This window comes from Variovorax sp. dw_954, from assembly GCF_018449755.1.
In the GTDB taxonomy this organism is placed as follows: Bacteria; Pseudomonadota; Gammaproteobacteria; order Burkholderiales; family Burkholderiaceae_C; genus Variovorax.
Genome location: NZ_JAAVVD010000003.1, coordinates 222,742 through 448,556 on the forward strand (window position 1 = coordinate 222,742; position 225,815 = coordinate 448,556).

Annotated in this window: 209 protein-coding genes, 7 tRNA genes and 2 riboswitches (2 of these 218 only partly in view); of the genes, 128 read left to right on the plus strand and 88 right to left on the minus strand. The window is 66.2% G+C overall.

All coding sequences use genetic code 11. The features are described 5' to 3' along the window. The 8 genes from HB681_RS07150 to HB681_RS07185 form a co-directional block, all read right to left on the minus strand. Positions 1–60, minus strand: partial view of a PilX N-terminal domain-containing pilus assembly protein gene (locus tag HB681_RS07150; protein ID WP_213954103.1) — the beginning only. It extends 600 nt beyond the left edge of the window; only the first 60 of its 660 coding nucleotides appear in the window; its start codon is at positions 58–60; its stop codon lies beyond the left edge, outside the window. A gap of 32 nt (positions 61–92) precedes the next feature. Further along, the gene (locus HB681_RS38695; RefSeq protein WP_345944636.1) at positions 93–755 is read right to left on the minus strand and encodes a PilW family protein; all 663 of its coding nucleotides are present in this window, start codon (positions 753–755) and stop codon (positions 93–95) included. 142 nt (positions 756–897) lie between these two features. Continuing rightward, on the minus strand, positions 898–1,458 hold the full coding sequence (gene pilV, locus HB681_RS07160) for a type IV pilus modification protein PilV (RefSeq protein ID WP_213954105.1): 561 nt from the start codon (positions 1,456–1,458) through the stop codon (positions 898–900). Then, positions 1,455–2,030 carry a GspH/FimT family protein gene (locus tag HB681_RS07165; RefSeq protein ID WP_213954106.1) on the minus strand — a complete coding sequence of 192 codons (576 nt, stop codon included), beginning with the start codon at positions 2,028–2,030 and terminating at the stop codon, positions 1,455–1,457. Before HB681_RS07165 ends, pilV begins: the two co-directional genes overlap by 4 nt. A 159-nt stretch (positions 2,031–2,189) precedes the next feature. Continuing rightward, on the minus strand, positions 2,190–2,633 hold the full coding sequence (nrdR, locus tag HB681_RS07170; RefSeq protein WP_213954107.1) for a transcriptional regulator NrdR: 444 nt from the start codon (positions 2,631–2,633) through the stop codon (positions 2,190–2,192). A gap of 23 nt (positions 2,634–2,656) precedes the next feature. After that, entirely contained in the window at positions 2,657–3,901 is a 1,245-nt protein-coding gene (gene glyA, locus HB681_RS07175) for a serine hydroxymethyltransferase (RefSeq protein WP_213954108.1), read from the minus strand. A gap of 37 nt (positions 3,902–3,938) precedes the next feature. Beyond that, a riboswitch (ZMP/ZTP riboswitch) is annotated at positions 3,939–4,071 on the minus strand. Beyond that, positions 4,048–4,947, minus strand: a complete 900-nt coding sequence (locus tag HB681_RS07180; protein WP_256354349.1) for a lytic transglycosylase domain-containing protein — start codon at positions 4,945–4,947, stop codon at positions 4,048–4,050. Its footprint overlaps the riboswitch before it by 24 nt. A gap of 302 nt (positions 4,948–5,249) precedes the next feature. Then, positions 5,250–5,612, minus strand: a complete 363-nt coding sequence (locus HB681_RS07185) for a hypothetical protein (protein WP_213954326.1) — start codon at positions 5,610–5,612, stop codon at positions 5,250–5,252. Here HB681_RS07185 and HB681_RS07190 point away from each other — a divergent pair. From HB681_RS07190 to HB681_RS07200, 3 genes are all read left to right on the plus strand, one after another. Continuing rightward, positions 5,611–9,375: a DUF748 domain-containing protein gene (locus HB681_RS07190; protein WP_256734846.1), complete on the plus strand. Its 3,765-nt coding sequence runs from the start codon at positions 5,611–5,613 to the stop codon at positions 9,373–9,375. The genes HB681_RS07185 and HB681_RS07190 overlap by 2 nt on opposite strands. Positions 9,376–9,506: 131 nt before the next feature. Continuing rightward, a complete protein-coding gene (locus HB681_RS07195) occupies positions 9,507–12,329 on the plus strand; it encodes a DUF349 domain-containing protein (RefSeq protein ID WP_213954110.1) in 2,823 nt (940 codons plus the stop codon). A 2-nt stretch (positions 12,330–12,331) separates the two neighbouring features. Beyond that, positions 12,332–12,850, plus strand: coding sequence for a hypothetical protein (locus tag HB681_RS07200; protein ID WP_213954111.1), 519 nt, complete (start codon positions 12,332–12,334; stop codon positions 12,848–12,850). Between the two features lie 13 nt (positions 12,851–12,863). Here HB681_RS07200 and HB681_RS07205 read toward each other — a convergent pair whose 3' ends face one another. The 5 genes from HB681_RS07205 to HB681_RS07225 form a co-directional block, all read right to left on the minus strand. Then, positions 12,864–13,655: a M90 family metallopeptidase gene (locus tag HB681_RS07205; protein ID WP_213954112.1), complete on the minus strand. Its 792-nt coding sequence runs from the start codon at positions 13,653–13,655 to the stop codon at positions 12,864–12,866. Next, entirely contained in the window at positions 13,656–14,429 is a 774-nt protein-coding gene (locus tag HB681_RS07210; RefSeq protein ID WP_213954113.1) for a UDP-2,3-diacylglucosamine diphosphatase, read from the minus strand. Between the two features lie 31 nt (positions 14,430–14,460). After that, complete coding sequence (locus HB681_RS07215; RefSeq protein ID WP_213954114.1) at positions 14,461–14,973, minus strand: peptidylprolyl isomerase; 513 nt, start codon at positions 14,971–14,973, stop codon at positions 14,461–14,463. A gap of 17 nt (positions 14,974–14,990) precedes the next feature. Further along, a complete protein-coding gene (locus tag HB681_RS07220) occupies positions 14,991–15,542 on the minus strand; it encodes a peptidylprolyl isomerase (protein ID WP_256734861.1) in 552 nt (183 codons plus the stop codon). 93 nt (positions 15,543–15,635) lie between these two features. After that, the gene (locus HB681_RS07225; protein WP_213954115.1) at positions 15,636–16,208 is read right to left on the minus strand and encodes a tetratricopeptide repeat protein; all 573 of its coding nucleotides are present in this window, start codon (positions 16,206–16,208) and stop codon (positions 15,636–15,638) included. 227 nt (positions 16,209–16,435) lie between these two features. On the opposite strand from HB681_RS07225, the gene cysS reads away from it, so the two are divergent. From cysS to HB681_RS07260, 7 genes are all read left to right on the plus strand, one after another. Continuing rightward, entirely contained in the window at positions 16,436–17,812 is a 1,377-nt protein-coding gene (gene cysS / locus HB681_RS07230; protein WP_213954116.1) for a cysteine--tRNA ligase, read from the plus strand. Positions 17,813–17,825: 13 nt separating this feature from the next. Beyond that, positions 17,826–18,476 carry a DNA-3-methyladenine glycosylase 2 family protein gene (locus tag HB681_RS07235; RefSeq protein ID WP_213954117.1) on the plus strand — a complete coding sequence of 217 codons (651 nt, stop codon included), beginning with the start codon at positions 17,826–17,828 and terminating at the stop codon, positions 18,474–18,476. Between the two features lie 17 nt (positions 18,477–18,493). Next, entirely contained in the window at positions 18,494–19,468 is a 975-nt protein-coding gene (locus HB681_RS07240; RefSeq protein WP_213954118.1) for an acetyl-CoA carboxylase carboxyltransferase subunit alpha, read from the plus strand. 75 nt (positions 19,469–19,543) lie between these two features. Continuing rightward, the gene (gene tilS, locus HB681_RS07245; RefSeq protein WP_213954119.1) at positions 19,544–20,512 is read left to right on the plus strand and encodes a tRNA lysidine(34) synthetase TilS; all 969 of its coding nucleotides are present in this window, start codon (positions 19,544–19,546) and stop codon (positions 20,510–20,512) included. A 64-nt stretch (positions 20,513–20,576) separates the two neighbouring features. Next, positions 20,577–21,845 (plus strand): aspartate kinase, encoded by a 1,269-nt coding sequence (locus HB681_RS07250; protein ID WP_213954120.1) that lies wholly within the window; start codon positions 20,577–20,579, stop codon positions 21,843–21,845. A 34-nt stretch (positions 21,846–21,879) separates the two neighbouring features. Further along, positions 21,880–21,972, plus strand: a tRNA-Ser gene (locus HB681_RS07255). Positions 21,973–22,254: 282 nt separating this feature from the next. After that, positions 22,255–23,352 (plus strand): porin, encoded by a 1,098-nt coding sequence (locus HB681_RS07260; RefSeq protein WP_213954121.1) that lies wholly within the window; start codon positions 22,255–22,257, stop codon positions 23,350–23,352. Positions 23,353–23,366: 14 nt separating this feature from the next. Here HB681_RS07260 and HB681_RS07265 read toward each other — a convergent pair whose 3' ends face one another. Both HB681_RS07265 and HB681_RS07270 read right to left on the minus strand, forming a co-directional pair. After that, on the minus strand, positions 23,367–23,747 hold the full coding sequence (locus HB681_RS07265) for an FHA domain-containing protein (protein ID WP_213954122.1): 381 nt from the start codon (positions 23,745–23,747) through the stop codon (positions 23,367–23,369). 188 nt (positions 23,748–23,935) lie between these two features. Then, on the minus strand, positions 23,936–24,742 hold the full coding sequence (locus tag HB681_RS07270; RefSeq protein WP_213954123.1) for a PPK2 family polyphosphate kinase: 807 nt from the start codon (positions 24,740–24,742) through the stop codon (positions 23,936–23,938). Positions 24,743–24,947: 205 nt separating this feature from the next. Here HB681_RS07270 and HB681_RS07275 point away from each other — a divergent pair, with 205 nt between their 5' ends. Genes HB681_RS07275 through HB681_RS07285 form a run of 3 tightly spaced genes read left to right on the plus strand, consistent with a single transcriptional unit; the run spans position 24,948 to position 27,845 of the window. Continuing rightward, positions 24,948–26,021, plus strand: a complete 1,074-nt coding sequence (locus HB681_RS07275; protein WP_213954124.1) for an NAD/NADP-dependent octopine/nopaline dehydrogenase family protein — start codon at positions 24,948–24,950, stop codon at positions 26,019–26,021. After that, positions 26,008–27,024: a 3-hydroxybutyryl-CoA dehydrogenase gene (locus HB681_RS07280; RefSeq protein ID WP_213954125.1), complete on the plus strand. Its 1,017-nt coding sequence runs from the start codon at positions 26,008–26,010 to the stop codon at positions 27,022–27,024. The genes HB681_RS07275 and HB681_RS07280 overlap by 14 nt, the downstream gene beginning before the upstream one ends. Continuing rightward, complete coding sequence (locus tag HB681_RS07285) at positions 26,991–27,845, plus strand: alpha/beta hydrolase (protein ID WP_345944637.1); 855 nt, start codon at positions 26,991–26,993, stop codon at positions 27,843–27,845. Before HB681_RS07280 ends, HB681_RS07285 begins: the two co-directional genes overlap by 34 nt. 16 nt (positions 27,846–27,861) lie before the next feature. On the opposite strand, the gene HB681_RS07290 is transcribed toward HB681_RS07285, so the two are convergent. Next, positions 27,862–28,371 (minus strand): MarR family transcriptional regulator, encoded by a 510-nt coding sequence (locus tag HB681_RS07290; protein ID WP_345944638.1) that lies wholly within the window; start codon positions 28,369–28,371, stop codon positions 27,862–27,864. A 101-nt stretch (positions 28,372–28,472) separates the two neighbouring features. Here HB681_RS07290 and HB681_RS07295 point away from each other — a divergent pair, with 101 nt between their 5' ends. From HB681_RS07295 to HB681_RS07390, 20 genes are all read left to right on the plus strand, one after another. Continuing rightward, positions 28,473–30,656, plus strand: a complete 2,184-nt coding sequence (locus HB681_RS07295) for an indolepyruvate ferredoxin oxidoreductase subunit alpha (protein WP_213954127.1) — start codon at positions 28,473–28,475, stop codon at positions 30,654–30,656. Positions 30,657–30,663: 7 nt separating this feature from the next. Next, the gene (locus HB681_RS07300) at positions 30,664–32,169 is read left to right on the plus strand and encodes an indolepyruvate oxidoreductase subunit beta family protein (protein ID WP_213954128.1); all 1,506 of its coding nucleotides are present in this window, start codon (positions 30,664–30,666) and stop codon (positions 32,167–32,169) included. Between the two features lie 21 nt (positions 32,170–32,190). Continuing rightward, positions 32,191–33,186: a PDR/VanB family oxidoreductase gene (locus HB681_RS07305; RefSeq protein WP_213954129.1), complete on the plus strand. Its 996-nt coding sequence runs from the start codon at positions 32,191–32,193 to the stop codon at positions 33,184–33,186. 21 nt (positions 33,187–33,207) lie between these two features. Beyond that, positions 33,208–34,548 carry an aromatic ring-hydroxylating dioxygenase subunit alpha gene (locus HB681_RS07310; RefSeq protein WP_213954130.1) on the plus strand — a complete coding sequence of 447 codons (1,341 nt, stop codon included), beginning with the start codon at positions 33,208–33,210 and terminating at the stop codon, positions 34,546–34,548. Beyond that, the gene (locus HB681_RS07315) at positions 34,545–35,027 is read left to right on the plus strand and encodes an aromatic-ring-hydroxylating dioxygenase subunit beta (protein WP_213954131.1); all 483 of its coding nucleotides are present in this window, start codon (positions 34,545–34,547) and stop codon (positions 35,025–35,027) included. The genes HB681_RS07310 and HB681_RS07315 overlap by 4 nt, the downstream gene beginning before the upstream one ends. 8 nt (positions 35,028–35,035) lie before the next feature. Then, positions 35,036–36,652 (plus strand): AMP-binding protein, encoded by a 1,617-nt coding sequence (locus HB681_RS07320; RefSeq protein WP_213954132.1) that lies wholly within the window; start codon positions 35,036–35,038, stop codon positions 36,650–36,652. Positions 36,653–36,731: 79 nt separating this feature from the next. Further along, entirely contained in the window at positions 36,732–37,901 is a 1,170-nt protein-coding gene (locus HB681_RS07325; RefSeq protein WP_213954133.1) for a thiolase family protein, read from the plus strand. Next, entirely contained in the window at positions 37,898–39,151 is a 1,254-nt protein-coding gene (locus HB681_RS07330) for an SDR family NAD(P)-dependent oxidoreductase (RefSeq protein ID WP_213954134.1), read from the plus strand. The genes HB681_RS07325 and HB681_RS07330 overlap by 4 nt, the downstream gene beginning before the upstream one ends. A gap of 18 nt (positions 39,152–39,169) precedes the next feature. After that, positions 39,170–39,973, plus strand: a complete 804-nt coding sequence (locus tag HB681_RS07335; RefSeq protein ID WP_213954135.1) for a cyclase family protein — start codon at positions 39,170–39,172, stop codon at positions 39,971–39,973. Between the two features lie 3 nt (positions 39,974–39,976). Next, a complete protein-coding gene (locus HB681_RS07340; protein WP_213954136.1) occupies positions 39,977–40,705 on the plus strand; it encodes an SDR family oxidoreductase in 729 nt (242 codons plus the stop codon). Between the two features lie 112 nt (positions 40,706–40,817). Beyond that, the gene (locus HB681_RS07345; RefSeq protein WP_213954137.1) at positions 40,818–41,975 is read left to right on the plus strand and encodes an ABC transporter substrate-binding protein; all 1,158 of its coding nucleotides are present in this window, start codon (positions 40,818–40,820) and stop codon (positions 41,973–41,975) included. A gap of 2 nt (positions 41,976–41,977) precedes the next feature. Continuing rightward, positions 41,978–43,120, plus strand: a complete 1,143-nt coding sequence (locus tag HB681_RS07350; protein WP_213954138.1) for an ABC transporter substrate-binding protein — start codon at positions 41,978–41,980, stop codon at positions 43,118–43,120. Between the two features lie 244 nt (positions 43,121–43,364). Then, positions 43,365–44,687 carry an aromatic ring-hydroxylating dioxygenase subunit alpha gene (locus HB681_RS07355; RefSeq protein ID WP_213954139.1) on the plus strand — a complete coding sequence of 441 codons (1,323 nt, stop codon included), beginning with the start codon at positions 43,365–43,367 and terminating at the stop codon, positions 44,685–44,687. After that, positions 44,684–45,187 carry an aromatic-ring-hydroxylating dioxygenase subunit beta gene (locus HB681_RS07360; RefSeq protein WP_256734847.1) on the plus strand — a complete coding sequence of 168 codons (504 nt, stop codon included), beginning with the start codon at positions 44,684–44,686 and terminating at the stop codon, positions 45,185–45,187. Before HB681_RS07355 ends, HB681_RS07360 begins: the two co-directional genes overlap by 4 nt. Before the next feature lie 41 nt (positions 45,188–45,228). Further along, positions 45,229–46,386 (plus strand): ABC transporter substrate-binding protein, encoded by a 1,158-nt coding sequence (locus HB681_RS07365; protein ID WP_213954140.1) that lies wholly within the window; start codon positions 45,229–45,231, stop codon positions 46,384–46,386. 37 nt (positions 46,387–46,423) lie between these two features. After that, entirely contained in the window at positions 46,424–47,479 is a 1,056-nt protein-coding gene (locus HB681_RS07370; RefSeq protein WP_213954141.1) for a branched-chain amino acid ABC transporter permease, read from the plus strand. Further along, the gene (locus tag HB681_RS07375; protein ID WP_213954142.1) at positions 47,476–49,263 is read left to right on the plus strand and encodes a branched-chain amino acid ABC transporter ATP-binding protein/permease; all 1,788 of its coding nucleotides are present in this window, start codon (positions 47,476–47,478) and stop codon (positions 49,261–49,263) included. The genes HB681_RS07370 and HB681_RS07375 overlap by 4 nt, the downstream gene beginning before the upstream one ends. Before the next feature lie 34 nt (positions 49,264–49,297). Next, a complete protein-coding gene (locus HB681_RS07380) occupies positions 49,298–50,029 on the plus strand; it encodes an ABC transporter ATP-binding protein (protein WP_213954143.1) in 732 nt (243 codons plus the stop codon). A 27-nt stretch (positions 50,030–50,056) separates the two neighbouring features. Then, on the plus strand, positions 50,057–51,646 hold the full coding sequence (locus tag HB681_RS07385; protein WP_213954144.1) for an ATP-dependent acyl-CoA ligase: 1,590 nt from the start codon (positions 50,057–50,059) through the stop codon (positions 51,644–51,646). Positions 51,647–51,651: 5 nt separating this feature from the next. Next, positions 51,652–52,422 (plus strand): SDR family NAD(P)-dependent oxidoreductase, encoded by a 771-nt coding sequence (locus HB681_RS07390; protein WP_213954145.1) that lies wholly within the window; start codon positions 51,652–51,654, stop codon positions 52,420–52,422. Positions 52,423–52,462: 40 nt separating this feature from the next. On the opposite strand, the gene HB681_RS07395 is transcribed toward HB681_RS07390, so the two are convergent. The 3 genes from HB681_RS07395 to HB681_RS07405 all read right to left on the minus strand — a co-directional run bounded on the left by HB681_RS07395 (position 52,463) and on the right by HB681_RS07405 (position 55,009). After that, the gene (locus HB681_RS07395) at positions 52,463–53,974 is read right to left on the minus strand and encodes an arylsulfatase (protein ID WP_213954146.1); all 1,512 of its coding nucleotides are present in this window, start codon (positions 53,972–53,974) and stop codon (positions 52,463–52,465) included. A gap of 171 nt (positions 53,975–54,145) precedes the next feature. Next, complete coding sequence (locus HB681_RS07400; protein ID WP_213954147.1) at positions 54,146–54,292, minus strand: hypothetical protein; 147 nt, start codon at positions 54,290–54,292, stop codon at positions 54,146–54,148. Between the two features lie 33 nt (positions 54,293–54,325). Further along, complete coding sequence (locus HB681_RS07405) at positions 54,326–55,009, minus strand: GntR family transcriptional regulator (protein ID WP_213954148.1); 684 nt, start codon at positions 55,007–55,009, stop codon at positions 54,326–54,328. Positions 55,010–55,244: 235 nt separating this feature from the next. Between HB681_RS07405 and HB681_RS07410 the strand changes: the two genes are divergently transcribed. The 5 genes from HB681_RS07410 to aroQ all read left to right on the plus strand — a co-directional run bounded on the left by HB681_RS07410 (position 55,245) and on the right by aroQ (position 59,612). Continuing rightward, positions 55,245–55,955, plus strand: a complete 711-nt coding sequence (locus HB681_RS07410; protein ID WP_213954149.1) for a hypothetical protein — start codon at positions 55,245–55,247, stop codon at positions 55,953–55,955. Positions 55,956–56,082: 127 nt separating this feature from the next. Then, the gene (locus HB681_RS07415) at positions 56,083–57,093 is read left to right on the plus strand and encodes a TRAP transporter substrate-binding protein (protein ID WP_213954150.1); all 1,011 of its coding nucleotides are present in this window, start codon (positions 56,083–56,085) and stop codon (positions 57,091–57,093) included. A gap of 115 nt (positions 57,094–57,208) precedes the next feature. Continuing rightward, a complete protein-coding gene (locus HB681_RS07420) occupies positions 57,209–57,766 on the plus strand; it encodes a TRAP transporter small permease (protein ID WP_213954151.1) in 558 nt (185 codons plus the stop codon). A gap of 15 nt (positions 57,767–57,781) precedes the next feature. Continuing rightward, positions 57,782–59,068, plus strand: coding sequence for a TRAP transporter large permease subunit (locus HB681_RS07425; RefSeq protein ID WP_213954152.1), 1,287 nt, complete (start codon positions 57,782–57,784; stop codon positions 59,066–59,068). Positions 59,069–59,159: 91 nt separating this feature from the next. After that, positions 59,160–59,612, plus strand: a complete 453-nt coding sequence (gene aroQ, locus HB681_RS07430) for a type II 3-dehydroquinate dehydratase (RefSeq protein WP_213954153.1) — start codon at positions 59,160–59,162, stop codon at positions 59,610–59,612. Between the two features lie 111 nt (positions 59,613–59,723). Here the strand turns inward: aroQ and ggt are convergent, their stop codons facing one another. Continuing rightward, positions 59,724–61,343: a gamma-glutamyltransferase gene (gene ggt / locus HB681_RS07435; RefSeq protein ID WP_213954318.1), complete on the minus strand. Its 1,620-nt coding sequence runs from the start codon at positions 61,341–61,343 to the stop codon at positions 59,724–59,726. 348 nt (positions 61,344–61,691) lie between these two features. Here ggt and nadC point away from each other — a divergent pair, with 348 nt between their 5' ends. Together nadC and nadA are read left to right on the plus strand one after the other, a co-directional pair. Further along, entirely contained in the window at positions 61,692–62,567 is an 876-nt protein-coding gene (gene nadC / locus HB681_RS07440; RefSeq protein WP_213954154.1) for a carboxylating nicotinate-nucleotide diphosphorylase, read from the plus strand. 3 nt (positions 62,568–62,570) lie between these two features. Next, positions 62,571–63,692, plus strand: coding sequence for a quinolinate synthase NadA (gene nadA / locus HB681_RS07445; protein ID WP_213954155.1), 1,122 nt, complete (start codon positions 62,571–62,573; stop codon positions 63,690–63,692). Between the two features lie 16 nt (positions 63,693–63,708). On the opposite strand, the gene panC is transcribed toward nadA, so the two are convergent. The 11 genes from panC to HB681_RS07500 all read right to left on the minus strand — a co-directional run bounded on the left by panC (position 63,709) and on the right by HB681_RS07500 (position 74,889). Further along, positions 63,709–64,539, minus strand: coding sequence for a pantoate--beta-alanine ligase (gene panC / locus HB681_RS07450; protein WP_213954156.1), 831 nt, complete (start codon positions 64,537–64,539; stop codon positions 63,709–63,711). A gap of 30 nt (positions 64,540–64,569) precedes the next feature. Further along, on the minus strand, positions 64,570–65,454 hold the full coding sequence (gene panB / locus HB681_RS07455; protein ID WP_213954157.1) for a 3-methyl-2-oxobutanoate hydroxymethyltransferase: 885 nt from the start codon (positions 65,452–65,454) through the stop codon (positions 64,570–64,572). Between the two features lie 24 nt (positions 65,455–65,478). Beyond that, entirely contained in the window at positions 65,479–65,880 is a 402-nt protein-coding gene (gene panD / locus HB681_RS07460) for an aspartate 1-decarboxylase (protein ID WP_213954158.1), read from the minus strand. Between the two features lie 55 nt (positions 65,881–65,935). Further along, positions 65,936–67,522 (minus strand): L-aspartate oxidase, encoded by a 1,587-nt coding sequence (gene nadB, locus HB681_RS07465; RefSeq protein ID WP_213954159.1) that lies wholly within the window; start codon positions 67,520–67,522, stop codon positions 65,936–65,938. A 136-nt stretch (positions 67,523–67,658) separates the two neighbouring features. Further along, positions 67,659–68,624: an MBL fold metallo-hydrolase gene (locus HB681_RS07470; RefSeq protein ID WP_213954160.1), complete on the minus strand. Its 966-nt coding sequence runs from the start codon at positions 68,622–68,624 to the stop codon at positions 67,659–67,661. Between the two features lie 54 nt (positions 68,625–68,678). Further along, positions 68,679–69,746 carry an Ldh family oxidoreductase gene (locus tag HB681_RS07475; RefSeq protein WP_213954162.1) on the minus strand — a complete coding sequence of 356 codons (1,068 nt, stop codon included), beginning with the start codon at positions 69,744–69,746 and terminating at the stop codon, positions 68,679–68,681. Positions 69,747–69,766: 20 nt separating this feature from the next. Further along, positions 69,767–70,744: a tripartite tricarboxylate transporter substrate binding protein gene (locus tag HB681_RS07480; protein WP_213954163.1), complete on the minus strand. Its 978-nt coding sequence runs from the start codon at positions 70,742–70,744 to the stop codon at positions 69,767–69,769. A gap of 33 nt (positions 70,745–70,777) precedes the next feature. After that, on the minus strand, positions 70,778–71,614 hold the full coding sequence (locus HB681_RS07485) for an ABC transporter substrate-binding protein (protein ID WP_256734849.1): 837 nt from the start codon (positions 71,612–71,614) through the stop codon (positions 70,778–70,780). A 158-nt stretch (positions 71,615–71,772) separates the two neighbouring features. Beyond that, positions 71,773–73,167, minus strand: a complete 1,395-nt coding sequence (locus HB681_RS07490) for an MmgE/PrpD family protein (protein WP_213954165.1) — start codon at positions 73,165–73,167, stop codon at positions 71,773–71,775. Positions 73,168–73,180: 13 nt separating this feature from the next. After that, the gene (locus tag HB681_RS07495; RefSeq protein ID WP_213954166.1) at positions 73,181–74,155 is read right to left on the minus strand and encodes a tripartite tricarboxylate transporter substrate binding protein; all 975 of its coding nucleotides are present in this window, start codon (positions 74,153–74,155) and stop codon (positions 73,181–73,183) included. Between the two features lie 41 nt (positions 74,156–74,196). Next, the gene (locus tag HB681_RS07500; protein ID WP_213954168.1) at positions 74,197–74,889 is read right to left on the minus strand and encodes a GntR family transcriptional regulator; all 693 of its coding nucleotides are present in this window, start codon (positions 74,887–74,889) and stop codon (positions 74,197–74,199) included. A gap of 387 nt (positions 74,890–75,276) precedes the next feature. Here HB681_RS07500 and HB681_RS07505 point away from each other — a divergent pair, with 387 nt between their 5' ends. Both HB681_RS07505 and HB681_RS07510 read left to right on the plus strand, forming a co-directional pair. Continuing rightward, on the plus strand, positions 75,277–76,482 hold the full coding sequence (locus tag HB681_RS07505; RefSeq protein ID WP_213954170.1) for a M20 aminoacylase family protein: 1,206 nt from the start codon (positions 75,277–75,279) through the stop codon (positions 76,480–76,482). Positions 76,483–76,538: 56 nt separating this feature from the next. Continuing rightward, entirely contained in the window at positions 76,539–77,879 is a 1,341-nt protein-coding gene (locus HB681_RS07510; RefSeq protein ID WP_213954171.1) for an MFS transporter, read from the plus strand. 13 nt (positions 77,880–77,892) lie between these two features. Here HB681_RS07510 and HB681_RS07515 read toward each other — a convergent pair whose 3' ends face one another. Next, positions 77,893–78,315, minus strand: a complete 423-nt coding sequence (locus tag HB681_RS07515; protein ID WP_213954172.1) for a hypothetical protein — start codon at positions 78,313–78,315, stop codon at positions 77,893–77,895. 45 nt (positions 78,316–78,360) lie between these two features. On the opposite strand from HB681_RS07515, the gene HB681_RS07520 reads away from it, so the two are divergent. After that, the gene (locus HB681_RS07520) at positions 78,361–78,717 is read left to right on the plus strand and encodes a DOPA 4,5-dioxygenase family protein (RefSeq protein ID WP_213954173.1); all 357 of its coding nucleotides are present in this window, start codon (positions 78,361–78,363) and stop codon (positions 78,715–78,717) included. Between the two features lie 67 nt (positions 78,718–78,784). On the opposite strand, the gene HB681_RS07525 is transcribed toward HB681_RS07520, so the two are convergent. Genes HB681_RS07525 through HB681_RS07535 form a run of 3 tightly spaced genes read right to left on the minus strand, consistent with a single transcriptional unit; the run spans position 78,785 to position 81,299 of the window. Next, positions 78,785–79,219 carry an RNA-binding S4 domain-containing protein gene (locus tag HB681_RS07525; RefSeq protein WP_213954174.1) on the minus strand — a complete coding sequence of 145 codons (435 nt, stop codon included), beginning with the start codon at positions 79,217–79,219 and terminating at the stop codon, positions 78,785–78,787. Continuing rightward, on the minus strand, positions 79,219–80,625 hold the full coding sequence (locus HB681_RS07530; RefSeq protein ID WP_213954175.1) for a sensor histidine kinase: 1,407 nt from the start codon (positions 80,623–80,625) through the stop codon (positions 79,219–79,221). The genes HB681_RS07525 and HB681_RS07530 overlap by 1 nt, the downstream gene beginning before the upstream one ends. After that, positions 80,622–81,299 carry a response regulator gene (locus tag HB681_RS07535; RefSeq protein ID WP_213954176.1) on the minus strand — a complete coding sequence of 226 codons (678 nt, stop codon included), beginning with the start codon at positions 81,297–81,299 and terminating at the stop codon, positions 80,622–80,624. The genes HB681_RS07530 and HB681_RS07535 overlap by 4 nt, the downstream gene beginning before the upstream one ends. Before the next feature lie 167 nt (positions 81,300–81,466). On the opposite strand from HB681_RS07535, the gene HB681_RS07540 reads away from it, so the two are divergent. From HB681_RS07540 to HB681_RS07550, 3 genes are all read left to right on the plus strand, one after another. After that, positions 81,467–82,426: a tripartite tricarboxylate transporter substrate-binding protein gene (locus HB681_RS07540; protein ID WP_213954177.1), complete on the plus strand. Its 960-nt coding sequence runs from the start codon at positions 81,467–81,469 to the stop codon at positions 82,424–82,426. 91 nt (positions 82,427–82,517) lie between these two features. After that, positions 82,518–83,054, plus strand: a complete 537-nt coding sequence (locus HB681_RS07545; protein WP_213954178.1) for a tripartite tricarboxylate transporter TctB family protein — start codon at positions 82,518–82,520, stop codon at positions 83,052–83,054. A 1-nt stretch (position 83,055) separates the two neighbouring features. Further along, on the plus strand, positions 83,056–84,570 hold the full coding sequence (locus HB681_RS07550) for a tripartite tricarboxylate transporter permease (RefSeq protein ID WP_213954179.1): 1,515 nt from the start codon (positions 83,056–83,058) through the stop codon (positions 84,568–84,570). Positions 84,571–84,601: 31 nt separating this feature from the next. Here HB681_RS07550 and HB681_RS07555 read toward each other — a convergent pair whose 3' ends face one another. The 15 genes from HB681_RS07555 to acpS form a co-directional block, all read right to left on the minus strand. Further along, a complete protein-coding gene (locus HB681_RS07555; RefSeq protein ID WP_213954180.1) occupies positions 84,602–85,276 on the minus strand; it encodes a hypothetical protein in 675 nt (224 codons plus the stop codon). Positions 85,277–85,489: 213 nt separating this feature from the next. Continuing rightward, the gene (locus HB681_RS07560; RefSeq protein WP_213954181.1) at positions 85,490–86,629 is read right to left on the minus strand and encodes a glycosyltransferase family 1 protein; all 1,140 of its coding nucleotides are present in this window, start codon (positions 86,627–86,629) and stop codon (positions 85,490–85,492) included. Beyond that, positions 86,626–88,233: a hypothetical protein gene (locus HB681_RS07565; protein WP_213954182.1), complete on the minus strand. Its 1,608-nt coding sequence runs from the start codon at positions 88,231–88,233 to the stop codon at positions 86,626–86,628. Before HB681_RS07565 ends, HB681_RS07560 begins: the two co-directional genes overlap by 4 nt. Beyond that, entirely contained in the window at positions 88,209–89,153 is a 945-nt protein-coding gene (locus HB681_RS07570) for a glycosyltransferase family 2 protein (RefSeq protein ID WP_213954183.1), read from the minus strand. The genes HB681_RS07565 and HB681_RS07570 overlap by 25 nt, the downstream gene beginning before the upstream one ends. Positions 89,154–89,169: 16 nt before the next feature. Continuing rightward, entirely contained in the window at positions 89,170–89,763 is a 594-nt protein-coding gene (locus tag HB681_RS07575) for a hypothetical protein (RefSeq protein ID WP_213954184.1), read from the minus strand. Further along, the gene (locus tag HB681_RS07580) at positions 89,760–90,380 is read right to left on the minus strand and encodes a hypothetical protein (protein WP_213954185.1); all 621 of its coding nucleotides are present in this window, start codon (positions 90,378–90,380) and stop codon (positions 89,760–89,762) included. Before HB681_RS07580 ends, HB681_RS07575 begins: the two co-directional genes overlap by 4 nt. Positions 90,381–90,412: 32 nt before the next feature. Next, positions 90,413–91,546, minus strand: a complete 1,134-nt coding sequence (locus tag HB681_RS07585) for a glycosyltransferase family 4 protein (protein WP_213954186.1) — start codon at positions 91,544–91,546, stop codon at positions 90,413–90,415. A 15-nt stretch (positions 91,547–91,561) separates the two neighbouring features. Next, complete coding sequence (locus HB681_RS07590) at positions 91,562–92,998, minus strand: polysaccharide biosynthesis C-terminal domain-containing protein (protein WP_213954187.1); 1,437 nt, start codon at positions 92,996–92,998, stop codon at positions 91,562–91,564. Then, positions 92,995–94,500, minus strand: a complete 1,506-nt coding sequence (locus tag HB681_RS07595) for an O-antigen ligase family protein (protein WP_213954188.1) — start codon at positions 94,498–94,500, stop codon at positions 92,995–92,997. The genes HB681_RS07590 and HB681_RS07595 overlap by 4 nt, the downstream gene beginning before the upstream one ends. Beyond that, a complete protein-coding gene (locus HB681_RS07600) occupies positions 94,497–95,069 on the minus strand; it encodes a hypothetical protein (protein ID WP_213954189.1) in 573 nt (190 codons plus the stop codon). The genes HB681_RS07595 and HB681_RS07600 overlap by 4 nt, the downstream gene beginning before the upstream one ends. Beyond that, positions 95,066–96,454, minus strand: coding sequence for a Wzz/FepE/Etk N-terminal domain-containing protein (locus HB681_RS07605; protein ID WP_345944639.1), 1,389 nt, complete (start codon positions 96,452–96,454; stop codon positions 95,066–95,068). The genes HB681_RS07600 and HB681_RS07605 overlap by 4 nt, the downstream gene beginning before the upstream one ends. A gap of 22 nt (positions 96,455–96,476) precedes the next feature. After that, positions 96,477–97,415, minus strand: a complete 939-nt coding sequence (locus tag HB681_RS07610) for a polysaccharide biosynthesis/export family protein (protein ID WP_213954191.1) — start codon at positions 97,413–97,415, stop codon at positions 96,477–96,479. A 90-nt stretch (positions 97,416–97,505) separates the two neighbouring features. After that, positions 97,506–98,696 (minus strand): DUF1972 domain-containing protein, encoded by a 1,191-nt coding sequence (locus tag HB681_RS07615; protein ID WP_256354316.1) that lies wholly within the window; start codon positions 98,694–98,696, stop codon positions 97,506–97,508. Between the two features lie 135 nt (positions 98,697–98,831). Continuing rightward, the gene (locus HB681_RS07620; protein ID WP_213954193.1) at positions 98,832–99,092 is read right to left on the minus strand and encodes an acyl carrier protein; all 261 of its coding nucleotides are present in this window, start codon (positions 99,090–99,092) and stop codon (positions 98,832–98,834) included. A 66-nt stretch (positions 99,093–99,158) separates the two neighbouring features. Next, the gene (gene acpS, locus HB681_RS07625; RefSeq protein ID WP_213954194.1) at positions 99,159–99,578 is read right to left on the minus strand and encodes a holo-ACP synthase; all 420 of its coding nucleotides are present in this window, start codon (positions 99,576–99,578) and stop codon (positions 99,159–99,161) included. A 579-nt stretch (positions 99,579–100,157) separates the two neighbouring features. Between acpS and HB681_RS07630 the strand changes: the two genes are divergently transcribed. Then, entirely contained in the window at positions 100,158–101,096 is a 939-nt protein-coding gene (locus tag HB681_RS07630) for an amino acid--[acyl-carrier-protein] ligase (protein WP_213954195.1), read from the plus strand. A gap of 24 nt (positions 101,097–101,120) precedes the next feature. Here the strand turns inward: HB681_RS07630 and HB681_RS07635 are convergent, their stop codons facing one another. From HB681_RS07635 to HB681_RS07655, 5 genes are all read right to left on the minus strand, one after another. Then, positions 101,121–101,465 (minus strand): hypothetical protein, encoded by a 345-nt coding sequence (locus tag HB681_RS07635; protein ID WP_213954196.1) that lies wholly within the window; start codon positions 101,463–101,465, stop codon positions 101,121–101,123. A gap of 48 nt (positions 101,466–101,513) precedes the next feature. Next, positions 101,514–104,621 (minus strand): efflux RND transporter permease subunit, encoded by a 3,108-nt coding sequence (locus tag HB681_RS07640; protein WP_213954197.1) that lies wholly within the window; start codon positions 104,619–104,621, stop codon positions 101,514–101,516. A 187-nt stretch (positions 104,622–104,808) separates the two neighbouring features. Continuing rightward, entirely contained in the window at positions 104,809–105,963 is a 1,155-nt protein-coding gene (locus HB681_RS07645) for an efflux RND transporter periplasmic adaptor subunit (protein ID WP_213954198.1), read from the minus strand. Next, a complete protein-coding gene (locus HB681_RS07650) occupies positions 105,960–107,492 on the minus strand; it encodes an efflux transporter outer membrane subunit (protein ID WP_213954199.1) in 1,533 nt (510 codons plus the stop codon). The genes HB681_RS07645 and HB681_RS07650 overlap by 4 nt, the downstream gene beginning before the upstream one ends. Further along, positions 107,489–108,223 (minus strand): CerR family C-terminal domain-containing protein, encoded by a 735-nt coding sequence (locus HB681_RS07655; RefSeq protein ID WP_213954200.1) that lies wholly within the window; start codon positions 108,221–108,223, stop codon positions 107,489–107,491. The genes HB681_RS07650 and HB681_RS07655 overlap by 4 nt, the downstream gene beginning before the upstream one ends. Positions 108,224–108,363: 140 nt before the next feature. Here HB681_RS07655 and HB681_RS07660 point away from each other — a divergent pair, with 140 nt between their 5' ends. Continuing rightward, the gene (locus HB681_RS07660) at positions 108,364–109,278 is read left to right on the plus strand and encodes a toll/interleukin-1 receptor domain-containing protein (RefSeq protein ID WP_213954201.1); all 915 of its coding nucleotides are present in this window, start codon (positions 108,364–108,366) and stop codon (positions 109,276–109,278) included. Between the two features lie 21 nt (positions 109,279–109,299). Here the strand turns inward: HB681_RS07660 and HB681_RS07665 are convergent, their stop codons facing one another. Both HB681_RS07665 and HB681_RS07670 read right to left on the minus strand, forming a co-directional pair. Then, the gene (locus HB681_RS07665; protein WP_213954202.1) at positions 109,300–109,506 is read right to left on the minus strand and encodes a YbdD/YjiX family protein; all 207 of its coding nucleotides are present in this window, start codon (positions 109,504–109,506) and stop codon (positions 109,300–109,302) included. 7 nt (positions 109,507–109,513) lie between these two features. Then, positions 109,514–111,574, minus strand: coding sequence for a carbon starvation CstA family protein (locus HB681_RS07670; protein WP_213954203.1), 2,061 nt, complete (start codon positions 111,572–111,574; stop codon positions 109,514–109,516). Positions 111,575–111,717: 143 nt separating this feature from the next. Here HB681_RS07670 and HB681_RS07675 point away from each other — a divergent pair, with 143 nt between their 5' ends. From HB681_RS07675 to HB681_RS07710, 8 genes are all read left to right on the plus strand, one after another. Then, positions 111,718–113,250: a sigma 54-interacting transcriptional regulator gene (locus tag HB681_RS07675; protein ID WP_213954204.1), complete on the plus strand. Its 1,533-nt coding sequence runs from the start codon at positions 111,718–111,720 to the stop codon at positions 113,248–113,250. Positions 113,251–113,448: 198 nt separating this feature from the next. After that, the gene (locus HB681_RS07680; protein ID WP_213954205.1) at positions 113,449–114,645 is read left to right on the plus strand and encodes a substrate-binding domain-containing protein; all 1,197 of its coding nucleotides are present in this window, start codon (positions 113,449–113,451) and stop codon (positions 114,643–114,645) included. Between the two features lie 163 nt (positions 114,646–114,808). Beyond that, complete coding sequence (locus HB681_RS07685; protein ID WP_213954206.1) at positions 114,809–115,576, plus strand: ABC transporter ATP-binding protein; 768 nt, start codon at positions 114,809–114,811, stop codon at positions 115,574–115,576. Beyond that, complete coding sequence (locus HB681_RS07690) at positions 115,573–116,295, plus strand: ABC transporter ATP-binding protein (RefSeq protein WP_213954207.1); 723 nt, start codon at positions 115,573–115,575, stop codon at positions 116,293–116,295. Before HB681_RS07685 ends, HB681_RS07690 begins: the two co-directional genes overlap by 4 nt. Further along, positions 116,292–117,275 (plus strand): branched-chain amino acid ABC transporter permease, encoded by a 984-nt coding sequence (locus HB681_RS07695; RefSeq protein WP_213954208.1) that lies wholly within the window; start codon positions 116,292–116,294, stop codon positions 117,273–117,275. The genes HB681_RS07690 and HB681_RS07695 overlap by 4 nt, the downstream gene beginning before the upstream one ends. 55 nt (positions 117,276–117,330) lie before the next feature. Further along, on the plus strand, positions 117,331–118,395 hold the full coding sequence (locus tag HB681_RS07700) for a branched-chain amino acid ABC transporter permease (RefSeq protein WP_213954209.1): 1,065 nt from the start codon (positions 117,331–117,333) through the stop codon (positions 118,393–118,395). After that, on the plus strand, positions 118,392–119,276 hold the full coding sequence (locus HB681_RS07705) for an alpha/beta hydrolase (RefSeq protein ID WP_213954210.1): 885 nt from the start codon (positions 118,392–118,394) through the stop codon (positions 119,274–119,276). The genes HB681_RS07700 and HB681_RS07705 overlap by 4 nt, the downstream gene beginning before the upstream one ends. A gap of 49 nt (positions 119,277–119,325) precedes the next feature. Then, positions 119,326–119,832 (plus strand): DUF1993 domain-containing protein, encoded by a 507-nt coding sequence (locus tag HB681_RS07710; RefSeq protein WP_213954211.1) that lies wholly within the window; start codon positions 119,326–119,328, stop codon positions 119,830–119,832. On the opposite strand, the gene HB681_RS07715 is transcribed toward HB681_RS07710, so the two are convergent. Then, on the minus strand, positions 119,814–120,083 hold the full coding sequence (locus HB681_RS07715) for a hypothetical protein (RefSeq protein WP_213954212.1): 270 nt from the start codon (positions 120,081–120,083) through the stop codon (positions 119,814–119,816). The two genes, HB681_RS07710 and HB681_RS07715, sit on opposite strands and share 19 nt — an antisense overlap. Positions 120,084–120,339: 256 nt before the next feature. On the opposite strand from HB681_RS07715, the gene HB681_RS07720 reads away from it, so the two are divergent. Then, positions 120,340–120,825 carry a thioredoxin family protein gene (locus HB681_RS07720; RefSeq protein WP_256354327.1) on the plus strand — a complete coding sequence of 162 codons (486 nt, stop codon included), beginning with the start codon at positions 120,340–120,342 and terminating at the stop codon, positions 120,823–120,825. A 3-nt stretch (positions 120,826–120,828) separates the two neighbouring features. On the opposite strand, the gene hemH is transcribed toward HB681_RS07720, so the two are convergent. Further along, positions 120,829–121,860, minus strand: a complete 1,032-nt coding sequence (gene hemH / locus HB681_RS07725) for a ferrochelatase (RefSeq protein WP_213954214.1) — start codon at positions 121,858–121,860, stop codon at positions 120,829–120,831. Between the two features lie 15 nt (positions 121,861–121,875). On the opposite strand from hemH, the gene HB681_RS07730 reads away from it, so the two are divergent. Beyond that, the gene (locus HB681_RS07730; protein WP_213954215.1) at positions 121,876–122,604 is read left to right on the plus strand and encodes an HAD-IA family hydrolase; all 729 of its coding nucleotides are present in this window, start codon (positions 121,876–121,878) and stop codon (positions 122,602–122,604) included. Between the two features lie 27 nt (positions 122,605–122,631). Here the strand turns inward: HB681_RS07730 and hpnE are convergent, their stop codons facing one another. The 3 genes from hpnE to hpnC are packed head-to-tail and all read right to left on the minus strand — an operon-like array spanning position 122,632 to position 125,693. After that, positions 122,632–123,900, minus strand: a complete 1,269-nt coding sequence (hpnE, locus tag HB681_RS07735) for a hydroxysqualene dehydroxylase HpnE (RefSeq protein ID WP_345944640.1) — start codon at positions 123,898–123,900, stop codon at positions 122,632–122,634. A gap of 58 nt (positions 123,901–123,958) precedes the next feature. Next, positions 123,959–124,801 carry a presqualene diphosphate synthase HpnD gene (gene hpnD, locus HB681_RS07740; RefSeq protein WP_213954216.1) on the minus strand — a complete coding sequence of 281 codons (843 nt, stop codon included), beginning with the start codon at positions 124,799–124,801 and terminating at the stop codon, positions 123,959–123,961. A gap of 46 nt (positions 124,802–124,847) precedes the next feature. Next, positions 124,848–125,693, minus strand: a complete 846-nt coding sequence (gene hpnC, locus HB681_RS07745) for a squalene synthase HpnC (protein ID WP_345944641.1) — start codon at positions 125,691–125,693, stop codon at positions 124,848–124,850. Between the two features lie 106 nt (positions 125,694–125,799). Between hpnC and HB681_RS07750 the strand changes: the two genes are divergently transcribed. The 13 genes from HB681_RS07750 (at position 125,800) to HB681_RS07810 (ending at position 140,876) form a co-directional block, all read left to right on the plus strand. Beyond that, positions 125,800–127,644, plus strand: a complete 1,845-nt coding sequence (locus HB681_RS07750) for a potassium transporter Kup (RefSeq protein WP_213954321.1) — start codon at positions 125,800–125,802, stop codon at positions 127,642–127,644. A gap of 145 nt (positions 127,645–127,789) precedes the next feature. Then, positions 127,790–128,968, plus strand: coding sequence for an efflux RND transporter periplasmic adaptor subunit (locus HB681_RS07755; RefSeq protein ID WP_213954218.1), 1,179 nt, complete (start codon positions 127,790–127,792; stop codon positions 128,966–128,968). Next, positions 128,965–132,213: an efflux RND transporter permease subunit gene (locus HB681_RS07760; protein WP_213954219.1), complete on the plus strand. Its 3,249-nt coding sequence runs from the start codon at positions 128,965–128,967 to the stop codon at positions 132,211–132,213. Before HB681_RS07755 ends, HB681_RS07760 begins: the two co-directional genes overlap by 4 nt. 74 nt (positions 132,214–132,287) lie before the next feature. Then, a tRNA-Leu gene (locus tag HB681_RS07765) sits at positions 132,288–132,374 on the plus strand. Between the two features lie 28 nt (positions 132,375–132,402). Next, positions 132,403–133,722: a trigger factor gene (gene tig, locus HB681_RS07770; RefSeq protein WP_213954220.1), complete on the plus strand. Its 1,320-nt coding sequence runs from the start codon at positions 132,403–132,405 to the stop codon at positions 133,720–133,722. Positions 133,723–133,823: 101 nt separating this feature from the next. Further along, entirely contained in the window at positions 133,824–134,432 is a 609-nt protein-coding gene (clpP, locus tag HB681_RS07775) for an ATP-dependent Clp endopeptidase proteolytic subunit ClpP (RefSeq protein WP_213954221.1), read from the plus strand. A gap of 131 nt (positions 134,433–134,563) precedes the next feature. Further along, on the plus strand, positions 134,564–135,829 hold the full coding sequence (gene clpX / locus HB681_RS07780; protein WP_213954222.1) for an ATP-dependent Clp protease ATP-binding subunit ClpX: 1,266 nt from the start codon (positions 134,564–134,566) through the stop codon (positions 135,827–135,829). A gap of 125 nt (positions 135,830–135,954) precedes the next feature. Further along, positions 135,955–138,402 carry an endopeptidase La gene (gene lon, locus HB681_RS07785; RefSeq protein WP_213954223.1) on the plus strand — a complete coding sequence of 816 codons (2,448 nt, stop codon included), beginning with the start codon at positions 135,955–135,957 and terminating at the stop codon, positions 138,400–138,402. Between the two features lie 53 nt (positions 138,403–138,455). After that, a tRNA-Gly gene (locus tag HB681_RS07790) sits at positions 138,456–138,531 on the plus strand. 86 nt (positions 138,532–138,617) lie between these two features. Further along, a tRNA-Cys gene (locus HB681_RS07795) sits at positions 138,618–138,691 on the plus strand. A gap of 102 nt (positions 138,692–138,793) precedes the next feature. After that, a tRNA-Leu gene (locus HB681_RS07800) sits at positions 138,794–138,885 on the plus strand. A gap of 19 nt (positions 138,886–138,904) precedes the next feature. Beyond that, positions 138,905–139,537 (plus strand): DUF6806 family protein, encoded by a 633-nt coding sequence (locus HB681_RS07805; RefSeq protein ID WP_213954224.1) that lies wholly within the window; start codon positions 138,905–138,907, stop codon positions 139,535–139,537. Between the two features lie 34 nt (positions 139,538–139,571). Beyond that, positions 139,572–140,876 (plus strand): MFS transporter, encoded by a 1,305-nt coding sequence (locus tag HB681_RS07810; RefSeq protein ID WP_213954225.1) that lies wholly within the window; start codon positions 139,572–139,574, stop codon positions 140,874–140,876. A gap of 6 nt (positions 140,877–140,882) precedes the next feature. On the opposite strand, the gene HB681_RS07815 is transcribed toward HB681_RS07810, so the two are convergent. Genes HB681_RS07815 through HB681_RS07825 form a run of 3 tightly spaced genes read right to left on the minus strand, consistent with a single transcriptional unit; the run spans position 140,883 to position 144,029 of the window. After that, positions 140,883–141,650: a hypothetical protein gene (locus HB681_RS07815; RefSeq protein ID WP_213954226.1), complete on the minus strand. Its 768-nt coding sequence runs from the start codon at positions 141,648–141,650 to the stop codon at positions 140,883–140,885. Between the two features lie 16 nt (positions 141,651–141,666). Next, positions 141,667–142,479 carry a glutamate racemase gene (gene murI, locus HB681_RS07820; RefSeq protein ID WP_256734850.1) on the minus strand — a complete coding sequence of 271 codons (813 nt, stop codon included), beginning with the start codon at positions 142,477–142,479 and terminating at the stop codon, positions 141,667–141,669. Next, a complete protein-coding gene (locus HB681_RS07825) occupies positions 142,476–144,029 on the minus strand; it encodes a fumarate hydratase (protein ID WP_213954228.1) in 1,554 nt (517 codons plus the stop codon). The genes murI and HB681_RS07825 overlap by 4 nt, the downstream gene beginning before the upstream one ends. A 69-nt stretch (positions 144,030–144,098) precedes the next feature. Between HB681_RS07825 and fumC the strand changes: the two genes are divergently transcribed. Continuing rightward, positions 144,099–145,487: a class II fumarate hydratase gene (gene fumC / locus HB681_RS07830; protein WP_213954229.1), complete on the plus strand. Its 1,389-nt coding sequence runs from the start codon at positions 144,099–144,101 to the stop codon at positions 145,485–145,487. Positions 145,488–145,491: 4 nt separating this feature from the next. Here the strand turns inward: fumC and HB681_RS07835 are convergent, their stop codons facing one another. After that, positions 145,492–146,109 (minus strand): TIGR00645 family protein, encoded by a 618-nt coding sequence (locus HB681_RS07835; RefSeq protein WP_213954230.1) that lies wholly within the window; start codon positions 146,107–146,109, stop codon positions 145,492–145,494. A 154-nt stretch (positions 146,110–146,263) separates the two neighbouring features. Between HB681_RS07835 and acs the strand changes: the two genes are divergently transcribed. Together acs and HB681_RS07845 are read left to right on the plus strand one after the other, a co-directional pair. Further along, on the plus strand, positions 146,264–148,267 hold the full coding sequence (gene acs, locus HB681_RS07840; RefSeq protein WP_213954231.1) for an acetate--CoA ligase: 2,004 nt from the start codon (positions 146,264–146,266) through the stop codon (positions 148,265–148,267). A gap of 79 nt (positions 148,268–148,346) precedes the next feature. Beyond that, entirely contained in the window at positions 148,347–148,844 is a 498-nt protein-coding gene (locus HB681_RS07845) for a Yip1 family protein (RefSeq protein WP_213954232.1), read from the plus strand. Here the strand turns inward: HB681_RS07845 and HB681_RS07850 are convergent, their stop codons facing one another. Then, entirely contained in the window at positions 148,845–149,150 is a 306-nt protein-coding gene (locus HB681_RS07850) for a c-type cytochrome (protein WP_213954233.1), read from the minus strand. A gap of 105 nt (positions 149,151–149,255) precedes the next feature. Between HB681_RS07850 and HB681_RS07855 the strand changes: the two genes are divergently transcribed. Beyond that, positions 149,256–149,519: a TIGR04438 family Trp-rich protein gene (locus HB681_RS07855; protein WP_213954234.1), complete on the plus strand. Its 264-nt coding sequence runs from the start codon at positions 149,256–149,258 to the stop codon at positions 149,517–149,519. 21 nt (positions 149,520–149,540) lie between these two features. Here the strand turns inward: HB681_RS07855 and ilvD are convergent, their stop codons facing one another. After that, entirely contained in the window at positions 149,541–151,229 is a 1,689-nt protein-coding gene (ilvD, locus tag HB681_RS07860) for a dihydroxy-acid dehydratase (protein WP_213954235.1), read from the minus strand. Between the two features lie 103 nt (positions 151,230–151,332). Here ilvD and HB681_RS07865 point away from each other — a divergent pair, with 103 nt between their 5' ends. The 6 genes from HB681_RS07865 to HB681_RS07890 all read left to right on the plus strand — a co-directional run bounded on the left by HB681_RS07865 (position 151,333) and on the right by HB681_RS07890 (position 158,056). Then, the gene (locus HB681_RS07865; protein WP_213954236.1) at positions 151,333–152,274 is read left to right on the plus strand and encodes a LysR family transcriptional regulator; all 942 of its coding nucleotides are present in this window, start codon (positions 151,333–151,335) and stop codon (positions 152,272–152,274) included. A 4-nt stretch (positions 152,275–152,278) separates the two neighbouring features. Beyond that, complete coding sequence (gene lgt / locus HB681_RS07870) at positions 152,279–153,106, plus strand: prolipoprotein diacylglyceryl transferase (RefSeq protein ID WP_213954237.1); 828 nt, start codon at positions 152,279–152,281, stop codon at positions 153,104–153,106. Between the two features lie 209 nt (positions 153,107–153,315). After that, positions 153,316–154,722 carry a malonyl-CoA decarboxylase gene (locus HB681_RS07875; RefSeq protein WP_256734863.1) on the plus strand — a complete coding sequence of 469 codons (1,407 nt, stop codon included), beginning with the start codon at positions 153,316–153,318 and terminating at the stop codon, positions 154,720–154,722. Between the two features lie 28 nt (positions 154,723–154,750). Next, positions 154,751–155,737 carry a tripartite tricarboxylate transporter substrate binding protein gene (locus HB681_RS07880; RefSeq protein WP_213954239.1) on the plus strand — a complete coding sequence of 329 codons (987 nt, stop codon included), beginning with the start codon at positions 154,751–154,753 and terminating at the stop codon, positions 155,735–155,737. Beyond that, positions 155,734–156,498, plus strand: a complete 765-nt coding sequence (locus HB681_RS07885) for an enoyl-CoA hydratase/isomerase family protein (protein WP_213954240.1) — start codon at positions 155,734–155,736, stop codon at positions 156,496–156,498. The genes HB681_RS07880 and HB681_RS07885 overlap by 4 nt, the downstream gene beginning before the upstream one ends. A gap of 7 nt (positions 156,499–156,505) precedes the next feature. After that, entirely contained in the window at positions 156,506–158,056 is a 1,551-nt protein-coding gene (locus HB681_RS07890) for a malonyl-CoA synthase (RefSeq protein ID WP_213954241.1), read from the plus strand. 10 nt (positions 158,057–158,066) lie between these two features. Here HB681_RS07890 and HB681_RS07895 read toward each other — a convergent pair whose 3' ends face one another. From HB681_RS07895 to HB681_RS07905, 3 genes are all read right to left on the minus strand, one after another. Next, complete coding sequence (locus tag HB681_RS07895; RefSeq protein WP_213954242.1) at positions 158,067–158,492, minus strand: universal stress protein; 426 nt, start codon at positions 158,490–158,492, stop codon at positions 158,067–158,069. Between the two features lie 358 nt (positions 158,493–158,850). Beyond that, the gene (locus HB681_RS07900; protein WP_213954243.1) at positions 158,851–159,195 is read right to left on the minus strand and encodes a cell division protein ZapA; all 345 of its coding nucleotides are present in this window, start codon (positions 159,193–159,195) and stop codon (positions 158,851–158,853) included. Positions 159,196–159,209: 14 nt separating this feature from the next. Continuing rightward, positions 159,210–159,425: a DUF904 domain-containing protein gene (locus HB681_RS07905; protein ID WP_213954244.1), complete on the minus strand. Its 216-nt coding sequence runs from the start codon at positions 159,423–159,425 to the stop codon at positions 159,210–159,212. A gap of 107 nt (positions 159,426–159,532) precedes the next feature. Beyond that, a riboswitch (cobalamin riboswitch) is annotated at positions 159,533–159,789 on the plus strand. A 76-nt stretch (positions 159,790–159,865) separates the two neighbouring features. Here HB681_RS07905 and HB681_RS07910 point away from each other — a divergent pair. From HB681_RS07910 to HB681_RS07935, 6 genes are all read left to right on the plus strand, one after another. After that, positions 159,866–161,725, plus strand: coding sequence for a TonB-dependent receptor (locus tag HB681_RS07910; protein WP_213954245.1), 1,860 nt, complete (start codon positions 159,866–159,868; stop codon positions 161,723–161,725). A 2-nt stretch (positions 161,726–161,727) separates the two neighbouring features. Beyond that, a complete protein-coding gene (locus tag HB681_RS07915) occupies positions 161,728–162,594 on the plus strand; it encodes a helical backbone metal receptor (RefSeq protein ID WP_213954322.1) in 867 nt (288 codons plus the stop codon). Then, positions 162,591–163,580 carry an iron ABC transporter permease gene (locus tag HB681_RS07920; protein ID WP_213954246.1) on the plus strand — a complete coding sequence of 330 codons (990 nt, stop codon included), beginning with the start codon at positions 162,591–162,593 and terminating at the stop codon, positions 163,578–163,580. The genes HB681_RS07915 and HB681_RS07920 overlap by 4 nt, the downstream gene beginning before the upstream one ends. After that, positions 163,577–164,344, plus strand: coding sequence for an ABC transporter ATP-binding protein (locus HB681_RS07925; RefSeq protein ID WP_213954247.1), 768 nt, complete (start codon positions 163,577–163,579; stop codon positions 164,342–164,344). Before HB681_RS07920 ends, HB681_RS07925 begins: the two co-directional genes overlap by 4 nt. A gap of 356 nt (positions 164,345–164,700) precedes the next feature. Then, positions 164,701–166,173, plus strand: a complete 1,473-nt coding sequence (locus HB681_RS07930; RefSeq protein WP_213954248.1) for a cobyric acid synthase — start codon at positions 164,701–164,703, stop codon at positions 166,171–166,173. After that, complete coding sequence (locus HB681_RS07935; RefSeq protein ID WP_213954249.1) at positions 166,170–166,718, plus strand: histidine phosphatase family protein; 549 nt, start codon at positions 166,170–166,172, stop codon at positions 166,716–166,718. Before HB681_RS07930 ends, HB681_RS07935 begins: the two co-directional genes overlap by 4 nt. Before the next feature lie 9 nt (positions 166,719–166,727). Here the strand turns inward: HB681_RS07935 and HB681_RS38700 are convergent, their stop codons facing one another. Genes HB681_RS38700 through HB681_RS07955 form a run of 4 tightly spaced genes read right to left on the minus strand, consistent with a single transcriptional unit; the run spans position 166,728 to position 169,876 of the window. Further along, positions 166,728–167,570: an Ivy family c-type lysozyme inhibitor gene (locus HB681_RS38700; protein WP_213954250.1), complete on the minus strand. Its 843-nt coding sequence runs from the start codon at positions 167,568–167,570 to the stop codon at positions 166,728–166,730. A gap of 51 nt (positions 167,571–167,621) precedes the next feature. Beyond that, positions 167,622–168,269: an endonuclease III gene (nth, locus tag HB681_RS07945; RefSeq protein WP_213954251.1), complete on the minus strand. Its 648-nt coding sequence runs from the start codon at positions 168,267–168,269 to the stop codon at positions 167,622–167,624. Beyond that, on the minus strand, positions 168,266–169,609 hold the full coding sequence (locus HB681_RS07950; RefSeq protein ID WP_213954252.1) for a HipA domain-containing protein: 1,344 nt from the start codon (positions 169,607–169,609) through the stop codon (positions 168,266–168,268). The genes nth and HB681_RS07950 overlap by 4 nt, the downstream gene beginning before the upstream one ends. A 3-nt stretch (positions 169,610–169,612) precedes the next feature. Then, entirely contained in the window at positions 169,613–169,876 is a 264-nt protein-coding gene (locus HB681_RS07955) for a helix-turn-helix domain-containing protein (RefSeq protein WP_213954253.1), read from the minus strand. A 129-nt stretch (positions 169,877–170,005) separates the two neighbouring features. Between HB681_RS07955 and HB681_RS07960 the strand changes: the two genes are divergently transcribed. Further along, positions 170,006–171,193, plus strand: a complete 1,188-nt coding sequence (locus HB681_RS07960) for a PLP-dependent aminotransferase family protein (protein ID WP_213954254.1) — start codon at positions 170,006–170,008, stop codon at positions 171,191–171,193. A 1-nt stretch (position 171,194) separates the two neighbouring features. On the opposite strand, the gene HB681_RS07965 is transcribed toward HB681_RS07960, so the two are convergent. After that, a complete protein-coding gene (locus tag HB681_RS07965) occupies positions 171,195–171,422 on the minus strand; it encodes a hypothetical protein (protein ID WP_213954255.1) in 228 nt (75 codons plus the stop codon). Between the two features lie 56 nt (positions 171,423–171,478). On the opposite strand from HB681_RS07965, the gene HB681_RS07970 reads away from it, so the two are divergent. Both HB681_RS07970 and HB681_RS07975 read left to right on the plus strand, forming a co-directional pair. Beyond that, entirely contained in the window at positions 171,479–171,784 is a 306-nt protein-coding gene (locus HB681_RS07970; RefSeq protein ID WP_213954256.1) for a DUF6172 family protein, read from the plus strand. Between the two features lie 77 nt (positions 171,785–171,861). Then, complete coding sequence (locus HB681_RS07975; protein ID WP_213954257.1) at positions 171,862–172,401, plus strand: DNA starvation/stationary phase protection protein; 540 nt, start codon at positions 171,862–171,864, stop codon at positions 172,399–172,401. Between the two features lie 7 nt (positions 172,402–172,408). On the opposite strand, the gene HB681_RS07980 is transcribed toward HB681_RS07975, so the two are convergent. The 3 genes from HB681_RS07980 to mfd are packed head-to-tail and all read right to left on the minus strand — an operon-like array spanning position 172,409 to position 177,752. Beyond that, positions 172,409–173,473, minus strand: coding sequence for an Ldh family oxidoreductase (locus HB681_RS07980; protein WP_213954258.1), 1,065 nt, complete (start codon positions 173,471–173,473; stop codon positions 172,409–172,411). A gap of 43 nt (positions 173,474–173,516) precedes the next feature. After that, a complete protein-coding gene (gene serB, locus HB681_RS07985) occupies positions 173,517–174,230 on the minus strand; it encodes a phosphoserine phosphatase SerB (RefSeq protein WP_213954259.1) in 714 nt (237 codons plus the stop codon). Positions 174,231–174,269: 39 nt separating this feature from the next. Then, the gene (gene mfd, locus HB681_RS07990) at positions 174,270–177,752 is read right to left on the minus strand and encodes a transcription-repair coupling factor (RefSeq protein ID WP_213954260.1); all 3,483 of its coding nucleotides are present in this window, start codon (positions 177,750–177,752) and stop codon (positions 174,270–174,272) included. A gap of 95 nt (positions 177,753–177,847) precedes the next feature. On the opposite strand from mfd, the gene ispD reads away from it, so the two are divergent. Together ispD and ispF are read left to right on the plus strand one after the other, a co-directional pair. Continuing rightward, positions 177,848–178,561, plus strand: coding sequence for a 2-C-methyl-D-erythritol 4-phosphate cytidylyltransferase (ispD, locus tag HB681_RS07995; RefSeq protein ID WP_256734851.1), 714 nt, complete (start codon positions 177,848–177,850; stop codon positions 178,559–178,561). Further along, positions 178,558–179,046 carry a 2-C-methyl-D-erythritol 2,4-cyclodiphosphate synthase gene (ispF, locus tag HB681_RS08000; RefSeq protein WP_213954262.1) on the plus strand — a complete coding sequence of 163 codons (489 nt, stop codon included), beginning with the start codon at positions 178,558–178,560 and terminating at the stop codon, positions 179,044–179,046. Before ispD ends, ispF begins: the two co-directional genes overlap by 4 nt. A gap of 19 nt (positions 179,047–179,065) precedes the next feature. Here the strand turns inward: ispF and HB681_RS08005 are convergent, their stop codons facing one another. Together HB681_RS08005 and ompR are read right to left on the minus strand one after the other, a co-directional pair. After that, a complete protein-coding gene (locus HB681_RS08005) occupies positions 179,066–180,472 on the minus strand; it encodes a sensor histidine kinase (protein ID WP_213954323.1) in 1,407 nt (468 codons plus the stop codon). Positions 180,473–180,546: 74 nt separating this feature from the next. Then, positions 180,547–181,278, minus strand: coding sequence for a two-component system response regulator OmpR (gene ompR, locus HB681_RS08010; protein WP_213954263.1), 732 nt, complete (start codon positions 181,276–181,278; stop codon positions 180,547–180,549). A gap of 194 nt (positions 181,279–181,472) precedes the next feature. Between ompR and HB681_RS08015 the strand changes: the two genes are divergently transcribed. Next, complete coding sequence (locus HB681_RS08015; RefSeq protein WP_213954264.1) at positions 181,473–181,841, plus strand: hypothetical protein; 369 nt, start codon at positions 181,473–181,475, stop codon at positions 181,839–181,841. A gap of 44 nt (positions 181,842–181,885) precedes the next feature. Next, positions 181,886–182,572 carry an SIMPL domain-containing protein gene (locus HB681_RS08020; protein WP_345944644.1) on the plus strand — a complete coding sequence of 229 codons (687 nt, stop codon included), beginning with the start codon at positions 181,886–181,888 and terminating at the stop codon, positions 182,570–182,572. Between the two features lie 99 nt (positions 182,573–182,671). Here the strand turns inward: HB681_RS08020 and HB681_RS08025 are convergent, their stop codons facing one another. Next, the gene (locus tag HB681_RS08025) at positions 182,672–183,442 is read right to left on the minus strand and encodes a 3-hydroxybutyrate dehydrogenase (RefSeq protein ID WP_213954266.1); all 771 of its coding nucleotides are present in this window, start codon (positions 183,440–183,442) and stop codon (positions 182,672–182,674) included. A 68-nt stretch (positions 183,443–183,510) separates the two neighbouring features. Here HB681_RS08025 and HB681_RS08030 point away from each other — a divergent pair, with 68 nt between their 5' ends. From HB681_RS08030 to rimO, 6 genes are all read left to right on the plus strand, one after another. Then, positions 183,511–184,467 carry an alpha/beta hydrolase gene (locus HB681_RS08030; RefSeq protein WP_213954267.1) on the plus strand — a complete coding sequence of 319 codons (957 nt, stop codon included), beginning with the start codon at positions 183,511–183,513 and terminating at the stop codon, positions 184,465–184,467. Between the two features lie 44 nt (positions 184,468–184,511). After that, positions 184,512–186,701 carry a bifunctional (p)ppGpp synthetase/guanosine-3',5'-bis(diphosphate) 3'-pyrophosphohydrolase gene (locus HB681_RS08035; RefSeq protein ID WP_213954324.1) on the plus strand — a complete coding sequence of 730 codons (2,190 nt, stop codon included), beginning with the start codon at positions 184,512–184,514 and terminating at the stop codon, positions 186,699–186,701. 56 nt (positions 186,702–186,757) lie between these two features. Continuing rightward, a tRNA-Val gene (locus tag HB681_RS08040) sits at positions 186,758–186,834 on the plus strand. 172 nt (positions 186,835–187,006) lie between these two features. Next, a complete protein-coding gene (locus HB681_RS08045) occupies positions 187,007–187,369 on the plus strand; it encodes a hypothetical protein (RefSeq protein WP_213954268.1) in 363 nt (120 codons plus the stop codon). A gap of 116 nt (positions 187,370–187,485) precedes the next feature. Continuing rightward, entirely contained in the window at positions 187,486–188,019 is a 534-nt protein-coding gene (gene phaR, locus HB681_RS08050) for a polyhydroxyalkanoate synthesis repressor PhaR (RefSeq protein WP_213954269.1), read from the plus strand. 39 nt (positions 188,020–188,058) lie between these two features. Then, the gene (rimO, locus tag HB681_RS08055) at positions 188,059–189,465 is read left to right on the plus strand and encodes a 30S ribosomal protein S12 methylthiotransferase RimO (RefSeq protein ID WP_213954270.1); all 1,407 of its coding nucleotides are present in this window, start codon (positions 188,059–188,061) and stop codon (positions 189,463–189,465) included. A 104-nt stretch (positions 189,466–189,569) separates the two neighbouring features. On the opposite strand, the gene HB681_RS08060 is transcribed toward rimO, so the two are convergent. Next, positions 189,570–189,654, minus strand: a tRNA-Leu gene (locus HB681_RS08060). 83 nt (positions 189,655–189,737) lie between these two features. On the opposite strand from HB681_RS08060, the gene rnr reads away from it, so the two are divergent. The 3 genes from rnr (at position 189,738) to HB681_RS08075 (ending at position 194,012) form a co-directional block, all read left to right on the plus strand. Next, complete coding sequence (rnr, locus tag HB681_RS08065) at positions 189,738–192,029, plus strand: ribonuclease R (protein ID WP_213954271.1); 2,292 nt, start codon at positions 189,738–189,740, stop codon at positions 192,027–192,029. A 37-nt stretch (positions 192,030–192,066) separates the two neighbouring features. Then, positions 192,067–192,834, plus strand: coding sequence for an SDR family oxidoreductase (locus HB681_RS08070; protein WP_213954272.1), 768 nt, complete (start codon positions 192,067–192,069; stop codon positions 192,832–192,834). A 92-nt stretch (positions 192,835–192,926) separates the two neighbouring features. Further along, positions 192,927–194,012: an IS630 family transposase gene (locus tag HB681_RS08075; protein WP_213954273.1), complete on the plus strand. Its 1,086-nt coding sequence runs from the start codon at positions 192,927–192,929 to the stop codon at positions 194,010–194,012. On the opposite strand, the gene HB681_RS08080 is transcribed toward HB681_RS08075, so the two are convergent. The 3 genes from HB681_RS08080 to HB681_RS08085 form a co-directional block, all read right to left on the minus strand. Next, positions 194,009–195,466, minus strand: coding sequence for an NAD(P)H-hydrate dehydratase (locus HB681_RS08080; RefSeq protein WP_345944642.1), 1,458 nt, complete (start codon positions 195,464–195,466; stop codon positions 194,009–194,011). The genes HB681_RS08075 and HB681_RS08080 overlap by 4 nt on opposite strands. 17 nt (positions 195,467–195,483) lie before the next feature. Beyond that, a complete protein-coding gene (locus HB681_RS37990; protein ID WP_256734852.1) occupies positions 195,484–196,740 on the minus strand; it encodes a D-amino acid dehydrogenase in 1,257 nt (418 codons plus the stop codon). 169 nt (positions 196,741–196,909) lie between these two features. Next, positions 196,910–198,235 (minus strand): amidase, encoded by a 1,326-nt coding sequence (locus HB681_RS08085; protein ID WP_213954275.1) that lies wholly within the window; start codon positions 198,233–198,235, stop codon positions 196,910–196,912. A gap of 180 nt (positions 198,236–198,415) precedes the next feature. Here HB681_RS08085 and rpsB point away from each other — a divergent pair, with 180 nt between their 5' ends. The 21 genes from rpsB (at position 198,416) to HB681_RS08190 (ending at position 220,385) form a co-directional block, all read left to right on the plus strand. Beyond that, positions 198,416–199,171, plus strand: coding sequence for a 30S ribosomal protein S2 (rpsB, locus tag HB681_RS08090; protein WP_213954276.1), 756 nt, complete (start codon positions 198,416–198,418; stop codon positions 199,169–199,171). An 82-nt stretch (positions 199,172–199,253) separates the two neighbouring features. Further along, positions 199,254–200,186 carry a translation elongation factor Ts gene (gene tsf, locus HB681_RS08095; RefSeq protein WP_213954277.1) on the plus strand — a complete coding sequence of 311 codons (933 nt, stop codon included), beginning with the start codon at positions 199,254–199,256 and terminating at the stop codon, positions 200,184–200,186. An 88-nt stretch (positions 200,187–200,274) separates the two neighbouring features. After that, positions 200,275–200,997: a UMP kinase gene (pyrH, locus tag HB681_RS08100; RefSeq protein WP_213954278.1), complete on the plus strand. Its 723-nt coding sequence runs from the start codon at positions 200,275–200,277 to the stop codon at positions 200,995–200,997. A 19-nt stretch (positions 200,998–201,016) separates the two neighbouring features. Then, the gene (gene frr, locus HB681_RS08105; protein WP_213954279.1) at positions 201,017–201,577 is read left to right on the plus strand and encodes a ribosome recycling factor; all 561 of its coding nucleotides are present in this window, start codon (positions 201,017–201,019) and stop codon (positions 201,575–201,577) included. A 170-nt stretch (positions 201,578–201,747) separates the two neighbouring features. Next, positions 201,748–202,485, plus strand: coding sequence for a polyprenyl diphosphate synthase (gene uppS / locus HB681_RS08110; RefSeq protein WP_213954280.1), 738 nt, complete (start codon positions 201,748–201,750; stop codon positions 202,483–202,485). Between the two features lie 5 nt (positions 202,486–202,490). Next, a complete protein-coding gene (locus tag HB681_RS08115; protein WP_213954281.1) occupies positions 202,491–203,336 on the plus strand; it encodes a phosphatidate cytidylyltransferase in 846 nt (281 codons plus the stop codon). A 26-nt stretch (positions 203,337–203,362) separates the two neighbouring features. Next, positions 203,363–204,523 carry a 1-deoxy-D-xylulose-5-phosphate reductoisomerase gene (locus tag HB681_RS08120; RefSeq protein WP_345944645.1) on the plus strand — a complete coding sequence of 387 codons (1,161 nt, stop codon included), beginning with the start codon at positions 203,363–203,365 and terminating at the stop codon, positions 204,521–204,523. A 30-nt stretch (positions 204,524–204,553) separates the two neighbouring features. After that, positions 204,554–205,984 (plus strand): RIP metalloprotease RseP, encoded by a 1,431-nt coding sequence (gene rseP / locus HB681_RS08125; protein WP_213954283.1) that lies wholly within the window; start codon positions 204,554–204,556, stop codon positions 205,982–205,984. 37 nt (positions 205,985–206,021) lie between these two features. Then, positions 206,022–208,448, plus strand: coding sequence for an outer membrane protein assembly factor BamA (gene bamA / locus HB681_RS08130; protein ID WP_213954284.1), 2,427 nt, complete (start codon positions 206,022–206,024; stop codon positions 208,446–208,448). Further along, a complete protein-coding gene (locus HB681_RS08135) occupies positions 208,448–209,008 on the plus strand; it encodes an OmpH family outer membrane protein (protein WP_213954285.1) in 561 nt (186 codons plus the stop codon). Before bamA ends, HB681_RS08135 begins: the two co-directional genes overlap by 1 nt. 13 nt (positions 209,009–209,021) lie before the next feature. Next, positions 209,022–209,990, plus strand: coding sequence for a UDP-3-O-(3-hydroxymyristoyl)glucosamine N-acyltransferase (gene lpxD / locus HB681_RS08140; RefSeq protein ID WP_213954286.1), 969 nt, complete (start codon positions 209,022–209,024; stop codon positions 209,988–209,990). A gap of 16 nt (positions 209,991–210,006) precedes the next feature. Further along, complete coding sequence (gene fabZ, locus HB681_RS08145; protein ID WP_213954287.1) at positions 210,007–210,453, plus strand: 3-hydroxyacyl-ACP dehydratase FabZ; 447 nt, start codon at positions 210,007–210,009, stop codon at positions 210,451–210,453. Between the two features lie 11 nt (positions 210,454–210,464). Continuing rightward, positions 210,465–211,253: an acyl-ACP--UDP-N-acetylglucosamine O-acyltransferase gene (gene lpxA / locus HB681_RS08150; RefSeq protein WP_213954288.1), complete on the plus strand. Its 789-nt coding sequence runs from the start codon at positions 210,465–210,467 to the stop codon at positions 211,251–211,253. A gap of 48 nt (positions 211,254–211,301) precedes the next feature. Further along, positions 211,302–212,453 carry a lipid-A-disaccharide synthase gene (lpxB, locus tag HB681_RS08155; RefSeq protein WP_213954289.1) on the plus strand — a complete coding sequence of 384 codons (1,152 nt, stop codon included), beginning with the start codon at positions 211,302–211,304 and terminating at the stop codon, positions 212,451–212,453. Next, the gene (rnhB, locus tag HB681_RS08160; protein ID WP_213954290.1) at positions 212,425–213,132 is read left to right on the plus strand and encodes a ribonuclease HII; all 708 of its coding nucleotides are present in this window, start codon (positions 212,425–212,427) and stop codon (positions 213,130–213,132) included. Before lpxB ends, rnhB begins: the two co-directional genes overlap by 29 nt. Next, positions 213,129–213,908, plus strand: a complete 780-nt coding sequence (locus tag HB681_RS08165; RefSeq protein WP_213954291.1) for an RNA methyltransferase — start codon at positions 213,129–213,131, stop codon at positions 213,906–213,908. Before rnhB ends, HB681_RS08165 begins: the two co-directional genes overlap by 4 nt. 138 nt (positions 213,909–214,046) lie before the next feature. Beyond that, positions 214,047–215,231 (plus strand): glutamine-hydrolyzing carbamoyl-phosphate synthase small subunit, encoded by a 1,185-nt coding sequence (gene carA, locus HB681_RS08170; RefSeq protein WP_213954292.1) that lies wholly within the window; start codon positions 214,047–214,049, stop codon positions 215,229–215,231. Further along, on the plus strand, positions 215,224–218,448 hold the full coding sequence (gene carB / locus HB681_RS08175; RefSeq protein WP_213954293.1) for a carbamoyl-phosphate synthase large subunit: 3,225 nt from the start codon (positions 215,224–215,226) through the stop codon (positions 218,446–218,448). The genes carA and carB overlap by 8 nt, the downstream gene beginning before the upstream one ends. Positions 218,449–218,534: 86 nt before the next feature. Then, positions 218,535–219,404, plus strand: coding sequence for a Kdo hydroxylase family protein (locus tag HB681_RS08180; RefSeq protein ID WP_213954294.1), 870 nt, complete (start codon positions 218,535–218,537; stop codon positions 219,402–219,404). Positions 219,405–219,468: 64 nt separating this feature from the next. Continuing rightward, a complete protein-coding gene (gene greA / locus HB681_RS08185) occupies positions 219,469–219,945 on the plus strand; it encodes a transcription elongation factor GreA (RefSeq protein WP_213954295.1) in 477 nt (158 codons plus the stop codon). Between the two features lie 5 nt (positions 219,946–219,950). After that, on the plus strand, positions 219,951–220,385 hold the full coding sequence (locus HB681_RS08190; protein WP_213954296.1) for a DUF4149 domain-containing protein: 435 nt from the start codon (positions 219,951–219,953) through the stop codon (positions 220,383–220,385). Between the two features lie 4 nt (positions 220,386–220,389). On the opposite strand, the gene HB681_RS08195 is transcribed toward HB681_RS08190, so the two are convergent. Both HB681_RS08195 and HB681_RS08200 read right to left on the minus strand, forming a co-directional pair. Further along, complete coding sequence (locus HB681_RS08195) at positions 220,390–221,157, minus strand: glycosyltransferase (protein WP_213954297.1); 768 nt, start codon at positions 221,155–221,157, stop codon at positions 220,390–220,392. Positions 221,158–221,160: 3 nt separating this feature from the next. After that, positions 221,161–221,640, minus strand: coding sequence for a YhbY family RNA-binding protein (locus HB681_RS08200; protein WP_213954298.1), 480 nt, complete (start codon positions 221,638–221,640; stop codon positions 221,161–221,163). An 82-nt stretch (positions 221,641–221,722) separates the two neighbouring features. On the opposite strand from HB681_RS08200, the gene HB681_RS08205 reads away from it, so the two are divergent. From HB681_RS08205 to glmM, 4 genes are all read left to right on the plus strand, one after another. Continuing rightward, positions 221,723–222,391, plus strand: a complete 669-nt coding sequence (locus HB681_RS08205) for an RlmE family RNA methyltransferase (RefSeq protein WP_213954299.1) — start codon at positions 221,723–221,725, stop codon at positions 222,389–222,391. Positions 222,392–222,562: 171 nt separating this feature from the next. Beyond that, complete coding sequence (gene ftsH / locus HB681_RS08210) at positions 222,563–224,482, plus strand: ATP-dependent zinc metalloprotease FtsH (protein WP_213954300.1); 1,920 nt, start codon at positions 222,563–222,565, stop codon at positions 224,480–224,482. A 64-nt stretch (positions 224,483–224,546) separates the two neighbouring features. Next, positions 224,547–225,401 (plus strand): dihydropteroate synthase, encoded by an 855-nt coding sequence (folP, locus tag HB681_RS08215; protein ID WP_213954325.1) that lies wholly within the window; start codon positions 224,547–224,549, stop codon positions 225,399–225,401. Beyond that, positions 225,398–225,815, plus strand: the 5' portion of a protein-coding gene (glmM, locus tag HB681_RS08220; protein WP_213954301.1) for a phosphoglucosamine mutase. The gene runs 917 nt beyond the window's last position; 418 of the gene's 1,335 nt are visible here — the first part of the coding sequence; its start codon is at positions 225,398–225,400; the stop codon falls past the right edge of the window. Before folP ends, glmM begins: the two co-directional genes overlap by 4 nt.

Genomic DNA, 225,815 nt, shown 5'->3' on the forward strand with positions numbered 1-225,815 from the left:
GCGCGAGGCCCAGATCACCAGCAGGCTCGAAAGCATCACCATGACCAGCACGATGAACATGGATACGCCGCGCTGGCGCAGGCCCGGCCTTGTCACGAGGCTCCCTGGGTGCGCAGGTCGAACACGTTGCGAAACAGCATGTGGACCACGCCTTTGTGCGGCACGGCTTCGCCTTGGCAATTGACGTAGTTCCTGGACGGTTGGTCGCCGGTGTTTTCCGAACCCTTCAGGTCGAGGCAGATTTCGACCGAACTCACCATGCCCCAGAGCTTGGCGGCCTCTACTTCGTTGGCGTCCATGCGCCGGATCGTGGTCGGCGAGGCCTTCACGCGGTACCAGACCTGGAAGTCCGCGACGTTGGCGACCATGGGCTGGGTGGCGTCCTGCACACCCTTGCACATCAACGCACCTTCCTTCACCGAGAAGGTGCTATCCAAGCGCAAACCCGCCATCTCCTTCGGCACCCTGTTGGCGAGGCAGTCGCGTGGCCGCTTGTCGTCTGCGGCCTCCGTATCGGCTTCAGCGCCTGCTAGGACAGGCTGGTTGCTGAAAGAGACGGTGTCCGGAGCACCCTTGGTGCCCTCCGTGCCCTGTACCGCGGCGCCATCGAAGCCGGTGAAGCTGGTATTGAAGGACACCATGCCCGGCGCGGAAGATTTCGCCAGGTCGAGGGAACCAGCCTGCCGCGCCTGCATGCCGAACACCCTCAATGCGTACGACCCCTGTTGCTGCAGGTGCGCGACGTCCGTGACCACGGCCGCGCTATTCCGTGAGAGCAACATCGAGGCAATGGCTGCACCAATCACGAGTAGACCGATGACAAGCGCGGCCAGCAATTCGACGAGCGTCGCGCCGCGTTGCGCCCGGCGTACAGCTGGCCTTGGGCTCGTGGATGGACTACGGTTGGACATACACGACGTGGCAGATCAAGCCGGCAGGGCAATCAGGGATGCCCGCGCTGGTTGGGGTGGGCTGGGCCAGCGGCGCGAGATAGCCCTTGTCATTCGAGCGTTCGTTGGAGCGCCAGCCGACCATCACGCCCAATTGCCGCTTGTTGTTGGCGTCCTCGTCCGACGACAGGAAGACCGTGGCCTTGCCCAACGGCAGTCGCTGTGAGACTTCTGTTTTCCATTCCCAGAGGTCGCGGGCGGCCAGTTGCGTGGTGGTGCAGGCCTTGGCCCTGCAATCCTCTTCAGGCGCATCGCCGATGTTCCAGTCGGCCACGTAAGCGCTCAATTGCGCGAAGGCGTCGGGATTGGACTTGATGCGTTCGCCGAGGTCTTCGATCGCCCGCACCGCTTGTGCGCGTCGCGCGGAAGTCTGTGTTTCCGCCAGCGTGCGCACCTGCACCCACAGAATCGCGAGCACGCCCACTGCCAGGATCATGATCGAGACCAGGGACTCCAGCAAGGTCACCCCGCGCTCGCAGTGGCGCCGAAGAACAGGGCGGGCGATCATCCAGGACACTCCTCGACGCCCGGCACGACTCGCAGCCTGCCGCCCGAGCTCAGGCACAGCGCTGTCTTGTTCGCAACGTTGTCATCGTCGGCAGGACTGAAGACGACGCCGACCATGCCGGCGCCGGCTTCGCCCCACTGATTCAATCGCATGAGCGATGCGTTCGTCGTTCGCCGGACATCGACTCCGCGGGGAGCGGGCGATTGCTGCAAGACCTCATCGCCCTTGTCGGCGGATCCGTTGCCGTTGAGGTCCGCAAACACCAGCCACCCACAACTCCAGTTCTGGGACCCCGGCGCCGAGCAACCCGCCTGTGTCGCCTTGCGGAGCACGACCCCGCCGCCGCGCCGGATCGCTTCCGATCGCGCGAAGTAGATGGTTGCAGTGAAGTCCTCGACGGCGGTTCGAACGCGGTAGCGGGACACGACGGCGTTGAAACTGGGCAACGCTAGCGTGGCCAGGATGGCCACGACCGCAACGACCACCAGCAATTCGATCGCAGTGAAGCCCGACACGCGGCGCGCTTCACGGGCAAACAATGCGATCTGCTGAGTAAGGGGTTGCGAATTCACGCCCGCATGCTAGGGGCGTAAATGTAATAAAAAAGTGAACAAAACCAGACGGCAGTCTGTCTCCGACGAACGGAGCCAATCCGGCGAATTGAGACAATTAACGATCTTTGTGCTGAAGAAGTCACAAAGATGACGCGTGATTGCGTCGAAATCGGTTGCCTAGATATCCCGCAGCAACTGCCGAAATTCGTCCACATCCTCGAAGCTCCGGTAGACCGACGCAAAGCGCACGTAGGCCACCTTGTCGAGCTTCTTGAGTTCGCGCATCACCAGTTCGCCGACCTTGTTGGACTCGATTTCGCGCAGGCCGAGCGCCAGCAACTCCTGCTCGATGCGCAGCAACGCGCCGTCGATCTGCTCGATGGTCACGGGTCGCTTGCGCAGCGCCAGCATCATCGATGCGCGGACCTTTGATGCTTCGAAGTCTGCCCGGCCGCCATCCTTCTTGACGACCACCGGAAAGTTGACGTCCGGCCGCTCGTAGGTGGTGAAACGCTTCTCGCAGGACCCGCACTGTCGGCGGCGGCGCACGAAGTCGCCGTCCTCCGAGACGCGGGTCTCCACGACCTGCGTCTCAAGGTGGCCGCAGAACGGGCATTTCATGCTGCGGCCACCTGCGGTCCTGCTCAGCGATAAACCGGGAAGCGCGTCGTCAGCGCCTCGACCTTGGTGCGCACGGTCGCCAGGTTCGCCTCGTCGCGCGGGTTGTCCAGCACGTCGGCAATCAGGTGCGCCGTCGCACGGGCTTCCTCGTCCTTGAAGCCGCGCGTCGTCATGGCCGGCGTGCCGATGCGCACGCCGCTGGTGACCATCGGCTTTTCCGGATCGTTTGGGATCGCGTTCTTGTTGATGGTCATGTGCGCGCTGCCGAGCACCGCCTCGGCTTCCTTGCCGGTGATGCCCTTGGGCCGCAGGTCGACCAACATCAGGTGGCTCTGGGTGAGCCCGCTCACGATGCGCAGTCCGCGTTGGGTGAGCGTCTCCGCGACGATCTGCGCATTCTTGATGACCTGCTGTTGATAGGTCTTGAACTCGGGCGTCAGCGCTTCCTTGAAGGCGACCGCCTTGGCGGCGATGACGTGCATCAGCGGGCCACCCTGCAGGCCGGGGAAGATCGCGCTGTTGATCGCCTTCTCGTGCTGCGACTTCATAAGGATGATGCCGCCGCGCGGGCCGCGCAGGCTCTTGTGGGTGGTGGAGGTGACCACGTCCGCGTGCGGCACCGGGTTGGGGTAGCAGCCCGCGACCACCAGGCCGGCATAGTGGGCGATGTCGACCATGAAGATCGCGCCCACGTCCTTCGCGACCTTGGCAAAGCGCTCGAAATCGATGTGCAGCGAATAGGCCGAGGCGCCGGCGATGATCAGCTTGGGCATGTGCTCATGCGCCTTGCGCTCCATCGCGTCGTAGTCGATGGCTTCGTTCTTGTCGAGGCCGTAGCTCACCACGTTGAACCACTTGCCGCTCATGTTGAGAGGCATTCCGTGGGTGAGGTGGCCGCCTTCGGCCAGGCTCATGCCCATGATGGTGTCGCCGGGCTTGAGGAACGCCAGCATCACGGCTTCGTTGGCCGAGGCGCCGCAGTGCGGTTGCACGTTGGCCGCGTCCGCGCCGAACAACTGCTTGACGCGGTTGATGGCCAGTTGCTCGGCCACGTCGACGTGCTCGCAGCCACCGTAGTAACGCTTCCCGGGGTAGCCCTCGGCGTACTTGTTGGTGAGCTGCGAACCCTGCGCCGCCATGACGGCGGGCGACGCGTAGTTTTCACTCGCGATGAGTTCGATGTGCTGTTCCTGGCGTGCGTTTTCGGCCTGGATGGCAGCCCACACTTCGGGGTCGGTCTGTTCGACCAGATTGTTGCGTTGGTACATGGCAGTCCTGAAGACAAATTTCCTTGTTCATGCAAACAAGGGCTGCCCAGGCGAACGGCGGAACACCCGGCAAACCGGGCGGTACGCTCCCAAGTGGTATTCCACGTCAGCGCATGCACCCGGAGCAAGTTGCCCCAGGGTTGCGCCTATCGCCAGTCGCGTACCGCGCCAGTGTAGCCGAGAGGCTCCTGACGCAGAGGATCAGCGTCTTTCCAGGAGTCGCTCTCCAGCAATGCGACCTTTTGTCCGCCCGTCGATTCGGCGGACTTGTTCCGCTCGGCCACAGGCAGGCCAGCGGTGCGGTTCGAAGTCGTGGAGGGCGCCTTGCCCTGGGCAACCAGGCGCAGCCGCTCGTGCTCGGCCATCACTTTGCCGGCATAGCCGCCGTCGTCTTCCATCTTGGCGGCGCCGACGTAGTAGCGCAAGCCGCCCTCGACGGATCCGGCGCGCGAAATGCATTCCTGCAGCACCTTGACGCCGACGCGCATGTTGGTGACCGGGTCGAAGGCCGTCAGCGTGCCGCCGGCGCTTTCGTATTTCTCGCCATGGACGCGCGTCATCACCTGCATCAGGCCCTGGGCACCCACGCTGCTCTGGGCGAACGGATTGAAGCTGGATTCGACGGCCATGATGGCCAGGATCAGGGTCGGGTCGAGCTTGGTGCGCTTGCCGATGTCATAGGCCTCCGCGACCAGCACGCTCAGGGGTTCCGCTGCAACACGGTACTTCTTGCTGAGCCAATAGGCCACCGCGGCCTGCTGCTTGGGCAGGTCGCCGGGGCTCGCTGCCGTGGTGCGTTCGATCGCGTTCGGTTGCAGATCGGTTGCGCTTGGCTCCGGCGCAGGCTTGCGCGACTGGAGCCAGCCCATCAACTGGGCTTCCCCGGACTCGCGCAAGTCGGGCCGGGCCACGAGTGCCAACGCGGCAAACACGATAGCCAGACCGATCAACGCAAAGCCGTTGTGGGTGAGTTCAAAGAAACCATCTGCCACATCGGACCCGAAGGTCCGTAGCCCGCGGGCTGTGGAGGCCAAGGCCTGTTTCATCGCTTTTCCTTTCGTCGTCGGCACCGGAAAACGCAGGCAACGCATAAAGCGAGCCGGGTCGACGGTGACGTCGCTGGGGTGGGTATCAGGTTCCGCGCGAAGTGGTCTGGGGAGCGCGGCCGCCTGATAGGGCCGGTGGCAATAGTGCACGCGGCGGCGGAGTACAAAAGACTACATGCTGCAAGCGGGCAGCAAGGTTGGACGAATTCTAGGGATCGCCTAATACCTGGTCAAGAATAACGTCTAGGGGTCTTATTCTAAAAATGACCTGAGAAAAGTCTGGATCAGTAGAGGGAAACGGCTCACTGCAAGTGATTGCAACACCGATTTGAAAAGACCATTCCACCGCTTAAAGTGAAGATGCCTGAACCGTCAGGCGTCACGCCAAAGGCCGAGAACAGAGGGATTTCTCCCGGTTCGACGTTGGAAGCACCCCCCGGTGGCAATCTCTTGCTGCCAGCGAGGCCGGAACCATTCAACTTCCGGTCAAGCGAAAAGATGGCATGGGTTTTGAACTCGCCATCGAGCCCGGTGACGAGACTCCGCGTCAAATCACCGGGCTTTCTTGTTTCTGCGAACCCGTGTTGCCTTGCGGCACACTTCCCGATGATGAAAGCTGCTGCCCTGATACAAAGCAAATGGGTGCGACGGGTGATCGTCGCCATGCTCACTGTTCTTGTGATCTGGCTGGTGGCCTGGCTGGTGGTGCCGCCGCTGCTCAAGAGTCAGATTCAATCCCTGGCAAGCGCCAAGCTGGGGCGCCAGGTCACCGTGGGCAAGATCGATTTCAAGCCGTGGACGCTGGAACTCACGCTGAACGATCTGCGCATCGCCACGGCCGACGGCAAGGGCGCCCAGCTTCAAATCGCCCGGATCTACGTCGATGCCGAGATGGAGTCGATCGTGCGCCTGGCGCCGGTGATCGACGCGGTGACCATCGATCAGCCGACCATCGCACTGACCCATCTGGGCGACGGGCACTACGACATCGACGACATCCTTGCCAAGCTCGCGACGCCGCCCGACAAGCCGCCCGGCGACCCGACGCGCTTTGCCATCTACAACATCGCGGTGAATGGGGGCTCGGTCGATTTCGACGACCAGGCCGTCCAACGCAAGCACACCTTGCGCGACCTCGTGTTGAACGTGCCGTTCATCAGCAACCTGGCCTCCCTGCGCGAGGCCAAGGTCGAGCCCAAGCTCGCCTTCACCTTCAACGGCAGCAAGTTCGACTCGACCGCGGCGACCACGCCCTTCGCCGAGAGCCGCAAGACCGATGCGCAGATCCAGTTCAAGGGGCTCGACTTGGTGCCTTACCTTGGTTATGTGCCAAGCGGGATGCCCGTGCAATTGAAGGCAGGCTCGCTCGACGCCGACATCAAGATCGATTTCGAGCGCGCCGCCACTGCCGGGCTGAAGATTTCCGGCACGGTCGCGACGCATGGCATTCGCATGGCAGATGGCGAAGGACGCGAGTTGCTCGCCTTCGACAGCCTGACGGTCGGCCTCGCCGACATTCGGCCACTGGAGCGGCTGATCCACCTCGGTGAAATCGGCCTCGTTGCGCCCAACTTGGCGGTGGCGCGCGATGCGGCCGGCAAGCTGAACCTGTTGCCGAAGAACCCGGCAACAGGCGCCGCGGAGAAGCCGGAGCCCAAATCGGATGCTGAGGAGGCCGCCACCGCGCCCAAGGCCCCGGCGCCTGCGCCCTGGAAAATCGAGGTCGACAAGTTCGCCCTCAGCGACGGCAACATCGGCTGGCATGACGAAACCGTCAAGCCGGCCGCCGTGGTCGAGATGACCGGGCTCGGCGTCCACGCCACCGGGATCCAGTGGCCCATGGAAAAGCCGGCCAACTTCAGCGGCGGCGTGGCCATTGGCGGGGCGGGGCTCAAATTCGAGGGGCAGGGCACCGACAAGGCGGCCGCGGTCAAGGCACAGGTCGAGGCCTTGCCGCTGTCGCTGGCGGCGCCGTACCTGGCGCAAAGCCTGGAACCCACGCTCGACGGCAAGCTCGGCGGCGAAGTCGAGATCGACTGGGCCCAGCCCGACCTCAAGTTCAAGGCAACCAAGGTCTCGATCGATGGCCTGGCGCTGTCGCAGGGCAAGACGGCACTGGCCAGCGTCGGTCGATTCGAATTGACCGACGCCGTGGCGGACATGACGCAGCACACGCTGGCCATCGGCACCTTCAGCGCCAACCAGCCCAAGGTCCGGGTCGAGCGCGACAAGGAGAAGCACTGGATGTTCGAGCGCTGGCTCAAGGCGCCGTCCGGCAACGGGCAGTCCGAAGGCGAGCCGGCCAAGGTTGCCGCACCCAAGCCGCCCGATGCCGGATCAGCGAAGGCGAACGCGAACACCAAGCCCTGGGGCCTGACCATCGGCAATCTGCTGGTCGATGGCGGCGCGGTGTCCTATGCCGACGATGCCGCCAGCACGCCCGTGGCCGTGGAGATCACCGCGCTCAAGGTCAACGCGCAGAAGCTGGCGCCCAATACCGCCACGGCGTCTCCGCTGGAAGTGTCCGGCCGTATCGGCGCCGGGCGCTCGGACCCGGGCAAGTTCCTCTACAAGGGCCAGGTGGTGTTGAAGCCGGTGTCGGCGGAAGGCCGTCTGGAATTCGGCAATTTCCCTGTGCATGCGTTCAAGGCCTATTACTCCGAGGCGCTCAATGTGGACGTGCGACGGGCGTTCGCCAGCTACCGGGGCACGGTGAGCTATGCCCAGATGCCCACCGGGATGAGCGCGAAACTGGCGGGCGACCTGGCGGTGGACGACTTGCGCATCAACAGCGTCCAGTTGACCCAGTCTCCCGGGTTCGACCGATCGAACAACCAGTTGCTCGGCTGGAAGACACTGGGCCTGCGCGGCCTGCAGGTGACGCTGGCCCCCAGCGCGCCGCCCAGGGTCGATGTCCGCGAAACCTCGCTGACCGACTTCTTCGCGCGTGTGATCGTCGACCCCAGCGGCCGGCTCAACTTGCAGGACCTGACGAAGAAGGGCGAGCAGGAGGGGATTGCCAAGGCCGCCGCCGCGCCGCAGCCGCCGACGACCACCACCCAGCGCAAGTTCGGCGGCGCGCGGATCACGTCCAAGCCGGCGCCGGGGCGCACGACGGGCGAGCCGCCGCCGGCCGAGTTGATGGTCGGCGGAGGTGCGCCAGCGCCGACGCCGGCGGCTCCCGCACCGGTGGCCGCGGCGCAGCCGGAAGACACCGGCATGAAGCCGATCGTCAATTTCGGCCCGATGAGCCTGGTCAACGGCAAGATCGACTTCACCGACCTGTTCGTCAAGCCCAACTATTCGGCGGACCTGAGCGAACTCACCGGCAAGCTCAGCGCGTTCTCATCCAATCCGCCGAAGGGCAGCACCGGGTCGCCCGAACTGGCCGACCTGGAATTGCGGGGCAAGGCCCAGCAGACCGCTTCGCTGGAGATCACCGGCAAGCTGAACCCGCTGGCCAAGCCGCTGGAGCTCGACATTACCGCCAAGATGCGCGAGCTGGACCTGGCGCCGCTGTCGCCGTACTCGGCCAAGTACGCAGGCCATGGCATCGAGCGCGGCAAGATGAGCATGGAGGTCAACTACAAGGTGGCGCCGGACGGCCAGCTGACCGCGACCAACAAGCTGGTGCTGAACCAGCTCCAGTTCGGCGAGGAAGTCCCCGGCGCAACGCGCACCCTGCCCGTGCGCCTCGCCGTGGCCTTGCTGGCCGATCGCAATGGCGTGATCGACGTGGACCTGCCGCTGCGCGGTTCCCTCAACGACCCGCAATTCAGCATCGGCCCGCTGATCTGGAAGGCCATCGTCAACCTGATCGTTAAGGCCGCGACGGCGCCGTTCGCTCTTCTCACCGGCGGCGGCGGAGGCGGCGGCGATGCCAGCGCCATCGCGTTCGATCCCGGCAGCGCGACCTTGAATGCAGCAGCGAAAGAGAACCTCGACAAGATCGGCAAGGCCATGGTCGACAAGCCGAGCCTGCGCCTCACGGTGAGCGGCTCGGCCAGCCTTGAACAGGAGCGCATCCCCTATCAGAAGCAGCGCCTGCGGCAGTTGACGCAGGCCGAGAAGCGCCGCGTCGCGGTGCGGGCGGGCAAGGACGCCGCCGAGGTGGAGCCGGTTACCGATGCGGAGTACCCCGAGTTGCTCGCGGCCATCTACAAGCGGGCCGACATCACCAAGCCGCGCAACATGGTCGGCCTGGCCAAGGACCTTCCTGTCTCCGAGATGGAAAACCTGATGATCACCAACATCCCGGTGGACGAGGAAGTGATTCGCCAACTCGCCGTGGAGCGCGGCGGGGAGGTGCGCGACTACCTGCTCGCGCAGAATGTGCCGACAGAGCGACTTTTCCTCGGCGCGGTGCACGTACAGGCCGGCGCCGGCGAGTCCAGGCCGGGCGCCGAACTCAAACTCGACATGCGATAGCAGGCGCGTAAACAGTTGCTCGCAGACACGCTCCCCCGGGTCTGTGAAAATGCGGGGTTCGCCGGAATTCGGGCGCCCCTTGCCGGGTGCGTTTCCGCGCACCTTCCTTCCAGACAAAGACATCCGTTCCCGTGACCTCAAGCTCCACCAAATCCCTCGACATCCAGGCCCTCGATACGCTCACCGGCGGCGCCTTCACCGCGCCGACTTCGGGCGAACGCGCCCAGCGAATCCGCGACTGGCTGGCCGGGCAGCCCACCGCCGAGCAATTGCAGGATGTGTTCAAGGAACTCAGCGGCCGCGACAAGGGCGCGGCGCGCCCCGTGCGCGAGAAGCTCGACGAGATCCGTCGCGCCAAGGGGCAGGAAGTCATTGCTGCCGAATGGGCGCAGAAGGCCGAGGCGTTGCTGGCCCAGCCCAAGCTCAACATTGCCGACGCGCTCGCCTGGCAACGCGATGCGGCCAAGGCCGGCGCGCCGCTGTCGCGCGAGCCGCTGACCGGCTTCAAGGCCCGCCTGGCCGATCGCGTGAAGGGCATCGAGGACCTGCAGCACCGGGCGCAGGTGCATCGCGAGGCCGCCGTGCTGCTGGCGCAGCGCTTCGAAGTGCTGTCGACCAAGGGCTGGAAGGACGCGCAGGCGGCCGAGGAAGCGCTGCGCGGGGACGTCACGCATTGGCAGCAGCAGGCCGACGAGATCGCCGCGGATGTCAACTGGACCAGCCTCGACGGCAAGTTCGCACCGCAGCTCGAAGCCTCGCGCGCACAGCTGCTGAGCGTGTCCGACGCCTTCCATGCCGCGCTGGCCCAGGCCGTTGCCGCTGCCAACGATGCCGCCGCGGCCTTGCCGCCGGTGCCCGTGTGGGCTGACGAACTGCGTGCCGCGCGTGGTGAAGTGGTGGCGCCCAAGGCGGCGCCTGCCAAGCCGGCCCGGCCGCCGGTCGATCCGGCCGTGCGTGCCGCTGCGCAGGAAGCGGTGCAAGCCGCGCTTGCCAAGCTGGAACAGGAAACCGCCGAGGGCCATGGCAAGGCCAGCGCCGGCGCTGCCGCGGCATTGCGCGCGGTGTTGAAGGAGCACGGCAAGCTGGTCGAATCGGAACTGGAGTCGCGCGTCCATGCGGCGCTCGTCGCCGCCGGCGAACTCGAAGGCTGGCAACGCTGGAGCGCCGACAAGGTGCGCGAAGACCTCGTCGCCAAGGCCGAAGGCCTGCTCAAGCGCCCTGAGGGCCAGGCCCTGGGCGGGCGCAAGATGCAGGAGACCCTGCGTGCCCTGCGCGACCAGTGGAAGCAGTCCGACCAGGGCGGCGTGCCGAATCATGCGCTGTGGAAGCGTTTCGACGAAGCCTGCAACGAGGCGCACAAGGTGGTCGAGGCATGGCTGGAGAAGGTGCGTGCCGATGCGGCCGAGCACCGGGCGCAACGCCTCGCGCTGATCGAGGAAGTCAAGACGTGGGCGGCGGCGCATGCCGATGCGGCCGACCTCAAGGCGCACAACCGCGCCCTGCACCAGTTCGCAGACCGTTGGCGCGATGCCGGGCATGTGGGCGAGAAGGTGTTCGCCGAGTTGCAGCCGCAATGGAACGAGGCATTCGGCGCGGCCCGCGCGCCCTTCGAGTCGGCCCAGAAGTCGAGTGTCGAGCGGCGGCAGGCCATGATTGCCGAGGCCGTGGAACTCGGGGCCGCGCCGATGCTGCGCATCGATGCGGTCAAGGCACTGCAACAGCGTTGGCAAGCGGAAGCCCAGGGCGTTCCGCTCGACCGCCGCCAGGAACAGAAGATGTGGGACGCCTTCCGCGCCCCGATCGACGAGGCTTTCAACCGCAAGACTGCCGAGCGCGAGAAAGTTTCGTCGGCGATGAGCGAGCACGATCGCAACGTCCTGCTGGCCTCGAAGGCGCTGGAAGCTGCCAATGCCACCGGCGATGCGCAGAAGATCCGCGTCGCGATGAACCAGCTCGAAGCCGCGATGCGTGGCGAGAAGGTACAGATCGCGGAAGCGCCGGCCAAGGCCGCGCCCGCAGCCACATCGCATCTCAACACGGTTGAGGCGGCCCCGCCCGCTCAAGCCGCGCAGGCAGCCGAAGCCGAATTCGCCGAGAGCGCGGGCCTGGCCCAGACCTCGGGCGAAGGCGATCAATCCGCCGCACCCACGACGGCTGCCGAGGCGCATGATCTCGTCGCGCCGGAGGGCAGTGCCGATGCTGCGGCCAGTGGAGACGCCGCTGGCGATGCGGCCCCCGCACCCGCTGCGCCTCCGGTGGCGGCGCCCAAGCCCGTGGTCGCGATGCGCCGCGCCGATGACCGTCCCGGCATGCGCAAGCCCGAACCGGCGATGGCAGGCCGTGGCGGCCGTCCTGGCGATCGCGGTGGCGACCGGCGTGACAGCCGCGGCGCCGGTGGACCTGGTGGCCGGCCGGACCGCGCTGGTGCGCCCGGAGGCGATCGCGGTGGCCGTTTCGGCGACCGTGGCGCGTCCCCTCGGTTCGAGGACCGGGGACCTCGGCTTGGCGATGCGGCTTTCCGCGCGCAACGGGATGCGGTCGAGCACGCCCAGGCGGCGCTGCGCAAGCTCGCCGCGCAGGCGCATGGCGAGGCCTTGACGCAACTGCTCGGCGCCTGGGAAAAGCGCGACGCCGCAGCGTTGCCTTCTGTGCAGGAACTCGGCCGGGCGGTCTCGCCGGCAGTGCGCGGTGCATGGTCGCAAGCCCTCGGATCGACGCCGGCGGGCAATCCGCAGGACGCGCTCCTGCGGCTCGAAATCGCAGCCGAAGTGCCGACACCCGCCGAGCATGTCGACGCGCGCCGCGCCATGCAGCTCCAGCTGCTGACCAAGCGCAATGAGCCGACGCCCGCGCAGACCTGGGGCCAGGATGCCGCCAGGGTGCTGGCCGGCAGCCATGACGCCTCCACCGCGCGTCGTTTGCAGAACGTGCTCAAGGCGCTGCTGAAGAGCTAGCGATGCCTCGCAGCCGCTACGGCTTCTTGCTCCCGGCGATCGTGCTGGCGGCAGGGCTGGGTGGCTGTGAGCTGATGGCGCCGAAGCAGGCCGGTGAGGCCGGTGCTCCTCCCTTGACGCCCGAGCAGCAGGCGGCCAGGGACGCATTGCCCGCGCCGGTGCGCAAGATCACGCCGCAGACGCCGGAGGTGCGTGCCTATCGCAAGACCGGTGCCCGGCACATCTACGCGGCCTACAAGACGCGGATCTACAAGGGCAAGATTCCGCCGCTGGTCTATGCGGTGGTGACGGTCGAGACGCACCTGGGCGCCAGCGGCGAAGTCGAGGCCGTGACCTTCATGCGGACGCCGGAACACGCGCCGGAGGTCAGTCTGGAGATTGCGGAGTTGATCAGGAAGGCCTCCCCGCTGCCTCCGCCACCGCAGACGGTCGGCGCGCACACCTACGTCGAGACTTGGCTCTGGGACAAGAGCGGCAGGTTCCAGCTCGACACGCTGACGCTGGGCCAGCGCAGCCGCTGAGTTGATTCGGGCGCTACCGCCGGGCGGGCCTGAAGAACTCGTCGAACAGCGCGAGCAGCGGTGCGAAGTCGGCGCCGAATCGAGGGCGATTCACGAAGTACGCCTCGCACGCCACCGCGAAGAATTCGCCGATGTTGACGGCGCCGTAGTCATCGAGCCACGGCCGTTCGGCGCCGAAGCGGTCGGCGAGGATTGTCTTTTCGCGGAAGTCCTCGTAGGCGGGCTTCAGCACCGCGAGCCATGCGGCGCGCGCTGCGTTCGGCGTTCGCGCGCCCGCAAATCCGGCGGGCAGCGGCGGGCAACCGTCCACCGCGCCGTCGCGCATGTCGATCTTGTGGGCGAACTCATGGATGACGACGTTGTAGCCGGTGCCGGCGGTGGCACCGCTGTCCAGCACGGCCTTCCAGCTCAGGGTCACCGGGCCGTTCTCCATGGCCTCGCCGGCGATCACCTCGTCGTATTCGTGCACCACTTGAGATGGGTCGGTGACGCGACGGCGCGCGACGACCTCGGTGGCATGCACCACGATGCCGACGAAATCGTCGTACCAGTCCAGGCCGCCCCGCAGGTGCAGCACCGGCAACACGGCCTGCGCGGCGATCGCCAGCGCAACCTCGTCGGTGATCTCGAAGCCCTTGGCGCCGTGGAAGCGCTTGTCGCGCAGGAACAGGGCCGAGAGTTCACGCAGGCGCGTTGCATCGGATGCCGCAAGCTCCGACAGGAACGGGTAGCGGTCGAGTGTCGCTTGCCAGGCCGCATCCGGAATCCGCGGCCCGGCGCGCAAGTTGCGCAACCAACTCAGCATCTAACGCAGGTCCACGCGCTGCGCGCCAGCGAGGGAGAGACACAGCACCTGGGCGCGGGGCGGATGCGCAGCCGCATCCCAATCGCTCAGCACGATGCGTCGCAGGCCGTCGCCGAGGTCGTGCTCCGCGGGGCGATGCGTGTGGCCGTGGATCAGCGTGCGGGCATCCGCGCGGCGCAGCCACGCGCGCGCCGCGTCGGCGTCGACATCGGCCCACACCATGCCGGGGCTGCGCTTGCGGTCTTCGCTCTGGTTGCGTACCGAGCGGGCCAGCGCACGCCGTTCTTCCAGGGGGCGCGCGAGCAGGGCCTGCTGCCACTCGGGCGATCGCACCTGGGCGCGGAACTGGAGGTACTCGTGGTCGTCGAGGCACAGCGCGTCGCCGTGACTCAGCAACCAGCGTTCGCCATGCAGCACAAGCACGGTCGGGTCGTCCAGCATCGTGACGCCGCTGCGGGCGGCGAAGTCCGCGCCCATCAGGAAGTCTCTATTGCCGTGCATCACAAAGATCGGACGGCGCTGGGCTGCATTGCGCAGCACCTCGACGCATTGCGCCTCGAAGCCGGGCACGGCAGCCACGTCGTCGCCAGGCCAGACCTCCAGCAGGTCGCCAAGGATGAACACGGCGTCCGCTGGCGTGGTCTCGAAGTAGCCGCACCAGGCCTGGAAGGTGGCCGGGTCATCGACATGCAGGTGCAGGTCGGAAATCAAGTCGACGGTGCGCCACGCGGGCGGCGCAACGCATTCGGCAAAAGCCGCGCCATGGGTCGTCATGCGGGCCTTTGCAACATCGCTCGTCCGGCGGCTATTCGGCCTTGACGACGGCCTTCTCGATCACGACGTCGTCGAGCGGCACGTCGTCATGGAAGCCCTTGCGGCCGGTCTTCACGCCTTCGATCTTGTCGACCACGTCGCTGCCCGAGACGACCTTGCCGAACACGGCATAGCCCCAGCCCTGGGCCGAGGGTGCTGTGTGGTTCAGGAAGCCGTTGTTCGAGGCGTTGATGAAGAACTGCGCGGTGGCCGAGTGCGGTGCGTTGGTGCGCGCCATGGCGACGGTGTACTTGTCGTTCTTCAGCCCGTTGTTGGCTTCGTTCTCGATCTCGCCGGCGGTTGGCTTTTGTGTCATGCCGGGTTCGAAGCCCCCGCCCTGGACCATGAAGCCGGGAATGACGCGATGGAACACGGTGTTGTCGTAGTGGCCCTTCTTGACGTAGGCCAGGAAGTTCTCGACCGACTTGGGTGCCTTGGCACTGTCGAGTTCGAGCGTGACGACGCCCATGTTCTTGATGTGGAGTTCGACTTGCGGGTTGCTCATGATGATGCGTCCTTGGGTTACTTCGCCACGGCGGTGGCGGACTGGATGGTGATGGATTCGGCCGGCACGTCGGACATGCCGCCCTTGACACCGGTGCGCGCGGCGCGGATCTTGTCGACGACTTCCGTGCCGGAGACGACCTTGCCGAAGACGGTGTAGCCGTGGCCGTCGGGGCTGGGTGCGTTCAGCATCGCGTTGTCCTTCACGTTGATGAAGAACTGCGAGGTGGCCGAATTCGGGTCGCCGGTGCGGGCCATGGCGATGGTGTACTTGTCGTTCTTCAAGCCGTTGCTGGCTTCCAGTGGAATCGGCGCGCGCGTTGGCTTCTGCTTGAGGTCGGCCGTGAAGCCACCGCCCTGGATCATGAAGCCGTCGATCACGCGATGGAACACCGTGCCGTCGTAGTGCTTCTCGTTGACGTATTGCAGGAAGTTGGCCACGGTCTTCGGCGCCTTGGCCGGGTCGAGCTGGACCACGATGTCGCCCATCGAGGTGGCGAGCTTGACGCGGGGCGCGGCGTCTTGCGCCCACGCGGTGCCGGTCAACAGCGCTGCGCTGCACAGCGCCAATGCGGCGCGGCGGGTCAGGTGGGAAATGTTCAAGAGAGTCTCGCTTTCATGGCGGTGCCGCCGGCACCGCCGGAGCAGCGCCCATCGGCGGGTTTACTTGCGAATGCCTGGCTTGGTGACGGCCGGCACGGCTGGTGGCAATGTACCCGCGGCGCGCTCGCTGGCCGGCGTGAAGATCTGCCGGATCAGCGTGAGCTTGGGTGCAAGCCCGGCGTTGGCGGGTTCGAGTTGCTGCGCGCGGGTGTAGGACTGTGCGGCGAGCCGGGCGTACACGTCGCCCAGGTTCTCATGCGCGGTGGCATAGGACGGGTTCAGCTTGACCGCCATCTCGAGTGCGGTGCGGGCCTTGTCGAACTGGCTTTGCGAGGCGTACAGGGCGGCCAGGTTGTTGTAAGGCTCGGGCAGCTCGGGGAAGTCCTGCGTGAGTTGGGTGAAGGCCACGGTCGCTTCAGGCATCTTGCCTTGCTCGCTGAGGATCACGCCGCGCAGGAAGCGCATCTGCGGGTCGCGCGGCTTGGCGACGATGTAGGTCTCGGCCTTGTTGAGGGCTTCGGACTGCTTGCCCTGGCGCAGCAGCAGGTTGACGTCGGCATACTCGTCCGCATGGGCCGCACCCAGCAGCAGTCCGAAGGCCAGGGCGGAGACAATGCGGGGGATGGTGTGCATGAGAGGAGGTGCGGCGTGCTTCATGAAGCCTCTGGAAAATGGGCGGATGAGGGCTCGACAAACACCCGAAAATGCCCGCCGCCGGCCGTTTATACTTGAAATGAATTGTAGCTGAGGGACCGTTCGGCAGCCCTTGCCGCTACAACCCCAACACCCCTGAATCCACGGCCATTTGTCGGCGTTGCTTCAGCAACGCTCGAGCACCAGATGGCGGCCTTCCGAATTCCATGAGCCTGCGCATCTACAACACGCTCTCGCGTGAACTGGAGGAGTTTTCTCCACTGCAACCCGGCCGTGTGCGCATGTACGTCTGCGGCATGACGGTGTACGACCTGTGCCACATCGGCCATGCCCGCATGATGATGGCCTTCGACGTGGTGCAACGCTGGCTGCGCGCGAGCGGCTTCGACGTGACCTACGTGCGCAACATCACCGACATCGACGACAAGATCATCGCCCGCGCCCTGGCGCGCGGCATCACGATCCGCGCATTGACCGAGGAAGTGGTGGCGGCCATGCACCAGGACATCGGTGCGCTCGGCATCGAGCCGCCCACCATCGAGCCGCGCGCCACCGAGTACGTGCCGCAGATGCTCGGCATCATCGAGAAGCTCGAGCAGAAGGGCCTGGCCTATCGCTCGACCAACGGCGACGTGAACTATGCGGTGCGCAAGTTCCCTGGCTACGGCAAGCTCTCCGGCAAGTCGCTCGACGAGTTGCATGCGGGTGAGCGCGTGGCGGTGCTCGACGGCAAGGAAGACCCGCTCGACTTCGTGCTGTGGAAGTCCGCGAAGCCGACCGAGCCCGATGACGCGAAATGGGAAAGCCCCTATGGCATCGGCAGGCCGGGTTGGCACATCGAATGCTCGGCGATGAGCTGCGCCACGCTCGGCGAGACCTTCGACATCCACGGCGGAGGCGCCGACCTGCAGTTCCCGCACCACGAGAACGAGATCGCGCAGAGCGAGGGCGCCACCGGCAAGCCGCTCGCGCGCTTCTGGGTGCACAACGGCTTCGTGCGCGTGGACAACGAGAAGATGTCCAAGAGCCTCGGCAACTTCTTCACCATCCGCGAAGTGCTGCAGAAGTACGACGCGGAGAGCCTGCGCTTCTTCCTGGTGCGAACGCACTACCGCAGCGCGTTGAACTACAGCGATGCGCATCTGGACGATGCGCGCAACTCGCTCAAGCGGCTCTACACGGCACTGGATGGCGTGACGCCGGCAGACGTTGCAATCGACTGGTCGCAGCCTCATGCAGCGCGATTCAGGGCCGCGATGGACGAAGACTTCGGCACGCCGGAAGCGATCGCGGTGCTGTTCGACCTGGCCAGTGAAGTCAACCGCACTCGCTCGCGCGAATTGGCCGGCTTGCTCAAGGCGCTCGGTGGCACGCTGGGTGTCCTGCAGGGCGACCCACGGGCCTTCCTGCAGGCCGGCAGCGCGCTCGACGATGCGGCGATCCAGGTGTTGATCGCCGAGCGGGCAAGTGCCAAGTCGCAGAAGAATTTCGCAGAGGCCGATCGCATCCGCAAGCAGCTACTGGAACAGGGCATCGTGCTGAAGGATTCACCCACCGGGACCACATGGGCTTCGGCGCAGTGAATTGAGGATCAGCGTGGCTCCTGTCAAAAAAGCAAGCGTCGAGATCTTCACGCCCGATTACTGGGAAGAGGCGTGCAAGCACCTGGGCAAGAAGGATCGCGTGATGAAGCGGCTCATCCCGCAGTTCGGCGACGTGCGGCTCGAAACGCGTGGCGACGCCTTCACCACGCTGGCGCGCAGCATCGTGGGCCAGCAGATATCGGTGAAGGCCGCGCAATCGGTGTGGGACAAGTTCGAGATGCTGCCGCGCAAGATGACGCCGGCGAACGTGCTGAAGCTCAAGGTCGACGACATGCGGGCCTGCGGACTGTCGGCGCGAAAGGTCGAGTACCTGGTCGACCTGGCGATCCATTTCGATACGCAAGCCGTGCATGTCAATGCGTGGAAACACATGGCGGACGAACTCATCATCGAAGAGCTCGTTGCGATCCGTGGCATCGGCCGTTGGACGGCTGAAATGTTCCTGATCTTTCACCTGATGCGGCCCAATGTGCTCCCGTTGGACGACGTTGGCCTCATCACCGGCATCAGCCAGAACTATTTTTCCGGCGACCCTGTCAGCCGCAGCGACGCACGCGAGGTTGCGGTCGCCTGGGCACCCTATTGCAGCGTCGCAACTTGGTATATTTGGCGCTCGCTCGACCCGGCACCGGTCGTGTACTGAACAACAAGGAGAAGACGTTGGCGAAACGAACCTTCCTCGATTTCGAGCAGCCGATTGCGGAACTCGAAAGCAAGATCGAAGAGCTGCGCTATGTGCAAACTGAATCGGCGGTCGACATCTCGGAAGAGATCGACCAGCTCGGCAAGAAGAGCCAGCAACTCACCAAGGATATCTACAGCGACCTGACGCCCTGGCAGATCACGAAGATCGCCCGGCATCCGGAACGCCCTTACACGCTCGACTACGTCAACGAGATCTTCACGGACTTCGTGGAGCTGCATGGCGACCGGCATTTCTCGGACGACCTGTCGATCGTGGGTGGACTCGCGCGCTTCAACGGCACGCCGTGCATGGTCCTCGGCCACCAGAAGGGACGCGACACGAAGGAGCGCACCGCGCGCAACTTCGGCATGAGCAAGCCCGAGGGCTATCGCAAGGCCCTGCGCCTGATGAAGACGGCTGAGAAGTTCAAGCTGCCGGTCTTCACCTTCGTCGACACGCCGGGCGCCTACCCTGGCATCGACGCGGAAGAGCGCGGGCAGTCCGAGGCCATCGGCCGCAACATCTTCGAGATGGCGCAACTGGAGGTGCCGATCATCGTCACCATCATCGGCGAAGGCGGCTCCGGCGGCGCGCTGGCGATTTCGGTGGGCGACCAGTTGCTGATGCTGCAGTACTCGATCTATTCGGTGATCAGCCCCGAAGGTTGCGCGTCGATTCTCTGGAAGACTTCCGAGAAGGCGAAGGAAGCCGCAGATGCGCTGGGCATCACGGCGCATCGGCTGAAGGCGCTGGGCCTGGTCGACAAGATCGTGAGCGAGCCGGTCGGCGGTTCGCATCGTGATCATCGGCAGATGGCTGCATTCCTGAAGCGTGCCCTGGGTGACGCCTTCCGCCAGGTCAGTGACTTGAAGGTCAAGGAACTGCTGGATCGCCGCTACGAACGCCTGCAGAGCTACGGCCGCTTCAACGACACCAAGGCCGACAAGTAGTCGACCCGCGCCGCCCGAGGGGCGGCGCCTGCAACTGGCCCTTTGCGCGGGCCGGGTGCGTCGCACAATTGCCCGATGAATTTCGATGAGGCCATCGCGGCTTTCGCGCCGTCGCTTCCGCTTGCCGTGGCCTACAGCGGTGGCGCCGATTCGACCGCGTTGCTCGTGGCTTGTGCTGCGCGCTGGCCGGGGCAGGTCGAGGCCTTTCACGTGCACCATGGGTTGCAGGTCGCGGCCGATGAGTTCGAGCGCCAATGTGCGGTCGTGTGCGAGCGGCTGGGAGTGACGCTGCGGGTGCATCGCGTCGATGCGCGACATGCGCCGGGCGAGAGCCCGGAAGACGCGGCACGACGTGCGCGCTACGCGTCGCTGGCCGCGCTGGCACGGGCCGAGGGCACGCGGCCCGGTATCGGGTCGATCGCGCTCGGCCAGCATGCCGACGACCAGGTCGAAACCGTGCTGCTGGCACTGTCGCGCGGCGCAGGCGTGGCCGGGCTGGCCGCCATGCCCGAGGTGGCGCAGCGTGATGGCCTTGTGCTCCACCGACCCTTGCTTGGCGTGCCGGCCGCGGAGATCCGCGCATGGCTGAAGGCGCGCGACGTGCCATGGATCGAAGATCCGAGCAATGCGGACGCGCGCTTCACGCGCAACCGCATCCGGGCCGAGCTGCTGCCGGCACTCGATCGCGCGTTCCCGCAGTTTCGTTCGACCTTTGCCCGAAGCGCGCGGCACGCGGCGCAAGCGCATGCCCTGCTCGTCGAACTCGCGCAGCAGGACCTCGCGGCGATTGGCGCGCCGCCGGGCATCGACGCGTTGCGCCGGCTGTCGCGCGCCCGCCAGGCGAATGTCCTGCGCCATTGGTTGCTGCAGGCGCATGACTGCACGCCCAGCACGGCGCAACTCGAGGAACTGCTGGAGCAGGTTCACGCTTGCACCACGCGCGGACACCGCTTGCACATCAAGATCGGCGCCGGCTTCGCGGAGCGGAGGGGGGCATTGCTCCATTGGTACAATCCCTCGCCCCCGACAGAGGCTTCGCGCTGATCGTCAAGGTGTACCGCTCCAGGGCAACCTCGGGCCGGTTTCATTTCTTTCCCATACTTCACCCATGGCATTGATCGTTCACAAATACGGCGGCACGTCGATGGGCTCGACCGAGCGCATCAGGAATGTCGCCAAGCGCGTTGCCAAGTGGGCACGCGCCGGCCACCAGATGGTGGTGGTTCCGAGCGCCATGAGCGGCGAGACCAACCGCCTGCTCGGCCTGGCCAAGGAACTCGCACCCGGCCGCACCAACGACGACTACAACCGCGAACTCGACATGCTCGCTTCGACTGGCGAGCAAGCCTCGTCGGCGCTGCTGGCAATCGCGTTGCAGGCCGAGGGCATGCCTTCGGTCAGCTATGCGGGCTGGCAGGTTTCGGTGCGCACCGACAACTCCTACACCAAGGCGCGCATCGAGAGCATCGACGACGAGCGCGTGCGCGCCGACCTCGAGGCCGGCAAGGTGGTGGTCATCACCGGCTTCCAGGGCGTGGACGACGCGGGCAACATCACGACGCTCGGCCGTGGCGGCAGCGACACATCGGCCGTGGCGATTGCCGCGGCGATGAAGGCGCACGAATGCCTGATCTACACCGACGTCGACGGGGTCTACACGACCGACCCGCGCGTCGAGCCCGATGCGCGCCGCCTGACCACCGTGAGCTTCGAGGAAATGCTCGAGATGGCGAGCCTCGGCTCCAAGGTGCTGCAGATCCGCTCGGTGGAATTCGCCGGCAAGTACAAGGTGCCCCTGCGCGTGCTGTCGAGCTTCACGCCGTGGGACATCGACATCAACGAAGAAGCCAAGTCCGGCACGCTGATCACTTTCGAGGAAGACGAAAACATGGAACAAGCCGTCGTATCCGGCATTGCGTTCAACCGTGACGAGGCCAAGGTCTCGGTGCTGGGCGTGCCCGACAAGCCGGGCATCGCGTATCACATCCTGGGTGCGGTGGCCGATGCCAACATCGAGGTCGACGTGATCATCCAGAACCTGAGCAAGGACGGCAGGACCGACTTCAGCTTCACGGTGCACCGCAACGACTTTGCCAAGTGCATCGACCTGCTCAAGGAAAAGGTCCTGCCGACGCTGGGCGCGGCCGAAGTGGTGGGCGACGCGAAGATCTGCAAGGTCAGCATCGTGGGTATCGGCATGCGCAGCCACGTGGGCGTGGCGAGCAAGATGTTCCGGGTGCTGAGCGAAGAGGGCATCAACATCCAGATGATTTCCACCAGCGAGATCAAGACCTCGGTCGTGATCGACGAGAAGTACATGGAACTCGCCGTGCGTGCGCTGCACAAGGCCTTTGACCTGGACCAGCCACCGGCGTAAAACCGTTGCCAAAGATGGCATAATCGATGGTTCCGGAACTGTGACCGAGTGGCCGAAGGTGCTCCCCTGCTAAGGGAGTATGGGGTGTAGAGCCTCATCGAGGGTTCGAATCCCTCCGGTTCCGCCAGCTAGCCAAGTAGAAACGCCCCTCACGGGGCGTTTTTGCTTTCTGGCTCCGCTTTTCCCGATGCCTGTGGATGTCGCCTAGACAGGCTTCCGCCCGTTGCCGCCAGTCGGGTTGACGCCCCTTGGCGCTTGGTCCAAAGTACGCGCCCGGGGCGACAGGGCCGCCGATTACTCGAACGCGCGCGCCGTGCATGCCTGAACTTGCCACGCGACTCGCTTCCGGTGCGAGCGAACGAGGGGCTGCCGACTACACCAAGGTGCAAGCACCAACGAGGGAGAAGACATGAAGAAGATCGGAGTGCTGGTCCTCGCCAACCTTTTGCTGGCGCACCAGGCCATGGCGCAATCGGGCACGGGGCAGGGGCCGGTCTCGGGCAGCAGCCTGACGCTGTTCGGCATCGCCGACATACTCGTGGCCTATGGCTCCGGCAGCGCCGCACACACGATCCAACTCGCGAGCAACGGCAACGTGCAGTCGCGGCTGGGTTTCAGGGGCGTGCAGGATCTGGGCGGGGGGCTCGGGGCGGGCTTCTGGCTTGAAACCGGGCTCCAGGTCGACACCGGCACCGGCACCGCCGGCAACACCAACAATCAGCCGAGCGGTGCGACGAGTGCCGACTTCATGAGCTTCAGCCGGCGCGCCACGGTCAGCCTGATGGACTTTTGGGGCGAGATCCGGATGGGCCGGGATTTCACGGCGACCTTCCGCAACCGGGACCAGACGGACCCCTTCGGAACCAGCGGCGTGGGCGCATCGTTGCCCTATTCCCTGTCGATCGCCGGGGTGACGTCGACGCGGGCCTCCAACATGGTGGGCTACTTCCTGCCGGGAGATCTGGGCGGCGTATTCGGAGAGGTTCAGGTGTTCATGGGGGAGAACATCTCGCACGTGCCCAACGCGCAGGATGGCAATGGCTACCAGGCGCGCATCGGCTGGAGCGGCGGACCGTTCGGCATTGCCGTGGCGACCGGGAAGACCAAGTACGCGCAAACAGCCACTACCGGGGATATCGATGTCTACAACATCGGCGCTTTCTACGATTTCGGCGTCGTGCGAATGACGGCGGGTTACTTCGTCGATGAGCGCAAGCAATTCGTCTCCGTGAAGAGCACGAGCTACATCGTCGGCGCCGTGATTCCGGTGGGACCGCACCAGTTGAAGGTTTCGTATTCGTCGAACGGCACCGACGAGGTCATGGACCCGCGGGCCAAGAAGGTGGCGCTGGGCTATGTCTACAACCTTTCGAAGCGGACGGCGGCCTATGGCACGGTGGCCTATCTGCGCAACAGCGGCAATTCGGCGGTCGCGTTGAACAATTCGATCACCGAACCCGGGCGCAGCTCACGGGGCGTCGACCTGGGCTTGCGGCACAGCTTCTAGGGTTTTCGCGCGTGTCAACGCGGCCCGGGCTTGCGCAGCTTGTCCAAGTCCATCAGCGCGCCCGGAATCGTCATGAGCCGTAGAGCTTCGGCGGGCGTCACGTTCTGTTCGCCAGCAAGGAAGCGCATCTGGCAGTCGCCGATGAGGATGGTGTCCCCATTCGACAGGGCGCGCGACGTGATGCGGTGGCCATTGACGAAGGTGCCGTTGCTGCTGTCGAGGTCGCGGATCCAGACGGCGCCGCTTTCGACGGTCAAGGTCGCGTGGAAGCGGCTGACGCGGTCCGAATCGATGACGACGTCGTTGCTGTTGGCGCGACCGATCCGGGTGTCGGCCGCGGCCAGCGGGACCAGCTTGGTCTTGCCCGGATGGGTCATCACAATGAGCTTGGGCATCCGAAAGTCTTCCTTGGGTTCAAGCGCCGGGCTGCGCGGTAGGGAGGGCGGCGGGTTGTAGGGATGTGTCCTACAGGTGGCGCTGAGCCGAATATGACGCGGGACCGTCTCTTTGTACAGACATCCCAGGCGTTGCGTTGTTTCCCCGCGCAACACGAAAGTTGCTGCCGCGGCGGGCCCGCGCGAGCCTACTCGACGATCAGTCCCTTGAGCGCCGGGTCGTCCGGCGCTTCCTTCAGCTTCATCTGCTGGAGCGTTTTGATCAGCAGCCGCGCGATCATGAGATTGCGGTGTGTCTTGCTGTCGGACGGGATCACGTACCAGGGCGCATGCCGGGTCGAAGTAGCCGCCAGCAACTTGTCGTAGGCGCGCTGGTAGTCGTCCCACTTCTTGCGGGCATCGAGGTCGCTGAGATCGAACTTCCAGTGCTTGCCGGGCGTGTCGATGCGATCCTGCAGGCGTTCGCGCTGGGTCTCCTTGCTGATGTGCAGCATGCACTTGATGACCACCGTGCCGGTTTCGCTGAGGAGGCGTTCGAAGTCGTTGATCTGTGCGTAGCGGCGCTCGGTGGCCTTCTTGTCGATCCAGCCTTCCACGACCGGCACCAGCACGTCTTCATAGTGGCTGCGGTTCCACACCATGATTTCACCCGTGCGCGGCACCACGGCATGGCAGCGCCAGAGGAAATCGCGCGCCTTTTCCTCGAGCGACGGGGCCTTGAAGGCGGCCACGCGCACGCCCAGCGGCGAGGTGCGCGAGAACACCCAGCGGATGGTGCCGTCCTTGCCGCTGGTGTCCGTGCCCTGCAGCACCAGCAGGATCTTGCGGCTGCCTTCGGCATGCAGCAGGTTCTGCAGTTCGTCGAGCTGGAGCGCGAGCGCGTCGAGCTGCTCGACCTGCGCGCTGCGTGAGCCTTCGGCAAAGGGCGTCGCGCCTGGCTTGATGTCTGCGAGGTGGAAGGACTTGCCGACGCGGTAGTTCTTGAAGCTGGCCATGCGCGATCCCCATTGCTTTGCAAAACGCGAGCGTACGCGACCCGGGCCGTTGGCGCAGGGCGCCGTTGCAACTCCGCTTCGGCTTGCCGAACCTCATGCGGGCCGAAACTGATTGACATCTAAACATGTGAAAAGTAATGTACCGTCACCTGGCGCGACCGGCGGCAGCGAACCATCCATCTCGAATCCTGTGAGGTATAGCTTCATGAAAATTGCAATCCTGGGCGGAGGCCATGGCTGCTACGCCGCCGCCGCCGACCTGTCCGAGGCCGGCCATGAGGTTCGCCTCTGGCGGCGCGATGCGGCGGCGCTGGGGGCCGTCATCGCGGCGGGTTCCATTCACCTGAAGGATGCGGAGGGCGCGCGCGACGTGGCGATCGCGAAGGCCACCGCCGACATCGGCGAAGCGATGCGCGGCGCGCAGCTCATCCTGATCCCGTCGCCTGCCATCGCGCAGGCCGACATAGCGCGCGCCATGGCGCCGCACCTGGTGGACGGGCAGGTGGTGTTCCTGCCGCCGGGCACCTTCGGCAGCTACGTGATGGCGCAGATCGCCCGCGAAGCCGGCAGCAAGGCTGACGTCGCCTGGGCCGAGACCGGCACGCTGCCTTACCTGGCACGCAAGCACGGCGAGCGCGAAGTCAACGTGACGATCCGCGCGATTCACCTGCCCACCGGCGTGTACCCGGCGCGCAAGGAGAAGGAGGCGATCGAGGTGATCCGGCAGGCCTATCCCAGCGTGCATGGCTGCGGCGACGCGCTGTCTGGCGCCCTGATGAATGCCGGCCCGGTCATCCACCCGCCGCTGATGGTGATGAACGCCGCGCCGCTGCAGCACTTCGAGCGCTGGGACATCCACAACGAAGGCACGCAGAAGGCGGTGCGCGCCGTGACCGACCAGCTCGACAACGAGCGCATCGCTGTGCGCGAGGCCTTCGGCCATGCGGGCCCGCACTATCCGCTGGCCGACCACTACAACAACGACAAGTGGATGTACGGCGACGCGCACAAGCAACTCGTGAAGTCGGGCGACTGGCGCGAGAACATCGACCTCTACGGCCATCGCTACATCACGGAAGACACCGAGCTTGGCCTGGCTTTCCTGGCGTCGGCCGCTCGCCATGCCGGCGTCGACGCGCCGATCGCGCATGGCTTGCTGGCGATCGTCGGTGGCTTCCTCGGGCGCGACCTGCGCAAAGGGCCGCGCACCTTCGACGCGCTGGGGCTGAACGGGCTGAACCGCGATGCGCTGAAGGAGCGCCTGCATGACGGCGTCTGATTCCGCGCGGGTGCCCGGGCCGCGCGTGGTGTCGGTGGGTGCCGGACGCATGGGGCGCGGCATCGCGATTGCGTTCGCGTATGCGGGCCATCGCGTGTCGCTGGTCGACTTGCGCGAGCGCAGCGACGAGGCCTGGCGGAAGTTGCATGAAGAGGCGCTTGCAGAGGTTGAATCGAGCCTCGGCGGACTGGCGTCGCTGGGTGTGCTGGCGCGCGATCAAGTGGCCGGCATCGTGGCCCGCATCGACGTGGTGCGCGCGGTCGATGCGCCGCGTGCGCTGTCTGCAGCGGAGCTGGTGTTCGAAGGCGTGCCGGAAACGCTGCAAGCCAAGCGCGAGGCCTTCGAGCACATCAATGCGCATTGCCGCGACGACGCCATCCTGACCTCGACCACGAGCAGCATCCTGGTCACGCAGATCGCCGAATTCGTGAAACGCCCCGAGAGATTCCTCAATATCCATTGGCTCAACCCGGCGTACGTGATTCCGGTGGTGGAGCTGAGCTATCACGCCGGCACCGACCCAGCAGTGCTCGCGCGCGCCAAGGCGCTGATGGAGGAGATCGGCAAGCTGCCGGTGGTGTGCGGACCGACCCCGGGCTACATCGTGCCGCGGCTGCAGGCGCTCGTGATGAACGAGGCGGCGCGGATGATCGAGGAGGGCGCGGCCACTGCGGAAGAGATCGACAAGGCCACGCGGTTTGGACTGGGCCTGCGATTCGCGGCGCTGGGCGTGGTGGAGTTCATCGACTTCGGCGGCAGCGACATCCTGCATCACGCGAGCCGCGAGATGTCGGCATCGATCGACGCCAACCGCTACAAGGCGCCGGCCATCCTGGACAAGATGATGAGCGAAGGGCGCCTGGGGTTGAAGACCGGCAGCGGCTTCTACGACTATGCCGGCCGCGACGTCGGCGCCTACCGCAGCGACGTGCTGTTGCGCACGCTGGGCATGTTGAAGCATGCCGGGCTGTGGCGCCCGCCGGCGACGGCGACGCAGGATTAGCGAGGCAGCGCGTGAACGGCCCGGACATTCGCCGCGCGTTTGCGGCCCTGTCGGTCGGGCAGGTTCACTACGCCTGTGCCGGCGAGGCGAGTGCGCCGGCCGTGTTGTTCCTGCACCAGACGCCGCGAAGTTGGGCCGAGTACCGCGCGGTCCTGCCCTTGGTCGGCCGGCGCTATTTAGCGGTGGCGATGGACACGGTCGGGTTCGGCGATTCGGCGCCCGCGCCGTGGGCGCCGACGATCGAGCATTGGGCGTCTGTCGCGGTGGAACTGCTGGCTTCGCTGGGGATCGAGAAAGCGCATGTCGTGGGGCACCACACCGGCGGCGTGATCGCGGTCGAACTGGCTGCGGCATGGCCGGAGCGCGTGGGGTCGCTGGTGCTTTCTTCCACGCCGTTCACCGATGCGGCCTTTCGTGCCGCGCGTGCCACGAGCAAGCCCATCGACGCGGTCACCCGCAGCGGGGACGGCGCGCACCTGCTGCAGATGTGGCGCAACCGGCAGGGCTTCTATCCGGCGGACCGCGCTGACTTGCTGGAGGCGTTCGTGCTTGATGCGCTGAAGGTGCGTGGCGATCTCGAAGGCGGCCATCGCGCAGTGGCGTCTTATCGGATGGAGGAGCGCATCGGCCGTATCAGGCAACCGGTGCTGCTGCTGCGCGCCCCCGGCGACCCCTTTGCCTCGCCGCATGCCGCTGAACTGGCGGCGTATCTGCGTGATGCACGCATCGTCGATATCGAAGGCGGGATGGTGCCCTTACCCGACCAGTTGCCCGACGCCTTCGCCGAAGCGATCCTCGACTTCCTCGACCGGCTCGAATGAGCAAGCCGGCGCGGCGTCAATCCTCTTCGTCTTCTACTGCGGCGCCTGCATCCTCATGCAGCTCGATCATCCGCCGCAACGTGTTCTTCAGCACCTCGGCGCTCTGCAGGCCGAAAGGCTCCAGCACGCGATGCTCATGTTCGCGCGCCAGTTCCATCAGGTGCTTGACGGTGCGCTCGCCTGCGTCGGTGATGCGCACCAAGGTGATGCGCCGGTCACTGTCATGGGGCAGGCGCTCCACATGGCCCTTGCTGGCCATGCGGTCCAGCATGCGCGTGACGGTCGGTTGCTTCATCACCGCGACCTGCGCAAGGCGGCCAATGCTGATCGGGTCGCCGCCTGCCAGCGTGGCCATCACGCGCCACTCCGAGATCGAAAAACCATGCTGCCGCGCCACCTTGTGGAACTCCGAGGAGATCAGGTGGCTGGCCTGCGCGAGCAGCGCCGGCAGGTAGTCGTCGACGAAGTGCCGGGGCACCGGCAGCGGCGCCGAATGAGCCTGTTTGCGTCGAGTCGAAGCTGGCACGGTGCTTGCGTTTCTAGGGTTATTCATGATTGTGCATACATTCAGATCTAAAGAATATACGCACTTCGGGCGAGCGCGTCCGAGGGTTTTCAAGGAGCACCATGGCTGAGCGGTCTTTTGTCGAGGAAGTAAAGAAGCTGAGGCTCGGCGCCGGAGACATTTTCAGCGGCGAGGGCATTCTGGCTGTGACCAAGGGTTTGCTGGAATCGGGCGTGGCCTATGTCGCCGGCTACCAGGGCGCGCCGATCTCGCACCTGATGGATGTGCTGGCCGATGCGCAGGACATCCTGGCCGAACAGGGCATCCGCTTCGAGAACAGTGCGAGCGAAGCGACGGCGGCGGCGACGCTGGCGGCATCGGTCAACTATCCGCTGCGCGGCGCCGTGACCTTCAAGGCGACCGTGGGCACCAACGTGGCCTCCGATGCGCTGGCCAACCTGGCGTCCGGCGGCGTGACTGGCGGCGCGCTCATCATCGTGGGCGAGGACTACGGCGAGGGCTCGTCGATCATGCAGGAGCGCAGCCATGCCTTTGCGATGAAGTCGCAGATGTGGCTGCTCGATCCGCGGCCCAACCTGCCCTCGATCGTCGATGCCGTGAAGCAGGGCTTCGATCTTTCCGAGGCGAGCAACACGCCGGTGATGCTGCAATTGCGCATCCGCGCCTGCCACGTGCACGGGCAGTTCGTCGCATCCGACAACGTGCCGCCGAAGTTCACGCTGAAGGAGGCGATGGAGTCGCCGCAGCGCGACGTGAGCCGCATCGTGCTGCCGCCTGCCAGCTTCGTGCACGAGCAGGAAAAGGTGCGCGACCGCTGGCCTGCCGCAGTTCGCTTCATCGAGGAGCGCAAGCTCAACGAGTTCTTCAACGAAGGCGCGGACGACATCGGCGTGATCGTGCAGGGCGGCAGCTACAACACGCTGGTGCGCGCGCTCGAGCGGCTCGGGCTGGCCGACGTGTACGGCAACTCGAAAGTGCCGCTGTACGTGATGAACGTGGCCTACCCGGTGATCGACAGCGAAGTGCTGCGCTTCTGCAAGGGCAAGCGCGCGGTGCTGCTCGTCGAGGAAGGGCAGCCCAACTTCATCGAGCAGAACCTCGCGACGATCCTGCGGCAAGCCGGCGTCGATGCCGCGCTGCACGGCAAGGACATGCTGCCGGTGGCTGGCGAATACACGGCCGCGGTGTTGCTCAAGGGCGCACGCACATTCTTCGAGCGCTATGAACGCATCGCGCCGCTGCCGGTGGTCGCGCCGGTGCGCAGGGTCATTCCGCTCACGGCCGTGGCCAACATCGGTGTCGATGCCGCGCCGGAGCCCTCGCGTCCGTTGGACGATAGCGTGCATGCGCGCCCGCCGGGCTTCTGCACCGGCTGTCCGGAGCGGCCGATCTTCAGCGCGATGAAGCTGGTCGAGCGCGAACTCGGTCCGCACCACATCAGCGCCGACATCGGCTGCCACCTGTTCTCGATCCTGCCGCCGTTCCACCTCGGCAACACGACCATGGGCTATGGCCTGGGCGCGGCCGGTGCGTCTGCGCTCAACGTGCCCGCGGGCAAGCGGGCGATCTCGATGATGGGCGACGGCGGCTTCTGGCACAACGGGCTGACCAGCGGCATCGCCAACGCGGTGTTCAATCGCAGCGACAACCTGACCATCGTGGTCGACAACAACTACACCTCGGCCACGGGCGGGCAGGACATCCTGTCGTCGACGGCGATCAATCCCACGCGCAGCACCGGCCACGCGATCGAGCAGGCCGTGCGAGGCGTCGGCGTGAAGTGGGTCAAGACCATCCGCCGCACCTACGACGTGGCCGGCATGCGCGACCTGTTGCGCGAAGCCCTGACGACGAAGGAGAAGGGCCCGAAGGTGCTGATCGCGCAATCGGAATGCATGCTCAACAAGCAGCGCCGGGAGAAGCCGCTGGTGCGCAAGGCCGTGGCCGAAGGCAAGCGGGTGGTTCGCGAGAAGTTCGGCATCGATTCCGACACCTGCACGGGCGACCACTCGTGCATCCGCCTGTCGGGCTGCCCGTCGCTCTCGATCAAGCCCAACCCCGATCCGCTGCGCACCGACCCGATCGCGACCGTGCTCGACAGCTGCGTGGGCTGCGGCAACTGTGGCGACGTGTCGCATGCGGCAGTGCTGTGCCCGTCGTTCTACAAGGCGCAGGTCGTGAGCAATCCCAACAAGTGGGACCGCCTGCGCGAACGCGTGCGCTCTTCCGTCATCGGCTGGATGCAGCGCGGCGATGCCCGGCGCCGCGAACGTTTCGCCTTCTGAAGTCTTCATGAATTCCACACAACCCATCAAGATCGCCATCCTGGCCATGGGCGGAGAGGGCGGCGGCGTGCTGGCCGACTGGATCGTCGACCTCGGCGAGCACAACGGCTACATCGCGCAAACCACTTCCGTGCCCGGCGTGGCGCAGCGCACCGGCGCCACCATCTACTACGTCGAGCTTTATCCCGAGGCACGCGCCAAGGCCGATGGCGGCCATCCCGTGCTGGCGCTGATGCCGCTGCCTGGCGACGTCGACCTGGTGCTGGCATCGGAACTGATGGAAGCGGGACGCGCGGTGCAGCGCGGGCTGGTCACGCAGGACCGCACCACGCTGGTCGCCTCTACCCATCGCGTGTATTCGATTGCCGAGAAGTCGGCGATGGGCGATGGGCGCGTGGACAGCGAGCAATTGGTCGCGCATGCGCAGAAGGCGGCCAAGCGCTTCATCCGCTTCGACATGGCGCAAGCGGCCGAGCAGGCGGGCAGCGTGATCAGCGCGGTGCTGTTCGGCGCGCTGGCGGGCTCGGGTGCCTTGCCTTTCAGCCGTGCGCAGTTCGAGGCGACGGTGGAGCGGGGCGGCGTTGGCGTGAAGCCGAGCCTGAAGGCGTTTGGTGGTGCGTTCGAGCGAGTGCAGTCGGGGTCGGAAGCCGATGCGGCGGCGGCAGCGTTGCCTGCGCGCGCGGCGCCAGCGCCCAGCCATCCGGCAGTGCGGGCATTGGTTGAGCGCGTGCAGAAGGATTTCCCCGTGTCCGCCCAACCGATCCTGCTCGAAGGCGTGCGCCGGCTGATCGACTACCAGGACACGGCCTATGCGGGCACCTTCCTCGACCGCATGTGCAAGATCCACGCGCTGCGCATCGACGATGGCGGCAGGCTCGCCGAGAGCACCGCGCGCCATCTGGCGCTGTGGATGTCGTATGAAGACACCGCGCGCGTCGCCGCCCTGAAGACACGTGCCACCCGCTTCGACCGCGTGCGCGACGAGACCGGCGTGCAGGCCGACCAGGTGATGGCCATCAACGAATACATGCATCCGCGCCTGCAGGAGATCTGCGAGACGTTGCCCGGTGGCGTCGGCCGCTGGTTGATGAACTCGGGCATGCCGCGCCGCTTTGTCGAGCGCATGACGCAAAAGGGTCGCGTGATCCAGACCAGTTCGCTGCATGGCTACCTGATGCTGCGTTGCGTGGCAGCGGCCGCGCGCTGGCGCCGTTCCACCACGCGGTTCGCGGAAGAGAACCAGCTCATCGAAGAATGGCTGGAGCGCATCGCGCAAACCGCCGCGATCAACCCGGCGCTGGCGCTCGAGATTGCGGAATGCCAGCGTCTGGTAAAGGGCTACAGCGACACGCACGAACGCGGCTTGCGCAACTACACGCTGGTGATGGGCGCCGCCCGACGCGCCGGCAGTGCGCTGGCACCCGCCACCTTGCGGGAACTGCGCGATGCGGCCCTTGCCGACGAGCATGGCCACCAGCTGCGCGCCGTGCTGGCCCACTACGCGCTCGCCTGACAACGACAGAAGAGAGGCACGATGTCACACGAACCACTTCCCACCCTCACGTTGCGCGTCGCGGAGGCGCGGCAACTCAATCCGCTGATCCGCATGTTCCGGCTGCGGACCGACGACGGTTCCGCGCTGCCCGGCTTCACGGCCGGCGCGCATATCCGCGTGAAGGTCGCGCTGCCCGATGGCAAGGAAGATTGGCGTCACTACTCGCTCATCAATCCTGAAGCGAAGCAGGGCGCGACCGAGGCGCCGCATGAATACGTGATTGCCGTGCGCATCGAGGATGGCGGCCGCGGCGGCTCGCGTTTCATGCACCAGACCCTGAAGGAAGGCGACGCACTGACCATCGAGGTGCCGAAGAACGACTTTCCGGTGCACGACGGCGCGGCGCGGGCGGTGCTGATCGCCGGCGGCATCGGCATCACGCCGATGATCAGCATGGCCGCGCAACGCAAGGTGCAAGGCGCGCCGGTGCGCATGCACTATGCCGGCCGCAGCCGCGAGTTGATGGCCTTCCTGCCGGAACTGGACGCGTTGCTCGCTGGCGACCTCATCGTCCACACCGACGTCGAGGCTGGCGCGCCGTTGAACATCGAGGCATTGCTCGACGGCTGCGAAGCAGCTGACCAGCTTTATGTCTGCGGCCCCAAGGTCATGCTCGACGCCGTGCTCGCCGCCACGCAAAAGCGCGGCTGGACGCACGACCGCGTGCACTTCGAACTCTTCACCACGCCGGCCGTGGAAGAGGGCGACCATCCCTTCGAAGTCGTGCTCGCGATGTCGGGCAAGACCTTCACCGTGCCGGCCGACAGGACCATCCTCGACTGCATGATCGACGAGGGCTGTGACCCGATGTACGACTGCAAGCGCGGCGAATGCGGCGTGTGCGCGACGCCGGTGATGGAAGGCGAGATCGACCATCGCGACTACGTGCTGATGGCCAGCGAGAAGGCCGCCGGCAACGTGATCCAGATCTGCATCTCGCGTGCCAAGGGTGCGCGGCTGGTGCTGGATGTCTAGGAAGAATTCAGGAGACCCCACATGACGACCTACCGCGGAAATCCCGAAGCGATTCGCGCGCTGGTGCAGCCCGACCGCGTGCACCGCGACCTCTACATCAACCAGGAATTGTTCGACCTGGAGCAGGAACACTTCTTCGCGAACACCTGGAACTACGTCGGCCACGACAGCCAGTTGCCCAAGCCCGGCGACTACATCAGCAACGAGATCGGCGGCCGCCCGCTGATCGTGGTGCGCCACACCGATGGCTCCGTGCGCGTGATGATGAACCGCTGCGCCCACAAGGGCTCGCGCCTCGTCAGCGCGCCCTGCGGCAACACCGGCAAGTTCTTCCGCTGCCCGTATCACGCGTGGACCTTCAAGACCGATGGCTCGCTGCTGTCGATCCCGTTGAAGAACGGCTACGAAGGCACGCAACTGAGCCAGTGCGAATCGTCCAAGGGACTCACGCAGGTGAAGAACGTGCGGCTCTATCGCGGCTTCATCTTCGTCAAGCTGAACGACACGGGCCCGGACTTCGAGGAGTTCTTCGGCGACTCGCTGAGTTCCATCGACAACATGGCCGACCGCTCGCCCGAGGGCGAACTGGAGATCGCCGGCGGCTGCCTGCGCTTCATGCACCAGTGCAACTGGAAGATGTTCATCGAGAACCTTAACGACACCATGCATCCGATGGTGGCGCACGAGTCGTCCGCCGGCACCGCCAAGACCATGTGGTCGGGCAAGCCGGCGGAAGAGCCCAAGCCGATGGCCATCGAGCAGTTCGTGCCCTTCATGTCGGACTACAAGTTCTTCGAGGACATGGGCGTTCGCGTGTTCGACAACGGCCACAGCTTCTCGGGCGTGCACTACAGCATCCACAGCAAGTATTCGGCGATCCCGGAATACGACGCCGCGATGCAGGCCAAGTACGGGCCGGAGCGCACGCAGCAGATCCTGGGCCTCGCTCGGCACAACACGGTGTACTACCCCAACCTCACGATCAAGGGCGCGATCCAATCGATCCGCGTGGTCAAGCCGATCGCGGTCGACAAGACATTGGTCGAGAGCTGGACCTTTCGCCTGAAGGGCGCGCCGCCGGAGTTGCTGCATCGGACCACGATGTACAACCGGCTCATCAATTCGCCTTTCTCCGTCGTCGGCCATGACGACCTGCAGGCCTATCGCGGCATCCAGGCCGGCCTGCACGCCAGTGGCAACGAATGGGTCAGCCTGCATCGCAACTTTGATGCGGCGGAAGTCGACCAGAAGGATGTGACAGCCATCGGCACCAGCGAGATTTCCATGCGCAACCAGTACCGTGCATGGGAACGCCATATGACGGCGAACATGGCGAGCGTGGCGGAGAAGGCCGAAGCATGACCGCTGTTACCCGCCAGGACCTCATCGACTTCGTCGTCCACGAATGCCGCCTGCTCGATGCCAAGCGCTACGAGGAGTGGAACGCGCTCTTCACCGATGACGCCTTCTACTGGTTGCCGCTGGTGCCCGACCAGGAGGACGGCTACCAGCACACCTCGCACATGTACGAGGACAAGCTCCTGCGCGACCTGCGCATCGAGCGCCTGAAAAGCCCGCGTGCCTTTTCGCAGCAGCCGCCGAGCCGCTGCCATCACCTGCTGCAGACGCCGACGGTGGAATCTTTCGACGAGGCGGCCGGCAAGTTCGTTGTGCGCACCGAGTTCCACTACACCGAGTCGCAAGGTGACGAACTGCAGTTCTACGTCGGCACCTTCTTCCATCACCTGACCGTGAGCGACGGCGCGTTGCGCATGACGCTCAAGCGCGTGAATCTTCTCAACTGCGACGCGGCCCTGCCGGCGGTGCAGTTGTTCATCTGATCGAACCAATGAACGCCACTGTCTACGACGTCTTCCGCGCGAGCGCTGCGCGCACGCCGGATGCGGACTTCCTGTTCACCGAATCCGTGACCGCCGCCGCCTACGGCATCGACGCGGGCGCCATCCGCTGGAGCGCTGCCGCTGCCGAAGTAGAGCGCCTGCGCGCTGCGTACCGCGCTGCCGGCTGGGGCCATGGCCACCGCGTCGGCCTGTTGCTGGAAAACCGGCCCGCTTTCATCTTCCACTGGTTTGCGCTCAATGCCTTGGGCGTGAGCGTGGTGCCCATCAATGCGGAGATGCGCTCGGCTGAACTGACCTACCTGATCGGCCACAGCGAGATCGGCCTGGCCGTGACCTTGCCGGAGCGCGCGGCGGACTTGCGTTCCGCCGCGGCGCAGGCCGGCGTGGCCTTCGACACCATGTCAGCCGATGGCGAGGTGCCACACGCGCCCACAGTGCCTCCGCGCATGGACGAACCCGTCGGCGCCGGCACCGAGTGCGGCTTGCTCTACACCTCCGGCACCACCGGCCGGCCCAAGGGCTGCATCCTCGACAACAGCTACTTCCTGCGGGCCGGCGAGTGGTATGCGGCGCTCGATGGCGTGTGCAGCATCCGCCGCGACACGGAGCGCGTCATCACGCCGCTGCCGTTGAACCACATGAACGCGATGGCGTTCTCGACCATGGTCGTGCTGGTGGCCGGCGGCTGCCTGGTGCAGCTGGACCGTTTCCATCCGAAGAGCTGGCTGCAGAGCGCGCGCGAAAGCGGCGCGACCATCGTGCATTACCTGGGCGTGATGCCGGCGATGCTGCTGAGCGCGCCGCCTTCGCCCGCGGACCGGGATCATGCGATCCGCTGGGGCTTCGGTGCCGGCGTGGACCGCAAGAACCACGCACCCTTCGAGCAGCGCTTCGGCTTCCCGCTGGTCGAGGCCTGGGCCATGACCGAGACTGGCGCCGGTGCCTGCGTGATGGCGAACCGCGAGCCACGCCTTGTGGGTAGCAGTTGCTTCGGCCGCCAGCCCGATTTCCTGGAGATCCGGTTGGCCGATGAAGAAGGCCGCGAGGTCGTGGATGACGCGCCGGGCGAGTTGCTGGTGCGTTCGGCCGGTGCCGATCCGCGCCGCTATTTCTTCTCGGGCTACCTGAAGGACGAGGAAGCGACGCGCGAGGCCTGGGCCGATGGCTGGTTCCACACCGGCGACCTGGTGCGCCGGGACGCGGAGGGCAACTTCTTCTTCGTCGATCGCAAGAAGAACGTAATCCGCCGCAGCGGCGAGAACATCTCCGCGGTGGAGGTGGAGAGTGTGCTGAACCAGCACCCGGCCGTGAAGACGTCGGCGGTTGCGGCCACGCCGGACCCGGTGCGGGGCGACGAAGTGCTGGCCTGCATCGTGATGCGTGAAGACGCCACCTCGTCGGCTGAACTCGCGGCCAGCATCGTCGCGCATGCGCTGTCGCAACTGGCCTACTACAAGGCGCCCGGCTATGTCGCCTTCGTCGATGCCTTGCCGCTGACGCCGTCGCAGAAGATCCAGCGCGGGCAACTGAAAGAGCTTGCGCACGCCTTGCCGGGGCAGGCCAATTGCATCGACACGCGGTCGATGAAGAAGAGGCAGGCATGAGCATCGCAGGATCGCTCCAACATGTGAACGCCGCCTTGCGGGGCAGTGAGGACGCGAAGTGCCGGGCGTGGGAGCGCCTATGAGCAAACGCATGTCCTACGAGGGCGTTGCGGTGGCCGTGCCGGTCACCGTGCCCTATTTGCGCTACTCCACCCGCACCGCCCACTGGTTCATCGGCCACGCGGTCGATGCACTGGTCAAGGCCAGCGGTCTCAAGAAGGAGCAGATCGACGGCCTGTGCCTGAGCAGCTTCTCGCTGGTGCCCGACACCGCCGTCGGCGTGACGCAGCACCTGGGCCTGTCGCCGCGCTGGCTCGACCATGTGCCGACAGGCGGCGCGTCCGGCGTGATGTGCCTGCGCCGCGCCGCACGCGCCGTCCAGTCGGGCGACGCGGATGTCGTCGCCTGTGTGGCGGCCGACACCAACCATGTCGACTCCTTCCGCCAGACGCTGGGCGCCTTCAGCAACTTCGCGCGCGATGCAACCTATCCCTACGGCGCCGGCGGACCCAACTCGATCTTCGCCTTCATCACGGCGAACTACATGCGCACCTACGGCGCGAAGCGCGAGGACTTCGGCCGCATCGCCGTCGACCAGCGCACGAACGCGCTCGGCAACCCGCACGCGATGTTCAGGAAGCCATTGACGCTCGACGAGTACATGGCCGCGCGGCCGATCTCGGACCCGATCCACCTGTTCGACTGCGTGATGCCCTGCGCCGGCGCGGAAGCCTTCCTCGTGATGAGCGAGGAACGGGCACGCGACCTGGGCTTGCCGCACGCCATGATCCGCGGCGCCATCGAGCGTCACAACGCCTTCAGCGAAGACCCGGTGATGACGCGCGGCGGCTGGCGCGTCGACCGCGACGACCTCTATGCGCAAGCCGACATCAAGCCGGAGGCGCTCGACTTCGTGCAGACCTACGACGACTACCCGGTGATCGTGATGATGCAGTTCGAAGACCTGGGCTTTTGCGAGAAGGGCGAGGGCTCGGCCTTCGTGCAGTCGCATGGCATGACCTTCGAAGGCAGCTTTCCCAACAACACAAGCGGGGGCCAGTTGTCAGCAGGGCAGGCTGGCGCGGCGGGCGGCTTCCTGGGCATGACGGAGACGATCCGCCAGCTCACCGATGCCGCCGGGCCACGCGCCGTGAAGGATGCGCAACTCGGCCTCGTCGCCGGCTTCGGCATGGTGACCTACGACCGCTGCCTTTGTACCGGCGCAGTCATCCTCGGGAGACCCGCATGACGATGCCCCTGATGCGCCCCAAGCGCAAGAACCCCGTCCTGCGCACGCGGCAGATGAACCTGCCGCCCTGGGCACGCGGCCGCGTCGCCCTCGGCATCACCGCTGCTGCGGCCGAAGGGCGATTCGAACTGCAGGAGTGCCAAGAGTGCGGGACCGTGCAGTACCCGCCGCGCGAGGCCTGCCACAAGTGCCTGTCGGCTGCACTGCGCTGGCGTGAGCAGTCGGGCGAAGGCAACCTGCTGGCCACCACCACGCTGCATCACAGCAACGACATGTACTTCCGCGAACGCCTGCCCTGGCGCCTCGGCCTCGTGCATCTGGACGCCGGCCCGACGCTGATGGTCCACATGCACGGCGAGGTCGGCGATGCGCCCACGCGCGTGCGCGTCGGCGCCCGGCTGGATCGGGCAGGACAAGCGGTATTGATTGGATTTCCGAACGAAGGGAGCGCCCATATGGCCGACGACAAGATGCTGCGTGAGATGACCAGCGACCCGAAATTCCGCAAGGTGCTGGTGACCGACGGCAAGACCGAAGTGGGGCAGGCCCTGGTCCGTGCGCTGGTCAAGGCCGGCGCCGACATCGTCTGGGTCGGCCATGCCGAACCGTGGAAGAAGACGGGCGGGCTGGAAGACATCACCGCGATGCCGCAGGTGACCCTGGTACCGCTCGACCTGACGAACGGCCGCTCGGTGACCGAGCTGGCCGGCGAGATCGGCGGCAAGGTCGACATCGTGATCAACAACGCCGAAGTGCATCGCACCTTCGGCATCGGCGCGCGGCGCGGCACCGATGTGGCCAAGGCCGAGATGGACATCAACTACTTCGGCCTGCTGCGCCTGGCGCAGGAGTTCGGACCGGCATTGAAGGGCCGCTCTGCCGACGGCGAGACGGGCGCGACCGCATGGGTCAACCTGCTGTCGGTGTACGCGCTGAGCAACTTCCCGGCGCATGGCACCTTCAGCGCCTCGAAGGCCGCGGCGTATTCGCTCGCGCAATGCCTGCGCGCCGAGATGCGGCCAGCCGGCATCCGCGTCATCAATGTCTTCCCCGGCCCGATCGACGACGAGTGGAACCAGCATGTGCCACCGCCGAAGCTGCTGTCGGGCACGCTGGCGAACGCCATCGTGAAGGCGCTACGCGATGGCGTCGAGGACGTGTATCCCGGCGACGTGGCGCAGGAGTGGCTGGAGCGCTGGCGCGACAACCCGAAGGTTCTCGAACGTGAGCTGGCCACCAACGGCGGCTGAGACAAGGAAAGAAGTTCAATGACGACAAGCACCCTCGCATCCGCCGCCGAACTGCTCGGCGGCCTGGTGAGCGCCATGGCCACCGGACGCATCCGCGTGGTCGACCTCACGCAAACGCTCACGCCCGAATTCCCGCAGATCGCGCTGCCGCCCGAGATGGGCCAGTGCTGGCCCTTCCGCATCGAGGAGGTCTCGCACTACGACGAGCGCGGCCCGGGCTGGTACTGGAACAACTTCTCCTGCGGCGAGCACACCGGCACGCACTTCGACGCGCCCATCCACTGGATTTCCGGCAAGGACCTGCCGAACAACTCGGTCGACACGATTCCCGCGCAGCACTTCGTCGCGCCGGCCCGCGTGATCGACTGCTCGGAACAGGTGAAGGCCAACCACGACTACCTGATGACGGTCGAGGACATCGAGCGCTACGAAGCCGCGCATGGCCGCATCCCCAAGGGCGCATGGGTGCTGATGCGCACCGACTGGTCGCAACGCCAGGACCCCGAGGCCTACCAGAACTTCGACGAGACCGGACAGCACACACCGGGCCCGAGTTCCGAGGCGGTGCGCTTCATGGTCGAGCAGCGCGACGTGCTCGGCTTCGGCTCCGAGGCCATCGGCACCGATGCGGGGCAGGGCTATCACCTGCGTCCGCCGTACCCCTGTCACTACTACATGCACGGCGCGGGACGCTACGGCCTGCAGTGCCTCTGCAACCTCGATCTGCTGCCGCCTGCGGGCGCGGTGCTGATCTGCCCGCCGCTCAAGATCCAGAAGGGCAGCGGCAGCCCCTTGCGCGTGCTGGCGCTGGTGGAGGGCTGAACCATGACCATCCGCAAGGTTGCAGCAGTCACCGGCGGCAGCGCCGGCATCGGCAAGGCCATCTGCGAGGACCTGCTCGCCAGGGACTATGAAGTCATCTCGCTCGCGCGCCGCAAGAGCGACATCGTGCATCCGAAGATGCACAGCATCGAGGTCGACCTGATGGACCGCGCGGCCACCGGCCAGGCAGTGCACCAGTTGGCGCACCAGTTCGACGTGAACACGGTGGTGCACAACGCCGGCGTGATCCGCGCCGCCTTGCTGGCCGATGTGAAACTCGACGACCTGGATGCGCTGGTCGACCTGCACCTCGGCTGCGCCATCCAGCTGGTGCAGGCCACGCTGCCGACGATGCGGACACAGCGCTTCGGCCGCGTGGTGCTGCTGTCGTCGCGCGCCGCGGTCGGCCTGGCCACGCGCACCAGCTACTCCGCGACCAAGGCCGGCATGCTGGGCATGGCGCGCACCTGGGCGCTGGAACTGGCGCCGGAAGGCATCACCGTCAACGTTGTCGCGCCGGGTCCGATTCGCACCGACATGTTCTTTGACGTGGTGCAGGAGGGCAGCGACAAGGAACGCGCGCTTGCAGCATCGGTGCCGGTCAAGCGACTCGGCGAATCGGCCGACGTGGCCCGCGCGGTGAGTTTCTTCGCCGACCCGGCCAACAGCTTCGTGACCGGGCAGGTGCTGTACGTCTGCGGCGGCACCAGCGTCGGCAGCCTCGCGCTCTAGCGGTAGTTCCTCTTGTGGCCCGCGAATTGCTTCGTTAATATTGTTTAGAGCTAAACAATTTACAAATCATATTGTTGTGCATTTTCCGTTCGACCTCCACCCAAGGAACGCCATGAAATCCTCATCCCGCCTCTGCATCCGAACTGGCCTGGCGCTGGGCCTCGGCGCGCTTGCCGTCGCCAATGCTTTTGCGGCCGACCTCAAGGTCGGCTTCATCACCTCGCTCTCGGGCCCGGTGTCCTCGCTGGGCATCCCTTATGAAAAGGGCATCAAGGCCGGCATGGCCTACAAGTCGGAAGTGGCGGGCCACAAGATCACGATGGTGCAGCTCGACGACGCGTCCGATCCGACGACGGCCGCACGCAATGCCCGCAAGATGATCGAGGAAGACAAGGTCGACTTGATCATCGGCACGGCCGGTTCGCCGGGTGCGCTGGCCATCGCGGCCGTGGCGCGCGAGACGAAGACGCCGCTGATCTCGATTGCCAACGCCAACCTGCCGGGCGAGGAGGGCGCGTGGATGGTCACGCTGCCGCAGCCCGCGCCGCTGATGGTGAGCGCGGTGGTCGAGCGGATGAAGAAGTCGGGCGTGAAGACGGTCGGCTACATCGGCTTCTCGGACGCGTGGGGCGACCTGGTCTACGACGCGCTGAACAAGAGCGCCGAGCCGGCCGGCATCAAGGTGGTGAGCAACGAGCGCTATGCGCGTTCGGATACCTCGGTGGCAGGGCAGGTGCTGAAGATCGTCGCATTGCGGCCCGACGCCGTCATCACCGGCACCTCGGGCACGCCCGGCGCGCTGCCCTACCTGGCGCTGACCGATCGTGGCTACAAGGGCCAGATCTACGGCACGCATGCCTTGATCAACCCCGACTTCGTGCGCGTGGGCGGGCCGTCGGTCGACGGACTGCTGGCGCCTACGGGGCCTGTGATCGTGGCCGAGCAGTTGCCCGAAGGCAATCCGATGCGCAAGGTGTCGATGGACTTCCGCGCGGCCTACCAGAAGGCCAACGGCGCGGCACCGACTGATGCGTTCTCCGCCTATTCCTTCGACGGCTGGCTGGTGATGCTCGATGCGGCTTCGCGCACCAAGGGCGAGCCGGGCACACCGCAATACCGGGTGGCCTTGCGCGATGCGATCGTGAGCACGAAGGAGTTGGTGGGCACGCACAGCGTCTACAACTTCAAGCCGGACAACCGCTACGGGTCGGACGAGCGCTCGCGCGTGATCGTCAAGCTTGAAAAGGGCCAGTGGAAGCTGGTGCCGTGACCATGAAACAACCTGCACGCCTGTTCGTTGCCGCTGCGCTGGCGCTGGGCGTGGCGCAGGCCTTTGCGGCGGACCTGAAGATCGGCTTGGTCAGTTCGCTGTCGGGGCCGGTCGCAGCGCTCGGCATTCCGTATGAGAAGGGCATTCGCGCGGCTATCGCGGAGCATCCGACGATCGGCGGCCGCAAGGTCGAGCTGATCGTGCTGGACGATGCGTCGGACCCGACGACCGCCGGGCGCAATGCGCGCAAGCTGGTGGTGGACGACAAGGTGGACGTGCTGATCGGCACCTCGGGCGTGCCGGGTGCGATGGCGATCGCGGCGGTGGCGAACGAGCTGAACACGCCGTTGATCTCGCCGACGCCGGTGGTCATTCCAGGCCCCGAGGGTGCATGGACGGTGACGGTGTCGCAGCCGTTTCCGCTGATGGTGGCGGCGGTGGTGGAGCGCATGAAGAAGCAGGGAGTGAAGACGGTGGCCTTCATCGGTTTCTCCGATGCGCTGGGCGACCTGGCTTATGACTCGCTGGTGAAGAGCGCGGAGCCGGCCGGCATCAAGATCGTCGCGAACGAGCGTTATGCGCGGTCGGACTCATCGGTGGCGGGGCAGGTGTTGAAGATCGTGGCGCAGCGGCCGGACGCGGTGTTCGCGGGGAACTCGGGGACGCCGGGGGCGCTGCCTTATCTGGCATTGGCGGAGCGGGGCTACAAGGGGCAGATCTACGGGACGCATGGGCTGATCAACGCGGATTTCGTGCGGGTGGGTGGTGCATCGATCGAGGGCTTGCAGGTGCCGAGCGGGCCGGTGCTGGTGGCGGACCAACTGCCGGACGCCAACCCGATCAAGAAGGTGTCGATGGGGTTCCGGGCGGCCTACCAGAAGACGAATGGTTCCGTGCCGACGGACGCGTTTTCTTCGTACACCTATGACGCGTACCTGCTACTGGCGGATGCTGCGTCGCGCGTGAAGGTGGAGCCGGGAACGCCGCAGTATCGTGCGGCCCTGCGCGATGCGATCGTGAGTACGAAGGAGCTGGTGGGGACGCACGGGGTCTACAACTTCAAGCCGGACAACCGGTATGGGTCGGACCAGCGGGCTGTGGTGATCGTGCGGATGGAGAAGGGGCAGTGGAAGCTGGTTCCCTGACTTTTATGTCTACGCCTTCATCCTTGGTTCGGTGTCGTTGGAACGGGCGCCCGTCATGCGGTGCGCGCCGGGTGCCTTCACTGTGCCGGCCGCTTCGCGGCTCCCCTGCGCTGCTCGGCGGCACAGAGGCGGCACCCGTCGCGCACCGCATGCCGGGCTCAGGGTGTTCAATGGGCGCGCTCGCTGCTGTCGCTCCCGGGTCCGTCGCGCGATCGATCGTCACCGTCACCGGTGTCGCCGCCGCATGAACTACCGCGACCATCCCGACGCGATCCGCGCACTCGTACAGGAGGACCGCGTCCATCGCGACCTGTATCTGAGCGATGAACTGTTCGCGCTGGAGCAGGAGCACTTCTTCGCCAACACCTGGAACTATCTCGGGCATGCGAGCCAAGTGCCGAACGCGGGCGACTTTCTGGCGCAGGACATTGCCGGCAAGCCGCTCTTGATGGTGCGCCAGGCCGATGGCGGCATCCGCGTTTTCTACAACCGCTGCGCGCACAAGGGCACGCAACTGGTCAGCGACACCTGTGGCAACACCGGCAAGTTCTTTCGCTGTCCGTACCACGCATGGACCTACAAGCTCGACGGGTCGCCGCTCGCGATCCCGATCAAGAGCGGGTACGAAGGCACGCGGCTGAAGGAATGCGAGTCGGGGCAGGGGCTGACCGCGGTGACGCATGTGGCCGTGTATCGCGAGTTCGTGTTCGTGCGGCTCGGGGATGACGGGCCGGGCTTCGAGGACTACTTCGGCGAGGTGCTGCGCGCCATCGACAACATGGTCGATCGCTCGCCAGAAGGCAAGCTCACGCTGGCCGGCGGTGCGATGCGCAACATCATCCATTGCAACTGGAAGATGTACCTCGAGAACATCAACGACACGGTGCATCCGATGTCGACGCACGAGTCGGCCACGCGGGCGGCCAACACGGTGTGGAAAGACCGCGCGGCCGATGAGCCCAAGCCGATGGCGATGGAGCAGATCCTGCCGTTCGGCTCGGGCTACGATTTCTTCGACAAGATGGGCGGACGGGTGTTCGCGCATGGGCACAGCGTGCTGGGGATCAACTTCAGCATCCATTCCAACTATGCGCAACTGCCCGACTATGAAGCGGCGATGCGCGCGGCCCACGGCGCGGAGCGCGCAACCGAGATCCTGCAGCGCTCGCCGCAGAACTCGGTGCTGTTTCCGAGCCTGTCGGTGAAGGGCTCGCCGCAAGCCATCCGCGTGATCCGGCCGCTGGCCGCGAACCGCACGCTGGTGGAGGCCTACGCGTTTCGTGCGGCCGGTGCGCCGGATGTGCTGTTCGAGCGCGCCATGAGCTACAACCGGCTCGTGTTCTCGCCGATGTCGATGGTCGCGCATGACGACGTGCATCTGTTCGAGAGCATGCAGCAAGGGCTGCGCGCCGAAGGCAACGAATGGGTGAGCCTGCATCGCGACTTCAAGGCCGGCGAATTCGATGTGGCCACGCAGGACACCAACGGCACCAACGAACTGCTGATGCGCAACCAGTTCCGTGCCTGGGCGCACTTCATGACGCTGGGCATGGAGGCGGCAGCTTGAACACCGTTGCGGCCCCCCAGACCTTCGATGAGACATCGCTGCGTGGCTTCGTCGCGCAAGAGGCCGCATTGCTCGACGAACGGCGCTTCGACGAATGGCTCGACCTGTTCGCCGACGACGGCCGCTACTGGGTGCCGCTGCTCGGCCGCATGCAGCAGGACCCGCACTCGCACAACTCGCTTGCCTATGAAGACAAGCTGCTGCTCCAGTTGCGCATCGAGCGACTGAAAGATCCGCGCGCGCATTCGCAGCATCCGCCCAGCCATTGCCAGCATGTGCTGCAGGCGGCCACCATCGAGCGCATCGATGTGGACGCGGGCACGGCCATGCTGCGCACACCCTTCCTCTACCTCGAGGCGCGCGGCGAGCAGCAACTGATGCTCGCCGGCAGCTACCAGCACATGCTGGTTCGCACCGCCAACGGTTTGCGCATCCGGCAGAAGCGCGTGGACCTGCTCGGTGCCGAGCGCGCCTTGCCGGCCGTGCAACTGTTCATCTGAATCCTGATTTTCCGAACCCCAACCCCACGAGGAGTTTTTCAATGAATCGCTTGATGCAGACCCTGACCCGCAGCGCGGTGGCGGCGGCCGTGATGACCGTGTTCGCCGCGAGCGCGCTGGCGGCCGATCTGAAGGTCGGGCTCAGCGTTTCGCTGTCCGGCCCCAATTCGTCGCTCGGCGTGCCTTACTCGAAGGGCATGGCGGCCGCGCAGGCCTACAAGAGCGAGATCAACGGGCACAAGGTGCAGCTCATCGTGCTCGACGACGGCTCCGACCCGACCACGGCCGGCCGCAATGCGCGCAAGCTGATCGAGGAAGAGAAGTGCGACGTGATCATGGGCACTTCGGGCGTGCCGGCCGCCATCGCGATGGCGCAGGTGGCCAAGGAAACGAAGACGCCGATGATCGGGCTCACGCCCATCCTGCTCGACGCGGCCGACAACCCCTGGGTCGTGACGGTCGCGCAGCCAACGCAGCTCATGATCGACGCGGTGGTCGAGCGCATGAAGCGCAACAACGTGAAGACGGTCGGCTACATCGGCTTCACCGATGCCTGGGGCGACCTGGTCTACACCGCGCTGATGAAGGCCGCGCCCAAGGCCGGCATCACGGTGGTGAGCAACGAGCGTTATGCACGCGCCGACGCATCGGTCACCGGCCAGGTGCTGAAGATCGTCGCGCTCAAGCCCGATGCAGTGATGACCGGCGGCGCGGGCACGCCCGGCGCGCTGCCCTTCCTCGCGTTGCAGGAGCGCGGCTACAAGGGCGGCGTGTACGGGCAGCATGGCCTGATCAACCCGGACTTCGTGCGTGTCGTCGGCGCAGCGGGGCAGGGCGCGCTGATGCCCACCGGGCCGATCATCGTCGCCGAGCAACTGCCGGACAACCATCCGACGAAGAAGATCGGACTGGACTTCCGCGCCGTCTTCCAGAAGGTCAACAACGCGCCGACGACCGATGCGTTCTCGGCCTATTCCTTTGATGGCTGGCTGGTGTTCGCCGATGCTGCCGCGCGCGCCAAGGGCGAGCCGGGCACGCCGGAGTTCCGCGTGGCGCTGCGCGATGCGATCTTCAGCACCAAGGAAGTGGTGGGGACGCACGGCGTCTACACCTTCAAGCCGGGCGATATCTCAGGTGTGGACGAACGCGCACGCGTGATCGTCAAACTTGAAGACGGCAAGTGGAAGCTGGCGCCCTGATGAACGCTGCTGAAACACAGATCGGGAAGGCGCTTCAATGACTTGGGACGTGGCTCTCATCCTGGGCATCGACGGTTTGGCCAACGGTGCCGTCTACCTGCTGGCCGGCCTCGGACTGGTGCTGATCTTCTCGGTGACGCGTGTGGTGTTCGTGCCCTTCGGCGACGTGGCCGCGTTCGCGGCGTTGACGCTGGCGGCCTTCGAGACCGGCCGCACGCCGCCGACCATTGGGCTGGTGCTGACGCTTGCCGTGCTGGCCACGCTGACCGAGGTCGGCAGCCTGGTGCGGCGCGGCGAATACGCGCGAATCCCCAAGGCAGTGGCGGCATGGGGATTGCTCCCCGCGGTGCCCTGCCTGCTGGCCTGGCTGGCCGCGCGCGCAGGCATGCCGGCGGCGCTGCAGATCGCGGCCTCGGTGCTGCTGGTGGTGCCCATCGCGCCGCTGCTGGCGCGGGTGGTGTTCCAGCCGATCGCGGATGCTTCGGTGCTGGTGCTGCTCATCGTCTCGTTGGCGCTGCACTTCCTGCTGTCGGGGCTGGGCCTGCTGTTCTTCGGGCCCGAAGGTTCGCGCACGCAACCGCTGGCATCCGGCATGCTCACGCTGGGCGATGGCTTCACGGTGAGCGGGCAGGTGATCCTGATGGTGACCTCGGCCCTCGTGCTCAGCGGCTTGTTCTTCCTGGTGTTCGAGCGCACGGTGGCCGGCAAGGCGCTGCGCGCCACCGCCGTCAATCGCGTGGGCGCGCGGCTCGTGGGCATCCGGCCGGCGCGCACCGCCATGCTGGCCTACGGCTGCGCCTCGCTGCTGGCGGGTCTCATCGGCATCCTGATCGCGCCAGTGACGACGATGTACTACGACTCCGGCTTCATCATCGGCCTGAAGGCTTTCGTGGCCGCGATCATCGGCGGGCTCGTGAGCTATCCGATGACTGCTGTCGGCGCCCTGGCCGTCGGTCTGGTGGAGAGCTTCGCTTCGTTCTGGAGCGGGGCGCTGAAGGATGTGATCGTGTTCAGCCTGCTCATTCCGGTGCTGATGCTGCGTTCGTTCCTCACGTCGCATGTGGAAGAGGATGAAGAGGAGTTGGATCAATGAATCACAAGACCAACTTCCGCTTGTTGATCGGCGTTGTGATTCTTGCCATCGCGGTGGCGCCCCTGCTCCTCGGCAACTTCACCGTGTCGTTGATGAACGACATCGGCATCGGCGCACTCGTGGCCCTGGGGCTGGTGCTGCTGACCGGGGTGGGCGGCGCGACCTCCTTCGGGCAGGCCGCCTTCGTCGGCATCGCAGCCTATGCGACGGCCTGGCTGACGACGGCGCAAGGCATGTCGCCGTGGATCGGGCTGTTGTTCGCGCTGTTGCTGACAGGCTTGTCTGCGCTGGCGATCGGCATGCTCACGCTGCGGCTGGGCGGGCACTTCCTGCCACTGTCGACCATCGCCTGGGGCCTGTCGATCGCGATGCTGTTCGGCAACGTCGATGCGCTGGGCCGCCATACCGGTTTGTCGAACATTCCGCCGTTGAGCGTGGCGGGCTGGTCGTTGGTCGAGCCGCGCGCCATTTACTACCTGATCTGGTTCATCGTTGGCTTGGCGATCCTGTTCAGCTACAACCTGCTGGCATCGCGGCCCGGCCGCGCGATCCGCAGCCTGCGTGGCGGCGCGACGCTGCTGGCCAGCGTAGGCGCGGATGCCTATCGCGTGCGCCTGTCGCTGTTCGTACTGGCGGCCCTGTTCGCGGCACTGGCCGGCTGGTTGTACGCGCACATGAACCGCTTCGTCAGCCCTGCGCCTTTCGACGTCCGGGCCAGCATCGAGTACCTGCTGATGGCGGTGTCTGGCGGGCTCGGGCAACTGGCGGGTGCGGTGGTGGGATCGGGCCTGGTGCTGGTGCTGAAGAACGCGCTTCAGGATGTGCTGCCGATGCTGACGCAGCGCGCCGGCCAGCTCGAATCCATAACCTTCGCGGCGCTGTTCATCCTGCTGGTGCACTTTGCGCGCGGCGGGTTGATGGGCTTCGTGCGCAAGCTGACGCAGGGCCGCTTCGCCGCGCCGCGCCCGGACGAGAAGCTCGCAGCGCCGGTCGAGCCGCTGCCGCATCGCCAGCTACCGGCGCGCGGCACGCGCATCCTGTCGGTCAACGGCGCGGTCAAGCGCTTCGGTGGCCTGGTAGCGGTGAACGAAGTGAGCTTCGACGTGAACGCGGGCGAGATCATCGGGCTGATCGGCCCGAACGGCGCTGGCAAGTCGACGATGTTCAACCTGTTGACCTGCACGCTGCCGATGACAGCCGGACAGGTGCGTTTCCTCGAGCGCGACATCGCGGGCATGCCGCAGCGTGAGGTGGCGCGGCTGGGCCTGGCGCGCACCTTCCAGCATGTGAAGCTGCGTCCGCAGATGAGCCTGCTCGACAACGTCGCGCTCGGCGCCCATTCGCGCACCCAGGCTGGCGTGCTCAAGGCGGGCTTGCGGCTCGACCGCGCGGAGGAACGCCAGATCCTGCAGGAAGCCAAGCGGCAACTGGACCGCATCGGCCTGGGCGACCGCGCGCATGAACTCGCGGGCAGCCTGCCGCTGGGCACGCAACGCATCCTGGAGATCGCGCGCGCACTCGCGGCGGACCCGGTGCTGCTGGTGCTCGACGAACCTGCCGCCGGCCTGCGCCGCAAGGAAAAGATGGCCCTCGGCGACCTGCTGCGCAAGCTGCGCGAGGAAGGCGTGACGATCCTGATCGTCGAACATGACATGGACTTCGTGATGAAACTGGTGGACCGTCTGGTCGTGATGAACTTCGGCTCCAAGCTGGTCGAGGGCGTGCCCTCGGCGGTGCGCGCGGATGAGCGTGTGCAGGCGGCTTATCTGGGGAGCGTGGCATGAGCGAAGCGTCCATCGCGGAACGGGAGGCACTGCAATGACAGCCATGCTGGAGATCGGCGACCTGCATGTGTCCTATGGGCAGGTCGACGCGGTGCGCGGCGTGTCGCTGTCGCTCGAGAAGGGCCAGATCATCTCGGTCATCGGCCCCAACGGCGCGGGCAAGACGACCTTGCTCGCCGCGGCGATGGGCCTGCTGCCTTCCAAGGGCATCCTCAAGTTCGAAGGCGAGGACATGCACGGCCTGGACGTGGAGTCGCGGGTGGAACGCGGCCTCTGCCTCGTGCCGGAAAAACGGGAGCTGTTCGGTGAACTCACCGTACTCGACAACCTGCAACTCGGCGCCTACACCCAGCGCCTGCGCAGCGACGCGCTGAAGAAGCGGCTGCAGTCGGTGTACGACCGCTTTCCGCGCCTGGCCGAACGCAAATCACAGCGCGCCAATACGCTCTCCGGCGGCGAGCGGCAGATGCTCGCGGTCGGCCGCGCGCTGATGTCGGCGCCGCGCCTCCTGATGCTCGACGAGCCCAGCCTCGGCCTCGCGCCGCTGGTGGTGCGCGACATCCTCACCATCGTGCGCAAGCTGCGCGACGATGGCGTGTCGATCCTGCTGGTGGAGCAGAACGCGCGCGCCGCGCTGGAGAGTTCCGACGAAGGCTATGTGCTGGAAACGGGCGAGATCGCGCTGCACGGCGCGTCCCAGGCGCTCGCCGGCGACCCGCGCGTGCAGGCCACCTATCTGGGCGGTGGCACGCATGACGATGACTGATCGACAGGCGATCGCGCGAGGCCGCGCATGAAGGCAACCGAAGCCTTGCACCCGCCCGCTCGCACACTGCCGGCCATGCTGCAAGGCCTCGCAGCGCGCTTCGGCGACAAGCCCCTGCTCTCGATCGCCGGCACGCGCTGGACGCATGCCGAGGCCGCCGGCATCGTGGCCCGCCGCGCAGGTGCACTTCAACGCGCCGGCGTGCAGCGCGGCGACCGCGTGGCGCTCATGTGCGGCAACCGCGTGGAATGCCTCGAAGTGTTCCTGGCGTGCGGATGGATCGGCGCCGTCTCGGTGCCGATCAATACCGCGTCGATGGGCCCGCAGCTCCAGTACTTCCTGGCCAACAGCGGTGCACGCCTGCTGGTCATCGAGGATGTACTGGCCGAAAGATTGCAGACGGCCGACCTGTCGCAAACCGGGCTTGCCTCGATCTGGACCGTGGGCGAGCCCGCGGATGCTGCACAAGGCATCGGCGGTGTCCCCGTTGTCCGCATGCCCGATGACGGCGACGCCGTCGAGGCAGCCGACGTGCAGCCCGGCGACGCGCTCGCCATCCTCTACACCTCCGGCACCACCGGCCCGGCCAAGGGCGTGACCTGCCCGCATGCGCAGTTCCATTGGTGGGGCGCGAATACCGCGCGCATCCTCGGCGTGGGCGCCGACGACGTGTTGTGCACCACGCTCCCGCTCTTCCACATCAACGCCCTCAACACCTTCGCGCAAGCCGCACTCACCGGCGCGGAGGTGGTCTTCGCGCCGCGGTTCTCGGCCTCCGGGTTCTGGCCGGCGATGCAGGCCTGCGGCGCCACGGTGGTGTACCTGCTCGGCGCGATGGTGCCCATCCTGCTGGCGCAGCCCGAAGGCGAGGGCGAGCGGTCGCACCGTGTGCGCATCGGACTCGGCCCCGGCGTTCCCGCGCAGGCCGGTGCGGACTTTCGCCGACGCACCGGCGTGCAACTGCTCGAAGGCTACGGCTCCACCGAGACCAATTTCGTCATCGCCACCCGTCCCGACGCGCCTCGCACCGGCGTCATGGGCTGGCTGCAGCCCGGCTTCGATGCCCGCGTTGCCGACGCGGCCGATGCGGCATTGCCGGATGGCCGGGCCGGTGAATTGCTGCTGCGCGCCGACGAACCCTTCGCCTTCGCCACCGGCTACTTCGACATGCCCGACAAGACCGTGGAGGCGTGGCGCAACCTCTGGTTCCACACCGGCGACCGCGTGGTGCGCGAGCCCGATGGGGCCTTCCGCTTCATCGACCGCATGAAGGACGCGATTCGCCGGCGCGGCGAGAACATCTCCTCGTACGAAGTGGAGCAGGTGCTGCTGAGCCATCCGGCGGTCGCGACCGTCGCGGTGTACCCGGTGCGCTCGGAACTGGCCGAGGACGAAGTCATGGCCTCGCTGATCGTGCAGCCCGGCAGCCGCCTCGACGTGGCCGAACTCGCCAGCTTCTGCGAAGGCCGCCTGCCGTACTTCGCCATCCCTCGCTACATCGACATCGTCGAAGACCTGCCGCGCACCGAGAACGGCAAGGTCCAGAAATTCAAGCTGCGCGAACGCGGCGTGACCGCGACAACCTGGGATCGCGCGCCCACTCCCAGGAACAGATGACCTCCATGCAATCCCTTCACAACCGCCACGCCGTCGTCACGGGCGCGGCGCGCGGCATCGGCGCCGAGATCGCCCGCACGCTCGCGGCCGACGGCGCCAGGCTCACCTTGCTCGGCCGCCAGCGCGAGACTCTGCAACGCCTGGCCGATCAACTCCCCGGCAGCGGCCACTTCATCGCGGTGGCCGACGTGGCCGACCCGGCCTCGGTGGCCGCCGCCTTCGCCGAGGCACGCGCCGCGCTCGGCCCGGTGGCCGTGCTCGTCAACAACGCCGGCCAGGCAGAGAGCGCGCCTTTCCTCAAGACCTCGCTTGAACTCTGGCAGCGCATGCTGGCCGTCAACCTCACCGGCACCTTCCTCTGCGCACAAGCCGCGTTGCCCGACATGCAGCAGGCCCGCTGGGGCCGCATCGTCAACATCGCGAGCACGGCGGGCCAGCGCGGCTATGCCTACGTCGCCGCCTACACGGCCGCCAAGCATGGCGTGGTCGGCCTGACGCGCTCGCTCGCACTCGAAGTCGCGCGCAAGGGCATCACGGTCAACGCCGTGTGCCCGGGCTACACCGACACCGACATCCTGCGCGACAGCGTGGCCAACGTGGTCGCCAAGACCGGGCGCAGCGCCGATGAAGCCATGGCGGAATTCGCGTCCGTCAATCCGCAGCAGCGCATCGTGCAGCCGGGCGAGGTGGCGAATGCGGTGCGCTGGCTGTGTGGCGACGGGGCGGCGTCCGTCACGGGGCAGTCGATATCCGTGTCGGGCGGCGAAGTGATGTGAGATGCTGATGTGAGGTGCGGGCCTTGTGGAAGCTCGCCGTTCAGGTCTTTGGCATCAGCTTTTCGACAACCTGGTCGATGCTGAAGCTCGCCGCCCTTGCGCGAGGCGGGAACTCCTTGAAGCTCTCCAGCCACTTTGCAAGCAGTGGCGGTGCTGCATATTGGAGGAAGATGTTTTCCGTGAACCAGTCGTTGTACTTGAAGCTCTCCTCGCCGCGTTCGAACGGGTCGGAACGCAGGTCGAAGAACTTGGGAATGCGCATCGGCGAAAGCGGCTCGCGCCACACATCCAGCCCCTTGCTGCGCTGCTCCGCGAAGACGACCTTGTAGCGTCCCATGCGCACCGCCATCATGTCGCCGTCGTCACTCCAGTAGAGGAATCCCTGGCGAGGGCATTCTTCTTCCTTGCCCGACAGGAACGGCAGCAGGTTGTAGCCGTCCAGGTGCACCTTGAAGGTCTTCTCGCCGATCTTGTAGCCCTTCTTGACCTTCTCCACGAGTTCGGGCTCGCCACTGGCGGCCGCAAAGGTGGGAATGAAGTCCTGGAGCGAGCAGATGTCATTGATGACACGGCCAGGCTCGATGACGCCTGGCCAGCGCATGACGCAGGGAATGCGCCAGCCGCCTTCCCAGTTGGTGTCCTTTTCGCCGCGGAACGGTGTTGCCCCGCCGTCCGGCCATGACAGGACCTCGGCGCCGTTGTCCGTCGTGAAGACGACGACGGTGTTGTCGGCGACACCCAGGTCATCGAGCTTCTGAAGCAGCTCGCCGACATAGCCGTCGAGCTCGACCATCCCGTCGGGATACAGGCCAAACCCGCTCTTTCCCCTCGATGACTCCTTGAGGTGGGTGAACACGTGCATGCGGGTCGGATTGAAGTAGCAGAACCAGGGCCCGCCTTCCTTCGTCTTGCGGTCCATGAAATCCAGGGCCGCGCCGATGAACTCCTCGTCGACCGTTTCCATGCGCTTGCGCGTGAGCGGGCCGGTGTTCTCGATGACCTGCTTGCCGACCTTGCCGAATTGCTCGTCGACGGTCGCGTCATCCTTGTCGGTCGCCTTGCACCTCATCACGCCGCGCGGGCCAAACCTCTTCCGGAACGCCGGGTCCTTGGGGTAGTTTTCGTACTCGGGCTCTTCCTCGGCGTTGAGGTGATAGAGGTTGCCGAAGAATTCGTCGAAGCCGTGGACGGTCGGGAGATGCTCGTTGCGGTCGCCGAGATGGTTCTTCCCGAATTGGCCCGTGGCATAGCCGAAGCCCTTGAGGAACTCGGCGACCGAAGGGTCCTCGGCGCTCAGCCCCAGCGTCGCCCCGGGCATGCCCACCTTGGTGAGGCCGGTACGGATGGGCGTCTGGCCTGTGATGAAAGCCGCCCGCCCCGCCGTGCAGCTCTGCTGGCCATAGAAGTCGGTGAACATCGCACCCTGCCGGGCAATGCGGTCGATGTTCGGTGTCCGGTAACCCATCACGCCGAGGTTGTAGGCGCTGACGTTGAACCAGCCGATATCGTCGGCCATGATGAACAGGATGTTCGGCTTCGCTGCGGTAGCCATCGGTGCTCCTTTGAGGCTTTGGGGATGAAGGACCGCGGCCATCATCCGCCACGATGGCCCGCCACGGTATCGCACCTTGGTGCAACGGAGCGGCCTGGCGGGTTCCAGTCCCGATGCCGCGTTCAGGTGACTGACGTAGGCGGTCGATGAAAGGACTTCGTACGACGTGAGCTACAGGGCGACTTCGACCGGAACGCCATCGCGGTCCCAGCCGAAGCGCACGCGATCGTGGAACGATTCTGCTTCGGCCAGGAATCCGGCGCGTGCTTCGGTTTCGATCACCTCGTGCGCCGCATCCCATCCAATGCCACGGCGCAAGACGATGCCATGCGCTCCTCACGGGAATCCGCTTCAGGCGGCGTCCAGCACCGATGCCATTTGCGTGACGCAATCCTCGACGTGAGTGAGCAGCGTCTGCTGCGCGCGCTGCCAGTCACGGGCAAGTGCGCTCTCGAGCAGGATGTGGTGCTCGTCGGCCGCCTCCTGGCCCCGGAAGATGGCGGCGATCATCTGGTAGCGCAAGTACTTGTCGCAGATCGACGCGTAGGTCTGCAACAGCAAGGGGGAATCGCATGCGGAGATCAGCGCAACGTGAAAGGCCCAGTCGTACTGGCGCCACGTTTCCGGGGGAGCAGGATCGTTGGCCGCCATCCTCTTTTCCATCGTGGCGAGCTTGTGGTACGCCGCAACCACGCGGCCTTCCCATTCGAGGTCGCCGCGCTGGAATGACTCCTTGAGTCCGTGGCTCTCCAGAAGCAGGCGCATCGATGCCACATCGCGAAGGTCGGCTGACGAGACCGCGCTGACCTGGAAGCCGCGCGCGCCTTCGGCCACGAGCAAACCTTCCGTGGCAAGGCGGCTGAAGAGCTCGCGCAACGTGCCGACGCTGGCGCCGTAAGCCTCTTTCATTCGCTCCAGCGGCAGGCGGCGCCCTGGCGTCAACCGGCCCAGCACGATGTCGGAGCGGATGCGGCGATAGGCGGTCTCGCCGATGGTGGCGCTGTCTGGGGAATCGAGAGAGATGTCGGTTGACACGGGTCGCTCCTGGAGGAGATCGAAGTTGAACACAGTGTTGGAGTCGAACTGCACTGCTGGCAATCAGAGAATACACCGATCATCAAATACATTGCATATCATCAGACGATTCAATAACATTTCGATGTCGCATCTCTGCGGCCCAACGCGGCCGAGGAACGGCAACGGCTCAACGGTCGCCCTCGTGGCAGTGACAACGGAGACTTCATTCCGATGCAAGGTTTGGTACGCGCCCATGTCGCTTATCGGTAAAGCTGCCCTGGCAATGTGGTGGGACATGTCGGACTCGCACCGGTCGGAGTTCGAGCATTGGCATACGCATGAGCACTTTCCGGAGCGGCTTGGCATTCCGGGATTCCGTCGCGTCACGCGCTGGAGGAGCGCCGACGGCGGGGAAGGAATCTTCGTGATGTACGAACTGGATGACTATCAGGTGCTCGCATCGCCGGCGTACGTGGCGCGGCTGAACGCGCCCACGCCATGGTCCCAGAGACTGATGCCGCACCATCGCAATATGGTTCGAAGCCAATGCCGCGTGCTGGAGAGTTGCGGCATCAACCCCGCACAAAACGCCCTCACGATCCGGCTGTCGCCTGCATCCGGCCAAGACCATGCATTGCGCGCCGCGATTGGCCGCATTGCCAGACACATTCCGTTCGAGCCCGGCCTGGCCGGACTTCATCTTCTGCGTCACGAGACGCCACCTGTTCCCGCCACCGAGGAACAGAAGATTCGCGGAAACGCCGACCGGACCGCCGACTGGGTCTTGATTGCTTGCGGCTACGAAGCAGGCGCCTTGCGCGCACTGTCGGAACGCGAACTCAGCAGCGAATCGCTGCTCGAGATGGGCGCTGCCCCGGGAGCAGAACGTGGCTTCTACCAGTTGTCATGTTCGGCCACACCGGTCGACGTCGCCGATGCCCCGGCATTCACGGCCGCGCGCTGATCCGCTCGTGAACCCACGCTACCGACCGACGGCCCTTCGACACGTCAGTCAGAACTTTCTTGTCTCGCGCCACAAAACGCGCCCGGGGCATTCACCCGGTTCATTTCCACCACCAAAGGAGACCTTCATGGCATCGAATCTCTTGAAACTGGCAGGCAGTCTCGCACTGCTAGTCGCCACAACGCTTGTTCAAGCACAGGACGTTCAGGAACGGACCATTCGATTCGGCCACCTGAACAACACCGACCATCCGACCAGTTGGGGTGTCAAGAAGTTCGCCGAGCTCGTTGCAGCCAAGAGCGGCGGCAAGATCACGGTCAAGGAATTCGCAAGCAGCCAACTCGGCAATGAACTGCAACAGCAATCCGCGCTGCAGGGCGGCGTGCAGGAGATGCTCGTAGCGTCCACCACCTCGCTGACAGGTGTCATCAAGGAATTCGGACTCTTCGACTTTCCCTTCCTTTTCAGCAATGCCCAGCAGGCCGATGCAATGGTCGACGGCCCGCTGGGCAAGATGCTCAGCGCGAAACTGGCGGACAAGGGCATCGTCATCCTGGGGTTCTTCGACCTGGGTTTTCGCAATGTCACCAACAGCAAGCGGCCCATCACGAAAGGTGAAGACCTGGACGGACTGAAGCTCCGCGTCATCCCGAATCCGGTGTTCCTGGAGACCTTCAAGACCTTCAAGGCCAACCCGCTCCCGATGCCCTTCGCCGAGCTGTACAACGCCCTCGAAAGCAAGGCCGTGGACGGGGAGGAAAACCCGTATTCGGTGATCCTGTCGAGCAAGTTCTACGAGGTCCAGAAGTACGTCAGTGGTACGAACCACGTGTATGCGACCAATCCGATCCAGATCAGCAGGCGCTTCTGGGACAAGCTGTCGCCGGCGGAGCACAAGCTGCTGCAGGAAGCCGCTACGGAAGCACAGAACTACCAGCGCACGGCGAGCCGCGAAGCCGCTGGAAAAGCGCTGGTCGAACTCCAGGCCAAGGGCATGGCATACAACGCCGTCGCACCTGCCGAGGTGGCCCGCATGCGCACCGAAGTCAAGCCGGTCTACGACAAGTTCTCCGCTTCGTACGACCCGGCCGTGATGACCCTGTTCAAGACCGAACTGGATCGCGTCTCCAAGTTCTGATTCCGGAAAATTTCGAGACGGTTCCAGCCTTGAGTCCTGGAGCCGGTAGTCACCTGGAGGCCCTTTGGCGTCGGCGGAAAGCCGACGCGCCAAAGAGTCCCATCGAGGAGCAGGCATGGTAGTCAAGCTGGTCGATTCTTTCTGTCGGGCGGTCACCGCCCTGATGGCCGTGGCGCTCATGGTCATGGTGGCGCTGGTCTTCGGCAACGTCGTGCTGCGCTACGTCTTCAATTCGTCGATCACGCAGTCCGAGGAAATCTCGCGTTGGCTGTTCGTGTGGATCACCTTCATGGGCTGCGTGGTCGCGCTGCGCGAGCACACCCACCTCGGCACCGACGCCCTGGTGTCGCGTCTTCCGCCCATGGGCAAGAAGATCTGCCTCGTGCTGGGTCACCTGTGCATGCTGTACGTCTGCTACCTGGTGTTCAGGGGCGCGCTGGAACAGACCGCCATCAACATGGACGTGCTGGCGCCTTCCACCCAGTTGCCGATGGCCGTGTTGCACGCAGCCGGCGTGGCTTTCGCGGTGTGCGCATCCATCGTGCTGCTGCTGGACCTGTGGCTGCTGTTCACCGGCCACATGAAAGACGCCGATCTGGTGATGGTCCAGGAGTCCGAAGACCTGGCTGCCCTCAACCGGCCGCATGGCGACGAAGTCACCAAACAACACTGATCCGAGCAAGCCACCATGACACTCACCATCTTCCTCGGGTCGCTGCTGCTGGCGATGGCAATCGGCATTCCGATCTCGTTCGCGCTGCTGGTCAGCGGCGTGGCGCTGATGTGGCACCTGGACATCTTCGAGGCCCAGATCCTTGCGCAGAACCTGCTGGGAGGCGCCGACAACTACCCGCTGCTGGCGGTGCCCTTCTTCCTGCTGGCTGGCGAAATCATGAACGAGGGCGGGCTCTCGAAGCGCATCGTCGAATTCGCGATGGCGCTGGTCGGCCACATTCGTGGCGGTTTGGGCTACGTGACCATCGTCGCGTCGATCATGCTGTCTGCACTGTCGGGCAGCGCCGTGGCCGACGCCGCCGCACTGACCGCCATGCTGCTGCCGATGATGGTGGCCGCCGGCCACGCGCCGCAGCGGGCTGCCGGCCTGATCGCCGCATCCGGCGTGATTGCGCCGGTGCTGCCCCCGTCGATTGGCCTGGTCATTTTCGGCGTCACTGCCAACGTGTCGATCTCCAAGCTGTTCATGGCCGGCATCACGCCCGGCCTGCTGATGGGACTGGCGTTGTGGATCACCTGGGCCATCGTCGCCCGCAACGAAGGCGTGGTGCCGCCGCCGCGCAAGCCGCTGAAGGAACTGCTGGCCACGATGCGCCGCTGTGGCTGGGCGCTGATGCTGCCGGTGATCATCCTGGTCGGCTTGCGCATGGGAGTGTTCACGCCGACCGAAGCCGGCGTGGTGGCCGCGGTTTACGCGCTGTTCGTCGCGACTGTCATCTACCGTGGCCTGAAGCTGTCCCAGCTGTACGGCATCTTCAAGGCGGCGGCCAAGACCACCGCGGTGGTGATGTTCCTGGTGGCCGCAGCCATGGTCTCGGCCTGGCTCATCACTGTGGCGGACCTGCCCGGAAAGGTGGTGGGCATGCTCGAACCCTTCCTAGGCAGCCCCATCACGCTGATGGTGGCGATCATGGTGCTGGTCATGATCGTCGGCACCGCGATGGACATGACGCCGACCATCCTCATCCTCACGCCAGTGCTGATGCCGGTGGTCGTGGCCGCCCACATCGATCCGGTCTACTTTGGCGTCATGTTCATCATGAACAACGCCATCGGGCTGGTCACGCCGCCGGTTGGCGTGGTGCTCAACGTGGTGGCCGGGGTCGGTCGAATGTCAATGGACACCGTGACCAAGGGCGTGATGCCGTTCATGATCGCCCAGTTCCTGATCATGTTCCTGATGGTCTTCTTTCCCTGGCTCGTCACCGGCCCCGCGAAGCTGTTCCACGGCGGTCCCTGAAGCGCCCGCCCGCACGCAAGCAACGGTGGCCGAAGACGAAGCAATTCGGCCTCGACATCGACGGACACAACTCATCTCGATCAGGGAAATCATGGCAAAGATATTGATTCTGAATGGCCCCAACCTGAATCTGCTCGGCGAACGCGAGCCCCACATCTACGGTCACACGACGCTCGTGCAGGTCGAGGAGCGGTGCAAGGCAGTCGGGAAGCGCCTCGGACTCGAAGTGGACTTCAGACAGTCGAACCACGAGGGGCAACTGGTCGACTGGATTCACGAGGCGCGCAAGACCATGGCGGGGATTGTTTTCAATCCTGCGGCCTACTCGTTCACATCGATGGCGATCCTCGATGCCCTGAAGGCGTCGCAACTACCCATAGTCGAGGTGCACATCACGAACATCCATCGTCGCGAACCGATGTATCACAAGAGCTACGTCTCGCTGGCCGCGACGGGCGTCATTTGTGGACTCGGACCGTTTGGATACGAAGCCGGCCTGTCATTCCTGGCGGAGCATCTGCGGAGCCAACCCGCTCCCCTCTGACCTGCGGCGAACTGAGGCCCACACAGTCGATCCCGTGCCGGGACCCCGGGGGTGGGGCGCATGGCCTTGCCTTTCATCGGCATGGCCATGCGCGCGGGCCGCGGCGCGCGATCAATACCCCGCCGCAAGCCCCGTATTGGGGCGCGGATCGTTCGCCCCGTAGAACCGGTTGTTCGCCACCGGCTTGCCCCCGAGCGACGGCGCGCCGACGATGATCGCCGCGAGGTGGTTGGCCGGTTGCGGCTCGCCGAGGTTGTGGCCCATGTCGACCAGCAGCTTGCGGGTGTCGGGGCTGAGCGCATATGTCTCGACGTTGGTCACGTCGGGCAGCCATTGCTGGTGGAAGCGGGGCGCGTCGACGGCCTCCTGCACGTTCATGCCGTAGTCGATGGCGTTGATCATCGTCAGCATCACGGCGGTGATGATGCGGCTGCCGCCCGGCGTTCCGACCACCATGACGGGCTTGCCATCCTTGCTGACGATGGTGGGACTCATGGAACTCAGCGGGCGCTTGCCGGGCGCGATGGCGTTGGCCTCGCCCTGCACCAGGCCGTACAGGTTCGGCACGCCAATCTTCGAGGTGAAGTCGTCCATCTCGTCGTTGAGCAGCACGCCGGTGCTCGGCGCCGTGACCTTGGCGCCGAACCAGTCGTTCAGCGTGTAGGTCACCGACACCGCGTTGCCCCACTTGTCGGCGATGGAGTAGTGCGTGGTGTTGCTGCCTTCGTGCGGCGCGACGCCCGGCTTGATCTCCTTGGAGACACCGGCCTTCTTCGGGTCGATGGCGGCGCGGAGCTTCTCGGCATAGCCCTTGTCGAGCAGGCGGTCGAGCGGGTTCTTCACGAAGTCCGGGTCGCCCAGGTAGCTGTTGCGGTCCACGTAGGCGTGGCGCATGGCCTCGATCTGGTAGTGCACGGCCTGCGCCGAGAGATAGCCCAGGTCCTTGAGCGGATAGCCTTCGAGGACGTTGAGCATCTCGCAGATGATCACGCCGCCCGAGCTGGGCGGGGGCGCCGACACGACGTGGTAGCCACGGTAGTCGCACTCGACGGGCGGCATTTCGCGGGTCTTGTACTGGTCGAGGTCGGCCTGCGTGATCAGGCCCTTGCCAGACTTGCTCGACGCCACGATGGCATCGGCCACCCAGCCCTTGTAGAAGCCGTCCGTGCCCTTGGCGCTGATGGTCTTCAACGTCTTCGCGAGGTCCTTCTGCACGAGCTTCTGGCCGGCCGTGAAGGGCTCGCCCCTGTTCAGGAAGATGGCGCCCGTTGCTGCGTCGTCCTTGAAATCGGCCGTCGAGGTGTTGAGCAGGTCGATGTCGCCCTGCTCGAGCACGAAGCCCTTGTCGGCCAGCTGGATGGACGGGGCGAGCAGCGCGGCGCGCTTCATGGTGCCGTACTTCTCGCGCGCGTATTCCATGCCCGAGACGCTGCCCGGCACGCCGACCGCGAGGTGGCCCTTGGTGCTCAGTCCCTTGACGACATTGCCATCCTTGTCGAGGTACATGTTGGCCGTGGCGCCCAGCGGGGCCTTCTCGCGGAAATCGAGGAAGGTCTTGCGGCCGTCGGCCAGCTGCACGGTCATGAAGCCGCCGCCGCCCAGGTTGCCGGCTGCGGGGTAAACCACCGCCAGCGCATAGCCCACGGCAACCGCCGCGTCGACGGCATTGCCGCCGCGCTTGAGCACGTCGACGCCGACCTTGGTGGCCAGGTGCTGCGCGCTCACGACCATGCCGTTTTCGGCGGCGACGGGCGCCTGGGATGCCGCCTGCACGGCGACGCTGGAAAGCAGGGCGGCGCTCACGAGGAGCGACAGCCGGAAGGTCTGGAATTTCAAGGATGTCTCACTGTCTTGGGGGTGGAAGGAGTGCGGGCTGGCTGATCGCCACCAGCCCTTCCCCAGTGTAGTGACGCAGGTTTGGCGTAGCACGTTGCACTTGAAACAAGATGGAACGCGCCGCCATCGCTGCGACGCGCGCGCACAGAAGCGACCGATAAAGCTACGTACCGGGCACTTTGCAAGGCGTCAAAATGGCCACCTCCCCAAGCCAGCTTGCCGCATTCCGCGCGGCACTCATTCATGACCGATCTCTTTGATTTCTCCATCGCAAGCGTGACCGAACTTGCGATGGCCGATGCACGGCGCGCCTTGAGCGAGGACGCGGGCGATGGTGACCTGACCGCCAGCCTGGTGGCCGCCGGCAAGCGCGCGACAGCGCAGGTAGTGACGCGCGAGGCCGCCGTGCTGTGCGGCGCCCCGTGGGTCGAAGCGGTGGTGCGGCAACTCGACCCGCAGGCGCAAGTGACCTGGCATTGCGTGGAGGGCCAGCATGTCGCGGCCGAGAAGACTGTGCTGACGATTTCGGGCGATGCCCGCTGCCTGCTGACCGCGGAGCGCACGGCGCTCAACTTCCTGCAACTGCTCAGCGCCGTGGCGACGTGCACGGCGCGATATGTCGATGCGGTGCAGGGCACGCGCGCGCGGATCGTCGACACGCGCAAGACCTTGCCCGGCCTGCGCCTGGCGCAGAAGTACGCCGTGCGCACCGGCGGCGGCACGAACCACCGCATCGGCCTCTACGACGCGATCCTGATCAAGGAGAACCACATCGTGGCCGCCGGCGGCGTGGCGCAGGCCCTGCGCGCCGCCGCGCAGGTCGCCGCGCGCGCCAGCTTCGTCGAGATCGAGGTCGAGACCCTGGCGCAACTCGACGAGGCGCTGGCCCACGGTGCGCGCATGGTGCTGCTCGACAACATGGACCTGCCGACCTTGCGCGAAGCCGTCCGTCGCAACGAGGCGGCCGGGCAAGCGCGTGCCGTGCTCGAGATCTCCGGCGGAGTGACCCTGGCCGGCATTCGCACACTTGCGGAAACGGGCGTCGACCGCATCTCGGTCGGTGCGCTCACGAAGGATGTGAAGGCGATCGACTACTCGATGCGCTTCAAGGAGGACTGATCGATGGATTCAACAGTCTTCGACGTCGACTATGAACAACCCGTTGCGTTGAACGGCGAGAGCGCATGCGGTACACGGCACGCCTGGGCGCGCGTGCCTGCGGAGCCAACGCCGTCAGCGCGCCTCGCATTGAAGGAACGCATCCGCCGCTTGCTGCGCGAACGCGATGCGGTGATGGTGTCGCACTACTACGTGCATCCGGACCTGCAGGACCTCGCGGAGGAAACCGGCGGCCTCGTCAGCGACTCGCTCGAGATGGCGCGCTTTGGCCGCGACCACGCGGCACGCACGCTGGTGGTGTCGGGCGTGCGCTTCATGGGCGAGACGGCCAAGATCCTGTCGCCCGACAAGCGCGTGCTGATGCCCGACCTCGATGCAAACTGCTCGCTCGACCTCGGCTGCCCCGCGGATGCGTTCAGCGCCTTCTGCGATGCGCACCCCGACCGGACCGTGGTCGTGTATGCCAACACCAGCGCCGCCGTGAAGGCGCGGGCCGACTGGCTGGTCACGTCGAGCTGTGCGCTGGACGTGGTGCGCGCATTGCACGCGCAGGGCTGCAAGATCCTCTGGGCGCCCGACCGCCACCTGGGCGACTACATCCGCCGCGAAACGGGTGCGGACATGCTGAGCTGGCAGGGCGCGTGCATCGTGCACGACGAGTTCAAGGCGCTCGAACTCGAACTGCTCATGAAGGACCACCCCGCGGCCCGCGTGCTCGTGCATCCCGAATCGCCGGCCGACGTGATCGCGCTGGCGGACGCGGTCGGCTCGACCTCCGCGATCCTGAATGCCGCGCGGCAGATGGATGCAAAGGAATTCATCGTCGCGACCGACACCGGCATGCTGCACAAGCTGCGCACGCTCAATCCCGGCAAGACCTTCATCGAGGCGCCCACTTCCGGCAACGGCGCCACCTGCAAGAGCTGCGCGCATTGCCCCTGGATGGCGATGAACGGCCTGGCCGACGTGGCGCGCGTGCTCGAGACGGGCATGGGCGAAGTGCAGGTCGATGCCGCACTGGGGCTGCGTGCGCGTGTACCGATCGACCGCATGCTGGCGTTCACTGCCGGCCTCAAGAAGGGGCTGCCGGCCGGCGGCCTCATCGCCGGGATCGGCGCGGCCTGATCGCCCGTCCCGGGCCTCAGGTGTCGATCTCGAGGTTGTCGATGAGGCGCGTCGCGCCCAGCCGCGCTGCGGCGAGGGCCACCAGCGGTTCTCCCGGCGCAGCCGCCTGCAGGTCGGCGCGTCGGCGCAGCGTCATGTAGTCGGGTTGCCAGCCGCGTTCCTGCAACGAAGCGATGGCGCGGGTTTCGATGGCGCTGAAGTCCCGCTCTCCAGTGCGCACTGCCTCGGCCATGGCCTGCAATGCCTTTGAAAGCTCGACGGCTTCGGCACGCTCGGCATCGCTGAGGTAGCCATTGCGCGAGGACAGCGCAAGGCCGCCCGCCGCACGTCGCGTCTCGACACCGACAACCTCGATGGGCAGCGCGAACTGCCGAACCATGTGGCGGATCACCATGAGCTGCTGGTAGTCCTTCTTGCCGAACATCGCCACGCGCGGCTGCACGCAGGAGAAGAGCTTCATCACCACCGTGCAGACACCCACGAAGAAACCGGGCCGGAAGTGGCCTTCCAGGATGTCGCCCAGCGCGGGATCGGGATGCACCTTGCAGGCTTGCGGCTCCGGGTAGAGGGCCTTTTCGTCGGGCGCGAACAGCAGGTCGCAGCCGGCTGCGCGCAGCTTGTCGCAATCGCTGTCCCAGGTGCGCGGATAGGTATCGAAGTCCTCGTGCGGCAGGAACTGCAGGCGGTTGACGAAGATGCTGGCCACCGTGACGTCGCCCAGCGGCCTGGCTTGCTGCACCAGGTCCAGGTGGCCGTCATGAAGGTTGCCCATCGTGGGCACGAAGGCGGGGTGACGAAAGGCGCCGAGGCGGTCGCGAAGGTCTTCGATGGTTCTTGCGATATGCATGGGTTGCGGGTGTCTCAAGGAGTGGGCTGCTTACCAGGTGTGCAGCCGGTCATCGGGAAAGCTGCGGTCCTTCACGGCGCGCACGTAGGCCTGCAGTGCCTGCGTGATGCCGCCGCTTTCGGCCATGAAATTGCGCACGAACTTCGGCGGCTTGCCGAGGTGGATGCCGAGCATGTCGTGCAACACAAGCACCTGTCCGGCCGTGGCCTTGCCGGCACCGATGCCGATGGTGGCGCAGCGGGACAGCTCTAGCGTGAGTGCTCCGGCCAGCGCAGCGGGCACCATTTCCAGCACCAGCATGGCCGCGCCGGCGTCCTGCAGTTCGAGCGCATGCAGGCGCAGTTGCGCTGCTGCCTCCTCGCTCCTGCCCTGGACGCGGTAGCCGCCCAGTGCATGCACCGTCTGGGGCGTGAGTCCGAGGTGCGCGCAGACCGGGATGCCGCGCTCCGCGAGGAACCGGATCGTCTCTGCCGTCCATCCGCCGCCCTCGAGCTTCACCATGTGCGCGCCCGCCTGCATCAGGACGGTCGCGCTGCGCAGCGCCTGCTCGCGCGATTCCTGGTAGCTGCCGAAGGGCAGGTCCGCAATGAGCCACGCCGTTCCCTGCACACGGTGCAGGCCGCGTGCAACGCATTCCGTGTGGTAGCGCATGGTCTCGAGCGTGACACCCACGGTGCTGTGCAGGCCCTGGCACACCATGCCGAGCGAATCGCCGACGAGCAGGCATTCGACGCCCGCTGCATCTGCCATCGCGGCAAAGGTGGCGTCGTAGGCGGTGAGCATCGTGATCTTCTCGCCGCGTGCGTGCATGTCTGCAAGGCGCGGCAGGCTCAGGGGTTTGCGCGGTGAAGGTGGCGATGTGGGCGGAAGGGTGGGGTCGGGGCGGGTCCCGTCGGGGGTGATGGCAATCGACATGCGTGGATGCACCGGGCGCGGTATTCAGGCCGGGACCGCGTCATGGGATGCCGCCTGCACGGGGACATGGCCGCGCTGCTCCTGGATGCGGTTGGCCCCGTCGACGAACACCAGCTTCGGCCTGTGCGAGCCCACCTGGTCCTCCGGCACGAGGCCGAAGGCGGCAATGATGATCAGGTCGCCCACCGAGGCCTTGCGCGCGGCGGAGCCGTTGACCGAGATGATCCCGGTGCCTCGCTCGCCCCGGATCGCATAGGTCACGAAGCGCTCGCCGTTGTTGATGTTCCAGATGTGCACCTGCTCGTTCTCGGAGAGGTTGGCGGCATCCAGCAAGTCTTCGTCGATGGCGCAGGAGCCTTCGTAGTGCAACTCGCAGTCGGTCACGGCGACACGGTGGATCTTGGATTTCAGGAGTGTGCGGAACATGGCGTGGCAGCCTTTTCTTCAAGGATTGGAAAGTGGACGGAAGGGAGGCGGGGGGTCAGCGCTCGTCGGGCAGCAGCACGGTCGGCTCGGCGACATCGGCCAGCCCTGGATAGTCGCGGCTGAAGTGCAGCCCGCGGCTTTCGTGCCGCGCAAGCGCGCAGCGCACGATGAGGTCCGCCACCTGCACCAGGTTGCGCAGTTCGAGCAGGTCCGGCGTGATGCGGAAGTTGCCGTAGAACTCGTCGATTTCCCGCGACAGCAGGGCGATGCGATGCGCCGCACGCTCCAGTCGCTTGTTGGTGCGCACGATGCCCACGTAGTCCCACATGAAGCGGCGCAACTCGTCCCAGTTGTGCGAGATGACGACGACCTCGTCGGCATCGGTGACGCGGCTGTGGTCCCAGGTCGGCAGGTCAGGCAGGGCGCGTGGCGGCTCGGTGGCGATGGCCTGCGCAGCCGCGCGTGCGAACACCATGCACTCGACCAGCGAGTTGCTGGCCAGGCGGTTGGCGCCATGCAGGCCGGTGCAGGCGGTTTCGCCGATGGCGTAGAGGCCAGGCACGTCGGTGTGTCCGGCCAGATCCACCACCACGCCGCCGCAGGTGTAGTGGGCCGCTGGCACCACGGGAATCGGTTCGCGCGTGATGTCGATGCCGAGCGTCGCGCAGCGCGCCAGGATGTTGGGGAAGTGCGCCTCCAGGAAGGCCGGGCTCTGGTGCGAGATGTCGAGGTGCACGCAGTCGAGCCCGTGCTTCTTCATCTCGAAATCGATGGCGCGCGCGACCACGTCGCGCGGCGCGAGTTCAGCCCGCTCGTCGTGTTCGGGCATGAAGCGCGCACCGCCCGCCGAAGCAGGCAGCTTGAGTTGCCCGCCCTCGCCGCGCACCGCTTCGCTGATGAGGAAGGACTTCGCGAACGGGTGGTGCAGGCAGGTGGGATGGAACTGGATGAATTCCATGTTCGACACGCGGCAGCCGGCGCGCCACGCGGCGGCGATGCCGTCGCCCGTGGCCGTGTCCGGGTTGGTCGTGTAGAGATAGACCTTGCCGGCGCCGCCCGTGGCGAGGATGGTGTGTGGCGCCCGAAAGGTCAGGACTTCGCCGGCAGCCACGTCCAGCGCATGGACGCCCATGCATCCCGCATCGGCAAGCCCGAGCCTGGCGCCCGCGATGAGGTCGACGAGCATGTGGCCTTCGAAGAGCGTGATGTTGGGCGTGTGCCGCACCACATCGATGAGGCAGCGCTGCACCGCCGCGCCGGTGGCGTCGGTCACATGAACGATGCGACGCTCGCTGTGGCCGCCTTCGCGCGTGAGGTGCAGCAACCCGTTCTCCTCGGTGAACGGCACGCCGAGCGTCTGCAGCCAGGCGATGGCCTCGGGCGCGTGTTCCACGACGAAGCGCGTGGCCGCGAGGTCGCACAGGCCCGCGCCTGCGACCAGCGTGTCCTGCACATGCGAATCGATGCTGTCGCTTTGAGCCAGCACTGCGGCAATGCCGCCCTGTGCCCATTGGCTCGCGCCGTCGCCGAGGGCCCGCTTGGTGATGACGGCCACACGGTGCGTGCGGGCCAGATGAACCGCGGCGCTAAGGCCAGACAATCCGCTGCCAATGATGAGAACGTCGAAGTCGAGAAGCGCCAAGGTTCAACCCAATCCGGCGACGGACCACATGCCGTCGAGAGGGGCGAACGATAACGGACTTCAGAGTTACGCCTTCGTGTATTTGGAACTCCGCAGTACCGCGGCCCCGGCGGGGTGGCGCCGCCTTCCTCAGCGTTCAGTTTGTCGCCACGGCCTTCCCGTCGCCATCGAACACCAGCGTCTTGCCTGACAGCGGCACATAGGCCGGCATCTTCGCCGCCTTCAGGAAGGCCTCCGTCTTGCTCCCCGGGCGCACCTTGCCGCCCACGGTGCCCACTTCGTTCGCATGCGAGACGATGACGGAGGCGGGCTTGACCAATTCGTTCATCACGTAGGCCGCCTCGGCCGGGCCGGTGGTGAAGCCGTCGCCGATGTTCATGACGGCGAGCTTCGCGTGGTAGAGGTCGCGCACCACCCGCTCCTGGTCGGCCAGGATGCCGGTGTCGCCGGAGAGGTAGGTCACGAGGCCGTTGCTGAAGGTGAGCACATAGCCCGTCGCGGAGCCGACGTTGCCGGCGATGCCCGCGTCCTTCATGGCCTTGCCCAGGTCACCGCCGATGAAGTCCGGGTCCACGCCATTGCTGTGCAGCGCCAGCACCGTCGCGATGCGCACGCCGCCCACCACCACGCTGCCGCCGAAGCGAGCCAGCATCGCGTTGGCCGGATCGCCGCCATTGGCCTTGAGCTTGGCCGCGAAGAAGGGCGGCATCTCGCTCCCGGTGACGATCTTCGACTTCTTGGCGAGCGCAATCTCCACGGCGAGGGTGTTCGGCAGGGCCGAGACCGACAGGTCAGGGCTCGCGCAGGTGCCCGAGTTCGGCTCCTTGTTGTGGGCATTGCCGACGTGGTCGCCATGCATGTGGCTGACCAGGATGATGTCGATCTTGCCCAGGCGCGGATCGTTTGCGCCGGCCACCGTGCGGCCCGGGTCGTAGAGGATGCGCGTGCCGTTCGGGTCCTCGAAGACGAGGGCGCGGTCCTGCGGGCAGAACTCGCCGTCGATGCCGCCCAGCGGCGTCACCTTGACGTTCTGTGCCACGGCCGGAAGGGCCAGCGCAGCGAGAAGGGCGGCTGCGGCGGTGAACTTGATCGAACGATTCATGGAAAGAAAGTCCTCTTGGTTGGTGTGCGGGGGAGGGGGTGGACAAGGGGAGGGTCATGCCGGCGCAAGCCGCGCGAGCGGCGCGATACCAATGTCCGCGGCCAGTGCGTCGAGTTCGTCGAGCAGCGCCGGCGCAAGCGGGATGCCCTCCTGCGCATGCCTGCGGCGCTTGTCGAAACTCTGTTCGCCTGGCAGCCAGATGCGCTCGACGTGCGCCATGCGCTCGCTGCCGCGGATGTCGCGCACCAGCGTGTCGACCGCCTGCTTGAACACGGCAGGGTCGCCGAAGGCCGCCAGGTCGATGACCAGGATCGCCTGCCCGGTGTTCGTGACGGAGACGTGGTCGGCGTTGAAGTCGATGACGTCGCGGCCCATCGCCGCGCCGCCCAGCGTGCCGGCCAGCAGGCCGACGATGAGCGCGAGCCCGTAGCCCTTATACCCGCCGATCGGCAGCAGGAAGCCTTCGTTCGATCGCGTCGGGTCGAGCAGCGGTTCGCCCTGCCGGTCCACCATCCAGCCCGGCGGCATCTGCTCGCCGCGCTTGGCCAGCGCCTTGACCTTGCCGTAGGCGGCCACGGTCGTCGCCATGTCCAGCACCACGGGCGGCTCGTCGCCGGCCGGAATGCCGGCTGCGATCGGATTGGTCGACAGCAGCGCCTCGGTGCCGCCCCAAGGCGGCAGGTGGTTGGCATTGCCGACGGCGAAGTAGAGCCCGAGCATGTCGTGCTGCAGCGGCCGGCGCGCATACAGCGAGGCGGGCCCCGCATGGTTGCTGAAGCGCGTGCCCACCCAGGCCACGCCGGCGCTGCGCGCCTTCTCGATGGCGATGTCCACCGCCCGCGTGACGACCAGGTGACCCATGCCGTTGTCGCCATCGACCACCGCCATCGCCGCACGTTCATGCACGACCCGGATGTCCGGATGCCTGTTGATGCCGCCCGCGCGCAAGCGCTTGAGATAGGGCAGCAGGCGGATCACGCCGTGCCCGTCGCTGCCTTGCAGGTCGGCCTCCGCCATGAGGGCTGCCACCGTGGCAGCATCGGCCGGCGGCAAGCCCTCCTTGACGAAGATCGCTTCGATGAAGCGCTGCAGCGCGACTTGTGAAACGCGAAAGGTATTCATGATGGTCTCGCCGGGGTCTTTCATTCGGGTTTGATCCCGCGGTCCGTGATCAGCTTGCGATAAAGCGCGTATTGCGTCTTGAGTGCCTCCCCGAACTCCGCCGCAGGCATGCCGCGCGGCGTCACGCCGATGGACGACAGCCTCTCCTTCATCGCGGGATCCGCCAGCACCCTGGCGATCTCGGCATTGAGGCGAGCCACGATTTCCTTAGGCGTTCCCGCAGGGGCCACCAGCGCAAACCAGGAGTTGAAGGTGAAGCCCGGCGTGCCGGCTTCTGCAAAGGTCGGCACGTCCGGAAACTGCGGCTGCCGCGTGGCCGAGGACACCGCCAGCAGGCGCAGCTTGCCCGCCTGCAGCAGCGAAACCACCGTGCCCAGCCCCTGCATGCACACATCGACTTCGCCCGCCGCGGCCGCGATCGCGGCGGGCGTCGCGCCCTTGTAAGGCACGTGCAGCAGGTCGATGCCGACCTGCCCGCACAACAGCGCCATGCCGATGTGCTGCGGGCTGCCGTTGCCGCCCGAGCCATAGCTCAGCTTGCCGGGCGCAGCCCTGGCCGCCGCGATGAAGTCCGCGAGCGAGCGCCAGGGCGCGTCGGCTTTCGCGACCAGGCCCCATTCCACCGTGCCGACCAGCGACACCGGCTCGAAGTCGGTGAGTGCGTTCCATGTCATGTGCGACTGCATGTTGGGCACCATGGTCAGCACGCTGTCGTTGAAGCCGCCCAGCGTGTAGCCGTCCGGCGCGGCGCGCGCCACCTTTTCGGCGCCGATGAGTCCGGCCGAGCCGGGGATGTTCTCGATCACGAAGGCCTGGCCGAGCCCTTCCGACATCTTCTGCATCACGACGCGGGCCGCGTTGTCGACGGCGCTGCCCGGTGCAAGCGGGATGACCAGCCGGATCGGCCGGGTCGGCCATGCGCCCTGTGCCAGAGCGCGAAGTGGCAGTGTGAAGCTGGCGGCCAATGCTGCCATCGCCACGCGTCGCGAACAGGTCATGAGGGCATCCCGACAAGAGGTGGAGGGGGCGGTTCAGGTTGCGGTACGCGCCGGCGCCAACGCGGCGCCTTCGATGCCATGACGCTGCAGCGAGGCCGCGACAAAGCCGGAAGCCTTCATCTCCTCGATGAAGCCGCCGAGCCATGCCTGCGCGGAGGTGCGGCCCTTGGGCACGCCGATGGCCTGCTCGATCACCATGAAGCGACCCGGCAGCAAGCGCACGTCGCCGACGCGCTTGGCGTCCGCTTCCAGCTGTTGCTTGACGCCAGCGGCAACCTCCAGGTTCTGCGATAGGAAAAGGTCGGTGACGGCAGGCGAGGTCGCAGCGCGCACCAGCGTCGCCGACTTGATCTCGCGCGTGAGGAACAGGTCGTACGCACTGCCGCGGCCCACGGCGATGCGTGTGCCGGCGCGGTCCACGTCCTCGTTGCGCCGCAGCGGGGAGTCGTTGCGCACGAGGTAGGCGCCCTCGATGATCACGTAGGGCGCGGTGTACTCCATGTCGGCCGCGCGGACCGGGTCGATGGCGACGAAAGCGAGGTCGACCGTGCGCGCCCTGACCGCATCGACGACGCTGCCGGCCGAGTTGAACTGGACCAGTTCGACAGCCAGCCCGAGCCGTCGCGCCGCCTCGCGGGCGAGGTCCACCGAGACGCCGCGCGGCGCGCCGTCCGCACCCCGGTTGGCGAGGATCGGATTGCCTAAGTTGATGGCCGCGCGCAGCGTGCCCGTGCTGCCGAGTTCGACGATGGCGCCCGCCCGCGGGTCAGGTCGCGTGGCTGCGCATCCGACCAGCATGAGCGCGGCTGAAGCGCAGAACGTGCGGCGTGTGCCCGCAAATCCGAACGTGTTGCGTTGGTCGATCAACAACTGCGCATCCCGATCACGATGGTGTGCTCTGCGCAGCGAAATAAAGGAGGAGGCCGAAGGCCGGGGGACATTCGCGGAGCAGAGTACGCCGTCGGCGTGATCGCGCCCGAGCTGAAGAGCCTCGACCGGCACCAGACGTCGTGAACCTTGCAGCAATTTCATTCCACGCTTCCATCGCCCTGCGGCCGAGCCAGACTGCACAAGCCGCGCACATCCGGCGCTTCGCCCAGCGACCAGCAAGCCTTCAACAGGCCGTCGCACTGTCGAGCACCCAGCACTGCATCCGACAAGCCATGGAACTTGCGCTCCAGGTCCCCATCGCTCATCGGACGTTGCAAGGAGCCGATCGCGTGTTCCACGAACACATGCTCCCGCCGCCCGTCGGCAAGCACCGCCGTCACGTCCGCGCTCGCCTCGCCGATGCTGTCGTCCACCGTGGCCACCACCTTGCGGCGCAGCGCCACCACGTCGGCACGCGACACGATGTCGTCGGCGAACTCCTCCTCCGCCGCACGGCCGAAGATCAGCCCGGCCGCGCACCCGTGGTAGACGCTGAACTTGCCTTGCAAGCCATCGGCAGGCTCCTTCTTGCCCGTCAGTTCGAGCACCAGCGAATGCACCTTGAGTTCGATGCGCTCGACCGAGTCCGGCGCGATGCCGCGCTCATGCAGCTGCACGCAGGCATCGATGCTCGGATGGATCACGATGCCGCAGGCAAAGGGCTTGTAGCTGTTGAAGGAGATCTCGAAGCGCTGGCCCAACGCGTCGGTGACTTCGTTCCACGCGTGCTTCGTCGACACGACCTGCGCCCAGCCGCGCGGCGCCTCGAGCGCCCGCGGACTCGCGGTGTAGCCATGCCTGGCCATCAACGCGGCCATCAGGCCGGCACGCGCTGCGCCGCCGGGGTGGAAGGGCTTGGTCATGGTGCCGAACTGTTCGCGCAGGCCGATCGGTTGCGACGCCGCGATGCCGAGCGCCATGGCCGTGCGCTCCGCATTGAGCCCGAGCAGGCGCGCGCAACCGGCGGCCGCGCCGAGCATGCCGGTGGTGCCGGTGATGTGCCAGCCGCGGTCGTAGTGGTCCGGGTAGACGGTGTTGCCCAGGCGGCAGGCCACGTCGATGCCCAGCACCAGCGCGTCGAGCAGCTCGCGTCCGCTCGAACCGATGTGCTCGGCCAACGCCAGCAGCGCCGAGGCCACCGGACCTGCCGGGTGGATGATGGTCTTGAGGTGCGTGTCGTCGAAGTCGAAGGTGTGCGAGCTGATGCCGTTGAGCATCGCCGCGCTGGCCATGTCGACCTTGTCCGCGCGGCCGAGCACGGTGGCTTGCGGCGCGGGCTGAAGCTCCCGCACCGCCGCCAACGCAGCCTCGACGGCCTCGTGCCGCGCGGCGCCGACCGCGCAGCCCAGCCAGTTGAGGAAAGTGCGATGCGCCTCGTGGTCCACCACTGCATCGCTCCAGCCGCGCGATGGATGGCCTGCCACGAACTCGGCCAGGATGCGGGTGATGGGCGGGGCGTTGTGGTCTGCCGCGACCTGGGTATTGCGAGCCATGCGGGGTCGGTGCCTAGTTGTCGAGTTGAATGTTTTTTTCTCTTGCAAGCTGGGTCCAGCGCGCCACGTCGGCGCGGATGTAGTCGCCAAACTCCTGCGACGACATCGGCATCGGCTGGATCGCCTCGATCGACAGCTTCTCGCCCATGTCGGGCGCCTGGAGCACGGCGTTGAGCGTCTCGTTGAGTCGCTGCACCACGTCCGGCGGAATGCCCGCCGGGCCGACCACGCCATACCACTGCATGGCGTCGAAGCCGGCCAGGCCAAGTTCCTCCAGCGTCGGCACCTCCGGTATCTGCGGGTGGCGCGTCTTGCCGGTGACGGCGATGGCGCGCACGCGCCCCGACTTGATGTATTGCATCGCCGCGGCCAGGCCGGGGAACATCGCCTGCGTCTGCCCGCCGAGCAGGTCGGTGAAGGCCGGCGCGATGCCGCGGTAGGGCACGTGCGTCATCTCCAGGCCGGTCTGCGCCTTGAACAGTTCCATCGTCAGGTGCGTGAGCGAGCCCTGGCCAGCCGAGCCGTAGCTGAGCTTGCCGGGATTGGCCTTGGCATGCGCGATGAACTGCGTGAAGCCCTTCGCCGGCACGTCCACGTTGATGACGAGCACGTTGGGTGTGCCGCCGATCATGCCGATCGGCGTGAAGTCCTTGACCGCGTCGTAGGGCAGCTTGCGCGTGGCCGGGCTGGTTCCGTGCGTGGCGACGTAACCCTGCATGAGCGTGTAGCCATCGGCCGGCGCGCGCGCCGTGGCTTGCGATGCGATCACGCCCCCGCCGCCGCCCTGGTTGTCCACCACGAAGGCCTGGTTCAGCAACTTGCCCCAGCGCTCGGTCACCGTGCGGCCCACCATGTCGCTGCCGCCGCCGGCCGAGACCGGCACGATGTAGCGGATGGGCCTGGCCGGGAAAGACTGTGCCCGGGCCAATCCATGAAGCCCGAGCAAGGCGACCGAGGGAAGCGCGAGACTGAAGGCGCGGCGTTGCATGGACTGTCTCCTTGGCTCGATGAAAGCGGCTGTGTCGGAGTTCAACGCCGGGTGCGCTGCAGGCGGTCGTAGGCGTCGCCCACGTGGCGTGCCATCAGGTCCTCGCAGCGCGCCATGTCGCCCTTGCGCAAGGCGCGCGCGATCTTCGTGTGGTCAGCGATCGAGGCGCGCATGCCGGTGTCCTGCGAGAGATTCTTCAGGCGAGACAGGTGCAGCTTCTGCACGATGCCCTGGTAGGTGGCGGCCAGCGCGTGGTTGCCGGCCGCCTCGACGATGGTCCAGTGGAAGTGCAGGTTCTCGCGGTAGTAGCGCTGCACGTCGTGCGCCGCGAAGGCGTCGTTCATGCGGACGATCGAGGCATCCAGCACATCGGCCAGCGCGATGCGCGCGGCGGTCGCGAGGCGCGCCACGCGCCGGCCGGCATAGCCGTCGAGCAGCCCGCGCATCTCGTACAGCTCGCGCACTTCCTCGGCGTCCGGTTCGCGCACGAACACGCCGGCATGCTTGCGCGCGACCACCAGGCCGGTGCTTTCGAGTTCACGCAGGGCTTCGCGCACAGGCACGCGGGAGATGCCCAGGCGCGACGCGACATCGGGCTCGTTGATGCGCTGGCCCGGTTGCAGTTCGCCGCGCAGGATCATGGCCAGCATGTCGTCGCGCACCAGCTTGGCCAGCGGGATGTCGCGCAACGTGGAAAGGTGGTCGGCCGCCGGAGCGGAGAGCCAGGGCATCATGAGGAAGATCCTTCGCACTCGGGTCGGGATGGCGCTGCCAGATTCCCGCAGGCGCCGGGCCGGGCATGGCCGCTCATCCCTGATGAGTTCGAATATCGTATACGACATACGAAGGCGGGAACAGGGCCTCCACATCGGTGAAAGTACCCAGGCGCTGGCAGGCTCGCCGCTTGGCCACGTTTCATTGCCTCACGCGGTCCGGGCCCTGCACGAGCGAAGCTGACAGATTGGTCAGGTGGATCTCGTGCCATCGCGGTGCTTCGGGGTCTGCGCGCATTGAAAGCGCTGCGGGAAGTGGCTAGGCTCTTGCACAGTTCACGCGCCGAAGATCCCTGCCATCGGTGTGCTGTCCCGCAGCACACAAGTCCCCTCCGAAGGATGGAACCCATGAGCACTGAAGCCACGCTGCAAGCACTGCGGCCCCATGCCGATGAATTCATCGCCATCCGCCGCGACATCCACCATCACCCCGAGCTTTCCTTCAAGGAGCAGCGCACCAGCGACCTGGTCGCCGAGCGCCTGCGCGAATGGGGCTACAGGGTGGAGCGCGGCCTGGGTGGCACCGGCCTGGTCGGGCAGTTGCGACGCGGCAGCGGCAAGCGCTCGATCGGGCTGCGCGCCGACATGGATGCGCTGCCGATCAAGGAAGAGACCGGCCTCAAGTACGCCAGCCGCAATGCCGGCGTGATGCATGCATGCGGCCACGACGGCCACACTGCCATGCTGCTCGGCGCGGCCAGGTCGCTGGCGGAGCGGGGGCAGTTCTCCGGCACGCTGAACCTGATCTTCCAGCCGGCCGAGGAATACGGCACGCGCGAGAGCGGCGCCATGCGCATGATGGACGACGGCCTGTTCGAGAAGTACCCCTGCGACGCGATCTTTGCCATGCACAACATGCCGGGGCATCCGCAGGGCAAGCTGGTGTTCCGCGACGGGCCGATGATGGCTTCGTCGGACAAGGTCTTCATCACGCTGAACGGTCGCGGCGGCCATGCCGCGATGCCGCACCGCGCGGCCGATCCGCTGGTGGCCGCGGCCAGCCTGGTGATGGCCTTGCAGACCGTCGTGTCGCGCAACGTCGATCCGCAGCAGACGGCCGTGGTCACGGTGGGCATGCTGCAGTCGGGCATCGCCAACAACGTGATCCCTCAGAGCGCGCGGCTGGCCCTGAGCGTGCGCGCGCTGGAACAGGACGTGCGCGACCTGCTGCAGAAACGCATCACCGAACTCGCCCACGCGCAGGCGCAAAGCTTCGGCGTCACGGCGGAAGTGGACTACCAGCGCGGCTATTCGGCGCTGGTCAATACGCCAGCCGAAACCGAGTTCGCGCGTCGCGTCGGCATCGAACTGGTGGGGGCCGAGCACGTCACGCCGCAAGGCGCCGCACTCACCGGCAGCGAGGATTTCGCCTTCATGCTCGAGAAGCGTCCCGGCTGCTACCTGCTGATCGGCAATGGCGACGGCGACAGCGCCGGCGCCTGCATGGTGCACAACCCCAGCTACGACTTCAACGACGACAACGTCGTGATCGGCGCGGCCTACTGGACTCGCCTGGCCGAGCGCTACCTCAGCGATGCGCCGCTGGCCGCCTGATCGATCAACCTTGGGCCGCGAAGGCCCAGATCCACTGCAACAGAAAAGAGGGAAACATGAGCACCACTCCCCATGACTTGCGCACAGCCGCGCTCCGGCACGCCGCCACGGACGTGTACAGCGGCGGCGCCGCTCCGCCCACCGAGCGTGTCACGCGCAGCATCGTGGCCGCCACCGTGGCCGGAAACGCGATGGAGTTCTACGACTTCACCACCTATGCCTTCTTCGCCGTCTACATCGGCAAGACCTTCTTCCCGGCGTCCACGCCACTCATGAGCCTGCTCTTGTCGGTGGCGGTGTTCGGCGTCGGCTTCGTCACGCGGCCGATCGGCGGCGTGCTGATCGGCGCCTTCGCCGACCGCGCCGGCCGCAAGCCCGCCATGCTGTTGACGATTGCGCTCATCACGGTGGGCACGCTGGGCCTGGCACTGACGCCGTCATACGCCAGCATCGGCATGGCGGCGCCGATCATCGTGGTGCTGTGCCGACTGGTGCAGGGGCTCGCGCTCGGCGGCGAGGTCGGGCCCTCGACGGCCTTCCTCATCGAGATCGCACCCCAGGGACAGCGCGGCCTGTATGGCAGTTGGCAACTCGCCAGCCAGGGTCTGGCCGCGCTGGTGGCGGGGACCATCGGCGTGGTGCTGACGATCGGGCTGTCGCCGGAGCAGATGCTGGCCTGGGGCTGGCGCGTGCCCTTCGTGCTGGGCCTGCTGCTGATACCGATCGCCATCTACCTGCGCCGCCGCATGCCGGAGACGCTGGAGCATGGCGCGGTTGAAACGACCGGCGGTGCGAAGCGTGAAGGCCTGGGCAGCTATACGAAGCTCCTCCTGCTCGGCATCCTGGTGGTGATGGGTGGGACCGTGTCGACCTATGTGGGCAACTACATGACGACCTATGCGATCTCGACGCTGAAACTGTCGCCCGTGATCGGCATGACCGCGACCGTTGTCTTCGGGCTGGCGACCTTCGTCTTCTCGCTGATCGGCGGCTGGCTGGCCGACCGCTACGGCCGCCGATGGATCATGGTGATCCCGCGCGTGGCGCTGGCACTCCTGACCTACCCGGCATTCATGCTGCTGATCGAACACACCAGCTTCATGAACCTGCTGCTCGTGACCACGCTGCTGGGCGGCATGACGGCGATCAGCGGCGCGGCCTCGCTCGTGATCGTTCCCGAACTCCTGCCCAACCACCTTCGAGCGCTGGGCATGTCGATCGCCTACGCGGTGGGCGTGTCGCTGTTCGGTGGCACCACGCAGTTCATCATCACCTGGCTGATCGGCACTACCGGCAATCCTGCGGCGCCGGCCTGGTATGTGACGGGTACCAGCATCATCACGGTGCTGGCGATGCTGGCCTTGCCGGAAACGCGCAGCAGGACCTTGGGAAGGTGAGGGCGCCCGGCCGCTACACCCGGCCGGCAGTGCGGCCCGTCACTCGCGCCCATATCGCCCGCAGGCGCCTCGCCCGATCCTCGAATACATAGGAACCCGCCAAGGAAAGCAGCCCCGAGACGATCCCCGTCACCACGGCTTCGAGGTGGAAGGCGCCGTAGTGGCTCTCGTGCGCGAAGCTGTCGCCGACCATCGTCAGCAGGCCCACCATCAGTGCGGTGCCGTAGCGGTTGGCATAGAGCCGGCCTGCCGGCGTGAAGGTCAGCAGCACGGCGAGGACCCCGGTGACCAGCCCCGTCTGCAGCGCGGTCGCCCAGTGCGGGATGCTCAGGATGTTGCCGAGGCTTCCCGGCATGCAGGTCATGCAGGCGCTGGTAGGCTGCCAGAAGCGCTGGACAAAGAGGAGCAGGCGGCGCTTCCAAGGGTTCGAGGTCATGGCGATCCTTTCTGCAAGGGCATTGTGAGCCTAGACTCCGCGTTCATGAATCCACTGAACCCCTCGGCCACCATCGAAAGCTGGCATGCCCATGTGTACTTCGATGCATCGACGCGGGACGCCGGCTGGACGCTACGCGAGACCATCGAGAAGGAACTGGCCGGACGCATGGAGATGGGACGGTTCCACGAAAAGCCGGTGGGCCCGCATCCGATGTGGAGCTACCAGTTGGCCATCCCCGCGGCCGACTTTTCCCTGGTGATCGGCTGGCTCGCGCTCAACCACGGCGCGCTGGACGTGTTCGTTCATCCGAACACTGGTGATGATCTTCGCGACCATCGGGATCGCGCGATGTGGCTGGGCAAGTCCTACGTGTTGAACCTGGCGATTTTTTCGAACTGAATCACCCGGCCTGGCCGTTGCGCCTCCCGATCGCCGCCGTGCATGTACCGGCTCGGCACCTCGCCGGTTACTCCTCGCCGTCCTTGTCGTCGTCGATGCTCGCACTCCAGCGCGTACCCCAGCCTCCGCCCTTGGCATCGTCCAGCAGCCGCCGGTCACGCTTGGTCGGCCGCCCTTGCTCGAGGCTGTGCGCGGGCTCCGTTCCCATGCGCCGCAACTCGCGCGCCGCGGCCTGGGCGGCGAGGCTCTCCGGCGTTTCCTCGTAGAGCTTCTGCGCGACCGGCGCGGGGCCGCGCTGGCCGCTGAGCCCGAGCACGCTCACCACCCGCGTCACCGGCCCCTGCCGCAGCGTGACCAGGTCGCCGACCTTCACCTCGCGCGAGGCCTTGGCAATGTCGCCATTGACCTGCACGCGGTGCTTGCCGATCTCGTCCGCGGCCAGCGAGCGCGTCTTGTAGAAGCGCGCGGCCCAGAGCCATTTGTCGATGCGGAGTCGTTCCATCAGGATGGATTGTCCAGCGGAAGCCAGACCATCGCCGTCAATCCGACGACTCGCCCGTCGATTTCCCGGTTGTCGAGTGAAATCCGCCCGCCCAGCGCCAGCACGATCTCGCGGCAGATCGCCAGCCCGAGGCCGGAGCCGCGCGTCACGTCACCCGCGGCAAAGGGCGCGAACAGGCGCTGCCGCAACTCCGCCGAGATGCCCGGGCCCACATCCTGCACCCGCAGGCAGACGCCCTCGTCCTCGGGCCGCAGCGCGACCAGCAGCCGCCCGCCGGGCGGACTGTGCTTGATCGCGTTGTGCAGCAGGTTGCGCGTGAGTTCCTGCAGCATCCAGCGGTGCGCGCGCACCGGCGATGGTGCTTCCTCGAACTCGAAATCCAGCGCCTTGTCGGCGATCAGCGGCGACACGTCCAGCGCCACCTCGCGCGCCATGTCCGCCCAGTCGACGCGGGTCGATTCCGGTTGCTGGCGCAACTGCTCGACCTTGGCCAGCGACAGCATCTGGTTGGCCAGCGCGGTCGCGCGCTCGACCGTTTCGTTGATCTCGCGCAGCGCCTCGTCGGGCGGCATGTCGCCCCGGCGCGCCGATTGCACCTGCGCCTTCAGCACCGCCAGCGGCGTGCGCAGTTGATGCGCGCTGTCGCGCACGAAGCGCTTCTGGTGATCCAGCAGCCGCTGCAGGCGACCCATGACCTCGTTGGTGGCATCGACCAGGGGACGCAGTTCGCGCGGCGCATCGGGCGCATCGATGGGCGACAGGTCGCTTTCCGCGCGCTCGGCCAGCTCGGCGCTGAGCCGGCGCACCGGGCGCGTCGCGCGCTGCACCACCAGCACCACCACCGCGGCAATCACTGCCATCAGCAACAGTTGCCGCCAGAGCGTGTCGAGCAGGATGCGCCGCGCCAGCGTCTGGCGCAGTTCCAGCGTCTCGGCCACCTGCACCACGGCCATGCCCCGGCCGCGCTCGCTCGCCACCGGCTGCAGCAGCACGGCCACGCGCACGGGCTCGTCGTGGACGGTGGCGTCGTAGAAATCGACGAGCGCCGCATAGGCCGGGCGCAGCGGTATCTGGCCGTGCCAGAACGGCAGGTCGTCGAAGCCTGACACCATCGCGCCCGACAGATGCGACACCCGGTAGAAGATGCGGCTCTGGTTGTCGGCCTCGAAGGCTTCGAGCGCGGAGTAGGGCACCTTGGCACGCAGCTCGGCCTGCTCGTCATAGCCCTCCACGTCGAGTTGCTCGCCGATGGTCTTGGCCGACGCCAGCAGGGTGCGGTCGTAGGCCAGCGTCGCAGCGGCCAGGCTCTGGCGGTAGAGGCTGACCGAGTTGATGACGACGAACACGCCGATCGGCGCGAGGATGCCGATCAGCAGCGTGCGGCGCAGCGAGGCGGCCGGCTTCATCCTTCCTCGCGCAGGAGGTAGCCGAGGCCGCGCAAGGTCATCAACGCAGTGCCGGTGCCGGCGAGCTTCTTGCGCAGACGGTAGACCACGACTTCGATGGCCTCGTACTGCACCTCGGTCTCGCCGGGGAACACCAGTTCGAACAGCCGTTCCTTCGTCACGGCATGGCCGGGCCTGGCCATCAGCGCGGTGAGCAGGGCCAGTTCGCGCGGGGTGAGTTCCATCACCTCGCCGCGGTGGTAGATGGCGCCGCTATCGGCCTCGAAGCGCAGCGCGCCCACCTGTTGCGGTCGCTCCGGGTCGGCGCCCATGCCATGGTGGCGGCGCCGCAGTGCGCGCAGCCGCGCCTCCAGTTCGTCCAGGTCGAAGGGCTTGGGCAGGTAGTCGTCGGCGCCCGCGTTGAGGCCCATGATGCGGTCGCCCACGGTGCCGCGCGCGGTCAGCAGCAGCACGGGAGTGCGCAGGCCCGCGGCGCGCGCCTGGGCCAGCACCTGCAGGCCGTCGAGGTTGGGCAGGCTGAGGTCGAGCGCGACCACGTCGGGCTCCAGTTCGCGCCACTGCGCCACCGCCAGCGCGCCGTCCCCGCAGAGGCGCACGTCAATGCGGCGCCGCGCCAGCGCGCGCTGCAGCGTGGCCTGCATCGATGGGTCATCCTCGACCAGCAGGAGTTTCATTCAGCCTTCGAATTTCATGTGATCCGCCCCACGGATTGGGCGCGGTCGATGGCCCTTGCAGGGTTCAGTGTTTTCCCCAAGACGCAGGACAGCCAACTGACAGCAAGGCGGCGCATGATACCCAGTCAGCTTCCGGTCAGTACCACAGTCACAGGAGACCTTCTCATATGCGTCGCGATACCTTTCTGAAATCCCTTGCAGCACTGGCCGCCACCGGTGCCCTGCCTCTGTCGGCCTGGGCTGCGGCCAACGTCAAGATGATGATCCCCGCCAACCCCGGCGGCGGCTGGGACACCACCGGCCGCGCGCTGGGCAAGGCCATGTCGGACGGCAAGCTCGCCGACACCGTCACCTACGACAACAAGGGCGGCGCCGCCGGCGCGCTGGGCCTGGCCCAGTTCGTGAACGGCTCCAAGGGCGATCCGAACGCGCTGATGGTGATGGGCTCCGTGATGCTCGGCGGCATCATCACCGGCAAGCCCCCGGTCAAGCTCGAACAGGCCACGCCGCTGGCGCGCCTGACCACCGAATACAACGTGTTCGTGCTGCCGGCCAACTCGCCGCTCAAGTCGATGGCCGACGTGGTCGCGCAACTCAAGAAGGACCCGGGCAGCGTCAAGTGGGGCGGCGGTTCGCGCGGCTCCACCGAGCACATCGCCGCGGCCATGATCGCGCAGAAGGTCGGCGCCGATCCGTCGAAGATCAACTACGTCGCCTTCCGTGGCGGCGGCGAGGCCACGGCGGCCATCCTGGGCGGCAACGTCACGGTGGGCGGCAGCGGCTACAGCGAGTTCGCCGAGTACATCGCGGCGGGCAAGATGAAGGCGATCGCCGTCACCTCGGCCCAGCGCCTGCCCGGCGTCAACGTGCCGACACTGAAGGAGCAGGGCATCGACGTCGAGATCGGCAATTGGCGCGGCGTGTACGGCGCGCCGGGCATCACGCCGGACCAGCGCAAGGCGCTGATCGACGTGGTGCTGGCCGCGGTGAAGACGCCGTCCTGGGCCGATGCGCTCAAGAAGAACGACTGGACGCCGGCCGTCATCTCCGGCGATGCCTTCTCCAAGTTCGTCGACGACGACTTCGCAAGCCTGCGCGCCATCATGACCAAGTCCGGCATGGTGTAAGGAGCCGAGGGCAACACTCGCGGGCCGGCAAGGTCGGTCCCGCGGTGTGTCTCGAAATGGGGCACGCACGCCCCGAATCCGGAAAAGACAAATGACAAATCCAGAAATCGCGGCGTCGCCGCAGGCGGGCGCCTTGTGGCCGCAGACCCTGGTCGGGGTCGGCGTGTTGTTGACGGGCCTGCTGCTCGCGATGGGCGCCATCGACATCTCGTCCGAGGCGGGCTACGGCGGTGTCGGCCCCAACTTCCTGCCGTGGCTGGTGTCGATCGTGCTCACGATCTGTGGCGCCTGGATCATCTGGGAGGCGCGCACCGGCGGCTTTCGGGAACTGGAGGCGGCCCCGGACGAGGAGCCGGCCTACTGGCCCGGTTTCGTCTGGGTGTCGGCCGGGCTGCTGCTCAACGCGGCGCTCATCACCACGCTGGGTTTCATCCTGAGTTGCACATTAGCCTATGTGCTGGCCGTGCAGGGCCTGCGCCGCGCCAACGGGCAGGCCGCGGCCAACCAGCCGCGCACGTGGCTCCTCGACTGCCTGACGGGCTTCCTGATCTCGGCCCCGGTGTACTGGGCTTTCACCAAGTTCCTGGCGATCAACCTGCCGGGCCTGACGCAAACGGGATGGCTCTGACATGGACATCTTCAACGCACTCATGCACGGGTTCGCGCTCGCGATCACCCCTGCCAACCTGCTCTGGTGCCTGGTCGGTTGTGCGCTCGGCACGGCCGTCGGCGTGCTGCCCGGCATCGGCCCGGCCGTCGCGGTGGCGATGCTGCTGCCGATCACGGCCAAGGTCGAGGTCACGGCCTCGATGATCTTCTTCTCCGGCATCTACTACGGCGCGATGTACGGTGGCTCGACCACTTCCATCCTGCTCAACACGCCCGGGGAGACGGCCAGCATGGTGACGGCCATGGAGGGCAACAAGATGGCCAAGAGCGGGAGGGCGGGCGCGGCGCTCGCCACTGCGGCCATCGGCTCCTTCGTGGCAGGCTCCATCGCCACGGTCATCGTCACCTTGTTCGCGCCTTTCGTGGCCGAGTTCGCGGTCAAGCTCGGCCCGCCAGAGTACTTCCTGCTGATGCTGCTGGCCTTCACCACGGTGAGCGCGGTGTTGGGCAAGAGCACCTTGCGCGGCATGACGGCGCTCTTCGTCGGCCTGGCTGCGGGCTGCGTCGGGCTCGACCAGATCTCCGGCCAGGGCCGCTACACCGGCGGCGTTCCGGAACTGCTCGACGGCATCGAGATCGTGCTGGTCGCGGTCGGGCTGTTCGCCGTGGCCGAAGTGCTCTACGCAGTGTTGTACGAAGGCAAGGTCGTCGAAGGGCAGAACAAGCTGAGCCGCGTGCACATGAGCGCGGCCGACTGGAAGCGCTCCATCCCGGCCTGGCTGCGCGGCACGGCCATCGGCACGCCCTTCGGCTGCATCCCGGCGGGCGGCACCGAGATCCCGACCTTCCTCAGCTATGCCACGGAAAAGAAACTGGCCAAGCCCGAGCACAGGAAGGACTTCGGCACCGTCGGCGCCATCGAAGGCGTGGCGGGCCCCGAGGCCGCCAACAACGCGACGGTGACGGCGGCGCTGATCCCCTTGCTCACGCTCGGCATCCCGACCAGCAACACCACCGCCATCCTGCTCGGCGCCTTCCAGAACTACGGCATCCAGCCGGGGCCGCAACTGTTCACCACCTCGGCCGCGCTGGTCTGGGCGCTGATCGCTTCGCTCTACATCGGCAACGTGATGCTGCTGGTGCTGAACCTGCCGATGGTCGGCCTGTGGGTGAAGCTGCTGAAGATCCCCAAGCCGCAGCTCTATGCGGGCATCCTGATCTTCGCGACGGTGGGCGCCTACGGCATGCGCCAGAGTTCCTTCGACCTGTTCCTGCTCTACGGCATCGGCATCCTGGGCGTGCTCATGCGGCGCTTCGACTTCCCGACCGCGCCGGTGGTGGTCGGCATGATCCTGGGGCCGCTGGCCGAGGCGCAACTGCGCAATGCCATGTCGATCGGCGAGGGCAGTGCGGTGGTGTTCTTCCAGCGGCCGATGTCGATTGCGCTGGTCGTCATCGTGCTGGCCGTGCTGATCCTGCCGCGCCTGGCCAAGCGCTTCAGCGATCGCAAGGCGCAGGCGGCGCTGGTCTCCTGACGATTGCTCGCGTGAGTCGCGGCGGCGCTATCTATCGCAGCGCCGCCGCGACGCGTTCGGCGATGCGGGCCATGCCCCAATCATGCGGATGCGCGTTGACGGCGGCATTCGCAAATTGGGTCCCCTGGCGGTCCTGGCTTGCGGGATCGGGGTGGATGTCGCCGATGTCGATGTAGCGCCCGCCGCGCAACATGCATTCCTGCCGGATGATGGCGTCGGTCGAGGGGTTGCGCCACCAGGTCGAGAGGCAGACGAGACGCAGCCCTCGTGATGCCGTCGCCAACAGCTTGCTGTAGGCCGCTGCGAAGGGCGCGAGGTTTGCCGGCTGCACGTTGTCCCCGAGTTCTACGACCACCAGGGTCGTGGCGTCGATGCGGGGGGCCATCTCCGCAATCCGGCCCGCATTGGCCACGGGGTCCTGTTCGAGGCTGGAGAAGCTGAAGACCGACACGGGCAACTTCAGGGCATCGCCCGTCAGGTGCGCGTAGTCACTGGCCTGGGCCGATGCCGCCATGCCCCAGTGATTCGGCCAATCCAACGCCTTGTTCTCCGGATGAAGCGTCAGGCTGTTGCCGATGAAGGCGATGCGCGTGGCCTTTGCCTCCGGGGCGGGAGGTGTCGCGGCGATGGCTGTGTTGCCAACCGGAGTGATCCAGAGGCAAGCGGCAAGGCCGATGAGCAGGCCGAGTTTGGCGAAGATTTTCATTTCCGTAGCGATAGGGCCGGCTTTTCGATGAGATGCCAGGACGGCATCGCGAGCAACAGCGTCTCAGTGACAGCGACACAAGTCAATGTCCATGTGTCAACTCCCGGCAGCATGGCGGCGGTGCACCGGTGCACCTGAAATGCATAGACATACACGCCGTGGGAATAGTCGCCGACCCGGCTGTAGGCGCAAATGACCGGGATGACTTGGGGGTCACGGCAGGTCCTTCGCAAAGTGCTGCCGGTACGCCGCCACCATCACCTGCGCCGACGCACGCCAGTTGAATCGCGCCGCCTGCGCAATGCCCCGCTCGATGGCGCGCGATCGAGCGATCGGGTTCGACAACAGCGTCGATACGGCCGCCGCGATGGCGGTGGGAAAGTTGGGGTCGGCCGTCAGCGCGGCGTCGCCGGCGACCTCGGGCAGGGAGGTCGTGCTCGACGTCACGACCGGCACGCCGCTGGCCATCGCCTCCGCGACCGGCATGCCGAAGCCCTCGGCAAAGGTCGGATAGACGAACACCGCCGCATGGCGCAACAGCGCGGGCAGGCCATGGTCCGGCACCTTCTCCATGAAGCGCACGTCCTGCTCCAGCCCCAGCGTGCGCACGGCGTCGAAGATGGGTTCGCTGTGGAAGTCGCGCTGGCCGATGATCACCAGCGGCATCCGTGGTCCGGGCAGCAGGGCGTAGGCGCGCAGCAGGTTCAGGTGGTTCTTGCGCGGCTCCAGCCGGCCGACGGTGCAGAGGTAGCCGCCGGGCTCCAGACCGGCGCTGCGCACATAGTCGGCGCCCTCGGCGCCCGGATGGAAGCGCGTGGTGTCGATCCCGTTGGTGGTGATCGCGATGCGCACCGGGTCGATGTCGTAGAGCCGCGCAATCTCCCCGCGCGAGAACTCGCTCACCGTGAAGAGCAGGCTGGCATGGCGCATCGCGATCATGCTCGTCACGCGGGACATCCGGACGAAGTTGGGCGTGAAGTACTGCGGGTGCGTCTCGAACAGCGTGTCGTGGATGGTGCAGGCGCAGGGCCCCAGTCGCAGGAAGGGCAGGCGGTACTGCATGTGCAGCAGGTCGATGTTGTGCTTGCGTTGCAGCAGCGCCAGTTGCCACCCCAGGCGCGCCATGCCGCCGGCATGGGGTACTTCGATCAGCTCGACGTTGGGCGCGTTGAACACCGGGTATTCCGCACGCAGTCGCGCGGTGTTGCCCAGCAGGAAGACGAAGTCGATCTCGGGCGCCTGCACGATCGCCTCCTGGTAGACACCGAGGATGTGGCTGCGGCTGCCCTGGAAGATGCCGTCGAAGGTATGGAAGTCCACGCCGACGCGCGGGCGGGGAGGAGAGGCGGTCATGAGCTGGGAATGTCCACGGTGATGAGCGCCACGCTGTGCGGGGGCAGGCGCGCGCTGAGTTTCTGGTTGGCACGGACCTCGAGCGGGGACTCGCTGCGCGCGAGCATGTCGGGCTTGTCGCCGGCGTCGAAGACGTCGTCGGAGGACAGGAGGCTCATGCGCGCCTGCGCGGCGCGGACGGCGCCGAAGCCGAACTGCCCCAGCGCGGCGCGCCGGGGGTCCTTGTTGATGACGATCATGCGCAGGGCCGCGCGGCCTCCGCTGGCATCGGCGCGCGTGGCAAGGATCTCGACCAGCGGCATGGCATCCACGGCCTCCACCTGGCCGATGCTTGCGACGCGCACGGTTTCCGACTGCACGGCGGCCTGGATGCGCTGCCCCTGCAGCGCCTCGCCCATCAGCTGCAGGACCTGGAAGGCCGGCCTCGGGAACGCACCGGCATGGATCGCGCCGAAGAGCCCGTTGGCCGACAGCGACCAGTAGTTCGCCAGCAGGACGTCGGGCGTCTCGGCGAACACGCGCAGCACATCGGCCAGGAAGATGGCGCCCGCGGGCGCGCTGGTCCATTTGTCGGATGGGCCCCGGCCCAGGCTGAACAGGGCGCTGTATTCGGTCACCGCCAGCGGCAGCTTCTGTCCTGGCCGCACGTCGGCGAGCAGTTGTCGCATGACGCCGAAGTCGCGTTTCACGGTGAGCGCACCCGCCGCTGCGCCCCAGTACAACTCGGCCGGCGACATGCCGTGCTTGTAGCCGAAGGGCATGTAGGCGTTGTGCAGGCACGCGTAGTCGAAGCGCTCGGTCACGGTGCCGAGCACCTTGCGCGTGAAACCGGGGTAGGGCGTGACCGGCAGGCCGGCGCGCTGGTCGGTGGTCAGCGGCAGGCCGATGACGATGTCGGGGTCGACCGCGCGCATGGCGCGGATGAAGGCGTTGACGCGCCGCGCGAATTCCTGCGGCGGCAGGTTGACGTCAGCGCGCGACTCTTCCTTGAGATAGGGCTCGTTGCCCATTTCCCAGTACGCCACGCGCGGCAGCTTGCGGCCGGTGATGCGCGATGTCATGCGCCCCACGTTGGTGGCCGCCACCCAGCGCGCCGCTTCCTCGGCCGTGCCGGTCACGATGTTCACGGTGATCAGCGGCTGGGCGTCGACCGCCTCGCACAGTTCGAGAAAGCGCCGCGTGTCCATCAGCGTGCGCTGGCGCTCGCGGCTGAAGACATGTTCGTTGACGGGCGCCTCCCAATGGAACACGTCCGAGAACGTGCCGCCCGGAAAGCGCAGCACGGTGGGCCCGAGACGGCGCGCCATCGCGAGCATGGCCGGCGCGAAGCCGCCGTCCTGCTTCACCATGTTGTCCCCGCCGTACACCCAGCCGACGTTGCTGCCGAGCACGCGGCGGTTGACAGGCGTGCCCGCCGCCCGCGCGTCGATCGTCACGTCGAACGCATGCGACTCGTTGCTGGGCGCGAACGTCGCATCATCCGGGCCCGCGGGACCGGGCCGCGCCCGGCACGACGACTGCAGCAGCATCCCGCCGGCCCCGACGGCCAGCGTCGAGCCCGCGAGCCAGGCACGCCGCGTCAGTGGGTACGCAGGATGGCCCATGCGCGTCGCATCATGTCCTGGCTCGACCGGGCCCTGCGGTCGAAGCCGCTGTCGGGCTGGAAGGTGCCGGCCACCTGGTACATCAGCCAGCGCAGGCCGAAGCCCGAAACCGTGATGACGTCGTACACCCGCAGGCCGCGTCCGCCGCGCATCTGCCGGTAGAACTGGCGCGGCCCCTTGAGCGACGACAGCAGGACATCGCCTTCCTGCTTCTTCATGCTCGCGCCCTGGTAGTGGATGATCGAGACCTTCGGGCTGTAGACCACGCGGCCGCCTGCCTGCTTGAGGCGATGGCAGAGCTCCATGTCCTCGCCGTACATGAAGTACTCGGTGTTGAACAGGCGTCCGTCGAGCTTGCTGCCGCGCAGCATCATGCAGGCGCCCGAGACCCAGTCGACATCGATGTCCTCGCGCACGTCATGGTCCAGGTAGAGCGGCAGCGGCCGCCATGCGGCGGGCAGCAGGCGGTCGAGGAAGAAGTTGTGCGTCATCAGGTTCAGCAGGCGCGGGTAGGCGCCGCCGGTCCAGCGCTGCAGCGTGCGGTCGCCGTTGAGCAGGCGGCAGCCGATCACGGCGACCTCGGGCGATGCGTCCATGGCCTTGACCAGGTCGACGATGGCGTTGGGCTCCGCCACCGTGTCGGGGTTCAGCAGCAGGACATAGGGCGCCTCGCAGAACTCCAGCACCTGGTTGTTGGCGCGGCCGAAGCCGACGTTGTCGACGTTGGCGACCAGGTGCACCTGCGGGAAGCAGTCGCGGACCATGGCGGTGCTGCCGTCGCCCGACGCGTTGTCGACGACGATCACCTGCATGGCGTCGGCCGGGAGGCCTCCTTGCTCGTAGACCGACTTGATGCAGGCGTGCAGCAGTTCGCGCACGTTCCAGTTGACGATGATGATGCTGACCAGCGGTTGTTTCATGTCTTCGTTCATTTGTTCAGGCCCGGTTGGCGCCATCGCGGATGACGCGGGGCCGATCCCAGAGGACGAGCCCGCCTTCGGGCACGTCGAAGGTGACGAGCGCGCCCGGACCGATGTGCGCGCCGTTGCCGATGCAGACCGGGCCGAGCACGTTGGCGCCATAGGCCAGGACGACGTCGTCGCCGATGACGGGGTAACCCGGGCCGCCGCCGATGTCGTCCATCGCCATGCCGCCGCCGATGGCGCTGCAACCGTTGATGGTGATGCGCGCCCCGAGCTTTCCGAACACGTTCACGCAGGTGGCGTGTGCAATGAGCGCCGAGGGGCCGATGGAGGTGGTCGGTGGTATCTCGGCACGCGTCAGGTACAGGGCGAAGAGCGACACCATGCGCGCCATGCCTGTCCATCCCTTGACGTAGAGGCAGCGCGAGACGCGATGGAACAGAAGCGCCTGGAAGCCGGGCAGGCAGAAGAAGTAGGCGCGATGGGCCCACGAATCCGGCATTTGCAGGTGCTGTGCGACACGGTCCAGGTCGGTGCCGATGAGGCGACGCGTTTCACGCCATCCCGGGCTTTTCCGTTCGAGCGAAGGCAGGGTCGACGCGGTCATTGATCGCTGCCTCCCGAGGGGGCATGGGCGACATCCCCGTCCGTGGTCCGCGTGATGCGCGACAGCGGCGCGGCCACGACGGCGCCGGCCGGTATGTCGCGCATGACCGCCGCGCCAGGGCCGAGCCGCGCACCGTCGCCGACACGGATCGGCCCGAGCACGATCGACTTGATGGCCATGACCACGTTGTCGCCGACCACCGGCAGGCCCGGCCCGCCACCGATGTCCTGGCTGTCGAAGCCGCCGCCCGTGCCGCCGTCGCCCATCAGCGTGAAGTTGCTGCCGATGCACCCGCAGAGCACGACAGGGCAGTGGCCGATCATGCAGCCGGGGCCGATGGACGTGGCGGGCGGGATGTCCACGCGCGTCACGTAATGGTTGAACAGGTACATCAGGTTGGCCAGCGTGCGCCAGCCACGCAGGTAGGCATGGCGGTAGAGGCGGTAGAGAAACACACCCTGGAAGGACGGCAGCAGGAACCAGAACACCTTCCTGGGCAGCGTCACGTTGTCGCCCATCAGCGGGACGAAGCGGGCGAAGTCCTGCCGGATGCACGCGCGCGTCTCGGCCCAGCGCATCGGAGCGTCCTTCGGGGGCGTCGCAGTCGAATGGTCCATGGCAGTGCGGAAGGTTCGGAATGGGTGTGTGCTCAGGCCCGGGCCCGGGCCCGGGAGCGCTTGTGGCGATGCCGGTCCATCACGTCGAGATAGAAGCGCTCCTGCGCATCGGCCACCGCGTTCCAGTCCCAGCGCCTCGCGTATTCGCGGGAGCCTTCGCCGAGACCTGCCAGGTTTTCCACGGGCGCGTGGAGCAGCACGCGCATCGCGGCCGCGTAGGCGTCGACATCGAATGCCTTGACCCGGGGGCTGAAGGGCGACGCCACTTCGTTCATCGGCGCGATGTCCCAGATCACGGTCTGCCGGGCGGCGGCGTTGGCCTCGGCGATGGTCATGCCGAAGGTCTCGGTGCGCGACGGCATCACCACGAACCGGCATCCCTCCAGCAGCCGCAAGCGTTCGGTCGCATTGAAGGGGCCGGTGACGCGCACCCAGCGCCGCAAGTCGTGGCGCTCGATCAGTTGCTGCAGTTCCTGGGGCTCCTGCACCGTGCCGGCCAGCGTGAGCACTTCGCGCTCGGCCTCGGGAATCCGTGCATAGGCGGCGAGCAGCAGGTCGATGCCCTTGGCCCGGATCTCGATGCGGCCGAGGAACAGGATGCCCATGCCCGGCAGTGGACTGGTTTCGAACAAGGCGTCATCGACGCCGTTCGCGACCACGCGGCAGTTGGCCTTCGGGTGCCGCCCCTCGATGAAGGTCCGCATGGCTTCGGTCAGCACCACGAAGTTGTCGTACAGGCGCACGCCGTACTCCTCGCCCCAGTGGAATGGCAGCTTGAGCCTGCGGGTGTAGGCGCGGGCAAAGAACCATTGCACCGATGCGATCAACGGGCGGTCCCGGTGCCGGAACAGCGGCGTGTACGTGGCCGACGACGGCGGCATGAAGTCTTCCACCAGCAGGTCGTGGTCGAAGCGCCGCACGGCGCGGGGCAGCGAGGCCAGGTAGGTGATGTGGTGCGACGAGCCGTGGTTGCGGATCTTGCGGCCGAGGCGCACGTAGCGGATGCCGCTGCGGTGCATTTCCGGCGTCGATCCCGCGAAGGTCGGCGTGAGCACCGTGATCTCGTGCCGCAGGGCCAGGCGCTTGTAGATCTCGTAGGTCCGGATGGGACCGCCGCCAGAGAGCGGGTTGCCCATGTCATCCGGATCGAGGTGGAGGATTCGCATGTCTCGCGGGTCCTTTCAGGAGGGGGTACGGTTGGTCAGCAACGCCACGTCGGCGCGCAGCGTGCGCCAGGGGTGGCGGCCCAGCGTTCCCAGCAGGACGACCGTCGCCGCATAGGCCGCAGGCGCCGCCACCGCAGCCGCCAGGGCGCCATGGGGCAGCGCCAGCGACATGGCCGCCACGCCGGCCGCGCAGCCGGCCATGAGCCGCGCGATATGGAGCCAGGGCGGGGGCATGCCGAGTTCGCGCACCGCCCAGCGCAGGCGCCACATCACACGCACGCACAGGCCGATCACGACGGACGCGGCGGCACCGGTGGGCCCGAAGCCGGGCACCAGCGCGCCCAAGGCCAGCACCAGCGCCACGAGCCCGAGGGTCAGCGATCGCAGGTCGTGCCGCTGCGCGCTGGCCGCCAGCATCGTGGACGACAGGATGACGTCCACCATCATGATGGCGGCGGCGAAGATCAGCCAGCGCAGCCCCGCCGCGGCCGCGGCCATGTCGGGGCGATAGAGCAGGTCGATCACCGGCTGCGCGAATGCGGCGGCCATCATCGCGAACGCCAGGCCCAGCAGCAGGCCGATGCGCACCGACAGGCCGAGCGTCGTGCGGAACTGCTCGCGCGCCGACAGGAACTGCCTGGACAGCGTGGGCAGGACGACCAGCGCGGTCACCGTCGGAAGCATTTGCGCCGCATCGTAGAGCCGCGAGCCGGCCGAGTACGTGGCCACGTCGTGCAGGCCGCGCAGGTGCGACAGCGTCAGCACGTCGAGCCGCGACACCAGCGCCGCGACCACGGCGATGCTGAAGAACACAGGCACCTCGGACCAGTTGCGCTTCTGCAGTTGCCAGGTCCAGGCGCCCAGCCGCGGGAAGGGCATCATCGAATGCAGCGCATAGAGCAGGGCCGCGAGGAAGCGCAGCACCAGGAAGACGGTGAACACGCCCACCAGTCCATGGCCGAGCCAGACGCAGGCAATGGCCAGCACCGTGCGCAACAGTGCCTCGATGAAGTAGAGGCGCGCCACGTCGGCCACGCGTTCCTGCGCGAGCAGACCCGCTTCGGCCACGATCGTCCACGCCGTCGGCAGCAACGAAAGCGCGACCAGGCCGAAGGACAGCGCGATGTCGCCGCTGTAGGAGACGTGGCCCCATGTCGCCACGATCGCGGCCAGCAGCACGCTGACAGGTGCGGCGAATGCGAAGGCGTTGGTGATCTCGACCGGCAGGCTGCCCGGCGTGGTGGCGACCCGGCGCATCAGCGGCACGGTCAGCCCCAGCAAGGGCAGCAGCTGGACCATCAGGAACACGTTCATCAACAGCGAGAAGCCGCCCAGCGCCTCGGTGCCGAGCATCCGCGACAGCGCCCAGAACAGCCCGTAGTTGAGCGCCGCGGTCGCGAGGCGGGAGCCCATGGCCGAGCCCAGCGCCACCAGGAACTTGCCGCGCTTCACGTCGTGCGCTCCCGGTCGGCCTGCAGCGTCAGCGCCTGCAACACGCCGGCGGCCAGCCAGAACAGGTAGACGCGGATGTCGACGTAGTAGTTGTCGGAGTTGAAGAACAGCGCTTCGCCGACGACCGCCGCCGACAAGCCGATTGCAATGGCGAAGGTGCCGTGGTCCTGCCAGCGGGAAAGCGGCCAGGGCAGCCGCACGAAGCGCCACAGCAGGTACACGAACAGCAGCATCGCCGGAATGCCCAGTTCCGCCGCCACGAGCAGGAAGTGGTTGTGCACCACCAACTGGTGCAATGCTTGTTGATAGGCCTCGGTGACGTTGGCGAACAGCGGCGTGGCGTATTCGAATGCCGCGCGGTTGTAGTCCCCGAAACCCACGCCAGCGAAGGGATTGGCCTGGATGATGGTGAAGGCCATGTCCGCCAGCAACACGCGCGATTCGAGCGAGCGGTTGTCGGGTGCGGTGAGGCGCAGCAGGATCGCCGGGTAGAGGGCGACCACCACGAGCGCGCAGGCGATCAGGGCCATGAACATCAGGGCCAGCTGGGGCCGGCTGACGAGTCCCTTGCGGACGTAGACGGCCACGATGACGAAGGTGGCGAGCGCAGCGCTGGCCCACCCGCCGCGCGACAGGGTGATCAACAGGACCATGGCGCCGCCCAGGGCCGTCACCGCGGCCATCCACCATGCCGAAGGCGGAATGCGCGCGGGCCCCAGCAGGCACAGCGCCATGGCGGGCGGAAGCACGATGACCAGGTAGTGCGCGAGCGAATTGGGGTGGTTCATGAACCCCGAAGGCCGGTACGTCGACACGCCGCCGCCGAAGTCGACGCTGGCGCCAAAGGCCAGTCCCTTGGATCCGGGCAGCGTCAGCGGCGACTGGGTGATGGCTTGCAGCGCCACGTAGACGATCGACAGGAGCAGCACCGCCAGCGAGGCCTTGACGACCAGCCGCACGTCCGAGGTGTCCCGGATGGTGTGCGAGGCCACGTAGAAACCGATCACGGCAAGGGAATACGCCGCCGCACTGCCCAGCGACAACAGGCCCTGGGCCGCACCGAAGCTGCGGATCCAGATGAACACCATGAAGCCCAGCGCCAGCCAGTCGAGCCGGGTCATCGGTGGCCAGCGCCGCTCCAGCAGCGCGCGATGTCCCAGCCAGGCGACCAGCAGCGCCAGCAGCGCCATGTGGGAAAGCGTCAGGTACAGGCCGGGTGAGTAGTAGGGGCCGGCGGGAAAGTACAAGGACGTCAGCGGCGAGATGATCGCCTTGCTGATGTCGACGGGCGCGAGGAAGAACACCGCGGCCAGCAGCGGCCGCCGCAGCTGCCGCGTGGCCAGTGCATAGACCGCCGCCGCGATGACGCCCAGCCCCGCCACCTGCAACCCCGTGGACTCCGCACCGAGCAACGATGCCATGCCGAGCCCGCCCAGCAGCACGCCGGCCGCGAGAACAATGCACTCGAAGCTGGAGGTGGCGCGGCCCGGCCAGGTGTTCAATCGCCGCCGATCCACGAAGGCAGGGGCTGCGGCGCGCGATTCAGCACGACGCCAGTGATGTCGGTGGGCGCGATCGCAGCCTCTCTCAACGCGCGCCTGACCTTCTGCGGAGACGTCCGGACCGAGTCGACCACCAGCAGCACCGCGTCCACGCGCGCCAGCAGCGCGCCGCAGTTCGCGATCACCGGTCCGTCGATCAGGCTGAGCCTGAAGCGCGTGCGCAGCGCCACGATCCCCGCGGCCACGGCCGCTGCGTTGTAGAGCTCGTCGGGCCGCTGCTCCTGCGAAACCGGGATGTAGAACAGGTGCGGCGTTTGCGTGGCGTGAACCGATGTGTCCACCAGCCTGGTGCCCATGGTCGCATCGATGAAGCCGGTGGAAACCATGCCGATGTCGCCAAGGGTGGACTGGGCGGATTCGTGCGCGAGCATTCGCGACACGAAGCTTTTGCCTTCGCCAGCGACTGCGCTGGTCACCAGCACCACATGTCCGCCATCGTTGCGGACGGGCAGTTTTTCCAGCATGGCCAGCGCGAGGCGGGCTGCCAGGAGCGAATCAGGATTTTTCATTTGCGGGGGCGTCCGGCGGCGTCTTGCGGGGTGGGGCTGGCAGGCCTGTCGGCGAAGGTCGGCAGTGCGCCAAGCACGGGGGCGCCTAGCAAACGCTCGACCTCGCGCCGGCTTTGCATGCGCGGACAAAGGAACTGCTTCAACGTGACCAGGAGCAGGCCGAGCAAGAAGCCGGCGAAGGGGCCGGACAGGGCGACAAGCTTCTTCCTGCGCGCTTCGCGCCCGTCGGGCACGCTTGGTGGATCGACCACGATCCGGCCGTCGAGCGCCGCTGGCGTCAGCTGCATGTAGATGTCGATCTGGTCGAGCTTGCGGCGCAGTTCCACGTAGCGGTCCAGCGCCAGCGAGCGCTGGCGCTCCAGCCGGTTGAAGGCCGCGGCATTGGCAGCGGTCGAGCGCACCTGCGAGGCAAGGCGGGCCCGCATGTCGGCCACGCGCTGCTTCAGCTTCCTGACGCCGTCGGCGTCGTCGGTGAAGGTCTGGCGAAGCTCGTCGAGCTGGCCCTGGAGCTCGAGGTACTGCGTGACCAACTGGGCGTTCGCGGTTTCGTTGGCGCCGCGGCCGGTCTCGCGGCGCGTGCCGACCGCGCCGGTGGCCGCGCCTGCCAGCGTGGCCGATGCGGTGAGGTCGGTGTCGTGGCTTTCGCGGACCGCAAGTTGCACCATGGCGTCCTCGGCGCTTTTCAGTTCCGCCTGGGTCGATACGATCTGTGACTTCAGCAGGTTCGTCGTCGCCGTGCCGAGGCGCCGGTTCTGCTGCGTGCTGACGCGCAGGTAGGCGTCGAGCATGCCCGCGAGCGCGCGCTGCGCGACTTCGGGATCGGTGCTGGCAAGGCTGACCTCGAGCACATTGGACGTGGTCTCGGCCGTCTTGGAGCGCACCGGCTCGATGCTCATGTTGGCCAGCATGTCGTCTGCGATCCGGCCCTGGCGGGTGGCGTTGTCGGTCTTTTCCGGTGCGTCCAGGGCGGGAAAGGTCTCGGCGAGCATCGACTTGGCGTTTGCGATGGCCGACACGGGAAGCTGCGAAGCCTGGACGCCGAGCTTGTCGACCACTTCGAGGGCGTTGGTGCGGTTGAGCACAAGCGCCATTTCGGTTTCGATCTTGCGGCTGACCGGCTCGGCGAACTGGGATTCGCGGTAGGCCGCGATGCCCGACAGGAACGACGGCGTGCCGATCTGGTCGATCTGCACCAGCATCCGTGCAGTGGATGTGTAGACGGGCAGTTGCGCGAAGTACAGGCCTAGCGCAAGCGCCGAGACAAGCACCGTGCAGCTTGCGATGAGCCGGCCGTTGCGCCAGAGCATGCCCGCGATTTCTCCGGGAGAGATGAGGGTCTGTGAAGTGGAAGGGCGGTCAGGGAACAAGGGCGTGGTGGCGGGCATTTGAGCTTGCGTTTTTCTTTGTTCAGCGCCTGCCGACGTTGTCGTAGTTCAGGGCGATCGAGCCGTTGCGCAGGAAGGGCACGAGGTTGTAGATGTACTGGTTCAGGTTGTCGGCGGCGATGGCGACGCCGGACTTGGGCAGCATCACCACGTCGAAGGGACGCAGCAGGATGTCGCGGTCGGGCGAGCGCAACGCGTCGGCCGTGAAGCCTGTGCTGACGACCTCCAGGGTGTGGTCCGGGCGCCGGCGCAACAGGATGAGGGCCGATGGATCGCCGCTGGGCAATTGGCCGCCCGCCTCGACCATCGCCTGGACCAGCGACAGGCCGGGCCGGAACGGCAGTGTGCCGGGCCGGGCCACCTCGCCGCCCACGAAGACCTGCGGCGGCTGGAAGCTGCGGATCACGATCGTCGGCCTCAGGCCGGAGAGGCCGGCGCGTCCGATGCCATTGGCGGTGCGCACGCTTTGCGAGTTGACCGTGCGCACGATCACCGCGAGGTCGGGGTTGCGCACATAGGTCGCATAGCGGCTGCGCAGGTCTTGCGCGAGCTCTTCGGGCGAGCGGCCTTCGGCGCGCACCATGCCCACCAGCTGGAGCTGGATCTTGCCGTCGGGGCGCAGGCGGACCACGTCGTTGAGCATTGCGGCGAACGGGAACTTGATCTCGAGTTCATCGTTCGGGCGCAGCAGGTATTCGCGATTCGGCGCCTCGCCGGCGAGCTTGTCGAGGCGTGTGCGCAAGTCCTTCTGCACGTCGTCGACGGTGCGGTCCTGGAAGCGCACCACGCCCATGAGCGGCAGGCTCACGTTGCCGTCGGGCAGCACGCGCAGCGACTGGTCGAGTTGCGGCGCGTCCGGCACGCGCAGGTCGAATTCGTCGCCGGGCGAAAAGGTGTAGCCGGCATCGGGTTGCGGCGCGCGGGCGGGAGGCGACGCTGCGGCCATGACGGGCGGCGACACGGCGCCTGCGTCCTGTTGACGAGGCGGGTTCGAACAAGCTGCGAGTGCGAATGCAAGGAGAACCACGACCAGGGGTCGGAAGAAAATCATCTACGTGCCTTCAGGTTCTTGGGGAAGCGATGTGGGCAGCCGTTGCCATGAGGAGGGGCGGCCGTGCGCCCAGGAGTGCACATCGGAGAGGAGGAACGCATAGGCGGCCAGCACGTCGCGCCACGCAAAGGTGAGGCGGGCCCGCTTCAGCGTGGCGGCGCTCATCTCGCTGCGCTGCGCTGCGTTGCCGAGCAGGTTGTCGAGTGCGTCGCGGCAACTGCTGGCGTCCTTGAAGTAGCCCGCGCCTTCGCCGGCCACCCATCGATTGAACTGGTTGTCGTGTGCGAGCACCGCATTGCCGGCGCCCATGGCTTCGAGCAGGGAGGGATTGGTTCCGCCCACGCGGTGGCCATGCACGTAGAGGATGGAGTGCTTGCGCAGCGAGTGAACGATGCTGCTGTCGTAGATCGCGCCGGGGAAGCGCACCTCGTTGCTGGCCGCGGCCTGCACCTGCGCGTGGTAGGCGACCTCGGACCGGTAGTTGCCGAGCACCACCAGGTCGACGCCGCGCTTCTTCGCGGAGAAGGCCTGGACGATTTCCAGGATCGAGTTCTCCGGTTCGGGGCGTGCGATCACGGTCACGAACTTGCCGGGCTGCACACCCAGTTCCTTGAGCGGTGCGGTGTCCACGTCTTCGATGGCCGTGGTGCCATAGGGAATCGTGGTGATCTTGCGAGCGCGCACACGCGAGGAAAGGTGGCGCGCGATCTCCGGGTGATCCGCCACCAGGTGGGTCGCGCCGAGGCAGCCTGCCCAGTCGTTCAGGTAGAGCCAGGCGCGCGCCATGGGCCCCCACTTCTGGCGCGACCATTCGATGCCGTCCATGTTCATCACGTTGGGGATGCCGGCCGCGCGCAGGCGCAAGCCGAACAGCGCGGTGTTGTAGCCAAGCGTGAGCACCAGCGAGGGACGGTCTTTCAACGCGTGCGAAATGCAGGCCCAGTCGAAGCGGATGGAGTTGAGGGCGGTGTCCCGCCCCACGCCGATGTGAACGCGCCGGATGCCGTGGAACGTGCTCTCCCACGTCGGCATCTTTCCATCTTCCTGGCAGTAGACGGTGACTGCCCAGCCGGCGGAAAGCAGGTAGGGCGCGAGCTGCTCGGCAAAGGTCTCGAAGCCACCGTGCTGGGCGGGAATGCCACGGATTCCCATGATGGCAATGGATTTCGACGGGGTCGTTGTGGTTGGCATAGTGGACTTCATAGGAGGCAATCGAACGATGGGAGGTACTGCTCGTTCACGCGCGCAGCCATCGAGGCTGGCGACGGTCGCCGGAGTTCGGATGAATCTGTCGAGGCCTTGCCGGCCGGATGGAAGCGGCGGCCTTCAGGCCGTGAGCGAATGCATGGCCCGGGTGAGGGAAGCAATGCTCCGGAACACGCTGCGCGTGAGCAGTTCTTCCGGGATCTCGCCGAACTCGGCTTCCAGGGCCAGCATCACGTTGACGCTGGCCAGCGAAGTCAGGCCCGCCTCCCCGAGGCTTGCATCGTGAGGGAGCCTGTAGACGTCCTGGACAAGACGTCCATGCTTGCCGAGTACCTCCCGTACTGCGGCCTCGACGGTGTGAATGTCGGTGGTTGTATTCATGTGTGTGACAGCTAAAACGATCTCAATTTTTATCGACTTGGGTCCGCGCCCGCGAGCGCCTGGGCCCTATCCCGTTTCGGTCGGTTCCGGACCGATTTGCGCAATGACCGCGGCCATCGCGATGCTTCCTTCCTGGCTCAGGGAGACCATGATGTCGTGGGCGCCGAGTTCGCGCGCCCGCGCCGCCACGTTGCCGGCAAGGCGCATTCCCGGGCGCCCCGTCGCACTGCTGCGGACCTCGATGTTTCGCCAGTCGACGCCGAGTTCAGCCAGGTCGAGCGCCTTGATCACGGCCTCCTTGGCTGCAAAGCGCGCGGCCAGGCGCTCGGGCGATCCGTTGGAGATCTCGATCTCGTGCCTTGAAAAAATGCGATGGACGAAACGGTCTCCGAATTCCGCCAGCGAGTCCTCGATCGCATGCACGTCCACCAGGTCCACGCCGAGGCGGAGACTTGAAGCTGGGTCCTGACGACGGGGGGTGGGCATGCTGACGAGGAGTTGACGTGAATTGACGATAAGGAGCGTAGCGATTCGGCCAAAAGTTGTACATAGTCATCTCGACTACCTCCGGAGGTATCGGCCATAGGGCAGAGCGTGGAGCGAAACTGCGAACAATTGCGTCTCCGACTTCCTCATGCCAACGTTAGCCTCCTCATTTCGCTTCGCTGCCGTCCGGCAAGGGCCACGGCATCTGGCGCACGGATCGCCCGCGAAACCGCAGTGGCGCACGCTTTGGCGCTGGGTGGGCAGGCGTGACTGCGAGCCGTCGGATTGCGGCGCTGCGCGTGCCGCATGCATTGCCGGCCGGGTTGCGCGGTGGGTTGGCCGACACCGGATGACCCATGCAAAACTCCGCTGAGCTGGCTTTCAGCGCTTGCGGAATGTTGCGCTTCAAATGCGGCGGTGTTGGCAATGCACGACAGCGAGCGGGCTGCGTTGGCCTTGGGCGCATTTCGACAACGATCGTTACTCGCCGGAAAGAAATGCCACCGCTGTGTCATGCGCAGTCGGTGTCGGCATTGCCGGCAAGTTCATGCAACTGATGACCAGAGAGGCCTCCCCATCATGACCCCCTCGCCGCCGGCCGCGGAAGCCGTCGACCGCTATGACCCCCGTGCGTTCCACGATGCGCTCGTTGCGCACGGATTGCTCCTTCCATCGGCCGTGAAGGGAGGGTATGGCCGCGGAGAAGTCTTCGAACACGTGCTCCAGTGCTTCGATGCGCTGTTCATGCGCACCGGCGACGCTCCCGACGCCAGGCCGATGATGTTTCCCCCGATCGTGGCGCGCGACCTGATCGAGAAGATGGGCTACCTCGGCAACTTCCCGCAACTGATCGGCAGCGTGCACAGCTTCTTTGGCAGCGACGCTCAGGCGCGCGAGATGGAGGCCAGGGCAGCCGGGGGGCAGCGCTGGGAAGACCTGCTCGACATCACCGAGGCCATGCTGTTGCCTGCCGCCTGCTACCCGGTCTATCCGCTCTTGCGCGGTCTGCTGCCCGAAGGCGGGCGCCTGGTCAGCGTCGTGGGCTGGTGCTATCGGCATGAGCCGTCGGACGAGCCGACACGGATGCAGTCATTCCGCATGCGGGAGCTGGTCCGCGTCGGTGCGCCGGAGGCCGTGCAGAAGTGGCGCGACGATTGGCTGGCGCAGGGGATGGCCATGTTTCGCAGCATCGGCCTGCCGGTGCACAGCGAGGTCGCGAACGACCCTTTCTTCGGCAAGACCGGGCGGTTGCTGGCCGAGAGCCAGCGGGAGATGGCCCTCAAGTTCGAGATCGTCGTGCCGGTGGTGTCGCTCGAGAAGCCGACAGCAATCTGCTCCTTCAACTGGCACCAGGAGCACTTCACCGGCAAGTTCGGCATCCGGCAATCCGACGACGCCACGGCGCACACGGCCTGCATCGGGTTGGGGCTCGATCGCACCGTGCTGGCGCTGTTCAAGACGCACGGGATGGACCCGGATCGCTGGCCGCGCGAGGTGCGGGGCGAACTTCGGCTTTAGCAAAACTGCTGGCGCTCTCGCGCGTCAGTTTTTGGCGGGCGGCACGACAACGGCCCGGCCGTCCCGCGTCGTGTAGGTCGAGTCGGAGTCATCCCCGCTCCTTTGCGTGCCGTCCGGCGCGATCACCGTGGAGCGCGTGTCGGGGATGGTGTCCGGCGACACCGCGGGCTGACCGCCGCCCGCGCGAGCCAGCGCATCACCGGCATCGCGAATGCAGGCATTGCGCTCCGGGCGCGGCAGGTTCGCGCCGTCGCACTGTGCGATCGTCTGCTCATAGCGCAGGCGCGCGGCCTCGGAGGGCTGTGCGCTGGCCGACGATGCGGCAAGCGCCAGCAGGGACAGGACTGCAGCAATGCGCGAGCGTTTCATGGTGGACCCTCGTTTCGTTGCACACCGGTCGCCGCCGCTGCGGCGACCTCAGTTTGGAGATGGTTTCAGGTCGTCGTCGATGTGCGGGTCGGCCGGTTGCCCGCGCACCTTTCGGACAGTACGCCGGATCCAGTGCTCGATGTCGTCAATGTAGGTGAACACGGCGGGCACCACCAGCAGGCTCAGCACGGTCGAGGTGATGAGCCCACCGATCACGGCCACGGCCATCGGGGAGCGGAAGCTCGAATCCGCCGCGCCGAAACCCACCGCGATCGGCAGCATCCCCGCGCCCATGGCGATGGTCGTCATGATGATGGGCCTGGCGCGCTTGTGGCAGGCGTCGCGCAGTGCGTCCCAGCGGCTCATGTGGTGTTCGCGCCGCGCGACGATGGCGTATTCGACCAGCAGGATGGAGTTCTTCGTTGCCACGCCCATGAGCATGATGAGCCCGATGAGGGATGGCATCGACAGCGCCTTCTGCCCGATCAGCAGGCCGACGAAGGCGCCGCCCAATGCCAGCGGCAGTGCGCAGAGGATGGTGACCGGGTGCAGGAAGTCCTTGAACAGCAACACCAGCACGATGTAGATGCACAGCACGCCCGTCAGCATCGCCAGGCCGAAGCTGTTGAACAGTTCAGTCATCACCTCCGCATCGCCCACTTCCGCGACGCGCACGCCGGGCGGCAGGTTGGTGATGGAGGGCAGCTTCATGACCGCGTCCTTCGCATCGCCCAGGCCCACGCCCGACAGTTCGATCTCGAAGTTGACGTTGCGCGAGCGGTCGTAGCGGTCGATCACGGCGGGGCCGCCTTCCACCGTGAGCTTGGCGACCTGGCCGAGCATGACCGGGCCACGTGCGCTCGGCACGCTCAGGCGTTCGAGCAGGGGCAGGTCGGCGCGCGCGGAGTCCTCGAGCTTGACCACGATCGGCACCTGCCGCTGCGCGAGGTTGAGCTTGGGCAGCGACACGTCGTAGTCGCCCAGCGTGGCCACGCGCAGTGTCTCTGCAATGGCGCTGCTGGTCACGCCGAGGTCGGCGGCGCGCGCGAAATCGGGGCGTACCGCGATCTCCGGGCGGATCAGGCTCGCGGTCGAGGTGATGTTGCCGAGGCCGGGGATGGTGCGCAGGTCGCGCTCCACGGCGCGGGCGGCGGTGGTCAGAGCGTTCGGGTCGTCGCCGGACAGCGCGAGGATGTACTTCTCGCCGGAGCCGCCCAGGCCCACGGTGCTGCGCACGCCGGGCAGCGACTCCAGCGCGGTGCGGATCTGGTTCTCGATGACCTGCTTGCGGGGGCGGTCACCGCGCGCGTCGAGCTGGATCGTGAGCGTGGCCTTGCGCGTCTCCGGCGTGCCGAAGTTGGCGAAGGGATCGCCGCCCGCGCTGCCACCGGCCACGGTGGTGTAGACGCTGCGCACGTGCTTGATTTCCATCACGCGCCGGCGCGCCTCTTCGGCCGTGGCCGTGGTCTGCGCCAGCGTGGCACCGGGTGCGAGCGAGATGTAGACCTGCGTCTGCGAGTTGTCGTCGGGCGGGATGAAGCCGGTCTTGAGCAGCGGGATCATCGCCAGCGAACCGAAGAAGAACAGCGTGGCCAGCACCATCGTCTTGAAGCGGTTGTGCATGCACCAGCCGACCGTGCGCATGTACACGCGCAGCCATGCCGGCTCCTTTTCCTGCGTGACGATGGGCTTGAGGATGTAGGCCGCCATCATCGGCGTGAGCACGCGCGCCACCACCAGCGAGGCGAACACCGCGAGCGATGCGGTCCAGCCGAACTGCTTGAAGAATTTGCCCGCCACGCCGCTCATGAACGCGGTCGGCAGGAACACGGCGATGAGCGTGAAGGTGGTGGCGATCACGGCCAGGCCGATCTCGTCGGCTGCCTCCATCGCCGCTTCATACGGCGACTTGCCCATGCGCAGGTGGCGCACGATGTTCTCGACCTCGACGATGGCATCGTCCACCAATATCCCGATCACCAGAGACAAGGCCAGCAGCGAGATGACGTTGACCGAGAAGCCCAGCAGGTACATGCCGATGAATGCGGGGATCACCGACATCGGCAAGGCCACGGCCGACACGAAGGTCGCGCGCCAGTCGCGCAGGAACAGCCACACCACCAGCACCGCCAGGATCGCGCCTTCGTAGAGCAGGTGCAGCGAGCCTTCGTACTCTTCCTCGACCGGCTTGACGAAGTTGAAGGCCTCGGTGAGCTGGATGTCAGGGCGCTCCGCGCGCATCTCGCCGAGCGCCTTCTGGATGGCCGCGCCGACTTCGACTTCGCTGGAACCGCGGCTGCGCGCCACTTCGAAGCCGACCACCGGCTTGCCGTCCAGCAGAGCGGCTGCGCGCGGCTGGGCGATGGTGTCGCTCACGCGCGCCACCTGGTCGAGCCGGATGCGTCGACCGTCCGACAGCGCGATCTGCAGGTCGGCGAGTTCATCGGCCGATTTGACCGTGGCGAGCGTGCGCACCGGTTGCTCGCTGCCGCCGAGGTCGGTGCGACCGCCGGCGCTTTCCGTCTGGACTTGGCGAAGCTGGCGCGAGATGTCGGCCGCGCTGGCGCCGAGCGCCTGCAGCTTGGCCGGGTCGAGGTCGACATGCACTTCGCGCGTGACGCCGCCGACGCGGTTGACCGCGCCCACACCCGGCAGCGCAAGCAGCTTCTTCGTGACGTCGTTGTCGACGAACCAGCTCAGCTCGGACGGGTCCAGCTTGCTCGACGAGATCGTGAAGGCGAGCACCGGCTGGGCCGCGAAATCGAGCTTGGTGACGACCGGGTCGCGCACGTCGGCGGGCAGGTCGGAGCGCACCTTCTGCACTGCCGAACGCACGTCGTCGACGGCTTCCTGCACCGGCTTCTCCAGGCGGAACTCGACGATCAGCGTGGCCGCGCCGTCCTGCACCTTGGTCGTGATGTGCTTCAGGCCCTGGATGGTGGCGATCGCGTTCTCGAGCTTGCGCGCGACATCCGTCTCGAGCTGCGATGGCGCGGCGCCGGGCAACGCGGCCGAGACCGTGACGGTCGGCAGGTCGATGTCCGGAAAGTTCTGCACCTTCATCGCGTTGAAGGACAGCAGCCCGCCGAAGGTGAGCAGCACGAACAGCATCACCGCCGGGATCGGGTTGCGGATGGACCATGCGGAGACGTTCATGGCTGGACCCCCGGGAGGCAAATACGGGAGCGGACTTGACCGTACGCGAAAGTCGCGAAGAAATGCGAAGGACGCGAAGGAAAGCCAGAAAATTTCTTCATGAATTCTTTTGCGTCCTTCGCGAAACCTTTGCGTCCTTCGCGTACGGCCAAATCCGAATTCACAAGCCTGTCCACGACCCGAACCTTCATTTGGCACCCCCGGCATCCACGACGCGCACCAGGTCGCCGTCGTTGAGGAAGCCGGCGCCTTGCACCACCACCTGCGCATCGGCCGGCAGCTTGGTGGTGATCTCGACGCGCTCGCCCACGCGGCGGCCGGTGTCGATCTTGAGTTGGCTCACGCGGTTGTCGGGCTGCAGCAGCAGCAGGAAGTTGAATCCGTCGCGCGGCACGATCGAGGCCTGCGGCACCGTCAGCGCATTGCTGCGACCGAGCTGGAAATCGCCGCGCGCGAACATGCCGGCCTTGATGGCGCTGTTCTGCTGCAGGTTGGGCATGTCCACGTAGACGATGGCCGCGCGCGTCTGCGGGTCGACCATCGGCGACACCGCGCGCACCTTGCCCTGCACCTGCGCGCCGCTGGCGCTGGTGACGCTGGCGGGCGTGCCGACCGGGACGCGGCCCAGTTCGGCCGAGGTGACTTCGGCACGCCATTCGAGGCGGCCCTGCCGGATCAGCTTGAACAGCTCGGTGCCCGCAGCGACGACGCTGCCGACAGTAGCCGTGCGCGAGGAGATCACGCCGTCGTCGGGCGCCAGCACCTGCGTGTTGCGGCCACGCACCTGCTGTGCGGCGAGCACGGCCTCGGCGGCTTCGACGCGGGCCTTGGCAGTCTGTGCGGCAGTGGTGTACTGGTTGATCTGCTGCTGGCTCAGGGCGCCGGTCTTCTCGAGCGTGCGCGCCCGATCAGCCGTGCCGGCCGCGTCGGCCGCGGTGGCGCGGGCTTCGGCGAGCGAGGCCTTGGCCTGCGCCACGTCGGCGTTGATCGTCTCGGGCTCGAAGGTGGCGAGCACCTGGCCGCGCTTGACCGTGTCGCCGACATTCACTCGGACTTCGGCAAGGCGCAGGGCGTTCGATTCGGAACCGACACTGGCCTCCTGCCACGGCATGACGTTGCCGTTGGCGGCGAGCGTGTCGGTCAGTTCGGCGGACTCGGGCTTGGCGACCGTGACCGTCAGCGTGGGCCGTGCCGGCGGGGCGCCGTGCTTGGTGCTGGCCGAGCTGGCGGTGCCGGGCGCGGCGGGCTGGTCGGCCTTCTTGCGCATCATGAAGAAGCCTGCGGCGACGACGACCAGCAGCACGACGGCTGCGACGATGAGAGTGGGACGTTTGATGTTCATTGCGACTTCGAGGATGTCGTTTCTTGTTGGCTGATGGCGGTGGCGCCGTCGGGCCGGACCCAGCCGCCGCCCATCGCGCGGTACAGCGCGACCCAGGCGTCGGCGCGCTCCTGCTGCAACTGCACACGGGCGGTGAGTGCGCTGATCAACAGGCGACGCGAGGTCTCCAGGTCGAGCAGGCTGGCCAGGCCGCTTTGGTAGCGCGCCTGCATGGCGTCGAGCGAGGCCTGGTAGTTCTGCACCGCCACGTCGGCATCGTCGGCGCGGCGGGTGGTGCTGTCGAGGTTGAGCAGCGCCGTTTCGACTTCACGCACGGCCTGCCGCACGTTGCCGCGATAGACCGAGGCTGCCTCGTCATAGCGCGCTGTCGCCGCGTCGACGTTGGCTTTCAGAGCGCCGCCATCGAAGATCGGCACCGTGAGCTGCAGCGGGCCGATGTTCCAGGTGTCGAGCGTCTCCTTGAAGCCCTGGGTACGGAGCTGCAGCTTGCCGACGGTGCCGGTGAGCGACAGGCTCGGGTAGCGCGCGCGCTGCGCCTCGCCGACCGAGGCGCTGGCCGCCGCGACGTCGAGTTCGGCCGAATACAGGTCGGGCCGTTGCGCCAGGGCTTCGGCGGGAACGCTGTCGATCGCATGGGTCTTGGGAAGCGCGCGGTCGGCGGGCGTGGCGGCCATCTTCTGCTCGATCACGTTGGCGTCGAGGCCGGTCAAGGCGACCAGTCCGGCGCGCACCACGGCGCACTGCGAGGTCTGCAGCTTGAGCCGGTTGGATGCGTCGGCGGCACTGGCACGCGCCAACGCGGCATCAGCGGGCGCCGTGAAGCCGGCGCGCATCGAGAGTTCGGTCAGGCGTGCGGTCTCCGCGCGCGATGTCGCGTCGTTCTCTGCCACCGTCACGAGTTGCTCGCAGGCGCGTTCGTTGAAGTAGAGGTTGGCCGTGTCGGCGGCCACGGACACGCGCGCCTGGTGCCACCGCGCGTCCGCGCCGGCGAGGCGCAGCGTGCTGGCGTCACGCCCGGCGCGCAGCTTGCCGAACAGGTCGAGTTCCCAGCTGGCCTGCAAGCCGGCCTGGTAAGTGGTGACGATGGGCGTCGCGGTCGAGCCGCCGCTGGTGGTCGCCGCGCTGCCGAAGCCGCTGGTGCCCGCGAATTGCGAGTTGCCGCGCGAGGCCGACGCCGTACCTGCGAGGTTGGGCAGCAGGGCCGCGCCTGCCGCGATGCTGCTCGCGCGCGCTTCGCCGACGCGTGCCGCGGCGCTGGCCAGGGTCGGGCTCGCGTTCTGGGCTGCGTCGATCAATTCGACCAGCAATGGGTCGTCGAGCTGACGCCACCATTCGGTCATCACGCGCACCGAGCCGCCGTGGGGCAGGGCGGCCGACGCACCGGCCGCCGGCAACGGTGAATGCCATTGCGCGGGCAGGGGCGCACCGATGTTGGCCGGTGGCCGCGTCAGGCTGCAGGCGCTCAGCGCGAGCGCCGCGATGGGCAGGCAGGCGGTCGAACCGATCCGTCTCAATCTGCGAAGGCTCATAGGATCTTGCTGGACTTCTTCTTGGGAGCGATGGGCGCCCGCTGGGGTTGGGATTCGGGCACGCCGGCGCGGCGTTGCGCCTCCGAGGCAACGAGCGCCAAAGCGTACTGGACAAGGCGCTCGGCCCATGTATCGATATGCGATGGCGTGCGTAGGAGCGGTGGCCGGATTTCGCCGATGACGTCCTGCATCACGAAGAGCTGGATGGCGAGGCCGGTCACCGAGAAGGCGAGGCGGTGCATGTCGTCGTCGGCCCTGTTCGCGGGCACGCCGAGGTGCTTGCATATCAAGGCCACGAGCGCGTCGTGCGGCTCCTTGAGGTCGCGGTCGAGTTCCATCTTCCACTGGCTCGTGGGCTCGATGAGTTCGCGCATGTGCAGGCGCATGCACTGCCGCGCGGTTTCACTGTCTTTCAGCGGCGCGACGTAGCCGGTCATGAAGATGCGCAGCGCTTCTTCCAGCGAAAGTCCGGGCGCGGTGAAGTGCGAAATGAGTTCGCCAGCATCGCCGCCCATGGGCTCGGAAAAGGTCGCCGCATAGAGGCCGGCCTTGTCGCCGAAGTAGTAGCTGATGGCGGCGATGTTCGCGCCCGCTGCCTGGGCGATCTCGCGCGTGGAGGTCTTGGCGAAACCCTTTTCCGCGAAGAGGGCGAGGGCGGCGTGCAGGATGCGGCCGCGCGCCTCCACGCCGTCGGAACGTGTTGGGTGGGGTGGCTGGGAAGCGACAGGCATGGGGACCGTATTGGAACAGATAAATCAATCGTTTGATTGACTTAACCCGCACTCGCATGGGGCCTTCCTTGAAAGTCCCGGTCCGCGATGAACGCTCGCCCGGCGCACACGGCAGCCCGCGTCCCTGCGAAGATCGGGCGATGCAAACGGAGATCCACACGGAGAAAGCCGAGCCCTCTGCCAGGCCGCCGCGGCGCGACCGGATCTTCATCAGCTACCGCCGCGCCGACAGCGCTGGCCATGCCGGACGCCTGAAGGACGACCTCACGCGCATCCTGGGGGACCGGGTGTTCATGGATGTGGCCGACATTGCGCCCGGCGCGGATTTCGAGCGCGTGCTGCGCGGCGAACTGGCTTCGTGCGGCGCGGTGCTCGCGGTCATCGGCGCGCAATGGCGTGAAGCCCTGGACGTGCCGCGCGAGGGCCAGGACTATGTGCGCCTGGAGCTGGCACACGCGCTCGCGCAGGCCGATGTGTCCGTGGTTCCGGTCCTCATGCAGGGGGCGAGCCTGCCGGCTGCAGGAGAACTGCCGGCCGACCTGCGACCGCTGGTGCAGCGGCAGGCCACGGTGATCCGGGACGACCGCTGGAAAGACGACGTCGCGAACCTGGCCCGCGAATTGAGAAATGCGCTCAAGCTCGCCCGGGTTCCAATGGAATGGGTCGCAGCAGGCGGGCTCGTGGTGGCCGCCCTGGCTGCGTCAGCGGCCTGGCTGGCGTTGAAGTCGCCACCGGCGCCCGCCGCGTTCGATCGCGATCGAGCCCATGAAATCACCTTGGCCGCGACCCCGAAGGCCGTCGCTGCGTGCAAGCCCGCCAAGGACCTGGCGGGCGAGTGCCCCCTGGTCTTCAGCTTCGCGCCAGACGGCAGCGTGCGCAATGTGTACTTCGCGTCGGGCTATTGCGAAATGAAGGCGCCGCCATTCGGCGACTGCATGGTCGAGAAGCTCTCGGCCGTCCGGATCCCGCCCTTCGACAACGTCGACGAAGCCGAAGTGGGGCTGAACCTGGTCATCGACAAGGACGGCTCGGCGAAGGCCGCCGTCGACGAGTGATGCAATGAAATGTCGTCCGCTTCAGCAGCAGCGGCCCCTGCCCGTACCGTACCTCGCCTGCTGCCGCTCCCGGAAGAAGGCCTCGTAGTTCATCGGCTCGCGGTCGGGGTGCGTGGTCTTCATGTGGGCCACGTAGGTGTCGTAGTCCGGCACGCCGACCATCAGGCGCAGCGTCTGCGTCAGCGTGCGGGCCAGGTAGCGGCCGGCTTCGGGGAGCGAGGTGTTCATCGCTGCCTCATCCGGCCGACGGCGCCGGCTCGAACGGCGTCTCGCGCGTGGTTGGCCGGTTCGCGGCGCGGGCCGCGAGCGAGGTCTTCACGCTGTAGAACAGCACGCTCAGCACTACGAAGATGAACACGGCGCACAGCGCTGCGTCGAGCCGGTCGTTGAAGATGATGCGCGACATGGCCTCGGGCGTCTTGGCCGGCGCCATCAGCGTGCCTTGCGCCAACGCTTCGGCGTACTTGCCGGCATGCGACAGGAACCCGACCTTCGGGTCCGCCGAGAAGATCTTCTGCCAGCCGGCCGTCAGCGTGCAGATCAGCAGCCAGGCCGCGGGCGCCATCGCCACCCATGCATAGCGCTCGCGCTTCATGCGGAACAGCACCACCGTGCCGAGCATCAGCGCCACGGCCGCGAGCATCTGGTTCGAGATGCCGAACAGCGGCCACAAGGTGTTGATGCCGCCCAGCGGATCGACCACGCCCTGGTAGAGGAAGTAGCCCCATGCAGCGACCGTCAAGGCGGTGGCGACCAGGTTGGCCGGCAGCGAGTCGGTCTTGGCCAGTGCCGGCACGAAGCTGCCGAGCAGGTCCTGAAGCATGAAGCGCCCGGCGCGGGTTCCGGCGTCGACGGCGGTCAGGATGAACAGTGCTTCGAACAGGATCGCGAAGTGATACCAGAAGGCCATCATCCCCTGGCCGCCAATCGCTTGCTGGAGGATGTGCGCCATGCCCACCGCCAGGGTCGGCGCACCGCCGGCGCGGCCCAGGATCGTGGTTTCGCCGACGTCCTTGGCCGTTTGCAGCAGCATGTCCGGCGTCACCGCGAAGCCCCAGCCCGAGATCACCTGCGCGACCGCATCCGGCGTGGAGCCGACCAGCGCCGCCGGGCTGTTCATCGCGAAGTAGATGCCCGGTTCGATGACCGAAGCCGCCACCAGCGCCATCACCGCGACGAACGATTCCGCCAGCATGCCGCCGTAGCCGATCAGCCGCATGTGGCTTTCGTTGTCGATCATCTTCGGCGTGGTGCCCGAGGAGATCAGCGCATGGAAGCCCGACACGGCGCCGCAGGCGATGGTGATGAACAGGAAGGGGAACAGGTTGCCCGACCACACCGGCCCGTTGCCTTGGGCGAACTGCGTGAAGGCAGGCATCTGCAAGGTCGGCGCGACGAACACGATGCCGATCGCGAGCGCGACGATGGTGCCGATCTTCAGGAAGGTCGAGAGGTAGTCGCGCGGCGCGAGCAGCAGCCACACCGGCAGCGTGGCGGCGACGAAGCCATAGCCGATCAGCATCCAGGTCAGTTGCTTGCCGTCGAAGGTGAAGAGCGGCGCCCAGTATTCGCTGTGGCTCACCGCCTGGCCGCCGAAGATGGCCAGCATGAGCAGCACGAAGCCGACCACCGAGATCTCGCCGATCTTGCCGGGCCGGATGTAGCGCAGGTAGATGCCCATGAAGATCGCCACCGGGATGGTCGCACCCACGGTGAAGGTGCCCCAGGGCGATTCGGCCAGCGCCTTCACCACGATCAGCGCCAGCACCGCCAGGATGATGATCATGATCATGAAGGTGCCGAACAGGGCGATCATGCCGGGGATGGTGCCCATCTCGGTCTTGACCAGTTCGCCGAGCGAACGGCCGTCGCGCCGCGTCGAGATGAAGAGGATGATGAAGTCCTGCACCGCACCGGCGAACACCACGCCGGCCAGGATCCACAGCAGCCCCGGCAGGTAGCCCATCTGCGCGGCGAGCACCGGGCCGACCAGCGGGCCGGCGCCGGCGATGGCCGCGAAGTGGTGGCCGAACAGCACCTTCTGGTCCGTCGGCACGTAGTCCAGACCGTCGTTGTGGCGATGCGCTGGCGTCTTGCGACTCGGGTCCACGCCCAGCACCGTGTTGGCGATGAACAGGCTGTAGTAGCGGTAGGCGATGAGGTAGACGCAGACTGCCGCGACCACGATCCACAACGCGTTGATGGACTCGCCTCGCGAGAGTGCGACCGTGCCGAGCGCAAAGGCGCCGAGCACAGCCACGACCAGCCAAACAAGGTGTTTTCCGATGTTCTGCATGTTTGTCTCCCCATGGATGGATTCGCATGGTTGATGAATTCCGCCGGGCCGTCAATCGTTCGTGTGGCGCCCCCGGTGACCGTTTGTGAGCGGGAGAGGCGTTCGCCGACATCGCCATGGCGCCGGCGGCTACGATCCGCGCCATGCCCACGCCTGCCTCAGCCACCGCGCTTCCGCTCGACGCGCACGCCATCCATGCATTGGCGGCCCGCTCGATGTTCCACCTGTTTTCCAGCATCAGCCAGGGCATGTTCCTGGTTGACCGCAGTGGTCGCATCGTCTGGGTCAACGAGGGCTACAAGCGCTTCCTGCCGGCGCTCGGGTTCTCATCGATCGACCAGTTCATGGGACAGATGGTCGAGGACGTGATCCCCAACACCCAGATGCGGCAGGTGCTGGAGACCGGCAAGCCGATCCTGATCGACCTGCTGACCAACAAGGCCGGCACCTTCGTGGTCAGCCGCATCCCGCTGCACGAGGAGCGCGAGGGCGATGAGGGCTATGTGCTAGGCGATGTGATCGGCGCGATCGGCATCGTGCTCTTCGACCATCCGGAGACCACGCTGCAGCCCTTGATCAGCAAGTTCGCGATGCTGCAGCGCGACCTCGACGACGCGCGGCGCGAACTGGCCACGCAGCGTGCCAACCCGCTGCTGCGGCAATCCACCGATGGGCAGCGGCGCGCCAAGTACACCTTCGCGAGCTTCATCGGCAGCAGTCCCGCGGCGGTGGACGTGAAGCGCCATGCGCGTCGCGCCGCACAGTCCTCGAGCCCGGTCCTGCTGCTCGGCGAGACGGGCACGGGCAAGGAGTTGCTGGCGCACGCGATCCACACGGCGTCGGCGCGCGCGAACGGGCCCTTTGTCAGCCTGAACATCGCGGCAGTGCCGGACACCTTGCTGGAAGCCGAGTTCTTCGGCTTTGCGCCGGGCGCGTTCACCGGTGCCGACCGCCGCGGGCGCGACGGCAAGTTCAAGCTGGCCGATGGCGGCACGCTGTTCCTCGACGAGATCGGCGACATGCCGATGAGCCTGCAGGCCAAGCTGCTGCGGGCGCTGCAGGAGGGCGAGATCGAGCCGCTGGGCTCCAACAAGCTCGTGGCCTTCGATGCGCGCGTCATCGCCGCGACCTCGCGCGACCTCCCGGCGCTGGTGCGCGAGGGCCGCTTTCGCGAGGACCTCTACTACCGGCTCAACGTGCTGCCCTTGCGCGTGCCGCCGCTGCGCGAGCGTCGTGGCGACATCCCTGCGCTGGTCGAGGCGCTGGGCGAAGACATGGCGCAGCGCAGCGGCGAGTCACCACCTGAACTCATGCCCGACGCGCTGGCCCTGCTGGCGGCGCAGCACTGGCGCGGCAACACGCGCGAACTGCGCAACGTGCTGGAGCAGGTCGCGATGCGCAGCGACTCGACGCGCATCGATGCGGCGGAAGTCAAGCGCGTGCTCGCCGAGACGGGCCTGGAGCAGATCGCGACGCCCGAAGCGCCGGCGTCCATCCCGCAGGGCGATGATGAAACCCTCCTGCGGCCGCTGGCCGACCAGATCGCCGACCTGGAGGCCCGTGCCATTGCTGCGGCCATGGCAAAGACCGGTGGCAACAAGCTGGCGGCATCGCGGCTGCTCGGCATCTCGCGCGCCACCTTGTATGCGCGGATCACGCAGCCTGGCGCAGGGTAGGGAAGCGCGGCGCGGCGGCTGTCGGGGCGCTGGAAAACCCTGTATGTCTTCCATGCAAATGTCTGAGTAGCAGACACTTGTTTGTCTGAAAACCCATAGCGGCTGGCGCGTTACAAGGAGGAACCCCTTGTAATCAAACGTCTCCGGCCTGGCATGAACTGTGCAATATTCAGCCATTCCAACCAGGAGACCTGATCCATGAACCGTCGCAGCCTCGTCGCGATCGCAGCCCTCGGCGCCATCGCAGCCGCCGCTTCCGCACCGGCCCTTGCCCAGTCCGGCAAGGACATTCGCATCGCCCACATCTACAGCAACACCGGCCCGCTGGAAGCCTACGGCAAGCAGACCGCGATCGGGTTCAACCTGGGCCTCGAATACGCGACCGAGGGCACCATGATGGTCAACGGTCGCAAGATCGTCGTGATGGAAAAAGACGACCAGGGCAAGCCGGACGTCGCCAAGTCGCTGCTCTCCGCCGCCTACAGCGACGACAAGGCCGACCTGGCCGTGGGCACCTCCTCGTCGGGCGCTGCGCTGGCGATGCTGTCCGTGGCCGAGGAATACAAGAAGCTGCTGGTCGTCGAGCCCGCGGTTGCCGACTCGATCACCGGCGACAAGTGGAACAAGTACATCTTCCGCACCGCGCGCAACAGCTCGCAGGACGCGATCAGCAACGCGGTCGCGCAGGACAAGGACGGCACCTCGATCGTGCTGCTGGCCCAGGACAACGCCTTCGGCCGCGACGGCATGACCGCGTTCAAGGAGTCGATCAAGAAGGCCAAGGTGGTGGGCGAGGAGTACCTGCCGCCCGCTACCACGGATTTCACCGCCGCGGCGCAGCGCATCCTCGACAAGTTCAAGGGCACGGCCGGTCGCAAGGTCGTCTACATCGTGTGGGCCGGCGCGGCCAACCCGTTCAAGGTGTCGGACCTGGGCCTGAAGAGCAACGGCATCGAGATCGCGGGCGGCGGCAACATCCTGCCGGCACTGGTCAACTACAAGCCCTTCCCGGGCATGGAAGGCTCGATCTACTACTACTTCGGCATCCCGAAGAACCCGGTCAACGAGTGGCTCGTGTCGAACCACTACAAGAAGTACAAGGCACCGCCGGACTTCTTCACCGCCGGCGGCTTCGCGGCGGCGACGGCCATCGTCACGGCGCTCAAGAAGACGGGCGGCGACACCAACACCAACAAGCTCATCTCGACCATGGAAGGCATGAGCTTCGACACGCCCAAGGGCAAGATGACCTTCCGCAAGGAAGACCACCAGGCGATGCAGTCGATGTACCACTTCAAGATCAAGGTGGACCCGGCGTTCGCGTGGGGCGTGCCGGAGCTGGTGCATGAGATCAAGCCGGAAGAGATGAACATTCCGATCAAGAACAAGCGTTGATCGACAGGCAAGGCAGCCCAATGCGGACTTGACCGTACGCGAAGGGCGCGAAGGTACGCAAAGGACGCGAAAGAAATCCAAAGGGAAATCCTCGGATGTCCTTTTGCGTCCTTCGCGGAACCTTCGCGTCCTCTGCGTCCGGATGTCCGATCCCGAATTTCAGATGCTCGAAACCAAAGACCTGACCATCCGCTTCGGCGGCCACGTGGCCGTGAATGCGGTGTCTTGCGCCTTCGCGCCCGGGACACTGACGGCCATCGTCGGGCCGAACGGCGCCGGCAAGACGACCTACTTCAACCTGATCTCGGGCCAGCTCAAGGCGAGCGCGGGCACGGTGTCGCTCGATGGCAAGTCGCTGTCGGGCATGTCGCCCTCGGCGCGCACGCATGCGGGGCTGGGGCGGGCGTTCCAGCTCACCAACCTGTTCCCCAATCTCACGGTGCTGGAGAATGTGCGGCTCGCCGTGCAGGCCACGCGCGCCGGGGCGCATCGCCACGGGCTCAATCTCTGGAGCATCTGGAGCGACCACAAGGCACTGACCGCGCGGGCCGATGAATTGCTCGCGCAGATCAACCTCAAGGCCAGGGAACACGCAACCGTCGCCAGCCTTCCGCATGGCGACCAGCGCAAGCTCGAAGTGGCCTTGCTGATGGCGCTGGAGCCCAGGGTCTTCATGTTCGACGAACCCACGGCCGGCATGAACGCGGCCGAGGCGCCGGTCATCCTCGACCTGATCCGGCAATTGAAGAAGGACAAGACCAAGACCATCCTGCTGGTCGAGCACAAGATGGACGTGGTGCGCGAGCTGGCCGACCGCATCATCGTGCTGCACAACGGCACGCTGGTGGCCGATGGCGAGCCGGCCGAAGTGATTGCCTCCCCGGTGGTACAGGAAGCCTACCTGGGCATCGCGCCGAAGGAGGCCGCATGAACAACCTGCTCGAACTGAGCGGCGTGCACACGCACATCGGGGCGTATCACATCCTGCATGGCGTCGACCTGGCCGTGCCGAAGGGGCAACTCACCATGCTGCTCGGCCGCAACGGTGCCGGCAAGACGACCACGCTGCGAACCATCATGGGCCTGTGGCACGCATCGCAGGGCACGGTGCGCTTCGCCGACAAGGACATCACGCAAATGCAGACGCCGCAGATCGCGGCGCTCGGCATGGCCTACGTGCCCGAGAACATGGGCATCTTCTCCGACCTCACGGTGAAGGAAAACATGCTGCTCGCCGCGCGCGGCGCAAAGAATGCGGCGCAGATGGACGATGCGCGGCTGAAGTGGATCTTCAAGCTGTTCCCCGCGGTGGAGAAGTTCTGGAACCACCCGGCCGGCAAGCTGTCGGGCGGCCAGAAGCAGATGCTGGCCGTGTCTCGCGCGATCGTCGAGCCGCGCGAACTGCTGATCGTCGACGAGCCGAGCAAGGGGCTGGCGCCAGCCATCATCAACAACATGATCGATGCCTTCGACGAGTTGAAGCGCAGTGGCGTGACGATCCTGCTGGTGGAGCAGAACATCAACTTCGCGCAGCGCCTGGGCGACTCGGTCGCGGTGATGGACAACGGGCGCGTGGTGCACAGCGGAAGCATGGCGGCGTTCTCGGCCGATGCGCAATTGCAGCAGTCGCTGCTGGGGTTGGCGCTATGAAAGCGATGGACTTCGACTGGAAGCCGCTGCTGCTCGTGCCGGTGCTCGCGCTCGTGGCGCTGCCGCTCACCGGCTCGTTCTCGACCTGGCTCACGCTCACCATCGCGGGCCTGGCGATGGGGATGATCATCTTCATCATCGCCTCGGGCCTCACACTGGTCTTCGGGCTGATGGACGTGCTGAATTTCGGCCACGGCGTATTCATTGCGCTGGGCGCCTACATCGCGACCACGGTGCTGGGCGGCCTGAGCGACTGGTCCACCGCCGACGCGCTGGGCCGCAACCTGATGGCGCTCGTGCCGGCGCTGCTGCTCGCGATGCTCGCGGCCGGGGCGCTGGGGCTGCTGTTCGAGCGCTTCATCGTGCGGCCGGTCTATGGGCAGCACCTGAAGCAGATCCTCATCACGATGGGCGGCATGATCATCGGCGAGGAACTCATCAAGGTGATCTGGGGCCCGGCGCAGTTGCCGCTGCTGCCGCCGGCGGCCATGGCCGGCACGGTGTTCTGGCTGGGTGCAGCCATCGAGAAGTACCGGCTGTTCGCCGTGGCCATCGGCCTCGTCGTGTTCGGCGCGCTGGCCTGGACACTGACGCGCACCAAGGTCGGCTTGCTGATCCGCGCCGGCGTGCAGGACCGCGAGATGGTCGAGTCGCTCGGCTATCGCATCCGGCGCCTGTTCATCGGCATCTTCGTCGTCGGCAGCGCCTTGGCCGGCCTGGGTGGCGTGATGTGGGGACTGTTCCAGCAGAGCGTCGTGCCGCAGATCGGCGCGCAGGTGAATGTGCTGCTGTTCATCGTCATCATCATCGGCGGCCTCGGTTCCACCGGGGGCGCGCTGATCGGCGCACTGCTGGTCGGGCTGATGGCCAACTACAGCGGCTTCCTGCTGCCCAAACTGGCGCTGTTCTCGAACATCCTGCTGATGGTCGGCATCCTGCTGTGGCGCCCGCAGGGCGTGTACCCGGTGGCCAATCGATGAACCCGTCGAAGTCGGACTTGTCCATTCCCGCATCCAGACATCCAGGCGTCCAGACATGCTGACAAGACTCCTCTCCAACGATGCGCCGCGCAGCCGCGTGCTCGCCGCATTGCTCGTCCTGGTGGTGCTGGGCCTGGCCTTCGCGCCCTTCATCTTTCCGGGCGTCAAGGCGCTCAGCGTCGCGGCCAAGGTGCTGGTGTTCATCGTGCTGGTGGCGAGCTTTGACCTGCTGCTGGGCTACACCGGCATCGTGAGCTTCGCGCACACGATGTTCTTCGGCATCGGCGCCTACGGCATCGCGATCTCGGCCACGCGGCTGGGTGCGGGGTGGGGCGCGATGGGGGTGGGGCTGGCTGGCGCGCTGCTGGTGTCGCTGGTGCTCTCGGTCGCGGTCGGCCTGTTCTCGCTGCGTGTGCGCGCAATCTTCTTCGCGATGATCACCCTGGCGGTGGCCTCGGCCTTCCAGACGCTGGCCTCGCAGCTCTCGGACTTCACCGGCGGCGAAGACGGGCTCACCTTCAAGCTGCCGGAGCTGATCTCGCCGAGCTTCGAATTCGCCGACGAGCCCTTCCTCGGCGTCTCGCTCGATGGCCGCCTGCTCTGCTACTACCTGCTGTTCGTCGTCGCAGTGGTGCTGGTGCTGGCGCTGCTGCGCATCGTTAATTCGCCGTTCGGGCGCGTGCTGCAGGCCATCCGGGAGAACGAGTTCCGTGCCGAGGCCATCGGCTACCGCGTGGTGGTGTACCGCACCACGGCGGCGGTGCTGTCGGCCTTGTTCGCGACGCTGGCGGGCGCCATGCTCGCCATCTGGCTGCGATACAACGGGCCGGACACGTCGCTGAGCTTCGAGATCATGGTCGACGTGCTACTGATCGTGGTGATCGGCGGCATGGGCACCGTGTACGGCGCGGTCATTGGCGCTACGCTGTTCGTGGTGGCGCAAAGCTATCTCCAGGACTTGCTGAAGCTCGGCAGCACTGCCGCGAGCGACCTGCCGTGGCTGTCGGCCCTGCTGTCGCCGGACCGCTGGCTGCTGTGGCTCGGCGTGCTCTTCGTTCTCTCCGTCTACTACTTCCCGACCGGCATCGTCGGCCGGCTTCGCACAAGGGCCTCCCGATGAACGCTCCTTCCTCCCCGCCTTCCTCCCACTACGTCCAACTCATCGGCCGGGAGATCCACTACATGGACTGGGGTCCGCGCGACGGCGAGGTCGTCATCGCGTGGCACGGCCTCGCGCGCACCAGTCGCGACATGGATGAACTCGCGCAGCACTTTGCCGAGCGAGGCTTCCGCGTGCTGTGCCCCGACACCATCGGCCGCGGGCTGAGCCAATGGAGCCCCGCGCCGGACGACGAATACCAGCTCTCGTTCTATGCACAACTGGCCGATGCCTTCTGCGATGCCTTGCACCTCGACCGCCTTCATTGGGTCGGCACATCGATGGGCGGCGCGATCGGCATGGTGTGCGCGTCGGGCCTGGCGCAACCCCGCATGAAGCAGCGCATCCGAAGCCTGGTCATCAACGACACCGCGCCGGAAGTCGCAGCCTCGGCCATCGAGCGCATCCGCTCCTATGCGGGCAGCCCGCCGGCCTTCGACAGCGTGCTTGAACTCGAAGCCTTCTTCCGCACCGTCTACAAGCCCTACGGCTGGCTCAGCGATGCGCAATGGCGCCGGCTCACCGAGACTTCCACCCGCCGCCTGCCCGACGGTCGCGTCACGCCGCACTACGACCCGGCCATGGTGCGGCAGTTCATCGCCCATCCCGACGACTACCTGATCTGGACCCACTACGACGCGATCGAGGCGCCGGTGCTGTGCCTGCGCGGCGTCGACTCGGACCTGGTGCGACCAGAGACGATCGTCGAGATGCACGGTCGCGGCCCCGGTGTGCGGGGACGGCTGCAGGTCATCGAGGTGCCGGGTTGCGGCCATGCACCCGCGTTGAACGTGCCTGGGCATCTGGAGCCCATCGAGGCCTTTGTCCGCGCGGCGAGCTGAGGAAATTTGCCGTCACAATCGCGCGCCTGTTCACCACAAAGAGACCCCCATGCCCCTCTCCATGTACGACGCATCCGTCACCGTCTTCCTGCACAACCTGAACCAGCTCTCGCACCTGCTCGACAAGGGCCTGGCCCATGCCAGTGCCACCGGCATCGATCCCGCCACGCTCGTGGGCGCGAGGTTGGCCGAGGACATGCTGCCGCTGTCCGCGCAGATCAACATCGCCAGTGACACGGCCAAGCTCGCCGCGGCACGCCTGACCGGCATCGCCGCGCCGAAGTACGAAGACAACGAAACCACCTTCGCGGAACTGAAGGCCCGCATTGCGAAGACGCGTGAATGGCTACAGGGGCTGACGCGTGAGTCTTTTGCAGCCAGCGAGGAACGCCCGGTCAGCTTCAAGGCCGGCCCGACGGAATTGAACTTCACCGGCCAGGGCTACCTGCTGCACTTTGCGTTGCCGAACTTCTTCTTCCACGTCACCACCGCCTACGACATCCTTCGGCACAACGGCGTGCCGATCGGGAAGCGCGACTATCTCGGCCGGGCCTGAGGCTCGCGGACGGCTGACACGGCCGACGCGAACGGCGCGTCCAGTTCCTCGGCCGTCACCGGGTGCAGCAGCACCCACAGGATGCGGCATTGGCCCGCCAGCATTCCGGTCAACAGCAGGATGCCGAGCGTGCCGAAGTCCTGTCGCGCTCCCATGATCGCGTCATACAGCAGCGTCGCCACTGCCCCCAGCGCGACGATGCAGGCAATCAACGCAAGAGCGGTGGCGGCGATCCTGAATGCGTGTTTCATGGGCATCAAGAATCTCCCGCGCGCCGCAAAGGGTCAATGTGCCGATTGGCTCAAGGCGTTGCAGGATGGCGTCTCTCTTTCGGCATAGCCGGACTACTACAAGCCGCTCTCGTCGTGAAATGAATCCAGGGTAAACACCAGTACGCCATCCTCGTGCTGATCCGAACTTCCTTCGAACGATGTTCAAAGGATTCTGACCATGACCAAACTCCTTCCTCGGCGCAATTTCTCGGCCGCCATGCTGGGCTTGGCGGCGATGCCGTGGTTCACGCTGGCTGCGTCGCCTGCAGGCGACCTGGGTGCCGCACCCGAGTTCACGGGCATCGACAAGTGGCTCAACTCGGCCCCACTCTCGATGCAGGGGTTGGCCGGCAAGGTGGTGCTGGTCGACTTCTGGACTTATTCGTGCATCAACTGCGTCAATACGCTGCCGCACGTCGTGCGCTGGTACGAGAAATACAAGGACCAGGGGTTCGTCGTGATCGGCGTGCACACGCCTGAGTTTGCGTTCGAGAAACTGACATCGAACGTCGAGGCGGCGCTGCAACGTTTCGATATCCGCTACCCGGTGGCGCAGGACAACGGCTTTTCGACCTGGAAGGCCTACGAGAACCAATACTGGCCTGCCTTCTACCTCGTCGACAAATCGGGCCACGTGCGTCGCAAGCACTTCGGCGAAGGCCAGTACGCGGAGATGGATGCGGCCATCCAGTCGCTGCTCGCGCAACCGGCCGGTGGCTGACCCTCACTGAGCGCCGGTGGGCCACCCGAGCAGGTTCCGCTCGGCGATGCCGGCCAGCGCAGTAATCCATGCATGGCTGTCGTTGAGGCAGGGGATGTAGTGAAACTCCTTGCCGCCCGAGGTCAGGAACGCATCCCGTCCTTCCATCGCAATCTCCTCCAGCGTCTCCAGGCAATCCGCCGGGAAACCGGGGCACATCACATCGACGCGGCCGACGCCCGCCGCGCCCAGCGCACGCAGCGTCGGCTCGGTATAGGGCTCCAGCCACGTCGCGCGGCCGAAGCGCGACTGGAAGGTGAGGCGGTACCGGTCAACCGGCAAGCCCAGCCGCTCGGCCAGCAGGCGCCCCGTTTCAAGGCACTGCGCCTGGTACGGATCACCCAGTTGCACGTTGCGCGCCGGAATGCCGTGAAAGCTCATCACCAACTGGTCGGGCGGGCCGTGGTGCTTCCAGTGCGCCTGCACGCTGGCGGCCAGCGCCTCGATGTAGAGCGCGTCATCGTGGTACTGGTTGACGAAGCGGAACTCGGGCACACGGCGCACCTCGCGGCTCCAGTCGCCCACCGCATCGATCACGCTGGCCGTCGTGGTCGCGGAATACTGCGGATAGGCCTGCAGCACCAGCACTCGCGTCACGCCTTCGGCCTTGAGCGCATCGAGTTGCGCGGCGATCGACGGATTGGCATAGCGCATCGCCTCGACCACCTTCACGCGATGGCCGCGTTCGCCGAGCCAGCCCTGCAGCATCACGGCCTGCTTGCGCGTCCACGTCTTCAACGGCGAGCCCTCGGGCGTCCACACGCTTGCATACTTGGCGGCCGACCTGGATGGCCGCGTGCGCAGGATGATGCCGTGCAGGATCAGCGACCACAGCAGCCTGGGTATCTCGACCACGCGCGGGTCGCTCAGGAAATCGGCAAGGTAGGTTCTTACGGCGGCGGCGGTGGGCGCGTCGGGCGAGCCAAGATTGCACCAGAGCACGGCAACGCGCTCGTCGGCAGGAGAAACTGCAGGCGGTTCGGGGCGAAAAGGCATGGGGTATTCTGGCGCATGACCTCCGCGACCCTGGCCCCGCCGCTCGATGTGAAGCGCATTGCGGGCATCACCCTCGACCTCGACGACACCCTCTGGCCGATCTGGCCCACCATCGAATACGCAGAGCGCACGTTGCACAAGTGGCTGGAAGCCGCAGCGCCCCGGACCGCGGCCTTGCTGCTCACCCCCGGCGTGATGCGCGAATTGCGCGAGGCCACGGAGAAGGAGCGCTCGGATCTCGCACACGACATGAGCCTGATGCGCCTGGAGTCGATCCGCGCCGCGCTCAAGCGCGCCGGCGAAGACCCGGCGCTGGCCGAGCCGGCCTTCGATGCGTTCTTTGCGGCGCGCCAGCGGGTCAAGCTCTACGACGATGCATTGCCCGCGCTGCGATGGCTCAGCGAACGCTATCCGCTCGTGGCCATTTCCAACGGCAATGCCGACATCCATCTCACTGGCGTCGGGCGCTGGTTCCGCACCGCGTTCAGCGCGCGCTCGTTCGGCAGCGGCAAGCCGCAGGCGCCGATCTTCCGAGCCGCCGCCGCATCGATCGGGCTGCTGCCGCGCGATGTGCTGCATGTGGGCGACGACGCGGAACTCGACGTGGTCGGCGCGCTGAATGCCGGCATGCAGGCAGCCTGGCTGGTGCGCGACGAGCGGCCCTGGGTGCATGGAATGCATCCGCAACTGATCGTGCCGAATCTTCATGCGCTTTGCGCGGCGCTGGAGCCTGGGCCGAACTGAATCGGCCCGCCCGTCGATCCGGCTTGCTCAGGACAACGCCGAAACGGCCGCGATGGCTGCGAGCACCGCGCCTTCCAGCGTCGCGGGATAGGGGCCTTCGACGTAGTCGCCACAGGCGCGCAGGCCCGGTGCGATCGCCATGGCCGGGCGCTCGAGGCCGGGCGTGCAAGCAAAGGTCGCGCGCTTGTCGATGACGGTTTGCAGTACGCGCGGATCGGCGCAGCCCAGTTGCGCAACGGCTTGGGCGCAGACCTGGGCCTCCAGCGCGGCGCGTTCGGTCCCGCTGGCGCTGACCACCATGGCCCACACGCCCGTATCGCCGCATAGCTGCGATCGGTCGAACACGAATTGCGCGGGCGCATCCGGCGTCGAGCGCAGTGCCAGCATCGGTTCCGCCAGCCGATGCCCGCCTTCGAGGTAGATCGTCGCGATGGCTTCGAAGCGCAGCGCGCGAGCCTGGGCACACCAGGCGCTGTTGCCGACCCCGCTGCCTTCCACCACGCGAGCCGCTTCGCCCGGTGGGCAGGCGAGCAAGACCGCATCGAAGCCCTCGCCATCGACCTGCCAGGCGCCCGCTGCGGGCGCGATCGTCTGCACGCGATGGCCGACCGCAATGCGGCCGCCGCGTTCGCCGATCCAGCGTGCCGCGGCGTCGGGGAACAACGCGCCCAGGTCCTGCCGCGGCAGCAGCAGGTTGGAGCCGCCGCTCATGCCGAACATCGCATCGCGCAATACCCGCAGGAAGACCTGCCCGCTGGCCTGCGCCGTCGGCGTGTTGAGCGCGGAAACGCAGAGCGGATCGACCATCTCTTCGCGCACGCGCGGTGTGAGGCCGGTGCACAAATCGGCGACGGACAGGGAGGCATCGCAGCGAAAACCCGCACGCTGCCAGCCGACGGCGATTCGCAGCAACGCGAGCTTGTCGCGCCACGACCAGCCGCGCACCGCGAGGATGCCAGCCAACGCATCGATCGGCGCGGGCAGCTTCGGCAGGCGCAAGCCGTTGCCGTCGGGGAACACCATCGCCAGCGGCGTGCGCAGCAGGGCCTTTTCGACATCGATGCCCACGTGCCGCATCAGCCGCAAGGTCTGCGCATAGGCGCCGATCATGATGTGCTGGCCGCTGTCGAGCGTGATGGGAGTGCCATTGCCAAGCGTCGCCTGCACGGCGCGCGCGCGGCCACCGAGGGTGTGCGCGGTTTCGAAGACATGGACTTGATGGCCCGCCGCAATCGCTTCGACTGCGGCGGCGAGGCCGGACCAGCCGGCGCCGATGATGGCTATGCGCTGGGTCACCGGCCCTTGCCCTCACCCCGACCCTCTCCCGCTTGCGGGAGAGGGAGGAATACCGAAGTCACATGCGGCCCAGGGCTTGTACGCGCCATGCGAGCCACAGCTTGCGCACGGGCGTCAGGCTCACGCGCTGGTTCAGCACCTGGAAGTTGTCGCCCTCGATCTCGCGCAGCAGCGTGCGATAGATGCTGGCCATCATCAGGCCGGGCTTCTGCGTGCGCCGGTCGGCGGGGGGCAGCAGCGCCAGCGCCTCGTCGTAGGCCGCATGGGCGCGCGCGGCCTGGAACTTCATCAGCGCGACGAAGCGCTCGGAGTACACGCGGTTGAGCAACTCGTGCGCCTTCACATCGAACTGCTGCAGCTCATTCACCGGCAGGTAGATGCGGCCTCGCATCGCGTCTTCGCCCACGTCGCGAATGATGTTGGTCAACTGCAGCGCCAGGCCCAGCTTGTGCGCGTACCCGGTGGTGCTTTGCTCGGTCTGGCCGAAGATGCGCGCAGCCACCTCGCCGACCACGCCGGCCACCAGGTGGCAGTACTGCGCGAGGTTGGGAAACGCGAGGTAGCGCGTCTGTTCCAGGTCCATCTGGCAGCCGTCGATGACCTGCTGCAATTGCCGCGCCTCGATGCCGAATTCGGCGGCGCAGGGCATCAGCGCCTTCATCACCGGATGGCTTGGCTGGCCGGCAAACGCCTGCGCCACCTCGGTGCGCCACCAGGCGAGCTTGGTGGCCGCGACGCCGGGGTCGCGCACTTCGTCGACCACGTCGTCGACCTCGCGGCAGAAAGCATAGAAGGCCGTGATGGCCGCACGGCGCGGCTTCGGCAGGAAGAGGAAGGCGTAGTAGAAGCTGCTGCCCGATGCGGCGGCTTTTTGCTGGACGTATTGCTCGGGCGTGGTCATCGTGAATCCGGGGTCATTGCCCCCAATTGTCAACGACGCGCTGCGCTTACATCAGCATCGCGCGCCAGGCCAGCAGCGGCGCGTCCGTCGCCCCGACGGTCGGGCGATGGCGCAGCGTGTCGAAGTCCAGCGCCTCGATCTTGTCGAGGATCCGCAGCCCGCCCTGCACCACGAGGCGCAGCTCCCAGCCCATGCGTCCCGGCACGCGGTGCACCAGCGGCGCGCCCTGCTGCATCAGCTCGCGCGCCCAGGCGACCTCGGCGGCGATCAGCTTCTTCATGGCTTGCGACGGCGGCACGGCGGAGGCCGCAGTGAAGGCCTTGAGCTTGCCCGGCTTCACGCGATGCGCCGCGCAATCGGCCAGCGGAAAGTACAGGCGGCCCCGCGGCAGGTCCACGCTCGGGTCCTGCCAGAAATTGATGAGCTGCAACGATGTGCAGATCGCATCGCTTTGCGTCTGCGACACCGGCTCATGGATGTCGAACAGGTGCAACATCAGCCGCCCGATCGGGTTGGCCGAGCGCGAGCAATAGTCGAGAAGCTGGGCGCGGTCGATGTAGTCGGTGCCGTCGCGGGATTTCTCGATGTCCTGCGCGAAGGCAGAGAGCAGGGCGGCCAGCAGCGGCTCCGGCAGTGCGAAGTCGTGCATCGCCTTGGCCAGCGGGCCGAACACCTCGGGCCAGCGGGCCGAAACCTTGCTGCCGCGCGCCACGGCGCGCAGGTCGGCGCGATACGCCTTCAGCTGGGCCAGCCGTTCATCGGCGGAGGCATCGCCTTCGTCCGCGATGTCGTCGGCCGTGCGCGCGAAGCCATAGATGGCCGTGATGGGAGGTCGCAGCCGCGGCGGACAGAGCAGCGAGGCGACGGGGAAGTTTTCATAATGTTCAGCCACGCGGCGGATTGTCGGGCACGGCTGTACCATCCCTGCGCACATGACGTCCTCGGCCACGCCTTCCCAATCCGGCCACGCGGGTCATGGCGGCGGATCGCTGGGCGTGATGGTGGCGGCCCTGGGTGTGGTCTTCGGCGACATCGGCACCTCGCCGCTCTATGCCTTCAAGGAAACGCTGAATCCGGAGCACGGCGTCGCCTTCACGCCCGATGCGGTGCTGGGCCTGTTGTCGCTGATCTTCTGGGGCTTGACGGTGGTCGTCACCTTCAAGTACGTGATCTTCGTGCTGCGTGCGGACTACGACGGCGAAGGCGGCATCCTGGCCCTGCAGGCACTCGCGCGGCGCTCGGTGAAGGGTCCGCACACGCCCGCGTGGCTGTGGCGCCTCCTCGGCCTGCTGGGCCTGGTCGGCGCGGCCATGTTCTACGGCGACAGCCTGATCACGCCGGCCATCTCGGTGCTGTCGGCCGTCGAGGGGCTGGAGGTGGAGGCCCATGCATTGAAGCCTTTCATCGTACCGATCACCATGGCCATCCTGGTCGCGTTGTTCGCGGTGCAGCGCCATGGCACGCATGCGGTCGGCAAGGTGTTCGGGCCGGTCATGTTGCTGTGGTTCGTGGTGCTCGGCGTGGCCGGCCTGCTGCAAGTGCTGAAGCAGCCACAGGTGCTGGCGGCGCTCGATCCGAGCCGCGCAGCCGGGTTCCTGGTCACGCACCGGGCCCAGTCGCTCGCTGTGCTGGGCGCGGTGTTCCTGGCCTTCACCGGCGGCGAGGCGCTCTATGCCGACATGGGTCATTTCGGCGCCCGACCGATCCGCATTGCCTGGCTCTTCGTCGCGATGCCCGGGCTGGTGCTCAACTACTTCGGCCAGGGCGCGCTGGTGCTGGGCAACCCGGCCGCCATCGACAACCCCTTCTTCCGCATGTTCCCGTCGTGGGCCGTGCTGCCGATGGTGGCGCTGGCCGCGTTTGCCACCGTGATCGCGTCGCAGGCGGTGATCTCGGGGGCTTTCTCGCTCACCGCGCAGGCCATGCGCATGGGCTACCTGCCGCGCATGCGCATCGTGCAGACTTCCGGCGCCGCCATCGGGCAGGTCTACGTGCCCACCATCAACTGGCTGCTGATGGTGGGCGTGCTGCTGCTGGTGGTCGGATTCGGCAGTTCCAGCGCGCTGTCGGCGGCCTATGGCATCGCGGTCTCGATCACGATGGTCACCACGACCTTGCTGGCAAGCGTGGTGGCCTACGAGCTGTGGCGCTGGAACCGCGTGGCGGTGGTCGCCGGCGCCAGCGTCTTCGCCGCGATCGACCTGACTTTCGTGGTGGCCAACAGCCTCAAGGTGGCGCAAGGCGGGTGGCTGACGCTGGCCGTGGCGTTGTTGGTGATGATCTTGTTCACGACCTGGTCCAAGGGCCGGCGGCTGGGCCTGAAGGCAGCCGAAGCCCACCAGTTGCCACTGGAGCCCTTCATCGAATCGTTGGCGGGCCACATGCCGCACCGGGTCGGCGGCACGGCCGTGTTCCTGAATGCCGATGCGATCTCGGTGCCGCACGCGCTGCTGCACAACCTCAAGCACAACCAAGTGCTGCATGCGCAGGTGATCGTGCTGGTGGTGCATTCCAGCCCGACCCCGCGCGTCGATGCCGCCCATCGGATCGTGGCGCGCGACTTGGGCCACGGCATCTGGGCGGTGACAGCCAACCACGGCTTCATGGAGCGGCCCGACGTGCCTGAATTCGTGCGCATCTTTGCCTACCAGAAGGGGCTGGCCTGCGAGGCGATGAGCACGTCCTACTTCACTTCGCGCGCGTCGGTCACGCCTGGGCAGCTGCCAGGCATGAACCCGGTGCGTCAGGCGCTCTTCGGCTGGCTCCAGCGCAACGCGGGCAGGGCGTCGGACTATTTCGAACTGCCGGGTAATCGGCTGGTGGAGATGGGGCAGCGCAATTAGGGCCGTTCTCGCCAATCTGCCAACAGGGCCTCTTCGGAGGCCCTGTTTCATTCGGCCGATTGTTTGTCATTGACAAGGATTCGCGTTTACCCTAGATTACTAACCGCCCGGTCAGTAACTGGACCGATCCATTCCTGAGGGTTCCATGACCGAGACCGATTCGCGCCGCTTCCCAACCCTCCCCAGCAAGGTTTTCGCGCTCCTGCTGGCCACCACCGCGCTGGCCGGTTGCAGCAAGCCCGTTGCCACCGAAGAGCCGGTGCGTGCGGTGAAGGTCATGACCGTCGGCGCCAGCGCCTTCGGCACCGAACCCGAGTTCTCCGCCGAGGTCAGGCCCCGCATCGAATCGCGCCTGGGTTTTCGCGTGGCGGGCAAGATCACCCGGCGCCAGGCGGAAATCGGCCAGCAGGTGAAGGCCGGCCAGGTGCTGGCCCAGCTCGATCCGCAGGACTATCGCCTCGCCGCCGATGCCGCACGCGCCCAACTGGCCGCGGCCACGACCAATCGCGACCTCGCCGCGGCCCACCTCAAGCGCTACAAGGAATTGCGCGATCAGAACTTCATCAGCGGCGCCGACCTGGAGAACCGCGAGAACACCTTCAAGGCGGCGCAGGCCCAGTTCGAGCAGGCGCAGGCGCAGCTTTCGTCCCAAGGCAACCAGGCGAGCTACACGACGTTGGTGGCCGATGTGTCGGGCATCGTCACGGCCATCGAGGCCGAGCCGGGGCAGGTGGTCACGGCCGGCATGCCGGTGGTGCGCATCGCGCAGGATGGCGCCCGCGACGTGGTGTTCTCCGTGCCGGAAGACCGCGCGGGTCTGGTCAAGGTCGGCTCGCCGGTCGCGGTGCGCGGCTGGTCGGATGAACGCGAGATCGACGGCACGGTGCGCGAGGTCGCCGTGAGCGCCGACCCGGTGACGCGAACCTACACCGTGAAGGTCGCGATCGACGCCGCGAAATCCCCGCCGCTCGGCAGCACCGTCTACGCGCGCCCGAAGTCGCTGTCGCACAGCGGCGTGGCGGTGATCAAGCTGCCGACCAGCGCGCTGCGCCAGGACGGCCTGAACAGCGCGGTCTGGGTGCTCGACAAGAACACGATGACGGTGCGTTCGCAGCCGGTGCGGCTCGCGACTGCGGACGGCAACGAAGCCGTGCTCGCAGACGGCCTCGCGCCGGGAATGCTGGTGGTGGTCGCGGGCGTGCATGTGCTGCAGCCGAACCAGAAGGTCACGCTCTATGAGCCCAAGGTGATCTCGACGCCCGCCGCGCCTTCGCAGCGACAGGTAAAGGCGTTCGACCCGATGCCGGCGGGCGCCTCGCGATGAGCGCGGCCGAAGAACCGGGCTCGCCGTCTCTTGGCGAGCGGCAAGGACACGAACGCCCGGTCGCGGGGGCGGCAACGAGCACGCCAGCGGCTGAGCGGAAGCCCGGCTTCAACCTCTCCAAGTGGGCGCTCGACCACGGTCCGCTCACGCGCTACCTGATGCTCGTGCTGATGCTGCTGGGCTTCGCCTCGTACTTCCAGCTCGGCCAGGACGAAGACCCGCCCTTCACCTTCCGCGCGATGGTGGTGCGCACCTACTGGCCCGGCGCCACCGCCCAGCAGGTGGCGGAACAGGTCACGGACAAGCTCGAGAAGACGCTGCAGGAAGTGCCTTTCGCCGACCGCATCCGCAGCTACTCCAAGCCCGGCGAGTCGCAGATCATCCTCACCATCAAGGACTCGTCGAAGCCCGCCGACGTGCCCAACGTCTGGTACACGGTGCGCAAGAAGATCGGCGACATGCGCTACACGCTGCCCGGCACCATCCAGGGCCCCTTCTTCAACGACGAGTTCGGCGATGTCTACGGCGTGATCTACGCGCTGGAAAGCGACGGCTTCAGCTATGCCGAGCTCAAGGACTTTGCGGACGACGTGCGCCAGCAACTGCTGCGCGTGAAGGACGTGGCCAAGGTCGACCAGTTCGGCGTGCAGGACGAGAAGATCTGGATCGAGGTCTCGCAGAAACGCCTCGCGCAACTGGGCCTCGACTTCAACGCGGTGCTGGCCCAGCTCGGTGCGCAGAACGCGGTGGAAAGCGCCGGCACCATCCAGTCGCCCAACGACGTGCTGCAGGTGCGCGTGGGCGGCCAGTTCACCAGCGTCGAGCAGCTGCGCGCGATGCCGATCCGCGGCTCTTCGGGCAGCCTGCTCAAGCTCGGCGACATCGCCGAGGTCAAGCGCGGCTACGTCGATCCGCCCGCCGTGAAGATGCACTACCAGGGCGAGGAGGTCATCGGCCTCGGCATCTCGATGGCCAAGGGCGGCGACATCATCGCGTTGGGCAAGGCCTTGCGCACCGCCACCGCCGACATCGAGAAGCGCCTGCCCGCCGGCGTGCAACTCGCGCAGGTGCAGGACCAGCCGGTGGCCGTGTCGCGCTCGGTCAACGAGTTCGTCGGCACGCTGATCGAGGCGGTGGTGATCGTGCTCGGCGTGAGTTTCATTTCGCTCGGCCTGCACAAGGGCAAGAGGCAGGGCTGGACGCGCTTCACGGGGGGCTGGTATGTGGACCTGCGACCGGGCCTCGTGGTGGCGATCACCATTCCACTGGTGCTGGCCGTCACCTTCCTCGCGATGAACTACTTCGGCATCGGGCTGCACAAGATCTCGCTGGGCTCGCTGATCATCGCGCTCGGCCTGCTGGTGGATGACGCGATCATTGCCGTCGAGATGATGGTTCGGAAGATGGAAGAGGGCTACGACAAGGTCCGCGCCGCGACCTTCGCGTATGAAGTGACGGCCATGCCGATGCTCACCGGCACGCTGATCACGGCGGCCGGCTTCCTGCCGATCGGCCTGGCCAAGTCGCAGGTCGGCGAATACACCTTCGCGATCTTCGGCGTGACGGTGGTGGCGCTGGTGCTGTCGTGGATCGTGTCGGTGTACTTCGTGCCCTACCTCGGCACGGTGCTGCTCAAGGTCAAGCCGCACGACCCCGATGCACCGCCGCACGAGTTGTTCGACACGCCGTTCTACAACAGCTTTCGGCGCGCGGTGAACTGGTGCGTGACGCACCGCTGGATCACCATCGGCGCGACCGTCCTAATCTTCGGACTGGGCATTGTCGGCATGGGCCGGGTGCAGCAGCAGTTCTTCCCCGATTCGAGCCGGCCTGAACTGATGGTCGAGATCTGGTTCCCGGAAGGCACCTCGTTCACCGCCAACGAGGAAGTGACCCGGCGCGTCGAGCGGCGCTTCATGGAGGAGACTGGCGTGACCTCGGTCGCCACCTGGATCGGCTCGGGCGCGCCGCGCTTCTACCTTCCGCTCGACCAGGTCTTTCCCCAGACCAACGTGTCGCAGTTCATCGTGCTGGCCCGCGACCTGAAGCAGCGCGAGGCCTTGCGCATCAAGGTCCCGGCGCTGCTGGCGCAGGAATTCCCCGAAGTGCGCGGCCGCGTGAAGCTGCTGCCCAACGGACCGCCGGTCACCTACCCAGTGCAGTTCCGCGTGACCGGCACGGACCCGACCCAACTGCGCCTGCACGCCGACGAGGTCAAGGCGGTCCTGCGCGAGAACACCCACATGCGCGGCGTCAACGACAACTGGAACGAGTCGGTCAAGGTCATCCGCCTCGAAGTCGACCAGGCCAAGGCGCGGGCGCTGGGCATCACGAGCCAGGCGATCGCACAGGCCTCCCGCACCATGTTCACCGGCACCCCGGTCGGCCAGTACCGCGAAAGCGACAGGCTCATCGACATCGTGCTGCGCCAGTCGCCCGACGAGCGCGAAGCCATCTCCGACATCGGCAACGCCTACCTGCCCACCGCATCGGGCCGTTCGATCCCGCTCACGCAGATCGCCAGGCCGGTCTTCACCTGGGAGCCCGGCGTGATGTGGCGCGAGAACCGCGACTACGCCATCACCGTGCAGGGCGACATCGTCGAGGGCCTCCAGGGCGCGACGGTCACCAACGAACTGCTGCCGAAGTTGCGCGAACTGGAAGGCAAATGGCGCGCCGACGGCCAGGTCAACTACCGCATCGCCGTGGCCGGCGCCGTGGAGGAGAGCAGCAAGGGCTCGTCCTCCATCGTGGCAGGCGTGCCGATCATGTTGTTCCTGGTCTTCACCCTGCTGGTGCTGCAACTTCACAGCTTCAGCCGATCGCTGCTGGTCTTCATCACCGGCCCGCTCGGCATCGCGGGCGTGGCCGGCGCGTTGCTGCTGCTCGATCGTCCGTTCGGCTTCGTCGCGCTGCTCGGCGTGATCGCGCTGATGGGCATGATCCAGCGCAACTCGGTGATCCTGATCGACCAGATCGAAAGCGACCGCCGCGCCGGCGTGCCGGCCTGGGATGCGATCGTCGAATCTGCGGTGCGCCGGTTGCGGCCGATCGTGCTGACCGCCGCGGCCGCGGTGCTGGCGATGATCCCGCTCTCGCGCAGCGTGTTCTGGGGTCCGATGGCCGTGGCGATCATGGGCGGCCTCATCGTGGCCACCGTGCTGACGCTGCTGGCGCTGCCCGCGATGTATGCCGCTGCATTCCGTGTGAGGCGCGAGCCAAAAGCGGCTTCCGTTCCAGCTTAAAATGCGCAGTTGACCGATTTCGAGCGGGTGGTCTGCACAAAGGGCCGCCCGTTTTTCGTTGATTTCATCGGACCGCGCGGGTGGCGAAATTGGTAGACGCACCAGGTTTAGGTCCTGACGTTCGCAAGAACGTGCCGGTTCGAGTCCGGCCCCGCGCACCAGCTCCAAACTCCTTTTGAGGAACAAAAAATGACCGTGACTGTTGAGACCCTCGAGAAGCTCGAGCGCAAGATCACGCTGACCCTGCCGGTCGGCTCCATCCAGAACGAAGTCGATTCGCGCCTCAAGAAGCTCGCGCGCACCGTGAAGATGGACGGCTTCCGTCCGGGCAAGGTGCCGATGAACGTCGTGGCCCAGCGCTATGGCTACTCGGTGCACTACGAGGTCATGAACGACAAGGTCGGCGAAGCCTTCTCGCAAGCCGCCAACGAAGCCAAGCTGCGCGTCGCTGGCCAGCCCCGCATCACGGAAAAGGAAGAAGCGCCCGAAGGCCAACTGGCCTTCGACGCCGTCTTCGAAGTGTTCCCCGAAGTCAAGATCAACGACCTGTCCGGCGCCACCATTGAACGGCTCACGGCAGATGTCAGCGACGAAGCGATCGACAAGACCCTCGACATCCTGCGCAAGCAACGCCGCACTTTCGCGCAACGCGCGCTCGACGCACAAGCCCAAGACACCGACCGCGTGACGGTCGACTTCGAAGGCAAGATCGACGGCGAAACCTTCCAGGGCGGCAAGGCCGAGGACTTCCAGTTCATCATCGGCGAAGGCCAGATGCTCAAGGAATTCGAAGATGCGGTGCGCGGCCTGAAGAACGGCGACAGCCGCACCTTCCCGCTGTCCTTCCCGGTCGACTATCACGGCAAGGACGTGGCCGGCAAGCAAGCCGACTTCATGGTCACCGTGAAAAAGATCGAGTCGACGAACCTGCCCGAAGTCAACGAACAACTCGCCAAGTCGCTCGGCATCGCCGAAGCCACCGTCGAAGGCCTGCGCGCCGACATCAAGCGCAACCTCGAGCGCGAAGTGAAGTTCCGCTTGCTGTCCAAGAACAAGACCGCCGTGATGGACGCGCTCATCGCCAATGCCGAGCTCGACCTGCCCAAGGCGAGCGTGCAGCAGGAAGTCCAGCGCATGGTCGAAGGCGCCCGCGCCGAACTCAAGCAGCGCGGCATCAAGGACGCCGACAAGGCGCCGATTCCCGAAGAAATCTTCCAGGCGCAGGCCGAACGCCGCGTGCGCCTGGGCCTCGTGGTCGCCGAGCTCGTTCGTGCCAACAACCTGCAGGCCAAGCCGGAGCAGATCAAGGCGCACGTCGACGAGCTGGCTGCCAGCTACGAAAAGCCGCAGGACGTCGTCCGTTGGTATTTCAGCGACAACAACCGCCTGGCCGAAGTCGAATCGGTGGTCATCGAGAACAACGTGACCGAATTCGTCCTGGGCAAGGCGCAGGTCGCCGACAAGGCTGTCTCGTTCGACGAGCTGATGGCTCAGCAGCAACAAGGCTGATCGATACTGCATGCGCGGCGGGCTTGTAACGGCGCAAGCCCACCCCATTTGCACCGTGCCGGCATCCCCCGGCAAGGTCAAGCACTGAACGGAGCATTTTCATGAGCGCACTGGACACTAAAGCTCTCGGCATGGTGCCGATGGTGATCGAGCAATCGGGCCGCGGCGAGCGGTCCTATGACATCTATTCGCGCTTGCTGAAGGAGCGCGTGATTTTCCTGGTCGGAGAGGTCAACGACCAGACCGCCAATCTCGTGGTGGCGCAGTTGCTGTTCCTCGAGAGCGAAAACCCGGACAAGGACATTTCGTTCTACATCAATTCGCCAGGCGGCAGCGTGAGCGCCGGCATGGCGATCTACGACACGATGCAGTTCATCAAGCCGGCCGTGTCGACGCTGTGCATCGGCTTCGCGGCCAGCATGGGCGCCTTCCTGCTGGCGGCGGGTGAAAAGGGCAAGCGCTTCTCGCTGCCCAATTCCAAGATCATGATCCACCAGGTGCTCGGCGGCGCACGCGGCCAGGCCACCGACATCGAGATCCATGCCCGTGACATTTTGAAGACGCGCGAGCAAATGAACAAAATCCTGGCCGAACGCACCGGCCAGACCTTTGAGAAAATTGCCCGCGACACCGAACGCGACTATTTTCTGACGGCCGACGAGTCCAAGGAATACGGCCTGATTGACCAGGTGATCTCCAAGCGCAGCTGATTTGCTGCAAAGCGCTGCGGCGCCAGTACCGCGCCGGGGGCGCGTATTCGAGCAACAACGGCGTTTGCCCACACGGGGAACGCCGTTTTTGTTTCGCTATCATTGTTAAATTCCAGTTACGAGGCACCTTCATGGCCGAGAAAAAAGGCTCCTCCAGCGAAAAGACGCTTTACTGCTCGTTCTGCGGGAAGAGCCAGCACGAGGTCAAGAAGCTGATCGCCGGTCCGTCGGTGTTCATCTGCGACGAATGCATCGACCTGTGCAACGAGATCATTCGCGACGAACTGCCGGCCGGCGAGGAAGTGCGCGACGCCCGCAACGACCTTCCCACGCCGCTTGAGATCAAGGCCAACCTCGACAACTACGTGATCGGCCAGGAGCCGGCCAAGCGCATGCTCGCGGTGGCGGTCTACAACCACTACAAGCGCCTGCGTCACAAGGAAAAGTCCAAGGGCGACGACGTCGAACTCAGCAAGAGCAACATCCTGCTGATCGGCCCCACGGGCTCCGGCAAGACGCTGCTGGCACAAACGCTCGCGCGCATGCTCGACGTGCCCTTCGTGATGGCCGATGCGACGACGTTGACCGAGGCCGGCTATGTCGGCGAAGACGTCGAGAACATCATCCAGAAGCTGCTGCAGAGCTGCAACTACGAGGTGGAGCGTGCCCAGCGCGGCATCGTCTACATCGACGAGATCGACAAGATCTCGCGCAAGTCCGACAACCCGTCCATCACGCGCGATGTCTCTGGCGAGGGCGTGCAGCAGGCGCTGCTGAAGCTCATCGAAGGCACCATGGCCAGCGTGCCGCCGCAGGGCGGGCGCAAGCATCCGAACCAGGACTTCCTGCAGATCGACACGACCAACATCCTGTTCATCTGCGGCGGTGCATTCGCGGGGCTGGAGAAGGTCATCGAGAACCGCACCGAAGCCTCGGGCATCGGCTTCGGTGCATCGGTGCGCAGCAAGGCGCAGCGCAGCATCACGGAAGTGTTCCGCGAGGTCGAGCCGGAAGACCTGATCAAGTTCGGCCTGATTCCGGAGCTGGTGGGCCGCATGCCGGTCGTCGCTTCGCTGGCCGAGTTGAGCGAAGACGCGCTGGTGCAGATCCTGACCGAGCCCAAGAATGCCGTCGTCAAGCAGTTCACCAAGCTGCTGCAGATGGAGGGCGTGGACCTCGAGATTCGCCCGGCCGCGTTGAAGGCCATCGCCCGCAAGGCGCTGGCCCGCAAAACCGGTGCGCGCGGGCTGCGCTCCATCCTCGAACAGTCGCTGATCGACACGATGTTCGAGCTGCCGAATGCCACCAACGTCGACAAGGTCGTGGTCGAGGAATCGACCATCGACGAAAGCAAGCCACCGTTGCTCGTCTACCGCGAGGCGGCCAAAAAGGCTTAGGTGATCGCGGTCCTCACGCCGACCTTTCACGCGCCAAATGGCGTGTGCCCCACATTGAACGCGCCGTGCGGGCTTGAAATCCGCGCGGCGCGTTCCATCTTTGCCTGACACACTGAAGGATTCGCATGTCCGGTCACACCCCCCTGCCACCTGAAGCCATCGATCTGCCGCTGCTGCCGCTGCGGGATGTCGTGGTGTTCCCCCATATGGTGATTCCGCTGTTCGTCGGGCGCGCCAAGAGTATCAAGGCGCTGGAACTCGCGATGGAAGCCGAGCGCCGCATCATGCTGGTCGCGCAAAAAGCCGCCGCCAAGGACGAGCCCGCCGTCGAGGACATGTTCGAGGTCGGCTGCATCTCGACCATCCTGCAAATGCTGAAGTTGCCCGATGGCACGGTCAAGGTGCTGGTCGAAGGCCAGCAACGCGCCCGCGTCAATCGCATCGACGATGGCGAGACCCACTTCTCGGCCAACGTGAACCCGATCGGTGGAGGCGAGGGCGCCGCGCAGACCGGCACGGAGATCGAAGCGCTGCGCCGTGCGGTGATGCAGCAGTTCGACCAGTACGTGAAGCTCAACAAGAAGATCCCGCCCGAGATCCTCACATCCATCTCGAGCATCGACGATCCAGGCCGCCTCGCCGACACCATCGCCGCGCACCTGCCGCTCAAGCTCGACAACAAGCAGTCGGTGCTGGACTTGGCCGACGTCAAGGCCCGGCTCGAAAACCTGTTCGGCCAGCTCGAGCGCGAAGTCGACATCCTCAACGTCGACAAGAAGATCCGCGGCCGCGTGAAGCGCCAGATGGAAAAGAACCAGCGCGACTTCTATCTCAACGAGCAGGTCAAGGCGATCCAGAAGGAGCTTGGCGAAGGCGAGGAGGGCGCGGACATCGAGGAGATCGAGAAGAAGATCAAGCTCGCCAAGATGCCGAAGGACGCGCTCAAGAAGGCCGAGAGCGAACTCAAGAAGCTCAAGTTGATGTCGCCGATGTCTGCCGAAGCGACCGTCGTGCGCAACTACATCGACGTGCTGGTCGGCCTGCCGTGGAGCAAGAAGACCAAGATCAAGCACGACCTGGCGCATGCCGAGAAAGTGCTCAACGAAGACCACTACGGCCTCGACAAGGTCAAGGACCGCATCCTGGAATACCTCGCGGTGCAGCAACGCGTCGACAAGGTGAAGGCGCCGATCCTGTGCCTGGTCGGCCCTCCGGGCGTGGGCAAGACCTCGCTGGGGCAGTCGATCGCGAAGGCGACCGGCCGCAAGTACACCCGCATGGCGCTCGGCGGCATGCGCGACGAGGCGGAGATCCGCGGCCATCGTCGCACCTACATCGGCGCGCTGCCGGGCAAGGTGCTGCAGAGCCTGAACAAGGTCGGCACGCGCAATCCGCTGTTCCTGCTGGACGAGATCGACAAGCTCGGCACGGACTTCCGTGGCGATCCTTCGAGCGCGCTGCTGGAAGTGCTCGACCCCGAGCAGAACCACACCTTCGGCGACCACTACGTCGAGGTCGACTTCGACCTGAGCGACGTGATGTTCGTGGCGACCTCGAACTCGATGAACATCCCGCCGGCGTTGCTGGACCGGATGGAAGTCATCCGCCTGGCCGGCTACACCGAGGACGAGAAGACCCACATCGCGCTGAAGTACCTGCTGCCCAAGCAGCTGAAGAACAACGGCGTGAAGGAAGAGGAACTGCTGGTCACCGAGGAAGCCGTGCGCGACATCGTGCGCTACTACACCCGTGAAGCCGGCGTGCGTTCGCTCGAACGTGACTTGTCGAAGATCTGCCGCAAGGTGGTGAAGGGCCTGCTGCTGAAGAAGATGACGCCGCAGGTCACGGTGACCGGCGAGAACCTCAACGACTTCCTGGGCGTTCGCAAGTACACCTTCGGCCGCGCCGAGAAGCAGAACCAGGTCGGCCAGGTGGTGGGCCTCGCATGGACGGAAGTCGGCGGCGACCTGCTGACGATCGAGGCCGTGACCATGCCGGGCAAGGGCGTCATCAGCCGCACGGGTTCGCTCGGCGACGTGATGAAGGAATCGGTGGAAGCCGCACGCACCGTGGTGCGCAGCCGCTCGCGCCGACTTGGCATCAAGGACGAGATGTTCGAGAAGCGCGACATCCACATCCATGTGCCTGACGGCGCAACGCCGAAGGACGGCCCGAGTGCGGGCGCCGCGATGACGACGGCCTTCGTGTCGGCGCTCACCGGCATCCCGGTGCGGGCCGATGTCGCGATGACCGGCGAGATCACCCTGCGCGGCGAAGTCACGGCCATCGGCGGCCTGAAGGAAAAGCTGCTGGCGGCCCTGCGCGGCGGGATCAAGACGGTGCTGATCCCCGAGGAAAACGCGAAGGACCTGCAGGACATTCCCGAGAATGTGAAGAACGGCCTCGAGATCATCCCGGTCAAGTGGATCGACAAGGTGCTGGAGATCGCGCTGGAGAAGACGCCGACGCCGCTGTCCGACGAAGAGGTCGCCGCCTCCGCGGCAGCGGTCGCCGAGCTGGCCAAGCAGCGTGCCGTGCAACCCGCCGAAGATTCGTCTTCGGTGAAACATTGAGCGGCATGTTTGCCAAGCCTTCGAAAACCGGTATATAATTCGAGGCTCGAAACGCGGGAATAGCTCAGTTGGTAGAGCGCAACCTTGCCAAGGTTGAGGTCGAGAGTTCGAGACTCTTTTCCCGCTCCAGTTTTGAAAAAGGGAAGCAACCGCTTCCCTTTTTTTCGACCACCGATCGACGATACGTCGGCGTGGCCGAAGTCAGTAACAAGCGTGGCGCGATAGCAAAGCGGTTATGCCCCGGATTGCAAATCCGGTTAGTCCGGTTCGACTCCGGATCGCGCCTCCACTCCTTGGTCATCGTTCGCGACAAGACCGATTCGACAGCCTCATCAACTTCGTTGGAGAGGCTGTTTTTGTTTGGGTTATCTTCGACGCATTGACCTCCATTGCCCGGGTGGTGAAACTGGTAGACACATCGGACTTAAAATCCGCCGCTTCCTGAAAAGGGGCATGCCGGTTCGATTCCGGCCCCGGGCACCAACTTACAAGGGAGCAAGACATGCCTCGCTACAACGCTCCGTTCGAAATACACGTGCACGGCGACGTGCCGTTGCGCGCCGACGTCAGCTTCGACCAGATCCAGGAGGCGCTGCGCCCGCTCTGGAAATACGCGGGCGCCAAGTCGCTTGCCGACGGCGCCACCAGCGCATATGAAGAAGAGCCCGGCATCCGCTTCGACCAGAAGGAGCACATGCTGACAATGTGCTGGACCGTCCCCGGCGACGAGGATTTTCGCCAGGAACTCGACGAGATGTGCATGGCGCTCAACGAGCTGGCCGAGCAGGGCGCGGCCATCGAGATCACCTTCTACGACACCGACTATGACGAGGAAGAAGGCGACGCGGATGAAGAATCGCGCGACGACTTCATCATGCTGTTCGTCGGCCCGAATCCGGCCGCGATCATGCAGGTGCAACGCGACCTGCTGGTCGAAGACGTGGTGGCTCTGATGGAGCGCCACTTCGACGGCTCCGAACTCGGCGGCGTGGTCGGCGAGATCGACAAACTGTTCGGCGACCGTTTCGATGCGCTGGTCAGTTCGCTCGAAATCGGCAAGCGTCCGCGCGGCAGCGGCGGTTCGCCGGGTGCGGGTGGCCACGGAGGCGGTCGCCGCCCACGCCACCTGCACTGACCCTGGCGCCGGCGTCGAATTTCCCAAGACCCACTTGGCGCTATTTCCCTCATCGGCCCTGAATCCCGGCGTGCGCAAGCGCGAGGTGTTCGGCTGGGCGATGTACGACTTCGCCAACTCCGGCTACACCACGGTCGTCATCACGGCCGTGTTCGCCGCCTACTTCGTCGGTGGCCTGGCGAAGGGCGCCGCCTGGGGTGCTTTCGCATGGACGCTGTCGCTGAGCATTGCCTACGCGATCGTGATGTTCACCATGCCGGTGATCGGCGCCTGGGCGGATCTGCGTGCGGCCAAGAAGCGCGTGCTGATGCTGGCGACCGCGGGGTGCGTGATCAGTACGGCCGCGCTGGCGTTGACGCCACGCTTGTCCGGCCTGGAAGCGGTCGGGTTGGCCATGCTGCTGATCATTGTGTCCAACACCTTCTACTCGTATGGCGAATCGCTGACTGGCGCCTTCCTGCCGGAACTGGCGACAGCCGACGGCATGGGCAAGGTCAGCGGCTGGGGCTGGGCATTCGGCTACATCGGCGGCATGCTGACGCTGGGCCTGTGTCTCGCCTACGTGCTGTGGGCGCAGGCGCGGGGGCTGCCGGCCTCGCACTTCGTGCCGGTGACGATGCTTGTCACCGCGCTGATGTATGGCCTCGCGGCTTGCGCGACCTTTGTCTTGTTGCCGGAGCGGGCCCGGCCTGCGGTGGCTTCCGGGCGCGTTTCGTGGAGCGACTCATGGCGCCAGTTGCGCCGCACTTTCGAGCGGGCGCGCGCCTTCTCCGACTTCATGTGGCTGCTGGCTTGCACCGTGGCCTACCAGGGCGGCGTGGCGGTGGCGATCACGCTGGCCGCGATCTATGCGGAGCAGGTGATCGGCTTCAAGCCGCAGGAGACCATGGTCCTGATCTTCGCGTTGAACCTGGCGGCGGCGGCGGGTGCTTTCAGTTTCGGCTATCTGCAGGACCGCATCGGCCACAAGATCGCGCTGTCGACGACGCTGGTGGCCTGGATCGCGGTGTGCATCATCGCCGGCTCGGTCACCAGCAAGGGCGGCTTCTGGTGCGCCGCCACCATTGCCGGGCTGGCGATGGGCTCCAGCCAATCGGCCGGACGAGCCATGGCGGGCGTGCTGGCGCCGCCGCAGCAATTGGGTGAGTTCTTCGGGCTGTGGAGCTTTGCGACGCGGCTGGCAAGCATCATCGGGCCCTTGAGCTATGGCGCCATCACATGGATGGCCGGCGGCAACCAGCGCATCGCGATCTTCGCGACCACGGGCTTGTTCATTGTCGGGCTGTTGCTGCTGATGCCGATCGACATGAGGCGTGGTCGCGCGGCCGCACTACGCTGAGATCACTCACTCGTTGCGCAGCGCCTTGGGAATCGGGTAGCGCTCGCCGTCGTAGCGCAGCGTGAAAGTGCGCAACTTCACAGGTAGCACTTTCTCGATGCAGGCGCCGCCTTCCTGCCACTCGGCGCGGCTCGCGGTCTGTGTGCGTTGCACCACCAGATCCGCGAAGCCCTCGCTCGCAGCGTGGCCGACTGCCAGCGTGCCGCGCACCTGCTCGAAGTGCCCGGTACAGGTGTTGTCCCATTCGCCGCCGTCCATGTCGAGTTCGATCTCGTCGAGCACCTTTCGCACCTTCGCGCCCTGTGCCACGTAGAGCTGCAGCGTCTCGCTCGCGTAGGGGTTGATGCGCGACGCGCCGCGATAGCGCACGCGGATGCCGAAGGCGCGCGTGTTGGCCGCGAGCGCGTAGCGGCCGGTGTCGATGCGGATGTCCTGGATGGCGATGGCGTCCTCGGTCAGCGCGTTCGGTTCGAAGGCGCGCGCCAGGATGGTGTCGCGCTCGGTGTTGCCGTTGTCGGGCCGCTGGATCACGAGCAACTCCAGGTCGTAGCCCGTCACGCCGGGGTCGGAGGAGGGGCGCGGCATTGGCAGCACGACGATGCTGCGGCCCGGATAGGCGGGCCACGGCTTGCACGCGGCGCGTTCCTCATCGAGTTGTCGGTCGGGATGCAGCTTGGCGTGCATGCGCTCCGCCAGGCCGCTCTCGCAGGCAGCGTGCGCCGTCAGTGCGGGCAGGAGAAGCAGCAGGGCCGCGGCGAATCGAGGTGTGGGCACGTTCGTCCTGGATGCATCAACGGGCCGCCGCGGCGGGCTGTGCAGCGGGCTGGAGCAGCCAGCGTGCCGCGGCGGCTGCCAGCGCCTGTGGTGCGCCGCTGGTTTCGAGCACGGTGGCGATGTTGTCATCGCATTCATCAGCCAATGTCGCGGCCGCAGCCAGCAGGCGCCGCGTCTGCAGGGCCACGGGCGCTCCGGTGTCGATGAAGCGCACGCCCGGGCCCGCATGGCGGCGCAGTTCGTCGGCGATGAAGGGATAGTGGGTGCAGCCGAGCACCACCGTATCGATCTGATCCGGCTCGGTGCCGAAACGGCCCGCCGCGTGCATGTACCGGGCGCACAGATCGGCAATGGCCGCGTTGCTCGAGCTTTCGATCGCCGCCGCCAGCCCATCGCACGGCACCAGGCTGAAGTTCGCCTGGTCCGCCAGGCTGGCGTGGAGCTTCTTGAACTTGAGGCTGTCGAGGGTCCCGCGGGTTGCGAGCACGGCGATGTTCCGGGTGCCGCTCAGCGACACCGCGGGCTTCAGCGCGGGCTCCAGGCCCACGACGGGCAGATCGGGATATGTCGCTCGCACGAGATGAATGGCCGCGGCGGTCGCGGTGTTGCATGCCACCACCAGCGCCTTGATGCGATGCCGCTCGACCAGGTCGACCGCGATCGCGAGCGTGCGCTGCGTGACGAAGTCCTCGCCGCGCTCGCCGTAGGGTGCATTCGCGGTGTCGGCAAAGTACACGAAGCGCTCGTGCGGCAATTCGGCGCGCAGCGCATTGAGGACGCTCAAGCCGCCCACGCCGCTGTCGAACACGCCGACGGGCGATGCGCTCAAGCGGGTTCCAGCGTGATGGTCTTGAATTCGCCCGAGGCGATGCGCTTCTGCCATTCGGCGGGGCCGGTAATGTGGGCGCTGGTGCCGCCGGAATCGACTGCCACCGTCACGGGCATGTCGACCACGTCGAACTCGTAGATGGCTTCCATGCCGAGGTCTTCGAAGCCGACGATCTTCGCGGTCTTGATGGCCTTGCTGACCAGGTAGGCCGCGCCGCCCACGGCCATGAGGTAGGCGCTCTTGTGCTTCTTGATCGCCTCGATGGCCACCGGGCCGCGCTCGGCCTTGCCGATCATCGCGATGAGGCCGGTTTCGGCCAGCATCATCTCGGTGAAGCCGTCCATGCGCGTCGCGGTGGTCGGGCCGGCCGGACCGACCGCCTCGCCCTTGACCGGGTCGACCGGGCCGACGTAGTAGATGACGCGGTTGGTGAAGTCCACCGGCAGCTTCTCGCCCTTGGCCAGCATGCCCTGGATGCGCTTGTGCGCGGCGTCGCGGCCGGTGAGCATCTTGCCGTTCAGCAGCAGCGTGTCGCCGGGTTTCCAGCTCGCGACTTCTTCGGGTGTGAGCGTGTCGAGGTTGACCTTCTTGCTCTTGTTGTAGTCGGGCGCCCAGTTGACGTCGGGCCACAGGTCGAGCGAGGGCGGCGTGAGGTAGACGGCGCCGCTGCCGTCCAGCACGAAGTGCGCATGGCGCGTGGCCGCGCAGTTGGGGATCATCGCCACGGGCTTGCTGGCCGCGTGCGTGGGGTACATCTTGATCTTGATGTCGAGCACGGTCGACAGGCCGCCCAGGCCCTGCGCACCGATGCCCAGCGCATTGACCTTCTCGTACAGCTCGATGCGCAGGGCCTCGACCTTCGTCAGCTCGGCGCCCGATGCCTTCTTGGCCTGCAGTTCGTGCATGTCCAGGTCGTCCATCAGGCTTTCCTTGGCCATCAGCGCGGCCTTCTCTGCCGTGCCGCCGATGCCGATGCCCAGCATGCCGGGCGGGCACCAGCCGGCGCCCATGGTCGGCACCGTCTTGAGCACCCAGTCGACCACGCTGTCGCCGGGGTTGAGCATGACCAGCTTGCTCTTGTTCTCGCTGCCGCCGCCCTTGGCCGCGACGGTGACTTCGACGGTGTTGCCGGGGACGATCTCCGTGAAGATGACAGCCGGCGTGTTGTCCTTGGTGTTCTTGCGGTCGAACTGCGGATCGGCCACGACCGAGGCACGCAGCGTGTTGTCCGGGTGGTTGTAGCCACGGCGCACGCCTTCGTTGATGGCGTCGTCGAGCGAGCCGGTGAAGCCGCCCCAGCGCACGTCCATGCCCACCTTGAGGAACACGTTGACGATGCCGGTGTCCTGGCAGATCGGGCGCTGGCCGGTCGCGCTCATCTTGCTGTTGGTGAGGATCTGCGCGATGGCGTCCTTGGCGGCAGCGCTCTGCTCGCGCTCGTAGGCCTTGGCCAGGTGCGCGATGTAGTCGGTCGGGTGGTAGTAGCTGATGTACTGCAATGCCGCAGCGACGGATTCGATCAGATCGGCTTGCTGGATTGTCGTGGTCATGGTGGGGCTTTATAGGGTTATGCGGCTGGCGCGATACTGGCCAGCCCTCCATTTTCGCAGATGAGCACCATGACCGCGACCCGTATCGAACGAGACACTTTTGGACCGATCGAGGTGCCTGCCCACAAGCTCTGGGGCGCGCAGACTCAGCGTTCCCTGCAAAACTTCGACATCTCGGGCGAGCAGCAGCCGCGCGAGATCATCAAGGCGCTTGCGCAGGTGAAGCGGGCCTCGGCGGTGGTCAACCATGCGCTCGGCCTGCAGGAAGAGAAGAAGACTGGCGCCATCGTTGCCGCAGCCGACGAGGTCATCGCCGGAAAGCATACGGATGAGTTTCCTTTGGTCGTCTGGCAAACCGGCTCTGGCACACAGACCAACATGAACGTCAATGAGGTGCTGGCCAACCGCGCGAGCGAACTGCTGGGCGGCGAGCGTGGCGAGGCGCGGATGGTGCATCCGAACGACGACGTGAACCGCAGCCAGTCGAGCAACGACGTCTTCCCGACCGCGATGCACGTGGCGGCCGTGGAGGCGCTCGTCCACAAGCTGCTGCCGGCCATCGCGAAGTTGCGCGGCACGCTGGCGCAGAAGTCGGCCGACTTCATGGACATCGTCAAGATCGGCCGCACCCACCTGCAGGATGCGACGCCGCTCACGCTGGGCCAGGAGTTCTCCGGTTACGCGGCGCAACTGGCGCACGGCGAGGCGCACGTCCGTGCCGCCTTGCCGCACTTGTGCGAACTGGCGCTGGGCGGCACGGCTGTCGGCACGGGGCTCAATGCGCCCAAGGGCTATGCGGAGCAGGTGGCGGTCGAGCTGGCCAGGCTCACCGGACTGCCGTTCATCACCGCGCCGAACAAGTTCGAAGCGATGGCCAGCGTCGACGCGCTGGTGCATGCCCACGGCGCGCTCAAGACCCTTGCCGCCAGCATGACCAAGATCGCCAACGACGTGCGCTGGCTGGCCAGCGGACCGCGCAGCGGCATCGGCGAACTGAGCATTCCAGAGAACGAACCCGGCTCGTCGATCATGCCGGGCAAGGTCAACCCGACGCAGAGCGAGGCGGTCACGATGCTGGCGGCACAGGTATTCGGCAATGACGTCGCCATCAACATCGGTGGCGCCTCGGGCAACTTCGAACTCAACGTGTTCCGCCCGATGGTGGCCCACAACTTCCTGCAGAGCGTGCGCCTGCTGGCCGACGGCATGGTGAGCTTCAACGACTACTGCGCGGTCGGCATCGAGCCGAACCGCGAACGCATCACGGAACTCGTGCAACGGTCGCTGATGCTGGTGACCGCGCTCAACACGCACATCGGCTATGACAAGTCGGCCTACATCGCCAAGAAGGCGCACAAGGAAGGCTCCAGCCTGCGCGAGGCGGCCGTGGCCTCAGGTCACCTGACCGGCGAGCAGTTCGACCAGTGGGTGATCCCGGAGAACATGACCGGTCGCTGAAACCTCAGTGCCGGTTTTCCGCGATCGCCGACATGATCTTGTCGGTGTAGGCGATCGCCATCGCGGACAGCAGGAAGGTGATGTGGATGGCGGTCTGCGCGATCAGCACCTTGTCGGTGTAGTTCTCGGCGTTGATGAAGGTCTTGAGCAGGTGGATCGAGCTGATGCCGATGATCGACATCGCCAGCTTCACCTTCAGTACTGACGCGTTCACGTGACTGAGCCATTCGGGCTGGTCGGGATGGCCTTCGAGGTCCATGCGGCTGATGAAGGTCTCGTAGCCGCCCACGATCACCATGATGAGCAGGTTCGAGATCATCACCACGTCGATCAGCGCGAGCACCACCAGCATGATCACCGTTTCGTTCAGCGTGGTGATCGGCGCGCTGGTCTTGTAACCGATGCCGGTGATCAGCGCCTGCAGGGCCTGGTCGCTTCCAAGCGCGGCCTGCACCAGGTGCGTCAGTTCGACCAGGAAATGGATGACGTACATGCCCTGCGCAACGATAAGCCCGAGGTACAGGGGCAATTGCAGCCAGCGGCTCGCGAAGATGAGCTTGGGCAGGGGCCGCAGCGGGGATCCCGTTCGGGGGGCGACGGAAGACGGATCAGGAAGTGACATCGGATGCTGTGAGGGACGAAGGCGCGAATTCTAGGAGCGCCTGTTCCGCGAACGCGGGATGCCCTTACGCCGTAGGATGTGAACGTCAGTGGCCCGTAAGTGCCACCATCGACATTACGCCCGATCCACACCAAGGCCGAGGAGACATCCAGACATGAGCAGCACATCGACGAACATCGAGTCCGTATTGGTCGAGACCCGCGTGTTCCCGCCCGACGACCGCGCGACCAAGGGCGCGCGCATCTCCGGCATGGCCGCCTACGAGGCGCTGTGCAAGGAAGCGGAGACCGACTTCGATGGCTTCTGGACCCGCCTGGCGCGCGAGAACGTGCAATGGACGAAACCCTTCACGCGCACGCTGGACGAATCGAATGCGCCGTTCTACCAATGGTTCGGTGACGGTGAGCTCAACGCCAGCGCCAACTGCCTCGACAAGCACATCGGCACGCCGACCGAGGACAAGATCGCGATCATCTTCGAGGCCGACGACGGCGCCGTCACGCAGATCACCTACAAGGACCTGCTCACGCGCGTCTCGCAGTTCGCCAACGCGCTGAAGGCGCAAGGCATCAAGAAGGGCGACCGCGTCATCGTCTACATGCCGATGACCATCGAGGGCGTGATCGCGATGCAGGCCTGTGCGCGCATCGGAGCGACCCACAGCGTGGTGTTCGGCGGCTTCTCCGCGAAGGCGCTGCAGGAACGCATCATCGACGCCGGTGCTGTCGCGGTCATCACGGCCAACTACCAGTTGCGGGGCGGCAAGGAACTGCCGCTCAAGGCCATCGTCGACGACGGCATCGAGCTGGGCGGCTGCACCACGATCAAGACCGTACTGGTCTACGAGCGCACGCTGACGGACTGGAAGCGCGTCGAGGGCCGCGACATCAGCTTCACGGAGGCGCTGGCCGAAGTGGAAGGGCACGGCTTGTGCCCGCCAGAGCCGGTCGGCGCCGAACACCCGCTGTTCATTCTCTATACCTCGGGGTCCACCGGTAAGCCCAAGGGCGTTCAGCATGCGACGGGCGGCTACCTGCTGTGGGCCAAACTCACGATGGACTGGACCTTCGACCTGCGGCCGGAGGACGTGTTCTGGTGCACCGCCGACATCGGCTGGATCACCGGCCACACCTACGTCGCCTACGGCCCGCTGGCCGCCGGCGCGACGCAGGTGGTGTTCGAAGGCATCCCCACCTATCCGAACGCCGGGCGCTTCTGGCAGATGATCGAGCGGCACCGGGTCACCATCTTCTACACCGCGCCCACCGCGATCCGATCGCTGATCAAGGCCGCCGAATCCGACGAGAAGGCGCACCCGGACCGCTCCGATCTCTCCAGCCTGCGCATCCTCGGCAGCGTCGGCGAGCCGATCAACCCGGAAGCCTGGATGTGGTACCACCGGAACATCGGTCACGAGCGTTGTCCGATCGTCGATACCTTCTGGCAGACCGAAACGGGGGGGCACGTCATCACGCCGCTGCCGGGCGCCACGCCGCTGGTGCCGGGTTCCTGCACCTTGCCGCTGCCGGGCATCATGGCTGCGATCGTCGACGAGACCGGCAAGGACCTCCCCAACGGCGCGGGCGGCATGCTGGTCATCAAGCGGCCCTGGCCCTCGATGATCCGCACCATCTGGAACGACCCCGAGCGGTTCAAGAAGAGCTATTTCCCCGAGGAAATGGGCGGCACGATCTACCTGGCCGGCGATGGCGCGGTGCGCAGCGCGGACCGCGGCTACTTCCGCATCACAGGGCGCATTGACGACGTGCTGAACGTGTCGGGGCACCGGCTTGGCACGATGGAGATCGAGTCGGCGCTGGTCTCGAAGACCGACCTGGTGGCGGAAGCCGCGGTGGTCGGGCGGCCCGACGACTTGACGGGCGAGGCGGTCTGCGCCTTTGTCGTGCTCAAGCGCGGCCGGCCGAGCGGCGACGAGGCCAAGAAGATCGCGGCCGAGCTGCGCAACTGGGTGGCCAAGGAGATCGGCCCGATCGCCAAGCCGAAGGACATCCGCTTCGGCGACAACCTCCCCAAGACCCGCAGCGGCAAGATCATGCGCCGCCTGTTGCGCTCCATCGCCAAGGGCGAGGCCATCACGCAGGACACGTCGACGCTGGAGAACCCTGCCATCCTCGAACAGTTGGGGCAAGCCTACTGACGTTGAAGCGATCGTCGGACGGCGTTCTGGCCGGCGTGAGTTACAAACGGACCTCTAGCAACAGACGGGGGACGAAATCATGGGTGTCAGATCGGGTATTTTGATTTTGCTGGTGGTGCTCATCGCGGCACTGGCCACGTTGAACTGGGGCATCCTCATTCAACCGACCTTGATGTCGGTCGGCTTCATGCAGGTCACTGCGCCCTTCGGCGTGATCATGCTGGGGCTGACTTCGCTGCTCGGCGTGTTTTTCCTGGCCTACGTGTTCTACCTGCAGAGCTCAGTGATGCTGGAGACGCGTCGCCACACAAAGGAATTGCAATCGCAGCGCGAACTGGCCGACAAGGCCGAACTGTCGCGCTTCACCGAACTGCGCAGCTTCCTCGAAGCCCAGGAACTCACGCGGGTGACGCAGGCCAATCAGCGGCAGGAGGTGCTGCTGGCCCGCGTGCAGCAACTGGAAGCGTCATTGCGCCAGCGCGTGGATGAGTCGGACAACACGACGGCCGCGCATGTCGGCCAACTTGAAGACCGCTTCCGCCCGGCCATTGGCGAGGTCGTTCCGCAGCGCGGCTGATTACTTGGTGGAGAGCACCCAGGCCGCCAGGCGGGCGGCTTCGCTCTCGCTGACCTGCGGATTGGCGGGCATTGCCAGGGTGCCCCACACACCGCTGCCGCCCTTGATGATCTTGGCCGCGAGCTTGTCTGCCGCGGTCTTGTCATCCTTGTACCTGGCGGCGACGTCCTTGAAGGCGGGGCCGAGGACCTTGCGCTCCACGGTGTGGCAGGCCATGCAATTCTTCGACGTGGCAAGCGCGAGGTCGGCCATGGCGGGGCCGGACGCAGCCATTGCGAGGGTCGTCAGCAGGAGGGTTCTTCTCATGGGGAAATCGTATCCGTTGCGTTACAGTCGGTCCGATGAGATTGTAGGGAGCGCGGTGCGCGGCGAGGTGTGGCGCACCAATCAACTTTCCCGAGGGTTTGCGCCATGTGGTTTCTTCTATTGGGTGTGCTCGGTGTCGCTCTCAAGTTTTTCGAGATGGGTCCGGTCGCCACGCTGAGCTGGTGGATCGTGCTGATTCCCTTTGCGCTGGCCGTGGTCTGGTGGGCCTGGGCCGATTGGTCGGGCTACACCAAGTCCCAGGTCATCAAGAAGGAAAACGAGCGCAAGTCGGAGCGCATCGATCGGCAGCGCAGCCGGCTCGGGATGCTGAACAGTCCGTCCAACCGCAAGCGCCGCGGCAAGGGCTGAGCCCCCGCCGGGTCTTCAGCTTCAGTACTTGTCGAGCACCGCGCCCGAGCTGGCGCTGGAGGCATTGAACGCGAACTTGGCCTGCACGCCGCGCGTGTAGCGCGGTGCCGGTGGCTTCCAGCCTTCCTTGCGCTTCGCGATTTCCGCTTCCGGCACGTTGAGTTCGAGCACCAGCTTGTGGGCGTCGATGGTGATCGAGTCGCCTTCGTTGACGAACGCGATGGTGCCGCCGGCATAGGCTTCGGGTGCCACGTGGCCGACCACCATGCCCCAGGTGCCGCCGGAGAATCGGCCGTCGGTGATGAGGCCGACGGATTCACCCAGCCCAGCGCCGATCAGCGCGCCCGTCGGCGCCAGCATTTCCGGCATGCCCGGGCCGCCCTTGGGGCCAAGATAACGCAGCACCATCACGTCCCCGGCCTTGATCTTGCCGGCGAGGATCGCGGCAAGCGCCGATTGCTCGTCGTCGAACACGCGCGCCGGGCCGGTGATGACCGGGTTCTTCAGGCCGGTGATCTTTGCGACCGCGCCTTCGGGCGAGAGGTTGCCCTTGAGGATCGCGAGATGGCCTTCGGCGTACATCGGCTTGTCGATCGGGCGGATCACGTCCTGGTCGGCGCGCGGCGTGTCGGGCACGTCCTTGAGCACTTCCTCGATGGTCTGGCCGGTGATGGTGACGCAGTCGCCGTGCAGGAGGCCGGCCTTCAGAAGAATCTTCATGACCTGCGGAATGCCGCCGGCCTGGTGCAGGTCGACCGCGAGGTACTTGCCCGAGGGCTTGAGGTCGCACAGCACCGGCACCTTCTTGCGCATGCGCTCGAAGTCGTCGATGGTCCAGTCGACCTGGGCGGCGTGCGCGATGGCCAGGAAGTGCAGCACCGCGTTGGTCGAGCCGCCCGTGGCCATGATTACGGCGACGGCGTTCTCGATGGCCTTCTTCGTCACGATGTCGCGCGGCTTCAGGTCCTTCTTGATCGCCTCGATCAGCACCTTGGCCGACTCCTTGGCCGAGTTCTGCTTCTCGTCGTGCGGGTTCGCCATGGTGGACGAGTAGGGCAGCGACAGGCCCAGCGCCTCGAACGAACTCGACATGGTGTTGGCCGTGTACATGCCGCCGCAGGAGCCGGTGCCGGGAATGGCGCGCTTCTCGATCTGCAGCAGGTCCTCGTCGCTCATGTTGCCGGCGGCGTTCTGGCCCACGGCCTCGAACACGCTGACGATGTTCAGGTCCTGGCCCTTGTAGCGGCCCGGCAGGATGGTGCCGCCGTAGACGTAGATGGCCGGCACGTTGGCGCGCAGCATGCCCATCATGCCGCCCGGCATGTTCTTGTCGCAGCCGCCGACGACAAGCACGCCGTCCATCCACTGGCCGCCGACGCAGGTCTCGATGCAGTCCGAGATGACTTCGCGGCTGACCAGCGAGTACTTCATGCCTTCGGTGCCCATGGCCATGCCGTCCGAGATGGTCGGCGTACCGAACACTTGCGCGTTGCCGCCGGCTTCCTCGATGCCTTCGATGGCGGCATCGGTGAGCTTTTGCAGGCCGGAGTTGCAGGGCGTGATGGTGCTGTGGCCATTGGCCACGCCGACCATCGGCTTCTTGAAGTCGCTCTCTTCGTAGCCCATCGCGTAGAACATCGAGCGGTTGGGCGCGCGCGACTTGCCGTCGACGATGTTGATGCTGCGGCGGTTGATCGGGGTGTCAGCCATGTGGTGTGCCTCTCTCAGGGAATATCTCGTGGGGCGCCAAGTATCGGCCGCTTCTGTGATTGCCGCCAATCCATTTCAAAGCGACTATTGATATGCTGCATGAATGACAGCATTGATCGATCTGCGCGTCTGGCGGCAGTTCCTGGCGGTGGCCGAGGAACTCCATTTCGGCCGCGCCGCCACGCGCCTGCACATGACGCAGCCGCCGGTGACGCAGGCCATCGCGCAATTGGAGAAAGCGATCGGTGCGCGACTGTTCGACCGTACGCGCCGCAGCGTCGCGTTGACGCCCGCTGGCGCTGCGCTGGTGCCGGAAGTGCGCGAATTGCTTGCGCGAGCCCAGGCGCTGCCGGCACGGGCGCGGGCGGCCGCGGCGGGCGAAGTGGGGCGGGTGCGGCTGGCCTTTGTCTCGACCATCGGCTTTGAGCGGCTGCCGGCGTGGGTGCGTGAATTTCGCGCGCTGTGTCCGGCGGTGGCGCTGGAACTCGTCGAGGCCACCGGGGACGTGCAACTGGAGGCGTTGGCGCGCGGCGAGATCGATGCGGGCCTGGTGCTGCATTCGCCAGGCGCCGCGCCTGCGGGGTTGGCTCGACTGGCGGTGGCATCGGAACAGCTGGTGCTGGCCGTGCCGTCGCAGCACGTGCTCGCGGGCGTCGCGCAGCTCGCGCTCGAAGCGGTGCTGGCCGAGCCGCTGGTCGCGTTCCCGCGCCGCATCCTGCCCTCGGTGCACGACGCGATCCTGGCGCTGTACCACGGGGTCGGGCGCGTGCCCGAGGTGGCGCAGGAGGCGATCCAGATGCAGACCATCGTCAACCTGGTGTCGGGCGGCCTCGGCGTGGCCTGGGTGCCGGAGAGCGTCACGCAATTCCGGCGGGCGGGCGTGGTCTATCGCACGGCTGCCGAGTTTGCCGCGCCGCCCGGTCGTCGTCGCGCGGCGCTGGCGCTGCCCGGGTGCGAAACCAGCCTGGTCTGGCCGGCGGCCAGCGACAACCCGGCGCTCGCTCGCTTCATCGAATTTGTGCGGGAACGTGGCTTGGCACAATAGCCGGATGCTCATGTATCCCCACATCGACCCCGTTGCGCTGCAACTCGGGCCGATCGCCATTCATTGGTATGGCCTGACCTATCTGGCTGCCTTCGGTTTGTTCTGGTTCCTCGGCACGCGGCGCTTGCAGCACGAGCCGTTTCGCTCGCTAGGCGGCCCAGGCGGCTGGGAGCGCAAGGACGTGGAGGACATCCTGTTCCTCGGTGTCGCTGGCGTCATCATCGGCGGCCGGCTGGGCTATTGCCTGTTCTACAAGCCGGGCTACTACCTGTCGCATCCGTTGGAGATCTTCATGGTGTGGCAGGGCGGCATGAGTTTCCATGGCGGCTTCCTCGGCGTCATCGCCTCGATGGTCTGGTTCGCGCATTCGCGCAGACGGCCGTTCTGGCAGGTGATGGATTTCGTCGCGCCCTGCGTGCCGACCGGCCTTGCGGCGGGGCGGGTGGGCAACTTCATCAACGGGGAGCTTTGGGGGCGTTTCTCGAGCCCCGATCTCCCCTGGGGCATGGTGTTTCCGCAAAGCGGATCGATGCTGCCGCGCCATCCGTCGCAGGTCTACCAGTTCCTGCTGGAAGGCCTGCTGCTGTTCGTGCTGCTCTGGGTGTATGCGCGCAAGGAGCGCAAGCAGGGACAGGTGGCGGCGGTGTTCACCATCGGCTATGGCGTGTTCCGCTTCATCGCCGAATTCTTCCGCGAGCCGGACGACTTCCTCGGCCTGCAGGCGCTCAACCTGAGCCAGGGACAGTGGCTCAGCCTGCCGATGATCGTGTTCGGCATCGGGTTGTGGATCTGGGCGGCGCGTCGGCCGGCGGTGAGGGTCGCAACCCGCTGAGCCGGCGCCGTCGGCTCGCGTCGAAGCCCAAGTGCCGCGCGCGGTTCGAGTGGACATTCAATCCGTAAGGCTTAGGGCAGGTGGTTGTGAGTTGCGTGCGCGAGCTTTCACAATGAAGGCGTTTCTCGTTTCGGCGAGATGGCATGGCGTCAACCGCAATCAGAGAGGACATCGTGAGCGCAACGGAATGGTTCAAGTCGAAAGTGCCCATGGCACTCACCCTGCCGCGCTGGCCGGCTGCGAAGTCGCTCGCGAAGCCGAGCGCGCGTTCAACCCATGAGCGCCTGCAGGCGACGCTTCGCAAGTCCGACGAGGTGATGTCGCCGCGCGTGCTGCGCAAGGTGCTCACGGCCCTGGAGGCGGTGATCGACCCGCGCGTCAGCGAGGTCGAGGGCGGGCGCCGCGCGCATGCCGTGGCGCAGGAGTACCTGGCGGCCGGGCCCACCGAGCGCCGCGACCACTGGGCGTTGATGAGCGAGCACTTCGCCGCCGACGCGGAGACGCTCAAGGCCGCGCGCGACCAGCACCAGGCGGCTGTCGGCACACCCGAGGAAGGCCAGGCCGAGATGCGCTTGCGCCGTGCGCTGGTGTCGCCGCGCATGCGCCTGCTGCAGCGCTTCGCGGTCGAGCCGGCGGGCATGCGCTTCCTGGTCGACCTGCGCGCTGACCTGTTGCCGCACCTGAAGGCGGACCATCGCCTGCTCGCGCTCGATGGGGAACTGGAGCATCTGTTCTCCACCTGGTTCGACGTAGCCTTCCTTGAGTTGCGCCGCATCGACTGGGACTCGCCCGCGTCGCTGATCGAGAAGCTGATCCGCTATGAGGCGGTGCACGACATCAAGGGCTGGGACGACGTGAAGAACCGGCTCGACCACCAGGACCGGCGCTGCTACGGCTTCTTCCATCCGCGCCTGCCGAACGAGCCGCTGATCTTCGTCGAGGTGGCGCTGGTCGACCGCATCAGCGACGGCATCACGCCGCTGCTGGACGAAGCCGCGGTCCCGGTGCAACCCGCGAAGGCGACCACCGCGATCTTCTATTCGATCAGCAACACGCAGAACGGCCTGCGCGGCGTGAGCTTCGGGGATTCGCTGATCAAGCGCGTGGTCGAAACGCTGCAGGACGAACTGCCGCGCCTGAAGGTGTTCGCCACGCTGTCGCCGATCCCGGGCTTTCGCCACTGGCTGGTGAAGAACGCGGCCACGCTGGTGCCGCTGCTGGATGAGAAGCGCGGCAACGAACTCGGCCGGCTGATCGGCTCGTTGCCCCCCACCGCGGAGCGCTTGCTGGCCGCGGTGGAGGCGCCCGGTGCGCTCGCCGATCCGAAGTCGCCGCTGCGCCAGTGGCTGACGCAGTGCGCGGCGGAATACCTCGGTCGCGCCGTGACGCAGGGCAAGCCCGTCGATCCGGTGGCGCGCTTCCACCTGGGAAATGGAGCGCGCGTGGAGCGGCTCAACTGGGCCGGCGACCCGTCGGCCAAGGGACAGAAGCAGTCGTGGGGCCTCATGGTTAACTACCTGTACGACCTCAAGCGTCTCGATAAACATCGAGCCTGGCTGGCCAATGGCAGAGTGGCCGTCTCAGGCGACATAGAAGGCCTGTACTTCAAGAACTGATCAAGACGCGACGACAGGAGACACCAGGATGACCGAGAACTTTCAACGGCGGGACGTATTGCGATGGGCTGCGAGCGGCGCAGCCGTGTTGTGCGGCGGCGCGCGCGCCCAGTCCGCATGGCCCACCAAGGCGGTCACGCTGATCGTGCCGTTTCCAGCGGGCGGTGGTACTGACGCTTTCGCACGCCCGCTCTCGGCGCAGTTCACCAAGGTCGCGGGCCAGACGCTCGTCATCGACAACCGCGGCGGCGCCGGCGGCACGCTGGGCGCCAGCATTGCGGCCCGGGCACCGGCCGACGGCTACACGCTGTTCATGGGCGCCGTGCACCATGCGATCGCACCGTCGATCTACCCCAAGCTCGACTACGACATCGAGAAGGATTTCGTCCCGCTGATGCTGCTGGCCAATGCGCCGCAGGTGGTGGTGGTCAATCCGAAGCGGGTGCCGCAGAACACCATCCAGGAGTTCATCGCCCACGTGAAGAAGAACCCCGCCAGGATCAACTACGGCTCGGCCGGCGCGGGCACCTCGCACCATCTTGCGGGCGAACTCTTCAAGCAGCAGACCGGCACCTTCATCACCCATATTCCGTACCGCGGCGCCGGTCCGATGCTGCAGGACCTGATCTCCGGCAACGTGGACGTGTGCTTCGACGGCCTGGGCTCGTCGTCGACGCACATCAAGGGCGGTCGCATCAAGGCGTTGATGGTCGCGGGCGCCAAGCGCAACCCGGCATTCCCCGACGTGCCGTGCGCGGCCGAGGTCGGCCTGCCCGATTACACGGTCACCACCTGGTACGGGCTGTGGACGCCGAAGGGCACGCCGGCAGACGTGCAGGCGCGCATCATCGAGGACGTGAAGAAGTCGTGGGCTTCCGATGAGCTCAAGTCCATCTGGGCCGCCAACGGTTCCGAAATTCCCAACCTCACGAATGCCGCCTACGGCAACTTCGTCAGCGGGGAAATCAAGCGCTGGGCCGTGGTGGTCAAGGCCTCCGGCGCCAAGCTGGAATGAGCGGATTGGTCCGGGTCGTGCGCGAAGGCGCCATGGCCTTCGTCACGCTCTCACATCCCGGTCGCCTCAATGCCATGTCGCGCGCGATGTGGCTCGCGCTGCGCGCTGCCTTCGAGGCCTTGTCGGCGGAGGAGGCATTGCGTTGCATCGTGGTGCGCGGCGAGGGCGGCGCCTTCTGCGCGGGCGGCGACATTTCGGAGTACCCGTCGTTCCGTTTCGAGGAGCGCAGCCTGCGTGCCTTTCATGAAGACGAGGTGTGGGCCGGCTTGCAGGCCATGCTCGATTGCCCGGTGCCCATCGTCGCGCAGATCGAGGGTGCCTGCATGGGCGCGGGCATCGAGATCGCAAGCTGCTGCGACATTCGCCTGGCCGCTGCTTCCGCGAAGTTCGGCGCGCCCATTGCCAAGCTTGGTTTTCCGATGGCGCCGCGCGAAGCCGAGTTGGTGCAACGCGCCATCGGCGACGTGCTGGCGCGCGACATGCTGCTCGCCGCCGGCGTCCACGGCGCGCAGCGCCTCTACGATGCCGGCTTTCTGCTGCAGGTGCTGCCGGACGATGCCCTGCCTGCCGCCGTGCTGGCCCATGCAGCCCGCATCGTCGCGCTCGCGCCCGCGGCGGCCCGCCTCAACAAGGCCACCTTTCTCGCATTGAACCGCTGCGCCGCGTCCGATCTGGTTCCAACTGCCTACCGCTACGCCGACTCGCCCGAACATCGCGAAGGCATCGACGCTTTCCTTGCCAAACGCCCTGCCGTTTTCTGAGACAACCATGACAACGACCAACGCCAATCTCTTCTCGGCCCTGCGCGCCGCGTTTCCGGCCAACCTCGACCAGGTGGCCATCGAAACCGACAACGGACTTCTCTATTCGTGGCGCGACCTGGACCGCGCCAGCGCGATGATCGCCAACCTGCTGGATGCGCTGAAGCTCGAGCCCGGCGCGCGCATCGCGGTGCAGGTCGAGAAGTCGGTCGAGGCGATCGCGCTCTACCTGGGCACGCTGCGCGCCGGCTACGTGTTCCTGCCGCTCAATACGGCCTACCAGAGCGCCGAGATCGAGTACTTCATCGGCAACGCGGAGCCGGCGGTGGTGGTGTGCACCAGCGACAACGCCGGCTGGGTCGGCGCGATCGCGCAGGCCGCCGGCGCGCACCATGTGTTCACGCTCAACGACGACCGCACCGGCTCGCTGCTCGACCTTGCCGTGCAATGCAGCGACCAGCACACGGTCGCGCAGATGGCGGAAGACGACATGGCCGCCATCCTCTACACCAGTGGCACCACGGGCCGCAGCAAGGGCGCGATGCTGACGCACCGCAACCTGCTGTCCAACGCCGAGGTGCTCAAGGACTATTGGGGCTGGACCGAGGGCGACGTGCTGATCCATGCGCTGCCCATCTTCCACGTGCACGGCCTGTTCGTCGCGCTGCATGGTGCGCTGCTCAACGGCAGCAAGATGCTGTGGTTCGGCAAGTTCGACCCGAAGGGCGTGATCGCCAGGCTGCCCGAGGCGACCGTGTTCATGGGCGTGCCGACCTTGTATGTGCGCATGCTGGCGGAACCTTCGCTGACGAAGGAGGCGGTGCGCAACATGCGCCTGTTCATTTCCGGCTCGGCGCCCTTGTTGATCGAGACCTTCAACGATTGGCGCGAGCGCACCGGCCACACCATCCTCGAGCGCTACGGCATGAGCGAGACGGCCATGCTCACCTCCAACCCGTACAACCCGGTGCAGGGCGAGCGTCGCGGCGGCACGGTTGGCTTCCCGCTGCCGGGCGTGCAGCTGCGCGTGATGTCGACGGAAGAGGGCGCCGAAGGCCGCGAATGCACCACCGACGAAATCGGCGCCATCGAAGTCAGTGGTCCCAACGTCTTCATCGGCTACTGGCGCATGCCCGAGAAGACGCGCGAGGAATTCACCCACGACGGATTCTTCAAGACAGGCGACGTCGGCATGACCGATGGCCTGGGCTACGTCACCATCGTCGGCCGCAGCAAGGACCTGATCATCAGCGGCGGCTACAACGTCTATCCCGCCGAGATCGAGGGCTACATCAACGAGCAGCCCGGCGTGGCCGAGAGCGCCGTCGTCGGCGTTCCGCATTCGGACTTCGGCGAGGTCGGCGTGGCCATCGTCATTGCGAAATCCGGCGCCACGGTGGATGGCGATGCGGTGCTGGCCACGCTGAAATCGCAGTTGGCCAATTTCAAGATTCCGAAGCGCTGCTTCGTGGTGCCCGAGTTGCCGCGCAACACCATGGGCAAGGTGCAGAAGGCGCTCCTGCGCGAGCAGCACAAGGGCCTGTTCGGGCCGCGCTGACGCTACCGTACTACTGCACCAGCAGCACAGAGATATCGGTCTCTGCAATCACCTTCGTGGTGACGGAGCCCATCAGCGCGCGGCCGAAGATGCCGTGGCCGTGGGTGCCCATCACGATGAGTTCGGCATTTACCTTGGTGGCAACCTTGAGGATTTCCTCGGCCGCGTTGCCGTGGCGCTGCTCGAGCGCGTAGCCGGTGATGCCGCGCGCGGCAAGTCCGTCCTTGACCGGCCCGATCACCTTGCTGTTTTCCTCGGCGTAGTAACCCTCCAGCACTTCCCTCCCCACATGGCGTGCCGCGTGATTCGGGATGCCGCTGCAGACATGCACCACCACGAGCTCGTGGCCGTCGACAAAGCTGGCGCGGTGCCGGGCCAGGTAGTCCATCGCCTTTTGGGTGTGCTTGCTGCCATCGACCGCGATCACGATTTTCATGACGTACCTCTTTCGATCTGGACACTCGCTTATACGCGGCGAGTCCACCGGATGAACAGAGGGGTCGAACCCGCATGCAGATCGGTTGTAAAAAAACCAACGGCCCTGCGATGAGGGCCGCTGATCTTTCGGAATAGGTGTCTGCAGTAGGGGGCACCGGACCCGCATCCTGAACCAGGGTTCAGGTGGGCGAGGGCAGCAAGACTTCGGGTTCATCTGACGCGAGATGATCACGCCCGTCAAGCGATGTACCAAGCCCTGCTCCGTAGAGCATTGGAACAAGGAAATATTAGGCCCGGCGCGTACTGCAGACGGTGTCGATTTTACGCCCCCGACGCCGTCGCGTAAGCCCTAAATTTCAGAGCAGATGGCCATCGCCGGCCAGTGCCTGATCCAGCCTCTGGATGAGTTGCGGCAAGCGCTGATCGGTGGTAACGGATTCTTCCGGTGCGGCGGTGGTCGTGACCGCGAGCAGTGCTGCCGCCGCGGCGGAGGTTGCGGCCTCGGACTGCACCAGGTCGAAGGCCAGGTTCAGCGATGCCAGCACCGCGATGCGATCGCGCGCCTTGACCTTGCCGGCATCGCGGATCTTGCACATGGCGGCATCGACCCGTTCGACTGCGCTGCGCAATTGCGCTTCTCCACCTTCGGGGCAGCCGAGCAGGTAGCTCTGGCCCATGATCTGAACTTCGATCTGCTTCATCGTCTCGACTGGAATTATTCGGTGGCGGGTGGTTCTTCGGGCAGGCGCTCGAGCATGGCGTCGATACGGGTGCGTGCCGCCGTGAGCCGCGCCTTGAGCGCATCGCGTTCGCGCGTCAGCGCGTCGACCTGTTCCTGCAATAGCGCGTTGGTGCGTTGCACCTCTTCATGGCGCACGAGCAAACGTTCGACTCGCTCGGCGATCTGGTCGATGGGGCTGGGGGCGGGCATGGCTGGGGATTGTATGTGGGGCCCGGCGAGCCACCCTGCGTGCTTTGTCACCCAGGCAAGGGGAAAACACTGCCCCTCCGCAGCCGTGCGGCAGCGGCCGCCGTGCGCCTAAAATCCGGGCCGTTGGTGCTCGGGCCGTGGTTCACGCGACCCAGTTCAACGGGAAGCAGGAGTCGACGCCGTGTCACCGGCCGACGCCACCTGCGCTGCCCCCGCAACGGTCAAGCAGACGGCGCCAGAAGCCCAGGCTTCTGGCGCCACTTTCACTCCACAAAGCCACTGGGCGCCCTGAAACAGGCGCCTGGGAAGGCGGGTGAAGGACGCACTGCCAGCCCGGATACCGGCCAACGAGGCGGCTGCCTGCGCAAGCAGGCGGCCATACGCCCAAGCACCGGCGGGGAAGCCGGTGACGGGCATTTGTCTGCGACTCTTTTCTCATCATGACTTCCTGCGATACCACCCCCCGGGCCACCACGCGTCTCCCGGCGGTCACGCTTGCGCTCGGCGCATTCGCGATCCTGCCTGCGCACGCGCAATCGGAGCCCCCGACCCTGCGCGAGACCGTGGTCACCGCCACCCGTACGCCGACGCGCGCCGACGAACTGGTGTCCGACGTCGTCGTCATCGACCGCGCGCAGATCGAGCAACTGGGCGAGCGCACTTTGCCCGAACTGCTGGCCCGCACGGCAGGCGTTCAGGTGTCATCGAATGGCGGCTCCGGCAAGCTCAGCAGCGTGTTCATCCGTGGCACCGAGGCACGCCACACCATCCTGCTGATCGACGGCGTGCGCTACGGCTCGGCCACGGCAGGCACGCCGATCTGGGACAACATCCCGGTCGACCTGATCGATCACATCGAAGTGGTGAAGGGGCCGGCATCCGCGCTCTACGGCAGCGACGGCGTGGGCGGCGTGGTGCAGGTGTTCATGCGCAAGGGCCAGCCGGGCGATCCGGCCTTCGTGCCGCGCGCGTCGGTCACCATCGGCAGCCAGGGCTATTCGCAGGAGGGGCTGGGCTTCAGCGGCGCCGATGGGGGCTTCACCTATTCGCTGGATCTGCAGCACACGCGCGACAAGGGCTTCTCAGCCACCAACCCACGCGTGCCCTTTGGCCAGTTCAACCCCGACCGCGATCCTTTCACGCAGGACGCCGGCACCCTCTCGCTCGGCTACCAGTTCAACAACGACTGGAAGCTCAGCGCGGGCGTGCTCTACGCCAACGGCGAGAACCACTATGACGACGGCCCCAACCGCGATACCTTCGGCGTCGTGCGCACTGAAACGGAATACGTTGGCCTGCAGGGCAGGGTGATGGACAACTGGACCACGCAGTTCCGCGTGGCGCAGGGCGTCGACCTGACGCAGGCAAAGGTGGCCGACGCCTTCAGCCTGCCGGGTCTCTTCCGGACCACACAGAGCCAGTTCAGCTGGCAGAACAACGTGACGACGCCGATCGGCACCGTGATCGCGGGACTCGAGCGAAACGTGCAGAGCGTGGACAGCGACACTGCCTACGACGTCACCAGCCGCTCGATCAACTCGGCCTTCGTCGGCTTGAACGGCAATGCCGGCGCGCACAGCTGGCAGCTCAATGCGCGGCGTGACGAGAACTCGCAGTTCGGCAACCACGACACCTGGTTCGCCGGCTATGGCTACCGCATTTCGCCGAACTGGCGCGTCAATGCGTCCTATGGCACGAGCTTCGTGGCGCCTTCGTTCAACCAGCTCTACTACCCCTTCTTCAGCAACCCGCGGCTGCAGCCCGAGGAAGGCAAGAACATCGACGTCGGCATCACCTGGACGGAGGGCGCGCACAGCGTGAAGCTGGTCGGCTTCGACAACAAGATCACCGGCTTCATCACGAACACCACCACTCCGGAGAACATTCCGCGCGCCCGCATCCAGGGCTGGACGCTGGGCTACGACGGCGCCTTCGATGCGCTCGGCGTGCATGCCAGCTACGACAAGCTGGATCCGCAGAACGAACTCACCGGCAAGATGCTGCCGCGCCGCGCGAAGGACCAGGTCAATCTGGGCGTCGACTATTCGACGGGGCAATGGAAGTTCGGCGTGACGGCGCTCTATGTCGGCCAGCGCTATGACGACGTTGCCAACACGCTTTCCACGCGCCTGGGGAGCTTCACGACCGTCGACCTGTTCGGCGAGTACAAGCTGACGCCGGAATGGACCGTGCAGGCCCGCGTCGCCAACCTGTTCGACGCCACCTATGAGACCGCCTATGGCTACAACCAGCGCGGGCTCAGCGGCTTCCTGACGATGAAGTGGGCGCCACGCCGATGAGGATGTCGAGGCTGCTGTGTCTCATGGCCTTGTGCTGGCTGGCGGGGCCGGCGCAGGCGCGGGGCGCGGTCAGCCTGGTCGACGATCGCGGCGTGGAGGTCACGCTGGCGCAATCGCCGCGGCGCATCGTGTCGATGCTGCCGTCGTTGACGGAGACCGTCTGCGCGCTGCAGGCGTGCGAGCGGCTGGTCGGCGTCGACAGCTATTCGAACTGGCCCGCGGCTGTGCAGGCATTGCCGCGCGTGGGCGGCCTGGAGGACGCGAACGTCGAGCGCATCGTGGCACTCAAGCCGGACCTGGTGTTGCTGGCCAAGGCCGCGCGCGTGACGGACAGGCTGGAGGCGCTCGGCCTCAAGGTGCTGACGCTGGAACCACGCTCGATGAAGGACATGGAGCGGGTGCTGGGCCAACTCGGCCGCGTGCTCGACCGCGAGGCCGAGGCTGCGGCGATGTGGCTGCAGATCGATGGCGGCGTCAACCGCGTCGCCGCCGCGCTGCCTGCGAGCGCGCGTGGCAAGCGGGTGTACTTCGAGGTCAGCAGCGGGCCGTATGCGGCCAGCGAGTCGTCGTTCATCGGCGAGACGCTGGCACGGCTGGGTGCTGTCAATGTCGTGCCCGGGTCGCTCGGGCCCTTTCCCAAGCTCAATCCCGAGTTCGTGGTGCGTGCGGATCCGCAGGTCATCATGGTGGGGGACCGCAACGCGGTGGCCTTGGCCGGGCGGCCAGGGTGGGGGCGCATCGATGCGCTGCAGGCGGGGCGCATCTGCGTGTTCACGCCCGCGCAAGGCGATGTGCTCGCGCGCCCCGGTCCACGCATGGCCGAGGGCGCCGGCATCATGGCCGATTGCCTGAAAGACAAGTTCAAGTGACCAAGCCCGGGTTTGCCGTTGCGATCGTCGTCGTGAGCCTCGTGCTGGGGCTGGTGGGGGCGAGCATCGGCAGCACCGGATTCGAGAGCGTGTGGAGCGCCGCCAGCGACGCGACCGCGCTGCAGATCGTGCGCGACATCCGGCTGCCGCGCACGCTCGGCGCCTGGTTCGCAGGCGCGCTGCTGGGCCTGGGCGGCGCGCTGGCGCAGGGGCTGTTTCGCAACCCGCTGGCCGACCCGTACCTGTTGGGCAGTGCGTCGGGTGCGAACTTCGGTGTGTGCCTGCTGCTCGTGGCATTGGGCACGTCCTCCGCGCTCGGGCCGGCGGCGGGGGGATGGGCCGCGCGCCTGGGCATGACGGGCGCCGCCTTCATGGGCGCGGTGGCGGCCGTGCTGGTCACGCTGAGCCTGGCGCGCGGCGTGCAGCAGACGCTGCGCCTGCTGCTGGCGGGCGTCGTGGTCGGCATGGTGCTGGGCGCTGCGAGTGCGTTGGTCGTGCTGTGGGTGCCCGACATCATGCGAGCCATGCAGGCCTTCATGCTGGGCACCACCGGCTTCCTCGGCTGGCCGAACGTGACCTTGCTGGCCGGCGCGCTGGTGCTGTGTCTGCTGCCTGCGCTGGGGCTGGCGCGCGCGCTGGACGCACTCACGCTGGGCGAGGCCAGCGCGTCGAGCCTGGGCATTGCCCTGCCGCGCGTGCGCGTGGTGCTGGTGGCGGCGCTGGCGCTGGCCACGGGCACGGCGGTCGCGCAGGTCGGGCTGGTGGCATTTGTCGGGCTGGTCGCGCCGCACCTGGTGCGCGGCGTGGTCAAGCCGACGCACGGATGGCTTGTGGGCCTGGCCTCGTTGATGGGAGGTGCGTTGCTGCTCGCGGCCGACGTGGTCGCGCGTTGGCTTGTCGCGCCGCAGGAGTTGCCGGTGGGCGTGGTGACGGCCCTGCTGGGCGGCGGCTACCTGTTGTGGCTGATGCACAGGAGGTCGCTGTGACCGCGGTTGCGGCGCTGGCTGCGCAGCGACTGCAGGTCTCGCTCGGCGGAAGGCTCATCGTGGACGTTCCGCAACTCGCCTTGCCCAGGGGACGCTGGACAGCGGTGGTCGGGCCCAACGGCGCCGGCAAGACCACCTTGCTGAAGGCATTGGCGCGCTTGCTGCCGATGCAAGGCAGCGTGCAGTTGCTGGGCCGTCGCATGGAGGAGTGGCCGGCCAAGGCCCGCGCCTGCACGCTCGCCTGGCTGGGCCAGGGCGAGCCGGGCGCCGACGACCTGTTGGCGCACGATGTCGCGATGCTCGGGCGCTTGCCGCACCAGGCGTGGCTTGCCGCGCCGAGCGCGGCAGACCGTGCGGCGGTCGAGCGTGCGATGCGCAGGACGCAATGCTGGGAATGGCGGGATCGGCCGTTGGGCCAGTTGTCGGGCGGGGAGCGCCAGCGTGTGTTGCTGGCCCGCGCGTTTGCGGTTGAGGCCCAAGTGCTGCTGATGGACGAGCCGCTTGCCAATCTCGATGCGCCGCATCAGGCGGACTGGTTGCTGGCGGTGAGGGAATTCGTTTCAGCGGGTCGAACGGTCGTGAGCGTCCTGCATGAACTGGGCATGGCGCTGCATGCCGACGAAATCCTCGTGCTGCGACGAGGTCGAGTGGTGCATCAGGGCGCTGTCGACGAGTCCGTCATGCATGCCGCGCTTCGGGATGTGTTCGACAACCGGATCGAAATCCACAGGGTCGCAGACCAATGGGTGGTGCTGCCTCGATGAAGGCGCAAGAGCAGCCGCCCCCGGCCGCCCCCGCTGCGAGATGGGTCAATAAACCCCGAAGACCTTCAGCAGGATGATCACACCGAGCGGCACGCCGCAGATCCAGAGAATGACGCTTTTCATGAGGTGCTCCAGGTGAGTTTGAGTGCATGCACTGTGGCTTGCGACGTATGCCTTTGGTGCAGGATGGCGCACGCGTTCGGGGTGAGAGGGGGACTACATTGGTCCTCCGTAAGACATTGACTCTATTGGCGCAATGAATGCGCGCGTACGATGATTGCGCCCCAACCCAACATGCACGCCAGCCCCATGTTTCCCCCGTTGTCGTTCGCGTCCCGGCGTGCCGGGGGCGTGCCGTGAACGCGCGCTGCGTCATGGTGCTCGGCACGACCAGCGGCGCCGGCAAGAGCTGGCTGACCACTGCCCTGTGCCGCTGGCATGCACGCCAGGGCCTCAAGGTCGCGCCCTTCAAGGCGCAGAACATGAGCAACAACGCGCGCGTGGTGGAGGGCGGCGAGATTGGCAGCGCCCAATACTTCCAGGCGCTGGCCGCAAACGCCACGCCGGACGTGCGGATGAATCCCTTGCTGCTCAAGCCCGAGCGCGACACCCACAGCCAGGTCGTGCTGATGGGCAAGGTGAGCGAATCGCTTTCTGCATTGCCGTGGCGGGGCCGCAGCGAAAAGGTCTGGCCGCAAGTTGCGCAGGCGCTGGACGGACTTCGCGCGGAGAACGATGTGGTCGTCATCGAAGGCGCGGGCTCGCCGGCCGAGATCAACCTGATGGGCAGCGACATCGTCAACCTGCGCGTGGCGCGGCATGCCGACGCGCGCTGCCTGCTCGTCACCGATATTGATCGCGGCGGTGCGTTTGCGCACCTGTATGGCACCTGGGCCTTGCTGCCCGTGGAGGATCGGGCGCGGCTGGCGGGCTTCGTGCTGAACAAGTTCAGGGGTGATGCCGCATTGCTGGCCCCTGCGCCCGAGATGCTGAAGGACATGACCGGCATCCCGACCGTAGCGACGCTGCCGATGTGGTGGCAACATGGACTTCCGGAGGAAGATGGCTTGTTCGATGACCGCATGTCCCCAACCCAGCCGTTGCCCACAGGGGCAAGGCGCGAAGATGTCACGGTCGTGGTCTATCCGCGCATCAGCAACCTCGATGAGTTCCAGCCGCTGAAGAACATTTCCGGTGTGCGCCTGCGCTGGGCGCGCAGCGCGGCCGACCTGGCCGATGCCGGCACGCTGATCCTGCCCGGCTCCAAGCACACCAGCAGCGACCTCGCCTGGCTGCGCGCGCAGGGCCTGGATCAGGCCATTGCCGCACATGCCGCAAGAGGCGGTCGGGTGCTGGGTGTGTGCGGCGGCTTGCAGATGCTCGGCGAGGCCTTGATCGATCCGCATGGCGTCGATGGCAACGCTCCGGGCCTGGGCCTGCTGCCGGTGGTCACGCGCTTCGAGCGCGACAAGACCGTGCGCCATCGCACCGCCAGCTTCGGCGCGCTGCGCGGGCCGTGGAGCGCGCTGTCGGGCATCGCGGTGCGGGGTTACGAGATCCACCACGGCCAGACGCTCGCGCACACGGCGATGGCCGCGGCAGGCGCCCATGCGCACGCGGTGATGGACGACGGGTTGGCCTGGCAGAACGATGCGGGCAACGTGCTCGGCATCTACCTGCACGGCCTGTTCGAGGATGCCACCGCGTTGCATGCGCTGTTCGGCGCCACGTCCCCGACGCTGGACAGCGTGTTCGATGGCCTCGCCGACTACATCGAGCGTCATTTCGACGCGGGCGTCCTGCGCTCGCTCGCGCTGCAAGCACCATGAGGCTCTGGTTGCTGCGCCATGCCCAGACCGACGCCGACCCGGGCGTGTGCTTCGGCTCGACCGATATCAGCGTGTCCGTGGAGGCCACGCAGGCGCTGGCCCGCCAGATCGCGCCGCTGATTCCAGCCGATGCGGCGGTGAGTTGTTCACCACTGCAGCGCTGCGCCGAACTGGCGCTGGCCATCGAAGCCATCCGGCCCGAGTTGGCCGCCAGCGCCGACACCCGATTGGCGGAGATGGACTTCGGCGCCTGGGAGGGACGCGAATGGTCCGCCATCTCGCGCGCGGAGTTCGATGGCTGGATCGGCAACTTCGCCGATGCCCATCCCGGTGGCACCGGCGAGAGCACCCGCCAGTTCATGCGGCGCGTGGGCGACGCGTTCGACGAATGGCAAATCTCGGAGCGCGACGGTTTCTGGATCACCCACGCGGGCGTCATCCGGGCGACGCAGTTGCTCGCGCGCGGGGTGCGAGTGGCAATGCGTGCCGAGCACTGGCCGCAAGCGCCGATCGAGTTCGGCGAGTGCATCCTGATCGAGGTCTGACCGGGCGCTTCAGCGACTTTGCTGCCGCCACTCGGCTTTCCACATCCGTTGCAACTCCGACGCGACGGGTGGCGGCGGATTGCCCACCAGCATGTCGCGGTTCACGCGATGCACCAGCGCGTAGACGACCCCCGTCTCGGGCGCGTAGAGCTGCACGGCGTTGTTGTCGAAGCAGTCGTGATCCTTGCAGAAGGCGTTGAACGCATAGCGTGAGCCGGCCACGTTGACCCAGCGCGGTGGTGGCGCCGGTCCGTTCATCTGCGCCAGCCACGGCTCACGGGCGTCCGCGCCGAGCGCCTTGCGCCAGGTCGCCCTGAAGCTCGGCGAGGCGATGACCATGTCGACGTTGCCGCCGGTTGTCACGGGCGGTGCGGGTGGGGGTGCGGGTCGCGCTGCGGCATTCGGCTGCTGCCCCGCGGCGGGATTGCATGCGCGATAACGCAACTGCTGCAGGCTCGTGCCGAGCGCGGCGGCCGTCTTCCCGCTGGCGTTGATCTCGATGAAGCGGCCGCGCGGGTCGCGGTAGATGATGAACAGCAGTTCCGAGCCGCCCCGCACCTCGCTCATCAAGGTCATTTCGTAGTTGCGCGGTGGCGAGTTGCCGAAGTAGGAGGCGGCGGCCTGCGGCTTGCTGCCCGTGAGCCGTTGTCCGTCGCGTTCGACCAGCAGTCCGTCAGGTTCGACCCTCAGCCTCGGCGCAGCGGGGTTCGCGCAATCGGCCGACCAGATGCCGCCGTAGAGGGCCATCACATCCGGCGGCAGGCGTTGTGCCTGCGCTGGCGATGCAGCCAGGACACCGAGCAGGCTGGTTGCCACGGCGATGAATGCACGGTGCGTCGGGAAGGAAGCCACAGGGTTCTCCTGAAATGCCTCCCTGAAGTGCATGCGAACGCAGCCTTGAAGTCAACCGGCTTTTGGCGCTGGCGTCTTCGGCTTGAAGTCGCAATAGGCCGCCACCGCGCACTGCCAGCACTGCGGCTTGCGCGCGATGCACACGTAGCGGCCGTGCAGGATCAGCCAGTGGTGCGCATGCAGGCGGTACTCGAGTGGCACGCGCTTCTCCAGCTTCAGTTCGACCTCGAGCGGCGTCTTGCCGGGGGCCAGTCCGGTGCGGTTGCTGACGCGGAAGATGTGCGTGTCGACCGCCATCGTTGGCTCGCCGAAGGCGACGTTGAGCACCACGTTGGCCGTCTTGCGGCCGACGCCGGGCAGGGCCTCCAGTTCCGCCCGTGTGCGCGGCACCTCGCCGCCATGCTGCTCGACCAGCATGCGGCAGGCCTCGATGAGGTGCTTCGCCTTGCTGCGGTAGAGGCCGATCGTCTTGATGTAGCTCTCCAGCCCTTCCACGCCGAGGTCGAGGATGGCCTGCGGCGTGTTCGCGACCGGATAGAGCTTGCGCGTGGCCTTGTTGACGCCGACGTCGGTGGCTTGCGCGGACAGCAGCACAGCGGCCAGCAGTTCGACCGGCGTTGTGTATTCGAGCTCGGTTTCCGGCGTCGGGTTGGCGGCTTGCAGGATGGCGAAGAAGGGGGCGATGTTGTCTTTTTTCATGGCGTGGGGCGGGCGTTCGGCAGGCCGGATTCGAAGCGTTGGCACTGGGCGCGAACCCCGGCGTCCACCGCGCGCCAGACGCGCTCGGGAAAATCTGGCGGCAGTTCGCGCTCGACGCGTTGCAGTGCGGCCGGGGCGTTGTGCACGAGGTCGCACATGCGCTCGAAGGTGCCGTCCACGCCCGCCTGGGTCGCCAGCGCCTGCCAATGGCGGGTCTGGATGCTCGCCAGGTTGTAGTGCGCGCTTTTCGATCGGAGCGCCATCGCGAGTCTTGCCTTTTGCCACGGCACCTGGCTGGCGCCTTTGCCGATGATGGGCCACGCCGAAATCACGTCGTACAAGGGCGTCATGTCGTAGCCGCCGCCACGGCGCAGGAAGATGGAGTGGTTCTTGGCATGGCCATCGGTCGCGGCCAGCAGCCAGAACGCGAGCTGCGTGAGCACGAAGCGCAGGCGGTCGGCTTGCGCCTCGTCGCTGGCCGCGAGCAGCGACAGGCATTCGCGCATGCCCGGTCCGCCGTCGCTTTCATATTTGCGTTGCGCGGGCGTACCGGTGGCCTGGCAGAAGTCTTCCTGCGGCAGTCGTGCGATCCAGCGGCCGACATCCATCCAGCGCCGGTCGAAACGCTCCACGATGAGCGCCTTCTGGTTGTCGAAGCGTCCGATCTCCGTGCCGGCCACCGGAAAACCCAGGGCTGCCAGCAGGCGAGCGCACAGCCACTCGTTTTCGACGGAGTCGGTCATGTTCGCCCGCATGTTGCCGACAAGCCCCAGCGGCAGCTTGAAGATATGCGTCGTCGGCGTCGCGCCGTGAGGGCGGTGCCAACGGTCGCCCAGGCGCAGCAAGGCGGTCTTCTCCTGCGCGCCGGCGATGGAGATACGAAAGTCGTCCTCGTCGGCGGCGAGTTGGCCGAGCACCGGATCAGCCGTGACGTTGCGCAGCGTCTGGGCGACCTGGGCATCGCTCAGTGGCTCGCTGTCGATCCGGTCGACCGGCCCCGGCGCCTGGCCTGCGGGAAGCAACTGGACCGCGCCCACGCAATCGCGGCCGATGGCCGCCAGCAATTCGGCGGCTTCGATGCTGGCGGCATGAAAGCGCCGGCGCAGGCGCTCGCGGATGCGGTCGCTGTCGGGCAGCAGGTTGTCGAAATAGTCTTCGACGGCAGGCCCGCGCAGTTCCTTCGTGCCTGCCGGGATGGGCAGCGACAGGGACAAGGCCCGGACGTTCGGTGAGCGCAGCCATCCGTCGTCGTAGCGCAGCGCCGGCACGCCGGTACGCGACCAGAACCACGCGCCGACGTATTCGCCGTTCATCCATATGTCGAGTTCGGGGTGTGCCACGCCCTACCAATCCGCCGTTGGCATCTGCGCGGTGACGACCGTCGCGGGCGGGGAGGGCGGCGCCAGCAGCAGGCGTGTGTCGAGTGCGTGCAGTATCTGCATCAGTTGCGCGACGCTGACGGCGCCGGGATCCTTTTCAATGTCGGCGATGCGCGTTTGCTTGACGCCGATCCGCGCGCCCAGTTGCGTCTGCGTCAGCTTTTGCGCCTTGCGCAGCGATTTGAGATGCGTCGACAACTGCGAAGGTGAGTGGACAGGGATTTGCATGGATACCGCTTACGGGTGGTAAATGCACAATATCTCTTTAAGGCGATTTTGTCAAAAAATCACTTTTGAGCGATTTACCTTGGATCTGGGATTTCGCCACAATGGCGGACCCTCCAGCGAGAACCTTCCATGCAATTCGCCACCCGCCTCGACAACGTCGAAACCTCCGCCATCCGCGAACTCTTCAAGCTGCTGGGCACGCCCGGCATCATCAGCTTTGCCGGGGGCTTTCCGGACAGTGCGATGTTCGACGTCGAGGGCCTGAAGGAGGCCAGTTCCAAGGCGCTGAACGAGGAAGCGGGCGGGGCGCTGCAATACGGCGCCACCGAAGGCTACGAGCCGCTGCGCTCGCAACTCAGCAGCTTCATGAAGACCAAGGGTGTCGAGGTCGACCCCACCGGCCTGATCGTCACCACCGGTAGCCAGCAGGCGCTCGACCTGCTCGGCAAGACCATGATCTCGCCCGGCGACAAGGTCATCGTCGAAGGCCCGACCTTCCTGGCCACGATCCAGTGCTTCCGCCTCTACGGCGCCGAACTCATCAGTGCGCCCATTGACGCCAACGGCGTGAAGACGGATGAACTCGAAAAGCTGATCGTCGAGCACAAGCCCAAGTTCGTCTACCTGATCCCGACCTTCGGCAACCCGAGCGGCGCGATGCTGAGCCTGGAGCGCCGCAAGAAGGTGCTTGAGCTTGCCGTGAAGTACCAGACGCTGGTGGTGGAAGATGACCCGTACGGCGACCTGTACTTCGGCGAAGCGCCGCCGCCGTCGATCATGGCGCTGACAAAGGACGTGCCGGGCAGTCGCGAACTCGTTGCGCATTGCGGCTCGCTCAGCAAGGTGCTGAGCCCCGGCCTGCGCATCGGCTGGATGATCGCGCCGGCCGAGTTGCTGGCCAAGGCCACGATGTGCAAGCAGTTCAGCGACGCGCACACCAGCACCTTCGCGCAGGCGACCGCCGCGCAATATCTCAAGAGCGGCCGCATGCCGGGCACGCTGGCCCATGTGCGCAAGGTCTACGGGGAACGTGCTGCCGCCATGGGCGCGGCGCTGAAGCGTGAACTCGGCGATGCGATCTCGTTCGAGCAACCCGGCGGCGGCCTGTTCTTCTGGGCACGGCTCACGGGCGCCAACGGCAAGCTGGCGGACGCGAACGTGCTCGCGAAAAGGGCCATCGAAAAGCTCGTGGCTTTCGTGCCCGGCGCGCCCTTCTTTGCCGCGAACCCCGATGTGTCGACGCTGCGCCTGAGCTTTGCCACGGCCAATGTCGAGAAGATCGAGGAAGGCATCGCGCGCCTCGGCAAGGCTCTTTGATTCAGGGCGAGCGGTGCAGGCGCGGTGCTGACAACAAGGCCAGGTTGTCGGTGATCGCTGTGTCGACCTGGCGGTATTTGCCCGTCATCTTCGACAGCGTCATGATGGTCTGAAGCGCCTTCAGGTCCTTCACCGTGGGCGCCACCTTGATCTGCGCGATGGCCGCCGCCGCGTTGCCGCCATTGATCAGCGCCATCACCTTGCCAGCCCAGTCGTTTGCGCGCGCCATGTGTTCACCTGCTTTCTGAAACAACGCCGACTTTACGCGCGGCGTTAGCATGCCCCATGAGAAAAACCTTTCAGCTGCGCCCCGAAGGCAAGCACCCCGACCGCGTCCTCGACGCCGTCAAGCACGAAATCCGCAAGTACATCAAGCGCGAGCGCCGCCGCGAACTGCCCGAAGGCGTCGACTTCTGGGACTTCGACTGCAAGTTCGGCACTGCGCAAGACACCGCCGCCACGGTGCACCTGGCCGAACTCACCGGCCTGATCGACGGCATTGCCAAGGCGGAAGGCCCGCAGTTCTACCTCGAGATCCTGGCGAAGCACGGCCAGCGCACGGCCCGGCCGGCGCCACCGGACACCGAATAGACAGACGCGACAACGGCCGACATACAAATCCGGGCATGTCGGCCTACAGTGAAGCCCCCCAACCACAGGCTTCATCCATGGCGAAATCCGACAAGAGCAAGAAGACCGAACTCATCCAGCGCCGCAAGGCCCCGCTGACCACGCCCAGTGACCTGAAGGCCGGTGCGACGGCCGACATCGCCGCCGCGCTCAACGGCGTGCTGGCCGATGTGTTCGCGCTGTACCTCAAGACCAAGAACTTCCACTGGCACATGAGCGGGCCGCACTTCCGCGACTACCACCTGCTGCTCGACGAGCAGGGTGACCAGCTCTACGCCATGACCGACCCGCTGGCCGAGCGCATCCGCAAGGTGGGCGGTACCACGCTGCGATCGATCGGCCACATCGCGCGCATGCAGCGCATCAGCGACAACGACGCCGACTACGTCGACCCGCTCGACATGCTGGCCGAACTGCGCGAGGACAACAAGACGCTGGCCGCCCGCCTCCGCGAAGCGCACAACGTGACCGACGAGCACCGCGACATCGCGTCGTCGAGCCTGCTCGAGAACTGGATCGACGAGACCGAGCGCCGCACCTGGTTCCTGTTCGAGTCGAGCCGCGCCGGCGTGGCCTGACGAAAAGCTACAGGCGCGCGTCGGCCAGCGCGAGGCCGTGGCGTGCTTCGACCGGCTGGAGCGCCGCGGCGATCGACGGATGCAGGCGCACACCGTTGCGCATCTGCGATTCCCGCCGTGCAAGGCCACCCTGGCCCGGCAGTCGCACCGGCTTCGAGGAGTCAACCGGGGCGTTGTCGCGGCATTGCTGCGCGACATGGTCCATCTGGCGCAGGAACGCATCCTTGCCGCCGAACGCGTTCAGGTCGTGCATCGTGACGTAGACCGTGGCGCCCCAGCCTTCCGCCGGGTCGGCGCGGCCGTGGCCCGCGAGGCCGGCCGTGAGCGTCTCGACGAGCAGGGCCATGCCGTAGCCCTTGTGCCCGTGGCTGAGTCCGCCCACCGGAAGCAGCGTGCCCGGCGGCTGATCGAACAGGGCCTGCGGGTTGTTTGTCGGCTTGCCGGTGGCGTCGATCAGCCAGTCCTCGGCAAAGGTCTCGCCGGCCGCGCGCTTGCGATTGCTCATGCCGTTGGTCGTGATGGAGGCCGAGATGTCGACCATCACGCCGCCCTGCGTCAGCGGAAAGCCCATCGCCAGCGGATTGGGCGTGAACACGGCCCGGGTTCCGCCGAAGGGCGCGACGCTCGCCGTGTTCGGGTCGGAGCAGGCCAGCACCATCAGCATGTCTTCTTCCAGCGCGCGCAGCATGTAGACCGCGAGGCAGGCGATGTGGTGGCTGCGGCGAATCACGAGCGATGCGGTGCCGAGTTGGCGGGCGCGCGGCACGAGCAGGTCCATGCCCTGTTCCATGAGCCACGGGCCGGGCAGGCGCATGCCGTCCCACAGCACCGCAGCGGGGCGATCGGACAGGACTGTCGGCGCGCCATCGCGCGTCATGCCACCGGATTCGAGTTCCTTCACGTAGCCCGCGAGCAGTGCGAGGCCGTGCGTGTCGTGGCCGAGCAGGTCGCCTTCGACCAGCGTTCGCGCGACCACGGCGGCCATCGGCGCGGCAAGGCCGGCCTTCTGCAGCAGGGCGTCGGCAAAGGCGGTCAGCGCATCGGCGTGGTAGAGCGGGGTGTCGTCGTTCATTCGGGCTTTCAGGTGTGCGAAGCGCCTGGAGGGCAGCGCGGGCTCAGCGGCAGATTTCCAGCAGCCGGTCGAGCCCGCCTTCGTTGATGGCGACCATCGCCTGCTCGCGCACCTTCGGCTTGGCGTGATAGGCGACCGACAGGCCGGCCTCGCCCATCATCGGCAGGTCGTTGGCGCCATCGCCGACCGCGATCGTCTCGGCCGGCGAGATGCCCAGCAGCGAGGCCACTTCGAGCAGCGTGCGGCGCTTCTCCGCGCCGTCGCAGATGTCACCCCACGACTGCGTGACGACGCGGCCGGTGAGCTTGCCGTCGGCTTCGTCGAGCAGGTTGGAGCGTGCGAAGTCGATGCCCAGGCGCTCCTTCACGCGGTTGGCGAAGAAGGTGAAGCCGCCGGAGACCAGCAGCACTTTCATGCCCACGCCCTTGCACGCGTTCACGAGTTCAGCGGCGCCGGGGTTCAGCCTCAGGCGCTCGTCATAGACCTGCTGGAGCGAGGTGACCGGCACGCCTTCGAGCAGCGCGACGCGGCGACGCAGGCTTTCCTTGAAGTCCTTGATCTCGCCGCGCATCGTCGCCTCGGTGATCGCGGCCACCTCGGCCTTCTTGCCGACCGCATCGGCAATCTCGTCGATGCACTCGATGTTGATCAGCGTCGAGTCCATGTCGAAGGCGATCAGCTTGTAGTCGGCCAGTTGCAGGGGCGGGGTGAGGCGCTGGAGGACCAGGCTTGGCGCGGTATTCAGGGTCGTTGTCATTCAGTCGTACCAGTCTTCGAATAAATACGTGTGCGGCACTTATGCCGTCGCCACTTCCGCCTTCTTCGGCTGCCCCAGACTGCGCAACACATCGCGCACCAGCTGCGCCCGGTCCTTCGGCTCCTTCAGCTCCCGCTCGATGCGCAGCTTCTCATTGCCGGCCAGCTTGATGTGCTTGTTCTTCTGGATCAGCTGGATGATCGCGAGCGACTCCACCGGCGGGTCTTTCTTGAAGGTGATGTGGATGACGCCAGGCGCCGCATCGACCTTGACCACGCCATAAGGCCGCGCCAGCACGCGCAAGCGGTGCACGTCGATCAGCGTCTGCGCCTGCGGCGGCAGCTTGCCGAAGCGGTCGACGATTTCCTCCAGCAGGATGTCGATCTGTTCCGAGGTCTTCGCAGTCGCCAGCTTCTTGTAGAACGACAGCCGCAGGTGCACGTCGCCGCAATAGTCGTCCGGCAGCAGGGCAGGGGCGTGCAGATTGATCTCGGTCGTCACGCTGAGCGGCGAGAGCAAGTCAGGCTCCTGGCCGGCCTTCAGCGCGCGAACGGCTTCGCTCAGCATCTCGTTGTAGAGCTGGAAGCCGATCTCCATCATGTTGCCGCTCTGGTTGTCGCCCAGCACCTCGCCGGCGCCGCGGATCTCCAGGTCGTGCATCGCGAGATAAAAGCCTGAGCCCAGTTCCTCCATCTGCTGGATCGCATCGAGCCGCTGCGATGCCTGCTTGGTGAGGCCCTCGATGTCCGGCACCATCAGGTAGGCATAGGCCTGGTGGTGGCTGCGGCCCACGCGGCCGCGCAACTGGTGCAACTGCGCCAGGCCGAACTTGTCGGCGCGGCTCATCACGATGGTGTTGGCGGTCGGCACGTCGATGCCGGTCTCGATGATGGTCGAGCACAAGAGGATGTTGTAGCGCTGCGCCACGAAGTCGCGCATCACGCGCTCCAGGTCGCGCTCGGGCATCTGGCCGTGGGCGACGGCGATGCGGGCCTCGGGCAGGATCTCCTCGAGCTTCTGGCGGCGGTTCTCGATGGTCTCGACCTCGTTGTGCAGGAAGTAGACCTGTCCGCCGCGCTTCAGTTCGCGCAACACGGCTTCGCGGATCACACCGTTGCCCTCGGTGCGCACGAAGGTCTTGATGGCCAGTCGGCGCTGCGGCGCGGTGGCGATCACGCTGAGGTCGCGCAGGCCTTCGAGCGCCATGCCCAGCGTGCGCGGGATCGGCGTCGCGGTTAGCGTGAGCACGTCGACCTCGGCGCGCATCGCTTTCATCGCCTCCTTGTGGCGCACGCCGAAGCGGTGTTCCTCGTCGATGATGAGCAGGCCCAGGTTCTTGAACTGAACCGATTGCGAGAGCAGCTTGTGCGTGCCGACCACGATGTCGACGGTGCCGTCAGCCAGGCCCTTGGCGGCAGTGTTGATCTCCTTGGTCGAGCGGAAGCGGCTCATCTCCGCGACTTTCACCGGCCACTTGCCGAAGCGGTCGACCAGCGTCTGGTAGTGCTGCTCGGCGAGCAGCGTGGTCGGCGCGAGGAAGGCGACCTGCTTGCCGCCGGTCACTGCGACGAAGGCTGCGCGCAAGGCCACCTCGGTCTTGCCGAAGCCGACGTCGCCGCAGACCAGCCGGTCCATCGGCTGCGGCGAGATCATGTCCTGGATCACCGCGTGGATCGCGGCCTTCTGGTCGGCCGTCTCCTCGAAGCCGAAGTCGTTGGCGAAAGTCTCGTAGTCGCCCGCCGAGAAGCGGAAGGCATGGCCCTGGCGCGCGGCGCGGCGGGCGTAGATGTTGAGCAGTTCGGCAGCGGAGTCGCGCACCTGCTCGGCCGCCTTGCGCTTGGCCTTTTCCCATTGGCCGGAGCCCAGCTTGTGCAGCGGCGCCTCGTCCGCGCTCACGCCGGTGTAGCGGCTCACCAGGTGCAGTTGCGACACGGGAACGTACAGCGTCGCCTTGTCCGCGTATTCGAGGTGCAGCATCTCCTGCAGCACCGGTGAGCCATCGGGGTTCTTGCCCTGGCCCAGGTCCATGTTGACCAGTCCGCGATAGCGCCCGATGCCGTGCGCCGAATGCACGATCGGATCGCCGATGTTGAGCTCACTCAGGTCCTTGATCAGCGCCTCGACATCGCTGACCTGTTCCTGCTTCTTGTTGCGGCGGCGCGTGGTGGGCGCGGTCGCGAACAGCTCGGTCTCGGTGACGAAGTCGATGCCGGCCTCGAGCCAGGCAAAGCCGGACGCCAGCGGCGCGGTCGCGATGCCGATGCGTTCTTCGCCATGGGCCTGGAACTCGGCCAGTGTGTCGAAGGCCGGCGGGTTCACGCCGCTGGCGCGCAGGAAGTCGAGCAGGCTCTCGCGTCGCCCGGCGCTCTCGGCCAGCACGAGCACGCGCTGCTGCGTATTGCGCAGGTGCGTCTGCAGGCGCTGCAAGGGCTCTTCCGCGCCGCGCACCACCGACAACGGCGGCAGCACTTCGAACTCGGCGAAGGGCGTGACCTCGCCGTCGCCGCTGCGCAGCGCCAACTGCGCATGCGGTTTGGCCCGCGAGTAGAACTGTTCCGCGTTCAGGAACAGGGCTTCCGGCGGCAGCGCCGGTCGCTCGGGGTCGCCTTGCACCAGCCGGTAGCGCTCGCGCGTGTCGGTCCAGAAATGCTGGAACGCCGGCTCCATGTCGCCGTGGAGGACCACGGTGGCGTCGGTGCCGAGGTAGTCGAACACCGTCGCCGTCTCCTCGAAGAACAGCGGCAGGTAGTACTCGATGCCGGCGGTCGCGACGCCGTTGCCCATGTCCTTGTAGATGCGGCTCTTGGTGGGATCGCCTTCGAGCAACTCGCGCCAGCGGCTGCGAAAGCGCGCGCGCGCATCGTCGTCCATCGGGAACTCGCGGCCGGGCAGCAGGCGCACTTCCGGCACGGGGTAGAGGCTGCGTTGCGTGTCGGGGTCGAAGGTGCGGATCGAGTCGATCTCGTCGTCGAACAGGTCGACGCGGAACGGCTGGCTCGACCCCATCGGGAACAGGTCGATCAGCCCACCGCGCACCGCGTATTCGCCCGGGCTCACCACCTGCGTCACATGGCTGTAGCCGGCCAGCGTGAGCTGCGCCTTGAGCTTGGACTCCTGCAGCTTCTGCTTCGTCTTGAAATGGAAGGTGTAGCCGGCCAGGAAGGCCGGCGGCGCGAGGCGATAGAGCGCGGTGGTCGCGGGCACCAGCACCAGGTCGGCCTCGCGCTGGCTGATGCGCCACAGCGTGGCAAGACGCTCGCTGATCAGGTCCTGGTGCGGGGAGAAGCTGTCATACGGCAGCGTCTCCCAATCGGGGAACAGCGCGCAGCGCAGGCCGGGCGCGAAGAACACCAGTTCGTCGATGAGCCGCTGCGCGTCATTGGCGTCGGCGGTGAACACGGCGACGGCGCGGCCGGCCGCTTTCTCGCGTTCGGCCAACCGTGCAATCAGCAGCGCGTCGGCGGAGGAGTGCGGCCGAGGCAGCGTGAAGCGCTTGCCGGCGACGAGGGCGGGGAGATCCATGGCGTAGATGCGAACAATGCAGAACACCCCGCGCCAACGGGCGAGGGGTGTGCGGGGGCGATTCTAGAATGGCGGCCCTTTTGCTGCCGTGCCCCATGTCCCAATCCCCTGAGCGCCTGTTTGTCGTCATTCCCTGTGCGGGCACGGGCAGCCGTGCGGGCGGCGCGGGGCCCAAGCAGTACCGGCCGATTGCGGGGCAGCCGATGGTCGGGCGCACCGTGGATGTCTTTCGCGCCATGGGGGACCGTCTCGCGGGCCTGATGCTCGTGGTCTCGCCGGGAGATAGAGCCGTCCGTGCGGCGCTGCCCGACTTTCCGCGCGACGGCGAGTGGTTGTTGGCCAAGGGTGGCGCGACCCGGGCGGCGACTGTCCTGGCGGGATTGCGCGGGTTGCTGGCGGTCGGCGCCACGCTGCGCGACTGGGCGTTGGTCCACGATGCGGCCCGGTGCCTGTTGACGCCCGCGCAGGTCGAAGCGCTGATCGCCGCCTGCCGGGGCGATGCCGTGGGTGGCTTGCTTGCGCATCGTCTGGCCGACACGCTCAAGGTCGCGGACAGCGGCCAACGCGTGAAGGACACGCTGGAGCGCAGCGACAAATGGCTGGCACAAACGCCGCAGATGTTTCGCATCGGCATGCTGATCGATGCGCTGGAGATGGCGGGCGACAGCGTCACCGATGAAGCCGGCGCCGTCGAGGCGCTCGGGCTGGCGCCGCTGCTGGTCCCGGCCAGTGCGCAGAATTTCAAACTCACCTACCCGGAGGACTTCGCGCTGGCCGAAGCGATCCTGAAAGGGCGCGACGCATCATGACCGCAGGCTTTCCGTTCCGCATCGGCGAGGGTTGGGACGTTCATCAGCTCGTCGCAGGTCGCAAGCTGTTTCTCGGCGGCGTGGAGATTCCGCACATCACCGGCCTGCTCGGCCATTCGGACGCGGACGTGCTGCTGCATGCCATCACCGACGCGCTGCTTGGCGCCGCGGCCCTGGGCGACATCGGGCGGCACTTTCCCGACACCGACGCCCAGTTCCGGGGTGCCGACTCGATCGTCCTGCTGGCCGAGGCGGCACGCCGCGTTCGCGCCGAGGGTTGGCAGATCGGCAACGTCGACAGCACCGTGATTGCGCAGGCACCGAAGCTGGCCCCTCACATCGCCGCCATGTGTGCGCGCATTGCGCAAGCGCTGGCGATCGAGCCCGGCCAGGTCAACGTGAAAGCCAAGACGGCGGAGAAACTCGGACCGGTCGGCGGAGGCCGCGCGATGGAAGCTCGCGCGACCGTGCTCCTGCACCGTTGATCAGCCGCTCTGAATAGAGCTAAGCGGCTTGCTTCGGCACCGACGGCTTGACGCCGGCGGCCGCCCGCGGCATCCGGATATGCGCCGCCAACCCGCGCCCCGGCGTACTGGTGAGTGCAAAGGTCCCGCCCATGCGATCGATGTTCTTCGCCACGATCGACAGGCCCAGCCCCGCCCCCGCAGCCGAGGTCCGCGCTGCATCGCCCCGGAAGAACGGCTTGGTCAACTGCGACAGCAGTGCGGGTGCCACGCCCGCACCATGGTCGCGCACCTTGATCAGCACCGCGTCGTTGTGCGCCTGCGCCTGGATGTTGATGTCCGCCACGCCGCTGGCCGGCGACTTGCCGTAGCGCCGCGCGTTCTCCACCAGGTTCGAGATCACCCGCGTCAGCTCCACTTCGTCCGCCATCACCGCCAGGTCGGGCGCCACGTCGACCTTGATCTTCACGTCCTCATGGTCCTGCACGGCATAGGTGCAGGCGTCGATCACGTCGCGCAGCATCACCGGCTTGAAGTCCACGTGGTCCGGCCGCGCGTAGTCCAGGAACTTGTCGATGATCGAATCGAGCTGGGCGATGTCGGCGGCCATGTGCGCACGCGCGTCCTCGTCTTCCACGCTCATCTCGGTCTCGAGCCGCAGGCGCGCCAGCGGCGTGCGCAGGTCGTGCGAAATGCCGGCCAGCATTACCGCGCGGTCCTGCTCGATCTTGGCCAGCTGGTCGGCCATGCGGTTGAAGCCGATGTTCACCGCGCGGATCTCGTTGGTGCGGGCGCGCTCGTCGAGCCGGTGCGCCTCGTACTCGCCGTCGCGCACCTCGCGCGCCGCCCGCGACAACTGGCTCAGCGGCCGGTTGATGAATCGCGTGATCAAGGCGGCGCCGGCCAGCGACAGGGCCATCGCCGTGATCAGCCAGACCAGCCAGGTGCGCCCGCCAACCCGGCTGAAGCGCGTCGGGTCGAGCAGCAGCCAGTAGTTGTCCGTCTCGATCGTGAAGCCGATCCACAGTCCCGCCTGGTTGTTGACCTGGCTCGCGACCACCGTTCCTTCGCCGAGCCGGTCGATCAGTTCCTCCGTCACGCGCTCGTCCAGCGTGCCGCTGGTGTAGGGCTCGAAGCGATCGACGGGTTCGCGCGGCAGGATGCGTACGCCTTCCTGGTCGGCCAGGGTCTTGATCAGCGACACGCGCGTGATCGCGTCCGAATACACCAGCGCCGCCCGCGTCAGGTTGACCAGCGAGGCGATCTGGTGCGCCGTCTGGATGGCGCGCGGCTCGTACTCGAGTTGCCGGAAGGTCTGCAGCCAGGCCACGGTGCTGCCGACCAGCAACAGCGCCAGCAGGAAGAAGGTGCGCCAGAACAGGCTGAAGCCGACCTTCAGCCGCGCGCCGCGCGAAGCCGACCCGACGCTCTCGAGCGGGCTCGGCAGGGTCAGCTGCGAGCTGTCTTCGGGCAGCGGGGCGCCTTGTGTGGTCCGGGGTCCGGTGGGTGGAGGCACGCTGCTCAGGTCGTGCCGTCCGGCACGAAGACGTAGCCGACGCCCCAGACCGTCTGGATATAGCGTGGCGCCGCGGCGTCGGATTCAACCAGCTTGCGCAAGCGCGAGATCTGCACGTCCAGGCTGCGGTCGAAAGGCTCGAATTCGCGGCCGCGCGCCAGCTGGGCCAGCTTTTCACGCGACAGCGGCTGGCGCGGATGGCGCACCAGTGCCTTGAGCATGGCGAACTCGCCGGTGGTGAGGGAGAGCTCCTCGCCGTCCTTGCGCAGCGTGCGCGAACCGAGGTCGAAGCTGAAGGGGCCGAAATTCACCGTCTCGTTGTCGGTCGAAGGCGCACCGGGCGCTTCCAGCGGCGGCCGCCGACGCAGCACCGCGTGCACGCGCGCCAGCAGTTCGCGCGGATTGAAAGGCTTGCCCAGGTAATCGTCCGCGCCGACTTCCAGGCCGACGATGCGGTCCACGTCCTCGCCCTTGGCGGTCAGCATGATGATGGGCGTGCGGTCGTTGGCGGCGCGCAGGCGGCGGCAGACCGAGAGGCCGTCTTCGCCCGGCATCATCAAGTCCAGCACGATCAGGTCCACGGTGTCGCGCAACAGGATTCGATTCAGCGCCTTGCCGTCCTCCGCGACGATCACTTCGAACCCTTCTTGCGTCAGGTACCGGCGCAGCAGATCTCGGATGCGGGCGTCGTCGTCGACGATGACGATCTTGTCGGTGCGGGCAGGAACTTGAGTCATTTCAGCAACGGTGAATTTGTAACAACGCTGATTCTGTATGCGTTGTCACCCCATTGAGGTAGTTTTGGCATTTGTCTGACACTAAGTTACAAAACTTGCGGAAGCATGCTTTACCTCTCCCAGCCTGGCCGTTGACGGTGGCAGAGTGGGTCTGTTAAGACTTTTGGCACCCAATGCAGCCCGTCCTCAGAACCTTGTCCCTGGTCCTCGTCGCCGTCTGTGCGCACGCGCATGCGACGCACGAAGTGGTCGTCGGCGAAAGCGCCCACCGCAGCGAATTGCGCACTGCAGTCCAGTTGAACCGCGCCGCGCAGGTGGCCCAGGTCCAACGCGAGGACGCGATGGCGGGGCGCCATCTCAACCCCGCCGAGCGCCTCGAACTGCGGCAACAAGTGCGACGGCAGTGGTCCGAATCCGCCAATGCATCTCCACCCCGCCCGGCCGAATCGCAATCGGCCGGGCGCATCATTCCCGCGCCCGCTCTTGCGCCCACCGCGACTCCGATCGCCGACGCCCAGCCCATCCGTACGCTCCCGGGCACGGAGCGAAACCAGCGGCCCTGATTGACGCCTGCGCCTCCCACTCGAAAGTCCACCCCTTGAACGCCATTCGATGGATCGCGGCCTGTGCCGTGCTGGCCGGCGCCAGCGCGGCCTCCGCGCAGACCCCGCCGCCCCAGAACGTCCTGCAGTTGTCCGCCAGCGGCACGGTCGAAGTGCAGCAAGACCTGCTGAGCATGACGCTGTCCACCACGCGTGACGGCGCCGACGCCGCCGCCATCCAGGGACAACTCAAGAGCGCCCTCGACGCCGCGCTGGTGGAAGCGCGCAAGAACGCGCAGCCCGGGCAACTCGATGTCCGCACCGGGAACTTCAACCTGGCCCCCCGCTACACGCGCGACGGCAAGATCAGCGGCTGGGCCGGCTATGCCGAACTCGTGCTCGAAGGGCGCGACTTTCCCCGCATCACCCAGGTGGCAGGCCGGATCACCACGCTCACGGTGGGCAACGTCGGATTCGCGCTGAGCCGCGAACAGCGCACCAAGGTGGAGGCCGAAGCCCAGACGCTCGCCATCAACGCCTTCAAGCAGAAGGCCGACGAACTCGCGAAGGGTTTCGGCTTCGCCGGCTACACGCTGCGTGAGGTGTCGGTCAACGCGAGCAGCGGCGACCCGATTCGCCCGCGCATGATGGCCGCGCAGGCCAAGTCGATGGCGTCTGATTCGGCGGTGCCGATCGAGGCCGGCAAGACCAGCGTCGTGGTCAACGTGTCCGGCTCCGTGCAGTTGAAGTGACCGCCGCTGCGGTTGATGCGGCTTGAGCTTCGATCCCGCGAGGGCCGGCGCGGCCTGACCTTGGGGACCGTCGGCGCTTCGCAGGGCGCGGTCGCCCTGCTACTGCGCCGTCCAGCCGCCGTCCATCTGCCAGGCCACGCCGCGCACCTGATCGGCCGCCGGAGAGCACAGGAACACGGCGAGCCCGCCGAGCTGATCGACCGTCGTGAACTGCAGCGATGGCTGCTTCTCGCCCAGGAGTTCTTCCTGCGCCTGGCTCACCGAAATACCTTCGCGCGCGGCGCGATCGTCTATCTGCTTCTGGACCAGTGGCGTCAGCACCCAGCCGGGGCAGATCGCATTGCAGGTCACCCCGGTCCTGGCCGTTTCCAGCGCCACCGACTTGGTGAAGCCGACGATCCCGTGCTTGGACGCCACGTAGGCCGACTTCTGTGCCGAAGCCACCAGACCATGTGCGGAGGCGATGTTCACGATGCGCCCCCAGTTGGCCTGGCGCATGGCCGGCACGGCAAGACGCGTGGTGTGGAAGGCGCTCGTCAGGTTGATGGCGATGATGGCGTCCCAGCGCTCCGCCGGAAAGTCCTCGACATTGGCGACGTACTGGATGCCGGCGTTGTTCACCAGGATGTCGACCCGGCCGAACTTCGACGCGGCGAACTTCATCATGTCCTCGATCTGGTCCGGCTTGCTCATGTCCGCGCCGTGGTACTCGACTTGCACGCCCAGCGCGGCAACTTGCGACCGCGGTCCTTCCGCGTCACCGAAACCGTTGAGCACGATGTTCGCGCCTTGTTGCGCGAATGCTTTCGCGATACCCAGTCCGATACCACTGGTGGACCCCGTCACGAGGGCGGTCTTGCCTTTGAGCATGTTGATCAATCTCCGGATGAATTAGGATGCATCGACAAGATTACCAGCAGCCGCAGCGGCCTCTTTTCATGACCGAACCCACCCTCCATTTCATCCCCTGTAACGACGCGGCAGGCGGCCACCGCATGGCTTGGTGGCAATGGGGAAATCCCGCAAGTCCGCACCTCGTGATGTGCGTGCATGGCCTCACCCGGCAAGGGCGAGATTTCGATGAACTCGTCAAGGCTTTGCTCGCGCGCGCCGACGGCAACGTGCGCGTGGTTTGCCCCGATGTCGTGGGCCGCGGCGCGAGCGACTGGCTGCGCGACCCCAACGAGTACCAGCTTCCGCTCTATGCGGCCGACATGCTCGCGCTGCTCGCGCAATTGCAGCGCGAACAACCCATCGCCACCTTCGACTACGTCGGCACCAGCATGGGCGGCCTGATCGGCATGGTGCTCACGGGCAATCATGAACTGCCATTGCCGGCGCCGATCCGTCGCCTGGTGCTCAACGACGTCGGCCCGGTCATCAATCCGGAGGCGATCAAGCGCATCAGCGCCTACGTGGGCCAGAGCGGGCGATTCGCCTCGGTGGCCGACGCTGCTGCCGCGATGTGGTCGATCTCGACGACATTCGGCCCGCACACGCCGACACAGTGGATGGAGCTGTCCCGCCACATGGTGGTACCGGCCTCGCGGCGCAGCGCCGACGGGCGCGCCAAGGTCACGCCCGAAGCCGACCCCGAGGACCATGCCTTCCTGCTGCACTACGACCCGTCGATCGGCGCGCCCCTGCGCGCGCTCACGCCGGAAGGCATCGCTCAATCCGAAGCCGTCATGTGGTCTCTCTATGACGGCATCACCGCGCAAACCCTGTTGCTGCGCGGCGCGGTGTCGGATCTGCTCTCTCCTGCGACGGCGCAAGCCATGACGCAGCGCGGCCCTCGCGCCAAGCTCGTCGAATTCGAGGGTATCGGACATGCACCGACCCTCGTGGCGCCGGATCAGCACGACGCGGTCAATTCGTTCCTGCTTTCCCCGTGAAGCGCGAACTCGGCAGTCCTGTCCCCGGAAAATCATCGGAGTCGATGGTCGTCGACTACCCCCTGTCCGCCGCCACGGCCGACAAGACGCCCGTGCAGGCCAACATGCTGGCGCGCGCCCGCGCGTTCGCCGAACCGCTGATCGCCGACGAGACGCTCGACACCGGCGAGAACACGATGGCCCATGCCGACGCCGTCGCGGCCATCGTCGCCGCGATGGGCGGCTCGGAGGCGATGCAGGCGGCCAGTTACCTGGTCTATTCGTGCCAGCACCTGAACCGTCCGCTCGAAGTGATCGCCAAGGTGTTCGGCGACAACTTTGCCGCGCTGGCGGTCGAGACGACCAAGCTGGTCCATGTCCAGAAGCAGACCCGTTCGGCCGCCGTCGGCGCGCACACCGACGGCGCCAGCAACCAGACGGAGAACGTGCGCAAGATGCTGCTCGCGTTCTCACGCGACCTGCGCGTGGTGATGCTGCGGCTCGCCTCGCGGCTGCAGACGCTGCGCTACGCCGCGGCCAGCAAGCGGCCCGTGGCGGAAAGCGTGGCGCGCGAGTCGTTGCAGGTGTTTGCACCATTGGCCAACCGCCTGGGCATCTGGCAGGTCAAGTGGGAAATCGAGGACCTGTCGTTTCGCTTTCTCGAACCCGAAACCTACAAGCTCATCGCGCGCCTGCTCGATGAAAAGCGCCGTGAGCGCGAAGGCTACGTCGAGCAGTTGCGCCTTCGACTCGAAGCGGACCTGCAGTCGCAAGGCGTGCCGGCCAAGGTGCAAGGCCGCCCGAAGAACATCTTCAGCATCGTCAAGAAGATGCGCGGCAAGTCGCTCGACTTTGCGCAGGTGTTCGACATCCTCGCCCTCCGCGTGGTGGTGAAGGACGTGAAGGACTGCTACGCCGCACTGGCCTGGGTGCATTCGCACTTCCAGCCGATCGATGCCGAGTTCGACGACTACATCGCGCGCCCGAAGGCGAACGGGTACCAGTCGCTGCACACGGTGGTGCGTGAGGTGGTGGACGGCGTCGCGGGCAAGCCCATCGAGATCCAGATCCGCACGGAGGAAATGCACGACCATGCCGAACATGGCGTCGCCGCGCACTGGGCCTATAAGGAGGCGGGTCCCAAGGGCTATGTCGGCGTGTGGGCCGGCGGCGAGTACGACGCCAAGATCGCCGTGCTGCGCCAACTGCTGGCATGGGAACGCGACCTGTCCGGCGGCCAGCAAGGGCAGGGCCTGTTCGACGACCGCATTTACGTGCTGACGCCCGACGCCGCCATCGTCGAATTGCCGCAAGGCGCGACGGCGGTCGATTTCGCATACACGGTGCATACCAGCCTGGGCCACCGTTGCCGCGGCGCGCGCATCGACGGCGCGATGGTGCCGCTCAACACGCCGCTGCAGAACGGCCAGACGGTCGAGATCATCGCGGCCAAGGAGGGTGGCCCTTCGCGCGACTGGCTCAACGCCGAACTCGGGTACCTGGCCAGCCATCGGGCGCGTGCCAAGGTTCGCGCCTGGTTCAATGCCCAGGTCACGCACGAGACCGTGGCGCGCGGACGCGAGGCTGTCGAAAAACTGCTGCAGCGCGAAGGAAAGACGGCGCTCAAGCTGGAAGACCTGGCGTCCCGGCTCGGCTTCAAGTCGGCAGATCACCTGTTCGAGGTCGTTGGCAAGGATGAGTTCTCTTTGCGCACCATCGAGACCCTCCTGCGCCCGCCCGAACCGCCGCCGAGCCCCGACGACGGAGTGCAAATCCGCAAGCCGCGCGCCAATGAAAAGGCCGTGCAGGGCGGCGTGCTGGTGGTCGGCGTGTCGTCGCTCATGACCCAGCTTGCCAAATGCTGTCGGCCGGCACCGCCGGATGCCATCAGCGGATTCGTCACGCGCGGACACGGAGTCAGCATCCATCGTTCGGATTGCAGCAACTTCCGCACGATGCGCACCCAGAATCCCGAGCGCGTGATCGAGGTCGAGTGGGGCGCGAAGAAGGGGGAGGAGGGCGCCGTCTACGCCGTCGACGTGGCCGTGGAGGCGTCGGACCGCCAGGGTCTCCTGCGGGACATCTCGGAGGTCTTTGCGCGGGAGAAGATGAATGTGATCGGCGTGCAGACCCAGTCGATCAAGGGCACTGCGTGGATGACCTTCACCGTCGAGATTCCAGACGCCGCGCGCCTCGCGCAAGTCCTGGGCGTCGTCGGCATGGTCGACGGGGTGCGTCACGCGCGCCGTCGTTGATGACGTTGGCTAGGCTGGCGCAAAAACCCATGCTATAATCGATGGCTTCACACATCAGGCCCATAGCTCAGCTGGTTAGAGCGCTTCCTTGACATGGAAGAGGTCGGCGATTCGAATTCGTCTGGGCCTACCAAATTTCTCGGTGTTGAACGGATCAAAGCCACTCGGTCGAGTGGCTTTTTCCTTTGGCGGATCATTCGATCCTCCACCTCACGAGGTAGTTAGCCCATTAGCTCAGTGGCGTTTGCAGCACTGGTTGTGTTAGCTTTAGTGTCTCTCGTGACAACCCGGAAACCAAGCGAATCATGCCCTCGACGCCGCCTTATCCGGCGACCGAAGAACTTCGGCTCGCTTCCCTGCTGCGACAGGCCCCGCTTGAATTTGCACGCGTGGTGTATGGCCTGAATGACCGGGCCAGTGGCCGTGCCGGCACCATGGCGGCCGAAGAAGTCGCCCGCACCGTGCGCCAGGGCGTGCCGGTCACGCGCGAACGTGCCGAGCAACGAGCCCGCGCCTACCTTCCCGTCGCAGGCCACGAGCACTGCCCGCGCTGCTGGGTTTTCAATGGCATCAAGAGCCCTTTGCACTTCCGCGAGGCCAGTGAAGACCGCCCTGAAACCGCGATCTGCAAGGTCTGCGGCGCGGAGTACACCAGCTCCCTCGAATAGCCTCGCAACCCTCGAAACTCACGACGCTGTCCGTCAGGGTAAACCTTGGCGCAGTGCAGCAAACCCGCTCCCTAGAATGCCTTGGGCGTGGTCGCTTCCGACCTCAAGGAGATCTAGTGCAGAGTAAGAAAGTCGGTGGAAAGCCGGCCATACGGGTCATCAAGAAGTACCCGAATCGGCGGCTCTATGACACTGACACCTCCACCTACATCACGTTGGCGGAGGTCAAGCAACTTGTCATGTCAAAGGCATCATTCGTGGTGCGCGACGCCAAGAGCGGTGACGACCTGACGCGCAGCATCCTGCTGCAGATCATCCTGGAAGAGGAGGCCGGCGGCGCACCGATGTTCACAGAGCAGGTGCTCGCCAGCATCATCCGTTTCTACGGCCAGGCCATGCAGGGATACATGGGCCCCTACCTGGAGAAGAACATCCAGGCCATGACCGAGATGCAGGCGCTGCTCAAGGAAAAGGCCCAAGGGCTCACCCCCGAGATGTGGGCCAACTTCATGAGCATGCAGTCGCCGATGCTGCAGGGCCTCATGGGCAACTACGTCGAGCAGTCCAAGAATGTCTTCCTGCAGATGCAGGAGCAGATGCAGAAGAACACCGAGCAGGTCCTGGGCGCCTTTGGCATCAAGCGTCCCTGAAACTGGCACGACCGGCGATAGCTGGGACAATACGGGGTTATGAGCGAAGTTGCACTCCCCGAACGCGCGGCCACGTCCGCCGCACCCAAGGTCGGCTTTGTCAGCCTTGGATGCCCCAAGGCCCTGACCGATTCCGAACTGATCCTGACCCAACTGAGCGCAGAAGGCTACGAGACCTCGAAGACTTTCGAGGGCGCTGACATCGTCATCGTGAACACCTGCGGCTTCATCGATGACGCGGTGAAGGAGAGCCTCGACACCATCGGCGAAGCGCTGGCCGCCAACGGCCGCGTCATCGTCACCGGCTGCCTCGGCGCCAAGTCCGGTGCCGACGGCGGCAACATGGTGCGCCAGATGCACCCCAGCGTGCTCGCAGTCACCGGTCCGCATGCGACGCAGGAGGTGATGGATGCGGTCCATGCCAACCTGCCGAAGCCGCACGACCCTTTCATCGACCTTGTGCCGAACACCTTCGGCATCGCGGGCCTCAAGCTCACCCCGCGGCACTACGCCTATCTGAAGATCAGCGAAGGCTGCAACCATCGTTGTACCTTCTGCATCATCCCGTCGATGCGCGGCGATCTGGTCTCGCGTCCTATTGGTGATGTGCTGAACGAGGCCAAGGCCTTGTTCGAAGGCGGCGTGAAGGAACTGCTGGTGATCAGCCAGGACACCTCGGCCTACGGTGTCGACACCAAATACCGCATGGGCTTCTGGAACGGCAAGCCGGTGAAGACGCGCATGCTCGACCTTGTGAAATCGCTGGGCGAGATTGCGGAGCCTTATGGCGCCTGGGTGCGGTTGCACTACGTGTATCCGTATCCGAGCGTCGACGAGGTCATCCCGCTCATGGCCAGCGGTCAGGTCCTGCCGTACCTCGACGTGCCGCTGCAGCACAGTCATCCGGCAGTGCTCAAGCGCATGAAGCGGCCGGCGAGCGGAGAGCGCAACCTGGAGCGCATCGCCAAGTGGAGGGAGATCTGCCCCGAGTTGGTGATCCGCAGCACCTTTATTGCAGGTTTTCCCGGCGAGACCGAAGAAGAATTCGAACACCTGCTCGACTTCATCCGCGAGGCCGAGATCGACCGCGCGGGTTGCTTTGCCTACAGCCCGGTGGCGGGTGCGGCGGCGAACGAGATTCCCGGCATGCTGCCCGAGGCCGAACGCGAATCGCGCCGTGCGCGGTTCATGGAGGTGGCGGAGTCGGTGTCGATCGCGCGCCTGCGCCGCCGTATCGGCGCGAGCATGCAGGTGTTGGTCGATTCGGCGCCCGGCATGGGACGCAAGGGCGGGGTGGGTCGCAGTTACGCGGATGCGCCGGAGATCGACGGCGTCGTGCGCCTGTTGCCGCCCGAGAAGATCAGCAAGACGCTGAAGGTCGGTGAGTTCACCCGTGCCCGCATCGTCGGCGCCGAGGGCCACGACCTGGTGGCGGTGCCTGTATGAGGGCGCTGTAAAAATGCGCCGAGGCGCTGCCGTTCAGGCAACAAAAAAGCCACCGGAGACCGGTGGCTTCATTTGCAAGATCCTGGTAGGGGATCTTTTTAACTTGGTGCCCAGAAGAGGACTCGAACCTCCACGATGTTACTCGCTAGTACCTGAAACTAGTGCGTCTACCAATTCCGCCATCTGGGCCCACATGACTGCATAAGCAGTTATGTTTTGATTTCAGTGTAGAAAGAGATTGTATCATCAAAAATAGCACCCATCCCAGCGGCTTGCTGGATGAAGTTGAAGGAACTGTCCAAGGCCATCGTGACGGGCACGGATTCGTGCAGCGCGACGACGGCGAAGCTGACATCTACCTCCCCCCGAACGAGATGCGCGCGGTGCTGCACAAGGACCGCGTCAAGGCGCGTGTCGTGCGGCAAGACCGACGCGGGCGTCCGGAGGGGCGGGTCGTTGAAATCGTCGAGCGGCCGGAGCAACCCATCATCGGACGGCTGCTGCATGAAGGCGGCATCTGGCTCGTCGCGCCGGAAGACAAACGCTATGGCCAGGACGTACTGATTCCGAAGGGCGCGACCGGCACGGCCAAGACCGGGCAGGTCGTGGTCGTGCAACTGACGGAACCGCCTGCGCTGTTCGGCCAGCCCGTGGGACGCGTCAAGGAAGTGCTCGGCGAGATTGACGATCCAGGCATGGAGATCGAGATTGCTGTGCGCAAGTACGGCGTGCCGCACGAATTCTCCGAAGCCTGCATCGCTGCCGCGAAGGCGCTGCCCGACAAGGTTCGTCCCGCCGACAAGAAGGGCCGCATCGACCTCACCGACGTGCCGCTCGTCACCATCGATGGCGAGGATGCACGCGACTTCGACGATGCCGTCTACTGCGAGCCCGCGAAGGTCGGCCGCGCGAAGGGCTGGCGCCTGCTGGTGGCCATTGCCGATGTCAGTGCCTATGTGCAGACCGGCTCGGCCATCGACATCGATGCCTACGATCGCGCGACCAGCGTCTACTTCCCGCGCCGCGTCATTCCGATGCTGCCGGAGAAACTGTCCAACGGCCTCTGCTCGCTCAACCCGGAAGTCGAGCGCCTGTGCATGGTCTGCGACATGCTGGTCGCTGCCGATGGCGAGATCTACGCCTACCAGTTCTACCCGGCCGTGATGTTCAGCCACGCCCGCTTCACCTACACGGAAGTGGCTGCCATCCTCGCCAACACACGCGGCCCGGAAGCGGCCAAGCGCAAGGACCGGGTCAAGGACCTGCTCAACCTGTCCGACGTCTACAAGGCCCTGCTCAAGCAGCGCGGCAAGCGCGGCGCCGTGGACTTCGAAACGACAGAGACACAGATCGTCTGCGACGACGCGGGCCGCATCGAGAAGATCGTGCCGCGCACGCGCAACGAGGCGCACCGGCTCATTGAGGAAGCGATGCTCGCGGCCAACGTCTGCAGTGCAGACTTCATCGCCGAAGGCAAGCATCCGGGTCTGTACCGCGTGCACGAAGGGCCGACGCCGGAGAAGAAGGAAATCCTGCGTGGCTACCTCAAGGCCATGGGTGTGGGCCTGTCGATCACCGACGATCCGAAGCCCGGCGAGTTCCAGGCGATCGCCGACGCCACCAAGGAGCGCCCCGACGCGCAGCAGATCCACACCATGCTGCTTCGCTCGATGCAGCAGGCGATCTACACGCCGATCAACAGCGGCCACTTCGGCCTCGCCTACGAGGCCTACACGCACTTCACCAGCCCGATCCGGCGCTACCCGGATTTGCTGGTGCACCGCGTGATCAAGGCAATTTTGAGCAAGAGCCGCTACCAGTTGCCGATGTTGCCCACGCCCGGCGAGGCGCATGCCAAGCTGGCCAAGCGCCTTGCATCGCGCGTGAAGGCGCCGACCGCCAAGCCGGCCAAGGCCACCGTCGCGCCGACCAAGGAAGTGCAGGCGTGGGAGGCTGCAGGCCTGCATTGCAGCGCCAACGAGCGGCGCGCCGACGAAGCGAGCCGCGACGTCGAGGCCTGGCTCAAGTGCAAGTACATGCGCGAGCACCTGGGCGAGGAATACGGCGGCGTGGTGAGCGCGGCCACGACCTTCGGCATCTTCGTCACGCTCGATGCGATGTATGTGGAAGGCCTCGTGCATATCACCGAACTCGGCGGCGAGTACTTCAAGTTCGACGAGCAGCGCCAGGAACTGCGCGGAGAGCGCACCGGCATCCGCTATGCCATCGGCACGCGCGTGCGGGTGCAGGTCAGCCGCGTCGACCTCGACGGCCGAAAGATCGACTTCCGCCTGATCCGTGAAGGCGAGGACCTCGTCGCGCGGGCGATGAAGGAAAAGGGCGTGAAGGAAAAGTCCGGCCCCGGCGGCGGCTCGACCTCCAGGTCCTCTGCCCGGGCTTCGTCGCGCCAGCCACGTTCGCACAGCGACAGCAAGGCCGAGGCCGCTGCCGCTGTGATGGCTGGCACCGATCGCCCCGCGCAGCAAAGCGCCATGCAGGCGTTCAAGTCGGCGGTGAAGAAGGCCGCCAACAAGATGAAAGGGCGCAAGCCGCGCCGTCCTTGACCGATCCACACCCAACCAAGAAGAAAGTGATGACTGAATGACTGCAGAGACAACCTCGACCTCGCGCATCGCTGTCGTGACCGGCGCCGGCACCGGCATCGGGCGCGCCGCCGCACTGGCCCTGCTGGGCGACGGCTGGAGCGTCGCGTTGGCCGGGCGCCGGGCCGAGCCCTTGCAAGCCGTTGCCGACGAGTCCGGCGCCGGTTCGCGCGTGATCGCGGTGCCGACCGACGTGGCCGATCCGCAATCCGTCGAGGCGCTGTTCGCAACGGCGGTGAAGCAATTCGGCCGTGTCGACCTGCTGTTCAACAATGCCGGCACCGGCAACCCGCCCGGCCCGTTCGAGGACTGGACCGCGCAACAGTGGAAGGGTGTCGTGGACATCAACCTGAACGGCATGTTCTATTGCATCCAGCAGGCGTTTCGGACGATGAAGGCACAGTCGCCGCGCGGTGGGCGGATCATCAACAACGGCTCGATCTCGGCGACGACGCCGCGTCCCAATTCGATCGCCTACACCGCCACCAAGCACGCGGTGCAGGGCCTGACCAAGACGGCGTCGCTGGACGGCCGCAAGTACGACATCGCCGTGGGCCAGGTCGATGTGGGCAATGCGATGACTGCGATGGGCGGGCGCATGGCGAACGGCGTGCCTCAGGCCAATGGAGAGATCGCGGTGGAGCCTGTGATCGACGTGGACATCGTCGGACGTTCGGTGCTCTACATGGCCAACCTGCCCCTGGAAGCCAACGTGTTGTTCCACACGATCATGGCGACCAAGATGCCCTTCGTGGGACGCGGCTGATCCCCGTTCTAGTGTAGTGTTCGATTCTTGATTGAACTTAAATGAAATTGGCATCTCCCATGCTCTACTGCCATCCAGGTTGGAGAGAGCCCATGCGAGTTGCCCCCGAAGTAGTGTTGAGCGATGAAGAGCACGCCGAGTTGACACGACTGGTGCGATCCAAACTCACCAGCGTGAGGCTGGCGCAGCGCGCGCGCATCGTGCTGCTGGCGGCTGATGGAATCCAGAACAAGGACATCGCTGAACAGTTGGACATCGGGCGCGTTCAGGTCGCGCGTTGGCGTGAGCGCTATGTGCAATCCCGGCTGGCCGGCATCGAGCGCGATTTGCCGCGCGGTGCGCCGCCGATGAAGGTGGACGCGGCGCGGCTGGTGGAACTGACAACCCGGAGCACGCCCGAGGCGGCCACGCACTGGAGCACGCGCAAGATGGGCGCCGAGTTGGGCGTGAGCGCCAGCACGGTCATGCGCCACTGGCACGCTCACGGCTTGAAGCCGCACATCGTGCGCGGCTTCAAGGTCTCGCGTGACCCGAAGTTCGTCGAAAAGCTCGAAGACATCGTGGGGCTGTACATGTCCCCACCCGAGCATGCACTGGTGCTGTGCTGCGACGAGAAGAGCCAAGTGCAGGCGCTGGACCGCACGCAGCCCGGGTTGCCGCTGAAGAAGGGGCGTGCGGCCACCATGACGCACGACTACAAGCGCCATGGAACGACCACATTGTTCGCCGCGCTCAACGTGCTGGACGGTCAGGTCATCGGGCAGTGCCAGCAGCGCCATACCCACGTCGAGTGGCTGAAGTTTTTGCGCCAGATCGATCGCGAGACACCCAAAGGCAAGTCGCTGCATCTGATCGCCGACAACTACGCCACGCACAAGCATCCGGCCGTGCAGGCGTGGCTGGCCAAGCATCCCCGATTCACCATGCACTTCACGCCCACCTCGGCGTCGTGGCTGAACATGGTCGAGCGGTTCTTCCGCGACATCACCACCGAGCGATTGCGCCGGGGAGTGTTCACCAGCGTGCCCGAACTCGTCCAGGCCATCGACGAATACGTCGCTCATCACAACATCAACCCCAAGCCATTCATCTGGACCAAGAGCGCCCGCGACATCTTGCAGAAGGTCATTCGCGCAAACCGCCGCTTAAGCTCCAAACAGAATGGAACACTGCACTAGCGTGCGCCGCCGCGTGCCAGGGCGCCGGCGGTGAGCGGCACCTCGGCAGGCCAATGGTCGGCCAGGTGGCCGTGCAGCCAAACCGCTTCGCGTGCGGCTGGCAGCGCCGGCAGGCCGCTCGCCAAGGCGGCGCCGACCATGCCGGCGAGCACGTCGCCGGTGCCTGCTGAAGCCAGGCGGGCATTGCCGGTCAGGTTGATGGAGGGTCGTTCGCCCGGCGCGGCGATCACCGTGCCCGACCCCTTGAGTACGACCGTGGAGCCGAAGCGATCCGCCAACTGTTGCGCAGCGCGGAGGCGGTCGGCCTGGACCGTGGACGTGCCGGCGCCCAGCAGGCGCGCGGCTTCCAGTGGATGCGGGGTGAGCACGGTCGGCTGACCCCGGCGGCCGCGCGCTTCCAGCAACCGCTGCAACGCGGGATCCAACGCGATGGCATTCAATGCGTCGGCGTCGATCACCGCCTGACGCGCCGTCGACAACACACGGGGCAGCAAGGCGCGTATGGCATCCCCGCCGCCGCATCCCACGACGGCTGTCATCCGACCCAAGTCCAGCGAAGCGGGGTCGCGCAGCATCAGTTCGGGTTGGGAAGTGTCCAATGTCGCGCGGCCATCGAGCAGGCCCGCAAAGACCCGTCCCGCCCCGGCATGCAATGCCGCGGAAGCCGCCATCAATGCCGCACCCGCCATGCCGGCTGCGCCGCCGATCACGGCAACGTCGCCGTAGCTGCCCTTGTGCGAGGCCTGCAAGCGTTGTCGAGGAGGCGGCGCGCCGGCGAGCCGGGCCGCTGGCGTCGCGGCGGAAGCATCGCAACCCAAGTCGTCGAGCCACACTTCGCCGGCGGCATCCCGGCCCTGGGCGGTGAAAAGGCCGGGCTTCAGGGTCAGCAGGCTGAGGCAGACGCGCGCAGCGCCGTTGACGCCTGGTGGCATCGTGTCCGCCGCAAGGCAGCCCGTGCCAGCGTCCAGGCCCGACGGCACGTCGACGCTGAGAACCGGCGCTGGCCCGGCGTGCATCTGGCGAAGCCATTGCGCCATCGCGCCGTCCGGCGGGCGACTGGCGCCGATGCCGAGCAGTGCATCGATCGCGAGATCCCAGGTGGCTGGCGGCAAATCCGCGAAGGCCACGCCCACGGCTTGGGCGCGTTGGAACGAGGCCAGGGCATCCGGTGGCGAGCGTTCCGGATGGCCGAGCCAGGTGACGACCGGCGCAAAGCCGCGCTGCGCCAGCTGCGCGGCTGCTTCCAGTCCATCGCCACCATTGTTGCCGGGGCCGCAGGCAATCCAGATCGTGCCCGCGTGCGGCGTGATCGCCATCGCCAGCCGGGCGACAGCGAGGCCAGCCCGCTGCATCAGCGTGTGGGGCGCCAGCGTCGCAGCCGCAGCCTGCTCCAGACTGCGCGTGCCCGCCACGTCGAACAGGTCTGCAACGGTCGATGAAGTGATGTGCAGCACCCGATGCTCCGCGCGGATCAGTGCACCAGCAGGCGTTCGACGCCCAAGCCTTCGAGGTCGACGCCGGGATCGTTGCCGCCGATCAGGTCGGCCGTCACGCGCGCACTCCCGCAGGACAACGCCCAGCCGCTGGAGCCGTGCCCCAGGTTGAGCCAGACGCCGGGTATGCCGCTGGGTCCGAGGATCGGCGGACCGTCGGGCAGCATTGGGCGCGCACCTTTCCATTGCTGCACGCCGGCCTGCAGCGTCACCGCGCCGGGAAACCAGTCGTGCAGCACCTTGTACAGCGTTCGCAGGGCGGCCGGATTGACCTGGTCGCGCGCGCCGCCGAGTTCGGCGCTGCCAGCCACGCGCACGCGCAAGCCGAGCCGCGAGATGGCGACCTTGTAGCGCTCGTCCATCACTGCGCTGCGCGGGGCGTTGAGCGGCTCGCGGATGTTGGCGCTGATCGAGTGGCCATAGACAGGCGCGAGCGGGATCCGCAAGCCGAGGGGCTTCAGCATGCGGGCCGAGTCGACCCCGGCGCACATCACGATGGCGTCGAACTCATGCGCCTCGGAACCACCAGCGAGCGAGATGGCCCGCGGCGCGGCGCGCGACAGCGGTGCGATGTCGCAGCCGAAATGGAACTGAACGCCGAGCGCCTCTGCCTCGCGCTTGAGCAGCAGCGCGAACTGGCGGCAGTTGCCGACCTCGTCGTCGGGCAGGTGAATGGCGCCGCTGAGCGAGGTCTCGGTGCTCAGTGCGGGCTCGATGTTGCGGGCCTCGTCGGCATCGAGCTGCTGGAACTTGGTGCCCACGGCACGCAGGACGTCGAGGCCGGGCTGCACCATCTTGAGGTCTCGCTTGGAACGCAACAGCACCATGTAGCCGTCGCTGCGTTCGTAGCTCAGTTCGCAGGCCTCGGTGACCTCGTGCAGGCGGGTGCGGCTGTAGAAAGCCAGCCGTTGCATGCGGGTGCGATTGGCCAGGTAGGTTTCGAGCTTGCAAGCGCGCTGCCAACGGCTCATGAATGCGAAGTCGCGCATGGCGAGCGGCCAGCGCACCTTGACGGCGCCGTGCCTTGACAGCAGCGAGCGCAGCACCTTCGCGCGCATGCCAGGCGCGGCCCAAGGGGTGATGTAGCCGGGCGCAACCACGCCCGCGTTGGCAAAGCTGGATTCTTCCGCGACGGCGCCACGGCGCTCGAACACCATGACTTCGTGACCGTCGCAGGCCAATTCCCAGGCAGTGGTGACACCGATGATGCCGGCGCCCACGATTGCGATTTTCATTGGATTCGAAAATTCAGAAGAGGGCGCGGCGTTGCGCGCCAAGCGCCGAGGATAGACGACGCGAGGGGCGCTGCGGTGGACGGCGGGGGCGGATTCGATGCGGCGTTGTGCCATCGCCGCAACGGGGGGCGGCGTTGACCACTCGCGATTGGACCTATGCCGATGCGCGCTACGCCGCTTGCAGTGCCTGCTCGGCCTGGGCGGCGATCGCCAGCACGGCGTCGTCATGCAAGGCGGCGTGCCAGATCATCAAGCCGACAGGCAAGCCCCCGCCCACGGGGCAGGGGATCGAGATCGCGCAGCCGTCAAGCATGTTGATGATGGACGGGTTGCGCAGCAGCAAGCCGTTGATGCGGAAGAACTCGTCGTCCCGCTCGGCGCCGGGCGCCACGCTGGCGATGGTCGGCGCCGTGATCGGCAGGGTGGGGGAAAGCAGGGCGTCGAACGGCGACAGCAAGCCTTCCATCCGTTCGATCCAGGCGCGCCGTGCATGGACCAGCTCGATGTATTCGTGCGCCTTCATGTGGGCGCCATTCACGATGCGCCTGGCGACCCGAGGGTCGTAGCCGGCCGCGCTGCGCTCGAGCAGCAGGCGATGCCAGGCATAGGCCTCGGCGGCCGAGAAGCCGCCCGTCGCGTTGATGGAGGGCAGGTCGGCCAGCGGCGGCAGGCTGATCTCCTCGACCCGGGCGCCGGCTGTACGCAGGCGAACCAGGGCGCCGTCGAAGGCGGCGGCGACCGGCGGTTCAAGGCCATCCAGGAACACGTTGGTGGGAACGGCGAGGCGGTAGGCGGCCAGCGGCGCGTTGCCGCGCGTGACGCCGCGCGCAGCCAGGACCTCGTGGGCGATGACCGCATCGCGCACCGAGCGCGTCATCGCGCACACGGTGTCGAGCGTGGTCGACAGCGGCAGCGCGCCATCGGCCGGCACGAGCCGGGCGGTGCTCTTGAAGCCGACGATGCCATTGAGCGCGGCCGGAATGCGGATCGAGCCGCCGGTGTCCGAGCCCAGGCCGATGAAGGCCGCCCCAGTGGCCACGGAGATGGCGGCGCCGGAGGACGATCCGCCCGGAATGCGCGGCGTGGCCGCATCGCTCGCATTGGCGGGAGTTCCATGGTGCGGGTTCACGCCCACGCCCGAAAAGGCGAACTCGGTCATGTTGGTGCGGCCCACGAGGGCCGCGCCGGCTGCACGCAGGCGGGCGACGGCAGGCGCATCGGCCTTTGCCGCCGGCGCGTGAGCCAGCACCTTGGACCCGGCCGGCGTCGCCTGCCCCTCGATGTCGAACAGGTCCTTGGCCGAAAAGGCGAGCCCGGCGAGAGGCTGTTCAGGTCGGGCGCGACCCGCGTCTTCGCGCGCCTGGTCGAACATCGGGCGCGTGAAGACATGGGCGCAGGCCGGCGATCCGGCGGCTGCGATGGCGTGCTCGATCTCGGCGCGCGCGTCGGTCCTGCCCGCGCGCAGCGCGAGGCGTGTGGCATGAAGGTCGTGCATGCCCCCATGCTATACTCCTTGGGTTTCGCTGAGAGGGCGCCATCCGGATCTACCCGGACAATTCAGGCAACCTTCGGTTTAGAAACACATCCGCAAACCAGCCCACTCAAGGTGTTGCCGTCATTCGCAAGTGACAGCAAAACGGGCTGGATTTAAGACACAACCTTTGGAGTTATTCCTATGTCGACCACCATGCGCGAAATGCTGGAAGCCGGTGTCCACTTCGGTCACCAAACCCGCTTCTGGAACCCCAAGATGGCCCCGTACATCTTCGGCCATCGCAACAAGATCCACATCATCAACCTGGAAAAGTCGCTTCCGATGTTCCAGGACGCGATGAAGTACGCCAAGCAACTCACCGCCAACCGCGGCACCATCCTGATGGTCGGCACCAAGCGCCAGGCCCGTGAGATCGTGGCAGCCGAAGCCCGCCGCGCCGGCGTGCCTTTCGTCGACACCCGCTGGCTCGGCGGCATGCTGACCAACTTCAAGACGGTCAAGACTTCGATCAAGCGCCTGAAGGACATGAAGGCCCAGCAGGAAGCCGGTCTCGATTCGCTGAGCAAGAAGGAGCAACTGACTTTCTCGCGCGAAATCGCCAAGCTCGAAAAGGACATCGGTGGCATCCAGGACATGGCTGCACTGCCGGACGCGATCTTCGTGATCGACGTGGGCTTCCACAAGATCGCCGTCGCCGAAGCCAAGAAGCTCGGCATCCCGCTGATCGGCGTGGTCGACTCGAACCACTCGCCTGAAGGCATCGACTACGTGATTCCCGGCAACGACGACTCGTCGAAGGCCGTCACGCTGTACGCCCGCGGCATCGCCGACGCGATCATCGAAGGCCGCAACAGCGCCACCGGCGACGTGGTCAAGGCCATCGCCGAAGGCAACAGCGACGAGTTCGTTGAAGTCGAAGAAGGCGCCTCCGCCTGATAAGGCGCTCACGCGCGCCTGAAGAAGGGGCTTTGTGGCCCCTTTTTTTAATCTGAATACTGAGAAAAACCGGAGAAATCAAATGGCTGCAATCACCGCAAGCATGGTCGGCGAACTTCGCGCAAAGACCGACGCGCCCATGATGGAATGCAAGAAGGCCCTGACCGAGGCCGAAGGCAACATGGAAAAGGCCGAAGAGCTGCTGCGCATCAAGCTGGGCAACAAGGCTGGCAAGGCCTCGGCTCGCGTGACCGCTGAAGGCGTGGTGACCGCCTACGTCGACGGCACCTCCGGCGGCATGATCGAGATCAACTGCGAAACCGACTTCGTCACCAAGAACGACAGCTTCCTGGCCATGGCCAAGGCCGCCGCCGAACTGGTTGCCAAGAACAACCCGGCCGACGTCGCCGCGCTGGGCGCAGTTGCCTATGAGCAGGACGGCTTCGGCCCGACGCTCGAGGACGTGCGCAAGGGCCTGATCGGCAAGATCGGCGAGAACATGACGTTCCGCCGCTTCAAGCACTTCAATTCCGGCGCCAAGCTGGCTTCGTACCTGCACGGCACCCGCATCGGCGTGCTGGTCGAGTTCGAAGGCGACGACACGGCTGCCAAGGACGTCGCGATGCACATCGCCGCCATGAAGCCGGTCGCGCTGTCGACCGCCGACGTGCCTGCCGACCTGATCGAGAAAGAGCGCGCCGTTGCCATGGGCAAGGCCGAGGAAGACCGCAAGGTCGCCGAAGCTGCCGGCAAGCCGACGCAATCGGCCGAGATCGTTGCCAAGCGCGTCGAAGGCGGCGTGCAGAAGTTCCTGAAGGAAGTCTCGCTGCACAACCAGCCTTTCGTGAAGAACGACAAGCAGACCGTCGAGCAGATGCTCAAGGCCGCCAGCACCTCGATCAAGGGCTTCACGATGTTCATCGTCGGCGAAGGCATCGAGAAGAAGGTCGACGACTTCGCCGCCGAAGTGGCTGCCCAGGTGGCTGCCGCCAAGGGCGAAAAGCCTGCCGCCTGACCGCCGTGACCGATGGCGCCGCACGTGCGGTGCCGTCACTCTCCCCCCGCTTAAACTCCCCCCGCCAACCACTTCAAGGAATCTCTTCATGCCCAATGCCCGCCCAGCCCACAAGCGCATCTTGTTGAAGCTGTCGGGAGAGGCGCTGATGGGAGATGATGCCTTCGGCATCAACCGCGCGACGATCGTCCGCATGGTGGAGGAAGTGGCCGAGGTGGTGAACATGGGCGTGGAAGTCGCCGTGGTCATCGGCGGCGGCAACATCTTCCGCGGCGTGGCCGGCGGCTCGGTCGGCATGGACCGCGCGACGGCCGACTACATGGGCATGCTGGCCACCGTGATGAACGCGCTGGCATTGGCCGACGCGATGAACAAGCAGGGGCTGACCGCACGCGTGATGTCGGCGATCGCCATCGAGCAGGTGGTCGAGCCCTACGTGCGTCCCAAGGCCCTGCAGTACCTCGAAGAGGGCAAGGTCGTGATCTTCGCGGCGGGCACCGGCAATCCCTTCTTCACCACCGACACGGCGGCCGCGTTGCGCGGCGCCGAGATCGGTGCCGAACTGGTGCTGAAGGCCACCAAGGTCGACGGCGTCTACACCGCCGACCCCAAGAAAGACCCGAGCGCCACGCGATATGCGACGCTCAGCTTTGACGAAGCGATCGCGCAGAATCTTGGCATCATGGACGCCACCGCTTTCGCGCTGTGCCGCGACCAGAAATTGCCGATCAAGGTGTTCTCGATTTTCAAGAATGGCGCGCTCAAGCGCGTCGTGATGGGCGAGGACGAAGGCACGCTGGTCCATGCTTGAGGCTTGAGGAGTAATTGAAGTGACCATTGCAGACATCCGCAAGGCGACCGACACCAAGATGGATCAGTCGCTTGCAGCATTCCAGAACAACCTGACGAAGATCCGCACCGGCCGCGCCAATCCGGCGCTGCTCGATTCGATCCATATCGATTACTACGGCTCTCAGGTGCCGCTGAGCCAGGTCGCCAACGTGGCGCTGCTCGACGCACGGACCATCAGCATCCAGCCGTGGGAAAAGGGCATGGGTGCCAAGATCGAAAAGGCCATTCGCGAGAGTGACCTCGGCCTCAACCCGGCGTCGATGGGCGACCTGATCCGCGTGCCGATGCCCCCGATGAGCGAAGAGCGCCGCAAGGAAATGACCAAACTCGTGCGCAACGAAGGCGAGGCCGCCAAGATCGCCACGCGCAACCTGCGCCGTGACGCCAATGAAGCGGTCAAGAAGCTGGTCAAGGACAAGGCTGCGTCGGAAGACGACCAGAAGCGCGCCGAAGCCGACATCCAGAAAGTGACCGACCGCCACATCGCGGAAATCGACAAGCTGATCGCGGCCAAAGAGGCCGAGATCATGGCTGTTTAAATGGCCCCCACGCTCGGCACTGTCGTGTCCTCGCTGCCCCCCAAGGGGGCTCTCGCAGCTTGGGGCGGCCCGGCGCTGCTCGGTATGGCCCCCACGCTCGGCACTGTCGTGTCCTCGCTGCCCCCCGAGGGGGCTTTCGCAGCTTGGGGCGGCCCGGCGCTGCTCCTGACATGACGCCTTCACCCGCCGTCCCCCATCACATCGCCATCGTGATGGACGGCAACGGTCGCTGGGCGACGCGGCGCTTCCTGCCGCGCGTGGCCGGCCACAAGCAGGGCGTGGAATCGCTGCGGCGTTGCGTGCGCGCCTGCGCGGATCGCGGCGTCCGCGTGCTGACCGTCTTTGCCTTCTCGTCGGAGAACTGGAATCGACCGGTCGAAGAAGTGTCCGGGCTCATGGACCTGATGGTCGGCTCGCTCGGCCGGGAAGTGCCCCGGCTCCGCGACGACGGCGTGCAGCTTCATTTCATCGGCGAGCGGGGCGGCCTGTCCGACAAGATGATCGCCGGCCTGGTGCAAGCCGAGGCCGCAACGGCCCACAACACACGGCTTGTCTTCAACGTCTGCTTCAACTATGGCGGCCGCTGGGACATCGCCCGTGCCGCCGCGCAATTGGCCGCGCGTGGCGAGCCCTTGACCGAGGCCAACCTCGACCGTGCGATGGCGCTGGCCCATGTGCCCGACCCGGACCTTTTCATCCGCACCGGTGGTGAGCAACGGCTGTCGAATTTCCTGCTCTGGCAGAGTGCCTACGCGGAGCTGGTATTCAGCGACAAGCTGTGGCCTGAGTTCGACGAGGCCGCGCTGGACGCAGCCATCGCCGCGTTCAGCAATCGCGAACGCCGCTTCGGCAAGACCTCGGCGCAGATCGCCGGTGGCGCGCCGAAATCGCCGCGGCAAACGGCCTGAGGCGCATGCTCAAGCAACGAATCATCACCGCGCTGGCGCTTCTGGCGGTCTTGCTGCCGGCCCTGTTCTACAAGTCGTACGAACCCTTTGCGGTCGTCATGCTGGTGCTGATCGGCGCCGCTGCCTGGGAGTGGGGTCGGCTCAACGGCTACGGGCCGCGCCTGTCGCTCATGCTGGGCGCCGAGATGGTGCTGCTGTGCGCGCTGTCCTGGTGGGGCGGCCTGCTCGATCAGTCCCTGAACCTGGTCTGGATCATTGCGGGCGCGGCATGGGTGCTCGGAGGTGCGGCGCTGTTGCGCGTGGCCGTGCCGGGCTGGCCGAAGATTCCGCGTGCGGTTCGCCTCGTCGGCGGTCTGCTGGCCTTGTGGGTCGCGTGGCTGGCGGCCGTGCAGGCGCGCATCGAAGGCATCAATTTCCTGCTGTCGATCCTCTTGCTCGTCTGGGTGGCCGACGTGTTCGCCTATTTCGCGGGGCGCGCGTTTGGACTCAAGTTCACGACGGGCAAGCTCGCGCCGTCGATCAGCCCCGGCAAGAGCTGGGAAGGCGTGTGGGGCGGCATGGCGGGCGTGGTGGTGCTGGCCTTTGCCTGGGTCTGGTCGGATCGACGGCTGGATGCGTCGGTGCAGAGCCTCTACTCGCGCCTGGATGCGCGCGGCTGGTGGTTGCTCTTGATCGGCGTGGTGTTCCTGGCTGCGATGAGCGTGGTCGGTGATCTGGTCGAGTCCCTCATCAAGCGCGCCGCGGGGGCCAAGGACAGCAGCAACCTGCTGCCAGGCCATGGCGGGGTGCTGGACCGGGTCGATGCGCTGCTGCCGGTGCTCCCGCTTGCGATGATGCTGGTGTCGCTGTGACGGAGGGAAGGAAACTTCGCGTGACGGTGCTCGGGTCGACCGGTTCGGTCGGCGTCAGCACCTTGGACGTGATCTCGCGCCATCCGGAGCGATTCGAGGTGTTCGCGCTCTCGGCCGCCACGAAAGTGGATGAATTGCTGGCCCAGTGCGCGCGCTACAAGCCGCGCTACGCCGCGATGGCGAGCGCGCCACACGCTGCCCAGTTGGCCGAGAAGCTCAAGCAGAACGGCCTCGGAACGACCGTGTTAACCGCACAGGGCGCCCTGGAAATGATCGCCTCGCATGAAGAGGTGGATGCCGTGATGGCCGCCATCGTGGGTGCGGCCGGCCTCGGGCCGTGCCTGGCCGCGGCACGCGCCGGCAAGCGCCTGATGCTGGCCAACAAGGAAGCCATCGTCGTGGGCGGCGAGCTGTTCATGCGCACGGTGCGCGACGGCGGCGCCAACCTGATGCCCATCGACAGCGAGCATTCGGCCATCTTCCAGTGCCTTCCGGAAGACCGCAGTACCTGGGCCGAGCGCGTCGATCATGTGTTGCTGACGGCTTCAGGCGGCCCCTTCAGGCTGCGCGACCCGAAGACGCTCGGTGCCATCACGCCCGAGGAGGCATGCGCGCATCCGAACTTCTCGATGGGCCGGAAGATCTCCGTCGACTCCGCCACCATGATGAACAAGGCGCTCGAGGTGATCGAGGCCAGGTGGCTGTTCGACCTGACGCCCGAACAGGTCAAGGTGGTGATCCACCCGCAGCAGATCATCCATTCCATGGTGCAGTTCCAGGACTCGTCCGTCATCGCGCAACTCGGCACGCCTGACATGCGGGTGCCGATCGCTTGCGGCCTGGCCTGGCCGGAACGGATCGCGAGCGGCGCGGGTCGCCTGGATTTCGCCGCGTTGTCTGCCCTGACTTTCGAAGAGGCGGATGCTGCGCGCTTTCCAGGCTTGCACCTGGCGTGGCACGCACTGCGCGCCTTGCCCGGCACCACGGCGGTGTTGAATGCGGCCAATGAAGTCGCCGTCGAGGCCTTCCTGGCGCAGCGGCTGCGCTTCGACCGTATCCACGCGGTGAATCTTGAAACTTTGGAGACGGTCAAGCCGTCCAAGCCTGCATCGCTGGCCGATCTGCTGGCGCTCGACGCCGAGGCGCGCGCCGCCGCGAACGCCGCGGCGCAACGCTTCGCCCACTGACGCGCGGCATCGCACTACAGAGGAATCCCGATGCTCACCCTCGTTGCCTTTGTCGTCGCGCTCGGCTTGCTGATCACGGTGCACGAATACGGCCACTACCGGGTGGCGGTGGCGTGCGGCGTGAGGGTCAAGCGCTTCGGTATTGCCACTTTGCCGTTCGGCGACCCCGACAGCCCCAACATCGCCTCGCGCTTCCTCTGGCGCATCAGCAAGCCGGTGTGGACCTACAAGCCGAAGCGGCAGCATCCAGGGCAGGACACGGAGTTTGCCTTTGGCGTGTTTCCCTTCGGCGGCTATGTCCAGATGCTGGACGAGCGCGAAGGCGACGTCGCGCCCGAGGAATTGCACCTTGCGCTCAACAACCAGCCCTTGCGCTCGCGCGTGGCCATCGTGGCCGCCGGCCCGATCGCCAACCTGCTGCTCGCGGTGCTGCTCTACACGCTGGTCAACTGGATCGGCGTGCTGGAGCCGGTGGCGCGACTGGGGCGGCCGGCGGCGGCGTCGATCGCCGAGCAGGCCGGCTTGCGCGGCGGTGAACTCATCGGCGCCGCTGCGTATGCCGGCGATGCACTGGAGCCGGTGAAGTCTTTCGAAGACCTGCGCTGGCGCATGACGCGTGCTGCGCTGGACGGTCACGACCTCGAACTCGAAATCGCGGGCGAGCAGGGGCGTCCGTCGCGCATGCTGATGCTCCCGCTGAGCCGCATCGAAGCCAAGGATGCCGATGCGCAGATGTTCCGCAAGATTGGCGTGCTCGCACCCCTGACCCGGCCGGAGATCGGTGAAGTGGTGCCGGCCGGCCCTGGCGCCAGGTCCGGCCTGCAACGCGGCGACGTGGTGCGGATGGTCGGCAGCGAGGCGATCGTCGACGGGCAGCAGTTGCGAGACGTCATTCGCGCGTCTGTCGACGTTGACAAGCCGCGCACGCAGCCATGGCGAATCGAACGGGGCGGCCACAGCATGACGCTGGATGTCACGCCCGAGGTGCGCGAAGAAGGCAAACTCAAGGTCGGACGGATCGGCGCCTATGTGGGCACCGCTCCCGACATGGTCACGGTGCGGCAGGGCCTCGTCGATGGCGCGTGGCACGGCGTGGTGCGAACCTGGGAAGTGTCCGCGCTGACCGTGCGAATGATGGGCAAGATGGTCATCGGCGAGGCGTCGCTGAAGAACCTCAGCGGACCGCTCACGATCGCCGACTACGCTGGCAAGTCCGCCAGCATAGGCTTCACGCAATACCTGCTGTTCCTGGCCCTGATCAGCGTGAGCCTGGGCGTGCTGAACCTGATGCCGTTGCCGGTCCTCGATGGAGGACACCTGATGTATTATCTTTGGGAGGGGCTGACTGGCAAGGGCGTCTCCACGGCATGGATGAACGGGCTTCAGAATGGCGGGCTCGTTTTGTTGCTGGTCATGATGTCGATCGCACTCTTCAACGACGTCTCACGGCTCTTTGGTTAACTTTCCACCGGCCCTTTCCGCGCCGGTTACTTCTCAGATGAATAAGTCAAACAGTCGCTTTCGTATGCGCAGCGTGGTCGCTTTGGTTGCGGGCGCGCTGGCCGCCACCGCCGCCTGGGCCGTTGAGCCTTTCACGGTGCGCGACATCCGCGTCGAAGGGCTGCAACGCGTCGAACCCGGCACCATCTTCGCTTCGCTGCCGTTCCGGGTGGGCGACACCTACAGCGACGAACGCGGCTCCGCTGCGATCCGCGCACTGTTCGACCTGGGCCTGTTCAAGGACGTGCGCATCGACGTGAACGGCAACGTGCTGGTGGTCATCGTCGAGGAGCGGCCCACCATTGCCAGTGTGGATTTCGCGGGCACCAAGGAATTCGACAAGGCAGCCCTGACCAAGGCACTGCGCGAGATCGGCTTGGCCGAAGGCCGGCCGTTCGACAAGGCGCTGGCGGACCGCGCGGAGCAGGAGCTCAAGCGCCAGTACATCAGCCGCAGCCTCTACAACGCAACCATCATCACCACGGTCACGCCGACCGAGCGCAATCGGGTGAACCTGACCTTCTCGGTGAACGAAGGCGATTCCGCCCGCATCAGGGAAGTCCGGATCGTCGGCAACAAGGAGTACAGCGAGTCGACCCTGCTGGGCCTGTTCGACCAGGACAGCGGTGGCTGGCTCTCGTGGTACACCAAGTCGAACCAGTACTCGCGGGCCAAGCTCAACGCCGACCTCGAGACGCTGCGCTCCTACTACATCACGCGCGGCTACCTCGAATTCCGCATCGATTCGACGCAGGTCGCCATCTCGCCCGATCGGCAGGATCTCTCCATCACGGTCAACATCACCGAGGGTGAGAAGTTCACGGTTGCGGGCGTCAAGCTTGCGGGCAACTACCTGGGCCGCGACGACGAGTTCAAGTCGCTCGTGACGATCAAGCCTGGCGAGCCCTACAACGGCGAGGCGGTGGCCCAGACCACCAAGGCCTTCACGGACTACTTCGGCACCTTCGGCTATGCGTTCGCGCGTGTGCAGGCGCGTCCGGATGTCGACCGCACCAACAACACCGTCACCATGAACCTGGTGGCCGAGCCGGCGCGCCGCGTCTACGTGCGCCGGGTGAGCATCGCCGGCAACAACCGCACGCGCGACGAAGTGGTCCGGCGCGAGTTCCGCCAGTTCGAGGCCTCGTGGTATGACGGCGACAAGATCAAGTTGTCGCGCGACCGCATCGACAGGCTCGGCTACTTCACCGAAGTGAACGTCGACACGCAGGAAATCCCCGGAATCCCGGACCAGGTCGACCTCAGTGTGGTCCTGGTTGAAAAGCCGACCGGTACGCTGCAGTTGGGGGCTGGCTTCTCCACGGCGGACAAGGTCTCCATCACGTTCGGCATCACGCAGGAAAACGCCTTCGGTTCCGGCAATTTCCTGGGCCTGAACGTCAACACCAGCAAGTACAACCGCGTCATTTCGCTGAACACGACCGATCCCTATTTCACCAAGGACGGTATCTCGCGCACCTTCAGCGTCTTTCACACCTCGACCAGCCCCTACAACGACACGGTGGACGGCACCTACCGCCTCAACAGCACCGGCGGGAGCATTCGCTTCGGCGTGCCGTTCAGCGAAGTCGACACGGTGTTCTTCGGGGTCGGCGCCGAGAGTTACCAGTTCAAACCGGGCAGCCAGGCGGCCTTGTATACGCCGCAGTCCTACAAGGACTACTTCGGCTGCGGTATCACAGTGTCCGGGTTCAACTGTTCGGACAACAACAAGTGGGGCATTCCGTTGACGGTGGGTTGGTCTCGCGACGATCGCGACAGCGCACTGGTGCCGACGCGCGGCAGGCTTCAACGCGCCAACCTTGAAGTGGGTGTGGCTGGCGACATGCAGTACTACCGCGGCAGCTACCAGTACCAGCAGTTCTTCCCGATCAACAAGCAGTACACCTTCGCTGTCAACACCGAGGTTGGCTATGGAAAGGCCTACGGCAACAAGGACTACCCGATCTTCAAGAACTTCTATGCGGGCGGCCTGGGCTCGGTTCGCGGCTTTGAGCAGAACTCGCTGGGCCCGAAGGACACCCCGTTCCCGGGCCAGACCGAAGGCGCCGCGGTCGGTGGCACCAAGAAGGCCATCTTCAACGCCGAGCTTGGCACGCCGTTCCCCGGGGCGGGCAACGACCGCACGCTGCGCCTCTATGGCTTCTTCGATGCCGGCAATGTGTTCGCGGACCACAGGACGACCGAAACCGATGCGCAATGGGATGCACAGCAAAAAATTCGCGCGTCCGTGGGCCTCGGCATCAGCTGGGTTTCGCCGCTCGGCCCACTGCGGATCGCGTACGCGATCCCGGTCAAGCAGCAAAAGGAAATCCCGAATGCGACCAACAATCCGCTGCTTCCGCCGGCGGTGTCCAAGGATAGAATTCAGCGCGTTCAATTCCAGATCGGAACCGCCTTTTAATGACTCATTTGGCCCGTGCCTTTGGCACCCTGTTGATCCCCGTTTTTGCGCTGTGCGCGGCGCCAGCGCAAGCGCAGCAGGAGACCTTTCGCGTCGGCTTCGTGAATCCCGATCGGGTGCTGCGCGAGGCCACGACCGCCAAGGCGGCCCAGGCCAAGCTGGAAGCGGAATTCTCCAAGCGGGACAAGGATCTCCAGGCGCAGGGTGAGGCCCTGAAGGCCGCTTCCGAAAAGTTCGAGCGCGAGGCGCCCACGCTGACCGAAACACAGCGCGCCACGCGCCAGCGCCAGCTGGTCGACCAGGATCGCGAGTTCCAGCGCAAGCGCCGCGAATTCCAGGAAGACCTGAACGCGCGCAAGAACGAGGAATTGCAGGCCGTGTACGAGCGCGCCAACCGCGTGGTCAAGCAAGTCGCCGAGGCCGAGAAGTACGACGCCATCCTCCAGGAGGCGATCTACATCAACCCCAAGCACGACATCACCGACAAGGTGATCAAGGCGCTGAACGCGTCCACGGCGGCTGGTACGGGTACGGGTACGGGCGCCGGTCCAGGCAAGTAAGGCGGCGACGGGAGTGGCGTTGCGCCTCGGAGCCATAGTCGATGCCCTCGGAGGAGAACTCCAGGGCGACGCGGACCTGGAGATTGCGCGGCTCGCGCCCCTTCAAAACGCCAGTCCCGATTCGCTCAGCTTCCTGAGCAATCCGAAGTTGGTGAAGGAACTGGCCATTTCGCTCGCGGCTTGCGTGATCGTGTCGCCGGCAATGCGCGAGCAGGCAGCGGCGCGCGGCGCCTTCATCGTCACGCCCGATCCTTATCTCTACTTTGCGCGGCTCACGCAATTCTGGAAGCGTGCCCACGCCAGGCCGGACAGCCAGCCGCGCATACACCCCAGCGCGGTGGTCGACCCGGAGGCCCGCGTCGATCCGACGGCACGGATTGGCCCGTTGTGCGTGGTGGAGCGGGGCGCACGCATCGGGGCCGACACGGTGCTGAAGTCGAGCGTGACCGTGAGCGAGGATTGCCAGATCGGTGCGCGCTGCCTGCTGCATCCCGGCGTCGTGATCGGCGCCGACGGCTTCGGCCTGGCACCGGATCGGGGCACGTGGGTCAAGATCGAGCAACTGGGAGCGGTGCGCGTCGGTGATGATGTCGAGATCGGCGCCAACACCTGCATTGACCGCGGCGCGCTGGAAGACACCGTGATCGAGGACGGCGTCAAGCTCGACAACCTGATCCAGGTGGGCCACAACGTGCGCATCGGCAAGCACACGGCCATGGCGGGATGCTCGGCCGTCGCCGGCAGTGCGGTCATCGGGCCGCATTGCACGGTCGGTGGCGCGGGCATGGTGCTGGGTCATCTCACGCTGGCCGAAGGCGTTCATATCTCGGCTGCATCGCTCGTGACGCGTTCCATCCTCAAGCCTGGCCAGTACACCGGCGTGTTCCCCATCGACGACAATGCCGCGTGGGAGAAGAACGCGGCCACGCTGCGGCAACTCCATGCCTTGCGCGACCGGATCAAGGCCCTCGAAAAGAAGTGATTGCAGGACAGGAACCATGACGACGCTCGATATCCACCAGATTCTTAAATTGTTGCCGCACCGCTATCCGTTCCTGCTGGTGGACCGGGTGCTCTCGATGGAAAAGGGCAAGCGCATCACGGCACTGAAGAACGTGACGATGAACGAACCGTTCTTCAACGGCCACTTTCCGCACCGGCCGGTGATGCCAGGCGTGCTGATGCTCGAAGCCATGGCGCAGGCTGCCGCGCTGCTGTCTTTTCATTCGCTGGACATGGTGCCCGACGACAACACGGTCTATTACTTTGCCGCCATCGACGGCGCGCGTTTCAAGCGGCCGGTGGAGCCGGGCGATCAGCTCACGCTGGAGGTCACCATCGACCGCATGAAGGCCGGCATCTCGAAGTTCAGCGGCCGCGCGCTGGTGGGCACCGAGCTCGCCTGCGAAGCGACGCTGATGTGCGCGATGCGTCAAATCAACTGAGCTGCGCGGGCATGACGCTAGTCCACGCGACGGCCATCGTCGATTCCGGGGCGCAGCTCGACCAGACGGTCACCGTGGGCCCCTATGCGGTCATCGGTCCTCATGTGAGGGTGGGGGCGGGCACGACCATCGGCGCCCACTGCGTGATCGAAGGGCGCACCACCATCGGCGCCGACAACCGGATCTTCCAGTTCTCCTCGATCGGCGCGATTCCGCAAGACAAGAAGTACGCCGGAGAACCCACCGAACTGGTCATCGGGGACCGCAACATCATCCGCGAGTTCTGCACCTTCAACCTGGGCGTGCCCGGGGCGGGAGGCATCACGCGCGTCGGCGATGACAACTGGATCATGGCCTACTGCCACATTGCGCACGACTGCAATGTCGGCAACCACACCACACTGTCGAACAACACCACGTTGGCGGGACATGTCGACCTGGGCGACTGGGTGACGATCGGCGGCCTGGTGGGAATCCACCAGTTCGTGAAGGTCGGCCCGCATGCGATGGTCGGCTTTGCCACGGCGGTGTCGCAGGACGTGCCGCCCTACATGCTGGTCGACGGCAATCCGATGGCGGTGCGGGGTTTCAACGTCATCGGCTTGCGCCGTCGCGGCTTCACGGCGGAGCGGCTGGCAGCAGTCAAGCAGATGCACCGCCTGCTGTATCGCCAGGGCCGCACGCTGGACGATGCGCGCAGCGCGATCAGTGCGTTGGCCGCCGAGGTGCCCGAGGCTGCGGCCGATGTCGCGCTGATGAGCGACTTCCTCGCCGCCAGCACGCGCGGCATCGCACGGTGACGGCCTCCCCGCCTGCGCCCCCGGCGCGCAGCGCCATGGCACGCTGAAATGACGAGCTCTTCGGCACAACACCGGTTCGCACTCGTTGCGGGTGAAGCGTCCGGCGATCTGCTGGCGAGCCTGCTGCTGGATGGCTTGCAGGCGCGTTGGCCGGACATGCGTTCGGTCGGCATCGGCGGTCCTGGAATGCTGGCCCACGGCTTTGAAAGCTGGTGGCCGCAGGAGAAGCTCGCGGTGCGCGGCTATATCGAAGTACTGCGCCACTATGCCGAGATCGCCGGCATTCGCCGCCAGCTCAAGGCCCGCCTGCTGCGCGAGTGGCCGCAACTTTTCATCGGCGTCGACGCACCCGACTTCAACCTCGACCTGGAAGCCGGATTGCGCAGCCGCGGCATGAAGACGGTTCATTTCGTCTGCCCTTCGATCTGGGCCTGGCGTGCCGACCGGGCCGACAAGATCCGTGCGGCAGCGGACCACGTGTTGTGCATCTTTCCGTTCGAACCGGCACTGCTCGAAAAGCTGGGTATTGCCGCCAGCTACGTCGGTCATCCGATTGCCAACGTGGTGCCGATGGTGCCGGACCGGGCCGCAGCGCGCGCTGCGCTCGGCATCGAGCCCGACGTGCCCGTCGTCGCACTGCTGCCAGGCAGCCGGCGTTCCGAACTGCGCTACCTCGCATCGAGGTTCTTCGCGGCGGCGGCGCTGATGCAGCGTGCACGCCCTGAAGTCCAGTTCATCGCACCCACCATTCCTGCCTTGCGCGCCGAACTCGAGCAAATGCTGACGGTCAGTCCGATGGCCGGCAAGGTGAAGCTGCTGGAAGGCCAGTCGCACCTTGCGCTGGCCGCGTGCGACGCAACGCTGATCGCCAGCGGCACCGCCACGCTGGAGGCCGCGCTGTTCAAGCGGCCGATGGTGATCGCCTACAACATGCACTCGCTCTCGTGGCGGCTCATGCAGCGGCAGCAGTTGCAACCGTGGGTCGGATTGCCGAACATACTGTGCGGCGAATTCGTCGTGCCCGAGTTGCTACAGGATGCCGCCACGCCGGAAGCGCTGGCCGATGCCACGCTGACCTGGTTGTCTTCGCCGGACAAGGTCGCGGCGCTGGAGCAGCGTTTTGCGACGGTGCACGAGGAATTGCGCCGCGACACCCCGACACTTTGCGCCGATGCGATCCAGAAAGTTCTTGAAGGCTGAACAGGCCCCGCTGGTCTGGGATGCGCCGGGCCTGATGGCCGGCGTGGACGAGGCCGGCCGCGGCCCGCTGGCCGGCCCGGTCGTTGCCGCCGCGGTGATCCTCGACGACCTGCGGCCCATTCGAGGACTGGCCGATTCGAAGACGCTGACCGCGCTGCAACGCGAGCGCTTGCACGACCAGATCATGGCGAAGGCGCTTTGCTGCTCGGTGGCGCAGGCGAGCGTCGACGAGATCGACCAGTTCAACATCCTGCAGGCGACGATGATGGCCATGCGTCGCGCCGTGGACGGCCTGCGGCTCAAGCCGGCGAAAGTGCTGGTCGACGGCAACCGGCTGCCGGTGCTCGACGTGCTGGCCGAAGCCATCGTCAAGGGTGATGCGCGGGTGAAAGCCATTTCGGCCGCCTCGATCCTGGCCAAGGTGCACCGCGACCGCCTGTGCGAGCAGCTGCACCTGGAGTTTCCGCACTACGGCTTTGCCAATCACAAGGGCTACGGCACGCCGGAGCACATGGAGGCGCTGGAACGACACGGAGCCTGCGTGCATCACCGACGTTCGTTCAGCCCCGTTGCGGCTGCATATGCGCGCATGGGCACGGGCAACATCGCCGTCACGCATGAGGTCGTGGTCGCGAATGGGGTCGTCGTCGGGACGACCGGGATCGTGGCCGCGCAATGACCTCGCCCGAAGTCCAGCACATCACGTCGCGCGACAACCCGCTGCTGAAGGAGCTTCGCAAACTGGCGCAGGACCCTGGAGCCTATCGCAAGCTGGGCAGGCTCTGGCTCGAAGGCGACCACTTGTGCCGCGCGGCGCTCGCGCGTGGCGTGCGCCCGGCCGTTGCCGTCTTCTCCGAGTCGTTTTGGCCGTCGGCGCCGCCGGACTGGTCGCGGTCCGCCGGCAAGACTGTCGTCGTTGCGGACGCGCTGCTGGCCGCCGTCAGCGGACTCGAGTCGCCCGCGCCGATGGGTTTCGTGCTCGAACTGCCGGCCCGGGCGGAACTGATCGCGGATGCGCCCACGGTCGTGCTGGACAGGCTGCAGGACGCGGGCAATGCGGGCTCGATCCTGCGCAGTGCCGCGGCGTTCGGATTCATGCAGGTGGTGGCGCTCAAGGGCACCGCCGCGCTCTGGGCGCCCAAGGTGCTGCGGGCCGGCATGGGCGCGCATTTCGCTCTGCGGCTGATTGAAGGTATCACGGTCGACGCGCTCGATGCGTTGCGGGTGCCGCTGGTGGCGACAAGTTCGCACCGGGGCGATTGGCTGCACAAGGCCCGCCTTCCGCATCCTTGCGCCTGGCTCATGGGGCACGAAGGGCAGGGCGTATCGCCCGAACTGGAAGCGCGCGCGACCCACCACATCCGCATCGCGCAACCGGGCGGCGAAGAGTCACTCAATGTTGCCGCTGCGGCGGCGATATGCCTTCACGCAAGCGCAGCCTCGGCAAAAGCCTGAACTGCGCCGGCTATAATCAAGGGCTTTCCCGCATACACCCCCCGCCCACAGCGCACTAGCCGTACTCCTCGACGAAAGTCGCACCCTTCGAGTCAGATCCTGGGTGCACTCTGGGCGTCATCCATTCGGAGAACCCCAGTGCTTTTGTCTCTCAAGGGAGCTTTCCCGCCCGCCATCCTGGCGCTTGCAGACGGCACGGTCTTTCAAGGCAACTCGATTGGCGCCACCGGCGCCACCACCGGCGAAGTGGTGTTCAACACCGCCATGACCGGTTACCAGGAAATCCTGACCGACCCCAGCTATTGCCAGCAGATCGTGACGCTCACGTATCCGCACATCGGCAACTACGGCGTCAACTTGGAAGACATCGAGGCCGACAAGATCCACGCCGCTGGCCTGATCATCAAGGACCTGCCGCTCGTCGCATCCAACTTCCGCAAGACGGCGACGCTCAGTGAATACCTGGTGGCCGGCAAGACGGTCGCCATTGCCAACATCGACACGCGCAAGCTCACGCGCCACCTGCGCACGAATGGCGCGCAGAACGGCTGCATCCTGGGGCTGGCCGAAGGCGAAGCGGTGACGCAGGCGCTGATCGACAAGGCCATCGCTGCCGCCAAGGGTGCACCGAGCATGTCGGGTCTGGACCTGGCCAAGGTCGTGTCGGTCAAGCAGACCTACGAATGGAACCAGACCGAGTGGAAGCTGGGGTCGGGCTACGGCGTGCAGATCACGCCCAAGTTCCACGTCGTCGCCTACGACTTCGGCGTGAAGAAGAACATCCTTCGCATGATCGCCCAGCGCGGCGCGCGCATCACCGTCGTGCCGGCGCAGACGCCCGCGGCCGACGTGCTCAAGCTGAAACCGGACGGCATCTTCCTGGCCAACGGCCCCGGTGATCCGGAGCCTTGCGACTACGCGATCGATGCCGTCAAGGAACTGATCGAGACCGGCATCCCGACCTTCGGCATCTGCCTGGGCCACCAGATCATGGCGCTGGCCTCCGGCGCCAAGACCTTCAAGATGAAGTTCGGCCACCACGGTGCGAACCATCCGGTGAAGGACCTCGACAACGGCCGCGTGAGCATCACCAGCCAGAACCACGGCTTCGCAGTCGACGAGAAGACGCTGCCGGCCAACCTGCGCCCCACGCACATCAGCCTGTTCGACAACACGCTGCAAGGCCTGGCGCGCACCGACAAGCCGGCCTTCTGCTTCCAGGGCCACCCGGAAGCGTCGCCTGGCCCGCACGACATCAGCTACCTGTTCGACCGCTTCACGGCACTCATGGAAAAGAACAAGGCGGAGAACAAGAATGCCTAAGCGCACAGACCTCAAGAGCATCCTCATCATCGGCGCCGGCCCGATCATCATCGGCCAGGCCTGCGAGTTCGACTACTCCGGCGTGCAAGCCTGCAAGGCACTGCGCGAAGAAGGCTACAAGGTCATCCTGATCAACAGCAACCCCGCGACGATCATGACCGACCCGGCCACGGCCGACGTCACCTACATCGAGCCGATCACCTGGCAGACAGTTGAGAAGATCATCGCCAAGGAGCGCCCCGACGCGATCCTGCCGACCATGGGCGGCCAGACCGCGCTGAACTGCGCACTGGACCTGTGGCGCAATGGCGTGCTCGACAAGTACAAGGTCGAACTGATCGGCGCCACGCCCGAAGCCATCGACAAGGCCGAGGACCGCCTGAAGTTCAAGGACGCGATGACCAAGATCGGCCTGGGTTCGGCGCGTTCGGGCATCGCGCATTCGATGGACGAGGCCTGGGCTGTGCAGAAAACGGTCGGCTTCCCGACCGTCATCCGTCCCAGCTTCACGCTCGGCGGCACCGGCGGTGGCATCGCCTACAACCCCGAGGAATTCGACACCATCTGCAAGCGCGGCCTGGAAGCCTCGCCGACCAACGAACTGCTGATCGAAGAGTCGCTGCTCGGCTGGAAAGAGTACGAGATGGAAGTGGTGCGCGACAAGGCGGACAACTGCATCATCGTCTGCTCGATCGAGAACCTGGACCCGATGGGCGTGCACACCGGTGACTCGATCACCGTGGCGCCCGCACAGACGCTGACCGACAAGGAATACCAGATCCTGCGCAACGCCTCGCTGGCGGTGCTGCGCGAGATCGGCGTGGACACCGGCGGTTCGAACGTGCAGTTCTCGATCAACCCGAAGGATGGCCGCATGGTCGTCATCGAGATGAATCCGCGCGTGTCGCGTTCATCGGCACTGGCCTCCAAGGCAACCGGTTTCCCGATCGCCAAGGTCGCGGCCAAGCTGGCCGTGGGGTACACACTCGACGAACTGCGCAACGAGATTACCGGCGGCGCCACGCCTGCATCGTTCGAGCCAAGCATCGACTACGTGGTCACGAAGATCCCCCGCTTCGCCTTCGAGAAGTTCCCGCAGGCCGACTCGCGGTTGACGACGCAGATGAAGTCGGTTGGCGAGGTGATGGCCATGGGCCGCACCTTCCAGGAATCGTTCCAGAAGGCGCTGCGTGGCCTGGAAGTCGGCGTCGATGGCATGAACGAGAAGACGCAAGACCGCGAAGTGCTCGAGAAGGAACTGGGCGAGCCCGGCCCCGAGCGCATCTGGTACGTCGGCGATGCCTTCGCAATGGGCCTGAGCGTCGATGAAGTCTTCGCGCTGACGAAGATCGACCCGTGGTTCCTGGTGCAGATCGAGGAGATCGTGAAGATCGAGCTTGAGCTGGAAACCAAGACGCTCGACGACATCGACCGTGACACGCTTCTGGCACTCAAGAAGAAGGGCTTCTCGGACCGCCGCCTGGCATTCCAGTTGAAGACCACCGACACGGCCATCCGCGAGAAGCGCATCGCCCTGGGCGTGCGCCCGGTCTACAAGCGCGTCGACACCTGCGCAGCCGAGTTCGCGACCAACACCGCCTACATGTACTCGACCTACGAGGACGAGTGCGAAGCCGCGCCGACGAACAACAAGAAGATCATGGTGCTCGGCGGCGGACCGAACCGCATCGGCCAGGGCATCGAGTTCGACTACTGCTGCGTGCATGCAGCCTTGGCGATGCGCGAAGACGGCTACGAGACCATCATGGTCAATTGCAATCCCGAGACCGTGTCGACCGACTACGACACGTCGGACCGCCTTTACTTCGAGCCGTTGACGCTGGAAGACGTGTTGGAGATCGTCGACAAGGAAAAGCCCGTCGGCGTGATCGTGCAGTACGGCGGTCAGACGCCGTTGAAGCTCGCGCTTGGCCTCGAAGCCAACGGCGTGCCGATCATCGGCACCTCGCCCGACATGATCGATGCGGCCGAAGACCGCGAACGCTTCCAGCAACTGCTGCACAAGCTGGGCCTGCGCCAGCCGCCGAACGCCACCGCGCGCGCCGAACCCGAAGCGCTCACCAAGGCGGCCGAACTCGGCTATCCGCTGGTCGTGCGCCCGAGCTACGTGCTCGGCGGCCGTGCGATGGAAATCGTGCACGAGCAGCGCGACCTCGAGCGCTACATGCGCGAGGCCGTGAAGGTGAGCAACGATTCGCCCGTGCTGCTGGACCGCTTCCTGAACGACGCCGTCGAATGCGATGTCGACTGCATCCGCGACGCCACCGGCGCCACGCTGATCGGCGGCGTGATGGAGCACATCGAGCAGGCCGGCGTGCATTCGGGCGACTCCGCCTGTTCGCTGCCGCCGTACAGCCTCAAGGCTTCCACGATTGCCGAACTCAAGCGTCAGAGCGCCGCGATGGCCGAAGGGCTGAACGTGGTGGGCCTGATGAACGTGCAGTTCGCCATCCAGGAGAAGGACGGCCAGGACGTGATCTACGTGCTGGAAGTCAATCCCCGCGCCTCGCGCACCGTGCCCTTCGTGAGCAAGGCCACCGGCATTCAACTCGCCAAGGTGGCGGCACGCTGCATGGCCGGCCAGTCGCTGGCCGAGCAGGGCGTTACGAAGGAAGTCACCCCGCCGTACTTCAGCGTCAAGGAAGCCGTGTTCCCGTTCGTCAAGTTCCCGGGCGTGGACACCATCCTCGGCCCCGAGATGAAGTCGACCGGCGAAGTCATGGGCGTGGGCAAGACTTTCGGCGAAGCCTTCGTGAAGTCGCAGCTCGGCGCCGGCACGCACCTGCCGAAGTCCGGCAAGGTCTTCATCTCGGTGAAGAACAACGACAAGGCGCGCGCCGTTGAAGTCGCGCGCGGGCTGGCCACGCTCGGCTTCGACCTGATCGCCACCAAGGGCACGGCGGCGGCGCTCAACGCGGCTGGCGTGACCTGCGCGGTGGTCAACAAGGTCACCGAAGGCCGCCCGCACATCGTCGACATGATCAAGAACAACGAGATCGCATTGGTGATCAACACGGTCGAGGAGCGCCGCAATGCGATCACCGACTCGCGCCAGATCCGAACCTCGGCCCTGCTCGCGCGCGTGACGACCATCACGACCATCTTCGGCGCGGAAGCCGCTGTCGAAGGCATGAAGCACATGAACGAGCTGAGCGTGATCTCGGTGCAGGAAATGCACGCGCAGCTTGTGCAGTAACCTTCGTGTTTGTCCACTTCCGTGGGCGATTTCAGCGGGCCGGCGGACGTCGGTCTCGCCATGGTTCTGAACGGAGTACCGGCCCCATGGAATCTCAAGTTGTAGAAGTCGATCTGGCCGATTGGGCGGGTGCGCGGCCCAACGATGCGTGGATCACCGCGCTCGAAGCCGGCAAGGTCCTCTACTTTCCGCGCCTGGGTTTCGAACTCTTGCCATCCGAAGCCAGGTTGCTCGACCCGGCGCTGCTGGCGAAGGGTGTGCGCAACATCAGCCTCGATGGCGGCGGCAAGCTGAAGGGCGTGGAGGGCGACGAATCCGTCCAGCGTGCCGCCGAAGCCATGATCGGGCGGTTCCGTTCGCAGGCGCGCCAGCTCATCGACGGATTGCTGCCGCACTACAGCCCATCCTTGCGCATGGCGCCGACCAGTTACAGGCCGGCCCAGGTCGAATCGCGCGTGCAATCGTGGCGTGCCGACGATCGCCGCCTGCATGTCGATTCCTTTCCGTCGCGCCCCAATTACGGCGAGCGCATCCTGCGCGTGTTCACCAACCTCAATCCCCAGGGTGCACCGCGCGTCTGGCGCGTCGGCGAGCCCTTCGAGGCCGTTGCCCAGCGCTTCTTGCCACGCGCCAAGCCCTATTCGCACCTGCAAGCCAGCGTGCTCAAGATATTGCACGTCACCAAGTCTTTCCGCAGCGAATACGACCACCTGATGCTGCAACTCCACGACGCAATGAAGTCCGACATGGACTACCAGAAATCGTCGCCGCAGGAGACCGTGCCGTTCCCCCCGGGATCGGTGTGGGTTTGCTTCTCTGACCAGACTTCGCATGCCGTGATGTCGGGCCAGTTCATGGCGGAGCAGACCCTTCATTTGCCCGCTGCAAGCCAATACAATCCGCAGGCAAGTCCGCTGGCGATCCTGAGCCGGCTGACTGGACGAACCCTCGTCTGATCCGCACCCTCTGACACCGCCGAACGGCGACGTTCGGCGGTTTCGCTTTTTGAGACTACAAACCATGGCCACTATTCCGATCACCAAGCGCGGCGCAGAGAAGCTTCGCGCAGAACTCCACCGTCTGAAAACGGTCGACCGCCCGTGGGTCATCAATGCCATCTCCGAGGCCCGTGCCCAGGGCGACCTGAGCGAAAACGCCGAATACGAAGTCGCCAAGGACCGCCAGGGCTTCATCGAAGGCCGCATCCAGGAAGTCGAAGGAAAGCTTTCGGCAGCCCAGATCATCGACCCGGCGGCGCTCGATGCGGGTGGACGCGTCGTGTTCGGCTCCACGGTCGAGTTGGAGGAAGAAGAAACCGGCGAAGCGGTCAAGTACCAGATCGTCGGCGAGGACGAGGCCGACCTGAAGCTGGGCCTCATCAACATCTCCAGCCCCATCGCCCGCGCGCTGATCGGCAAGGAAGAGGGCGACACCGCCGAAGTGCAGGCGCCCGGCGGCCTCAAGCGGTACGAAATCGTCGCGGTTCACTACGTCTGACGAGGATGCGCGGCCTCGTTGCGCGCCTGCCCGGATTTGTCGCGGCGCTCTGGTGGGGCAGCCTGGGCACGATCGGTTTCCTGGTCGTGCCGCTCTTGTTCAAGAACCTGCCGACCCCCGCCATGGCGGGCGGCATGGCAGCCCGGTTGTTCACGGCGCAGACCTGGGTGTCGCTGGGCTGCGCCATGTTGCTATTGATGATGAGCCGGTCCGCCCGCATGCCTGATGTGGCAGCGCGGGTCCACGCGGCATTGCCGTTCGTGTTGTCGGGGCTTCTGCTGGCCTTGCTGGGCGAGTTCGGCGTCGCGCCGCGCATCGTGGCCCGCGACAACCTGCCGCTGTGGCATGCCGTCGGCAGCGGCATGTACCTGCTGCAATGGGTCTGCGCGGCGGTGGTGCTCTGGCGCGTGCTGCGGCAGTCGGACCCACCGCTGAACTGATCGCCTATTCGTGCCAGTGCTCGGCCACCCAGGTGGCGGGGCGAATGAAGCGGAACCGGCGGTTACGGCGGCCGGCCAGTGCATCAGGCGGATTGCATTCGCCGTGGAAGATCATCACGCGTGCGCCTTCCGGCACGAAGGGCCGCCGCCAGTAGTTACTTGGCCAGATCGGAATCCCGCCGTACTTGAAGCTCGGGCACCAGTCGCTGGGCCAGTACGACAGCTTGCCCTGCGCGTGCACATAGTCCGACAGGTAGGTCTGCTCGTTGCGAAACTTCTCGCGCATGGCGGTTTCGTTCGCGCGGAAGTAGTCCAGCACGTCGGCATGGGCGCCGATCGTGTAGCGGTACACCGATGAATTGCCGGTCACGCGCCACGGACGCCGGTAGTCCTTGATGATCACGAACTCGCCGGGCTGGGTGAAGAATTCGTCCAGGCTGCCGACCACCACGATGTCCAGGTCGAGGAACAAGGCCTGGCCATGCAATCCATAGACATCGGGCAGGTCGCGGCTCAGCGTGGTGAGCTTGCGCCAGGCGCGGTCGCGCACGCCGGCGGCCTCGGGGCGGATGTCGAGGCGCGGAATCGGAAAGCACTCGACCTCGCTGCGGATGCCGACGTTGTCGTCCGTCAGGCAGATGAAACGGAAGTCACCCGTCAGATGGCGGCGTGCCATCGCGTAGAGCTTGTTGACGTAGGTGGCCTCGTATTTCGTGCCCCACTTCATGCAGACGACGTGGCGCATCGGCTGCGCCGTTGGCTCCGCCGCCATCGCTCAGTCCGCCTGGCGCTGCTTCTTGACCGAGAGCGGCTTGCGCGGCTTGGCGCGCTTGATGTTGCCGCCGGCCGTCAGGCGCTGGTTGCCGAGCACCCGCAGCGTCTTGATCTCGGGGCGCTGGCCGGCACGCTTGCTGTACTTGACGACCTTGATGTCACGCGGGCCGGGCATCCGGTCCTCGTCGATCTCCTTGACCTTCTCCACCTTGGGGCGCCAGAGCACCAGCAACTTGCCGATGTGCTGGATCGGCGCGGCGCCGAGCGTGTCCGCCAGCGTATGCAGCATGGCGTCGCGCGCGAGCCGGTCGTCCGAGAACACGCGGATCTTGATCAGGCCATGAGCCTTCAGCGCGGCATCGGCTTCCTTGGTGACGGCGGGGGTGAGCCCGTCGCTGCCAATCATCACGATGGGGTTCAGGTGGTGCGCTTCGGAGCGGTGCTCCTTGCGTTGGGCGGGGGTCAATTGAATGGCGGGCATGGCCGTATTATCGAACCACTGTGAAACGATCCCTTGCATTCCCTGCTTTTCGACGCTGCGCAGCCCACCAGATCCGTTTCCCATGAGCACCAAGTCCACCGGCAAGAAGGTCAACAAGGCCTGGCTGCACGACCACATCAACGACCCCTGGGTCAAGCTGGCGACCCGCGAGGGCTACCGCGCCCGCGCCGCGTACAAGCTCAAGGAAATCGACGAGACGCTCGGGCTGATCAAGCCGGGCCAGCTCGTCATCGACCTCGGTTCGACACCAGGCGCCTGGAGCCAGTACGCCCGGCGCCGCATGGCTCCGGGCGGGGCGGCATCGGGCCAGCTGGACGGCACCATCATCGCGCTCGACATGCTGCCCATGGAGCCGATCGAGGGCGTGAACTTCCTGCTCGGCGACTTTCGCGAGCCGGAGGTGCTGGCGCGCCTGGAAGAGGCAATGCAAGGCCGCAAGGCCGACGTCGTGGTCTCCGACATGGCACCCAATCTCTCGGGCATTGCGTCGGCCGATGCAGCGCGCATCGCGCATCTGGTGGAACTTGCGGTCGACTTCGCGAATCAGCACCTGAGGCCCGAAGGCGCCCTGGTGACCAAACTGTTCCACGGCAGCAGCTACGACCCGCTGAACAAGCTGTTCAAGGACACGTTCAAGGTGGTCAAGAAGGTGAAACCGAAGGCCTCGCGCGACAAGTCGGCGGAAACCTTCCTCGTGGGCATCGGGCTCCGGACTACAGATACGCATTGATACGTCCGACGAATAACGGCCCATTTCGGGACATAACCGTGCTTAGCCTGTGGCTGCTGGGGTGAATAGAGGCTATTTCGCAGCTTGAAAAGCCTAAAATGGCCGCCAATTGCCTGCTTGGTGCGCGGATTTCCCGTCTTGTCACACGCACCGCCTGACTGGAGCTTCGGTTTGAATAATCAGTGGTTTTCGAAAATTGCCGTTTGGCTCGTCATTGCCATGGTGTTGTTCACCGTGTTCAAGCAGTTCGACACCCGCGGCGGCGCCGGTGCTGGCGCGGTGAGCTACTCCGAATTCCTGGACATGGTGCGCAGCAAGCAGATCAAGACGGCGTCCATCCCAGAGAGCCTGATGGGCGGCGAGATCGTCGCGGTCAGCACCGATGACCGAAAGATACGCACCAATTCCACCGGCCTGGACCGCGGCCTGGTCGGCGACCTGATCGACAACAACGTCAAGTTCGACGTGCGTCCCCGCGAAGAAGGTTCGCTGCTCATGACGCTGCTCGTGAGCTGGGGGCCAATGCTCTTGCTGATCGGCGTCTGGGTCTACTTCATGCGACAGATGCAGGGCGGTGGCAAGGGCGGGGCCTTCAGCTTCGGCAAGAGCAAGGCCCGCATGCTCGACGAGAACAGCAACACCGTCACCTTCGCCGACGTTGCTGGTTGCGACGAGGCCAAGGAAGAAGTGAAGGAGGTCGTCGACTTCCTGAAAGACCCGCAGAAGTTCCAGAAGCTCGGTGGCCGGATTCCGCGCGGCCTCTTGCTGGTCGGCCCTCCCGGCACCGGCAAGACCCTGCTGGCCAAGTCGATCGCGGGCGAGGCCAAGGTGCCTTTCTTCTCGATCTCCGGTTCCGACTTCGTCGAAATGTTCGTCGGCGTGGGTGCGGCCCGTGTGCGCGACATGTTCGAGAACGCCAAGAAAAACGCACCCTGCATCATCTTCATCGATGAAATCGACGCGGTCGGCCGTCAACGCGGCGCGGGCCTCGGCGGCGGCAACGACGAGCGCGAGCAGACCCTGAACCAGATGCTGGTCGAGATGGACGGCTTCGAAACCAACCTCGGTGTGATCGTCGTGGCTGCCACCAATCGCCCGGACATCCTGGACGCCGCCTTGCTGCGCCCCGGCCGCTTCGACCGCCAGGTCTACGTCACGCTGCCGGACATTCGTGGCCGCGAGCAGATCCTCGGCGTGCACATGCGCAAGGTGCCGCTCGGCCAGGACGTGAACCCGAGCATCATTGCCCGCGGCACGCCTGGCATGTCCGGCGCCGACCTGGCCAATCTCTGCAACGAGGCCGCCCTGATGGCTGCCCGCCGCAGCGCCCGCGTCGTCGAGATGCAGGACTTCGAGAAGGCCAAGGACAAGATCTTCATGGGCCCCGAGCGCAAGAGCATGGTCATGCCCGAGGAAGAGCGCCGGAACACGGCCTACCACGAGTCCGGCCATGCGTTGATCGGCAAGCTGCTGCCCAAGTGCGACCCGGTGCACAAGGTCACCATCATCCCGCGCGGCCGCGCCTTGGGCGTGACCATGAGCCTGCCGGCGCAAGACCGCTACAGCTACGACCGTGACTACATGCTGAACCAGATCAGCATGCTGTTCGGCGGCCGCATCGCAGAAGAAGTGTTCATGCACCAGATGACCACGGGCGCCAGCAACGACTTCGAACGCGCCACGCAGATCGCCCGCGACATGGTGATGCGCTACGGCATGACCGAATCGCTGGGCCCGATGGTCTACGCGGAGAACGAAGGCGAAGTGTTCCTTGGCCGCTCGGTCACCAAGACGACGAACATGAGCGAGTCGACCATGCAGAAGGTCGACGCCGAAGTGCGCCGCATCATCGACGAGCAGTACGCCCTGGCGCGCCGCCTGATCGAGGAAAACAGCGACAAGATGCACGCCATGGCCAAGGCCTTGCTCGAGTGGGAAACCATCGATACCGAGCAACTCGACGACATCATGGCCGGCAAGGAGCCGCGTCCGCCGAAGGACTGGACGCCGCGCATTCCGCCCTCGGGCAGCAGCGGTGGCGGCACCGGTGGTACCACCGTCAAGCCGGACCCGGCGCCGACTGCAGCGTGAGCGTTTTGCGTCGGCAAGCAACGGGGCCATCGGCCCCGTTTTTTCTTGGAGGCAGCGGTCGGCCATGAGCTTCTGGCAGACCTCCCGGTTTCGTATCGACCTCACGCAGCCGCGCGTGATGGGAATCGTCAACGTCACGCCTGATTCGTTCTCGGATGGTGGCAGCTACGCGGATACTTCGGCCGCGTTGCGGCATTGCGAAGCCTTGATCGCGCAGGGCGCAGACATCCTCGACATCGGTGGCGAATCGACCCGGCCAGGCAGCCCGGCGGTGCCGCTCGAACTGGAGTTGGCGCGCGTGTCGCCCGTCGTGCGGGAGGCCGTGGCGCTCGGCGTGGCGATCTCCGTCGACACTTACAAGCCCGAGGTGATGCGCGCGATGCTGGACATCGGCGCGGACATCGTCAACGACATCCGGGCATTCCGCCAACCCGGCGCGCGCGAGGTGGTTGCCGCCCATCCGGCTTGCGGCGTGTGCCTGATGCACATGCATCGCGACCCGCAAACCATGCAGCTGTCGCCGATGGAGGGCGATGTGGTGCCGCAGGTTCGAGCCTTCCTGGTCGACGCGGCGGATGAATTGCGGGCACTGCATATCGATGCCTCGCGCATCGTGCTCGATCCGGGCATTGGCTTCGGCAAGACGGTGCCCCAGAATTTCGCGCTGCTCGCGCGCCAGCACGAATTGCTCGCGACGGGTTATCCGCTGTTGGCGGGCTGGTCGCGCAAGTCCTCGCTCGGCGCGGTGACGGGCATTGCAGACGCGTCGGCCCGGCTGCTCCCCAGTGTGGTGGCGGCGGTGCTGGCGGTGGAGCGCGGCGCGCGCATCGTGCGTGTGCACGAGGTGCGCGAAACGGTGGAAGCGCTCGCCGTGTGGCGTGCGATGAATCAAGAACAACCGAGGAAGAACCCAACATGACACGCCAGTATTTCGGCACCGACGGCATTCGAGGCATGGTCGGCGTACCGCCCATCACGCCCGATTTCGTCCTGCGTCTCGCGCACGCCGTCGGCCGCGTGCTGAAGCAGAAGGAGGCGCGGCCAACCGTGCTGATCGGCAAGGACACGCGCATTTCCGGCTACATGCTGGAGTCGGCGCTGGAATCCGGCTTCAATTCTGCGGGCGTCGACGTCGTGCTGCTCGGCCCGCTGCCCACGCCGGGCGTGGCCTATCTCACGCGGGCCCAGCGTGCCAGCCTGGGCGTCGTCATCAGCGCCAGCCACAACGCCTTTCCGGACAATGGCATCAAGTTCTTCAGCGCGCAGGGCACCAAGCTCGATGACGACTGGGAACTGGCCGTGGAGGCTGCGATCGAGGCGCCGCCGGTGTGGG

Excerpts from the sequence above, each read along its gene's own strand:
- nadC (WP_213954154.1), top strand. The coding sequence starts at position 61,692 with ATGACCGATCTCTTTGATTTCTCCATCGCAAGCGTGACCGAACTTGCG.
- HB681_RS07340 (WP_213954136.1), top strand. The coding sequence starts at position 39,977 with ATGACCATCCGCAAGGTTGCAGCAGTCACCGGCGGCAGCGCCGGCATC.
- panC (WP_213954156.1), bottom strand. The coding sequence starts at position 64,539 with ATGCATATCGCAAGAACCATCGAAGACCTTCGCGACCGCCTCGGCGCC.
- HB681_RS07850 (WP_213954233.1), bottom strand. The coding sequence starts at position 149,150 with ATGAGAAGAACCCTCCTGCTGACGACCCTCGCAATGGCTGCGTCCGGC.
- HB681_RS07650 (WP_213954199.1), bottom strand. The coding sequence starts at position 107,492 with ATGAGCCTTCGCAGATTGAGACGGATCGGTTCGACCGCCTGCCTGCCC.
- HB681_RS07975 (WP_213954257.1), top strand. The coding sequence starts at position 171,862 with ATGGCGAAATCCGACAAGAGCAAGAAGACCGAACTCATCCAGCGCCGC.
- HB681_RS07635 (WP_213954196.1), bottom strand. The coding sequence starts at position 101,465 with ATGAAACGCTCGCGCATTGCTGCAGTCCTGTCCCTGCTGGCGCTTGCC.
- HB681_RS07250 (WP_213954120.1), top strand. The coding sequence starts at position 20,577 with ATGGCATTGATCGTTCACAAATACGGCGGCACGTCGATGGGCTCGACC.
- rpsB (WP_213954276.1), top strand. The coding sequence starts at position 198,416 with ATGTCGACCACCATGCGCGAAATGCTGGAAGCCGGTGTCCACTTCGGT.
- HB681_RS07335 (WP_213954135.1), top strand. The coding sequence starts at position 39,170 with ATGACGACAAGCACCCTCGCATCCGCCGCCGAACTGCTCGGCGGCCTG.
- HB681_RS07550 (WP_213954179.1), top strand. The coding sequence starts at position 83,056 with ATGGACATCTTCAACGCACTCATGCACGGGTTCGCGCTCGCGATCACC.
- ompR (WP_213954263.1), bottom strand. The coding sequence starts at position 181,278 with ATGACTCAAGTTCCTGCCCGCACCGACAAGATCGTCATCGTCGACGAC.
- rnhB (WP_213954290.1), top strand. The coding sequence starts at position 212,425 with ATGCGATCCAGAAAGTTCTTGAAGGCTGAACAGGCCCCGCTGGTCTGG.
- HB681_RS07890 (WP_213954241.1), top strand. The coding sequence starts at position 156,506 with ATGACAACGACCAACGCCAATCTCTTCTCGGCCCTGCGCGCCGCGTTT.
- HB681_RS07605 (WP_345944639.1), bottom strand. The coding sequence starts at position 96,454 with ATGCCCGCCACCACGCCCTTGTTCCCTGACCGCCCTTCCACTTCACAG.
- HB681_RS07470 (WP_213954160.1), bottom strand. The coding sequence starts at position 68,624 with ATGAATCGTTCGATCAAGTTCACCGCCGCAGCCGCCCTTCTCGCTGCG.
- tig (WP_213954220.1), top strand. The coding sequence starts at position 132,403 with ATGACCGTGACTGTTGAGACCCTCGAGAAGCTCGAGCGCAAGATCACG.
- HB681_RS07525 (WP_213954174.1), bottom strand. The coding sequence starts at position 79,219 with ATGGAACGACTCCGCATCGACAAATGGCTCTGGGCCGCGCGCTTCTAC.
- HB681_RS08035 (WP_213954324.1), top strand. The coding sequence starts at position 184,512 with ATGGTCGTCGACTACCCCCTGTCCGCCGCCACGGCCGACAAGACGCCC.
- HB681_RS07515 (WP_213954172.1), bottom strand. The coding sequence starts at position 78,315 with ATGACCTCGAACCCTTGGAAGCGCCGCCTGCTCCTCTTTGTCCAGCGC.
- HB681_RS07720 (WP_256354327.1), top strand. The coding sequence starts at position 120,340 with ATGCCGTGGTTCACGCTGGCTGCGTCGCCTGCAGGCGACCTGGGTGCC.
- HB681_RS07915 (WP_213954322.1), top strand. The coding sequence starts at position 161,728 with ATGTCGAGGCTGCTGTGTCTCATGGCCTTGTGCTGGCTGGCGGGGCCG.
- HB681_RS07425 (WP_213954152.1), top strand. The coding sequence starts at position 57,782 with ATGACACTCACCATCTTCCTCGGGTCGCTGCTGCTGGCGATGGCAATC.
- HB681_RS07710 (WP_213954211.1), top strand. The coding sequence starts at position 119,326 with ATGCCCCTCTCCATGTACGACGCATCCGTCACCGTCTTCCTGCACAAC.
- HB681_RS07510 (WP_213954171.1), top strand. The coding sequence starts at position 76,539 with ATGAGCACCACTCCCCATGACTTGCGCACAGCCGCGCTCCGGCACGCC.
- HB681_RS07885 (WP_213954240.1), top strand. The coding sequence starts at position 155,734 with ATGAGCGGATTGGTCCGGGTCGTGCGCGAAGGCGCCATGGCCTTCGTC.
- HB681_RS07730 (WP_213954215.1), top strand. The coding sequence starts at position 121,876 with ATGACCTCCGCGACCCTGGCCCCGCCGCTCGATGTGAAGCGCATTGCG.
- cysS (WP_213954116.1), top strand. The coding sequence starts at position 16,436 with ATGAGCCTGCGCATCTACAACACGCTCTCGCGTGAACTGGAGGAGTTT.
- HB681_RS07615 (WP_256354316.1), bottom strand. The coding sequence starts at position 98,696 with ATGCCAACCACAACGACCCCGTCGAAATCCATTGCCATCATGGGAATC.
- HB681_RS07295 (WP_213954127.1), top strand. The coding sequence starts at position 28,473 with ATGGCTGAGCGGTCTTTTGTCGAGGAAGTAAAGAAGCTGAGGCTCGGC.
- HB681_RS07935 (WP_213954249.1), top strand. The coding sequence starts at position 166,170 with ATGAGGCTCTGGTTGCTGCGCCATGCCCAGACCGACGCCGACCCGGGC.
- nadA (WP_213954155.1), top strand. The coding sequence starts at position 62,571 with ATGGATTCAACAGTCTTCGACGTCGACTATGAACAACCCGTTGCGTTG.
- HB681_RS07185 (WP_213954326.1), bottom strand. The coding sequence starts at position 5,612 with ATGGCGACGATCACCCGTCGCACCCATTTGCTTTGTATCAGGGCAGCA.
- hemH (WP_213954214.1), bottom strand. The coding sequence starts at position 121,860 with ATGCCTTTTCGCCCCGAACCGCCTGCAGTTTCTCCTGCCGACGAGCGC.
- HB681_RS08205 (WP_213954299.1), top strand. The coding sequence starts at position 221,723 with ATGAGCACCAAGTCCACCGGCAAGAAGGTCAACAAGGCCTGGCTGCAC.
- acs (WP_213954231.1), top strand. The coding sequence starts at position 146,264 with ATGAGCAGCACATCGACGAACATCGAGTCCGTATTGGTCGAGACCCGC.
- HB681_RS07270 (WP_213954123.1), bottom strand. The coding sequence starts at position 24,742 with ATGGCCAGCTTCAAGAACTACCGCGTCGGCAAGTCCTTCCACCTCGCA.
- HB681_RS08025 (WP_213954266.1), bottom strand. The coding sequence starts at position 183,442 with ATGCTCAAAGGCAAGACCGCCCTCGTGACGGGGTCCACCAGTGGTATC.
- HB681_RS08135 (WP_213954285.1), top strand. The coding sequence starts at position 208,448 with ATGACTCATTTGGCCCGTGCCTTTGGCACCCTGTTGATCCCCGTTTTT.
- rseP (WP_213954283.1), top strand. The coding sequence starts at position 204,554 with ATGCTCACCCTCGTTGCCTTTGTCGTCGCGCTCGGCTTGCTGATCACG.
- HB681_RS07660 (WP_213954201.1), top strand. The coding sequence starts at position 108,364 with ATGCAAACGGAGATCCACACGGAGAAAGCCGAGCCCTCTGCCAGGCCG.
- folP (WP_213954325.1), top strand. The coding sequence starts at position 224,547 with ATGAGCTTCTGGCAGACCTCCCGGTTTCGTATCGACCTCACGCAGCCG.
- HB681_RS07420 (WP_213954151.1), top strand. The coding sequence starts at position 57,209 with ATGGTAGTCAAGCTGGTCGATTCTTTCTGTCGGGCGGTCACCGCCCTG.
- HB681_RS07310 (WP_213954130.1), top strand. The coding sequence starts at position 33,208 with ATGACGACCTACCGCGGAAATCCCGAAGCGATTCGCGCGCTGGTGCAG.
- HB681_RS07755 (WP_213954218.1), top strand. The coding sequence starts at position 127,790 with ATGACCGAGACCGATTCGCGCCGCTTCCCAACCCTCCCCAGCAAGGTT.
- HB681_RS07695 (WP_213954208.1), top strand. The coding sequence starts at position 116,292 with ATGAAAGCGATGGACTTCGACTGGAAGCCGCTGCTGCTCGTGCCGGTG.
- clpP (WP_213954221.1), top strand. The coding sequence starts at position 133,824 with ATGAGCGCACTGGACACTAAAGCTCTCGGCATGGTGCCGATGGTGATC.
- HB681_RS07210 (WP_213954113.1), bottom strand. The coding sequence starts at position 14,429 with ATGACGACCCATGGCGCGGCTTTTGCCGAATGCGTTGCGCCGCCCGCG.
- HB681_RS07835 (WP_213954230.1), bottom strand. The coding sequence starts at position 146,109 with ATGTCACTTCCTGATCCGTCTTCCGTCGCCCCCCGAACGGGATCCCCG.
- HB681_RS07350 (WP_213954138.1), top strand. The coding sequence starts at position 41,978 with ATGAAACAACCTGCACGCCTGTTCGTTGCCGCTGCGCTGGCGCTGGGC.
- HB681_RS07560 (WP_213954181.1), bottom strand. The coding sequence starts at position 86,629 with ATGACCGCCTCTCCTCCCCGCCCGCGCGTCGGCGTGGACTTCCATACC.
- ispF (WP_213954262.1), top strand. The coding sequence starts at position 178,558 with ATGACCGCAGGCTTTCCGTTCCGCATCGGCGAGGGTTGGGACGTTCAT.
- HB681_RS07535 (WP_213954176.1), bottom strand. The coding sequence starts at position 81,299 with ATGAAACTCCTGCTGGTCGAGGATGACCCATCGATGCAGGCCACGCTG.
- acpS (WP_213954194.1), bottom strand. The coding sequence starts at position 99,578 with ATGCCCACCCCCCGTCGTCAGGACCCAGCTTCAAGTCTCCGCCTCGGC.
- HB681_RS08180 (WP_213954294.1), top strand. The coding sequence starts at position 218,535 with ATGGAATCTCAAGTTGTAGAAGTCGATCTGGCCGATTGGGCGGGTGCG.
- tsf (WP_213954277.1), top strand. The coding sequence starts at position 199,254 with ATGGCTGCAATCACCGCAAGCATGGTCGGCGAACTTCGCGCAAAGACC.
- HB681_RS07480 (WP_213954163.1), bottom strand. The coding sequence starts at position 70,744 with ATGACCTGTTCGCGACGCGTGGCGATGGCAGCATTGGCCGCCAGCTTC.
- HB681_RS07685 (WP_213954206.1), top strand. The coding sequence starts at position 114,809 with ATGCTCGAAACCAAAGACCTGACCATCCGCTTCGGCGGCCACGTGGCC.
- nth (WP_213954251.1), bottom strand. The coding sequence starts at position 168,269 with ATGAAAAAAGACAACATCGCCCCCTTCTTCGCCATCCTGCAAGCCGCC.
- HB681_RS07395 (WP_213954146.1), bottom strand. The coding sequence starts at position 53,974 with ATGGCTACCGCAGCGAAGCCGAACATCCTGTTCATCATGGCCGACGAT.
- fumC (WP_213954229.1), top strand. The coding sequence starts at position 144,099 with ATGACCGCGACCCGTATCGAACGAGACACTTTTGGACCGATCGAGGTG.
- carB (WP_213954293.1), top strand. The coding sequence starts at position 215,224 with ATGCCTAAGCGCACAGACCTCAAGAGCATCCTCATCATCGGCGCCGGC.
- HB681_RS07365 (WP_213954140.1), top strand. The coding sequence starts at position 45,229 with ATGAATCGCTTGATGCAGACCCTGACCCGCAGCGCGGTGGCGGCGGCC.
- HB681_RS07415 (WP_213954150.1), top strand. The coding sequence starts at position 56,083 with ATGGCATCGAATCTCTTGAAACTGGCAGGCAGTCTCGCACTGCTAGTC.
- HB681_RS07205 (WP_213954112.1), bottom strand. The coding sequence starts at position 13,655 with ATGCTGAGTTGGTTGCGCAACTTGCGCGCCGGGCCGCGGATTCCGGAT.
- HB681_RS07880 (WP_213954239.1), top strand. The coding sequence starts at position 154,751 with ATGACCGAGAACTTTCAACGGCGGGACGTATTGCGATGGGCTGCGAGC.
- HB681_RS07570 (WP_213954183.1), bottom strand. The coding sequence starts at position 89,153 with ATGAAACAACCGCTGGTCAGCATCATCATCGTCAACTGGAACGTGCGC.
- HB681_RS07630 (WP_213954195.1), top strand. The coding sequence starts at position 100,158 with ATGACCCCCTCGCCGCCGGCCGCGGAAGCCGTCGACCGCTATGACCCC.
- clpX (WP_213954222.1), top strand. The coding sequence starts at position 134,564 with ATGGCCGAGAAAAAAGGCTCCTCCAGCGAAAAGACGCTTTACTGCTCG.
- HB681_RS08165 (WP_213954291.1), top strand. The coding sequence starts at position 213,129 with ATGACCTCGCCCGAAGTCCAGCACATCACGTCGCGCGACAACCCGCTG.
- pyrH (WP_213954278.1), top strand. The coding sequence starts at position 200,275 with ATGCCCAATGCCCGCCCAGCCCACAAGCGCATCTTGTTGAAGCTGTCG.
- HB681_RS07855 (WP_213954234.1), top strand. The coding sequence starts at position 149,256 with ATGTGGTTTCTTCTATTGGGTGTGCTCGGTGTCGCTCTCAAGTTTTTC.
- HB681_RS07320 (WP_213954132.1), top strand. The coding sequence starts at position 35,036 with ATGAACGCCACTGTCTACGACGTCTTCCGCGCGAGCGCTGCGCGCACG.
- HB681_RS07905 (WP_213954244.1), bottom strand. The coding sequence starts at position 159,425 with ATGCCCGCCCCCAGCCCCATCGACCAGATCGCCGAGCGAGTCGAACGT.
- ggt (WP_213954318.1), bottom strand. The coding sequence starts at position 61,343 with ATGGTCGTGAGCGCGCAGCACCTGGCCACCAAGGTCGGCGTCGACGTG.
- HB681_RS07700 (WP_213954209.1), top strand. The coding sequence starts at position 117,331 with ATGCTGACAAGACTCCTCTCCAACGATGCGCCGCGCAGCCGCGTGCTC.
- HB681_RS07970 (WP_213954256.1), top strand. The coding sequence starts at position 171,479 with ATGAGAAAAACCTTTCAGCTGCGCCCCGAAGGCAAGCACCCCGACCGC.
- HB681_RS37990 (WP_256734852.1), bottom strand. The coding sequence starts at position 196,740 with ATGAAAATCGCAATCGTGGGCGCCGGCATCATCGGTGTCACCACTGCC.
- HB681_RS07215 (WP_213954114.1), bottom strand. The coding sequence starts at position 14,973 with ATGAGCAACCCGCAAGTCGAACTCCACATCAAGAACATGGGCGTCGTC.
- HB681_RS07325 (WP_213954133.1), top strand. The coding sequence starts at position 36,732 with ATGAGCAAACGCATGTCCTACGAGGGCGTTGCGGTGGCCGTGCCGGTC.
- HB681_RS07715 (WP_213954212.1), bottom strand. The coding sequence starts at position 120,083 with ATGAAACACGCATTCAGGATCGCCGCCACCGCTCTTGCGTTGATTGCC.
- HB681_RS07955 (WP_213954253.1), bottom strand. The coding sequence starts at position 169,876 with ATGCAAATCCCTGTCCACTCACCTTCGCAGTTGTCGACGCATCTCAAA.
- HB681_RS07580 (WP_213954185.1), bottom strand. The coding sequence starts at position 90,380 with ATGGACCATTCGACTGCGACGCCCCCGAAGGACGCTCCGATGCGCTGG.
- HB681_RS08070 (WP_213954272.1), top strand. The coding sequence starts at position 192,067 with ATGACTGCAGAGACAACCTCGACCTCGCGCATCGCTGTCGTGACCGGC.
- nrdR (WP_213954107.1), bottom strand. The coding sequence starts at position 2,633 with ATGAAATGCCCGTTCTGCGGCCACCTTGAGACGCAGGTCGTGGAGACC.
- rimO (WP_213954270.1), top strand. The coding sequence starts at position 188,059 with ATGAGCGAAGTTGCACTCCCCGAACGCGCGGCCACGTCCGCCGCACCC.
- HB681_RS07960 (WP_213954254.1), top strand. The coding sequence starts at position 170,006 with ATGCAATTCGCCACCCGCCTCGACAACGTCGAAACCTCCGCCATCCGC.
- HB681_RS08085 (WP_213954275.1), bottom strand. The coding sequence starts at position 198,235 with ATGCACGACCTTCATGCCACACGCCTCGCGCTGCGCGCGGGCAGGACC.
- HB681_RS08045 (WP_213954268.1), top strand. The coding sequence starts at position 187,007 with ATGCCCTCGACGCCGCCTTATCCGGCGACCGAAGAACTTCGGCTCGCT.
- HB681_RS07190 (WP_256734846.1), top strand. The coding sequence starts at position 5,611 with ATGCTCACTGTTCTTGTGATCTGGCTGGTGGCCTGGCTGGTGGTGCCG.
- HB681_RS07620 (WP_213954193.1), bottom strand. The coding sequence starts at position 99,092 with ATGAATACAACCACCGACATTCACACCGTCGAGGCCGCAGTACGGGAG.
- HB681_RS07330 (WP_213954134.1), top strand. The coding sequence starts at position 37,898 with ATGACGATGCCCCTGATGCGCCCCAAGCGCAAGAACCCCGTCCTGCGC.
- HB681_RS07505 (WP_213954170.1), top strand. The coding sequence starts at position 75,277 with ATGAGCACTGAAGCCACGCTGCAAGCACTGCGGCCCCATGCCGATGAA.
- HB681_RS08115 (WP_213954281.1), top strand. The coding sequence starts at position 202,491 with ATGCTCAAGCAACGAATCATCACCGCGCTGGCGCTTCTGGCGGTCTTG.
- HB681_RS07370 (WP_213954141.1), top strand. The coding sequence starts at position 46,424 with ATGACTTGGGACGTGGCTCTCATCCTGGGCATCGACGGTTTGGCCAAC.
- HB681_RS07980 (WP_213954258.1), bottom strand. The coding sequence starts at position 173,473 with ATGAACGACGACACCCCGCTCTACCACGCCGATGCGCTGACCGCCTTT.
- HB681_RS08195 (WP_213954297.1), bottom strand. The coding sequence starts at position 221,157 with ATGGCGGCGGAGCCAACGGCGCAGCCGATGCGCCACGTCGTCTGCATG.
- HB681_RS07575 (WP_213954184.1), bottom strand. The coding sequence starts at position 89,763 with ATGACCGCGTCGACCCTGCCTTCGCTCGAACGGAAAAGCCCGGGATGG.
- HB681_RS07265 (WP_213954122.1), bottom strand. The coding sequence starts at position 23,747 with ATGCCCAAGCTCATTGTGATGACCCATCCGGGCAAGACCAAGCTGGTC.
- HB681_RS08190 (WP_213954296.1), top strand. The coding sequence starts at position 219,951 with ATGCGCGGCCTCGTTGCGCGCCTGCCCGGATTTGTCGCGGCGCTCTGG.
- HB681_RS07705 (WP_213954210.1), top strand. The coding sequence starts at position 118,392 with ATGAACGCTCCTTCCTCCCCGCCTTCCTCCCACTACGTCCAACTCATC.
- panB (WP_213954157.1), bottom strand. The coding sequence starts at position 65,454 with ATGTCGATTGCCATCACCCCCGACGGGACCCGCCCCGACCCCACCCTT.
- HB681_RS07845 (WP_213954232.1), top strand. The coding sequence starts at position 148,347 with ATGGGTGTCAGATCGGGTATTTTGATTTTGCTGGTGGTGCTCATCGCG.
- lon (WP_213954223.1), top strand. The coding sequence starts at position 135,955 with ATGTCCGGTCACACCCCCCTGCCACCTGAAGCCATCGATCTGCCGCTG.
- HB681_RS07390 (WP_213954145.1), top strand. The coding sequence starts at position 51,652 with ATGCAATCCCTTCACAACCGCCACGCCGTCGTCACGGGCGCGGCGCGC.
- HB681_RS07805 (WP_213954224.1), top strand. The coding sequence starts at position 138,905 with ATGCCTCGCTACAACGCTCCGTTCGAAATACACGTGCACGGCGACGTG.
- HB681_RS07565 (WP_213954182.1), bottom strand. The coding sequence starts at position 88,233 with ATGGGCCATCCTGCGTACCCACTGACGCGGCGTGCCTGGCTCGCGGGC.
- lgt (WP_213954237.1), top strand. The coding sequence starts at position 152,279 with ATGCTCATGTATCCCCACATCGACCCCGTTGCGCTGCAACTCGGGCCG.
- panD (WP_213954158.1), bottom strand. The coding sequence starts at position 65,880 with ATGTTCCGCACACTCCTGAAATCCAAGATCCACCGTGTCGCCGTGACC.
- pilV (WP_213954105.1), bottom strand. The coding sequence starts at position 1,458 with ATGATCGCCCGCCCTGTTCTTCGGCGCCACTGCGAGCGCGGGGTGACC.
- bamA (WP_213954284.1), top strand. The coding sequence starts at position 206,022 with ATGAATAAGTCAAACAGTCGCTTTCGTATGCGCAGCGTGGTCGCTTTG.
- HB681_RS07545 (WP_213954178.1), top strand. The coding sequence starts at position 82,518 with ATGACAAATCCAGAAATCGCGGCGTCGCCGCAGGCGGGCGCCTTGTGG.
- HB681_RS07965 (WP_213954255.1), bottom strand. The coding sequence starts at position 171,422 with ATGGCGCGCGCAAACGACTGGGCTGGCAAGGTGATGGCGCTGATCAAT.
- HB681_RS07640 (WP_213954197.1), bottom strand. The coding sequence starts at position 104,621 with ATGAACGTCTCCGCATGGTCCATCCGCAACCCGATCCCGGCGGTGATG.
- ilvD (WP_213954235.1), bottom strand. The coding sequence starts at position 151,229 with ATGGCTGACACCCCGATCAACCGCCGCAGCATCAACATCGTCGACGGC.
- HB681_RS07645 (WP_213954198.1), bottom strand. The coding sequence starts at position 105,963 with ATGAACATCAAACGTCCCACTCTCATCGTCGCAGCCGTCGTGCTGCTG.
- HB681_RS07900 (WP_213954243.1), bottom strand. The coding sequence starts at position 159,195 with ATGAAGCAGATCGAAGTTCAGATCATGGGCCAGAGCTACCTGCTCGGC.
- HB681_RS07760 (WP_213954219.1), top strand. The coding sequence starts at position 128,965 with ATGAGCGCGGCCGAAGAACCGGGCTCGCCGTCTCTTGGCGAGCGGCAA.
- HB681_RS07260 (WP_213954121.1), top strand. The coding sequence starts at position 22,255 with ATGAAGAAGATCGGAGTGCTGGTCCTCGCCAACCTTTTGCTGGCGCAC.
- HB681_RS07300 (WP_213954128.1), top strand. The coding sequence starts at position 30,664 with ATGAATTCCACACAACCCATCAAGATCGCCATCCTGGCCATGGGCGGA.
- HB681_RS07655 (WP_213954200.1), bottom strand. The coding sequence starts at position 108,223 with ATGCCTGTCGCTTCCCAGCCACCCCACCCAACACGTTCCGACGGCGTG.
- HB681_RS07280 (WP_213954125.1), top strand. The coding sequence starts at position 26,008 with ATGACGGCGTCTGATTCCGCGCGGGTGCCCGGGCCGCGCGTGGTGTCG.
- HB681_RS07865 (WP_213954236.1), top strand. The coding sequence starts at position 151,333 with ATGACAGCATTGATCGATCTGCGCGTCTGGCGGCAGTTCCTGGCGGTG.
- glyA (WP_213954108.1), bottom strand. The coding sequence starts at position 3,901 with ATGTACCAACGCAACAATCTGGTCGAACAGACCGACCCCGAAGTGTGG.
- HB681_RS08075 (WP_213954273.1), top strand. The coding sequence starts at position 192,927 with ATGCGAGTTGCCCCCGAAGTAGTGTTGAGCGATGAAGAGCACGCCGAG.
- HB681_RS07385 (WP_213954144.1), top strand. The coding sequence starts at position 50,057 with ATGAAGGCAACCGAAGCCTTGCACCCGCCCGCTCGCACACTGCCGGCC.
- HB681_RS07825 (WP_213954228.1), bottom strand. The coding sequence starts at position 144,029 with ATGACCACGACAATCCAGCAAGCCGATCTGATCGAATCCGTCGCTGCG.
- HB681_RS07345 (WP_213954137.1), top strand. The coding sequence starts at position 40,818 with ATGAAATCCTCATCCCGCCTCTGCATCCGAACTGGCCTGGCGCTGGGC.
- lpxA (WP_213954288.1), top strand. The coding sequence starts at position 210,465 with ATGACGCTAGTCCACGCGACGGCCATCGTCGATTCCGGGGCGCAGCTC.
- HB681_RS08200 (WP_213954298.1), bottom strand. The coding sequence starts at position 221,640 with ATGCCCGCCATTCAATTGACCCCCGCCCAACGCAAGGAGCACCGCTCC.
- HB681_RS07540 (WP_213954177.1), top strand. The coding sequence starts at position 81,467 with ATGCGTCGCGATACCTTTCTGAAATCCCTTGCAGCACTGGCCGCCACC.
- HB681_RS07355 (WP_213954139.1), top strand. The coding sequence starts at position 43,365 with ATGAACTACCGCGACCATCCCGACGCGATCCGCGCACTCGTACAGGAG.
- HB681_RS07380 (WP_213954143.1), top strand. The coding sequence starts at position 49,298 with ATGACAGCCATGCTGGAGATCGGCGACCTGCATGTGTCCTATGGGCAG.
- HB681_RS07180 (WP_256354349.1), bottom strand. The coding sequence starts at position 4,947 with ATGAAACAGGCCTTGGCCTCCACAGCCCGCGGGCTACGGACCTTCGGG.
- aroQ (WP_213954153.1), top strand. The coding sequence starts at position 59,160 with ATGGCAAAGATATTGATTCTGAATGGCCCCAACCTGAATCTGCTCGGC.
- serB (WP_213954259.1), bottom strand. The coding sequence starts at position 174,230 with ATGACAACGACCCTGAATACCGCGCCAAGCCTGGTCCTCCAGCGCCTC.
- HB681_RS07555 (WP_213954180.1), bottom strand. The coding sequence starts at position 85,276 with ATGAAAATCTTCGCCAAACTCGGCCTGCTCATCGGCCTTGCCGCTTGC.
- HB681_RS07305 (WP_213954129.1), top strand. The coding sequence starts at position 32,191 with ATGTCACACGAACCACTTCCCACCCTCACGTTGCGCGTCGCGGAGGCG.
- HB681_RS07520 (WP_213954173.1), top strand. The coding sequence starts at position 78,361 with ATGAATCCACTGAACCCCTCGGCCACCATCGAAAGCTGGCATGCCCAT.
- HB681_RS07495 (WP_213954166.1), bottom strand. The coding sequence starts at position 74,155 with ATGCAACGCCGCGCCTTCAGTCTCGCGCTTCCCTCGGTCGCCTTGCTC.
- HB681_RS07690 (WP_213954207.1), top strand. The coding sequence starts at position 115,573 with ATGAACAACCTGCTCGAACTGAGCGGCGTGCACACGCACATCGGGGCG.
- HB681_RS07410 (WP_213954149.1), top strand. The coding sequence starts at position 55,245 with ATGTCGCTTATCGGTAAAGCTGCCCTGGCAATGTGGTGGGACATGTCG.
- HB681_RS07200 (WP_213954111.1), top strand. The coding sequence starts at position 12,332 with ATGCCTCGCAGCCGCTACGGCTTCTTGCTCCCGGCGATCGTGCTGGCG.
- HB681_RS07500 (WP_213954168.1), bottom strand. The coding sequence starts at position 74,889 with ATGATGCCCTGGCTCTCCGCTCCGGCGGCCGACCACCTTTCCACGTTG.
- HB681_RS07530 (WP_213954175.1), bottom strand. The coding sequence starts at position 80,625 with ATGAAGCCGGCCGCCTCGCTGCGCCGCACGCTGCTGATCGGCATCCTC.
- HB681_RS07490 (WP_213954165.1), bottom strand. The coding sequence starts at position 73,167 with ATGGCTCGCAATACCCAGGTCGCGGCAGACCACAACGCCCCGCCCATC.
- tilS (WP_213954119.1), top strand. The coding sequence starts at position 19,544 with ATGAATTTCGATGAGGCCATCGCGGCTTTCGCGCCGTCGCTTCCGCTT.
- uppS (WP_213954280.1), top strand. The coding sequence starts at position 201,748 with ATGACGCCTTCACCCGCCGTCCCCCATCACATCGCCATCGTGATGGAC.
- HB681_RS07275 (WP_213954124.1), top strand. The coding sequence starts at position 24,948 with ATGAAAATTGCAATCCTGGGCGGAGGCCATGGCTGCTACGCCGCCGCC.
- HB681_RS07315 (WP_213954131.1), top strand. The coding sequence starts at position 34,545 with ATGACCGCTGTTACCCGCCAGGACCTCATCGACTTCGTCGTCCACGAA.
- HB681_RS07475 (WP_213954162.1), bottom strand. The coding sequence starts at position 69,746 with ATGAATACCTTTCGCGTTTCACAAGTCGCGCTGCAGCGCTTCATCGAA.
- hpnD (WP_213954216.1), bottom strand. The coding sequence starts at position 124,801 with ATGACCACGCCCGAGCAATACGTCCAGCAAAAAGCCGCCGCATCGGGC.
- HB681_RS07910 (WP_213954245.1), top strand. The coding sequence starts at position 159,866 with ATGACTTCCTGCGATACCACCCCCCGGGCCACCACGCGTCTCCCGGCG.
- HB681_RS07875 (WP_256734863.1), top strand. The coding sequence starts at position 153,316 with ATGGCACTCACCCTGCCGCGCTGGCCGGCTGCGAAGTCGCTCGCGAAG.
- mfd (WP_213954260.1), bottom strand. The coding sequence starts at position 177,752 with ATGGATCTCCCCGCCCTCGTCGCCGGCAAGCGCTTCACGCTGCCTCGG.
- HB681_RS07680 (WP_213954205.1), top strand. The coding sequence starts at position 113,449 with ATGAACCGTCGCAGCCTCGTCGCGATCGCAGCCCTCGGCGCCATCGCA.
- fabZ (WP_213954287.1), top strand. The coding sequence starts at position 210,007 with ATGACGACGCTCGATATCCACCAGATTCTTAAATTGTTGCCGCACCGC.
- HB681_RS07600 (WP_213954189.1), bottom strand. The coding sequence starts at position 95,069 with ATGAAAAATCCTGATTCGCTCCTGGCAGCCCGCCTCGCGCTGGCCATG.
- HB681_RS07665 (WP_213954202.1), bottom strand. The coding sequence starts at position 109,506 with ATGAACACCTCGCTCCCCGAAGCCGGCCGCTACCTGGCCCGCACGCTG.
- HB681_RS08030 (WP_213954267.1), top strand. The coding sequence starts at position 183,511 with ATGACCGAACCCACCCTCCATTTCATCCCCTGTAACGACGCGGCAGGC.
- lpxB (WP_213954289.1), top strand. The coding sequence starts at position 211,302 with ATGACGAGCTCTTCGGCACAACACCGGTTCGCACTCGTTGCGGGTGAA.
- HB681_RS07750 (WP_213954321.1), top strand. The coding sequence starts at position 125,800 with ATGGTGGCGGCCCTGGGTGTGGTCTTCGGCGACATCGGCACCTCGCCG.
- greA (WP_213954295.1), top strand. The coding sequence starts at position 219,469 with ATGGCCACTATTCCGATCACCAAGCGCGGCGCAGAGAAGCTTCGCGCA.
- HB681_RS07375 (WP_213954142.1), top strand. The coding sequence starts at position 47,476 with ATGAATCACAAGACCAACTTCCGCTTGTTGATCGGCGTTGTGATTCTT.
- ispD (WP_256734851.1), top strand. The coding sequence starts at position 177,848 with ATGTCCCAATCCCCTGAGCGCCTGTTTGTCGTCATTCCCTGTGCGGGC.
- HB681_RS07895 (WP_213954242.1), bottom strand. The coding sequence starts at position 158,492 with ATGAAAATCGTGATCGCGGTCGATGGCAGCAAGCACACCCAAAAGGCG.
- HB681_RS07225 (WP_213954115.1), bottom strand. The coding sequence starts at position 16,208 with ATGCACACCATCCCCCGCATTGTCTCCGCCCTGGCCTTCGGACTGCTG.
- HB681_RS07585 (WP_213954186.1), bottom strand. The coding sequence starts at position 91,546 with ATGCGAATCCTCCACCTCGATCCGGATGACATGGGCAACCCGCTCTCT.
- HB681_RS07670 (WP_213954203.1), bottom strand. The coding sequence starts at position 111,574 with ATGCAGAACATCGGAAAACACCTTGTTTGGCTGGTCGTGGCTGTGCTC.
- HB681_RS07675 (WP_213954204.1), top strand. The coding sequence starts at position 111,718 with ATGCCCACGCCTGCCTCAGCCACCGCGCTTCCGCTCGACGCGCACGCC.